Source organism: Streptomyces chrestomyceticus JCM 4735 (assembly GCF_003865135.1).
In the GTDB taxonomy this organism is placed as follows: Bacteria; Actinomycetota; Actinomycetes; order Streptomycetales; family Streptomycetaceae; genus Streptomyces; species Streptomyces chrestomyceticus.
This window is the reverse complement of the sequence record NZ_BHZC01000001.1, coordinates 6,577,300-6,796,332: the sequence shown is the minus strand read 5'-3', so window position 1 is coordinate 6,796,332 and position 219,033 is coordinate 6,577,300. Positions and strand designations below refer to the sequence as shown.

At 72.6% G+C, this 219,033-nt stretch carries 226 protein-coding genes, 1 other RNA gene, 6 pseudogenes and 2 riboswitches (2 of these 235 cut by a window edge); of the genes and pseudogenes, 128 read left to right on the top strand and 105 right to left on the bottom strand.

Annotated elements, in window-relative coordinates:
- The 5 genes from EJG53_RS29770 to EJG53_RS29750 form a co-directional block, all read left to right on the top strand.
- Positions 1-461: the final stretch of a hypothetical protein gene (locus tag EJG53_RS29770; RefSeq protein ID WP_125047470.1), read on the top strand. Its footprint begins 1,522 nt before the window's first position; 461 of the gene's 1,983 nt are visible here — the last part of the coding sequence; its start codon lies off the left edge, out of view; the stop codon is at positions 459-461.
- 110 nt (positions 462-571) lie between these two features.
- Positions 572-1,510, top strand: a complete 939-nt coding sequence (locus EJG53_RS29765) for a metal-dependent hydrolase (protein WP_125047469.1) — start codon at positions 572-574, stop codon at positions 1,508-1,510.
- 1 nt (position 1,511) lies between these two features.
- A complete protein-coding gene (locus EJG53_RS29760; RefSeq protein WP_125047468.1) occupies positions 1,512-2,606 on the top strand; it encodes a PDR/VanB family oxidoreductase in 1,095 nt (364 codons plus the stop codon).
- An 84-nt stretch (positions 2,607-2,690) separates the two neighbouring features.
- Positions 2,691-3,407: a TetR/AcrR family transcriptional regulator gene (locus EJG53_RS29755; protein ID WP_125047467.1), complete on the top strand. Its 717-nt coding sequence runs from the start codon at positions 2,691-2,693 to the stop codon at positions 3,405-3,407.
- A gap of 43 nt (positions 3,408-3,450) precedes the next feature.
- Positions 3,451-3,978 (top strand): GNAT family N-acetyltransferase, encoded by a 528-nt coding sequence (locus EJG53_RS29750; RefSeq protein WP_125047466.1) that lies wholly within the window; start codon positions 3,451-3,453, stop codon positions 3,976-3,978.
- A 334-nt stretch (positions 3,979-4,312) separates the two neighbouring features.
- Here EJG53_RS29750 and pulA read toward each other — a convergent pair whose 3' ends face one another.
- The 4 genes from pulA to EJG53_RS29735 form a co-directional block, all read right to left on the bottom strand.
- Positions 4,313-6,952, bottom strand: coding sequence for a pullulanase-type alpha-1,6-glucosidase (gene pulA, locus EJG53_RS29745; RefSeq protein WP_167515189.1), 2,640 nt, complete (start codon positions 6,950-6,952; stop codon positions 4,313-4,315).
- Between the two features lie 113 nt (positions 6,953-7,065).
- Positions 7,066-8,478, bottom strand: a complete 1,413-nt coding sequence (locus EJG53_RS29740) for an alpha-amylase (RefSeq protein WP_125047465.1) — start codon at positions 8,476-8,478, stop codon at positions 7,066-7,068.
- A 204-nt stretch (positions 8,479-8,682) separates the two neighbouring features.
- Positions 8,683-8,808, bottom strand: a complete 126-nt coding sequence (locus EJG53_RS43425; protein ID WP_280526790.1) for a hypothetical protein — start codon at positions 8,806-8,808, stop codon at positions 8,683-8,685.
- A gap of 6 nt (positions 8,809-8,814) precedes the next feature.
- On the bottom strand, positions 8,815-9,483 hold the full coding sequence (locus tag EJG53_RS29735) for a hypothetical protein (RefSeq protein WP_125047464.1): 669 nt from the start codon (positions 9,481-9,483) through the stop codon (positions 8,815-8,817).
- 247 nt (positions 9,484-9,730) lie between these two features.
- On the opposite strand from EJG53_RS29735, the gene EJG53_RS29730 reads away from it, so the two are divergent.
- The gene (locus tag EJG53_RS29730; RefSeq protein ID WP_125047463.1) at positions 9,731-10,282 is read left to right on the top strand and encodes an EF-hand domain-containing protein; all 552 of its coding nucleotides are present in this window, start codon (positions 9,731-9,733) and stop codon (positions 10,280-10,282) included.
- Between the two features lie 47 nt (positions 10,283-10,329).
- Here the strand turns inward: EJG53_RS29730 and EJG53_RS29725 are convergent, their stop codons facing one another.
- The 6 genes from EJG53_RS29725 to EJG53_RS29700 form a co-directional block, all read right to left on the bottom strand.
- A complete protein-coding gene (locus EJG53_RS29725) occupies positions 10,330-10,986 on the bottom strand; it encodes a maltokinase N-terminal cap-like domain-containing protein (RefSeq protein WP_125047462.1) in 657 nt (218 codons plus the stop codon).
- 78 nt (positions 10,987-11,064) lie between these two features.
- A complete protein-coding gene (locus EJG53_RS29720) occupies positions 11,065-12,096 on the bottom strand; it encodes a LacI family DNA-binding transcriptional regulator (RefSeq protein WP_125047461.1) in 1,032 nt (343 codons plus the stop codon).
- 43 nt (positions 12,097-12,139) lie between these two features.
- Complete coding sequence (locus EJG53_RS29715) at positions 12,140-13,777, bottom strand: glycoside hydrolase family 13 protein (protein WP_244955399.1); 1,638 nt, start codon at positions 13,775-13,777, stop codon at positions 12,140-12,142.
- Between the two features lies 1 nt (position 13,778).
- A complete protein-coding gene (locus tag EJG53_RS29710) occupies positions 13,779-14,618 on the bottom strand; it encodes a sugar ABC transporter permease (RefSeq protein ID WP_125047460.1) in 840 nt (279 codons plus the stop codon).
- The gene (locus EJG53_RS29705; protein ID WP_125049681.1) at positions 14,618-15,583 is read right to left on the bottom strand and encodes a carbohydrate ABC transporter permease; all 966 of its coding nucleotides are present in this window, start codon (positions 15,581-15,583) and stop codon (positions 14,618-14,620) included. The genes EJG53_RS29710 and EJG53_RS29705 overlap by 1 nt, the downstream gene beginning before the upstream one ends.
- A gap of 14 nt (positions 15,584-15,597) precedes the next feature.
- Entirely contained in the window at positions 15,598-16,863 is a 1,266-nt protein-coding gene (locus tag EJG53_RS29700; RefSeq protein WP_125047459.1) for an extracellular solute-binding protein, read from the bottom strand.
- Between the two features lie 354 nt (positions 16,864-17,217).
- Between EJG53_RS29700 and EJG53_RS29695 the strand changes: the two genes are divergently transcribed.
- From EJG53_RS29695 to EJG53_RS29685, 3 genes are all read left to right on the top strand, one after another.
- Entirely contained in the window at positions 17,218-18,825 is a 1,608-nt protein-coding gene (locus EJG53_RS29695; RefSeq protein ID WP_125047458.1) for a glycoside hydrolase family 13 protein, read from the top strand.
- 103 nt (positions 18,826-18,928) lie between these two features.
- The gene (locus EJG53_RS29690; RefSeq protein ID WP_244955398.1) at positions 18,929-20,044 is read left to right on the top strand and encodes a LacI family DNA-binding transcriptional regulator; all 1,116 of its coding nucleotides are present in this window, start codon (positions 18,929-18,931) and stop codon (positions 20,042-20,044) included.
- A 166-nt stretch (positions 20,045-20,210) separates the two neighbouring features.
- The gene (locus EJG53_RS29685; protein ID WP_125047457.1) at positions 20,211-21,050 is read left to right on the top strand and encodes a phosphatase PAP2 family protein; all 840 of its coding nucleotides are present in this window, start codon (positions 20,211-20,213) and stop codon (positions 21,048-21,050) included.
- Positions 21,051-21,084: 34 nt separating this feature from the next.
- Here the strand turns inward: EJG53_RS29685 and EJG53_RS29680 are convergent, their stop codons facing one another.
- The gene (locus tag EJG53_RS29680; RefSeq protein ID WP_125047456.1) at positions 21,085-24,123 is read right to left on the bottom strand and encodes a bifunctional [glutamine synthetase] adenylyltransferase/[glutamine synthetase]-adenylyl-L-tyrosine phosphorylase; all 3,039 of its coding nucleotides are present in this window, start codon (positions 24,121-24,123) and stop codon (positions 21,085-21,087) included.
- Complete coding sequence (locus EJG53_RS29675; protein WP_031004274.1) at positions 24,120-25,481, bottom strand: glutamine synthetase family protein; 1,362 nt, start codon at positions 25,479-25,481, stop codon at positions 24,120-24,122. The genes EJG53_RS29680 and EJG53_RS29675 overlap by 4 nt, the downstream gene beginning before the upstream one ends.
- 295 nt (positions 25,482-25,776) lie before the next feature.
- Here EJG53_RS29675 and EJG53_RS29670 point away from each other — a divergent pair, with 295 nt between their 5' ends.
- The gene (locus tag EJG53_RS29670) at positions 25,777-26,394 is read left to right on the top strand and encodes a mycothiol-dependent nitroreductase Rv2466c family protein (RefSeq protein ID WP_125047455.1); all 618 of its coding nucleotides are present in this window, start codon (positions 25,777-25,779) and stop codon (positions 26,392-26,394) included.
- An 82-nt stretch (positions 26,395-26,476) separates the two neighbouring features.
- On the opposite strand, the gene EJG53_RS29665 is transcribed toward EJG53_RS29670, so the two are convergent.
- Positions 26,477-27,331, bottom strand: a complete 855-nt coding sequence (locus EJG53_RS29665; RefSeq protein ID WP_125047454.1) for an alpha/beta fold hydrolase — start codon at positions 27,329-27,331, stop codon at positions 26,477-26,479.
- 134 nt (positions 27,332-27,465) lie between these two features.
- The gene (locus tag EJG53_RS29660) at positions 27,466-28,170 is read right to left on the bottom strand and encodes a DUF998 domain-containing protein (protein WP_125047453.1); all 705 of its coding nucleotides are present in this window, start codon (positions 28,168-28,170) and stop codon (positions 27,466-27,468) included.
- 440 nt (positions 28,171-28,610) lie between these two features.
- Here EJG53_RS29660 and EJG53_RS40785 point away from each other — a divergent pair, with 440 nt between their 5' ends.
- Both EJG53_RS40785 and EJG53_RS29650 read left to right on the top strand, forming a co-directional pair.
- Complete coding sequence (locus EJG53_RS40785) at positions 28,611-28,808, top strand: hypothetical protein (protein WP_154806415.1); 198 nt, start codon at positions 28,611-28,613, stop codon at positions 28,806-28,808.
- A 97-nt stretch (positions 28,809-28,905) separates the two neighbouring features.
- Complete coding sequence (locus tag EJG53_RS29650) at positions 28,906-30,540, top strand: multicopper oxidase family protein (RefSeq protein WP_125047451.1); 1,635 nt, start codon at positions 28,906-28,908, stop codon at positions 30,538-30,540.
- A gap of 70 nt (positions 30,541-30,610) precedes the next feature.
- On the opposite strand, the gene EJG53_RS29645 is transcribed toward EJG53_RS29650, so the two are convergent.
- From EJG53_RS29645 to EJG53_RS29630, 4 genes are all read right to left on the bottom strand, one after another.
- Entirely contained in the window at positions 30,611-31,831 is a 1,221-nt protein-coding gene (locus EJG53_RS29645; RefSeq protein WP_125047450.1) for an MFS transporter, read from the bottom strand.
- A 286-nt stretch (positions 31,832-32,117) separates the two neighbouring features.
- Positions 32,118-33,125, bottom strand: coding sequence for an endonuclease/exonuclease/phosphatase family protein (locus tag EJG53_RS29640; protein ID WP_371858816.1), 1,008 nt, complete (start codon positions 33,123-33,125; stop codon positions 32,118-32,120).
- Between the two features lie 348 nt (positions 33,126-33,473).
- A complete protein-coding gene (locus tag EJG53_RS29635) occupies positions 33,474-34,142 on the bottom strand; it encodes a TetR/AcrR family transcriptional regulator (RefSeq protein ID WP_125047448.1) in 669 nt (222 codons plus the stop codon).
- The gene (locus EJG53_RS29630; protein ID WP_125047447.1) at positions 34,139-35,758 is read right to left on the bottom strand and encodes an MFS transporter; all 1,620 of its coding nucleotides are present in this window, start codon (positions 35,756-35,758) and stop codon (positions 34,139-34,141) included. Before EJG53_RS29630 ends, EJG53_RS29635 begins: the two co-directional genes overlap by 4 nt.
- Before the next feature lie 187 nt (positions 35,759-35,945).
- Here EJG53_RS29630 and panB point away from each other — a divergent pair, with 187 nt between their 5' ends.
- The 3 genes from panB (at position 35,946) to EJG53_RS29615 (ending at position 38,961) form a co-directional block, all read left to right on the top strand.
- On the top strand, positions 35,946-36,881 hold the full coding sequence (gene panB, locus EJG53_RS29625) for a 3-methyl-2-oxobutanoate hydroxymethyltransferase (protein WP_174856474.1): 936 nt from the start codon (positions 35,946-35,948) through the stop codon (positions 36,879-36,881).
- A 185-nt stretch (positions 36,882-37,066) separates the two neighbouring features.
- The gene (locus EJG53_RS29620; protein ID WP_032927018.1) at positions 37,067-38,122 is read left to right on the top strand and encodes an ATP-binding cassette domain-containing protein; all 1,056 of its coding nucleotides are present in this window, start codon (positions 37,067-37,069) and stop codon (positions 38,120-38,122) included.
- Entirely contained in the window at positions 38,119-38,961 is an 843-nt protein-coding gene (locus EJG53_RS29615; protein ID WP_031004298.1) for an ABC transporter permease, read from the top strand. Before EJG53_RS29620 ends, EJG53_RS29615 begins: the two co-directional genes overlap by 4 nt.
- Before the next feature lie 33 nt (positions 38,962-38,994).
- Here EJG53_RS29615 and EJG53_RS29610 read toward each other — a convergent pair whose 3' ends face one another.
- Genes EJG53_RS29610 through EJG53_RS29605 form a run of 3 tightly spaced genes read right to left on the bottom strand, consistent with a single transcriptional unit; the run spans position 38,995 to position 43,042 of the window.
- Positions 38,995-41,607, bottom strand: coding sequence for an ATP-binding protein (locus EJG53_RS29610; RefSeq protein ID WP_371858743.1), 2,613 nt, complete (start codon positions 41,605-41,607; stop codon positions 38,995-38,997).
- Positions 41,547-42,503 (bottom strand): AfsR/SARP family transcriptional regulator, encoded by a 957-nt coding sequence (locus EJG53_RS44015; protein WP_371858742.1) that lies wholly within the window; start codon positions 42,501-42,503, stop codon positions 41,547-41,549. The genes EJG53_RS29610 and EJG53_RS44015 overlap by 61 nt, the downstream gene beginning before the upstream one ends.
- Before the next feature lie 29 nt (positions 42,504-42,532).
- Positions 42,533-43,042 (bottom strand): DUF6578 domain-containing protein, encoded by a 510-nt coding sequence (locus EJG53_RS29605; protein WP_125047446.1) that lies wholly within the window; start codon positions 43,040-43,042, stop codon positions 42,533-42,535.
- Positions 43,043-43,209: 167 nt separating this feature from the next.
- Between EJG53_RS29605 and EJG53_RS29600 the strand changes: the two genes are divergently transcribed.
- A complete protein-coding gene (locus EJG53_RS29600; RefSeq protein WP_125047445.1) occupies positions 43,210-43,998 on the top strand; it encodes a site-2 protease family protein in 789 nt (262 codons plus the stop codon).
- 67 nt (positions 43,999-44,065) lie between these two features.
- Here EJG53_RS29600 and EJG53_RS29595 read toward each other — a convergent pair whose 3' ends face one another.
- The gene (locus EJG53_RS29595; protein WP_307721725.1) at positions 44,066-45,037 is read right to left on the bottom strand and encodes a methyltransferase domain-containing protein; all 972 of its coding nucleotides are present in this window, start codon (positions 45,035-45,037) and stop codon (positions 44,066-44,068) included.
- Between the two features lie 194 nt (positions 45,038-45,231).
- Positions 45,232-45,546, bottom strand: coding sequence for a hypothetical protein (locus EJG53_RS29590; protein WP_125047444.1), 315 nt, complete (start codon positions 45,544-45,546; stop codon positions 45,232-45,234).
- Between the two features lie 65 nt (positions 45,547-45,611).
- Here EJG53_RS29590 and EJG53_RS29585 point away from each other — a divergent pair, with 65 nt between their 5' ends.
- Positions 45,612-46,586: a helix-turn-helix domain-containing protein gene (locus tag EJG53_RS29585; protein WP_125047443.1), complete on the top strand. Its 975-nt coding sequence runs from the start codon at positions 45,612-45,614 to the stop codon at positions 46,584-46,586.
- On the top strand, positions 46,583-47,554 hold the full coding sequence (locus EJG53_RS29580) for an XRE family transcriptional regulator (RefSeq protein ID WP_174856473.1): 972 nt from the start codon (positions 46,583-46,585) through the stop codon (positions 47,552-47,554). The genes EJG53_RS29585 and EJG53_RS29580 overlap by 4 nt, the downstream gene beginning before the upstream one ends.
- 6 nt (positions 47,555-47,560) lie before the next feature.
- Here EJG53_RS29580 and EJG53_RS29575 read toward each other — a convergent pair whose 3' ends face one another.
- The 8 genes from EJG53_RS29575 to EJG53_RS29540 all read right to left on the bottom strand — a co-directional run bounded on the left by EJG53_RS29575 (position 47,561) and on the right by EJG53_RS29540 (position 54,759).
- Positions 47,561-48,535 carry a transcriptional regulator gene (locus EJG53_RS29575; protein WP_125047442.1) on the bottom strand — a complete coding sequence of 325 codons (975 nt, stop codon included), beginning with the start codon at positions 48,533-48,535 and terminating at the stop codon, positions 47,561-47,563.
- A gap of 123 nt (positions 48,536-48,658) precedes the next feature.
- Positions 48,659-48,856: a hypothetical protein gene (locus tag EJG53_RS29570; protein ID WP_125047441.1), complete on the bottom strand. Its 198-nt coding sequence runs from the start codon at positions 48,854-48,856 to the stop codon at positions 48,659-48,661.
- Positions 48,857-49,038: 182 nt separating this feature from the next.
- On the bottom strand, positions 49,039-49,344 hold the full coding sequence (locus tag EJG53_RS29565) for a hypothetical protein (RefSeq protein WP_125047440.1): 306 nt from the start codon (positions 49,342-49,344) through the stop codon (positions 49,039-49,041).
- A 164-nt stretch (positions 49,345-49,508) separates the two neighbouring features.
- Complete coding sequence (gene npdG, locus EJG53_RS29560) at positions 49,509-50,258, bottom strand: NADPH-dependent F420 reductase (protein ID WP_244955397.1); 750 nt, start codon at positions 50,256-50,258, stop codon at positions 49,509-49,511.
- 13 nt (positions 50,259-50,271) lie between these two features.
- The gene (locus tag EJG53_RS29555) at positions 50,272-51,090 is read right to left on the bottom strand and encodes a carbohydrate ABC transporter permease (protein WP_125049678.1); all 819 of its coding nucleotides are present in this window, start codon (positions 51,088-51,090) and stop codon (positions 50,272-50,274) included.
- Between the two features lie 155 nt (positions 51,091-51,245).
- Entirely contained in the window at positions 51,246-52,106 is an 861-nt protein-coding gene (locus EJG53_RS29550; RefSeq protein ID WP_371858815.1) for a carbohydrate ABC transporter permease, read from the bottom strand.
- Between the two features lie 134 nt (positions 52,107-52,240).
- A complete protein-coding gene (locus EJG53_RS29545) occupies positions 52,241-53,608 on the bottom strand; it encodes an ABC transporter substrate-binding protein (protein WP_125047438.1) in 1,368 nt (455 codons plus the stop codon).
- Positions 53,605-54,759 (bottom strand): sialidase family protein, encoded by a 1,155-nt coding sequence (locus EJG53_RS29540; protein WP_125047437.1) that lies wholly within the window; start codon positions 54,757-54,759, stop codon positions 53,605-53,607. The genes EJG53_RS29545 and EJG53_RS29540 overlap by 4 nt, the downstream gene beginning before the upstream one ends.
- A 242-nt stretch (positions 54,760-55,001) precedes the next feature.
- On the opposite strand from EJG53_RS29540, the gene EJG53_RS29535 reads away from it, so the two are divergent.
- Positions 55,002-56,339 (top strand): MFS transporter, encoded by a 1,338-nt coding sequence (locus tag EJG53_RS29535; RefSeq protein ID WP_280526789.1) that lies wholly within the window; start codon positions 55,002-55,004, stop codon positions 56,337-56,339.
- A gap of 57 nt (positions 56,340-56,396) precedes the next feature.
- On the opposite strand, the gene EJG53_RS29530 is transcribed toward EJG53_RS29535, so the two are convergent.
- Positions 56,397-56,636 carry a hypothetical protein gene (locus tag EJG53_RS29530; protein ID WP_125047436.1) on the bottom strand — a complete coding sequence of 80 codons (240 nt, stop codon included), beginning with the start codon at positions 56,634-56,636 and terminating at the stop codon, positions 56,397-56,399.
- A 66-nt stretch (positions 56,637-56,702) separates the two neighbouring features.
- On the opposite strand from EJG53_RS29530, the gene map reads away from it, so the two are divergent.
- On the top strand, positions 56,703-57,560 hold the full coding sequence (gene map, locus EJG53_RS29525; RefSeq protein WP_125047435.1) for a type I methionyl aminopeptidase: 858 nt from the start codon (positions 56,703-56,705) through the stop codon (positions 57,558-57,560).
- 219 nt (positions 57,561-57,779) lie between these two features.
- Positions 57,780-58,469 carry a biliverdin-producing heme oxygenase gene (locus tag EJG53_RS29520; protein WP_174856471.1) on the top strand — a complete coding sequence of 230 codons (690 nt, stop codon included), beginning with the start codon at positions 57,780-57,782 and terminating at the stop codon, positions 58,467-58,469.
- A gap of 42 nt (positions 58,470-58,511) precedes the next feature.
- Here the strand turns inward: EJG53_RS29520 and EJG53_RS29515 are convergent, their stop codons facing one another.
- From EJG53_RS29515 to EJG53_RS29505, 3 genes are all read right to left on the bottom strand, one after another.
- On the bottom strand, positions 58,512-59,207 hold the full coding sequence (locus tag EJG53_RS29515; RefSeq protein WP_125047434.1) for a PhzF family phenazine biosynthesis protein: 696 nt from the start codon (positions 59,205-59,207) through the stop codon (positions 58,512-58,514).
- A gap of 218 nt (positions 59,208-59,425) precedes the next feature.
- Positions 59,426-61,027, bottom strand: coding sequence for an HtaA domain-containing protein (locus tag EJG53_RS29510; RefSeq protein ID WP_125047433.1), 1,602 nt, complete (start codon positions 61,025-61,027; stop codon positions 59,426-59,428).
- A gap of 51 nt (positions 61,028-61,078) precedes the next feature.
- The gene (locus EJG53_RS29505; RefSeq protein ID WP_125047432.1) at positions 61,079-62,512 is read right to left on the bottom strand and encodes an HtaA domain-containing protein; all 1,434 of its coding nucleotides are present in this window, start codon (positions 62,510-62,512) and stop codon (positions 61,079-61,081) included.
- A gap of 139 nt (positions 62,513-62,651) precedes the next feature.
- On the opposite strand from EJG53_RS29505, the gene EJG53_RS29500 reads away from it, so the two are divergent.
- The 4 genes from EJG53_RS29500 to EJG53_RS29480 all read left to right on the top strand — a co-directional run bounded on the left by EJG53_RS29500 (position 62,652) and on the right by EJG53_RS29480 (position 66,932).
- Positions 62,652-63,701 carry a heme/hemin ABC transporter substrate-binding protein gene (locus EJG53_RS29500; protein ID WP_125047431.1) on the top strand — a complete coding sequence of 350 codons (1,050 nt, stop codon included), beginning with the start codon at positions 62,652-62,654 and terminating at the stop codon, positions 63,699-63,701.
- Position 63,702: 1 nt separating this feature from the next.
- Positions 63,703-64,869: a FecCD family ABC transporter permease gene (locus tag EJG53_RS29495; protein WP_125047430.1), complete on the top strand. Its 1,167-nt coding sequence runs from the start codon at positions 63,703-63,705 to the stop codon at positions 64,867-64,869.
- A complete protein-coding gene (locus tag EJG53_RS29490; RefSeq protein WP_125047429.1) occupies positions 64,866-65,720 on the top strand; it encodes a heme ABC transporter ATP-binding protein in 855 nt (284 codons plus the stop codon). Before EJG53_RS29495 ends, EJG53_RS29490 begins: the two co-directional genes overlap by 4 nt.
- 234 nt (positions 65,721-65,954) lie before the next feature.
- Positions 65,955-66,932 carry an SCO2278 family lipoprotein gene (locus EJG53_RS29480; RefSeq protein ID WP_241267708.1) on the top strand — a complete coding sequence of 326 codons (978 nt, stop codon included), beginning with the start codon at positions 65,955-65,957 and terminating at the stop codon, positions 66,930-66,932.
- Positions 66,933-66,989: 57 nt separating this feature from the next.
- Here EJG53_RS29480 and EJG53_RS29475 read toward each other — a convergent pair whose 3' ends face one another.
- Positions 66,990-67,739, bottom strand: coding sequence for a bifunctional DNA primase/polymerase (locus EJG53_RS29475; protein ID WP_125047428.1), 750 nt, complete (start codon positions 67,737-67,739; stop codon positions 66,990-66,992).
- A gap of 228 nt (positions 67,740-67,967) precedes the next feature.
- Positions 67,968-68,570: a TetR/AcrR family transcriptional regulator gene (locus EJG53_RS29470; protein ID WP_125047427.1), complete on the bottom strand. Its 603-nt coding sequence runs from the start codon at positions 68,568-68,570 to the stop codon at positions 67,968-67,970.
- 124 nt (positions 68,571-68,694) lie between these two features.
- Between EJG53_RS29470 and EJG53_RS29465 the strand changes: the two genes are divergently transcribed.
- On the top strand, positions 68,695-68,883 hold the full coding sequence (locus tag EJG53_RS29465) for a DUF6243 family protein (protein WP_030019783.1): 189 nt from the start codon (positions 68,695-68,697) through the stop codon (positions 68,881-68,883).
- An 83-nt stretch (positions 68,884-68,966) separates the two neighbouring features.
- Positions 68,967-69,818 (top strand): annotated as a pseudogene (ddaH, locus tag EJG53_RS29460) (dimethylargininase); the annotation flags it as partial.
- 15 nt (positions 69,819-69,833) lie between these two features.
- Here the strand turns inward: ddaH and EJG53_RS29455 are convergent.
- The 4 genes from EJG53_RS29455 to EJG53_RS29440 form a co-directional block, all read right to left on the bottom strand.
- Positions 69,834-70,808: a small ribosomal subunit Rsm22 family protein gene (locus EJG53_RS29455; protein WP_125047426.1), complete on the bottom strand. Its 975-nt coding sequence runs from the start codon at positions 70,806-70,808 to the stop codon at positions 69,834-69,836.
- A gap of 42 nt (positions 70,809-70,850) precedes the next feature.
- On the bottom strand, positions 70,851-71,996 hold the full coding sequence (locus EJG53_RS29450) for a serine hydrolase domain-containing protein (RefSeq protein ID WP_244955395.1): 1,146 nt from the start codon (positions 71,994-71,996) through the stop codon (positions 70,851-70,853).
- 56 nt (positions 71,997-72,052) lie between these two features.
- Positions 72,053-73,372: a multidrug effflux MFS transporter gene (locus tag EJG53_RS29445; RefSeq protein WP_125047425.1), complete on the bottom strand. Its 1,320-nt coding sequence runs from the start codon at positions 73,370-73,372 to the stop codon at positions 72,053-72,055.
- A 196-nt stretch (positions 73,373-73,568) separates the two neighbouring features.
- Entirely contained in the window at positions 73,569-75,248 is a 1,680-nt protein-coding gene (locus EJG53_RS29440) for an alkaline phosphatase D family protein (protein WP_244955394.1), read from the bottom strand.
- Positions 75,249-75,464: 216 nt separating this feature from the next.
- On the opposite strand from EJG53_RS29440, the gene EJG53_RS29435 reads away from it, so the two are divergent.
- From EJG53_RS29435 to EJG53_RS44010, 6 genes are all read left to right on the top strand, one after another.
- Complete coding sequence (locus tag EJG53_RS29435) at positions 75,465-76,391, top strand: DUF4429 domain-containing protein (RefSeq protein ID WP_125047424.1); 927 nt, start codon at positions 75,465-75,467, stop codon at positions 76,389-76,391.
- Between the two features lie 69 nt (positions 76,392-76,460).
- Complete coding sequence (locus tag EJG53_RS29430; protein ID WP_125047423.1) at positions 76,461-77,264, top strand: SDR family oxidoreductase; 804 nt, start codon at positions 76,461-76,463, stop codon at positions 77,262-77,264.
- Positions 77,265-77,453: 189 nt separating this feature from the next.
- Positions 77,454-78,587 carry a trypsin-like serine peptidase gene (locus EJG53_RS29425; RefSeq protein WP_125047422.1) on the top strand — a complete coding sequence of 378 codons (1,134 nt, stop codon included), beginning with the start codon at positions 77,454-77,456 and terminating at the stop codon, positions 78,585-78,587.
- Positions 78,588-79,021: 434 nt separating this feature from the next.
- Entirely contained in the window at positions 79,022-79,909 is an 888-nt protein-coding gene (locus EJG53_RS29420; RefSeq protein ID WP_167515188.1) for an SAM-dependent methyltransferase, read from the top strand.
- 218 nt (positions 79,910-80,127) lie between these two features.
- Positions 80,128-82,212, top strand: a complete 2,085-nt coding sequence (locus EJG53_RS43420; protein WP_176602271.1) for an ArnT family glycosyltransferase — start codon at positions 80,128-80,130, stop codon at positions 82,210-82,212.
- Positions 82,213-82,390: 178 nt separating this feature from the next.
- A complete protein-coding gene (locus EJG53_RS44010; RefSeq protein WP_370443954.1) occupies positions 82,391-82,468 on the top strand; it encodes a 50S ribosomal protein bL37 in 78 nt (25 codons plus the stop codon).
- Positions 82,469-82,556: 88 nt separating this feature from the next.
- Here EJG53_RS44010 and EJG53_RS29410 read toward each other — a convergent pair whose 3' ends face one another.
- The 4 genes from EJG53_RS29410 to EJG53_RS29395 all read right to left on the bottom strand — a co-directional run bounded on the left by EJG53_RS29410 (position 82,557) and on the right by EJG53_RS29395 (position 84,606).
- Complete coding sequence (locus tag EJG53_RS29410) at positions 82,557-83,057, bottom strand: peptidylprolyl isomerase (RefSeq protein WP_125047421.1); 501 nt, start codon at positions 83,055-83,057, stop codon at positions 82,557-82,559.
- Positions 83,058-83,202: 145 nt separating this feature from the next.
- Complete coding sequence (locus tag EJG53_RS29405) at positions 83,203-83,403, bottom strand: DUF397 domain-containing protein (protein WP_125047420.1); 201 nt, start codon at positions 83,401-83,403, stop codon at positions 83,203-83,205.
- A 151-nt stretch (positions 83,404-83,554) separates the two neighbouring features.
- Complete coding sequence (locus EJG53_RS29400) at positions 83,555-83,770, bottom strand: DUF397 domain-containing protein (RefSeq protein WP_125047419.1); 216 nt, start codon at positions 83,768-83,770, stop codon at positions 83,555-83,557.
- Positions 83,767-84,606 (bottom strand): helix-turn-helix domain-containing protein, encoded by an 840-nt coding sequence (locus EJG53_RS29395; protein WP_125047418.1) that lies wholly within the window; start codon positions 84,604-84,606, stop codon positions 83,767-83,769. Before EJG53_RS29395 ends, EJG53_RS29400 begins: the two co-directional genes overlap by 4 nt.
- 186 nt (positions 84,607-84,792) lie before the next feature.
- On the opposite strand from EJG53_RS29395, the gene EJG53_RS42850 reads away from it, so the two are divergent.
- Entirely contained in the window at positions 84,793-85,182 is a 390-nt protein-coding gene (locus tag EJG53_RS42850) for a hypothetical protein (RefSeq protein ID WP_244955393.1), read from the top strand.
- A gap of 573 nt (positions 85,183-85,755) precedes the next feature.
- The gene (locus tag EJG53_RS29380; protein ID WP_307721703.1) at positions 85,756-86,586 is read left to right on the top strand and encodes a methyltransferase domain-containing protein; all 831 of its coding nucleotides are present in this window, start codon (positions 85,756-85,758) and stop codon (positions 86,584-86,586) included.
- A gap of 64 nt (positions 86,587-86,650) precedes the next feature.
- On the opposite strand, the gene rnpB is transcribed toward EJG53_RS29380, so the two are convergent.
- Positions 86,651-87,051, bottom strand: an RNA gene (rnpB, locus tag EJG53_RS29375) — RNase P RNA component class A.
- Between the two features lie 103 nt (positions 87,052-87,154).
- Between rnpB and EJG53_RS29370 the strand changes: the two genes are divergently transcribed.
- A complete protein-coding gene (locus EJG53_RS29370; protein ID WP_307721702.1) occupies positions 87,155-87,832 on the top strand; it encodes a hypothetical protein in 678 nt (225 codons plus the stop codon).
- 32 nt (positions 87,833-87,864) lie between these two features.
- On the opposite strand, the gene EJG53_RS29365 is transcribed toward EJG53_RS29370, so the two are convergent.
- Positions 87,865-89,328 carry an RNB domain-containing ribonuclease gene (locus EJG53_RS29365; RefSeq protein ID WP_125047417.1) on the bottom strand — a complete coding sequence of 488 codons (1,464 nt, stop codon included), beginning with the start codon at positions 89,326-89,328 and terminating at the stop codon, positions 87,865-87,867.
- Between the two features lie 147 nt (positions 89,329-89,475).
- Here EJG53_RS29365 and yaaA point away from each other — a divergent pair, with 147 nt between their 5' ends.
- Both yaaA and eda read left to right on the top strand, forming a co-directional pair.
- On the top strand, positions 89,476-90,273 hold the full coding sequence (gene yaaA, locus EJG53_RS29360) for a peroxide stress protein YaaA (protein ID WP_125047416.1): 798 nt from the start codon (positions 89,476-89,478) through the stop codon (positions 90,271-90,273).
- A 76-nt stretch (positions 90,274-90,349) separates the two neighbouring features.
- Positions 90,350-91,003 (top strand): bifunctional 4-hydroxy-2-oxoglutarate aldolase/2-dehydro-3-deoxy-phosphogluconate aldolase, encoded by a 654-nt coding sequence (gene eda, locus EJG53_RS29355; protein ID WP_125047415.1) that lies wholly within the window; start codon positions 90,350-90,352, stop codon positions 91,001-91,003.
- Between the two features lie 42 nt (positions 91,004-91,045).
- On the opposite strand, the gene EJG53_RS29350 is transcribed toward eda, so the two are convergent.
- The 4 genes from EJG53_RS29350 to EJG53_RS29335 all read right to left on the bottom strand — a co-directional run bounded on the left by EJG53_RS29350 (position 91,046) and on the right by EJG53_RS29335 (position 96,241).
- Positions 91,046-93,097 (bottom strand): alkyl/aryl-sulfatase, encoded by a 2,052-nt coding sequence (locus EJG53_RS29350; protein ID WP_125047414.1) that lies wholly within the window; start codon positions 93,095-93,097, stop codon positions 91,046-91,048.
- 340 nt (positions 93,098-93,437) lie between these two features.
- Complete coding sequence (locus tag EJG53_RS29345) at positions 93,438-94,631, bottom strand: bifunctional RNase H/acid phosphatase (protein ID WP_125047413.1); 1,194 nt, start codon at positions 94,629-94,631, stop codon at positions 93,438-93,440.
- A 3-nt stretch (positions 94,632-94,634) separates the two neighbouring features.
- The gene (locus tag EJG53_RS29340; RefSeq protein WP_218041982.1) at positions 94,635-95,378 is read right to left on the bottom strand and encodes a zinc ribbon domain-containing protein; all 744 of its coding nucleotides are present in this window, start codon (positions 95,376-95,378) and stop codon (positions 94,635-94,637) included.
- Positions 95,375-96,241, bottom strand: a complete 867-nt coding sequence (locus tag EJG53_RS29335; RefSeq protein WP_125047412.1) for a Nif3-like dinuclear metal center hexameric protein — start codon at positions 96,239-96,241, stop codon at positions 95,375-95,377. The genes EJG53_RS29340 and EJG53_RS29335 overlap by 4 nt, the downstream gene beginning before the upstream one ends.
- Before the next feature lie 299 nt (positions 96,242-96,540).
- Here EJG53_RS29335 and EJG53_RS29330 point away from each other — a divergent pair, with 299 nt between their 5' ends.
- Both EJG53_RS29330 and EJG53_RS41245 read left to right on the top strand, forming a co-directional pair.
- Positions 96,541-97,893 carry a hypothetical protein gene (locus EJG53_RS29330; RefSeq protein WP_125047411.1) on the top strand — a complete coding sequence of 451 codons (1,353 nt, stop codon included), beginning with the start codon at positions 96,541-96,543 and terminating at the stop codon, positions 97,891-97,893.
- Between the two features lie 134 nt (positions 97,894-98,027).
- Positions 98,028-98,192 carry a hypothetical protein gene (locus EJG53_RS41245; RefSeq protein ID WP_167515187.1) on the top strand — a complete coding sequence of 55 codons (165 nt, stop codon included), beginning with the start codon at positions 98,028-98,030 and terminating at the stop codon, positions 98,190-98,192.
- Between the two features lie 145 nt (positions 98,193-98,337).
- Here the strand turns inward: EJG53_RS41245 and EJG53_RS29325 are convergent.
- The 3 genes and pseudogenes from EJG53_RS29325 to EJG53_RS29315 form a co-directional block, all read right to left on the bottom strand.
- Positions 98,338-99,290 (bottom strand): annotated as a pseudogene (locus EJG53_RS29325) (3-oxoacyl-ACP reductase).
- 77 nt (positions 99,291-99,367) lie between these two features.
- A complete protein-coding gene (locus tag EJG53_RS29320; RefSeq protein WP_125047410.1) occupies positions 99,368-100,453 on the bottom strand; it encodes a Zn-dependent alcohol dehydrogenase in 1,086 nt (361 codons plus the stop codon).
- 72 nt (positions 100,454-100,525) lie between these two features.
- Positions 100,526-101,392: a MaoC/PaaZ C-terminal domain-containing protein gene (locus EJG53_RS29315; RefSeq protein ID WP_125047409.1), complete on the bottom strand. Its 867-nt coding sequence runs from the start codon at positions 101,390-101,392 to the stop codon at positions 100,526-100,528.
- 366 nt (positions 101,393-101,758) lie between these two features.
- On the opposite strand from EJG53_RS29315, the gene EJG53_RS29310 reads away from it, so the two are divergent.
- The 3 genes from EJG53_RS29310 to EJG53_RS29300 all read left to right on the top strand — a co-directional run bounded on the left by EJG53_RS29310 (position 101,759) and on the right by EJG53_RS29300 (position 105,375).
- Positions 101,759-103,090 carry a sensor histidine kinase gene (locus EJG53_RS29310; RefSeq protein WP_244955392.1) on the top strand — a complete coding sequence of 444 codons (1,332 nt, stop codon included), beginning with the start codon at positions 101,759-101,761 and terminating at the stop codon, positions 103,088-103,090.
- Between the two features lie 123 nt (positions 103,091-103,213).
- Complete coding sequence (locus EJG53_RS29305) at positions 103,214-104,611, top strand: condensation domain-containing protein (RefSeq protein ID WP_125047408.1); 1,398 nt, start codon at positions 103,214-103,216, stop codon at positions 104,609-104,611.
- 125 nt (positions 104,612-104,736) lie between these two features.
- The gene (locus EJG53_RS29300) at positions 104,737-105,375 is read left to right on the top strand and encodes a response regulator transcription factor (RefSeq protein WP_031003714.1); all 639 of its coding nucleotides are present in this window, start codon (positions 104,737-104,739) and stop codon (positions 105,373-105,375) included.
- 10 nt (positions 105,376-105,385) lie between these two features.
- Here the strand turns inward: EJG53_RS29300 and gcvH are convergent, their stop codons facing one another.
- The 3 genes from gcvH to EJG53_RS29285 form a co-directional block, all read right to left on the bottom strand.
- Positions 105,386-105,781 (bottom strand): glycine cleavage system protein GcvH, encoded by a 396-nt coding sequence (gene gcvH / locus EJG53_RS29295; protein ID WP_125047407.1) that lies wholly within the window; start codon positions 105,779-105,781, stop codon positions 105,386-105,388.
- Between the two features lie 67 nt (positions 105,782-105,848).
- Complete coding sequence (locus tag EJG53_RS29290; RefSeq protein ID WP_125047406.1) at positions 105,849-106,670, bottom strand: SDR family NAD(P)-dependent oxidoreductase; 822 nt, start codon at positions 106,668-106,670, stop codon at positions 105,849-105,851.
- Complete coding sequence (locus EJG53_RS29285; protein ID WP_125047405.1) at positions 106,663-108,108, bottom strand: MFS transporter; 1,446 nt, start codon at positions 108,106-108,108, stop codon at positions 106,663-106,665. The genes EJG53_RS29290 and EJG53_RS29285 overlap by 8 nt, the downstream gene beginning before the upstream one ends.
- A 330-nt stretch (positions 108,109-108,438) precedes the next feature.
- On the opposite strand from EJG53_RS29285, the gene EJG53_RS29280 reads away from it, so the two are divergent.
- Positions 108,439-109,542, top strand: coding sequence for a VanZ family protein (locus EJG53_RS29280; RefSeq protein WP_167515186.1), 1,104 nt, complete (start codon positions 108,439-108,441; stop codon positions 109,540-109,542).
- A 55-nt stretch (positions 109,543-109,597) separates the two neighbouring features.
- Here EJG53_RS29280 and EJG53_RS29275 read toward each other — a convergent pair whose 3' ends face one another.
- Both EJG53_RS29275 and EJG53_RS29270 read right to left on the bottom strand, forming a co-directional pair.
- Positions 109,598-110,794, bottom strand: a complete 1,197-nt coding sequence (locus EJG53_RS29275) for a lipid-transfer protein (RefSeq protein ID WP_125047403.1) — start codon at positions 110,792-110,794, stop codon at positions 109,598-109,600.
- 52 nt (positions 110,795-110,846) lie between these two features.
- Positions 110,847-113,081, bottom strand: coding sequence for an acyl-CoA dehydrogenase (locus EJG53_RS29270; protein WP_125047402.1), 2,235 nt, complete (start codon positions 113,079-113,081; stop codon positions 110,847-110,849).
- 386 nt (positions 113,082-113,467) lie between these two features.
- Here EJG53_RS29270 and EJG53_RS29265 point away from each other — a divergent pair, with 386 nt between their 5' ends.
- From EJG53_RS29265 to EJG53_RS29250, 4 genes are all read left to right on the top strand, one after another.
- Positions 113,468-114,118 carry a class I SAM-dependent methyltransferase gene (locus EJG53_RS29265; RefSeq protein WP_167515185.1) on the top strand — a complete coding sequence of 217 codons (651 nt, stop codon included), beginning with the start codon at positions 113,468-113,470 and terminating at the stop codon, positions 114,116-114,118.
- A gap of 21 nt (positions 114,119-114,139) precedes the next feature.
- Positions 114,140-115,132 (top strand): N-acetylmuramoyl-L-alanine amidase, encoded by a 993-nt coding sequence (locus EJG53_RS29260; RefSeq protein WP_125047400.1) that lies wholly within the window; start codon positions 114,140-114,142, stop codon positions 115,130-115,132.
- Positions 115,133-115,308: 176 nt separating this feature from the next.
- Complete coding sequence (locus tag EJG53_RS29255) at positions 115,309-116,163, top strand: DUF5336 domain-containing protein (RefSeq protein WP_125047399.1); 855 nt, start codon at positions 115,309-115,311, stop codon at positions 116,161-116,163.
- 154 nt (positions 116,164-116,317) lie between these two features.
- Positions 116,318-117,328, top strand: a complete 1,011-nt coding sequence (locus EJG53_RS29250) for an LLM class F420-dependent oxidoreductase (RefSeq protein ID WP_125047398.1) — start codon at positions 116,318-116,320, stop codon at positions 117,326-117,328.
- A gap of 201 nt (positions 117,329-117,529) precedes the next feature.
- Here EJG53_RS29250 and EJG53_RS29245 read toward each other — a convergent pair whose 3' ends face one another.
- Positions 117,530-118,324 (bottom strand): maleylpyruvate isomerase N-terminal domain-containing protein, encoded by a 795-nt coding sequence (locus EJG53_RS29245; RefSeq protein WP_125049666.1) that lies wholly within the window; start codon positions 118,322-118,324, stop codon positions 117,530-117,532.
- Positions 118,325-118,440: 116 nt separating this feature from the next.
- Between EJG53_RS29245 and EJG53_RS29240 the strand changes: the two genes are divergently transcribed.
- Positions 118,441-118,749: a hypothetical protein gene (locus EJG53_RS29240; protein WP_030022758.1), complete on the top strand. Its 309-nt coding sequence runs from the start codon at positions 118,441-118,443 to the stop codon at positions 118,747-118,749.
- Positions 118,750-118,783: 34 nt separating this feature from the next.
- On the opposite strand, the gene EJG53_RS29235 is transcribed toward EJG53_RS29240, so the two are convergent.
- From EJG53_RS29235 to EJG53_RS29225, 3 genes are all read right to left on the bottom strand, one after another.
- Positions 118,784-119,854 (bottom strand): prenyltransferase, encoded by a 1,071-nt coding sequence (locus EJG53_RS29235; protein ID WP_125047397.1) that lies wholly within the window; start codon positions 119,852-119,854, stop codon positions 118,784-118,786.
- A complete protein-coding gene (locus EJG53_RS29230) occupies positions 119,851-120,633 on the bottom strand; it encodes a class I SAM-dependent methyltransferase (RefSeq protein ID WP_125047396.1) in 783 nt (260 codons plus the stop codon). Before EJG53_RS29230 ends, EJG53_RS29235 begins: the two co-directional genes overlap by 4 nt.
- A 116-nt stretch (positions 120,634-120,749) precedes the next feature.
- A complete protein-coding gene (locus EJG53_RS29225) occupies positions 120,750-122,162 on the bottom strand; it encodes a glycosyltransferase family 4 protein (protein ID WP_125047395.1) in 1,413 nt (470 codons plus the stop codon).
- A 295-nt stretch (positions 122,163-122,457) separates the two neighbouring features.
- Between EJG53_RS29225 and EJG53_RS29220 the strand changes: the two genes are divergently transcribed.
- Positions 122,458-123,090 (top strand): TetR family transcriptional regulator, encoded by a 633-nt coding sequence (locus EJG53_RS29220; RefSeq protein WP_125047394.1) that lies wholly within the window; start codon positions 122,458-122,460, stop codon positions 123,088-123,090.
- 178 nt (positions 123,091-123,268) lie between these two features.
- A complete protein-coding gene (locus EJG53_RS42845; protein WP_371858741.1) occupies positions 123,269-123,886 on the top strand; it encodes a response regulator transcription factor in 618 nt (205 codons plus the stop codon).
- Between the two features lie 249 nt (positions 123,887-124,135).
- Here the strand turns inward: EJG53_RS42845 and EJG53_RS44005 are convergent.
- From EJG53_RS44005 to EJG53_RS29185, 6 genes and pseudogenes are all read right to left on the bottom strand, one after another.
- Positions 124,136-124,705, bottom strand: a pseudogene (locus EJG53_RS44005) (ATP-binding cassette domain-containing protein); the annotation flags it as partial.
- 879 nt (positions 124,706-125,584) lie between these two features.
- Positions 125,585-127,291, bottom strand: coding sequence for an ATP-binding cassette domain-containing protein (locus EJG53_RS29205; RefSeq protein WP_125047391.1), 1,707 nt, complete (start codon positions 127,289-127,291; stop codon positions 125,585-125,587).
- Positions 127,292-127,408: 117 nt separating this feature from the next.
- Positions 127,409-127,525 (bottom strand): SapB/AmfS family lanthipeptide, encoded by a 117-nt coding sequence (locus tag EJG53_RS29200; protein ID WP_063726143.1) that lies wholly within the window; start codon positions 127,523-127,525, stop codon positions 127,409-127,411.
- Positions 127,526-127,683: 158 nt separating this feature from the next.
- Positions 127,684-130,311 (bottom strand): class III lanthionine synthetase LanKC, encoded by a 2,628-nt coding sequence (lanKC, locus tag EJG53_RS29195; RefSeq protein ID WP_125047390.1) that lies wholly within the window; start codon positions 130,309-130,311, stop codon positions 127,684-127,686.
- Positions 130,312-130,471: 160 nt separating this feature from the next.
- Positions 130,472-130,753 (bottom strand): ferredoxin, encoded by a 282-nt coding sequence (locus EJG53_RS29190; protein ID WP_125047389.1) that lies wholly within the window; start codon positions 130,751-130,753, stop codon positions 130,472-130,474.
- An 8-nt stretch (positions 130,754-130,761) separates the two neighbouring features.
- The gene (locus tag EJG53_RS29185; RefSeq protein WP_125047388.1) at positions 130,762-132,213 is read right to left on the bottom strand and encodes an aldehyde dehydrogenase; all 1,452 of its coding nucleotides are present in this window, start codon (positions 132,211-132,213) and stop codon (positions 130,762-130,764) included.
- A 196-nt stretch (positions 132,214-132,409) separates the two neighbouring features.
- Between EJG53_RS29185 and EJG53_RS29180 the strand changes: the two genes are divergently transcribed.
- The 8 genes from EJG53_RS29180 (at position 132,410) to EJG53_RS29145 (ending at position 141,194) form a co-directional block, all read left to right on the top strand.
- Entirely contained in the window at positions 132,410-133,483 is a 1,074-nt protein-coding gene (locus tag EJG53_RS29180; protein ID WP_125047387.1) for an MBL fold metallo-hydrolase, read from the top strand.
- Between the two features lie 64 nt (positions 133,484-133,547).
- Positions 133,548-133,676: riboswitch (cobalamin riboswitch) on the top strand.
- Positions 133,677-133,883: 207 nt separating this feature from the next.
- Positions 133,884-135,215: a prenyltransferase/squalene oxidase repeat-containing protein gene (locus EJG53_RS29175; protein WP_125047386.1), complete on the top strand. Its 1,332-nt coding sequence runs from the start codon at positions 133,884-133,886 to the stop codon at positions 135,213-135,215.
- Entirely contained in the window at positions 135,215-135,946 is a 732-nt protein-coding gene (locus tag EJG53_RS44000) for an EGFR-like transmembrane domain-containing protein (RefSeq protein ID WP_125047385.1), read from the top strand. The genes EJG53_RS29175 and EJG53_RS44000 overlap by 1 nt, the downstream gene beginning before the upstream one ends.
- Positions 135,943-137,166, top strand: a complete 1,224-nt coding sequence (locus tag EJG53_RS29165; protein WP_244955689.1) for an energy-coupling factor transporter transmembrane component T — start codon at positions 135,943-135,945, stop codon at positions 137,164-137,166. Before EJG53_RS44000 ends, EJG53_RS29165 begins: the two co-directional genes overlap by 4 nt.
- Positions 137,163-139,034, top strand: coding sequence for an ABC transporter ATP-binding protein (locus tag EJG53_RS29160; protein ID WP_125047383.1), 1,872 nt, complete (start codon positions 137,163-137,165; stop codon positions 139,032-139,034). Before EJG53_RS29165 ends, EJG53_RS29160 begins: the two co-directional genes overlap by 4 nt.
- Positions 139,031-139,942 (top strand): ECF transporter S component, encoded by a 912-nt coding sequence (locus EJG53_RS29155; RefSeq protein WP_125047382.1) that lies wholly within the window; start codon positions 139,031-139,033, stop codon positions 139,940-139,942. Before EJG53_RS29160 ends, EJG53_RS29155 begins: the two co-directional genes overlap by 4 nt.
- Before the next feature lie 316 nt (positions 139,943-140,258).
- Complete coding sequence (locus EJG53_RS29150; RefSeq protein WP_125047381.1) at positions 140,259-140,705, top strand: aggregation-promoting factor C-terminal-like domain-containing protein; 447 nt, start codon at positions 140,259-140,261, stop codon at positions 140,703-140,705.
- Between the two features lie 99 nt (positions 140,706-140,804).
- A complete protein-coding gene (locus EJG53_RS29145; RefSeq protein WP_125047380.1) occupies positions 140,805-141,194 on the top strand; it encodes a RidA family protein in 390 nt (129 codons plus the stop codon).
- Positions 141,195-141,240: 46 nt separating this feature from the next.
- Here the strand turns inward: EJG53_RS29145 and EJG53_RS29140 are convergent, their stop codons facing one another.
- Together EJG53_RS29140 and EJG53_RS29135 are read right to left on the bottom strand one after the other, a co-directional pair.
- Positions 141,241-141,846: a DinB family protein gene (locus EJG53_RS29140; protein ID WP_125047379.1), complete on the bottom strand. Its 606-nt coding sequence runs from the start codon at positions 141,844-141,846 to the stop codon at positions 141,241-141,243.
- A 49-nt stretch (positions 141,847-141,895) separates the two neighbouring features.
- Positions 141,896-143,064 (bottom strand): annotated as a pseudogene (locus EJG53_RS29135) (steroid 3-ketoacyl-CoA thiolase).
- Between the two features lie 317 nt (positions 143,065-143,381).
- On the opposite strand from EJG53_RS29135, the gene EJG53_RS29130 reads away from it, so the two are divergent.
- The 4 genes from EJG53_RS29130 to EJG53_RS29115 all read left to right on the top strand — a co-directional run bounded on the left by EJG53_RS29130 (position 143,382) and on the right by EJG53_RS29115 (position 146,974).
- Positions 143,382-144,614 carry a cytochrome P450 gene (locus EJG53_RS29130; RefSeq protein WP_125047378.1) on the top strand — a complete coding sequence of 411 codons (1,233 nt, stop codon included), beginning with the start codon at positions 143,382-143,384 and terminating at the stop codon, positions 144,612-144,614.
- A 280-nt stretch (positions 144,615-144,894) separates the two neighbouring features.
- A complete protein-coding gene (locus EJG53_RS29125; RefSeq protein ID WP_125047377.1) occupies positions 144,895-145,515 on the top strand; it encodes a DUF6230 family protein in 621 nt (206 codons plus the stop codon).
- Entirely contained in the window at positions 145,506-146,267 is a 762-nt protein-coding gene (locus EJG53_RS42830) for a DUF6114 domain-containing protein (protein WP_244955390.1), read from the top strand. Before EJG53_RS29125 ends, EJG53_RS42830 begins: the two co-directional genes overlap by 10 nt.
- Positions 146,264-146,974, top strand: a complete 711-nt coding sequence (locus EJG53_RS29115; protein ID WP_125047376.1) for a hypothetical protein — start codon at positions 146,264-146,266, stop codon at positions 146,972-146,974. Before EJG53_RS42830 ends, EJG53_RS29115 begins: the two co-directional genes overlap by 4 nt.
- Positions 146,975-147,060: 86 nt before the next feature.
- On the opposite strand, the gene EJG53_RS29110 is transcribed toward EJG53_RS29115, so the two are convergent.
- A complete protein-coding gene (locus EJG53_RS29110) occupies positions 147,061-147,414 on the bottom strand; it encodes a hypothetical protein (protein WP_125047375.1) in 354 nt (117 codons plus the stop codon).
- Positions 147,411-149,036, bottom strand: a complete 1,626-nt coding sequence (gene ctaD, locus EJG53_RS29105; protein WP_125047374.1) for an aa3-type cytochrome oxidase subunit I — start codon at positions 149,034-149,036, stop codon at positions 147,411-147,413. Before ctaD ends, EJG53_RS29110 begins: the two co-directional genes overlap by 4 nt.
- Before the next feature lie 81 nt (positions 149,037-149,117).
- Here ctaD and EJG53_RS43685 point away from each other — a divergent pair, with 81 nt between their 5' ends.
- A complete protein-coding gene (locus EJG53_RS43685; RefSeq protein WP_307721701.1) occupies positions 149,118-150,911 on the top strand; it encodes a CU044_5270 family protein in 1,794 nt (597 codons plus the stop codon).
- Positions 150,912-151,000: 89 nt separating this feature from the next.
- Here EJG53_RS43685 and EJG53_RS29090 read toward each other — a convergent pair whose 3' ends face one another.
- Together EJG53_RS29090 and EJG53_RS29085 are read right to left on the bottom strand one after the other, a co-directional pair.
- The gene (locus EJG53_RS29090; protein ID WP_125047373.1) at positions 151,001-152,002 is read right to left on the bottom strand and encodes an aldo/keto reductase; all 1,002 of its coding nucleotides are present in this window, start codon (positions 152,000-152,002) and stop codon (positions 151,001-151,003) included.
- Positions 152,003-152,162: 160 nt separating this feature from the next.
- Positions 152,163-152,729 (bottom strand): superoxide dismutase family protein, encoded by a 567-nt coding sequence (locus EJG53_RS29085; protein ID WP_167515184.1) that lies wholly within the window; start codon positions 152,727-152,729, stop codon positions 152,163-152,165.
- A 460-nt stretch (positions 152,730-153,189) separates the two neighbouring features.
- Between EJG53_RS29085 and proP the strand changes: the two genes are divergently transcribed.
- Entirely contained in the window at positions 153,190-154,755 is a 1,566-nt protein-coding gene (gene proP / locus EJG53_RS29080) for a glycine betaine/L-proline transporter ProP (protein ID WP_241267717.1), read from the top strand.
- A 109-nt stretch (positions 154,756-154,864) separates the two neighbouring features.
- On the opposite strand, the gene EJG53_RS29075 is transcribed toward proP, so the two are convergent.
- A complete protein-coding gene (locus EJG53_RS29075) occupies positions 154,865-155,128 on the bottom strand; it encodes a hypothetical protein (protein WP_125047372.1) in 264 nt (87 codons plus the stop codon).
- A gap of 174 nt (positions 155,129-155,302) precedes the next feature.
- A complete protein-coding gene (locus EJG53_RS29070) occupies positions 155,303-155,818 on the bottom strand; it encodes a nitroreductase family deazaflavin-dependent oxidoreductase (protein WP_125047371.1) in 516 nt (171 codons plus the stop codon).
- Positions 155,819-155,954: 136 nt separating this feature from the next.
- On the opposite strand from EJG53_RS29070, the gene EJG53_RS29065 reads away from it, so the two are divergent.
- Both EJG53_RS29065 and EJG53_RS29060 read left to right on the top strand, forming a co-directional pair.
- A complete protein-coding gene (locus EJG53_RS29065; RefSeq protein ID WP_125047370.1) occupies positions 155,955-156,407 on the top strand; it encodes a DUF2000 domain-containing protein in 453 nt (150 codons plus the stop codon).
- Between the two features lie 87 nt (positions 156,408-156,494).
- Positions 156,495-156,827, top strand: coding sequence for an antibiotic biosynthesis monooxygenase family protein (locus tag EJG53_RS29060; protein WP_030024376.1), 333 nt, complete (start codon positions 156,495-156,497; stop codon positions 156,825-156,827).
- 31 nt (positions 156,828-156,858) lie between these two features.
- On the opposite strand, the gene EJG53_RS29055 is transcribed toward EJG53_RS29060, so the two are convergent.
- Together EJG53_RS29055 and EJG53_RS29050 are read right to left on the bottom strand one after the other, a co-directional pair.
- Positions 156,859-157,452: a hypothetical protein gene (locus EJG53_RS29055; RefSeq protein ID WP_125047369.1), complete on the bottom strand. Its 594-nt coding sequence runs from the start codon at positions 157,450-157,452 to the stop codon at positions 156,859-156,861.
- Positions 157,449-158,234 (bottom strand): hypothetical protein, encoded by a 786-nt coding sequence (locus tag EJG53_RS29050; protein WP_125047368.1) that lies wholly within the window; start codon positions 158,232-158,234, stop codon positions 157,449-157,451. The genes EJG53_RS29055 and EJG53_RS29050 overlap by 4 nt, the downstream gene beginning before the upstream one ends.
- A 186-nt stretch (positions 158,235-158,420) precedes the next feature.
- On the opposite strand from EJG53_RS29050, the gene EJG53_RS29045 reads away from it, so the two are divergent.
- Entirely contained in the window at positions 158,421-158,963 is a 543-nt protein-coding gene (locus EJG53_RS29045; protein ID WP_125047367.1) for a GNAT family N-acetyltransferase, read from the top strand.
- 18 nt (positions 158,964-158,981) lie between these two features.
- Here EJG53_RS29045 and EJG53_RS29040 read toward each other — a convergent pair whose 3' ends face one another.
- Entirely contained in the window at positions 158,982-161,030 is a 2,049-nt protein-coding gene (locus EJG53_RS29040) for an MDR family MFS transporter (RefSeq protein WP_125047366.1), read from the bottom strand.
- A 234-nt stretch (positions 161,031-161,264) separates the two neighbouring features.
- Between EJG53_RS29040 and EJG53_RS29035 the strand changes: the two genes are divergently transcribed.
- Together EJG53_RS29035 and EJG53_RS29030 are read left to right on the top strand one after the other, a co-directional pair.
- Entirely contained in the window at positions 161,265-162,362 is a 1,098-nt protein-coding gene (locus tag EJG53_RS29035; RefSeq protein WP_125047365.1) for a peptidoglycan-binding domain-containing protein, read from the top strand.
- Between the two features lie 169 nt (positions 162,363-162,531).
- Positions 162,532-163,194 (top strand): HAD-IA family hydrolase, encoded by a 663-nt coding sequence (locus EJG53_RS29030; protein ID WP_125047364.1) that lies wholly within the window; start codon positions 162,532-162,534, stop codon positions 163,192-163,194.
- Positions 163,195-163,252: 58 nt separating this feature from the next.
- Here the strand turns inward: EJG53_RS29030 and EJG53_RS29025 are convergent, their stop codons facing one another.
- Both EJG53_RS29025 and EJG53_RS29020 read right to left on the bottom strand, forming a co-directional pair.
- Positions 163,253-163,834, bottom strand: coding sequence for a TMEM165/GDT1 family protein (locus tag EJG53_RS29025; protein ID WP_125047363.1), 582 nt, complete (start codon positions 163,832-163,834; stop codon positions 163,253-163,255).
- 240 nt (positions 163,835-164,074) lie between these two features.
- Positions 164,075-164,833, bottom strand: a complete 759-nt coding sequence (locus EJG53_RS29020; protein ID WP_125047362.1) for an ABC transporter permease — start codon at positions 164,831-164,833, stop codon at positions 164,075-164,077.
- 253 nt (positions 164,834-165,086) lie between these two features.
- Between EJG53_RS29020 and EJG53_RS29015 the strand changes: the two genes are divergently transcribed.
- From EJG53_RS29015 to EJG53_RS29005, 3 genes are all read left to right on the top strand, one after another.
- Entirely contained in the window at positions 165,087-165,731 is a 645-nt protein-coding gene (locus EJG53_RS29015) for an HNH endonuclease family protein (protein ID WP_125047361.1), read from the top strand.
- 211 nt (positions 165,732-165,942) lie between these two features.
- Entirely contained in the window at positions 165,943-167,664 is a 1,722-nt protein-coding gene (locus EJG53_RS29010) for an alkaline phosphatase D family protein (protein ID WP_125047360.1), read from the top strand.
- A 351-nt stretch (positions 167,665-168,015) separates the two neighbouring features.
- On the top strand, positions 168,016-168,489 hold the full coding sequence (locus EJG53_RS29005; protein WP_125047359.1) for a DoxX family protein: 474 nt from the start codon (positions 168,016-168,018) through the stop codon (positions 168,487-168,489).
- Between the two features lie 156 nt (positions 168,490-168,645).
- On the opposite strand, the gene EJG53_RS41635 is transcribed toward EJG53_RS29005, so the two are convergent.
- A complete protein-coding gene (locus EJG53_RS41635) occupies positions 168,646-169,449 on the bottom strand; it encodes a superoxide dismutase family protein (RefSeq protein WP_244955389.1) in 804 nt (267 codons plus the stop codon).
- A 331-nt stretch (positions 169,450-169,780) separates the two neighbouring features.
- On the opposite strand from EJG53_RS41635, the gene EJG53_RS28995 reads away from it, so the two are divergent.
- Together EJG53_RS28995 and EJG53_RS28990 are read left to right on the top strand one after the other, a co-directional pair.
- Positions 169,781-170,425, top strand: a complete 645-nt coding sequence (locus tag EJG53_RS28995) for a DedA family protein (protein WP_031003603.1) — start codon at positions 169,781-169,783, stop codon at positions 170,423-170,425.
- A 91-nt stretch (positions 170,426-170,516) separates the two neighbouring features.
- Positions 170,517-171,044 carry a GNAT family N-acetyltransferase gene (locus tag EJG53_RS28990; protein ID WP_125047358.1) on the top strand — a complete coding sequence of 176 codons (528 nt, stop codon included), beginning with the start codon at positions 170,517-170,519 and terminating at the stop codon, positions 171,042-171,044.
- 89 nt (positions 171,045-171,133) lie between these two features.
- On the opposite strand, the gene EJG53_RS28985 is transcribed toward EJG53_RS28990, so the two are convergent.
- Positions 171,134-172,057, bottom strand: coding sequence for a universal stress protein (locus tag EJG53_RS28985; RefSeq protein ID WP_125047357.1), 924 nt, complete (start codon positions 172,055-172,057; stop codon positions 171,134-171,136).
- Positions 172,058-172,204: 147 nt separating this feature from the next.
- Between EJG53_RS28985 and EJG53_RS28980 the strand changes: the two genes are divergently transcribed.
- Both EJG53_RS28980 and EJG53_RS28975 read left to right on the top strand, forming a co-directional pair.
- Positions 172,205-173,422, top strand: coding sequence for a methyltransferase (locus EJG53_RS28980; protein ID WP_125047356.1), 1,218 nt, complete (start codon positions 172,205-172,207; stop codon positions 173,420-173,422).
- Positions 173,419-174,108 (top strand): nucleoside/nucleotide kinase family protein, encoded by a 690-nt coding sequence (locus EJG53_RS28975; protein ID WP_125047355.1) that lies wholly within the window; start codon positions 173,419-173,421, stop codon positions 174,106-174,108. Before EJG53_RS28980 ends, EJG53_RS28975 begins: the two co-directional genes overlap by 4 nt.
- A 49-nt stretch (positions 174,109-174,157) precedes the next feature.
- Here EJG53_RS28975 and EJG53_RS28970 read toward each other — a convergent pair whose 3' ends face one another.
- Complete coding sequence (locus tag EJG53_RS28970) at positions 174,158-175,717, bottom strand: glycosyltransferase family 39 protein (RefSeq protein WP_125047354.1); 1,560 nt, start codon at positions 175,715-175,717, stop codon at positions 174,158-174,160.
- A 151-nt stretch (positions 175,718-175,868) separates the two neighbouring features.
- On the opposite strand from EJG53_RS28970, the gene EJG53_RS28965 reads away from it, so the two are divergent.
- From EJG53_RS28965 to EJG53_RS28950, 4 genes are all read left to right on the top strand, one after another.
- On the top strand, positions 175,869-177,149 hold the full coding sequence (locus EJG53_RS28965; protein ID WP_244955388.1) for a glycosyltransferase family 87 protein: 1,281 nt from the start codon (positions 175,869-175,871) through the stop codon (positions 177,147-177,149).
- Positions 177,150-177,311: 162 nt separating this feature from the next.
- A complete protein-coding gene (locus EJG53_RS28960; protein WP_125047352.1) occupies positions 177,312-177,947 on the top strand; it encodes a MarR family winged helix-turn-helix transcriptional regulator in 636 nt (211 codons plus the stop codon).
- 74 nt (positions 177,948-178,021) lie between these two features.
- Positions 178,022-178,861, top strand: coding sequence for an alpha/beta fold hydrolase (locus tag EJG53_RS28955; protein WP_371858814.1), 840 nt, complete (start codon positions 178,022-178,024; stop codon positions 178,859-178,861).
- A 97-nt stretch (positions 178,862-178,958) separates the two neighbouring features.
- Positions 178,959-179,726: a PE-PGRS family protein gene (locus tag EJG53_RS28950; RefSeq protein ID WP_125047350.1), complete on the top strand. Its 768-nt coding sequence runs from the start codon at positions 178,959-178,961 to the stop codon at positions 179,724-179,726.
- Positions 179,727-179,786: 60 nt separating this feature from the next.
- Here the strand turns inward: EJG53_RS28950 and EJG53_RS28945 are convergent, their stop codons facing one another.
- Positions 179,787-180,062 (bottom strand): zf-HC2 domain-containing protein, encoded by a 276-nt coding sequence (locus EJG53_RS28945; protein WP_125047349.1) that lies wholly within the window; start codon positions 180,060-180,062, stop codon positions 179,787-179,789.
- A 61-nt stretch (positions 180,063-180,123) separates the two neighbouring features.
- On the opposite strand from EJG53_RS28945, the gene EJG53_RS28940 reads away from it, so the two are divergent.
- Complete coding sequence (locus EJG53_RS28940) at positions 180,124-180,753, top strand: sigma-70 family RNA polymerase sigma factor (RefSeq protein ID WP_244955387.1); 630 nt, start codon at positions 180,124-180,126, stop codon at positions 180,751-180,753.
- 87 nt (positions 180,754-180,840) lie between these two features.
- Here EJG53_RS28940 and EJG53_RS28935 read toward each other — a convergent pair whose 3' ends face one another.
- Genes EJG53_RS28935 through EJG53_RS28925 form a run of 3 tightly spaced genes read right to left on the bottom strand, consistent with a single transcriptional unit; the run spans position 180,841 to position 183,877 of the window.
- Positions 180,841-181,320 carry a copper chaperone PCu(A)C gene (locus EJG53_RS28935; protein WP_125047348.1) on the bottom strand — a complete coding sequence of 160 codons (480 nt, stop codon included), beginning with the start codon at positions 181,318-181,320 and terminating at the stop codon, positions 180,841-180,843.
- Positions 181,317-183,641, bottom strand: a complete 2,325-nt coding sequence (locus EJG53_RS28930) for a heavy metal translocating P-type ATPase (RefSeq protein WP_125047347.1) — start codon at positions 183,639-183,641, stop codon at positions 181,317-181,319. The genes EJG53_RS28935 and EJG53_RS28930 overlap by 4 nt, the downstream gene beginning before the upstream one ends.
- The gene (locus EJG53_RS28925; protein ID WP_125047346.1) at positions 183,638-183,877 is read right to left on the bottom strand and encodes a hypothetical protein; all 240 of its coding nucleotides are present in this window, start codon (positions 183,875-183,877) and stop codon (positions 183,638-183,640) included. Before EJG53_RS28925 ends, EJG53_RS28930 begins: the two co-directional genes overlap by 4 nt.
- A 480-nt stretch (positions 183,878-184,357) precedes the next feature.
- On the opposite strand from EJG53_RS28925, the gene asnB reads away from it, so the two are divergent.
- From asnB to EJG53_RS28910, 3 genes and pseudogenes are all read left to right on the top strand, one after another.
- A complete protein-coding gene (asnB, locus tag EJG53_RS28920; protein ID WP_125047345.1) occupies positions 184,358-186,232 on the top strand; it encodes an asparagine synthase (glutamine-hydrolyzing) in 1,875 nt (624 codons plus the stop codon).
- A gap of 72 nt (positions 186,233-186,304) precedes the next feature.
- Positions 186,305-187,584: pseudogene (locus EJG53_RS28915) on the top strand (cytochrome P450 family protein).
- On the top strand, positions 187,581-188,549 hold the full coding sequence (locus EJG53_RS28910) for an L-tyrosine/L-tryptophan isonitrile synthase family protein (RefSeq protein WP_125047344.1): 969 nt from the start codon (positions 187,581-187,583) through the stop codon (positions 188,547-188,549). Before EJG53_RS28915 ends, EJG53_RS28910 begins: the two are co-directional and overlap by 4 nt.
- Here EJG53_RS28910 and EJG53_RS28905 read toward each other — a convergent pair.
- From EJG53_RS28905 to EJG53_RS28895, 3 genes are all read right to left on the bottom strand, one after another.
- Positions 188,537-189,340 (bottom strand): ABC transporter ATP-binding protein, encoded by an 804-nt coding sequence (locus EJG53_RS28905; RefSeq protein ID WP_125049660.1) that lies wholly within the window; start codon positions 189,338-189,340, stop codon positions 188,537-188,539. The two genes, EJG53_RS28910 and EJG53_RS28905, sit on opposite strands and share 13 nt — an antisense overlap.
- A 101-nt stretch (positions 189,341-189,441) precedes the next feature.
- Complete coding sequence (locus tag EJG53_RS28900; RefSeq protein ID WP_244955386.1) at positions 189,442-190,641, bottom strand: FecCD family ABC transporter permease; 1,200 nt, start codon at positions 190,639-190,641, stop codon at positions 189,442-189,444.
- Positions 190,641-191,810 carry an ABC transporter substrate-binding protein gene (locus tag EJG53_RS28895; RefSeq protein ID WP_125049659.1) on the bottom strand — a complete coding sequence of 390 codons (1,170 nt, stop codon included), beginning with the start codon at positions 191,808-191,810 and terminating at the stop codon, positions 190,641-190,643. Before EJG53_RS28895 ends, EJG53_RS28900 begins: the two co-directional genes overlap by 1 nt.
- A 138-nt stretch (positions 191,811-191,948) precedes the next feature.
- A riboswitch (cobalamin riboswitch) is annotated at positions 191,949-192,161 on the top strand.
- A 31-nt stretch (positions 192,162-192,192) separates the two neighbouring features.
- Between EJG53_RS28895 and nicT the strand changes: the two genes are divergently transcribed.
- Complete coding sequence (nicT, locus tag EJG53_RS28890; RefSeq protein WP_125049658.1) at positions 192,193-193,362, top strand: Nickel transporter NicT; 1,170 nt, start codon at positions 192,193-192,195, stop codon at positions 193,360-193,362.
- Positions 193,363-193,515: 153 nt separating this feature from the next.
- Here nicT and EJG53_RS28885 read toward each other — a convergent pair whose 3' ends face one another.
- The 6 genes from EJG53_RS28885 to EJG53_RS28865 form a co-directional block, all read right to left on the bottom strand.
- Positions 193,516-194,016 (bottom strand): VOC family protein, encoded by a 501-nt coding sequence (locus EJG53_RS28885; protein WP_125047343.1) that lies wholly within the window; start codon positions 194,014-194,016, stop codon positions 193,516-193,518.
- A 71-nt stretch (positions 194,017-194,087) separates the two neighbouring features.
- The gene (locus EJG53_RS28880) at positions 194,088-194,651 is read right to left on the bottom strand and encodes a DoxX family protein (RefSeq protein WP_244955384.1); all 564 of its coding nucleotides are present in this window, start codon (positions 194,649-194,651) and stop codon (positions 194,088-194,090) included.
- 275 nt (positions 194,652-194,926) lie between these two features.
- Entirely contained in the window at positions 194,927-195,151 is a 225-nt protein-coding gene (locus EJG53_RS28875) for a hypothetical protein (RefSeq protein WP_031003547.1), read from the bottom strand.
- A 234-nt stretch (positions 195,152-195,385) separates the two neighbouring features.
- The gene (locus EJG53_RS28870; RefSeq protein WP_244955383.1) at positions 195,386-196,759 is read right to left on the bottom strand and encodes a hypothetical protein; all 1,374 of its coding nucleotides are present in this window, start codon (positions 196,757-196,759) and stop codon (positions 195,386-195,388) included.
- 11 nt (positions 196,760-196,770) lie between these two features.
- Entirely contained in the window at positions 196,771-196,929 is a 159-nt protein-coding gene (locus EJG53_RS40780) for a hypothetical protein (RefSeq protein WP_154806414.1), read from the bottom strand.
- A 118-nt stretch (positions 196,930-197,047) separates the two neighbouring features.
- Positions 197,048-197,587 carry a helix-turn-helix transcriptional regulator gene (locus tag EJG53_RS28865; RefSeq protein ID WP_125047341.1) on the bottom strand — a complete coding sequence of 180 codons (540 nt, stop codon included), beginning with the start codon at positions 197,585-197,587 and terminating at the stop codon, positions 197,048-197,050.
- Between the two features lie 214 nt (positions 197,588-197,801).
- On the opposite strand from EJG53_RS28865, the gene EJG53_RS28860 reads away from it, so the two are divergent.
- From EJG53_RS28860 to EJG53_RS28690, 38 genes are all read left to right on the top strand, one after another.
- A complete protein-coding gene (locus EJG53_RS28860) occupies positions 197,802-198,284 on the top strand; it encodes a helix-turn-helix domain-containing protein (protein WP_125047340.1) in 483 nt (160 codons plus the stop codon).
- Positions 198,285-198,375: 91 nt separating this feature from the next.
- Positions 198,376-199,191 carry a phage antirepressor KilAC domain-containing protein gene (locus tag EJG53_RS41630; protein ID WP_218041934.1) on the top strand — a complete coding sequence of 272 codons (816 nt, stop codon included), beginning with the start codon at positions 198,376-198,378 and terminating at the stop codon, positions 199,189-199,191.
- Positions 199,188-199,535: a hypothetical protein gene (locus EJG53_RS28850; RefSeq protein WP_125047338.1), complete on the top strand. Its 348-nt coding sequence runs from the start codon at positions 199,188-199,190 to the stop codon at positions 199,533-199,535. The genes EJG53_RS41630 and EJG53_RS28850 overlap by 4 nt, the downstream gene beginning before the upstream one ends.
- Positions 199,532-200,137, top strand: a complete 606-nt coding sequence (locus EJG53_RS28845; protein ID WP_125047337.1) for a hypothetical protein — start codon at positions 199,532-199,534, stop codon at positions 200,135-200,137. The genes EJG53_RS28850 and EJG53_RS28845 overlap by 4 nt, the downstream gene beginning before the upstream one ends.
- Positions 200,134-200,409, top strand: coding sequence for a hypothetical protein (locus EJG53_RS28840; protein ID WP_125047336.1), 276 nt, complete (start codon positions 200,134-200,136; stop codon positions 200,407-200,409). The genes EJG53_RS28845 and EJG53_RS28840 overlap by 4 nt, the downstream gene beginning before the upstream one ends.
- Entirely contained in the window at positions 200,402-200,611 is a 210-nt protein-coding gene (locus EJG53_RS28835) for a hypothetical protein (RefSeq protein WP_125047335.1), read from the top strand. Before EJG53_RS28840 ends, EJG53_RS28835 begins: the two co-directional genes overlap by 8 nt.
- A complete protein-coding gene (locus EJG53_RS28830) occupies positions 200,608-200,898 on the top strand; it encodes a hypothetical protein (RefSeq protein ID WP_125047334.1) in 291 nt (96 codons plus the stop codon). Before EJG53_RS28835 ends, EJG53_RS28830 begins: the two co-directional genes overlap by 4 nt.
- On the top strand, positions 200,895-201,197 hold the full coding sequence (locus EJG53_RS28825; RefSeq protein ID WP_125047333.1) for a hypothetical protein: 303 nt from the start codon (positions 200,895-200,897) through the stop codon (positions 201,195-201,197). Before EJG53_RS28830 ends, EJG53_RS28825 begins: the two co-directional genes overlap by 4 nt.
- Positions 201,197-201,439: a LuxR C-terminal-related transcriptional regulator gene (locus EJG53_RS28820; RefSeq protein WP_125047332.1), complete on the top strand. Its 243-nt coding sequence runs from the start codon at positions 201,197-201,199 to the stop codon at positions 201,437-201,439. The genes EJG53_RS28825 and EJG53_RS28820 overlap by 1 nt, the downstream gene beginning before the upstream one ends.
- A complete protein-coding gene (locus EJG53_RS28815) occupies positions 201,436-201,672 on the top strand; it encodes a hypothetical protein (RefSeq protein ID WP_125047331.1) in 237 nt (78 codons plus the stop codon). Before EJG53_RS28820 ends, EJG53_RS28815 begins: the two co-directional genes overlap by 4 nt.
- On the top strand, positions 201,672-201,905 hold the full coding sequence (locus tag EJG53_RS28810; RefSeq protein ID WP_125047330.1) for a hypothetical protein: 234 nt from the start codon (positions 201,672-201,674) through the stop codon (positions 201,903-201,905). The genes EJG53_RS28815 and EJG53_RS28810 overlap by 1 nt, the downstream gene beginning before the upstream one ends.
- Entirely contained in the window at positions 201,902-202,492 is a 591-nt protein-coding gene (locus EJG53_RS28805) for a hypothetical protein (RefSeq protein ID WP_125047329.1), read from the top strand. Before EJG53_RS28810 ends, EJG53_RS28805 begins: the two co-directional genes overlap by 4 nt.
- Positions 202,492-202,812: a DUF4031 domain-containing protein gene (locus tag EJG53_RS28800; RefSeq protein ID WP_125047328.1), complete on the top strand. Its 321-nt coding sequence runs from the start codon at positions 202,492-202,494 to the stop codon at positions 202,810-202,812. Before EJG53_RS28805 ends, EJG53_RS28800 begins: the two co-directional genes overlap by 1 nt.
- Positions 202,805-203,263 (top strand): hypothetical protein, encoded by a 459-nt coding sequence (locus tag EJG53_RS28795; protein WP_125047327.1) that lies wholly within the window; start codon positions 202,805-202,807, stop codon positions 203,261-203,263. Before EJG53_RS28800 ends, EJG53_RS28795 begins: the two co-directional genes overlap by 8 nt.
- Positions 203,260-204,153: a PD-(D/E)XK nuclease-like domain-containing protein gene (locus tag EJG53_RS28790; protein WP_125047326.1), complete on the top strand. Its 894-nt coding sequence runs from the start codon at positions 203,260-203,262 to the stop codon at positions 204,151-204,153. The genes EJG53_RS28795 and EJG53_RS28790 overlap by 4 nt, the downstream gene beginning before the upstream one ends.
- Positions 204,150-204,983, top strand: a complete 834-nt coding sequence (locus EJG53_RS28785) for a hypothetical protein (protein ID WP_125047325.1) — start codon at positions 204,150-204,152, stop codon at positions 204,981-204,983. The genes EJG53_RS28790 and EJG53_RS28785 overlap by 4 nt, the downstream gene beginning before the upstream one ends.
- A complete protein-coding gene (locus tag EJG53_RS28780) occupies positions 204,980-205,267 on the top strand; it encodes a WhiB family transcriptional regulator (RefSeq protein WP_125047324.1) in 288 nt (95 codons plus the stop codon). Before EJG53_RS28785 ends, EJG53_RS28780 begins: the two co-directional genes overlap by 4 nt.
- Positions 205,264-205,542, top strand: coding sequence for a hypothetical protein (locus EJG53_RS28775; RefSeq protein WP_125047323.1), 279 nt, complete (start codon positions 205,264-205,266; stop codon positions 205,540-205,542). The genes EJG53_RS28780 and EJG53_RS28775 overlap by 4 nt, the downstream gene beginning before the upstream one ends.
- The gene (locus EJG53_RS28770) at positions 205,539-205,733 is read left to right on the top strand and encodes a hypothetical protein (RefSeq protein ID WP_125047322.1); all 195 of its coding nucleotides are present in this window, start codon (positions 205,539-205,541) and stop codon (positions 205,731-205,733) included. The genes EJG53_RS28775 and EJG53_RS28770 overlap by 4 nt, the downstream gene beginning before the upstream one ends.
- Positions 205,730-206,116, top strand: coding sequence for a WhiB family transcriptional regulator (locus EJG53_RS28765; RefSeq protein ID WP_125047321.1), 387 nt, complete (start codon positions 205,730-205,732; stop codon positions 206,114-206,116). Before EJG53_RS28770 ends, EJG53_RS28765 begins: the two co-directional genes overlap by 4 nt.
- The gene (locus tag EJG53_RS28760; protein WP_125047320.1) at positions 206,113-206,904 is read left to right on the top strand and encodes a hypothetical protein; all 792 of its coding nucleotides are present in this window, start codon (positions 206,113-206,115) and stop codon (positions 206,902-206,904) included. Before EJG53_RS28765 ends, EJG53_RS28760 begins: the two co-directional genes overlap by 4 nt.
- On the top strand, positions 206,901-207,188 hold the full coding sequence (locus tag EJG53_RS41240) for a hypothetical protein (protein WP_167515183.1): 288 nt from the start codon (positions 206,901-206,903) through the stop codon (positions 207,186-207,188). Before EJG53_RS28760 ends, EJG53_RS41240 begins: the two co-directional genes overlap by 4 nt.
- Positions 207,185-208,159 (top strand): hypothetical protein, encoded by a 975-nt coding sequence (locus EJG53_RS28755; RefSeq protein WP_167515182.1) that lies wholly within the window; start codon positions 207,185-207,187, stop codon positions 208,157-208,159. The genes EJG53_RS41240 and EJG53_RS28755 overlap by 4 nt, the downstream gene beginning before the upstream one ends.
- A gap of 146 nt (positions 208,160-208,305) precedes the next feature.
- On the top strand, positions 208,306-209,319 hold the full coding sequence (locus EJG53_RS28750) for an HNH endonuclease (protein WP_125047318.1): 1,014 nt from the start codon (positions 208,306-208,308) through the stop codon (positions 209,317-209,319).
- Positions 209,316-209,483, top strand: a complete 168-nt coding sequence (locus EJG53_RS41235; RefSeq protein ID WP_167515181.1) for a hypothetical protein — start codon at positions 209,316-209,318, stop codon at positions 209,481-209,483. The genes EJG53_RS28750 and EJG53_RS41235 overlap by 4 nt, the downstream gene beginning before the upstream one ends.
- Positions 209,480-209,764 carry a hypothetical protein gene (locus tag EJG53_RS28745; protein ID WP_125047317.1) on the top strand — a complete coding sequence of 95 codons (285 nt, stop codon included), beginning with the start codon at positions 209,480-209,482 and terminating at the stop codon, positions 209,762-209,764. The genes EJG53_RS41235 and EJG53_RS28745 overlap by 4 nt, the downstream gene beginning before the upstream one ends.
- Entirely contained in the window at positions 209,761-210,489 is a 729-nt protein-coding gene (locus EJG53_RS28740) for a zinc finger domain-containing protein (protein WP_125047316.1), read from the top strand. The genes EJG53_RS28745 and EJG53_RS28740 overlap by 4 nt, the downstream gene beginning before the upstream one ends.
- Positions 210,486-210,800: a zinc finger domain-containing protein gene (locus EJG53_RS28735; protein ID WP_244955382.1), complete on the top strand. Its 315-nt coding sequence runs from the start codon at positions 210,486-210,488 to the stop codon at positions 210,798-210,800. The genes EJG53_RS28740 and EJG53_RS28735 overlap by 4 nt, the downstream gene beginning before the upstream one ends.
- Positions 210,797-211,000, top strand: a complete 204-nt coding sequence (locus EJG53_RS28730) for a hypothetical protein (protein ID WP_125047315.1) — start codon at positions 210,797-210,799, stop codon at positions 210,998-211,000. Before EJG53_RS28735 ends, EJG53_RS28730 begins: the two co-directional genes overlap by 4 nt.
- The gene (locus tag EJG53_RS28725; protein WP_125047314.1) at positions 210,997-211,656 is read left to right on the top strand and encodes a hypothetical protein; all 660 of its coding nucleotides are present in this window, start codon (positions 210,997-210,999) and stop codon (positions 211,654-211,656) included. Before EJG53_RS28730 ends, EJG53_RS28725 begins: the two co-directional genes overlap by 4 nt.
- A gap of 86 nt (positions 211,657-211,742) precedes the next feature.
- Positions 211,743-211,880 (top strand): hypothetical protein, encoded by a 138-nt coding sequence (locus EJG53_RS40775; protein ID WP_154806413.1) that lies wholly within the window; start codon positions 211,743-211,745, stop codon positions 211,878-211,880.
- Positions 211,873-212,112 carry a hypothetical protein gene (locus EJG53_RS28720; protein WP_125047313.1) on the top strand — a complete coding sequence of 80 codons (240 nt, stop codon included), beginning with the start codon at positions 211,873-211,875 and terminating at the stop codon, positions 212,110-212,112. Before EJG53_RS40775 ends, EJG53_RS28720 begins: the two co-directional genes overlap by 8 nt.
- The gene (locus tag EJG53_RS28715) at positions 212,105-212,383 is read left to right on the top strand and encodes a hypothetical protein (RefSeq protein WP_125047312.1); all 279 of its coding nucleotides are present in this window, start codon (positions 212,105-212,107) and stop codon (positions 212,381-212,383) included. The genes EJG53_RS28720 and EJG53_RS28715 overlap by 8 nt, the downstream gene beginning before the upstream one ends.
- Positions 212,376-212,585, top strand: a complete 210-nt coding sequence (locus tag EJG53_RS28710) for a hypothetical protein (RefSeq protein WP_125047311.1) — start codon at positions 212,376-212,378, stop codon at positions 212,583-212,585. The genes EJG53_RS28715 and EJG53_RS28710 overlap by 8 nt, the downstream gene beginning before the upstream one ends.
- A 108-nt stretch (positions 212,586-212,693) precedes the next feature.
- On the top strand, positions 212,694-213,236 hold the full coding sequence (locus EJG53_RS28705) for a DUF6197 family protein (RefSeq protein ID WP_125047310.1): 543 nt from the start codon (positions 212,694-212,696) through the stop codon (positions 213,234-213,236).
- Positions 213,233-213,526 carry a hypothetical protein gene (locus EJG53_RS28700; protein WP_125047309.1) on the top strand — a complete coding sequence of 98 codons (294 nt, stop codon included), beginning with the start codon at positions 213,233-213,235 and terminating at the stop codon, positions 213,524-213,526. Before EJG53_RS28705 ends, EJG53_RS28700 begins: the two co-directional genes overlap by 4 nt.
- Positions 213,526-213,801: a hypothetical protein gene (locus EJG53_RS28695; RefSeq protein ID WP_125047308.1), complete on the top strand. Its 276-nt coding sequence runs from the start codon at positions 213,526-213,528 to the stop codon at positions 213,799-213,801. Before EJG53_RS28700 ends, EJG53_RS28695 begins: the two co-directional genes overlap by 1 nt.
- Positions 213,802-214,157: 356 nt before the next feature.
- Positions 214,158-214,364: a hypothetical protein gene (locus EJG53_RS28690; RefSeq protein ID WP_125047307.1), complete on the top strand. Its 207-nt coding sequence runs from the start codon at positions 214,158-214,160 to the stop codon at positions 214,362-214,364.
- 4 nt (positions 214,365-214,368) lie between these two features.
- Here EJG53_RS28690 and EJG53_RS28685 read toward each other — a convergent pair whose 3' ends face one another.
- Positions 214,369-214,854, bottom strand: a complete 486-nt coding sequence (locus EJG53_RS28685) for a hypothetical protein (protein WP_125047306.1) — start codon at positions 214,852-214,854, stop codon at positions 214,369-214,371.
- A gap of 118 nt (positions 214,855-214,972) precedes the next feature.
- On the opposite strand from EJG53_RS28685, the gene EJG53_RS28680 reads away from it, so the two are divergent.
- The 3 genes from EJG53_RS28680 to EJG53_RS28670 all read left to right on the top strand — a co-directional run bounded on the left by EJG53_RS28680 (position 214,973) and on the right by EJG53_RS28670 (position 215,950).
- A complete protein-coding gene (locus tag EJG53_RS28680; protein WP_125047305.1) occupies positions 214,973-215,266 on the top strand; it encodes a hypothetical protein in 294 nt (97 codons plus the stop codon).
- On the top strand, positions 215,263-215,502 hold the full coding sequence (locus EJG53_RS28675) for a hypothetical protein (protein ID WP_125047304.1): 240 nt from the start codon (positions 215,263-215,265) through the stop codon (positions 215,500-215,502). The genes EJG53_RS28680 and EJG53_RS28675 overlap by 4 nt, the downstream gene beginning before the upstream one ends.
- A 130-nt stretch (positions 215,503-215,632) precedes the next feature.
- Positions 215,633-215,950: a hypothetical protein gene (locus EJG53_RS28670; RefSeq protein WP_125047303.1), complete on the top strand. Its 318-nt coding sequence runs from the start codon at positions 215,633-215,635 to the stop codon at positions 215,948-215,950.
- A 39-nt stretch (positions 215,951-215,989) separates the two neighbouring features.
- On the opposite strand, the gene EJG53_RS28665 is transcribed toward EJG53_RS28670, so the two are convergent.
- The 6 genes and pseudogenes from EJG53_RS28665 to EJG53_RS28645 all read right to left on the bottom strand — a co-directional run bounded on the left by EJG53_RS28665 (position 215,990) and on the right by EJG53_RS28645 (position 218,738).
- Entirely contained in the window at positions 215,990-216,253 is a 264-nt protein-coding gene (locus tag EJG53_RS28665; protein WP_125047302.1) for a hypothetical protein, read from the bottom strand.
- The gene (locus EJG53_RS28660) at positions 216,250-216,594 is read right to left on the bottom strand and encodes a hypothetical protein (protein WP_125047301.1); all 345 of its coding nucleotides are present in this window, start codon (positions 216,592-216,594) and stop codon (positions 216,250-216,252) included. Before EJG53_RS28660 ends, EJG53_RS28665 begins: the two co-directional genes overlap by 4 nt.
- A 193-nt stretch (positions 216,595-216,787) precedes the next feature.
- Positions 216,788-217,165: a DUF6907 domain-containing protein gene (locus tag EJG53_RS28655; protein ID WP_125047300.1), complete on the bottom strand. Its 378-nt coding sequence runs from the start codon at positions 217,163-217,165 to the stop codon at positions 216,788-216,790.
- Between the two features lie 277 nt (positions 217,166-217,442).
- On the bottom strand, positions 217,443-217,913 hold the full coding sequence (locus tag EJG53_RS43680) for a UTRA domain-containing protein (RefSeq protein WP_307721724.1): 471 nt from the start codon (positions 217,911-217,913) through the stop codon (positions 217,443-217,445).
- A 131-nt stretch (positions 217,914-218,044) separates the two neighbouring features.
- Positions 218,045-218,137, bottom strand: a pseudogene (locus tag EJG53_RS43675) (GntR family transcriptional regulator); the annotation flags it as partial.
- A 67-nt stretch (positions 218,138-218,204) separates the two neighbouring features.
- The gene (locus tag EJG53_RS28645; protein WP_125047299.1) at positions 218,205-218,738 is read right to left on the bottom strand and encodes a UTRA domain-containing protein; all 534 of its coding nucleotides are present in this window, start codon (positions 218,736-218,738) and stop codon (positions 218,205-218,207) included.
- Between the two features lie 163 nt (positions 218,739-218,901).
- Between EJG53_RS28645 and EJG53_RS43995 the strand changes: the two genes are divergently transcribed.
- Positions 218,902-219,033: the 5' portion of a helix-turn-helix domain-containing protein gene (locus EJG53_RS43995; RefSeq protein WP_125047298.1), read on the top strand. It continues 99 nt past the right edge of the window; the window shows 132 of its 231 coding nt (coding positions 1-132); the start codon lies at positions 218,902-218,904; its stop codon lies beyond the right edge, outside the window.

Here is a 219,033-nt window from a genome sequence, read left to right as displayed (position 1 = left end):
CGCGCACGGCGTGCCACCTCGGCGGGCTGCGCGGCCAGGGCGTCCGTACGGTCAATTCCTGGGCGTTCGCACAGCAGCAGTTGCCCGCCGGGGGCGGGACCGCGACGTGGGTGTGCACCCGCGCCGAGACCTGGCGGGGCGCGGGCAGCCGTACCTTCGCGCAGGTCCAGACGCCGGGCGGGCAGCGGTACGCGGCGGGCACGGTGGTGGCGCGGTCCGAAGGCGGCCCGGGATGCGGCCCGCGTGAGCCGTGGGCGCTGGCCGGGGTGCTGTGGAAGGCGTCCGGCGGACAGTGGTGGCTGGTGGCCGCGGGCAGCGGACAGCTCACGGAGGTCGGCGCGAGCGGCGGGATCACCGGCCGCGCGGCGGGCTCGCAACTGGCCGTGCCGGCCACGGCGGGCGCCCGGGCGGAGCTGTCGGGACGGCTGCGGAGCGGCGGGCGGGTGACGGGGCTGCGCTGACCCCGGAGGAGAACCTCGCATGCCCGAAGCCCCGGGGCACCAGGCGGCGCAGGGGAAAATCCCCGCCCGGGGCCTGTTGCCGATGCCTTACCCGCCAGTACATTGACGCCATGTCTAATACGGCCTCGTTGCGGCCCCGGCCGGTCGCGTCCGAGCACACCCCGCTGAAGGCCCGCAACGTCGCCTTCGACTGGGCGGACACTCCCCTGCACTGGATACCCGGCGACCCGGACAGCACCCACACGATCAACGTGCTGCACCTGCTGCTGCCCGCCGGCGAGCGCTGGTTCGTGCACGTCTACAAGCAGGTGTTGCCGCAGATCCGGGACGCGCGGCTGCGCGAGGACGTGATCGGGTTCATCGGCCAGGAGGCGATGCACTCCCAGGCGCACGACGACGTGCTGCCGCACCTCAAGCGGCTCGGGCTGGACCCGACCCCGTACACCGCCCAGGTCGACTGGCTCTTCGAGAAGCTGCTCGGCGACCGCACCCTTCCGCCGGGCCGGGCGAGCCGGTGGTGGCTGATGGAGCGCGTCGCGATCATCGCCGCGATCGAGCACTACACGGCCTTCCTCGGGGACTGGGTGCTCAACGCGGAGGCGCTGGACGCCAGGGGCGCCGATCCGACGATGCTGGACCTGCTGCGCTGGCACGGCGCCGAGGAGGTCGAGCACCGTTCGGTCGCCTTCGACCTGTTCATGCACGTGGACGGCGGATACCGGCGGCGGGTGCGGACCTGGGCCACCGCCTTCTCCGCGCTCGTCTTCCTCTGGCAGCGCGGCACCCGCTTCTTCATGGAGAACGACCCTTCGCTGCCGGACGGCAAGGCCAGCTTCCGGGAGTTCTTCCGCGCGGGACGGCAGGGCGTACTGCCCGCCCCCGGCGCCATGGCCCGCTCCATCCCCCAGTACCTCAGCCGCACCTACCACCCCTCGCGGTACGGCAGCACCGAGCAGGCCGCCGCCTACCTGGCCGGCTCCCCCGCCGCGACCGCCGCCGAGGCCCACCCGTCACAGCACCCTGCACCGCACCCGACAGGAGCCGCCTGAGATGCCGTCCCTCCCCCGGATACGTACGGTCCTGGTCGCCGCCGGAGCCGCGCTGGTCGTCCAGCGGGCCCTGCGCCGGCGCATCGGCCGGTCGCCGCTGTGGCCGATGCCCGCGCTGGAACAGCCCGTCTCCGGCCAGGGCCGGGACCGTTCCGGCCCCCTGCACCTGCTGGTCGTGGAGCGCGCGGAGGAGGCCGAAGGCGTCGTACGGCTGCGCCTGGAGGGCGACGGCCTGCCGGGCTGGGAGCCCGGCGCCCACCTCGACGTGGTGCTGCCCTCGGGGGCCGTACGCCAGTACTCGCTGTGCGGCAGCCCCGCCGACACCGGCTCGTACACCATCGCGGCACGGCTGATCGAGGACGGCCGGGGCGGGTCGCGCGAGGTGCACGAGCAACTGCACGAGGGCACCACCGTCGAGGTGCGCGGGCCGCGCAACCGCTTCCGGCTGGAGGAGTGCCACGCCTACCTGTTCATCGCGGGCGGCATCGGCATCACGCCGATCCTGCCGATGCTGCGGCAGGCCGAGTCCGAGGGCGTGCCGTGGCGGCTGGTGTACGGCGGGCGGACGCGCGCGTCGATGCCGTTCCTGACGGAGATCGAGAAGCTGGCGGGCGCCGCGTCGGACCGGGTGACGGTGGTCGCCGAGGACGAGGACGGTCTGCCCGACCTGGCGGGCGCGCTCGCCGACGCCCCGCCGCACGCCGCCGTCTACTGCTGCGGCCCCGATCCGCTGATGGACGCCGTGGCCGGGCTGTTGCCGCAGGGGGCGCGCGGACTGACCCTGTACACCGAGCGCTTCGCGCCGGCCGCGGCGACGGCGCCGGGCGAGGACGCGGAGTTCGAGGTGGAGCTGCGGCGCACCGGCCGCACGGTCACCGTCCCGGCGGACGGCAGCGCCCTGCGCGCCATCCGCGAACAGGCCCTGCCGAACCTCCCGTACTCCTGCGAGCAGGGCTTCTGCGGCACCTGCCAGCAGCGGGTGCTCTCCGGCGAGGTCGATCACCGCGACGAACTGCTGACCGACGCCGAGCGGGACGACTCGATGCTGATCTGCGTCTCGCGGGCGCGGGGGGAGCGTCTGGTGCTCGATCTGTGACGTCCGTCCGCCGGGCCGGTACCCCGAGGTCCGGTCCCCGGTCGCTCGATTCCGCGGCGCGTCCCCGGTCGTTAGGGTGTGCGCATGACCAACGGGGCGCGGCGCAGGATGGGTGTCGAGGAACGACGTGAGCAGTTGATCGCCGTGGCGCTCGGCCTGTTCAGCCACCGGGCGCCGGAGGAGGTCTCGATCGACGAGATCGCCGAGGCGGCGGGCATCTCGCGGCCGCTGGTCTACCACTACTTCCCGGGCAAGCAGAGTCTGTACGAGGCGGCACTGCGCCGGGCGGCCGACGAGCTGGCCGCCCGGTTCGTGGAGCCGCACGAGGGGCCGCTCGGTGCCCGGCTGCTCCGCGTGATGGAACGGTTCTTCGACTTTGTCGACGAGCACGGTCCCGGCTTCTCCGCGCTGATGCGCGGCGGCCCGTCCATCGGCGCGATGGAGGGTGTCGGGTCCGGCCGGACGAGCGCGATGATCGACGGGGTGCGGCAGGCCGCGTACGAGCAGATCCTCTCCCACCTGGGAGTGGAGGAGCCCGCTCCGCGCATGGAACTGGTGGTCCGCTCCTGGATCTCGCTCGCCGAGACCACCGCGCTGATCTGGCTCGACAGCCGTGCCATCCCGCGCGGCGAACTGGAACGGCAACTGGTGCACGACTTCGCGGCGCTGGCGGCGGTGAGCGCCGCGTACGACGCGGAGACGGCCGCGATCCTGGGGCGGGTGCTGGCCGACGAGCCGTCCGACGGGCCGTTCGGCGATCTGCTGACCCGGCTGATGGCGCTGGCGCCGCAGCCGTCCTGAGACGGAGGGGCCCGTTCCGGCGTCGCTGCGGCACAATCCGCGCATGGAGATGATCACCTTCCGCCTCGCCGCGGACACCGACGCCGACGTGGCCGCCCTCGTCGCGCTCTACGACGGCGCCGCCCGCTGGATGCAGGGCCGGGGCATCGACCAGTGGACGCCGGGCGAGCGGGACGCGGAGCACTTCCGGCTGCGGATCAAGCAGGACGAGGTGTGGTTCGCCGAGGTGGGCGGGGAAGTCGCCGGCGCCTGGGAGCTGTGGTGGGAGGATCTGCCCGCCTGGGGGCCGCAGCCGCCCGTCGCGGGGTATCTGCACCGGCTGATGGTCGACCGCGACCGGGCGCCGGCGGGTACCGGCCGCGCGATGCTGGCCCGTGCCGAGCGGCGGATCGCCGAGGCGGGCCGTCCGTTGAGCCGCCTGGACTGCAAGTCGGGCAATCCGCGGCTGCGGCCGTACTACGAGAGCGCGGGCTACCGGGTCGTCGGCGAGCAGCGGGCCAAGGAGGGCTCGGACGGGAGCAGGTACACCGTCACGCTGCTGGAGAAGCGGGTGCTCGGACCAGGGGCGTAGGCGCGGGCGCAGGGGGCGCACACCCGGCGCACTTCACCGGCGCGCGCCGGTCCGGCGCGCAACCGGGACGGGTTGTACGGCCCTTTGTCCGGCGCCGTCAGGGCTTTCGGACAATTCCCGGACGGCGCACAGTGGTGTCACCGGGGCCTGAGGGCACGGGATCACGGGGGCCCATGGAGTCCGCTCCGGCGGACGGATGGGGGAACCATGGGGGACGATCCACGGGGGAAACAGGCCCCGGAACCGCCACTGGCGGGATGGGCCGTCCATGGGCAGGGCGGCCCATGGACGGCCCCATGACGCGGCGGACAGCGGCCACCCGTGGGGCGGCCGTTCACCGCGCGGCGAACACCGCGACCGTCCGCGCCGGGACGCCGAACGTCCCCGTCCGCTTCTCGTACGAGGCCGTCTTCACCACCGGGTCCGCGCCGCGCGCCTGCACGCGGTGCAGGCCGTACCGCTGTCCCGCGAGTGACGGCAGGCGCTGGAGCTGCCGCTGCGGCGTCGCGTTGAAGACCACGACCAGCTCGCCGAGCCGCATGGTCACGACGCCGGGTGTCTCCTCCGTACCCGACAGCGGGAAGGACAGGGCGGCCTGTACGGCGTCGGTGCTGGTCAGCCCGAAGGCCGGTTCGGTGGCGTGGATGCGGAGCAGGTCGCGGTAGGCGGCGGAGGCGGCGGTGATCTGCCGGCAGCCGGGGCGCAGGGCGGGGTCGGCGAGCAGGGGCCGGGCGTACGGCCACTTGTCCTTGTTGTCGGCGGCGGGCGGCAGTCCGCGTCCGAAGCCGTTGCCGTCCCGGCAGTTCCAGTGCAGGGCGTTGAACCAGTCGCCGCTCTCGAAGGAGTTGCGGTCCAGGGACTTGGAGCGGAGCAGGTCCGTTCCGGCCTGGGAGAGGGCCGGGCCCTGGGAGAGCGCGGCGGTGGCCAGGGCGACGACCTGCATACGGGCGCGGTCGGCGGCCGGGGTGCCCGGCGGGAGTTTGTAGGCGAGGGCGTCGTAGAGCGTCTCGTTGTCGTGGGCGTCGGCGTAGGCGAGGGCGTCGCCGGGGGCGGCAGCGTACCCGGCCGGGCTGCCGTTGTAGTCGACCTGCGAGCCCTTCACCGTACGGCCGGAGGTGTCGGTGAAGGTGTAGTCGGCGAGGTTGCCGGTGAGGCCGACCTTGAGCAGGTCCTGGTAGTGGAGCAGGCGCGCGCGCTGTTCGGCCGGAGTGCCGTTGGCGGGTGAGGTGTTGGGGTCCGTGTGGAGGCCGGAGGCGAAGCCCTGGACGCGCGGGTCCGCGTCGAAGGGGCCGCCGCCGCGTACGGCGTCGCGGGCGCGGTCGTTGAAGGTGGCGATCCCGGTGCCCGCCATGTTCCGCTGGGTGGCCTGCACGAAGCGCGCGTCGTTCGCGACCTCCCCGAAGTTCCAGCCCTCCCCGTAGAGGACGATCGCCTTGCCGTCCACGCCGTCCTTGGCGGGGGTCAGCGCGTCCAGGGCCTTGCGTACGGCGAGGATGTTGGCCTTCGGGTGGTGTCCCATCAGGTCGAACCGGAAGCCGTCGATCTTGTACTGCCGGGCCCAGGTGACGATCGAGTCGACGACGAGCCGGCCCATCATCGTGTGCTCGGGCGCGGTGTTGGCGCAGCAGGTGGAGGTCGCCACGGAGCCGTCGTCCAGCAGCCGGTGGTAGTAGCCGGGCACGATCCGGTCCAGTACGGACAGCGGGTCCTGCCCGCTCGCGGCGGTGTGGTTGTAGACGACGTCCATGACGGTGCGCAGTCCGGCCCCGTTCAGGCCCTGCACCATGCGGCGGAATTCGCCGGTCCGGGACCGTGGCGAGTCGGGGTCGGAGGCGTACGAGCCCTCCGGCACGGTGTAGTGGAACGGGTCGTACCCCCAGTTGTACGCGTCGCGGGCGGCGGTCTTGCCGACGCACTCCTGCTGCCGCTCGGAGTCGGCGGGCAGCGCCGCCAGGTCGCAGTCCGGGCGGGCCTGGTCGGAGCGCCGTTCCGGGATGGTCGCGATGTCGAACGCGGGCAAGAGATGGACGTACGAGGTGCCGGCTTCCGCGAGGGCCTTGAGGTGCCGCATACCGTCCGAGCGGCGGTCGGTGAAGGCGAGGTACTGGCCGGGGTGGCGCGAGGTGCGGTCCTCGACGGAGAAGTCGCGGATGTGCAGTTCCTGGATGCGGGCCCGGTGCAGCGGCACCGCGGCGGGCTTCTTGAGCCGGTCCCACCCCTTCGGCGCGAGGCGCGGGTCGGCGAGGTCGACGACGAGGCTGCGGGTGGAGTCGGTGGTCAGGGCGGTCGCGTACGGGTCGGTGACCTTGTTCGTGACGAAGCGGCCGGCGGTGGGCGCCCAGACGGTGACGACGTACCGGTACGGCTTGCCCGCCCAGCCGCGCGTGCCCCGCGCCTGCCAGACGCCGCTCGCGTCGTCCCGCCGCATCGGGACCGTACGGCCGTCGAGTTCGAGGGCGACGGTGCGGGCGGTCGGCGCCCAGACGGAGAGGGTGGGGCGGCCGCGCCGGAAGACCGGGCCGAGCGGCGTCCCGGCCGCGGCCGGGGCGTACAGGTCGTCCAGTACGCCGGGGACCTGGACGCCGGTGCTGACGCGCCGCCCGTCGGTGTCCGGCTGGACGGCGACGAGCCGGTCGCGCAGCGCGGTGCGGGTGAACTTCCGGTCCCGCGGGTCGACGGCGAACGCCGGGAAGTTCCGCAGGTGCGGGTACGCGGCCTGCTCGTCCGGGGTCAGGGCGCTGGGCGTGAGCCGTATCCGCCGTATCCCCGGCCCCTCCCCTTCCGTCCCGAACTCCAGTTGGGCGTCAGCCCGCCGGGCGTCCTTCCAGACCACGGTGTCGCGGTCGATCCACTGGGCCGCCGCCGTGGCGGGAGCCGGTGGCGGTGCGGCGTTCGCGGGGAGCGGGGCGGGCAGGACCGCCGCGCACAGGGCCATGGCCACGGCTGCGACGGTACGGCGGAGGGTGCGCCTCACGTAAGGACTCCTTCAGGACGTTCGGAACGTGCGCGGTGGGCCGGGGGGGTGCCCCGGCCCACCACCTCGGGCGCCGGGTCTCTGGCCTCTGGCCTCGGGGCCTTTGGCGCGAGTCAGCCGCAGCTACGCGCGCCGACGTGCAGCGCCAGCGCCGTGTTCGAGGCCACCGTGGCGGTGAAACGCCCGTCGCCGCCCACCGTCACCGGCCTGCGGCTCTGTACGTCGCAGTACGTGCCGGCCGGCAGCCCGGTCTGGAACGTGCGGGTCAGCGCGCTGCCCTCGTGGTTGACCACGGCGTAGCCCTTGTCGCCGCGTCCGAAGGCGATGGCGTCGTTGCCGTTGTCCCACCAGTGGGTGACGGCCGTGCCGTGGGTCGCGTTGCGGAAGGCGACCATGCTGCGGATCTCGGGCCAGTTGTGCTGGCACTTCCAGCCGTCCTGCCAGCAGGCTTTTACGGTGCCCCCGTTGGGCGGCCCCGCATCGTGGTCGGAGAACTCGTACCCCGAGTGGACGTCGGGCGCTCCGTACGGCCAGGCCAGCATGAAGACGTTGGCGAGGGTGTAGTCCGCGCCGTTCTTGTAGCTGAGCGTGGAGCCGTTGCGCTCGGTGTCCCAGTTGTCGACGAAGACACCGGACCGCGCGGAGGGCAGGTACGCCCAGCCCTCGCCGAAGTTCTTCAGGTAGGCCAGTTTCTCGTTCTGGAAGACGCGCTTGAGGTCGCGGCCGTACCGGAATTCCTGTACGTCGCCGGTCCCCAGGTACTCGGCCGGGGAGACGGCTTCACCCTCCCCGTATATCGCTTCCTGCTTCCAGTGGACGGAAGGGTTCTTCATCTGCCGCTTGATCGCGGCGAGGTCGTCCGCCGGCATGTGCTTGGCCGCGTCGATCCGCAACCCGTCCACGCCGAGGGACAGCAGGTCGTTCAGGTACGCGGCGATCCGGGACCGGACGTACGGCTCGCCGGTGTCCAGGTCCGCCAGGCCGACCAGCTCGCAGTGCTGCACGTTCCAGCGGTCGCGGTAGTCCGTGACCGGCCCGGTGCAGTCGTCCATGTCCTGGCGCTGGTAGGTGCCCGGGTAGTCGTACTTCGTGTACGGCGAGCCGCCGGTGCCGGTTCCCGACCCGGCCGACATGTGGTTGATCACCGCGTCCGCGACCACCTTGACCCCGGCGGCGTGGCAGGTGTCCACCATCTTCTTGAAGGCCGTCCGGTCACCGAGCCGCCCGGCGATCCTGTAGCTGACGGGCTGGTACGAGGTCCACCACTGCCCGCCCTGGATGTGCTCGGTGGCCGGGGACACCTCCACGTAGCCGTAACCGGCGGGCCCCAGCGTGGTCGTGCACTCCTTCGCTACGGACTCGTAGCGCCACTCGAAGAGTTCGGCGGTCACGTCCTTCGCCCCGGGCGGCGCCGCGTGCGCGGGCTGCGGCGGCGGGGCGAGGACGGCCGCCACGGCGCCGGAGAGGAGCGCGAGCGCGGCGGCCACGGGTCTGCGCGCGGGACGCCTGCGGCGGGTGGGGGCCATGGTTCCTCCTGAGGGGGTGGGAGGTCTTCAGCCGTTGTTCTATCCGCCGTGGTTGATTGTTGCAAGAGTTTGCGCAAGGGATTGCAACGGTGTTACGGCATTACGCCGTGCCGGTGCCACGGCGGGACGCCACCGGAAACGCGGAAAGTCCGCGCCCCGGTTGGTCAGGCCGGGGCGCGGACTCTCTCAGCCGAGCGTCAGCGCTCAGCGGTAATAGATCGGCATGGTCGTCTCACTGTCGTCGCACCACACCTCGTGGTACCCGTTCGCCTGGGCGCCGGGACGTTCCTTCGCCTCGTCCTCGACGTCCCGAACCACCCCGGCGAGCACCGACGGCTACGCGTGGGCGCTGATCACACCGCCGCTGCTGAGCACGATGTACACCCCGTTGGCGACGACCCCGGCGTCCTGCTGGTTCGCGTCGGCCGTGCCGTACACCACGCCTCCCCTGCCGAGGATCTGCGCGCGGTAGTGCAGTTCGCCGACCTTGGTGACCTTGGCCGTCCAGCCGCCCGCCAGCTTGAAGGTGCCCGGCCCCTGGTGTCCGCCGCCCATCCAGGAGTGCACCGTGCCGTCCAGCGACAGCACGACGAACATGTCGTTGGCGTCCAGTCCGGCGTCCCGCTGGTTGGTCTCCAGGGTGGCGAGGATGTCGCCACGGGCGACGATCTTGGCCCGGTAGTGCTGGTCGCCGAGCTTGTATATCTCCGCCTTGCTGATGCCGTCCGCCAGGGGCACGGTACGGACCGGAGCGCCCGCCTTGGACCGGGCGGCCTGCTCGCCCACGGCGCCGGCCTTGGCTTCGGCCCCCTGCGACCCGGCGGACGGACCCGCGTGGCGGGACTCGGCCACCGTGCCCATGTCCGTCCGCCCGGCGGCCTTCGTGCCGGTGGCGTCCGCGCCGGAGCAGGCGGTCAGGGACAGGCCGGCCGCTGCGACCAGGGCCGCGGCGGCGACCCGCAGCGTACGGCGACGAGCGGTGCGGACAGTGGTGCTGGCGCTCATGGAGAACCCCCGGGGCAGTCGGTGACGTCGTGTCTCTCGGAACATCACCCACTCTGTCGGAGATCACTAGCGCACGGCTGGCGCTCCGCTAACACCCGGCTAACACGGCTGCCACCAGCGGCGGAGCGCCACGCCGCCCCGTGCGCCCCACCCCGGACAACCTGACCCGAACCGTCGTTGACCGCGCCCCGCCCCCGCAGTTGCATGGAACGCGCCCCTGACGCCCCGCGGAAGGACGGTGGGTGCGATGGCGACCGACGCCTTCGACCGCAAGTTCAGCATTCTCTTCGACTGGTTCGACCGCACCGAGGACGGCTGGCTCACCCACGAGGACTTCGAGGTGATGGCCGGGCTGTTCATGGCGGTGGCCCACCCCGAGGACCACGAGAACCGGGCCGCGCTGCGCGAGGCGTTCGGCCGGTGGTGGGAGATTCTGCGCGACGCGGGCGGCACGGACGAGGAAGGGCGGGTGGGCCGCCGGCCCTTCATCGACCTGATGCGCTCGCACGTCACCGACCCGAAGACCTTCGAGCACGTCGTGCTCCAAATAGTCGACGCCCTCATGCAGGCGCTCGACACCGACCGCGACGGCGTGCTCACCACCGACGAGTACGTCCGGATGTACGAGGCGCTGCACATCCCCCCGGAGACCTCGGGCCCGGCCTTCCAGCGGCTCGACCTCGACGGCGACGGCGTCATCAGCCACGCCGAGTTCCGCAAGGCCATCGAGGAGTTCTACCTCAGCCCGGACCCGGACGCCCCGGGCAACTGGCTGCTCGGTTCGCCGCTCGGCGGGTGAGGGCGGCCCACCCGGCTTTCACGCCCTTCCGTGCGCCTCCGCGGACCTCAGTCCGACGCCTCGTGCACCGTCAAGAACACCCCGCGCACCTGCTCCCCCGCCGGCCCGGTCCACGTCGCGCTGATGTGCCCCTGCGTGGCCCCGCCGTCGGTCCCGCCCGGTGTCAGGACGCGGTGGACGCGGAGGAGCAGGGGGCGGGTGGAGCGGACGAGGATGTCGGTGGCGGACGGGGCCGGGGTCACCGCGGCGGGGCCCGGTACGGTGCCGTGGCCGGTGCCGGTGAGCCGCGCGTGGACGGTGGGGTCGAGGGCGTCGTTGACGCTCTGGGCGTGGGCCTCGGTCTCGCCGGTGAGGAGGGCGAAGAGCTGGGCCACCAGGACCGGGTCGTGGGTGCCGTCGTAGACCCAGCGCTTGCCGAGTACGCCGTGCTCCAGGGTGCCGATCAGTGCGTGGTCCGCGCCGGGCAGCGGTGCGCCCCGGTAGGTGAACGGGACGTGGTAGTGGACGGGTTCGGCTCCGGAGGAGTCGGTGGCGACCATGAACTCCATGCCGACCTCGCCCTCCGGGTCGTCCAGCCGGAAGCCGCCGGCCTTGGCCAGGTCCGGGGCGGCCCCGTCGCCCGCGTACCAGGGCTGGGCGGGGAGCCAGGGGGCGAGGAGTTCCAGCTTGGTGGGCGAGAGGGTGGTCTGGTGGATGACGGCCATGGCCTGGGCACCTTCCCGTAAGTGGCGGCGTTGATCGCGTGGTTGCGGTGGTCATCCTGCCATCAGCGGCCCCGCGCGCTACCCCGCCGTCTCCGGGAGCCGGGCGGTCGATCCCCGTACGACCAGTTCCGGCTGGAAGACGAACTCCGTGTGGCGGTCGGGCGGTCCGTCGCCGTCCGCGCGGGTGCGGATCTCCTCGATCAGTGCGTCCACGGCTGCCGAGGCCATGGCCCGTACCGGCTGGCGTACGGTCGTCAGCGGCGGGTCGGTGAAGGCGATGAGCTGGGAGTCGTCGAAGCCGACGACGGAGACCTGGGAGGGGACGTCGAGGCCGCGCTGGCGGGCCGCCCGTACGACGCCGAGGGCCATCAGGTCGCTGCCGCAGACGACCGCCGTGCAGCCCGCGTCCAGGAGGGAGACGGCTGCCGCGTGGCCGCCTTCGACGCCGAAGAGGGTGTGACGGGTGAGCAGTTCGGCCGCTGCCCCACGGAGGCCGAACTCCTCCCTCAACGCCGCGGCGAAGCCTTCGGCCTTGCGGCGGGACGGTACGTAGCGGGCCGGGCCGACCGCGAGGCCGATGGTGCGGTGGCCGAGTTCGGCGAGGTGGCGTACGGCCATGCGGGCGGCCGCCCGGTCGTCCGGGGAGACGAAGGGGGCGGCGATGTCCTCGTGGTAGCCGTTGATGAGGACGTACGGGAGGCCGCGGTCGGTGAGGCGGGTGTAGCGGGCGGGGTCGGTGGTGCTGTCGGAGTGGAGGCCGGAGAGGAAGATGATCCCGGTGACGCCGCGGGCTTCCAACTGTTCGACGAGTTCGTCCTCGGTGGCGCCGCCGGGGAGCTGGGTGCACAGGACGGGCGTGTAGCCGTGGCCCGCGAGGGCCTGCTCGATGAGCTGGGCGAAGGCCGGGAAGATCGGGTTGGTCAGCTCGGGGACGATCAGGCCGACCAGTCCGGCGCTGGTGCGCCGCAGCCGTACCGGGCGTTCGCCGCCGAGCAGGTCGAGGGCGGCCAGCACCCGCTGCCGGGTGCCGCGGGCCACGCCCGCCCTGCCGTTCAGCACCCGGCTGACGGTCGCCTCGCTGACCCGCGCCTGCGCGGCGATGTGCGCCAGCCGGGGGCCGGTGCCCCGGCCGGCGGCGCGTCGGGGTGGTCGGTCACGCTTCCCACCACACGGCGGTGTCCGCCGGGAGGATCGGTTCGTCGTCGACGGTGCGGAGTTCGGCGGAGGACAGGAGAGGCCGCCAGTCGGGGTGGGAGGGGGCGCGTACGGGGGCGGGGGTCGTGTTGACCGTGCAGGCGAAGCCGCCGGGGCGGCGGAAGGCCAGCACGCCCTCGGGTGCGTCCAGCCATTCGACCTGGTCGCCCGCCCCGAGCCCGGGGTGGGTGCGGCGCAGCCGGAGGGCCGTACGGTACAGCTCCAGCATGGAGGCCGGGTCGCCGGTCTGGGCGGCGACGCTCAGCCCCGCCCACTCCGGCGGCTGCGGGAGCCAGCTACCGCCCGTACCGAAGCCGTACGGGGCGGTGCCGCCGGACCACGGGATCGGTACGCGGCAGCCGTCGCGCAGACCGTCCTGGCCGTCGCCGCGGAAGAACGCGGGGTCCTGGCGGACCTCGTCGGGCAGGTCGGTGACCTCGGGGAGGCCCAGTTCCTCGCCCTGGTAGACATAGGCGGAGCCGGGGAGCGCGAGCATGAGGAGGGCGGCGGCGCGGGCGCGGCGGGCACCGCCGCCGAGGCGGGTGGCGTGCCGGACCACGTCATGGTTGGAGAGGACCCAGGTGGTGGGGGCGCCGACGGGCCGCATCGCGTCAAGGGAGGCGTCGATGACGGTGCGCAGCGCTGCCGCGTCCCAGTCGGTGTTGAGGTAGTGGAAGTTGAACGCCTGGTGGAGTTCGTCGGGGCGGAGGTAGAGGGCGGTGCGGTCGGCGCTGGGGGTCCAGGCTTCCGCCACGCCGATGCGGTCGCCCGCGTACTCGTCCAGGACGCGGCGCCAGGAGCGGTAGATCTCGTGGACGCCGTCCTGGTCGAAGAAGGGCAGGACCTGGTTGCCGAGGAGTTTGAGCTGGCCGGTGCGGCCCATGTCGGGCAGGCCCGGGGCCTTGACCAGGCCGTGGGCGACGTCGATGCGGAAGCCGTCCACGCCGAGGTCGAGCCAGAAGCGCAGGATGGAACGGAACTCGTCCTGGACCGCCGGGCTGTCCCAGTTGAAGTCGGGCTGCTCGGGGGCGAACAGGTGGAGGTACCACTCGCCGTCGGCGACGCGGGTCCAGGCGGGGCCGCCGAAGACGGACTCCCAGTCGTTGGGCGGGAGTTCACCGTTCTCGCCGCGGCCCTTGCGGAAGTGGAAGCGGTCCCGGAGCGTCGAGCCGGGGCCCTCGTCCAACGCCTGCCGGAACCAGGCGTGCTGGTCGGAGCAGTGGTTGGGGACGACGTCCACGATGATGCGCAGGCCCAGTCCGTGGGCGTCGCGGATCACCGCTTCGGCGTCGGCGAGGGTGCCGAAGGCCGGGTCGATGACGCGGTAGTCGGCGACGTCGTAGCCCGCGTCGGCCTGCGGGGAGGAGTAGAACGGGCTGAGCCAGACGGCGTCGACGCCCAGGTCCTTGAGGTAGGGCAGACGGGTGCGGATGCCCGGGAGGTCGCCCATGCCGTCGCCGTTGCCGTCGGCGAAGCTGCGCGGATAGACCTGGTAGATCACCGCGTCGCGCCACCACTGGGTGGCCCCGGGTGCGGTCGCGTCCGCGGCGTCGGCGGTCGCTCCGGTGGCGTGGTGCCGGTTGGTCTGGTCGGTCATGTCATCCCTTGGTGGTGCCGGAGGTCAGTCCGGCGACGAGGTGGCGCTGGGCGAAGGCGAAGACCAGGCCGGCCGGGACCGCGATGATCACGGCGGCGGCGGTCATCGAGCCCCAGTCGTTGACGTACTGGTTGACGAAGGTCTGCAGGCCGCCGGCGAGGGTCAGGTTCTCCTCCCCGGTCATGAACGCGGAGGCGTACGCGACCTCGGCCCAGGCCGTCACGAAGGTGTAGAAGCCGGTGACGGCCAGGCCGGGGCGGGCCAGCGGCAGGACCAGGCGCCAGAAGGTGCCGAAGGGGTTGAGGCCGTCGACGCGGCCGGCTTCGTCGATCTCCACCGGGATGGTGTCGAAGAAGCCCTTCATCATCCAGGCGCAGAACGGGACGGCGATGGTCAGGTACGTGACGATCAGGCCGGCCGGCTGGTTGAGCAGGCCCAGGCTCGCCATCAGGTTGTACAGCGGCACGATCAGGACGGCGACCGGGAACATCTGCGTGATCAGCAGCAGCCACATCAGCGGGCGCATCCCGGGGAACCGGAAGCGGCTGACGGCGTAGCCGGTGGTGGCCGCGACGAAGACGCCGACGAGGGTGGTGACGCCGACGACGAGCAGCGAGTTGCCGAACCAGGTCAGGAACTGGGTGTCGGCGACGACGTGCCGGTAGTTGGCGAAGGTGAAGTGGGTGACCAGCTCGGTGGAGAAGGCGTCGTTCTTCGGCTTGAAGGACGTCACGAGCAGCCACAGCGGCGGGAAGACCGCGACGACGGCGGCGACCAGGAGGGTCGCGTGCAGGCCCACGGAGGCCAGCGGGCTGCGCCTGTCGCGCAGGGACTTGGCCATCACCACACCTCTCCCTGCTTGCGGAGCGAGCGCCGGTAGACGACCGCGATGAGGGACAGCAGGAGCAGGATCAGCACGCCCCAGGCGGCCGAGCCGGAGAAGTCCCGCGGGCTGTCGACGAAGGAGAGCCGGTAGGCGTACGTCACCAGGATCTCGGTGGCGTCGCCGGGCCCGCCCCGGGTGAGCAGGTAGATCACCGGGAACATGTTGAACGTCCAGATGGTGGAGAGCAGGATCACGGTGCTGCTCACGCCGCGCAGCCCGGGCAGGGTGATGTTGCGGAACCGCTGCCAGGCGTTGGCGCCGTCCATCTCCGCGGCTTCGTACAGCTCGCCCGGGATCGACTGGAGACCGCCGAGCAGCGCGACGAGCATGAACGGTACGCCCAGCCACACGTTGACGGCGATGACCGACAGCTTGGCCCAGGTCGGGTCGTTCAGCCACGGCACCGCGTCGATGCCGCCGCCCGCCAGCAGCTTGTTCAGCAGGCCGTTCTTCTCGTTGTAGAGCAGCCGCCAGGTGAAGACGGAGACGAAGGCGGGGATGGCCCAGGGCAGGATCAGCGCCAGCCGGTAGAAGGTGCGGCCGCGCAGGGTGCGGTTGAGCAGGTTGGCGAGGGCCAGGCCGATGGCGAAGGTGACGCCGACGCAGGCCACCGTCCACACGACGGTCCAGCCGAGGCGGCCCCAGAAGACGTCGCCGCCGAGGATCTCGGTGTAGTTGTGCAGGCCGGTGAACTCGTAGGTGGCCGGGATGTGGTTCATGCCGATGTTGCGTTCGACGTTGGCCTCGTTGGCGTCCGTCAGCGACAGGTACAGGCCGCGGACCAGGGGGTAGCCGATGATGACGCCGATGACGAGCACCACCGGGGCGACCATGGTCCAGGCGTACCAGTGGGTGCCCAGGGCTCTGCGCACCCGGCCCGGCGGTGCGGCGGCGGCCTCCTTCCGCCGGGTCCGGGGCATCCGTGCGGTGTCCGTCACTTGTAGTCCTTGAGGATCTTGCGGTAGCTGTCGCCGACGGCCTTGGCGGCCTGCTCGGGCGTGCTGGAGCCGGTGAGCACCTTGTTCATCTGCACCTTGATCGGCTCGAAGAGGGCGTTGCCCTCGGCGATCCAGGGGCGCTGGACGGCCTTGTCGACGGCGGGCTTGAAGAAGCCGACCATCTCGTTGTTCTTGACGGACGGCAGCGTGTACACGGACTTGCGGGTGGGCAGCAGGCTGAGCTGCTCGGTGGTCTGCTGCTGGATCTTCGCCGAGCTCATGTACCGGGCGAACGCGTAGGACGCCTGGAGGTTCTTCGAGCCCGCGTAGACGGAGAGGTTCCAGCCGCCCTGCGGGGAGCCCTGGGAGGCGCTGCCGCCGGGTACCGGCGCGACGCCCAGGTTCTTCTTGTCCTTGAACTCCTTGCCCGCGCGGACGCCCTCGATGTCCCACGGACCGCTGACCGCCATCGCGACGCTGCCGTCCTTGAGGGCCTTGAGCTGGTTCTCCTGGCCGTCGGTGGCGTCGGTGACCGCGGCCTTGGAGTCGACCAGGTCCTTGACGGCCTTGAACGCCTTGACGCCGGCGTCGTCGTCGATCGTCACGACCTTGTCGCGGGCGTCGACCAGGTCACCGCCCTCGCCGTAGAGGTACGGCAGGAACCAGTACGGGTCGTCGCCGCGCAGGTAGAGCGCGGTGGCGCCGGTCTTGTCCTTGATCTGCTTGGCGGCGGCGGTCAGCTCGGCGAAGGTCTTGGGCACCTCGACACCGGCCTGCTTGAGCAGCCGCTTGTTGTAGAAGAGGCCGAGGGTGTCGGTGACCTGCGGCACGGCGTAGGTCTTGTCCTTGAACTTGGTGCTGCCGAGGGCCTGCGGGAGGTAGTCGCCGGTGTCGTCCAGGGCCGGGGTGCCGTCCAGCGGGGCGAGGTAGCCGAGGTTGGCGAAGTCGGCGACCCAGGCGACCTCGGTGCGCATCACGTCGGGGGCGCCCGCGCCGGCCCCCGCGGCGTTCTTGAACTTGGCGTTGGCCTCGCCGAAGGCGACGCTGACGTACTTCACGTCGACCTTCGGGTGCTCCTTCTCGAAGCTCTCGGCCAGCTTCTTGTACGTCGCCTTCTCGGCGTCGTTGGAGGTGTCCCAGAAGGTCACGGTGCCCGACAGCTCGCCCCCGCTCTGCTGGTCGCCCCCGCCGCCGCTGCCGCACGCCGTCGCCGCCAGTGCCAGACCCGCGGCCAGCGCGGTAGTCGCCATGCCACGTCGCATGTGAACTCCTCAAGGTAACGCCCGAGATGGCGTCGGAACGCCTTGCCCGGCCGTTCGGAACGCCTGTGATGGCGGACAGGAACGTAACAGCGCCGTCATGAATTCGAAAGACCTTGCGGCAAATTTCTGCAAGAGGACAGGAAGGTGTTGCAGGGGGCGGCGCCCGCGCACGCCCTGCCCGCCGTGCGTCAGCAGGCCGCTCACCAGGGCTCCGAGCGCCCGTGGGCCCGTCACCCCGCCGTGCTCCGCGCGTTGAGCCCGTAGACGACCGTCCGTCGATCGATGCCTGGACCCTGCAAGACGATGCATGGACGCTCTGCCCCGAATCGCCCCACTCTCGAACAGGGATGCCAGATGACCCAGGAGCTGACCTCGACCGACCCCGGCCGCGCGGCGGCGGAGCCCGGCGGGCGCCCCGGCTGGTGGCGCGACGCCGTCATCTACCAGGTGTACGTCCGTTCCTTCGCCGACTGCGACGGAGACGGCATCGGCGATCTGCGCGGCGCCCGCGAACGCCTGCCCTACCTGCGCGACCTGGGCGTGGACGCCGTCTGGCTCACCCCGTTCTACGCCTCCCCGCAGGCCGACGGCGGCTACGACGTCGCCGACTACCGCTCCGTCGACCCGCTGTTCGGCAGCCTCCAGGACGCCGACGACCTCGTACGGGCCGCCCACGCGCTGGGCCTGCGGGTGATCGTCGACATCGTGCCCAACCACACCTCCGACCAGCACCCCTGGTTCCAGGACCCGGAACTGGCCCGGCGGCGCTACCTCTTCCGCCCCGGCCGGGGCGCCTCCGGCGAGCTGCCGCCCAACGACTGGGAGTCGGTCTTCGGCGGCCCCGCCTGGACCCGTACCGAGCGCGGCGACTGGTACCTGCACCTGTTCGCCCCGCAGCAGCCCGACCTGAACTGGGACGACCCGGACGTGCACGCCGAGTTCGAGTCGGTGCTGCGGTTCTGGCTCGACCTCGGCGTGGACGGCTTCCGCATCGACGTCGCCCACGGCATGGTCAAGGCACCCGGCCTGCCCGACATCGGCCGCAAGGAGCAGGCCAAGCTCATCGGCAGCCAGGTGCTGCCCTTCTTCGACCAGGACGGCGTCCACGAGATCCACCGCGCCTGGCGCCGCCTGCTGGACTCCTACCCCGGCGAGCGCATCGGCGTCGCCGAGGCGTGGGCCCCCAGCCCCGAACGGCTCGCCCTGTACGTCCGCCCCGACGAGTGCCACCAGGCGTTCAACTTCCAGTTCCTGACCGCCGACTGGTCCGCCGCCTCGCTGCGCGCCGTCGTCGACGCCTCCCTCGCCGCGACCGCCTCGGTCGGCGCCACCACGTCCTGGGTGCTGTCCAACCACGACGTCGTCCGGCACACGACCCGCCTCGGCGGCCTGCAGCGGGCCCGCGCCGCCACCCTCATGATGCTCGCGCTGCCCGGCTCGGCCTACCTGTACCAGGGCGAGGAACTGGGCCTGCCGGAGGTCACCGACCTGCCCGACGAGGTCCGCCAGGACCCCGCGTTCTTCCGCGGCGACGGCCAGGACGGCTTCCGCGACGGCTGCCGCGTCCCGCTGCCCTGGTACGGCGACTCGGCCGCGTACGGCTTCGGCCCCGGCGGCAGTTGGCTGCCCCAGCCGCGCGCCTGGAAGGACCTGTCCGTACGGGCCCAGACCGGCGACCCGGCCTCCACCCTGGAGCTGTACCGCGCGGCGCTCGCCCTCCGCCGCGCGCACCCGTGCCTCGGCGACGGGGACCTCGCCTGGGCCGACGCCCCCGACGGGCTGCTGGCCTTCACCCGTACCGGCCGGGCGGGCCGTACGGAGCTGCTGTGCACCCTCAACACCCTGGGCCGCGCCGTCGAACTCCCCCGCCCCGGGCGGCTGCTGCTCTCCTCCGCGACGGTCACCGACGACGGCGCCACCGCCGTCCTGCCGGGCGACTCCTGTACCTGGTGGGCCCTCTGACGAGCGGCCCGGCGAACCGAACGGGCCGTCCGGCGGCGCGGCCCGCCGCCGGACGGTGCGGGCAACGTGGGCAATCCGGGAGCCGACCGGTACAGTCCCACCCATGACCGCCCGGCTGTCCGACATCGCAGCGCAGGCGGGTGTCAGCGAGGCCACCGTCAGCCGGGTGCTCAACGGAAAACCCGGTGTCTCCGCCACCACCCGCCAGTCCGTGCTGGCCGCGCTCGACGTGCTCGGGTACGAGCGTCCCGTCCGGCTGCGGCAGCGCAGCGCCGGGCTGGTCGGCCTGATAACCCCGGAGCTGGAGAACCCGATCTTCCCGGCGTTCGCCCAGGTCATCGGCCAGGCACTGACCCGCCAGGGCTACACCCCGGTGCTGGCCACCCAGACACCGGGCGGCTCCACCGAGGACGAGCTGACCGAGATGCTGGTGGACCGCGGCGTCGCCGGGATCATCTTCGTCTCCGGACTGCACGCGGACACCTCCGCCGACATGCAGCGCTACGAGCAGCTCCGCGGCCAGGGCGTGCCCTTCGTCCTGATCAACGGCTTCTCCGACAAGGTGCAGGCACCCTTCGTCTCGCCGGACGACCGGGCCGCGATCCGCCTCGCCGTCACCCATCTGGCCGCACTGGGCCACCAGCGGATCGGGCTGGCCCTGGGACCGAAGCGCTTCGTGCCCGTCCAGCGCAAGATCGAGGGCTTTCTGCACAGCATGAAGGACCAGCTCGGCCTGGGCCGGGAGGCGGCCCAGGAGCTGATCCAGCACTCCCTGTACACCCTGGAGGGCGGGCAGGCCGCGGCCGGCGCGCTGCTCGCCCGCGGCTGCACGGCGGTGGTCTGCGCCAGCGACATGATGGCGCTCGGCGCGATCCGGGCCGCCCGGCAGCAGGGCCTGGACGTGCCCCGGGAGGTCTCCGTCGTCGGTTTCGACGACTCCCCGCTGATCGCCTTCACGGACCCGCCGCTGACCACGATCCGGCAGCCGGTCACCGCGATGGGGCAGGCGGCGGTGCGCGCCCTGCTGGAGGAGGTCGGGGGCACCCCGGCGCCGCACAGCGAGTTCGTCTTCCATCCGGAGCTGGTCGTCCGCGGGTCCACGGCTTCGGCGCCGAAGACCGTCCGGGTTCCCGGCCAGGGCGGCTCCCCCGCCACGGACGGTGACCGGTCCCGTACGGACGGAGACCGGTCCGCCAGTACGGACGGCAGCCCCGCCTGAGTGATCCGCCGGTGTCCGGTACGGCCTGGTCCGTCCCTGCCGAAAGGCAGAGCCGTCCCCTACCCGGGTGGGGGTCGCGCCTCCCTCCGAGGTGCCAGGCGGGCCTCCTCGGGACCCGACCGGAGGGTGATCGGCCGCCGACCCCTTTCTGGCAGACTGTCTGCCTATGGGTGAAGCGCATGTGAAGACTCTTGACGGCCGTACGGCCGTGCCGCCGCCACCCACCGAGGACGACGCGCCGAGTGCGTCCTCCGGTGGCCGGCTGGCCCGCCTGCGCGCTCCCCGTACCCCGCGGCTGTGGTTCGAGATCCTGCTGATCGCGGTCAGCTACTGGGTCTACTCCCTCATCCGCAACGCCGTGCCCGAGCAGAAGGCCCAGGCGCTGAAGAACGCGGACTGGATCTGGGAGGCCGAGCAGACCCTCGGCATAGCGGTGGAGAAGACCGTCAACCACGCCGTGGACTCCGTGACCTGGCTCATCGTCTCGATGAACTATTACTACGCCACGCTGCACTTCATCCTGACCATCGGTGTCCTGGTCTGGCTCTACCGCTGGCACCCCGGCCGGTACGCGGCCGCCCGCCTCGCGCTCTTCGCCACCACGGGCGTGGCCCTCGTCGGCTACTACTTCTACCCGCTGGCCCCGCCCCGCCTGATGAACGGCGGCGGCTTCATCGACACCGTCATCGTCCACCACACCTGGGGCTCGATGGCGTCCGGCAACCTGGCGTCGATGTCCAACCAGTACGCGGCGATGCCCTCCATGCACATCGGCTGGTCGCTGTGGTGCGGGGTGATGATCGCGCTGATCGCCAAGCCGGTGTGGGCCAAGGTGCTGGGCCTGCTCTACCCGACGACGACCCTGGTGGTCATCGTCTCCACCGCCAACCACTTCTGGCTCGACGCGGTGGGCGGCATACTGTGCCTCGCCTTCGGCATCGGCCTGGCCTTCGCCTGGTACGCGGCGCTGCCGCACCGGCTGCCGCGGCGGGTGGCCGCGGTCTGAGACCGGGCGCCCGGCCCGGGCCGGGCCCGTCCTCTCAGCCCGCCGCCCCGTAGAAGATCTCCTCCACCACCGCACGGGCCCTGCGGGTCGTCCGCCGGTAGTCGTCCAGCATCTCCCCGACGTGCCCCTCCTCGTACCCGAGGTAGCGGCCCACCGCCGCCAGCTCCCGCGCGTCCGACGGGAACGTGTCGCCGGGGCGGCCCCGTACCAGCATCGTGGCGTTGCGCACCCGCGACGCCAGCACCCACGCCTCGTCGAGGATCTGCGCGTCCTCCGTGGCCAGCAGCCCGGCGTCGCGGGCCGCGGCCAGTGCCGTGCGGGTACGGGTGGTGCGCAGGCCGGGCTCGTTCCAGGCGTGCTGCATCTGGATGAGCTGTACGGTCCACTCGACGTCGCTGAGGCCGCCGCGCCCCAGCTTGGTGTGGGTGGTCGGGTCGGCGCCGCGCGGCATCCGCTCGGTCTCCATCCGGGCCTTGAGGCGGCGGATCTCCCGTACGGCGTCCTCGCCCAGGCCCTCCATCGGATAGCGCAGCGGGCCGATCAGCTCGATGAACCGTTCCCCCAGCTCGGCGTCGCCCGCGACCGGCTCGGCGCGCAGCAGGGCCTGTGCCTCCCAGACCAGCGACCAGCGCCGGTAGTAGGCGGCGTAGGAGGAGAGCGTCCGGACCAGCGGTCCGGTCTTGCCCTCCGGCCGCAGGTCGGCGTCGATCGGCAGCGGCGGGTCGGAGGACGGCAACTGGAGGAGGCGGCGCATCTCGTTGGCGACGGCGTGCGCGGCCTTGGCGGCCTCCTGCTCGTCGGCGCCCTCGCGCGGCTCGTGCACGAACAGCACGTCGGCGTCGGAGCCGTACCCCAGCTCCCGGCCGCCGAAGCGGCCCATCCCGATGACGGTGAAGCGGGTGGGCAGGGTGTCGCCCCACCGGTCGCGCACGGCGGCGCGCAGCGCGCCCGCGATGGTGGCGGCGGTCAGGTCGGAGACGGCGGTGCCGATCACGTCGGCGGCGTGGCCGCGGTCCGCCTCGGCCGGATGCCCTTCGGTGCCGTACGCGCCGATCAGGTCGGCGGCGGCCGTACGGAACAGTTCCCGCCGCCGTACCCCGCGGGCCGCGGCGGCGGCCTGCTCGGCACCCTCCGCACGGCCGACCGCGGCCAGCACCTCCTGCTCCAGCGCGGCCCGGCCGCGCGGCAGCAGGCCGTCCTTGGCGCCGAGCAGCGCGACCGCCTCGGGGGCGCGCAGCAGCAGGTCGGGGGCGAAGCGGCCGGCCGACAGGACGCGGGCCAGGTTCTCGGCGGCGGCGCCCTCGTCGCGCAGCAGCCGCAGGTACCAGGGGGTCTTGCCGAGCGCGTCGGAGACCTTGCGGAAGTTGAGCAGTCCGGCGTCCGGGTCGGCGGAGTCCGCGAACCAGGCCAGCAGGACCGGCAGCAGGGTGCGCTGGATGGCGGCCTTGCGGGTGACGCCGGAGGCCAGCGCTTCGAGGTGGCGCAGCGCGGCGACCGGGTCGGCGTAGCCGAGCGCTTCGAGGCGCTGGCCGGCGGCCTTGGCGGAGAGCCGGGTGCCGCCGGGTTCCAGGTGCGCGACGGCGTCCAGCAGCGGCCGGTAGAACAGCTTCTCGTGCAGCCGCCGCACCTCGCGGGCGTGCCACTTCCACTGCTTGCGGAGCGTCTCGACCGGCTCGGTGCGCATGCCCATGGAGCGGGCCAGGCGCCGCAGGTCGGGCTCGTCCTCGGGCATCAGGTGGGTGCGGCGCAGCTTGTAGAGCTGGATACGGTGTTCGAGCGTGCGCAGGAAGCAGTACGCGGCGTCCAGCGCCTTGGCGTCCTCGCGGCCGACGTAGCCGCCGGACGCCAGCGCCGAGAGGGCTTCCAGGGTGCTCGGGCTGTGCAGCGTCCCGTCGCTGCGGCCGTGCACGAGCTGCAGGAGCTGGACGGCGAACTCCACGTCGCGCAGTCCGCCGGGGCCCAGCTTCAGTTCGCGGTCGACCTGGGCGGCGGGGATGTTCTCCACGACGCGGCGGCGCATCTGCCGTACGTCGGTCACGAAGTTCTCGCGCTCGGAGACCTGCCAGACCAGCGGGGTGACCGCGGCCACGTACTCCTTGCCCAGCTCCTCGTCGCCCGCCATCGGCCGGGCCTTGAGCAGGGCCTGGAACTCCCAGGTCTTGGCCCAGCGTTCGTAGTAGGCGAGGTGGCTGTTGAGGGTGCGCACGAGCGGGCCGTTGCGGCCCTCGGGGCGCAGGTTGGCGTCCACCGGCCAGATCGTGCCCTCGGCGGTGACGTCGGAGCACACCCGCATCATCCGGCCCGCCAGCCGCGTCGCGGCCTGGAGCGCCTTGGCCTCCTCGATGCCGTCGCGGGCCTCGGCGACGAAGATGACGTCCACGTCCGAGACGTAGTTCAGCTCCCGGCCGCCGCACTTGCCCATGGCGATGACGGCGAGCCGGCAGGCGGCGGCGTCGGTGGGCTGCTCCTCACCGGCGATCTCCAGCGCGGCGCGTACCGTCGCGGTCGCCAGGTCGGCCAGCTCCGCGGCGGTCTCGGCGAGGTCGGTCGTCCCGCACACGTCGCGCGCCGCGATGCCCAGCAGGCACCGGCGGTACGCGGCGCGCAGCGCGTCCGGACGCGGCCGGTCCCGGCCCCGTTCGCCCCAGATGCCCTCGGCCAGCGCCGCCTCGAACTCCGGCGTGGTCGGGTGCAGATCGGCCGCCTCGTACGTGACCAGCGACTGCCAGTCGCGCGGATGCCGTACGAGGTGGTCGCCGAGCGCCTCGGAGGCGCCGAGCACCCCCAGCAGCCGGTCGCGCAGCGGCTTCGCGGTGATCAGCGTGGACAGCAGCTTCTGCCGCTCGTCCTCGTCCTGCGCCTCCGCCAGCCGCACCAGCGCGGTCAGCGCCAGGTCGGGGTCGGCGGTGCCGCCCAGCGCCTCCAGGAGCACCGAGTCGTCCCGTACGGCGGCGAGTTCGGGCGCTTCCAGGAGCCGCCCGGCCGCCGACGGGTCGGTGAAGCCGTACCGCAGCAGCCGGGAGAAGGCGCTGCTGCGCCGCCCCTGACCCTGCGGACCGGGGTGCGCGGTCACAGGACCGGCAGCATCTTGCGCAGTTCGAAGGCGGTGACCTCGGAGCGGTATTCCTCCCATTCCTGCTTCTTGTTGCGCAGGAAGAAGTCGAAGACGTGCTCGCCGAGGGTCTCCGCGACCAGTTCGCTGCGCTCCATCAGGTCGATGGCCTCGCCGAGGTTCTGCGGCAGCGGCTCGATGCCCATGGCGCGGCGCTCGGAGTCGGACAGCGCCCACACGTCGTCGTCGGCGCCGGCCGGGAGTTCGTAGCCCTCCTCGATGCCCTTGAGGCCGGCGGCCAGCAGCACCGCGTAGGTGAGGTACGGGTTGGCGCCGGAGTCGATGGAGCGGACCTCGACCCGGGTGGAGCCCATCTTGCCCGGCTTGTACATGGGGACGCGGATGAGCGCGGAGCGGTTGTTGTGGCCCCAGCAGATGTACGAGGGGGCCTCGCCGCCGGCGCCCGCGGTGCGGTTGGCGCCGCCCCAGATGCGCTTGTAGGAGTTGACCCACTGGTTGGTGACGGCGGAGATCTCGCCCGCGTGCCGCAGCAGGCCGGCGATGAAGGAGCGGCCGACCTTGGAGAGCTGGTACTCGGCGCCCGACTCGTGGAAGGCGTTGCGGTCGCCCTCGAACAGCGAGAGATGGGAGTGCATGCCCGAACCCGGGTACTCCGAGAACGGCTTGGGCATGAACGTCGCCTGCACGCCCTGCTCCAGCGCGACCTGCTTCATCACCAGCCGGAACGTCATGATGTTGTCGGCGGTGGACAGCGCGTCGGCGTACCGCAGGTCGATCTCCTGCTGGCCCGGGGCGCCCTCGTGGTGACTGAACTCCACCGAGATGCCCATCGATTCGAGCATGGTGATCGCCTGGCGGCGGAAGTCCATGCCGACGTTCTGCGGGGTGTGGTCGAAGTAGCCGGAGGAGTCCGCGGGGCTCGGCCGGGTGCCGTCCACCGGCTTGTCCTTGAGCAGGAAGAACTCGATCTCGGGGTGGGTGTAGAAGGTGAAGCCGAGGTCGGAGGTCTTGGCCAGGATGCGCTTGAGGACGTAGCGCGGGTCTGCGTAGGACGGGGAGCCGTCCGGCATCAGGATGTCGCAGAACATCCGGGCGGTGCCGGGGGCCTCGGCGCGCCACGGCAGGATCTGGAAGGTGCCCGGGTCCGGCTTGGCGATCATGTCGGACTCGTACACCCGCGCGAAGCCCTCGATCGCGGAGCCGTCGAAGCCGATGCCCTCGTCGAACGCCTGCTCAAGTTCGGCGGGCGCCACCGCGACGGACTTCAGGAACCCCAGCACATCGGTGAACCACAGTCGTACGAAGCGGATGTCGCGCTCCTCCAGCGTACGGAGCACAAACTCCTGCTGCTTGTCCATGGCTCACCAATCCTTGCAGGTCAATCGGCCTGTCCCCACCCCATCGGGCAACGAGGTGTGGCACACCAGTATCACGTGAGGGGGTTACCGTCACATTACGCACCCTCGGCCGAGATCAGAACCGCCGGACCCGGGGCGACACCGGCACGTTTGCCCGGGAGCCGCGGGCGGTACTCCCGGAGAGGGCGGGCCGGTTCGTCCCGCTTTGTTCCAGGGGCGCCCGGGACCGTACCGCCGCGCCGGACCGCTCCTGGTCCGCGCCTCCCGAGTGCCCGCCGACGGCCGAGGAGAACCCGTGAGCAAGCACTTCGACGTCACGGCCGTGACGTTCTACTTCGACTCCGCGTGCCCCTGGACCTGGCGCACCGCGCGCTGGCTGGTGGCCGCCACCGGGCGCCGGGGCATCCCGCTGTCCTACCGCGCCTTCGACCTGACCGACGGCGCGCCTCTGGACGAGCTGCCCGACGAGTACCGCCCGGCCGCCGCCGGGAGCCGCTGCCTGCTGCGGCTGGCCGAGGCCGCGCACGCCGACGGCCGGGACACCCTGACCGGCACGGTGTACGCCGCGTACGGCGCCGCGGTGTTCGACGGCGGCGCGGACCCGTCGCCGGAGCTGGCCGAACGGTGCCTGGCGGAGGCGGGCGCCGCGACCTATGCCGACGTGCTGCACGACACCGCGCTGGACCGGCCGGTGGCCCTGGCCCGCGAGCAGGCGCAGGAGTTCTCCGGCGAGGACGCGGGCTCGCCCGTCACGGTCGTCACCACGCCCCGCGGCGAACGCGGCTTCTTCGGGCCCGTGGTGGCGCCCACGCCCACCGGCGCGGAGGCCGACCGGCTGTGGGACGCGCTCGTCGGCGCCGCGTCCGTCCCGCAGTTCTTCGAGCTGCGGGCGCGGCGGACGGCGAAGCCGTGAGCGCCTGCGATTCCACCGGCCCGGTCCGGCAGGGCGGCTACATGGAGTGAGCGGGCCGCTGCCCTGCCGGGGGGCTGCGAATTCAGCGCCCCCGCCGCGGATCCTCCAGATCAGGGGTGAGCGACAGGACGGCCGTGGCCACCGCGTCCGGCGCGTCGGCCATCACCAGGTGCCCGGCCGGGGCGGCGATGGCGAAGGCGCCGCCGAGCTGGGTGGCCAGCGCCCGCTGCCGCTCCAGCCAGCGCAGTTCGCGCGGCGTCTCGCTGCCGTCGTACGCCGCCAGGACCGTCACCGGCACGCCGCGCAGCGGACGGTCCGGGCGCAGCGCGGCGACCTCGGCGGCCTGGTAGCCGTACGTCGCGTTCTCCAGGGCGCAGGCGCGCAGCACCCGGCTGGTGCGGTAGGCCCCGGCCTCGTACGGATCACGCGGGTGGTCGCGCACGGTCAGGGCGCGGGTGGTCATCCGGCGCGCGGCCGGGCCGAGGGCGCGCGGCACCCCGGCCGCCGCGAGCACGGAGGCCAGGCCGCCCGCCCAGGCCGTACGGACGGGACGCGGCAGCAGCGGCCTCGGGTCCTCCTCCACGCTGCCGTCGGCCAGCACGATGCCCGCGGTGCGGTCCGGATACAGCCGGGCGAACGCCTCGGCGTGGAAGGCGGCCAGGCTGTGGCCGACGACGGTGCACGGGCCGGGCAGCCCGAGCGCGTCCAGGACGTGCGCGATCCGGGCGGCCTCGCCCGCCGCGGTGGGCGGCTCCTGGGCGGGCGCGCTCAGCCCCAGGCCGGGCCGGTCGAAGCGGACGACCGTACGGTGCGGGGCGAGGCGGGCCGCGACCGCGTCCCAGTCGAACCAGCTCATGCCCAGCCCGCCGCTGAGCACGCACACCGGGCCGCTGCCCTCGCGCAGCACGTGCAGCACCACGCCGTCGACGCGCAGCATGCGGCCGGGGGCGGGGTTGGGGCGGCCGGGGCCGGGGCCGGCTCCTGGCCCCCGCCCTGACCCTGGCCCGTTCGGAAATATGTCGCTCGTGCCGTCTCTCGTGTTCTTCCGCCTCCGCCGCTCGCCGTCCCCGCTCATACCGGTTCCCCTTCCCTCCCCGTAGTGGTGCCCGCTCGCCCGACACACCACGCGAGCAGCCCGACGTACAGGGCGACGAGCAGGACCTGGAGGCGCTGGCCGACGCCCAGCGCCCAGTTGCCGTGGCCCTCGGTGAAGGCCGCGATGGAGGAGAGGGTCCAAACGGTGGCGGCCAGTTCGGCCAGGGCCAGCCACGGCGCGACGCGGCCGAGCGGCGGCCACCAGCCGTACCGGCGGGCGGCCACGGTCAGCAGGACCAGCGCGGCCAGCGCCCCCGTCATGGCCAGCGAGCTGCTGATCGCGTGCGCGGTGTGGGTGGCGGGCACCAGTCCCGCGGTCTCGCGGGCCGCGCATTCCGGGTCGCTGGTCGGGGCGCAGCTCAGCGGCAGCCGGGAGTCGACGGCGGTGGCGGCACCGAAGAGGGCGAGGGCCGCCCAGCCGGCCGTCGCCCACGGGCGGCGGCGGAGGGTGAGCAGCGCGGCGATCGCGCCCGCCAGTACGAGCAGTCCGGCGAGCAGGTCCGTCGCGCGGAACAGGCCGCCGAGCGGCTGGTCGGCGGCGGCCAGTTCACTGACGTACGTCCGGACCGGGTCGAGGCCGGTGGACAGGACCACCTCCAGGACCCAGGCGGTGTACGCCACCGCCCCGAGCAGGAGGAGTACGGGGGCGGCACGGCGGCTCTTGCTCGGCTGCACGGACATCCTGGAGGTCGGGCTGGGACGCCAGGGGCGCTTCGGAAGGTCAAGGATAGGCAAATTCGGCGCGAACCGGGGCACTCGGGAGCGGCATACCCCACAGGGGTAGGGTGCTGGACAGTGGTACCGGGAGGACCGTCGACATGCCGTACGAAGTGCGAGGCCGGAGCAGGGCAGCCGCGTGGTGCGGCCGTCTGCTGCTGTTCGCCGCGCTGATCGTCGGCATCGTGGGCATGCATACGCTGGGGCACCCGGTGGGCGGGCACGGCTCGGGGCCGATGCCCGCGGCACACCAAACACATCAGACTTACCACGCACCGCAGTCACACCACGGACCACATACACACCATGTACCGCAGGTGCACCACGCACTGCCAACGCACCACGCGCTTCAGGCGCCGCAGCAAGCGCGGTATTCCTCCTCCGTCGCCGACGACCACCACGCCATGAACCCCGGCGCGGCCTGCCTGGCCGTGCTCTCCCTCTGCGTACTCGTCCTCGTCCGTACGGGACGGCTGCTGGGCCGGCAGGCCGCCGACCTCCTGGCCGCCGTACGGGCCCGGCTGCTGCGCGGTCTGCGGCCCCTGCCGCCACCGCTCCCCCGCCACAAACACCTCGCCCGGCTCTCGGTCCTGCGCGTGTAGACGCGCGGCCCGGCCGCCGACGCCTGCGCGCGTCCGCGGCCCGGCCCACGCGCGCTCACCGCAACCGTTTCCCACCATCACGAGGTGTTTTTCCACCATGCGTACGCACACCCGCCGCGCCGTACTCGGCGCGGGTATCGCGGTCGCCGGCGGCGGCCTGCTCGCCGCCTGTTCGTCGGGCTCCGGCACGGACGGCACCGGCCACTCGGGCCACGCCGGCAGCCCGGCCGAGGCGCCGGAAGGTTACGTCTCCCCCGACGGCCCGGAAGTGGCCGCCGCGGAGAAGAAGCGCGGCTCCGGCCCCGTACGGAAGGTCGCGCTCACCGCCACCGCCGCCAAGCTCGACCTGGGCGGCCGTACGGTCGGCAGTTGGGCGTACGGGGACGACCTGCCCGGCAAGGAGGTACGGGTCACCGCGGGCGACACCCTGGAGCTGACGCTCGCCAACCACCTGCCCGAGGCCACCTCCCTGCACTGGCACGGCCTGGCCCTGCGCAACGACATGGACGGCGTACCGGATCTGACCCAGCGTCCCGTGAAGGCGGGCGGCTCGTTCACGTACCGCTTCGCCGTCAGCCACCCCGGCACGTACTGGTTCCACCCGCACTCGGGCGTGCAGCAGGACCGCGGCCTGTACGCGCCGCTGATCGTCGAGGACCCGAAGGAGCCCCTCGCCTACGACAAGGAGTGGGTGGTCGTCCTGGACGACTGGGTCGACGGGGTGGACGGCAGCACGCCGGACGCGGTGCTGGCCGAACTCCGCAAGGGCATGGGCGGGATGGACCACGGGTCCGGGGGCATGGACCACGGGGGCATGGACCACGGCGGTTCCGGTTCCGGTTCCGGGGGCATGGACCACGGCGCGCACTCCATGGGCGGCCGCGCGGCGCCGTCCCCCACCGGCCCCTCCCGCATGCTGATGGGCGCCACCAGCAAGCTGCTGGGTGGCGACGCGGGCGACGTGGACTACCCGTACCACCTGGTCAACGGCCGTACGCCGCAGGACCCGCAGACCTTCCGCGCGCGGCCCGGCGACCGGGTCCGCATCCGCTTCGTCAACGCGGGCGGCGACACCGCGTACCGTGTCGCGCTCGGCGGCCACACCATGACCGTGACGCACACCGACGGCTACCCCGTCACCCACGCCCCGACGGACGCCCTGCTGCTCGGCATGGGCGAGCGTTACGACGTGGTGGTCACGGTCAAGGACGGCGTCTTCCCGATGACCGCGCTCGCCGAGGGCAAGAAGCGGACCGCGCTGGCCGTGCTGCGCACCGGCGGCGGGGCGGCGCCCGAGGAGTCCGTACGGCCGAAGGAGCTGGACGGGCGGCTGCTGACGGCCGACCGGCTGAAGGCCGACGGTCCGGTGCGGCTGGCGTCGCGCAAGCCGGACCGGACCCTTCGGTTCGACCTCACCGGTTCGATGGCGAAGTACGACTGGGCCGTCAACGGCAAGAAGTACGCGCCTGACCAGCGCTATCCGGTACGGGCCGGGGAACGCGTACGGCTGTCGTTCCGCAACAACACCACTATGTGGCACCCGATGCACCTGCACGGGCACACCTTCGCGCTGCCGGACGGCGGCCCGCGCAAGGACACCGCGATCGTGCTGCCGGGCCGCCGGCTGGACGTCGATCTCGACGCCGACAACCCCGGCCTGTGGATGCTGCACTGCCACAACGTCTACCACGCGGAATCCGGGATGATGACGGTCCTCGGTTACCAGAAGTAGGCGGTACGGAAGCGGCCCCCGGCCACAGTCGTGGCCGGGGCCGCTCGCGCGACGGTCCGGCGGGGCCGGGTCAGTTCACCCGGTCCGGCAGTTCCGCCGGTACGTCGTCGGCGTCCTCGCTGCTCGCGACGATGCGCGAGGAGCCGGAGCCGCCGCGGTCGAGCAGTCCGGCGGTCACCGCGATGCCCAGGCCGATGACGGCCAGCACCGCGCCGACCAGCGCCGGAGAGGTCCAGCCCCAGCCCGCCGCGATGGCCACGCCGCCGACCCAGGCGCCGCCCGCGTTGGCCAGGTTGAACGCCGAGTGGTTGGAGGCCGAGGCCAGGGTCGGCGCGTGCTGGGCCTTCTTCATGACCAGCATCTGCAGCGGCGTGGTGGTCATGAAGCCGACCGCGCCCAGGATGACGACGCAGACCAGGGCCGCCCACTTGACGTGTACCGCGTAGGTGAAGACCACGAGGGTAACGGCGAGGGCGCCGAGCGCCCCGTACAGCGTGGGCCGCAGCGCGCGGTCGGTCAGCGGGCCCGCGGCCAGCGCGCCCAGCGTCATACCGGCACCGAAGAGCGCCAGGACCAGCGGGACGGACCCCTCGGCGAAGCCGGAGACCTCGGTCATCATCGAGGCGAGGTAGCTGTAGACGGCGAACACACCGGCGAAGCCGAAGACCGCGGTGACCAGGCCGAGGACGACCTGCCGGTTGCCCATGGCGCGGAGCTCGTGGGCCACGCCGCCGTGCTCCGCGCGCGGCATGTGCGGCACGAGGCGGGCCAGCGCGGCCATCGCGACCAGGCCGATGGCGGCCACGACCAGGAAGGTCGCGCGCCAGCCGAGGTGCTGGCCGAGCAGTGTCGCGGCGGGTACGCCGACGATGTTGGCGACGGTCAGGCCGAGGAACATGGTGGCCACCGCACGCGCCTGCCGGCCTTCCTTGACCAGCCGGGCGGCGACCACCGCGCCGACCCCGAAGAACGCGCCGTGCGGGAGCCCGGCGAGCAGCCGGCCGGCGATCAGCAGGCCGAAGTTGGGCGCCAGCGCCGAGGCCAGGTTGCCCACGGTGAAGACGGCCATCAACAGCAGGAGCATCCGCTTGCGCGGGATGCGCGACCCGAGGGCGGTCAGCAGCGGAGCGCCGATGACGACACCGAGGGCATAGGCGGAGACGAGGTAGCCGGCCGTGGGCACGGACGTACCCAGGTCGCCCGCGACATTGGGCAGCAGGCCCATCATCACGAACTCAGTCGTGCCGATGCCGAAGGCGGAGACGGCCAGCGCGAGCAGCGCCAGGGGCATGAGAGACCTTTCGAAAACGGGGCGTACGGTCCCGGGCACGGTGGTGCTGCGGTGCGCTGGGGCACCGGAGTACCGGAGCGGTCCGTGCGGCGCGCGGGGCGCCGGGGGTTCCGTACGGCGTACGCGGCTGGATGTCCGTAAGTTCTTGTACGGAACAAAGTCTCTCAGCCCATTCATTCCGACGGGAGAACGGAATGTTACGGAGGAGCGGCGAGAGCCGCCCGTGACGGCCCGGCGGAGCGGGAGGAGCCTGCTCCGCCGGGGCGCCGCGGCCGGCCGGGCTTTGTCAGATCTTGACCGAGGCGGCGAGCGGAAGGTGATCACTGCCGGTCCGGGGCAGCGACCAGGAGGACACCGGGTCGATCCCCTTCATCATGATCTGGTCGATCCGCGCCATCGGGAAGCCGGCCGGCCAACTGAAGCCGAAGCCGTCGCCCGCCGCGCCCTGGGCCGAGCGCATCTGCGAGGTGACCGGGGCCAGCGAGCGGTCGTTCATGGTGCCGTTGAGGTCACCGAGCAGGATGACCTGTCCGATGCTCTCCTTGGAGATCGCCTCGCCGAGGGCGGCCGCGCTGTCGTCCCGCTGGTTGGCGGTGAACCCCGCGTTGAGCTTGACCCGCACCGACGGCAGGTGCGCGACGTAGAAGGCGACCTGCCGGCCGTCGGGCGCCTTGACGGTGGCGCGCAGCGCGCGGGTCCAGCCCATCTTGATGTTCACGGGCGCGGCGTCGGAGATCGGGTGCTTGCTCCACAGTCCGACCGTGCCCTGCACCGTGCGGTACGGGTACGCCTTGGCCAGCCCTTCCTTGTACTTGGGCAGCGCGTCACCGGTCAGCTCCTCCAGGGCCACCACGTCCGCGCCGGACTTCACGATGTCCCTGGCCGTGCCCGCCGGGTCGGGGTTGTCGGCGTCGACGTTGTGGGTGGCGACGGTCAGATTGCCGCCGGTGCCCTTCTTGTCCGTGACCTGCCCGCCGAAGAGGCTGACCCAGACGACGGCGGGCAGCAGCAGCGCGACGATCGCCGTCGTGGAACGCCGCAACACGGCGGCGATCAGCAGCACCGGGACGCCCAGCAGCCCGAGCCACGGCAGGAACGTCTCCAGCAGGCTGCCGAGGTTGCCGACGGTGTTGGGGACGTGCGCGTGGAGGATCATCAGCAGCCCGAGCAGGACCGCCAGCACCGCCAGCACGATGCCCCGCCGCCACATGCCCTCCGGGCGCCACCAGTCGCGCAGGCGCCGCGCTCCGGAGGCGGCCCGCTCAGGGTCTTGGCCCTGCCCCGACTCCGTCATGTATGCCTGCGCCATGCCGCTGCCCTCACTGCCTTGCTCCGTACGCCCCACCTGTGATCTCCGACCCTAGGCGATGGCCCGTAATGCGTTTTCTTAGAAGTGGAGACGGCACGCTGACGGCCCGGGGTTCCGGCTACGGAGGCCGCGGTGGGGGCTGTGACAGAACGGGCATAGTCCCGTCATGGAGCGGTCAGGTGATGTGCCTTTTGCGACTGCTTGTCGCTCGATGGAGCACTGTTCCCGGCCGGTTGACGACCGGACCTCTCCGGACGCCGGTCCACGGGCGGGTGCCGATCCACGGGCGGACGCCGGGCGTGCCCGGACCAGGCATCCGGCGGCCCGGCCCCGTCAGCCCCGCGGCCGCACGCCCTCCAGCACCGTGTCGACGATCTCCTCGGCCAGCCCCTCCGGCAGGTCCGCCCACTCGTGCAGCACGGCCCGGGACAGCACCGGCCCGACGAAGAGGTCGGCGAGCAGGTCGATGTCCCGGTCCGTACGCACCTCACCGCACTCCCGGCCGCGCCGCAGCACGGACAGCAGCACCTCGCGGCGGGCCTGCACCACCGTCTCGTGGTACTCCCGCCAGAGCGCGGGCTGCGCCTTGACGTGCGTGACGACGGTGCGCAGCAGCGCCGAGTTGCGCTTGGCCAGGCCGCGGATGCGCAGGAACTCGATGATGCCCACGAGGTCGTCGCGTACGGACACCCCGGCCGGCGGCGGGATGTCCGTGTCCAGCGAGCGCATCACGTCCAGCATCAGGGCGCTCTTGCCCGGCCAACGCCGGTAGACGGTGGCCTTGCCGACACCCGCCTCACGGGCGATGCGCTCCATCGACAGCTCCCCGATGGAGACCCCGTCCTCGATCATGCGCAGTACGGCTTCGATGATCGCGGTGTCGGCGGCGGGGCTGCGGGGGCGCCCGCGGCGGGGGTCGGGGGCGGGCGCGGCGGCCTGCGCTCCGTCCGCCCGGTCCGTCCCCGTGGCGTCCGTCGCGTCCGTCGCCGCCGTCCCGTTCATACCCGTGCTCCCGCCTTTGCCCGCTCCGCCCGGTTCGTACCGCGCGGGCCGCTCCCCATCCTGCCGGGCAGGAAGGCCCCGACCACCACGGCGCCGACGATCGCGACGCCGGCGGAGCCGAGCGCGGTGACGTGCATGGCGTGGATGAACGCGGCGTGCGCCTCGTCGGTCAGCGCCTGGCCCGCCGGGCCCAGGTGCCGGGCCAGGCCGAGCGTCGCCTCGATGGACTCGCCCGCCGCGTGCCGGGCGCCGTCCGTCAGGCCGGGGACGGACCGGAGTGTCCCTTCGATGCCGTCACGGTAGACGGTGGACAGCAGCGAGCCCAGTACGGCGACGCCGAGCGTGCCGCCGACCTGCCGGAACGTGTTGTTGAGCGCCGAACCGGAACCCGCCTTCTCGCGCGGCAGCGCCTGCATGATCGACACGGTGACCGGCGGCATGATGTGCGCCGTGCCGGTGCCCTGGACGAAGAAGAGCACCTCCAGCACCCAGATCGGGGTGTCCGCGTCCAGGAGCAGGAAACTGGACATGCTGACGGCGACCAGCAGCATCCCGGCCGTGCAGACGACGCGCGAGCCGAAGCGGTCGACGACGTGCCGGGCCCGCGGCGAGAAGATCATCTGGGAGACGGCCAGCGGCAGGATCAGCAGGCCCGCCTGGAGCGGGGTGAAGCCGCGCACGCTCTGGACGTAGAAGACGATGAAGAACGTGACGCCCATCAGCGCGAAGAAGACCAGCGCGATGGCGCCGACGGCGGCGGAGAAGGCCGGCTTGCGGAAGAGATTGACATCGATCGACGGGTGATCGATGCGCTTCTCGTACAGCACGAAACCGACCAGGACGAGCAGTCCGCCCAGGACCGTGCCCAGCACCTGCGGATCGGTGAAGTCGGCGAGCTGGCCGCCCTTGATGATCCCGTACACCAGCAGCACCAGGCCGACGACCGAGAGCAGCACGCCGACCGGGTCCAGCTTCCCCGGCCGGGGGTCCTTGGAGTCGGGCACCAGGAGGATCATCGCGATCAGGGCGATGAGCACGATCGGAACGTTCACGAGGAAGACCGAACCCCACCAGAAGTGGTCCAGCAGCAGACCGCCCGCGATCGGCCCGATCGCGATGGCCAGGCCCACCCCGCCCGCCCAGATGCCGATCGCCCTGGGCTGCTCGTCCCGCTCGAAGACGTTCATCAGGACGGCGAGGGTGGAGGGCATCACGAAGGCGCCGCCCAGGCCCATCACGGCCCGGAAGGCGATGAGCTGGCCGGGGGACGCGGCGACGGCGGCCAGCACCGAGCCGGCGCCGAACACCAGCAGGCCGAAGAGCAGCACCTTCTTGCGGCCCAGCCGGTCACCGAGCAGGCCGGAGGTGAACAGCAGCCCCGCGAAGACCAGCGTGTAGGAATTGATCGCCCATTCAAGCTGGCTCTGGGTGGCGCCGAGGCCGGTGGGGGCCGGGGTGGCGATCGTCTTCATCGCCACGTTGAGGATCGAGTTGTCCAGCACCACTATCAGCAGGCTGAGCATCAGGACGGACAGGATCACCCAGCGGCGACGGTGGATGTGCTCGGGTACGTGCCGGGGCGCTTCGGCTGTGCCGGAGGTCGGTGAGCTGGCCATGGCGACACCCTACGCCGGTTCCGATACGGACCCGTTCCGTATCGCTTCGGGTTCCGGGGCGCCCCTTCGGCTCGGCGTCTCTTCGGTACCGAGGCCCCTTCCACTCCCCCCGCGGCACGTGCCAGCATGGAAGGGAGTCCGGAGACGCCGTCAGGGCGCTTCGAGATGACGAACAGGAGCCGTCGCCATGACGCAGCTTTCGCCTGCCCAGAACCCGCCCGCGGACGGGACGCCCACGCCCGGCGGAACCGCCGCCGCGCCCACATCCGCCGCCGCCAAGCCCGCATCCGACAGCAGCAAGGCGCTGTACGGGGGCAAGAGCTCGCGGCGCGTGACCGTGCGCGACATCGCCGCCGCCAAGGAGCGCGGCGAGAAGTGGCCCATGCTCACCGCCTACGACGCGATGACCGCGTCCGTCTTCGACGAGGCCGGCATCCCGGTGCTGCTGGTCGGCGACTCGATGGGCAACTGCCACCTCGGGTACGAGTCCACCGTGCCGGTCACGATGGACGAGATCACGATCCTGTCCGCCGCCGTCGTCCGCGGCACCCGGCGCGCCCTGATCGTCGCCGACCTGCCCTTCGGCGCCTTCCAGGAGAGCCCGGTGCAGGCCCTGCGCAACGCCACCCGCCTGGTCAAGGAGGCCGGGGTGGGCGCGGTCAAGCTGGAGGGCGGCGAGCGTTCCGCCCACCAGGTCGAGCTGCTGGTCTCCTCCGGCATCCCGGTCATGGCCCACGTCGGCCTGACGCCGCAGTCCGTCAACGCGTACGGGGGCTACCCGGTGCAGGGCCGCGGCGAGGAGGCGGCCCAGCAGTTGCTGCGCGACGCCAAGGCCGTCCAGGACGCGGGGGCCTTCTCCGTCGTCCTGGAAGCCGTACCGGCCGAGCTGGCCGCCGAGGTCACCCGCTCGCTGCACATCCCCACCGTGGGCATCGGCGCGGGCATCGGCTGCGACGCCCAGGTGCTGGTCTGGACGGACATGGCGGGCCTGACCAGCGGGCATGTGCCGCGCTTCGTGAAGCAGTACGCGAATCTGCGCGAGGTGCTGGGGGGCGCGGCCAAGGACTTCGCGGAAGAGGTCGTCGGCGGGACGTTCCCGGCCAAGGAGCACAGCTTCCGCTGACGTGACGCCGGTGGCGGCGCCTTCCCGGCACCGCCACCGGTCCGCCGTCATCGATACGTCGCCACCGGTCCGCCGGCCCCGGCTCCCACCCCGGCCTCCGGCCCCGAACGGCGTCCGCAAGGCTCCCACCTGGCCTGTCGGTCGGCTGTCGGTCGTTTGTCAGTGGTGCCTGTCATCGTGGGGGCATGACGCGAAAGACGACATCCAACGGCGCGGGGAACGCCGTCGAAGTGCGGGGGCTGGTCAAGCACTTCGGCGAGGTGAAGGCCGTGGACGGGGTGGATCTCGACGTACGGGAAGGCACCGTGCTCGGCGTGCTCGGGCCGAACGGCGCGGGCAAGACGACGCTGGTGCGCTGCCTGTCCACCCTGCTGGTGCCGGACGCCGGCACGGCGACCGTGGCGGGCTTCGACGTGGTGCGCCAGCCGCGTGCGCTGCGCCGCACCATCGGCCTCACCGGCCAGTACGCCTCGGTCGACGAGAAGCTCTCCGGCCGGGAGAACCTGTACATGATCGGCCGGCTGCTGGACCTCTCCCGCAAGGACGCCCGCGCGCGGGCCGACGAGCTGCTGGAGCGGTTCTCGCTCACCGAGGCCGCCGGCCGGGCCGCCGCCAAGTACTCCGGCGGTATGCGCCGCCGCCTGGACCTGGCCGCCTCGATGATCGGCCGGCCCGCGGTGCTGTATCTGGACGAGCCGACCACCGGCCTCGACCCCCGCACCCGCAACGAGGTCTGGGACGAGGTCCGCAGCATGGTGCGGGACGGCGCCACGGTCCTGCTCACCACCCAGTACATGGAAGAGGCCGAGCAACTGGCCCATGAGCTGACGGTCATCGACCGCGGCCGGGTCATCGCCGAGGGCGAGGTCGACGAGCTGAAGACGAAGGTCGGCGGCCGTACGCTCCAGATACGCCCGGCGCTGAGCACCGAGCTGGACCGGATGGTCGGCGCCATCGCGCAGGCCGGCCTGGACGGCATCGCGGGCGCCACCGCCGACCACGAGGACGGTGTGGTCAACGTGCCGATCGTCAGCGACGAGCAGTTGTCCGCCGTGGTCGGCATGCTCGGCGAGCGGGGCTTCACGATCTCCGGCATCAACACCCATCTGCCCAGCCTGGACGAGGTGTTCCTGGCCATCACCGGCCAGAAGACCTCGGAGGCCGGCAGCGGCGGCCCCGAGGACGGGCCGCAGGACCAGCAGGGCGTTCAGGACAAGCAGTTCGAGGAGGTTCCGGCATGAGTGCCGCGACGGTGGCGGCGCCGGGCAAGCCGCAGCGGCCGGGTGCCGACGAGGGCCGGATCGGCCTGCGGGCCCATCTGCGTCACACGGGCGCCCTGGTGCGCCGCAACGCGATGCAGATCAAGAACGACCCGGAGTCGATGTTCGACGCCCTGTTGATGCCGATCGTCTTCACGCTGCTGTTCGTGTACGTCTTCGGCGGCGCGATGGGCGGCAGCTTGGGCGGCGACCGTTCCGCGTACGTGAACTACATCATCCCCGGCCTGCTGGCGATGGGCGGTCTGAACATCGCCATGTCGGTCGGTTCCGGCGTCAACGACGACTTCAACAAGGGGGTGATGGACCGCTTCCGCACGATGCCGATCGCCCGCTCCTCGGTGCTGACGGCGAAGATGCTCGTGGAGTCCGGGCGGATGCTGGTCTCCACCGTCATCCTGCTGTCGCTGGCGTTCCTGATCGGTTTCGACCTGCGGACCGGCCCGCTGGAGCTGCTGGCGGCCGTCGCCCTGGCGCTGCTCTTCGGCTCCTCGCTGACCTGGATCTTCATGCTGCTCGGGCTGACCATGAAGACGCCGCAGGCGGTGCAGGGCGTGGGCTTCATGGTGCTGATGCCGCTGCAGTTCGGTTCCTCCATATTCGCCCCGCCCACGACGATGCCGGGCTGGATGGAGGCGTTCACCAAGATCAACCCGCTGTCGAACCTGGCGGACGCGGCCCGGGCCCTGATGAACGGCCAGGGCGCGGTCGCCCAGCCGGTGCTGATCACCCTGGCCTGGACCGCCGGCATCACCCTGGTCTTCGCGCCCCTCGCGGTGAACAAGTTCCGCAAGAAGACCTGAGAATTCTGACGCGTCACCTTCGCCCGGCTCGCGTCAGATGAGGGCGGTGGCCTCTTCGAGAGAGAGGCCGCCGCCTTCGGCGTACGCCCGGTCGTAGGCGGCGTCGTCGCCGAGCGCCGCGCGCGTCTCCGCCTCGGCCGCCGCCCGGTTCCTCCGGACGATCCGCTGCGGCCGGTGCTGGGCGGAGCGGAGCGTGTCGTACGCACCGATCAGCCGTGCCGCGTCCGGGCCGCCGGCCGCCGCGCCCCGCACGCCCAGCACCGCCCGCGCCGCGGTCAGGAACTGGAACACCGGCAGGTCGGGCGCGACGATCTGCGTCAGTTCGTCCCGGAACAGCGCCATGGCCGACCGGATTCCGGTCAGCATGTCGGGGGCGAACTTCCCCTCCTCGACGTCCAGGGAGATCAGGGACATGGCCAGCACGCCCTTGAACAGCTCCGGTCCGCGCTGGCCGAACGCCTTGCGCACCTCCTCCAGGTGACCGCGCGCTTCCTGGAGCCGGCCGACGCACGTCAGGTGCATCGCGAGCGTCAGATGGGCGAACGACACCGCGTCCCGGCCGCCGCTCTGCTCCTTCGCCAGCTCCAGCACCTCGTGCAGCAGCCGCTCGCCGGTCGCCTCGTCGTCGGCCTCCAGCAGCACGCTGCCCAGCCGGGTCTGGAGCATCAGCACCTGGCTGCGCGCCCCGAGCTCCTCGGCGTAGCGGACGGCCGCCCGGTAGTCCTCGGCGGCCAGCTCGTACTCGCCGCGCCCCTCGCGCGACTCGCCGCGCCCCGCGATGGCCTCCGCCGCGCCCCACGCGTCCCCGAGCCTGACGAAGATCTCCAGGGATTCGTCGGCGTCCCGGCGGGCCTTGGCCAGGCCCTCCGGCCGGTCGTTGAAGATCTTGGAACGCAGTTGGAGGACGAAGGCCAGCTCCCATGCGTAGCCGTACTCCCGGCAGGCGCGTACGGCGTCCTCCGTCATCTCCGCCAGGTCGTCGAACCGGCCCGTCAGCAGCACCGCGTAGTACCACATCACGCCCGGCAGCTTGCAGGTCTGCGGCATGCCGCTGCGGTAGGCGGCCAGGATGCCGGTCAGCTCGTCCCGCCGTTCCTGCTTGCGCAGCACCTCGATGTCGCTCTCGACGCTGGCCAGCTTGACCAGCCGGATCTCGCGGCGCGCCTCCTTGAGCTGCTCGGGGTCCATCGGCGGCGGCGCGTCGATGGGCCGGGCGTGCAGGACGGGCGCCGGTTCGACGGGCGGCGCGAAGGGGTCGGGTCCGAGGGCCGCCACGGCGGCCGACCAGGCGCGGGCGTCGGCGCGGTGGTCGCGCAGCGTCCAGAACCACTGGAGCGAGAGCACGAGGCACAGGGCCTCGTGCTCGTCGTGGGCGGCGACGGCCCGGCGCAGCGCGGTACGCAGGTTGTCGTGCTCCAGCTCCAGCCGGTCCAGCCAGGCGCACTGCTCGGGGCCGCGCAGCAACGGGTCGGCGTTACGGGCGAGTTCGCGGTAGGCGACCAGGTGCCGCCGTTCGACCGCGGGCCGCTCCCCCGCCTCGTCCAGGCGCTCGCCGGCGTACTCCGAGACGGTCTCCAGCAGCCGGTAGCGCATCCGCCCGTCGCCGTCCTGGGCCGCGACCACCAGCGACTTGTCGATCAGCGAACCGAGCAGCACGGCCACGTCACGGGGCGCCACCCACGTCCGGGGGCTCGCCGCCCCGCCCGTCCCGACCTGCCCGATCGACCCGACCTGCCCGTCCGACCCGACCTGCACGCCTGCCCCGGCCGCCCCCTCCGCCCCGTCCCCGCAGACCTCCTCCGCGACGACCAGATCGCAGCCGCCGGAGAAGACCGACAGCCGGCGCAGCACGGCCCGCTCGGCGTCGTCGAGCAGGTCCCAGGACCAGTCCACCACCGCGCGCAGCGTCTGCTGTCTGGGCAGTACGGTGCGGCTCCCGCTGGTCAGCAGCCGGAACCGGTCGTCCAGCCGGTCGGCCAACTGGCGCGGTCCGAGCAACCGCAGCCGGGCGGCGGCCAGTTCGATGGCGAGCGGCAGCCCGTCGAGGCGCCGGCAGATCTCGGCGCAGGCGGCCGGGTCGTCCTCGATACGGAACCCGGGCCGTGCGGCGGCCCCCCGGTCCGCCAGCAGCCGCAGCGCGACCGGGTCGGGCAGCGGCTCCACCGGCCGCACCGCCTCCCCCGGCACGGCCAGCGGCTCCCGGCTGGTGGCCAGCACTGTCACACCGGGGCACTCGGCCAGCAGCCGGTCGGCCAGTTCGGCGGCGGCGCCGATCACGTGCTCGCAGTTGTCGAGGACCAGCAGCATCCGCCGGTTCTCGCAGAACGCGGCGAGCTGGGCCATCGGGTCGCACGCCGACCGGTCGGAGGCGGCGCGCAGTTCCTCGGCGGTGGTGCCGCGCAGCACGGTCTCGCGCGCCCCGAGAGCGGTGAGCACCGCTTCCGGAACGGTCTGCGGGTCGTCCACGGGCGCCAGCTCCGCGAACCACACCCCGTCCGTCCAGGCGTCCGGCGCCGCGGCCGCCGCTGCCTCGGCGCTCTCCTGCGAGAGCCGCGTCTTGCCGGCACCGCCGGGTCCCAGCAGGGTCACCAGGCGGTGGGCGGCCAGGTCGGCGCGGATCGCGGCCAGGTCGTCCTCCCGGCCCACGAAGGAGGTCGGCCGCGACCGCAGGTTGCCCGGCCGGGCACCGGCCCCGTTACGGGCACCGCCCCCGCCGACGGCCTCGCAGCCGTCTCCGTACCCCGTCCGCCGGACCGTCCACCACCGCTCCCCGAGGGCGGCACCACCGGTTCCGCCACCTCCGGCCGCCCCTCGGAACCAGCGTCCACCCGCAGCAACTCCCCATGCAGGTTGCGCAGTTCGAGGCCGGGCTCGACTCCCAGGCGATCGACGATGGCAGCCCGCACCGAGGCGTACGCGTCGAGCGCCTCCGCCGTACGGCCCGCGGCCCGCAGCGCGCGCAGACGCAGGGCCTGGAGCGGCTCGTCCAGCGGATGGTCCGCGGACAGGGCCGCCAGCCCGGGCAGCGCCTGGCCGGGGCGTCCGAGGGCGACCTCCGCGGCGAGCCGGGTACGGCGGGCGTCCAGGTGGCCTCGCTCGGCGCGCGCCGCCTCGCCGGCCGCCTCCGGGAGGTCGGCCAGCGCCGGGCCGCGCCAGAGCGCGAGGGCGTCGTCGAGCAGCGCGGCGGCCTTGACCGGATCGGCGTCGGCCAGGGCCTGCGCCCCCTCGGCGGCGAGCTCCTCGAAACGGTGCAGATCCACGTCGGACGGATCGGCACACAGCCGGTACCCGCCGTGTACGGAGTCGATGGCGTCCCGCCCCACGGACCGGCGCAGCCGCGCGACCAGGGCCTGCAACGCGCCGGTCGCGTCGGCGGGCGGCTCCGGCCCCCACACGTCCGCGATCAGCAGGTCGGCGGCGAGCGCCCGGCCGGGCCGCAGCGCGAGCGCCGTGAGCAGTGCGCGCAGGCGCGAGCCACCGAGCGCGACGGGCGTACCGTCGCTCCGGTGAGCCTGGGCCGTACCGAGGATTCCGTAGCGCACCGCCCCATTGTCCTGCACGGACGGCGGCTTCACGCGCCACGCTCCGCGCACGTCACGTCCAGCTCGACGAGGACACCGGACTCGACGCGGCGATACCCCCGCCTCTCCCGTCCGCCCCCACGCTTCCCGGCGCCCAGGTCCGTACCAGTGCCCGTACCCGCACCACCCCCGTCCCCGTCCGCCTCAACCGGATCCGCGAACCACTTCGGACACCGCTCGACCGACCGCAGCCACCGCTCCCCCGGCACCGGCTCGGCCCCCCGATACCCCACGACCACCACCTGAATGGACCGGACCCGCCCCGCGATCCGGGACGCGCCGGACCTCTTGTCCGCCGCGCCGCCGTGCAACGTGACCGTCCGCAGCAGCCCCCGCTCGTCCAGGCAGTCCGCCCACACCGCCACGTCCGCCTCCGGCACGCTCTCGAAGACCAGCGGCCACGCGACCTCGTCCCCCACCGAGAACGGCGTGCCGCAGCACTCCATCTCCCAGCCGCGGTGGAACACCCGCACCGTCCGGCCCGCGCCCGTATCCGTCATGGGCCCAGACTGCCTGGAACCTCCCGCCCGCCGCCCGTCGTTTTCCGTGCACGGCCGCCCCGTCCGCAGATACGGTCATGGCTGCCCCGCAACAGCACCGCACCCCGACACCGCCCATCCCCCCGCACCCACGCCCAGCCCCCGGCACCACCCAGGAGCACCCCACCATGACCACATCAGCCCAGCGCGCCGACCGCCGCGTCAGCCCGGTCTTCCTCGCGCTCGTCGCCGTCATGGCGGTGTCGGGATGGGCCGTCTGGACGGGACGCCTCGCGGCGAGCCCCGGCTTCGCCGTCTTCCTCTTCGTGGTCTCCGGCTGGATCGTCTCCCTCTGCCTGCACGAGTACGCGCACGCCCGCACCGCGCTGCACAGCGGCGACATCTCCATCGGCGCCAAGGGGTACCTCACCCTCAACCCGCTCAAGTACACCCACGCGCTGCTCAGCATCGTGCTGCCGGTGATCTTCGTGATCATGGGTGGCATCGGCCTGCCGGGCGGCGCGGTCTTCATCGAACGCGGCCGTATCCGCGGCCGCTGGCGGCACAGCCTGATCTCGGCGGCCGGCCCCCTCACGAACATCCTCTTCGCGGCCGTCGTCTCGGCCCCCTTCTGGCTGGGCGCCATGGACGGCGTCCCCTCGCAGTTCCGCTTCGCCCTCGCCTTCCTGGCCCTCCTCCAGGTCACGGCCGCCACCCTCAACTTCGTCCCGGTCCCCGGCCTGGACGGCTACGGCGTCATCGAGCCCTGGCTCTCGTACAGGATCCGCCGTCAGGTCGAGCCCTTCGCCCCCTTCGGCCTGATCGCCGTCTTCGGCCTGCTGTGGATCCCCGGCGTCAACGCCGTCTTCTTCGACGCGGTGGACGCCATCCTGCGCACCCTCGGCATCACCAACTGGGACACCTACTTCGGCCAGCAGTTGTTCCGCTTCTGGCAGGGGGAGCCGCAGGTGCCGTAGGGTGCCGTACGACACGCCGCGCCCATGATCCACCGCCCACTGCCGACTGCCGACTACCCATACACGGTCAGCCGGGCACCGGCCTCTCCGGCGAATCCAGCCACACCCGCTCGCCGTCACCGTCCACGGTCATCCCGAAGCGCTCGAACCCCGGCCGCCCCTGCCGCTCCCACCAGCGGTACGCGACGACCACCTCGTCCCACAATTTCCGGGGCCCGTGCTGATACACCTCGAATTCCCGGCGTCCCGGTACGTGGTCGACCGTCGCCCATGAGGTGACTGCCGTATCCCGGAGCCACAGCGTGTAGGAACCGTCCGCGTACGGCTCCGTCCACGGAAAGGCGTCCGGCATCTGCACTCCGATGGCGAACATGACATGCCAGTCCCCGACTTCCTCCGGAGAAAGAGAAGTCGTACTGCGCATTCCGTCCGCCGGCCACGCGCGGCCCCCGAGGTATTCCCGTACGTGTTCACGTCCGACGCGTTGGGCGCGGAGCCGCATGAACGCCGACGACCCCACGAACCGGCCCGCCGCCGTACCGTCCCCGAAGACCGTGAGGCGGACCACCGCCTCACCGCCGTAAACCGGCCCCCAGGGAGCGACGATGACACCACCCGACCGCGTCTGCGCGATCCACGGGCGGGGCACGCTGCCGACGGAACACGTGGCGATCACCCGGTCGTACGGGCCCCTGCCGGCGCATCCCTCGGCCCCGTCCCCCACCACGGTGACCGGCGCGAACCCCGCCGCCTCCAGGCGCCGCCGCGCGTCCCGGGCACTGCCTTCGTCCACCTCCACGGTCACGACGTTCTCTGCCCCGACCCGGTGCGACAGCAGAGCCGCGTTCCAGCCCGTACCCGTGCCGATCTCCAACACCCGGTGGCCCTTTTCCACACCCAACGCGTCCAGCATGGAAAAGACCATCGTCGGCATGGAATTGGAACTGGAGGGAACCTTGCCCTTCCCGGCCCCGGCATACGCCCCGTCATCCCACTGCGTCGTGATCGGCGCATCCCGATAAACCGCCGCCCACCACATATCGGGCTCCTCATCACGGACCACCCTCTCGTCCTGCCGATTCATTCCGCCCCGCCCCGGCCAGATCACCCCGGGCACGAACAGATGACGCGGCACGGCCTCGTACGCGGGCAGCCAGTCACTCGTCAGCGTGCCCTTTTCCATGAGTACAGCGGCGAGCCTTTCCGGGCCCGCCGCCATGTCGTCGTGCACGGTCACCGGCCCTCCGCCGGGCCCTGGCCGTCATTCGTGTTGCCGCCCTCGTCGGAGCCGCCGCCACCGTGCTTGTTGCCGCTGTCGCTGTCGTCCTGCGGGTTGCCGCTCATCGCGGGCCAGTGCCGCGGGTGCCGCCGGATCTCGTGACTCGCTTCCACAGCCACAAAGACAAGCCCCGCGGCCCGCGCCCCGGTACGGCGCTCCCCCTCCGCGACACAGCGGGCGCAGCCTTCCCTGGGGGCGGGGTTGATGTCCCCGGCGAAGGGGTCGAGCAGGTGGACGGGGCGGTCGAGGGTTCCTCGGTGTTCGTTCATGAGGCCATCGTTCCGGCGTACCCTGAGTCACGGAAAGTGGTGACGTGATGACTTGGCGGTGACTCGTGACGGCACAGTTCGGAGATCAGCTCCGCAGAGCCCTCAAAGCCCGTGGTCTTTCCATCCGCGAGGCGGCACGCCGACTCAGTTACGACCCCGCCTACTTGAACAGAGTGGTGAACGGCCGCCAGGTCCCCTCGGCCCACCTCGTCGATCGGCTGGACCACCTGCTCGGCGCCGAGGGCGCCCTTGTCACTGTCGCGGCCTCGCTGACCCCGGACGACCGCGGACGCATCAGCCGCGCCATCGCGCGTCCGGCCAGACTGGACCGACAAGCGGTTGACGCACTGGCGGGGGTGCTGGCCGCGCAACGACGGCTGGACGATGCCGTCGGGGCGGCGCCGCTGATCCACCCGACCGAAGTACAGCTACTCACCGTGAAGCAGTTGCTGCGCGATGCCCGTGGGCCGCACCGCCACGCGCTGCTCGGCGTTGTCGCGGAGTACGTGCAGTTCACCGGCTGGTTGCATGCGTCGGCCGGGAACCACGTCGAGGCATCGATACACCTGCACGACGCCATGGACCTCGCTGACGAAGCGGAGGACGGGACGCTCGCGGCCCAGGCGCTCAACTTCCGGGGCTACATAGCGCGTCGCCAGGGGCGCCCGACGGCCGTCGCCCGGTGGTTCGAGTTCGCGTACCGCACACCGGGCGCCCACGCCGCGCAGCGTATGGGAGATGCGGCACAGGCGGCCCAGGGATATGCGCAGACCGGGGACCGGGAGACGGCCAAACGCCTCCTCGGCGAGGCGGCGGGCCTCATGGATGCCGCCCGCGAACAGCCGCCCGGCACGGCTTACTGGCTCACCCCGGATTTCCAGCGTCTGTCCCTCGGCCTGGCCCACCTGGGCATGGCCGAGTACGGCATCGCGGCCGACCATCTCCGTGCAGGACTGAGCGGTCTCCCTACCGAGCAACGTCACGCCGACTGGACCGCCGAGTACCGGACGGCGCTGCGGGACGCGGAAAGGGCTCGGTGAGGCAGTTGCGCGAGGACGGTCATGACCGCGTGCCGCTGTTGCGCCTGAACGAAACTCGCGGGTCCGAGTACGTCCAGACCATCCGTGAGGCGTCACAGCGGCTGATCTTTCTGGACAACGCGTTGACGGGTATGCCCGTCGCCGAGGTGGCGGCGCGCACCTTCAAGAGCGTGCACAAGCGGCTGGGCGACGGCGACTACGACAGCACGTACGAGCGTGACATCAGGGCGGCGGCGAGCGAGCTGGCCGAGGTCGCCGGCTGGGTCCTCTTCGACGCCGAGCAGCATGACGCCGCTCGCCGCTTCAACCGGGAGGCGCTGTTCCTGGCCAGGCTGTCGGGTGACCGGTCGATCGAGTTGCTCATCCTGCAGAACATGGCGATGCACGCCGGCTGGCTCGGCAGACACCGCGAGGAGCTGGCCGTGGCGCGCTCGGTCATCGAGCAGGACCGCATGTCCCCACGCGTCGAAGCGATCTTCCGGATGCGCGAGGCCAGGGGGCTCGCAGGCTGCGGCGCCCTGGCCGAGGCGAGCCGGACGTTCGAGAAGGCGCACGCACTGCTGGAGTGCGACGGCAGGGCGGACGACCCCGCCTGGTCATGGTGGATCATGCCGAACGAGATCGACGGACACCACGGGCACGCCCTCCAGACCGCGGGCGACCACGCGGGCGCCGTACGCTTCCTCCAGCTCTCCGCGGAGCGACGAGGCGGGCCCGTGGTCGGCCACCGGGGCATGGCTCCGGCCCGGCTGCTGGACTGCCTGCTGCATCTGCACGCGTGGCGGGACGCGGAAGAGCTGGCACTCGGGATAGTGCCCACCGTCGGCGAGACTGCGTCCGCACGGACCTTGCGACTGCTGGACGAAGCCGTACAGAACGGGCTCACCTCGGCGAAAGCACCCTCACGGCTCCGCGACACCCTCAAGCATCTGAACGACGCCGTGCACGCGGATCCGTATGCGCTCTGAGCATGGTCAGCCGTCGACGCCCAGGTGAGCGGCCAGGGTTCGCATGCCCTTGGTCGGGGTGCGTGTCCGGGTCTTGAGCACCTTCTCCAGTACGCGGCGCGCCATCGGCTGATGCCGCATCCACTCCGGGTGTGAGCGGTAGATGCCCATGAGTTCGCCGATGGCGTCGTGGTGGGCGCCGGTCAGGCTGTGGGCCTGCGCGACGTCCAGCCGGTAGCGGCCCCACGCATTGCTGGTGGGAGTGCCGTACGCCTTGAGGCTGTCCGGGTGGAGTGGTCCGGTGTCCGCTCGTCGCAGGACGCCCCGCGCGTCGCCTTTCAATGACAGGTCTTCGATGACCTTGATCTCCGCCGTGGCCGGTCCGAACGGTCCCCAGTGGGTCCGGAAGTCGATGTGTTCGCGGCCGATGGCCTGTGCGGCGGTGGCGGCCATTCGGCGGGCGTCCTTCGCCTCCGCCTTCCGGTTGTCGCGTACGGCAGCGGCGGCGACGCGGAGCAGCAGTTCGCCCCAGACGGCCAGCTCCTCCGGCGTCGCCTTCGAGATCCTGGGCTCCACCGCGTCGGCGGTGTCCGACGCCAGGTCCGCGCATTCGGCGAAGCGGTCCTGTCGCAGCAGGAGCCAGCACATGCCGATGACGCCGACGGCGGCCGTGGGCTTCGCTTCGGCCTCCCGGGCGTCCCGGATACCTGAGGCCAGCGCTTGGTAGGCCAAGTCGTACTGCCGGACCTGGGTCAGGTACTTGCCCGCCAGGAACAGGGCACGGGCGCGGGTCGCCAGGGCCTGGCGCCGCTGATCATCTCCGTCGGCGGTGCGCACGCTTCCTCCGGCGGCGGAGAGGATGCCGGGCAACCGCAGCGCGACCGAGTCGTAGCGGTCGGCCTGGTAGAGGGCGTGTGCTTCGGCGATGTCCTGGAGGAGTGCGCTGCGGAGTACGCCTTCCTCGGGCGGCCCCAACGCGTCGACGAGCCCGACGGGCGGCATCAGGTGGCAGCGTAGGTCGGACGGAATCTCCGGAGACACGGCATCACCTACCCCTGGCTCCAGAGTAGGGGCTCTCGCAGAAGCCAGGACCCAGAGCGCCGGGGACCGGAGCCCGGCCGACCCTCAGCCCGCCGCCGGTGCCCCTTCCCGCCTCTGGCGGTCCAGCTTCGCCTTGCGTACGTAGAACCACGCCATGTTGCTGGAGATGCCCGCCATCAGGATCCACACGATGCCGAGCCAACTGCCCTGGACGAAGGAGACGACGGCCGCGGCGACGGCGAGGACGCAGACGACGAGGGCGAAGACGGCGAGGCGGGGCATGGGGTCGGCTCCTGTACGAGGGGTATGGGGGTTTTCCTCCAGTGTCCACCATGGGGGCGGAGGCGTGGCCCCAGGCCCCGGTGGCCGGGACGTACGGGCGGGGGTGGGGGCCGGCGGGCCCGGGTGGGGAGGACTGGAGGGGCCCGGGTGGGGCGGGGGCGGCCCGGCGGCCGCCCCCGTGATCAGTCGGTCAGCTCTCCCGTGACGTACCGCCGCGTCTCGCGGCGCCCCGTATAGCGGGTCCTGCGGTTGCCGGTCTTGACGTAGTCCTGCCACTCCTTGACGCAGCCGCGCTTGTGGCAGCCCGCGCAGCAGGTGGAGCCGAGCAGGATCACGCCGGGGTGTTCCCACCGGCAGCGGGTGTCAGCGGGCTGCCGCGTCGGGTGCGGGGGCAGGTCGCAGGGGCCGTAGCGGTGGTCGTGGACGGGGCGGGGGCCGTGTTCCGCGTGGCGTATCCACAGGGGTTTCGTCTTGTCCGTACGGGACATCGCGTTCCTTCCGGAACCCGCCGCCCGTGCTCCCGGACTGTCCGGGCGGGCGGCCGGGGCAACCACCGCATGGATCACGCTCCTTCCCTCGCCCGCCGTACCGGGCGCCGTGCCCTCCACGGAAGTGGACAGCCTTGCAAGATATCGGCCCGCCCGGCCGGTGACTAGACGTCGGTGAGCCGCAGGCCCGCGTGTGCCTTGTAGCGCCGGTTGGTGGAGATCAGGTTGGCCACCAGGGACTCCACCTGGTGCGCGTTGCGCAGGCGGCCGGCGAAGACGCCGCGCATGCCGGGGATGCGGGCGGCCAGGGCCTGGACCTGGTCGGTGTCGGCGCGGGACTCGCCCAGCACCATCACGTCGGTGTCGATCTCCTCGGTCTCCGGGTCCTGGAGGAGGACGGCGGAGAGGTGGTGGAAGGCGGCCGTGACGCGGGAGTCGGGGAGCAGGGCCGCGGCCTGTTCGGCGGCGCTGCCTTCCTCCGGCTTGAGCGCGTAGGCGCCCTTCTTGTCGAAGCCGAGCGGGTTGACGCAGTCGATGACGAGTTTGCCGGCCAGCTCTTCGCGGAGGGACTGGAGGGTCTTGGCGTGGCCTTCCCACGGGACGGCGACGATGACGATGTCGCTGCGCCGCGCGCATTCGGCGTTGTCCGCGCCCTCGACGCCGTGGCCGAGTTCGCCGGCGGCGGCCTGGGCGCGCTCCGCCGCGCGCGAGCCGATGATCACCTTCTGGCCGGCCCGGGCGAGCCGGTAGGCCAGGCCGCGTCCCTGGTCGCCGGTGCCGCCGAGGACGCCGACGACGAGGCCGGACACGTCGGGGAGGTCCCAGGGGTCCCGCTTGAGCGCCTTCTTGGCTTCGGTGGCGACGTTCACGGGCTGCGCGCCGTTGCCGGTCTTCGCGTCGTCAGGAGTAGTCATGACAGCGATACTGTCACGCCTTCACGCTGCCCTCGGTGAGCCCCGTACGCCAGTACCGCTGCAGGACGGTCATCAGCACCATCAGCGGCACCACGGACAAGAACGCGCCGCCCACCGTGTACTGGTACAGCTCCGGCCGACGGTCCGCGTACCCGGTCCAGGAGGTCAGGCCGAGCTGGATCGGATACAGGTCGGAGTCGGAGAGCATGACCAGCGGCAGGAAGTAGTTGTTCCAGATGTGGACGAACTGGAAGAGGAAGACGGTGACGAGGGCCGGCGTCATCAGGCGCAGCCCGAGCCCGGCGAAGATCCGGCCCTCGCCCGCGCCGTCGATACGGGCCGCTTCCAGGAGCGCGTCGGGTACGGCGGCCGCCGCGTAGATCCGGCAGAGATAGACACCGAAGGGGCTGACGACGCTGGGGAGGAGGACGGCCCAGTAGGTGTTGGCGAGGCCCATGGTGCTGAAGAGGAAGTAGAGGGGGAGGGCGAGGGCGGTGCCGGGGATCAGGACACCTGCGAGGACGAGGTTGAAGACGGCCTCGCGGCCCGGGAACGGGAACTTGGCGAGCGCGTAGCCGGCCGCGGCGGAGAGCAAAGTGGCGGCGAGCGCGCCGGCGCCCGCGTACAGGAGCGAGTTGGTGAACCAGCGGACGTAGATGCCGTGGTCGTAGGTGAGGACGTCCCGGAGGTGTTCCAGGGGGCGCGGGTGGGCGAACCAGAAGCCGAAGGTGCCGAAGAGATCGGCGCTGTTCTTGGTGGCGGAGACGATGAGCCAGTAGACGGGGGTGAGGAAGTAGAGGGCGGCGAGGGTGAGGAGGGTGGCGGTGATGATGCGGTAGCGGAGGGGTGGGCGGGTGACGGGCCGGGCGGGGGCGGAGCGGTGCGCGGGGCGGCGGACGGGGTGGCGCGCGGGAGCCCCGGACGGCCGTACGCAGGCGTCGCGTGCGGAGGCATCGCGGCCGGCGGCGTCGCGCCTCGCGGCCCGCCTCACCAGTCGCTCCCGTTGCCGCGCTGCCCGACCAGTCGCAGGAAGCCGAACGACAGCACGCAGGCGACCACCGCCAGCAGCACCGCCTCGGCCGCCGCGACGTGCTGGTTGTTGCTGACGAACGCCTCGCTGTAGGCGTGCAAGTTGGGCGTGAAGCCGGAGTCGATGGTGGCGGCGAGGGGCCGTAGCACCATCGGCTCGGCGAACAACTGGAGCGTGCCGATGATGCTGAAGACGGTGGTCAGCACGAGCGCGGGCCGGATCAGCGGGATCTTGATGTGCCGGGCGATGTGCCAGGCGTTCGCGCCGTCGATGCGCGCCGCCTCGTACAGCTCGTCCGGTACGGCCTTGAGCTGGGAGATCAGGACGAGCATGTTGTAACCGGTGAACTGCCAGACGACGATGTTGGCGATGGACCACAGGACGGTGTCGCGGGCGAGGAAGTCCACGTGCAGGCCGAGCGACCCGGCGATCTCCACGAGCGGGCTGATGCCCGGTACGTACAGGAAGCCCCACAGGATGGAGGCGATGACGCCGGGGACGCCGTACGGCAGGAAGAACGCGCTGCGGAAGAACGTGACGCCGCGGGCGCTCGCGCTCTCCAGGAGGAGGGCGAGGACGGTCGCCAGGGCGATCATCAGCGGAATCTGTACGACACCGAAGAGCAGCACCCGGCCGAATCCGGTCAGGAAGCGGTCGTCGGCGAGCGCGTGCGCGTAATTGGCGAGGCCAGCGAAGACCTCGCGCTCCTGGCCGCCGAGGCCGAGCGGGCCGGTGCGCTCGGTGCGGTGCAGGCTCTGGTGGACGGCGTAGCCGATCGGGGCGACGAAGCAGAGGAGGAAGAGGGTGAGGAAGGGCAGGACGAAGGCGGCCGCGGCGCGGGCGTTGCGGGCTTCGGTACGGGTGAGGCGGTTGCGACGGGGATGGTGGGGATGACGGGTGTGACGGGTGCGCTGTGCGCGCCCGGTGGCGGCCCGGCGGCGGTCCGTTCCCCTCACCCGCCGCTCTCCACCTTCAGGCCCTTGCCCCGCAGGTCGGAGACGGTCTGCGCCTGTACGGTCCGGAGTACGGAGCGGAACGATCCGCCGCTGTCGAGCGCCTCGGTGAACGCGTCGCCGAGCCGCTGGTAGAGGGTGTCCACGCCCGGCCCCCACTGCCAACTGGTGTCGACGTGCGCGCCCGCGTCCGCGAAGACCCTGCTGTACGCCTGGCCGCCGAAGAAGTCCTTGTACACGTCGAGGTCGGACGTGGCGTAGCCCTTCTTCGCGCTCGGAAAGCCGTAGCCGCCGTCGATCAGCAGCGCGATGGACTTCGGGTCGCTGTTGAGCCACAGGGCGAAGTCCAGCGCGTCCTTGGGATAGGAGGCTTTCGCGAAGACGGCGGTGGTCGAACCGCCCCAGTTGGCGTGCGCGTTGGCGCCCTTCTGCCACTGCGGGAGGGGCGCGGCCCGCCATTTCCCCTTGGTGCCCGGCGCGTTGCCCGCCAGCAGCGCGTCTCCCCAACTGGCTCCGATCCAGGCCGGGATGGCGCCGGTCTGGATGTCCTTGTACCAGGCGTTCTGCCGGTCGGGGATGGTCTTGACGAGCTTGCGCCGGACCAGCGACTCCCAGTAGTCGGCGACCTTGCGGGTGGGCTCGTCGTCGATGTGCACGGTCCAGGTGTCGCCCTGGGCGGCGTACCACTTGGCGCCCGCCTGCCAGGCCAGCCCGGCGAACCGGTTGCCGTTGGTGGGGGAGAACGTCTCGATCCAGGCGCCCTGCCGTCGCACCGCCTTGGCGGCCTCCTCGTACTCGTCCCAGGTCTGCGGGAACTGGATGCTCCACTTGTCGAAGAGGTCCTGCCGCAGGAAGAGCCCCATCGGGCCGGACGCCTGCGGGACGGCGTAGACGCCCTTGCCGAACACCGACTGCTGCCACTGCCAGCCCACGAAACGGTCCTTGTAGCGGGCGGCGCCGAGCGCGGACAGGTCCATCAGGGCGTTGTCGAGCAGGAAGCTGGGGACGACGGGGAACTCGATCTGGGCGAGGTCCGGCGGGTTCCCGGCTTTCACGGCGGCGTGCATCTTGGCGTACTGGCGGCCGTCCACGGCGGACACCGTCTCCACGTCGACCTGCACGTCCGGGTGTTCGCTGTTCCACAGGTCCACCGGCTTGTCGATGCCCGGCACCCAGGACCAGAAGGAGAGCGTGATCTTCTGGCCCTTCTTGCGCTCCTCGGGCGCCGCTCCGTCGTCACCGTCGCCGCTGCCGCAGCCGGCCAGCGTGAACCCGGCGGCGGCCGCGGCGGCCCCGCCGAGCAGGGAGCGGCGGCGGAGGAGGCCGTGCCCCGGGCCCCGGCCGTCGTCGTACGTACCGGTGCTCATGCCAGCTCCTCCACGGGGATGCGGCGGAAGGTGAGGGTCGAATAGGCGCTGAAGTCGCCCGTCTCGTAGAGCAGCCCGACGGTCGCCGGATCGATCCGTACGAGGTCGGAATAGGCGGCCGGGAGCCCGTCGACGGTGTGCGCGGGGTGCCAGGTCAGGCCGCGGTCGCGGCTGGCCCGTACGGTCATCAGGGCGCGGGCGTCCGGGTCGGCGGGACCGGAGAAGAGCAGCACGTCGGGCTCCCCCAGGTGCAGCACGCTGCCCTCGACGACGGGCCCGGTCAGTCCGGCCTGCGGACGGAACGGTCTGATCAGGCGCTCACCGGCGTCCGCCGGGGCGGAGTGGGCGTCGGCGCGGTTGCCGGGGGCCGGGGAGTCGTTGCGGGTGTTGAAGTAGAGGGTGCCGTCGGGGAGTTCGGCGGCGGTCGTCTCGTTGGCGTTGATGTAGCCGTTGGGATTGCTGTCCAGGTAGCCGATGCGCCAGTTCGCGCCGTCGTCGTCGCTGAGCAGGACGTGGCCGCCGTTGTAGCGGCCCTCGGTGCCGTCGTCGCCGGAGAAGGTGGGGGCGATGGAGTGGTTGGCCGGGACGACCAGGCGGCCGGCGTGCGGGCCGTGCCGGAGCTGGAGGGCGTGGCCGGGGGTGGTGGCGTACCAGCGCCAGTTGGAGCGCTTGGCCTGGTCCGTGATCTCGCGCGGCTCGGACCAGGTGCTGCCGTCGTCGTCGCTGTGCTGCACCCAGACGCGCCGCGCGTCGGCGGCGGACACCAGGCCGCGGCGGATGCGGTCCTCGGTGGCCGTGGCGGCGCTGCGTACGTGGACGAGGACGATCCGGCCGCCGTCCAGCACGACCGGGGCCGGGTTGCCCGCCGTGTCCGGGCCGTTGCGGGCGACGGTCTGGAGCGGGCCCCAGGTGCGGCCGCCGTCGGTGGAGCGTTTCAGCACGATGTCGATGTCGCCGTGGTCGGCGGCGCTGTGCACCCGGCCTTCGGCGAAGGCGAGCAGGGTGCCGGGGGCGGTGGTGCCGGAGCCGGGGTCGGGGGCGGTGGTGGAGCCGTCGGAAGCCGCGGCGCCGGTGGTGACCACGGCCGGGATACGGAAGCTCGCGTACCCCTCGGACCCGGCACGGAACGGAACGGAAGTCTGGTGAGCCATGGGGCCTCCCCCGGCAGACCGGACGTAGGACGTCCTCTGTCAGCGTGACCATAGGGAGCCCCCAACTGACCGTCAAGGCGCGGCACACGGATGGCGCGGGCCGCCACCCGACTGCGTCACCACGGCGCCCGGAGCACCGGAAAGCCGCCTTCCGGACACCTGGTGTCCACCCTCGTCCGGCCCGGCCGCCCGCCCGAAATTCCGTTGCCCGCCGCCCCGGCGCCGCCGCACGATGGTGCGTTGTGACCGAAGACGACCCATCCCCGCCGAAACGTCCCCGCCGGGCCGCCGCCCTGCTCCCCGACCTGGCGCCGTGGCGCTCCTCCGCCGACTTCCGCCGGATGTGGTGCGCGGGCGCGGTGACCGTGTTCGGGTCGTTCCTGACGCTGGTCGCCGTACCGTTCCAGCTCAAGGAGCTGACGGGGTCGACGCTCGCGGTCGGCGCGGTCGGCGCGGTGGAGATCGTGCCGCTGATCGTCTTCGGCCTGTACGGCGGCGCGCTCGCGGACGCCATGGACCGCCGCAAGCTCATCCTGTGGACCGAGGCCGCCCTCGGGCTGCTGTCGGTGCTGCTGCTCGTCAACAGCCTGCTGCCGGACCCGCTGATCTGGCCGCTGTACGTGATCGTGGCCGCGACCAGCGCCCTGACCGGGCTCCAGCGCCCGGCCCTCGACTCGATCGTGCCGCGCATCGTCCCGCACGACCAGTTGCCCGCCGCGTCCGCGCTGAACGCCCTGCGCTGGCAGATCGGCGCCATCGCCGGACCCGCGCTGGCCGGTGTGCTGCTGGCGTACGCGGGACTGCGCTGGGCGTACGCGATCGACGCCGTCACGTACGCGGTATCCGTCGCGCTCGCGGTCGGACTGGCGGCCTCCCCCGCCTCGCACGACGCCGAGAAGCCGTCGCTGCGCGGCATCTGGGAGGGCGCGCGCTACGCCTGGAACCGCAAGGAACTGCTCGGTACGTACGCCGTCGACCTGACCGCGATGCTCTTCGCCTTCCCGATGGCGATCTTTCCGTTCCTGGCGGACGATCTCGGAGCGCCGTGGGCACTGGGTCTGATGTACGCGGCGCTGCCGGTCGGGTCCTGCCTGGTCAGCCTCACCAGCGGCTGGACCTCACGGGTGCACCGGCACGGGCGGGCGGTGCTGTACGCGGCGGCGGCCTGGGGGCTGGCGATGACCGCGGCGGGCTTCGCGTCGAACGTCTGGCTGGTGCTGCTGAGCCTGGCCGCGGCCGGAGCGTGCGACATGGTCAGCGGCATCTTCCGGTCCGCCATGTGGAACCAGACCATCCCCGACGAGCTGCGCGGCCGGCTGGCCGGCATCGAGCTGCTCTCGTACTCGGTCGGGCCGCAGCTCGGCCAGGTCCGCTCGGGCGGCATGGCGGCCATCACGTCCGTACGGACGTCGGTGTGGGCGGGCGGCGTCCTGTGCGTGGCCGGGGTGGTGGGGCTGGCCGCGGCGCTCCCGAAGCTGCTGGCGTACGACGCGCGGACGAACGAGCACGCGGTGCGCATGCGGGAGATCCGTACGGCGCGGGCGGAGGCGGGGGCGGCGGAGACCACGCCGGCGGCGTGACCGGGGCCGGGCGGGGCCCGAGCCGGGGTGCGCCCCCGCCCCCGCCGGGCCCTGCCCCTAGTCCTGGCCCTTCTCCTGCCCGGTCTCCTGCCCCTTCTCGTGCCAGCGGGGATCGGTCTCCCACTCCAGATTGCGTTCGCGGGCGGTCTCCATCGCGTGGGCCGCCTCCTCGCGCGTCGCGTACGGACCGAAGCGGTCGGCGGCGCGGCACTCGGGGCCCTCTTCGACCGTTCCGTGCTTGAGGCAGTAGTACCACTCGCCGGGCTTGCCGGCCGTCCGCCTCTTGAACAGCGCCATCACGCCTCCTGTCTGCGACACCTGTGCCGCCATCCTGCCCGATGGGCCACGGATACACTCGCTGGCATGTCTGGCCAGTCGCTTCTTGTCCCGGGGACGATCTCCCCCACCCGCCCCGTCCCCGCCTCCGTCCCGCGTCCCGAGTACGTGGGCAAGGCCGCGCCCACCCCGTACACGGGCCCGGAGGTGCAGGACGCGGAAACGATCGAGCGGATGCGCGTCGCGGGGCGGATCGCCGCCCAGGCGATGGAGGAGGCCGCCAAGCTGATCGCCCCGGGTGTGACCACCGACGAACTGGACCGGGTCGCCCACGAGTTCATGTGCGACCACGGCGCCTACCCCTCCACCCTCGGCTACCGGGGCTTCCCGAAGTCCCTGTGCTCCTCGGTCAACGAGGTCATCTGCCACGGCATCCCGGACTCGACCGTCCTCCAGGACGGCGACATCGTGAACCTGGACGTGACCGCGTACATCAACGGCGTGCACGGCGACAACAACGCCACGTACCTCTGCGGCGACGTGGACGAGGAGTCCAAGCTCCTGGTGGAGCGGACCCGCGAGTCCCTGAACCGCGCGATCAAGGCGGTCAAGCCGGGCCGTCAGATCAACATCATCGGCCGGGTCATCGAGTCGTACGCCAAGCGCTTCGGCTACGGGGTCGTCCGCGACTTCACCGGCCACGGGATCAACTCGTCGTTCCACTCCGGCCTGATCGTCCCGCACTACGACAGCCCGCACCACACCACCGACATCAAGCCCGGCATGACCTTCACCATCGAGCCGATGCTGACGCTGGGCACCCACGAGTACGACATGTGGGAGGACGGCTGGACGGTGGTGACGAAGGACCGCAAGCGCACCGCGCAGTTCGAGCACACGCTCGTCGTCACGGAGACCGGCGCGGAGATCCTCACCCTTCCGTAGCGCTCCCTCCCGTAGCGCTCGACGTTCCGGCCCCCTCGGCTCCGCCTTCCCGCCGTGGGGGCTTTCGTCGCGGGGTTTTTACCGACATGATGTCGGGAAGGTTGCCGACAAGCCGTCGGTACCGTTACCGACACCCTGTCGGGAACGGGTTGACTTAGGTAAGCCTAACCAACCACAATCGGTTCCCGTACGCACCCCATCGGTCCCCGGAGGTCCGCCTTGGCCGCGCCCAGCTCGACCCCGTCCGCGCACTCCGCCGCATCGGTGCCGTTCTCCACCCTGATCCGCACCGCGTCGCACGAGCAGCACACGGAGGCCGAGAACTCGTCCTTCATGGGCGACCTGCTCGGCGGCAAACTGGGCGTCACGGCCTACCGGCGCTACACCGAGCAGTTGTGGTTCGTCTACCGCGCGCTGGAAGGCGCCGCCGAGGCGCTCGCCGGGGACCCGGTCGCCGGACCGTTCCTGCGGCCGGAGCTGGCCCGTACGGCAGAGCTGGAGCGGGACCTGGCCCACCTCGGCGGCCCGTCCTGGCGTACGGGCCTGGAGCCGCTGCCGGCCACCGCCGCGTACGCCGACCGCGTCACCGAATGCGCCGCCCGCTGGCCCGCCGGTTATGTCGCGCACCACTACACCCGCTATCTGGGCGACCTCTCCGGCGGCCAGATCATCCGCGGCACGGCCGAGAAGACCTGGGGCTTCGCCCGCAAGGGCGACGGCGTGCGCTTCTACGTCTTCGAGGGGATAGGCAACCCCGCCGCCTTCAAGCGCGAGTACCGCGAGCTGCTGGACGCGCTGCCGGTGGACGACCTGGAGAAGCAGCGGGTGATCGACGAGTGCAAGCGCGCGTTCGCGCTCAACACGGCGGTCTTCCGTGAGCTGGGGGAAGAGTTTCCGCTGAGCGCGTGAGCGGACGGGCGGGCCCCGGGCCCCGTTCCGCTCCGGCTCCCGTCAGGGCGTCGTCCGTACGGGCACGACCCGGCCGCCCAGCGCGATCGTGCCGTCCGCGTGCGGCCGGGTCAGGATGCGGGAGCCGGTGCCCTGGCGGACGTCCAGGGCCCGGCCGAGTTCATGGGTGAGGGTGAGCGCCGCCGCGCCGGTGGCCTCGTCCTCCACGATGCCGTCGCCTCGGCGCGGGAAGAAGCGGGCGCGTACCGTGCCCGCGCTTTGGTCTTGCCACGCCCACACGTAGAGCGGGCCGTCCCCGGGCGGCGGTCCGGGCACCGCCGCCACGTCCGCCGCCGACGCGTATTCCTGCGTACGGCGCCCCGTGGACCACTCCGGCCGCCCTCGCACCCAGACGTACCCCCCGTCGTACGTGACCGGCACCTCGCCGGCCGGCGGGCGCAGCGCGGTCACCGGCTGCCCGAGGTGCCGCAGCAGCCATGCCGTACCGACGAGCGGGTGACCGGCGAAGGGCAGCCGGACGCTGGGCGTGCGGATGTCGACCCGGCAGGGCCCGCCGCTGCCCGAGCCGTCGAGGAACACCGTCTCGCTGAAGCCGAGTTCGGCGGCGAGGGCCTGGCGTGCGGCGCCGTCCGGTACGGCTGCTCCGTTCCGTACGACGCCCAACGGGTTGCCGCCCCGGCCGTCCGGGCCGCAGAAGACGCGTACGACGTGCAGGTCGGGGGTCCGGGTCGCTGTCATGGCCGTATTCCATCGCGCGTGCCGCAGCGGCGGGCCACCGGGGGCTCGCCGGAACGCCGAAGTACCCGCCGCGCGGAGGCGTGCGCGGCGGGTACGGCCGGCCCCTGGGCCCGGGGCGCGCCTGTGTGGGGTGTGGGGGAGGCGACCCCTGGGGTGTGGAGCCCGGGGGAAGTGGGGCGTGGGTCCGGGGTGGCGGAGGCGCTGACCGGGGGTGGCTCTTACAGGGCGGTGCGGCGGCGTACGGCGTAGGTGGCCGCGCCGCCCGCGACGATCAGGGCGCCGGCCACGCCCGCCAGCGCGCCGGTGGGCACGGTGGCGCCGGTGGCCGCGAGCGAGCCGCCCGCGCCGCTGCCGCTGCTGAAGCTCGCGGTGCCGCCGCCGGCGCTCCCGGAGCCGGTGGTGACGGCCGAGGAGGAGCCGGACGTGTCGCCGTCGGCAGGCAGTTGGGCCTTGGGGTCGACCGTCACGGCGGCCGTCACCGGGTCGAGGGCCTGGCCGGGCTTGTACATGGCGTCGAACGCCTTGGAGCCTGCGGCGGTCAGCGTCGCGGGCACGTTCTTGAGGGTGACGACACCGTTCTTGGCGGTGAGGGCACCGGCCGGGATCTTGAGGTCGGCCACCGCCATGCCCGGCGTGTTGGTGACCTTGCCGGTGGCGCGCGCCTTGGCCGAGACGTCCGCGATCAACGTGCCCTTGGTGCCGCTCGCCGTCACCTTGAGGTTGCTGAACTTCAGGTCCAGGACGCCCTCGTGGCCGGTGAACCGGACCGAGCCGTTGAACTGCGCGGCGAGGGTGGCCTTGGCGGCGTCGTACGTGCCGTGGCCCTTGGGGAAGCGGTAGCCCGCGGCGGAGGTGACGGCGCCGCCCGCGAGTTCGGCCTTGCCGTGCGCGATGGGGCCGGTGATGTACTCGCGGAAGGACTGCTTGACGCCCCAGTCGAGGGTGCCGTCGAGGACTTTGCCTGAGGCAGCGGGGGACATGGCGGGGGCGGCGGCCGGCTTATGGTCCGAAGAGCCGGTACCGGAACCCGAGCCCGTAGCCGAGTCCGCCCCCGAGCCCGCGTGCGCGCCCTGCTGACCGCCGGGCTCACCGCCCGCCTGCTCCCCCGCCTTGCCACCCTGGCCGGTCTCGCCACCCTGGCCGGTCTCGCCGCCGTGCCCCTTCCCACCCGGCGCGGGCTGCGCCGGCTTGCCGGGCGTGCCCTCCGGGGTCACCGTCAGCGTGGCCGGGTCGAGTTCCTGGCCCTCCTTGTACATGCCGTTGAACGCCTCGGCGCCCTTGGCGGTCAGCTTCACCGGGATCTTCGCGAACGTCATCGCGCCGCCCGTACCGCTGCCCGGCCGTACCGCCGACAGGTCGAGCGAGGCCAGCGCCACGTCGCCCTGCGTCTTGCCCGCCGCCGTGACATCCGCGGTGATGGCGCCCGACGTGCCCTTCGTGGCGACCTTCAGGTCCGCCAGCTTGATGTCGAAGCCGTGCGCCTTCGAGGTGAAGCGGACGCTGCCCTTGAAGGTGGTGGCGACGGCGTGGGTGCTCATGTCGTACGTGCCGGTGCCGTCCGTGAACGTGAACGGGCCGTTGTCCAGGGCCTGCCGGGCGCCGTCGGCGGCGGTGATGTCGCCGTGCGCCATGCCCTTGACGTACTTGCGGAAGGACTCCTTGACGCCCCAGTCGAGCGTGCCGTTCTTCAACTGGATCTTCGGCGCCGCCGTACCGGCCGCGGGGGCGGCGGTGGCGACGGACGGCAGGCACAGGGCCGCGGTGGTGGCGGCGGTGGCGATGGCTGCCGCGAGGGCGAGCGGGCGGCGGGTGGCGGCCATGGTCGGTGGCTCTCCTTGGTGGGTGGGGGTGCGGTGGGGAGGTGCGGTGGGTCAGTCCTGCGGAGGCGCCGAGGGGGCCGTACGGCGACGGCGGGCGCGCAGGACGGGGAAGGCGGCGACGGCGACGAGCAGCACGCCGGCCGCGACGAGGAGGACGACGGTGCGGGTGGAACCGGAGGAGGCGGGCGCGGCCTGTTCGGGGGCGGCCTGCTTCGCCTGCTTCCCGTCCCCGGCGGCAGCGGCGGCCTTGGGGTCGGTGCCGAGGTCGGGGAGGGCGGGCAGCGTGGCCTTCTTGTCGACGGCGACCGCGAGCGAGACGGGGTCCATGTCCGTGCCCTCCCGGTACAGGCCGCCGAACGCCTTCGCGCCGTCGGCGGTGAGCCGCGCCGGTGCCTCGGTGAGCTTGATCAGGCCCTTCTCGGGCGTGAGCCGCTTCGCCTCGAAGGTGGCCAGCGGAGTGCCTTCGGTGGTCGTACCGTCGTGGGTGACGTCGGCGGCGAGGGTGCCGCGGCCGTCGTGGACCGTGACCGAGACGGCGGTGAGGGTCAGGTCCAGGTTCTTGCCGGTGAAGTGCAGCTTTCCCGTGAAGTCGGCGTTCAGGGTGCCCTTTTCGGCGTCGTACGCGCCCTTGCCGCGCGGGAAGCGGAAGAGCGCGCCGCCGTCCTGGGCGCCGTCGGAAAGCTGCCACTTGCCGTGGGCGATGTCGCCGGTGACGTACTCGCGGAAGGTGCGGCGGACGCCCCAGTCGACGGCGGCCTCGGTGAAGGTGCCGCGCCGGGCGTCGCCGTCGCCCTCGCCGTCACCGGAGGGGGTGGCCTCCGGGCTCGGCCCGCCGCCCGCGCGTACGTCGGCGGACAGGCTCACCGGGTCGAGCTGGGTGCCTTCCGTGTAGTACCCGGCGAAGGCGCGGGCGCCCTGCGCGGTCAGCTTCGCGGGGACGTCGGTCAGCGCGATGGGCGTGCCGCCGCCCCGGGTGTCCACACCGCCGAGTTCGAGGGTGGCGAGCGGCACCCGGGCGGCCGTGGTGACGCGGCCGGTGCCCTTCTCCTTGCTGGTCATGTCGGCGAAGAGGGTGCCGCGCCCGTCGGCGACGGTGACCTGGGGGCGGCTGATGGTCAGGTCCATCTCGTACGAGCCGTCCGGCTTGCGGTGGCCGGTGAAGTGGACGCCGCCGGAGAAGCCGGCCGTCAGGGCGCCGGTGTCCGGGTCGTAGCTGCCGGTGGCGGAGTGGAAGCGGAACCGGCTGTCGCCGACCGTGGCGGCGCCGCCGTTCAAGGTCCAACTGCCCTGCGCGATGGGTCCGGTGACGTACGACTGGAACGAGGACTTGATGCCCCAGTCCAGCCGGCCGCCCGCGACCGTACGGGCCGCCGCCTGGGCGGGCAGCGCGGGGAGCAGCGTGCCCAGCAGCGCCGCCAGGAAGGCGGCGGCGAGCACGCGGGCGCGGCCGTGTGTACGGCCGCGGGCCGGTCTGAACGGCAGCATGGCGGACCCCTCCGAGGGCTAGCGATTAAGGTAAGGCTAACCTAAGCTAAGCGCGACCGAAGCGGAACCCCGGGAGTCGGCCGGGCCCCCGCCCGCACCACCGGTCCCGGTCAACTGACGTACACAGAAAGGCGGGACAGTGACAGCAACCTTCCGGGAGCCGGTCCGCCGGCGCCTGTCACGCCCCGCCGCGGCCCTCGCCGCCACCCTGGCGCTCGCCCTCGCGCTCACCGGCTGCGGCGGCGGCACGGACACCGCCGCTCCCCCGGCGAAGCCCGCCGCCCGGCCCGCCGCCGACCGCGTGGAGCCACTGTCCGGGCCCGCGCCCCGGCCCGAACTGCCCGCGACCGTACGGTCCGCCGACGGCCACGACGTGACGGTGCGCAAGACCGACCGGATCGTGCCGCTCACCGGCTCCCTCTCCGAGATCGTCTTCTCCCTCGGGCTCGGCGGCCGGGTCGTCGCACGCGACATCACCGCCACCTTCGAGCAGGCGGCGAAGCTGCCGGTGGTGACCCGCGCGCACGACGTGTCGGCGGAAGGCGTGCTCTCGCTCAAGCCCGACGTGGTCCTCGCCGACACCACCACCGGACCGGCGGAGGCCGTCGGCCAGATACGCGACGCCGGGGTCCCGGTCGTCACGTTCGGGCCCGCGCAGCGGCTCGCCGACGTGGACACCCGGATCGACGCGGTCGCGGCGGCCCTCGGCGTCCGTACGGCGGGCGACGCCCTCAAGGCCCGGACCGATCAGCGGATCGCGGCCGTACGGAAGAGCGTTCCGCACGGCGGCACGGAAGCGGCCGACCGCCCCCGGGTGGCCTTCCTCTACCTGCGCGGCTCCGCCTCCGTCTACCTCATCGGCGGTGCCCGCTCCGGCGCCGGCTCCCTCATCGAGGCGGCGGGCGGTATCGACGCGGGCAAGGAGTCGGGCCTGGAGAAGGACTTCACGCCGATCACGAGCGAGGCACTCGCCAAGGCCGCGCCGGACGTCATCCTGGTGATGACCAAGGGCCTGGAGTCCGTCGGCGGCATCGACGGACTGGTGAAGATCCCCGGCGTGGCCCAGACACCGGCCGGGATGGACCGGCGGGTGGCCACCGTCGACGACGGTGTGCTGCTCAACTACGGGCCGCGCACGGACGCCGTACTGCGCTCCCTGATCCAGCAGATCCACGCCGAGGGGAAGTGAGATGACGGCACTTCCCCGGACGGACGCGGGTACGGACACGGGCGCGAGTGCAGGTACGGGCGCGGGCGCAGGTACGGGCGCGGGCGCGCACTCCGGCGCGGACCGGGGCGCCGGCGCGGCCCCCTCACCACCCCCACGCCGCTTCCCCCGCACCACCCTCCTGACCACCGGCCTCACCCTCGCCCTCCTGGCCGGCTGTCTGCTCTCCGCCGGGCTCGGCGCGTACCGCATCCCGCTCGGCGACGTCCTCGGCTCGCTGCTGCACCATCTGCACCTCGGCGGCGCGGAGCTGGACCGGGTCGGCGAGAGCGTGCTGTGGAACGTGCGGCTGCCGCGCGTCGTGCTGGCCCTGCTCGTCGGGTCGTCGCTCGGCTGCGCGGGCGCCCTGATGCAGGGCGTGTTCGGCAATCCGCTCGCCGAGCCGGGCGTCATCGGCATCTCGTCGGGCGCGGCGGTCGGCGCCGTCGGCGCGATCGCGCTGGGCCTCGGTTTCCTGGGCGTGTGGACGGTCCCGGCCTGCGCGTTCGCCACCGGTCTGCTGACCGTCCTGATCGTCTACGCGCTGTCCCGCTCGGGCGGCCGTACCGAGGTCGTCACGCTGATCCTCACCGGTATCGCGGTGAACGCCTTCGCGGGCGCGCTGATCGGCCTGTTCCTCTTCTCCGCCGACAACGCGCAGGTCTCCCAGATCACCTTCTGGCAGCTCGGCTCGCTGTCCGGGGCCGTCTGGCCCAAGGTGCTGGCGGTCCTGCCGTGCGCCGTCGCCGGGCTGGCCGTCGCCCCTTTCTACGCCCGCAAGCTCGACCTGCTGGCGCTCGGCGAACGCCCCGCCCGGCACCTCGGTGTCGACGTGGAGCGGCTGCGCCTCGTGCTGATCCTGGTCGTCGCGCTGCTCACCGCGGCGGCCGTGGCGGTGGCCGGTGTCATCACCTTCGTCGGTCTGCTCGTGCCGCATCTGCTGCGGATGGCGGCCGGTCCCGGGCACCGCTTCCTGATTCCGGGCAGCGCCCTGGGCGGCGCGCTGGTGCTGGTCGTCGCCGACCTCGCCGCCCGCACCGTCGCCCAGCCCGCGGAGCTGCCGCTGGGTGTCCTGACCGCGCTGTTCGGCAGCCCGTTCTTCTTCTGGCTGCTGCGCAGGACCCGTCGCAAGCAAGGGGGCTGGGCATGAGCCGCGGCCGGATTCGGGTGCTCGGTACGTGGTTCGGCGGGCGCCCCAGGACGCTCCCCGCACCCGTCGCCCCGGGTACGGCGTACGCGCGGGCCGACGGTCTCGGCGTACGGCTGGGCAACCGTACGGTGTTGGACGGCATCGGCCTGGAGGTGACCACCGGCCAGGTGCTGGCCCTCGTCGGACCGAACGGCGCGGGCAAGTCCACGCTGCTCGCCGCGCTCGCCGCCGACCTGCCCGCCACCACCGGCGAGGTACGGATCGACGGCCGCCCGGCCACCGCCTGGACCGCGCCCGAACTCGCGCTGCGCCGGGCCGTCCTGCCGCAGGCCGCCGCCCTGTCCTTCCCGTTCACGGTGGCGGACGTCGTACGGATGGGCCGCGCGCCCTGGGCGGGCACTCCACGGGAGGACGAGGACGAGGCGGCCGTCGCGGAGGCGATGGCGGCGACCGAGGTGACCGGCTTCGCCGGCCGTCCGTTCGCCGCGCTGTCCGGCGGCGAACGGGCCCGCGTCGCACTCGCCCGTGTCCTGGCGCAGCGCGCCCCGCTGCTGCTGCTCGACGAGCCGACCGCCGCGCTGGACCTGCGCCACCAGGAACTGGTGCTGCGAATCTGCCGTGAACGGGCTGCGGCCGGAGCCGCGGTAGCGGTGGTCCTGCACGACCTGGGGCTGGCCGCCGCGTACGCGGACCGGGCGGCGCTGCTGCACGGCGGGCGGATCGCCGCGCAGGGCCCGCCCGGCGAGGTCTTCGGCGCGGGGCTGCTGAGCCGGGTCTACCGGCAGCCGGTCGAGGTGATCGGGCACCCGCGCACCGGCGTTCCCCTGGTCATGCCTTTGCGTGACGCCTGACCCGGGCCGTGTCCTGACCCGGCCCCTGTTCCGGCACGGCCGTGTCCGGGCACGGCCGTTGCGTCCCGTAATGGCCGGTGGGGCCGGGCGTCCGCCAGGTCACGGTGCGGACGCTGTTGCCGGTCCCCGCGCCCGCCCGCTCCCCCGCCCCCGGTAGGGTTGCGCCGAATCTCGCCACCCCGGCGGCCGCCCAGGCCGCCCCGGCCCCGGTCGCCCCGAAGGAGCCCGAGTCCCATGACACGCAGGTCGCCGTTCCGGGTGCCCGTAGCGCTGACCGCCGCGAGCGCGGCGCTGCTGACGCTGAGCGGGTGCATGACCGTGCACGGCGAACGGGAGCTGCTGCCGGCGGTGTCGAAGGACGAGGCCGCCACGGCGCTCCAGCAGTTCGTCGACGGCTTCAACACGTCCAACACCAAGCTGGACCCGAAGGTGAACCCGACCTACGAGACGGACTCGCTGCTCGCCGTCGACCAGGCGCTCACCAAGGCGGGGCAGGCGATCAGCCCGCAGGGCAACCCCAAGTTCCCGCCGCTGAAGCTGACCAGCCCGACGTTCACCGTGCCGAAGCAGGCGGGCTGGCCGAAGGTGTTCCTGGCGGACGCGGTGAGCAATCGCAACAACACGCGGTGGTTCCTGGTGTTCACCCGGGACGCGGTCGGCGCGAAGTGGAAGGCCAGCTATCTGTCCTCGCTGGCCGACCAGGAGATCCCGCAGTTCAAGACGGACCGGGACGGCTTCGCCGAGGTGGTGCCGGCCGACGCGGAGAACTCCGGGCTGAAGATCGCGCCGGGCAAGCTGGGCGCGGCGTACGCGGCGTACCTGAACACCGGCAAGGGCGACACCTTCGCCCCGGGACCGCACACCGACCGGTGGCGGGCGCTGCGCGAGCGGCAGGGGCGGCAGCCCGGCGCCCGTATCCAGTACGAGGACCAGGCGTCCTCGTACGCGCCGGTCGCGCTGCGCACCAAGGACGGCGGGGCGCTGGTCTTCTTCTCGACCTATTACCACCAGCAGAAGACGGTCTCCGCGGGGTCGCGGATCAGCATCGGCCCGGAGCTGAAGGGGATCATGGACGGTCCGGCGAAGCCGTCCAGCCGGATGACCTTCACGACCCTGTCGGAGCAGGTGGTGAAGGTTCCGGCGGCGGGCGCGGCCGGGCAGGTCGGTGTCCTGCACCGGCTGGAGGCGAAGACCTCCGCCAAGTCGCTGTAGGCGGAACGCACGGCCTACGGGCGCACGGCGTACGGGACGCCGGCCGCGGGACGGGCCTCAGCGGCCGATCGGCCAGGCGGCTGCTTCGTGGTCGTGGTCGGGCTGCTGGTCCGCGTACGCGGCGCAGGCGTCGGTGAGCGACTCCAGCAGCGTCAGCGGGTCCGGCACCGGCCGCTCGGGGCCGCGCAGCCAGGACACCGCGGGCTGGTCACCGGGGAGGCGGGAGGGCGGCAGGAGGACGTAGCTGCCGCGGCAGTGCCAGCGCAGGCCCGGATGCTCGTCCATGGTCTCCGGATGGCAGTCCAGCTCGCAGGGCCACCACTCGTCCTCGTCGTCCGGGGTGCCCCGGGTGGCGGTGAAGAACAGCATCCGGCCCTGCCCGAGCGCCGCGCCGCTCAGCGCGACCGGGCCGACCTCGATGCCGGCCGCCTCCAGCCGCTCCAGGGCGCTGCGGCCCGCCTCGGCGGGGACGTCCAGCACGTCGTGGGCGATGCCGGTGGCGGTGATGAAATTGGCCTGCGGATAGGCGCGCGCCCAGGCGGCGACCTTCTCGCGGTCGGTGCTGGCGACGGTCTGCCAGCCGAAGGAGACGGGGTGCCGGCCGGGCGTGGGACAGCCGATGCGCTCGCAGGAACAGCCGTAGCCGGAGGGGTGGGCGGCGGGGGCGAGCGGGAAACCCGCGTCGGCGACCGCCAGCAGCAGGTCCTCGCGGCCTTGTGCGGCCGCCGATCCCGTGTCCGTATCGCCGCCGTCCGAACCGCTCCTCGGCCGGCGAAGCCACTGGGAGAACCTGCTCTTGCGTTCCATCTATCCCCTCACTTCGAGCGGTGGTCTGGGATCAATGCTGCCACCATCCTCCTCTTCGGGTGACCGGAGTACGGATCCGGGGGGACCGGAGAACGGGCGAATCCCACCAATACGGTCGGTTTCCACCCCACTTCGTTCACTTTCCTTTACCTTTCACGCCCCCTGGGCGATCCCGGCACCTCATCCCGGAGTGCGGGCCGCCCGCGGGCGGGCCGGCGCGGGCGCGGATCAGGCGGAGGCGCGCGGCCGCAGCCCGGCGAGCACCATGTCGACCAGCGTGTCCACGTACGCGTACGTCAGCTCGCCGGTGCGCATCAGCCAGCGCTGGGAGAACGGGCTCAGCACCATCTCGGCCGCCACCCGTACGTCCACGTCCGGCCCGATCTCGCCCGCCTCCTGGGCGGCCCGCATCCGGTTCACGTACACCGCGATCCCGGGCTCCAGCAGCCGCTCGACGAAGCGCGCCGACAGCTCCGCGTCGTTCGCGCCGGCCGCCGCGAGGGCGCGGTAGGGGGCCTGCCACTTCTCGTCGTTGAATTCGTCGGCGGTGGCCCGCAGGACGAACTTGAGGTCGGCGGCGAGGTCGCCGGTGTCCGGCAGCCCGGCCTCGTACCCCTCGACGTCCTGGGTGAAGGCGTCCAGCAGGACGGCGGCCTTGGAGGGCCACCAGCGGTAGATCGTCTGCTTGCCGACACCGGCGCGGGAGGCGATGCCCTCGATCGTGAGCTTGTCGTAGCCGACCTCCCCGACGAGGGAGAGGGCCGCGTCGAAGATGGCGCGGCGGGAGCGTTCGCTGCGGCGGGAGGCGTCGGGCGCCGTCTTGTTGGCCATGCCCGGAGTCTACCGACAGGTGAGGCGAGACGTATCGTCTTGACAAGACGGAGCGTCTCGCCCAGACTCGACAACGAGCGAGACGAACCGTCTCGTTTTATCGGCGGACGAAGGAGACGACCCCATGAGCAAGGGAAGCGCGGGCAACATGCTCGGCGTCGGCGGCACCCGCAGCAAGCTCTCCCGCGGCGCGCTGCGCGGCGGCCGGGGCGGCAACGGCGTGGGCGGCGGCACCGACCCGATGGCGCAGCGGCGCGCGCTGCTGCGCAGGCTCCAGGAACAGCGCGGCGCCGGAGAAACCCGTCAGGGGTGAAAACCACCCGATCGGCTCACTGCGCAACGGCTCCTCACGGTGGACCATTTGAGCGCGTACCCACCTCGTACGCCTCCGCGTCCCACCACCGTGAGGAGCCTTCCTTGCGTACAGCCCGACGCAGCGCCCGGATCCGGCGCTACCTGATGTGCCCGCCGGCCCACTTCAAGGTCAGCTACTCCATCAACCCCTGGATGGACCCGGACAAACCCGTCGATCTGCCGCTGGCGCTGGCCCAGTGGGAGGTGCTGCGCGACCGCTACCGCGCGCTCGGCCACACCGTCGAGGAGCTGCGGCCCCGCCCCGACCTGCCGGACATGGTCTACACCGCGAACGGCGCCACCGTCGTGGACGGCCGGGTGCTCGGCGCGCGGTTCGCCTTCGAGGAGCGCCGCGGCGAGGCCGCCGTGCACGCCGCGTGGTTCCGGGAGCACGGCTTCACCGAGGTCCGCGAGCCGGAGAACGTCAACGAGGCGGAGGGCGACTTCGCGGTCACCGCGTCCTGGCTGCTGGCCGGGCGCGGCTTCCGCAGCAGCCCGCTGTCGCACGCCGAGGCGCAGGAGTACTTCGGCCGCCCGGTGATCGGCCTGGACCTGGTCGACCCGCGCTACTACCACCTCGACATGGCCCTGTGCGTGCTGGACGACGCGACGGACTCCGAGGTCATGTACTACCCGGGCGCCTTCTCGGCGGGCAGCCGGGCCGTGCTGGCCCGGCTCTTCCCGGACGCCCTGATCGCCACGCACGCGGACGCGGAGGCGTGCGGGCTGAACGCGGTCAGCGACGGGCGGCACGTCCTGCTGCCGCAGGCCGCGGTGGGGCTCTTCGCGCCGCTGCGCGAGCGCGGGTACGAGCCCATCGGCCTGGACCTGACCGAACTGCTCAAGGGCGGCGGCAGCGTCAAGTGCTGCACGCAGGAGCTACGGCCGGCCTGACGCCCGGGCCGCCCGTCAGGCCGGCCGCTCCCAGGCGTCGCCCCATTCAGCGTCCCGGCCCGCCTTGTAGCGGTCGCCGTGCCGCTTGGTGACCGTGTCGCGCCGCAGCCCCTCCTCCGTGCACAGGTCCAGCAGGACCTGCCCCTTGCGGAGCTGGGGCTTGCGGACGATCCGCGCCGGGGCGGGGACGGCCGCCGCGCCGTCCACCGCGTCCGGCCGCACCGCCGCGACATAGCTGAACTTCTCGTCCTCGTACGGCAGCGAGCCGCCCTTGACCTGGCGGTGCAGCGAGGAGCGGGTCACCCGGGCGGCCATGTGGCACCAGTCCTCGCCCGGCACGATCGGGCACATCCCGCTGTGCGGGCAGGGCGCGACGACCCGCAGACCGGCGTCGGTCAACTGCTCACGGGCCTCGCGGATGCGCAGGTAGCCGTCCGGGGTGCCGGGTTCGATCAGTACGGCGGCCCGTGCGCCGGCCGCCGCCGTGACGACCGCGCGGCGGTCCTCCGGGCGCAGCTCGCCGAGCACGTACGAGACGGTGACCAGGTCCGTGCCCTCCGGGACCGTCATGCCCGCGCCGATGACCCGGCGCTGCCAGTCGGTGTCCGGCAGGACGCCGTCGGCCAGCTCGCGGCCCAGCTCCAGCGCCGGTTCGGCCCAGTCGTACACGGTCGTGCGGTGGCCGTCCCAGGTGGCCGCGACCGCCCAGGTCGCAGCGCCGGTGCCGCCGCCGATGTCCACGTGGGAGGCGGGTGCCCAGTCCGGCAGCCGTGCCGCGAAGGCGTCCAGCGCGTGCCGTACGGCCTCGAAGGTCGCGGGCATCCGGTAGGCGGCGTACGCGGCGACATCCGCGCGGTCCCTGAGGACCGGGGCGTCGGTCGGTGTCCGGCCCCGGTAGTTGGCGATCAGCCGGTCGACGGCCCGCGCGGCCTGCGTGGGCGGCAGGCCGTCGAGCAGGCCGGCCAGTGCGGCGCGCAGTTCGTCGTGCATTCCGGCCATTTTACGGGGCTTCGGCGGTCGCCCGGACCCGTCTCACGGCGGGCCGGTACGCCCCGGACCGGCCGGGAGCCGCCCCGGGCCGCCCCGTCCGGCGCCCGGCGGTCCGCCGCCGGCCCGTACCGCCCGCGCCAGCCGGGTCGCGGCGGCCGCCCGCGGCGCGCTGCCCGCCTCGCGCCGCCGCGGGTGGACGGTGTTGGCCAGCAGCACCAGGAACGTGTCGGTCGCCCGGTCCAGCACCAGGCTCGTGCCGGTGAACCCGGTGTGCCCGGCCGCGCCACGCCCCGCCAGCTCGCCCATGAAGTACGGCTGGTCCACGCCGAAGCCGAGGCCCGGCGGGTCCAGCAGCAGCGCCACCGACTCCGCGCTGAGGATGCGCTCCCGGCCGTACGCGCCACCGCAGAGCAGCGTCCGGCACAGCACCGCCAGATCCTGCGCCGTCGAGAACAGGCCCGCGTGCCCGGCGACGCCGCCCAGCGCCCACGCGTTCTCGTCGTGCACCGCGCCGCGCACCATGCCCCGGTCGGCCTTGGCCCACGGCCGCCGCTGGTCCTCGGTCGCGGCCACGCCCGCCGGGGCCAGCGGCCCGTACGCCGTGCTGGACATGCCCAGCGGGCCGGTGATCCCGCGCGCCACGAGGGCGTCGAGGCGCAGGCCGGTGAGCCGTTCCAGGATGAGCTGGAGGGCGATGAGGTTGAGGTCGGAGTAGCGGTACGTGCTGCCGGGCGGCGTGGCGGGCGCCGCCGCTTCCTCCCACAGCAGCTCCAGTTGGGCCGCGCGCCCCCGGCGCTCGTAGAACGGCAGCTCCGGGCGCAGGCCCGAGGTGTGGGTGAGCAGGCCGCGGACGGTGATGCCGGCGGCGAAGCCGGGCAGCCAGCGGCCGGCCGCGGCGTCCAGGTCCAGCCGGCCCCGCTCGGCCTGCTGGACCGCCACGATCGCGGTGCACAGCTTGGTCAGCGAGGCCAGGTCGAAGACGGTGCCGACGCGCATCGGCTCCCGGTGCTCCCGGGGCAGCTCCACCCCCCGGTCGCCCTCGGGGTCGTACCCCGCGTAGCGCAGCGCCCAGCCCGCCGCCTCCTCGGCGGCGACCACCGGGCCGCGCCCGGCGAGCACCACGGCACCCGCGCACCAGGGCGCGGGCCCCTCGGTCGCCTCCCGCACCCCGTGGACCAGGCGCCGCATCCAGGCGGGGTCCAGCCCCGCGGCGGCGGGGGTGCCGTGTCGCAGTCCGGTCGCGTTCAGAGTTTGGTCCTCTCGCCGGTCCCGGTGGCGGTCTCCTCCCTACGCTGCCACGGGCGGCACATTCCCAGGAAGCTCAGCAGCGCCAGTACGCCGCAGGAGAGCTGGACCACGGCCATCGGTACGGCGGTGTGCTCGCCCGCGATGCCGACCAGCGGCGAGGCGACGGAGCCGAGCAGGAAGGTGGAGGTGCCCAGCAGCGCCGAGGCGGAGCCCGCCGCGTGCCCCGAGCGCAGCAGCGCCTTGGTGTTGGCCGACGGCATGACCAGGCCCATCGCGGACATCAGGACGAACAGTCCGGCGGCCATCGGCCACAGCCCGACGTCGCCGAAGACACCGCCGGCCATCAGCAGCAGCACGGTCGCGGCGGCCGTGATCAGGCCCAGCCCGATGCCCAGCACCACGTCCAGGCTGACCCGTCCGACCAGCACCTTGCCGTTGATCTGGCCGACCAGGACCAGCCCCACGGAGTTGACGCCGAACAGCAGGCTGAAGGTCTGCGGGGAGGCGCCGTAGATCTCCTGGATCACGAACGGCGAGGCCGAGATGTACGCGAACAGCGCGGCGAAGGCGAACGCGCCGACGATCAGGTAGCCGGAGAAGGCGCGGTCGGCGAGCAGGCCGCGCATGGTGTGCAGGGCCTCGCCGAGGCCGCCGGAGTGCCGCCGCTCGGGCGGCAGCGTCTCATGCAGACGGCGCCAGACCAGCAGGGTGAGCAGCACGCCGACGACGGTGAGCACGACGAAGACGCCGCGCCAGTCGGTGACCTGGAGGATCTGCCCGCCGATCAGCGGCGCGACGACGGGGGCGACGCCGGAGATCAGCATCAGGGTGGAGAAGAACCGGGCCATCGCCACGCCGTCGTACAGGTCGCGCACCACGGCCCGCGCGATGACGATGCCGGCCGCGCCCGCCAGGCCCTGGAGCAGGCGGAAGGCGATGAGCAGCTCGGCGTTGGTGGCCAGGGCGCACAGCGCGGTGGCGATCACGTAGATCACCATGCCGGCGAGCAGCGGCCGGCGGCGGCCCCACTTGTCGCTCATCGGGCCGACGACCATCTGCCCCAGGGCCATGCCCGCGAGGCAAGTGGTCAGGGTGAGCTGGACGGTGGCGGCCGGGCTGTGCAGCGCTTCGGTGACCTCCGGCAGGGCCGGCAGGTACATGTCCATGGAGAGCGGGGGCACCGCGGTCAGGCCACCGAGGACGAGGGTGACCAGCAGGCTGGTACGGCGGGACGCGGCGGGCGGCGCCGCCACGTCCCGCTCGGCTATCGGAACGCTGTCCTGGGGCTCCGTCGTACCGGTGCCGGGGTCCGTCATGAGTGTCTCCATGGATGATTGATGGCTTGACCATGGTGTCATGCACGGAACGGGCCCCCGCGCCCTTTCGGACAGGACCTTGGGCGGGGGGCCAGGGTCCTAGGACCCGGATCGGGCCGCCGGTGGTACGGAGATCAGTGGGCCCCGGGCCGTATCAGCGCCCCCGATGATATCAGGGGCCCAGGCGGTACGGACCTCAGGCCGGCTTCAGCCCCGGATCGCCCGCCTCGGACACGAACGACCCGGCCGTGATCACCGGCGCCCCGGGCTTCGTCACCTTCGCCACCGTACGGAAGTCGGCCCGCGCCTTCTCCCGATCCAGCGTGACGGTCACATAGCCGCGCCGGCCGTTGTAGAACTTCATGTGCGGGTTGGCCGCCATGTAGGTGCCCCAGTTGGCCGGCTTGTCCGCCCCGTCCTCGCCGCTGGCGATCGAGGTGGTCACGAACTCCACGCCCGCGGTCCGCGACTTCTCGTCCCGGAAGTCCCGCTTGATGTCGAACGCGTAGTGCACGTGCACGTCGCCGGTCAGCACGACGAGATTGTCCACGCCCGCCGCCTCCGCGCCCTTCAGCACCCGCTCCCGGGAGGCCTGATAGCCGTCCCAGGAGTCCATGCTGAGCTTGTAGCCGGGGCCGGTGGCGTTGCGCCGCTCGGCGAAGGTGACCTGCTGCGGCAGTACGTTCCACAGCGCCGAGGAGGAGCGCCAGCCGTCGACGAGCCAGCGTTCCTGCTTCGCGCCGGTCAGGGTGCGCCTGGGGTCGGTGGACTCGGGGCCCGGGGTACGCCAGCCGTCGCCGTACGCCTGGTCGGAGCGGTACTGGCGGGTGTCCAGCACGTCGAACTGAGCGAGCTGCCCGAAGTGCACGCGGCGGTAGAGCTGGGCGTCCGGCCCGTTGGGGCGCTGCGGGCGGCGCAGCGGCTGGTTCTCCCAGTACGCGCGGTAGGCCGCGGCCCGGCGCAGCAGGAACTCGCCCTTGGGGGCGTTGTTCTCGCTGATGTCGTCCGCGTAGTTGTTCTCGACCTCGTGGTCGTCCCAGGTGACGATGAACGGGTGCGCGGCGTGCGCGGCCTGGAGGTCGGGGTCGGACTTGTAGAGCGCGTACCGCAGCCGGTAGTCCTCCAGCGTCACCGTCTCGCGGTTGAAGCGCGCGGGCAGCTTGCGGTCGGTGTACTTGCGGGCGCCGCCGACGGCGTCCACCGGGTACTCATACAGGTAGTCGCCGAGGTGGAAGACCACGTCCAGGTCCTCCTTGGCCAGGTGCCGGTGGGCCGTGTAGTAGCCGTCGTGGTACGCCTGGCAGGAGACGACGCCCAGCCGCAGCTCGTTGTTCTTCGCGCCGCGCGCGGGGGCGGTACGGGTGCGGCCGACCGGGCTGATCCAGTTCCCGGCCCGGAAGCGGTAGTAGTAGACGCGGTCCGGGGCGAGGCCGGTGGCCTCGATGTGCACCGCGTGGTTGAACTCCGGGTGCGCCTCGGCCCGCCCGCGCCCCGCCAGCCGCCGGAACTTCTCGTCGTACCCGACCTCCCAGCGCACCGTCACGCGGGCCTTGGGCATGCCGCTGCCCGGCTCGTACGGCTTCGGGGCGAGCCGGGTCCACAGCACTACGGAGCCGGGCAGCGGGTCGCCGGAGGCCACCCCGAGCGTGAAGGGGTTCTCGGTGATCTTGCGGGCGTCGGCCTCGGCCGCGGCGTACGCGACGCCGGTGCCCGGCAGGTTGGCCGCGAAGGCCAGCGCCGCGGCGGCCCCGGTACCGGTGAGGAAGCGGCGCCGGGCGAGCTGTGCGGCGGCGGCCCGCAGCTCCTGCGTGTGCGGGGCGCCCTGGGGCTCCTGCTCGGGCCGCGCGTCCTGCTCGTACTGACCTTGACGGGCCATCTGCCCCTCCCTGGACTGGTGTTGTCACCAGCGATTGGAGGGGCGAACGAGGGCGTTCCGCTGTCGCCGGTTCGAAGCACACATGACAACCGGATGATGTCTGCGCCCGTATCGGACGCCCACGGACAATCACGGCGCGGCCCGGCGGCCCGGCGGCCCCGGGCTCGCCGGGCGCAGCCTCCGCCGCTGGAGCGGCGCTTCCGTAGGATTCGGGACATGGCTGAACTGATGGTGCGCGACGGCACGTGGTCCTTCGACGGCGACCGGGTGTGGATCGTGCCGGGGCAGGAACGGGGCGTGCACCGGCTGCGGCAGGACCTCGGCGAGACCTCCGTCCCCCTGGAGGCGCTGGCGGGCATCGCGTACGAACCGGCCCGCAAGGGCGGCCGGTTGCGCCTGCGGCTGCGGGACGGCGCCGACCCGCTGCTGTACGTCACCGGCGGCAGCCTGCCGGACGACGCCAACCCCTACCAGGTGAGCGTGGACCCGGACCGTACCGGCGTCGCCGAGTACTTCGCCGACGAGGTGCGCCAGTCCCTGCTCCTCGACCAGGTGGTGACCGGCCCCACCGACCGCTACCTGCTGCCGGGCCCCGCCGTGCCGCTGTCCGCCGCGGGCGTGGACGGCGTGGCGACCTTCGACGGGGAGCGGGTGCGCATCGACTGGCGCTGGACCACCAGCGAGAGCAAGAAGCACGCGGGCGCGCGGGACTTCGCCCTCGCCGACCTGGCCGGGGTCGACTGGCGGCCCGCCTCCGGGCTGGAGTCCGGCTATCTGCGCTTCCGCCCGAAGGGCATGACGGCGAAGCTCAAGCCGGAGCACGACCCGAACGCCATCGAGCTGTGGGGCTTCAAGAAGGAGAGCGGCCGCACCGCGCTGCTCGCGGCGGCGGTCGCGGCACGGCTGCCGCACCCGTCGGGCGGTTCCGCACCGACGGCGGCGGGCCCGGTGGCCGCGACGCAGCCCGCGCCGGCCCTTCAGACCGCGTCGGACCCGGGCCCCCAAGGCGGCGGCCAGGACGCCGACGTCCTGCTCCGCCGCCTGCGCGAACTCGGCGAACTCCACCGGGACGGCATCCTGACCGCCGAGGAGTTCGCCACGGCCAAGGCAGCGGTGCTCAAGGGCTTTCACGGGGCGGGATGAACGGTTCGTCCGCAGCGGCTCCGCGAGCCCGCCCCCACGGGCATGCGGACCGCGCCTTACCCTGCCGCCATGACGACACCCGAGACCCGCCCCGGAACCACTCCCCCGCCCGCGCCGACCGCCCTGATCACCGGCGCCGGTTCCGGCATCGGCCGGGCCGTCGCCCTGGCCCTCGCCGGAGCCGGCTGGTCGGTGGTGCTCGCCGGACGGCGCGCCGACGCACTCAAGGAGACCGCGCGTCTGGCGGGGCGGAGCGGCGACGGCCCCGAGGGCCCCGCCGCCCTGTGCGTCCCGGCCGACGTGACCCGCCCCGACCAGGTGGACGCCCTCTTCGCCGCCTCCCGTGCCCGCTTCGGCCGGCTGGACCTGCTCTTCAACAACGCCGGAACGTTCGGCCCGCCCGTACCGCTGGAGGAACTGGCGTACGACGACTGGCGTACGGTCGTCGACACCAACCTCACCGGCGCCTTCCTCTGCGCCCAGGCCGCCTTCCGCGCCATGAAGGAACAGGACCCGCGCGGCGGCCGCATCATCAACAACGGCTCCGTCTCCGCACACACGCCACGTCCGCACTCCGTCGCGTACACCGCCACCAAGCACGCCATGACCGGCCTGACCAAGTCGCTCTCGCTGGACGGGCGTCCGTACGACATCGCCTGTGGACAGATCGACATCGGCAACGCGGCGACCGAGATGACCGGACGGATGCAGACGGGCATCCTCCAGGCCGACGGCACCACCGCGGCCGAACCCGTGATGGACGCGGCCGACGTGGCCCGTACCGTCCTGCACATGGCGCAACTGCCGCTGGGCGCGAACGTGCAGTTCGCGACGGTGATGGCGACGGCCATGCCGTACATCGGCCGCGGCTGACGGCCGCCCGTCCACCGCCCCGCCGTCCGGACTTCGGCGCGACGCGCTCCTGACAGACGGCGCGTCCGGTGGGACTCTTCCTGACGCACGTCCATCCGCACCGCTCATCTGCCGGGCCGCGGACCCCGCGGCCATGTAGTCCACGGCCGCGCGGTTCGCCACCACGCGGCCTTGCAGAAGGAGTCCCGCGTGAGACGAAACGTCAGCACCTCCCCCGGCACCCGTCGGCGCGGCGCGTCCCGTGCCGTCGCCTGCGCCCTGACCGCCGCCGGCGCCCTGCTCGTCTCGGCTCTCCAGACCGGTGCGGCGGGCGCGGCCGGCACGGACGCGGCCTCGACCCCGGCCCGTACGGGTACGCCCTCTTCCGTGGCCGACTTCTGGACGGCGGAGCGAATGCGCGAGGCCACCCCGCTGGACCTGTTGTCGGCCGGGACCGACGGGCCCACGAAGCGGTCGGCCGCCGCGGCGAAACAGCCCGCCACTGCGAAGAGCCGATCCGCGACGGCGGAGAAACGATCCGGCAGCACACGGAACGCGACCCCGGCCACCTCACCCGCCCGACGCGGCTCCGAACGCACCGTACGCCCCACCCTCCCCGCCACCACCACATCCACCCCCGCGTCGGCCCCGGCCCTCAAGTCGTTCCCGCAGGCGGGCGCCGCGTGGACCGGTGGCGGCGCCGTGACGAACACCGCGGGACGGGTGTTCTTCACGTACCAGGGCCGTACCGCCTCCTGTTCGGGCAACGCCGTCACCAGCGCGAACAAGAGCACGGTGCTCACCGCCGGGCACTGTGTGAAGCTCAACGGCGCCTGGCACGGTGACTGGGTCTTCGTGCCCGGCTACCACGACGGCCAGGCCCCGTACGGCAAGTGGGCCGCCGCCAAGACCCTCGCCACACCGCAGTGGACGGCGAGCGAGAACATCAACTACGACATCGGCGCCGCGGTCGTCGCCCCGGTCGGCGGGCAGCGGCTGACCGACGTCGTCGGCGGCCAGGGCCTCGCCTTCAACACCGGCTACAACAAGCCGATGTACGCCTTCGGTTACCCCGCCGCCGCGCCGTACGACGGCAGCAAACTCATCTACTGCAGCGGCAACACCATCAAGGACCCGCTGTTCTCCACGGACCACGGCCTGTCCTGCAACATGACCGGCGGCTCCAGCGGCGGTCCCTGGTTCACCTCGTTCGACGAGGCGAGCGGCACCGGTCTGCAGTCCTCGGTGAACAGCTTCGGCTACACCTTCCTGCCGAACACCATGTTCGGGCCGTACTTCGGTGACGACGCCGAGAACCTCTACGACGAGGCGCAGTCGAGCTGACCGGACCGCCCGGCCCGTCCTCTGAACCGAGGAGGGCCGTCACACACGCCGTCCGGAGGGGTACGCCCAGCGGCCGCCCCTCCGGACGGCAGGCACCGCACGGGGTTGTTCCCCGGAGCTCTCCTTTCCGGGGCTGCCCGACAATTCACGCACACGTTATGCAGAAATCGGTATGCCCCCGGCGCCATTCTCACGCTTTTCATGTCCTTCTCATCAAAAACTCATCAACCCCCGTCCACCAGCCGCCTTATCGCCGGAGCACCCCGAAGGGATCACGCATTCCCCACCCGCCACCGCCCTCCACTGTCCGATTTTTTCCCTTGCGGAATGGAAGACCCCCACTCCGGGCAATTCGGTGCTAGCGTCCACCGAGCAGAAGTGCACTTCCTGCTCACTGATTCCTTGCCCGACCATCCGTCGCCGAGGGGACTTCCATGGCAGTGACCGACAGCAGTGCGAGCAGCGGCCCGGCGCCCGCCCCCGAAGAAGTCGGCGCGATGTACGACCGGTTCGGCGACCTGCTCGCCATGGTGCTCGGCCGCAGCGCCCTGCACGTCGGCATGTTCGTCCCACACGGCGAACGGACCGCGGCCACCACCCTCCTCGGGCTGTCCGACCTCGCCCAGGACCGGCAGACCGAGTTCCTCGCGGACATCCTGGCCGAGGGCCTGCCGCCGGACCCCCGCCTGCTCGACATCGGCTGCGGCACCGGCGGCCCCGCCCTCCACCTGGCCCGGCGCACCGGAGGCCGGGTCACCGGCATCACCGTCAGCCGGGAACAACTGGCCCGCTGCGGGGAGCGGCTGACCGCCGCCACCGATCTCGACGGCCGCGTCGACTTCGCGTACGGCGACGTGATGCGGCTCGACCACGCGGACGACACGTACGACGCGGCCTGGTCCATCGACTGCTTCCCGCACCTCTCCGACCGGCCCGCCGGACTGCGCGAGGTCCGGCGCGTGCTGCGGCCCGGCGGCCATCTGCTGATGACGGAGTTCGCGCGGCGCGGCACCGACATCGCCCCGGAGACCGAGGCATTCACCCAACTGTGGGCGTCCCCGCCGCCCACCCCCTTCGCCACCCTTCTCGGAGAGGTCGAAGAAGCCGGATTCCGTGTCGTCCGCGTACAGAACATGACAGCGAACGTCGCACTGTGCGGCGAGCTGATGTACGTGCTTTATCAGGAACGGCGCGACGAGATCGAGCAGCGTTTCGGAAAAGAGGCCGTCGCGCACACCGATCCACTGATGGAACCGTTCCGTGCGTTCTGCCGGGACCACGTGGACTATTACCTGCTGCTGCTCGGCAAGCCGGAAATCTGACCGGCTGATCCGATCCGATCCGGGCCTGGCAGCCCCGCCCGCACCGACCCGAGAGCTGACTTCCCCCTATGGTCGCCAAACCGCCCTCCGGCCTGCCCGTTTCCCCGCCTTCCGCCGCCTCCCCCACGCGAGCCGCGCCGCTGTCGCCCCCCGCGCAGCGCACGCCCCCCTTACCTCCGGACACCACCCCGGGCCTACGGCCGCGCCGCCGCTGGGAGGTGTGGCGCTCGCCCGAAGGCCAGCCCCGCTGGGCACGGCCCGCGCTGCTCGGCGTCGCGGCCCTGGCCGCACTCCTGTACGCGTGGAACATCACCGCGAGCGGCTTGGCCCCGTACTACTCGGTCGCCGCCCGCAGCATGACCGAGAGCTGGAAAGCCTTCCTCTTCACGGCCTACGACCCGTCCGCCACCATCACCCTCGACAAGATCGGCGGCTTCCTCTGGCCGCAGGCCCTCTCCGCCCGCCTCTTCGGCTTCCACGACTGGGCCCTGACCCTGCCCCAGTGCGTCGAAGGCGTCGTCTCCGTCCTGGTCCTGTACCGCGCCGTACGCCGCTGGCAGGGCCCCGCCACCGGCCTCCTGGCCGCCGGACTGCTCACCCTCACCCCCGTCACCGCCTCCCTGTTCGGTCACCCGATCCCCGACGCGGCCCTGATCATGTGCCTGGTGCTGGCCGTCGACCGGTACCAGTCCGCCGTACGCGGCGCCCGCCTGCGCTCGCTGGTGTGGGCCGGCGTGTGGGTGGGGCTGGCCTTCCAGGCCAAGATGATGCAGGCGTGGCTCATCGTCCCCGCCCTGGCCGTCGGCTACCTGGTCACCGCCCCCGTCACGGCGCGCGCCCGGATCGGCCATCTGCTGACCGCCGGGGCCGTGCTGTTCGCGGTGTCGTTCTCGTGGGTGCTGATGATGACCTTCACCCCGAAGGACGTACGCCCGTACGCTGACGGCTCGACGAACAACAGCGCGCTGTCCATGGTCTTCGAGTACAACGGCTTCAGCCGCCCGGCGGACAACGGGCCGGGCGGGCAGAGCGGGCCGGGCGGTCAACCCGGAGGCGCCGGCGGTCACCCCGGAGGCCCCGCCACAACCGGAGGCCCCACCGGCCACACCACCACCCCACCCACCACAGGCACACAACCGCACCCCCACCCAGCCACCACCACCGGCGGAAAACCCTCCGATCGCAACGGTCCCCCCGGCACCCCCGGCCCCCACCGCAAAATGGTCAGCCTCGGCAGCGAGAAGAACACCTGGTACAAGCTCCTCACTCCCCGCTTCACCCCGCAGATCGGCTGGCTGTACCTCCTCGCCCTCATCGGCCTGGTCCACGGCCTGGTGCTGCGCGGCAGGCGCCCCCGTACCGACCGGCTGCGCGGCGGCTACCTGATGTGGGGCGGCTGGCTGCTGACCACGGCCGTCGTCCTGAGCGTGATCGACATCCCGCACACCGCGTACGTGGCGGGCCTGGCCCCCGCACTGGCCGCGCTGGCCGCCGCCGGAGCCGTCACCCTGTGGCGCACCCACCGCACCGCCACCAGCCGTCCCGCACGCCTGCTCCTCCCCCTGACCATCACCGTCCAGGCCGCCTGGGTGTCCTCCCTCGCCGCCGACCACACCGACTTCGCCCCCTGGCTCATCCCGACGATCATCACCGCAGCGCTCATCAGCATCACGACCCTCCTCTCGTACGGCCGCACCACCGGCCGCCGCCTGCGCCCCGTAGCCCTCACCGCCCTGGCCACCACCTGCGTCGCCCTGTTCGCCGCCCCGGCGGCCTGGTCGCTGTCCGTACTGGACCAGCGGTACGCGGGCTCCTCCTTCGAGGCGCACGCCGGCCCCGGCGGCCAGAACGCCTCGGCCGGCGCACCGGGCAGCGCGGTCTACGGAGGCGCGGGCGGCGCCTCGTACGACATGTCACCGGCCCCGCTGACCGCCGCCCAGAAGCGCCTGCTGGACTACGTACAGCGGCACAACGGCAACGCCACGTACACCCTCTCCGCCGACGGCGGCTGGGCCCGCTCCCGGGCCATCACCCACACCGGCCTGCCGATCCTCCCCCTGGGCGGCTTCGCCGGGATGGCCACGTCCGTCACCCTCGCCGAGTACCGGCACCTCGTCGCCTCGGGCCAACTGCGCTTCGCCCTCCTGAACCCCACCGTCCCCGCGGCCGGCCGCCCCTCCGAGACAGCCAAGATCAACGCCTGGGTCCGCACCGCCTGCACCGAGGTCAACCCAAAGGCGTACGCAGCGGCCGCCGACCCTTCACTCCCCGAACCCCTCTACGACTGCACCCACCCCCGCTGACCATTCGCCTCCCCCAGCACCCTCCCACTCCTCCCCTCGTTCACCGTGATGTGTCTCACGAGACGTGTGGTGTCCCCTGAGTCGGGTATCCGGCCCCGGGACCGCAGGACAGGCCACCGCCATGAAATGGTAGAAATGCGGAGGAAAGCCCTGCGAACCCCTGCGGAGAGGAGACGCCATGTCGTCGAAGCGACGCCGTAAGAAGAAGGCACGTCGGAAGAACGGTGCCAACCACGGCAGCCGTCCCCAGTCCTGAGCGGCCCTGCCCGCCGGACTCCGGACATGCGAAGACCCCCAGGACACCGTCCCGGGGGTCTTCGCTGTCTCGGGGCGCTGCGTACCCGTTACGCGGCGTCCACGACGCCCGAGGACTTCACCTCGATGTTCGCGGAGGTGGCGCCGGAGCGGGAGCCCAGCCCCTCGATCTTCTTGACCAGGTCCGAGCCCTCGACGACCTCGCCGAAGACCACGTGCGCGCCGTCCAGCCACGGGGTGGCCACGGTCGTGATGAAGAACTGCGAGCCGTTGGTGTTCTTGCCGGCGTTGGCCATCGAGAGCAGGAACGGCCGGTCGTGCTTCAGCTTGAAGTTCTCGTCCTCGAAGCGGTCGCCGTAGATGCTCTTGCCGCCCGTACCGTTACGGCGGGTGAAGTCGCCGCCCTGCAGCATGAACTCCGGGATGACCCGGTGGAAGGGCGACCCCGCGTAACCGAAGCCGTGCTCGCCGGTGGCCAGCTCCCGGAAGTTGCGCGCGGTCTTGGGCACCACGTCGTCGTACAGCTTGAAGACGATGCGGCCGGCGGCGTCGCCGTTGATGGTGATATCGAAAAATACGTTGGAACTCATGGAGCCCATCCTTCCACTTCCCCGGCCCGCCCTGACGCCCCAGGTCAACGCAGGCCGTCGGTCGGCCCCTGCCCCGGGCACGAAGAAGCGTCCCGCCGCTCCGGTGAGGGAGTGGCGGGACGCATGAGCAGGTCGGCCGCGCGGGTCAGACGGTAGCTCGCCGAGCGAACTCGACCAGATCGGTGAAAGCGGAGGGGTGCAGCCTCAGGACCGGGCCGTCCGGGTCCTTGCTGTCACGGATGGGAACCACGCCGCGTGAGGCGACGAGGTTGGTGGCGGCCTCGATGCAGTCGCCACCGTTGTCACTGTACGAAGACTTGACCCAACAGGGGGATTCGCTGATCACTGGGCACCCTTTCGTACCTACTCGATCAAACGGCAGTGCGTCTCGGACTCCACGCAGGAATCACGGGCCTAGGGCAGCAGCCCCGCATGCAGCCCCACCGCTCCGGCGAAGGAGGGGCGGGGCTCAGGGCTGGTGGGGCGGTAGCGCCACATCACGTAGCGGAAAACGCGCCACCCTTGACGCCCGCGATGAACTCAGCGAACGAACGAGAGGGGACGGAGAGGACCGGGCCGTTCGGGGCCTTCGAATCACGAACCGGAACTATGCCGGTGACCGTGGCCTGCATGGGGGCCCACTCGACACAGGAGCCACCGTTTCCGCTGTAGGAGGACTTGAACCAGGTGAGAGTTTGAGGATCTGTCGTCACGAGATGCCCTTTCGTGCCTTCTGGATCATGGCTACTGATTCTGTCTGCGAGAGCGCTTCGGTCTGTAGCTGATGGTAGGCCCTCACCAGCGGCAGCACGGAAGTGAGTTCCCTGTCCAAGCGGCCGTGAGTTTCCGATTCGACGTAAGAAACCACGGAGCGGTCAGGCAGGGTCAGCAGGTTGACCAGCCGGTTGAATGGGCGACGCTCACCTATGACGTAAGGAGCCACCTGAAGAGTGGTGGTCGGCTCGTCAGCGAACTCGACCAGCCGAGCCAACTGGTCGTCCATGACGGCGGAGCCACCGATAGACCGCCGAATGCAGCTCTCATCCAGGACCACGATGACCATGGGGACCACGCGCCGCACCAGAGACGCCTGCCGCTCCGCCAGGGACTCGACTCGCTCACCTGCTTGTTCGGGGCTGAGCGTGCCCCGCCGTACGTTGCCGTCTTCCAAGGCTCTTGCGTACTCCGGCGTTTGAAGCAACCCGGGAATTACCCCTACTTCGAACAGCCGGATCTCCGCTGCCCGGGCTTCCTGCCCCAGGTATTCCGGGAAGCCTTCCAGCAAGCTGCCGTTCCGGATCTCCGCCCACGCGCGCTCGAACGACTCTGCGGTCCCCGCGAGCCCAAAGGTGGCGTCTACGGCGCGCGAAAAGCGCAGAGTTGGCGGTTTGCAACCTGTTTCGACCGCCGAAACATGCCTCCCCGAGTAGTCCATCCGCTCCGCCAACTCGTCCTGCTTCCACCCGCGCGCCTCCCGCGCGCTGCGCAAGCGCGCACCGTAGGCCGCTCGGGGAGACGCTTCCGGGTTCAACTGCTTGATGTTTACCAATGTTCTCCCCGCTTCCGGAACGTTGAAGACAGGGCGACTGTAGGCCAGCCTTGACCTCTCCGTAGCGCAGGAACTACGGAGAGGAGTGAACTTGCCCCGAAGTCGCACCCATCCGCCTCCGGTACTCCACAATGACGGCCCGCTTGTCCGGCCGTACCTCACAGCTCTCAGGAACGGTGACCTCAAGTGATCGACCCCGACCCCAGCCCCAACCGGGAAATCCTCACCCGGCTCATGCGCACATGCGGACGCGACGGCGTGCTCCACGTACGCACCAGTGGCGGCAGTGACGCTGCCCTCGACATCCTCCGGACCGAAGGCAACGCCATGACGGCTCCCGTCCCCGGGCCCACGCGCAAAGACATTCAGATCACCGGCATCCGACGGCACATCGCCGAGTGCGTCACGTCCGTCAAGAGCGTTCCGTGCGGCGCCCGTTCGAACGCCTGGGACAGCGGCCTGCACCTGGATGTGTGGATTCGCGCCCACGCGGACGAGTACGAGCACAAGAAGTTCGTGAAGCGCACGGAAGAGCCGGTCAACGTCTACACCAAGCCCGCCGGGGAGCAGCCGTGAGCGAGAGCGGCAGCGCGGCGGCGTCCAGGGTCTCCCCCGTCATCCGGCGCTGAACCCACTAAAACCCCCGTCCTCTGCCGCAAGGGCCATGGCTCCCCCACAGATCATGGAGGGCAGAGGACGGGACCAAGCCCTGGTGGAGCGCATCCCCCTCCCGCGCACGAAGGGAGCAGTATGCGGCGTGTGCGGTGTCTGCCAGCCCAACGACTCCGAGGGCTGCGACCCCTCGAATGAAGCCTGCGGCCCGACGGACTGAGGGAGTTGGCGGATGACATGGCAACGTGCCGCAGCATGCTTGGCTGCCGAGGTGACCGATCCGGACTCGCGGTGGCGTGCTCCGGTGGCGAGCGTCCGCCGCCATGAACTGATCCCCCGGTGGTGGGAACGCAGCCCCGAGGGGGCATGGGATCTCAAGGACGGGGCTGCCGACCCCCTGGCGTGGGAGCAGTCGGCCTACGCCAACCGCTCGAAGATCACGCGCGTCGGAGCCCTTCACGCCGATCACGCCGAAGCGGGTGAGACCCCCGAGGGGCGGCCCACCTCTCCGCGACGCTGCCGAGCCTGGTCGTCCAGATGTTCCGGCACGGGCGGCTGCACGACGGCATGGACATCCTCGACGTGGGCACCGGCTCCGGCTACTCGACGGCGCTGCTCGCGCACCGCTTCGGCAGTTCGCGGGTGACCAGCGTCGACGTGGACCCCTACCTGACCGGGGCCGCCGCCGAGCGTCTGGGACGGATGGGGCTGCACCCCGCCATCGCCACGGTGGACGCCACCGGCCCGCTGCCCGGCCGGTTCGACCGCATCGTCTCCATGGTGTCCGTGAATCCCCTTCCCGCGTCCTGGCTCACTGCCTTGCGGACCGGTGGTCGGCTGGTGACGGTGATCTCCCGTACGTCCATGATCGTCACCGCCTGGAAGACCGAGGACGGCGGAGCGGTCGGGACCACAGCACGTGACTGGGCCGGGTTCATGAACACCCGCCACGGCCCGGACTACCCGCCCGGTGTCGTGTCACGGTTCGCCGACCGGATCGACCGGGACGGTGAAGAGGTCAGCACCGGCCGGTACCCGGTCCTCGACGTGGACGAGGCGTGGGAGGTGCGGTCCATGCTGGAGCTGCGGGCCCCGGGGACGGAGTGTGCCTACCGCGAGGGCGAGGACGGGCGGCGTACGGCGTGGCTGGTTCATCCGGACGGCTCGTGGGCGCGTGCCACCGGGAGCAAGGGGGAGCCCCCTACTGTCCACCAGAGCGGCCCCCGACGCCTGTGGGACGTCTTGGAGCGGATTCGCAACCGCCTCAACACCAGGGGCGGTCTGCCGGTCTACGGTGTGCCGCTGACCATCACGCCCGAAGGCGTCATTCATCTGTCCAGGGGGCGGTGGAAGGCCACCATCGCCTAGATGACGGGAGGCCCTCCGGGCTGGCAAAGCGCCAGGCCGGAGGGCCTTCCTGCTGCTGAGGCGGCGGACGAGTCGGCCTGTACGCCGGGTTCTGTCGCCGGCGGGCCTTGCGGCCCGTCGGGAGACGGCCATCCATCTAGGGCTGCCGTTGCCGGCAGCCTCGTGCGGTCTACCCGCGGACTCGGGCGGGCCGCCCTCGGTCGTCCGCGCAGAAACACCGGGGTGTTTCCTCTTGACCTTGCTCCGGGTGGGGTTTACCTAGCCCTCCGAGTCACCTCGGAGGCTGGTGGTCTCTTACACCACCGTTTCACCCTTACCGGCGCCTTACGGCACCGGCGGTCTGCTTTCTGTGGCACTGTCCCGCGGGTCACCCCGGGTGGGCGTTACCCACCACCCTGCCCTGTGGAGCCCGGACGTTCCTCGGGAGGATGCGGTGCATCCCCACGCGGCCGTCCGGCCGGCTCGTCCGCCGTGCGGACCATGGTACCTCCCGGCCGGCTGGGGCTTGACCTTGTCGTAGCGGCAACGTTTCTACTGGATGCAGGGACGTACCGGGAGGGGGCGTTACGTGGACGAGGGACGCGGTGGAAGCACCGGGCGGCGGTTGCTGGCGTACGAGAAGCGGTGGATGGCCAGTCTGGGCCTGTGGGTGGCGCGGCGGCGGGACGGTCTGGGGGCCGGGGAGCGTGCGCTCGGGTATGCGCGGGCACAGGCGCCGATGCTGTACGGGTTTGTGTTCGTGTGTTTGGTGGAGACGGTTGGCGTCACGTTTCTGCTCGCGAAGTTTCCGGTCGTGCACTGGGTGATGCTGGTGCTGGACGTGTACACCCTGGCCATGGTGCTGGGCTTCCAGGCCGCCGCCGTGACCCGGCCGCACGTCGTGGGGCCGGGCGGGCTGCGCGTGCGCAACGGCGCACTGCTGGACGTGTGGATACCGCTGGAGCGGATCGCTTCCGTACGGTACGACCTGCGCTTTCCGAAGGCGGAGGCGGCCGGGCGGCAGGCCCGGGAGCGGGACGGTGTGCTGGAGATGGCGGTGGCGGCGCAGACCTGCGTCACCGTCGAGCTGACCGAGCCGGTCACGGCCGTGAAGCTGCTGGGGCAGCGGGTGGAGGCCCGTACCGTGCGCTTCCACGCGGACGAGGGGCGGGCCGCGGTCGCCGCCATCAGGGAGGCGGTCGCCTCCCGCGAAGAGCGCGAAGAGGGGGCGGGTGAGGAGGGCAGGGGCGTGGTCACGCCGGTGTGAAGCGGGCCGGGGGCCGGGGACCGGCGGGATGATTACGCCGGTGTGAAGCGGACCGGGGCCCGGCCCGGGTCGGCCTCGGTGAGGCGGACGGGCAGGCGGTGGCCCAGTGGCAGTTCCGGTAGCTCTTCGCCGCCGTCCAGGCGGCCGATCACCGCCGGGTCCTCCAGGTGCACCGTGCCCCGGTCCGGCCGGTCGTCCTGGACGTCGACCACGTAGCCGTCGAAGACCTCGCCGAGCCGGTTCTGCATCAGCGCCGCCTCGACCAGGTCGACGCACTCCCGCTCGACACGGGCGGCCCGGTGGCCGCCCTCCGCCATCTCGCCGGGCAGGGCGGGCAGTGCCGTACGGACCCAGTCGGGCGGTTCCTTGCCCGCCGCCGCGGCCAGGCACAGTTCGGCGCCGTAGCGGTCGGCGAGGCGCCGCAGCGGCGCGGTGACGTGCGCGTACGGGGCGGCGACGGCTGCGTGCCGGGCGTGTTCGGGAGTCGGCGGGTCGCCGTCGAAGACGGTGTAGCCGGCGCCGCGCAGCAGGGCCGTGCAGTCCTGGAGGAAGGCGGCGTGGGTGGTGCGGGTGGGGTCGAGGGTGCGGACGAGGGCGGCGTACGAGGTGTGGGGCGGCCAGTCGACGCCGAGGGCGTGGGCGGTGCGGCGCAGGCGGGCGACGGCGCCGTCCGGGGCGGTGGGGAGCGTCCGCAGGACGCCGGTGCCGGAGGAGAGCATCAGCTCGGCCGCGGCCATGCCGGTGAGCAGGGAGATCTGGGCGTTCCAGGCGTCGGCGGGGCGGGGCGCGCGGTAGGCGAGGGTGTAGCCGTCCGGGTGCTCGACGATCTCCTGCTCGGGGACGTTGAGGGAGATGCCGCCGCGGGCGACTTCCTGGTCCTCGCGGAGACGGCCGATCGTGCGGAGGAGGGACAGCGGCTCCTCGGCGGCGCCGGAGTCGATGGCGCGTTGCACGCCCTCGTAGTCGAGGCGGGCGCGCGAGCGGACGAGGGCACGGCGTACGTCGGTCGAGCGCAGCGCGCCGTCCGCGTCGAGGTCGAGCCGCCACAGGACGGCGGGGCGGTCCTCGTCGGGGAGCAGGCTGGCGGCGCCCTCGCCCAGGACGGGCGGGTGCAGCGGAACGTGTCCGTCGGGGAAGTACAGGGTCGTCACACGGCGGTGCGCCTCGGCGTCCAGCGCGCCGCCGGGGGTGACGAAGGAGGCCACGTCGGCGATGGCGTAGTCGACGCGGTAGCCGCCGCCGGGGCGCCGGGAGAGGTACATCGCCTGGTCGAGGTCCATCGAGCCGGGCGGGTCGACGGTGAACAGCGGGATGTCGGTCGCGTCGGTGGCGGCGGTGTCGGCGGGCGGGTGCGGCCAGCGCGCGGCACTGTCCGCCTCGGCCTGCGCGGAGAGCGGGAACGTCTGGGGGATGTCCAGCCGCGCCCGCAGTTCCCGCAGCGCGGCACGCACGGGCGCCTCTGCTGCTGCGGTCACGCGGAGGTGGCGGCGGGGCATGCTTTTGAGCGTAGGGCGGTTGGGGGGCCGGGGCACGTCAGGGGGGATGCGGCGGGAGGGAGCGCCGGGGCCCCTCGGGCGGCGGGCCGTCCGTGCGGCGAACCGTAAAGTGGCGGGGCCAGTGCACAGAAGGCTAAGGAGAAGCGCGTGCTCGTGTTGTTGCCGCCGTCCGAAGGGAAGGCCGCGTCCGGGGGCGGGAAGCCGTTGGACCTGGGGGCGCTGTCCCTGGCCGGGCTGACCCCGGCGCGGGAGGCGGTGCTGGAGGAGTTGGTCGGGCTGTGCGCCGCGGACGAAGCGAAGGCGCAGGAGGTCCTGGGGCTGAGTGACGGTCTCAAGGGTGAGATCGCCAAGAACGCCGGGCTGCGTGAGGCCGGGACACGGCCGGCCGGGGAGATCTACACGGGCGTGCTGTACGACGCGCTGGGGCTCGCCACACTGGACGCGAAGGCGCGGCGGCTCGCCGAGTCGTCACTGCTGGTGTTCTCGGGGCTGTGGGGCGCGGTACGGGTGGACGACCGGATTCCGTCGTACCGCTGTTCGATGGGGGTCAAGCTGCCGGGCCTGGGCGCGCTGGGCGCGTACTGGCGTGCGCCGATGGCCGAGGTGCTGCCCGAGGCCGCCGGGGACGGGCTGGTCCTCGACCTGCGGTCGGCGGCGTACGCGACGGCCTGGAAGCCGAAGGGCGAGGTCGCGGGCCGTACGGCGACGGTGCGGGTGCTCCAGTCGAAGATCGTGGACGGGGTGGAGAAGCGGTCCGTGGTCAGCCACTTCAACAAGGCGACGAAGGGGCGGATGGTGCGCGACCTGCTGACGGCGGGGCGGACGCCGGACAGCCCGGCGGAGCTGGTCGAGGCGCTGGGCGATCTCGGGTACGTGGTCGAGGCCGAGGCGCCGGCGAAGGCGGGCAAGGCGTGGGCGATCGATGTGGTGGTGAAGGAGTTGTAGGGGCGCAGTTCTGGCGGCAACCGCTCCGTTGCAACATCCGCAACGATCGTTGCGGATGTTGTGGGGCGGGCGCACTATGGGCTCCGTGACTGACGCTGCCCCCTCCCCCGCCGCCCCGCCCTCCGTGCTGGGCCTCGCCCCCGTGATCCCGGTCGTCGTCCTCGACGACGCGGCCGACGCCGTCCCGCTCGCCCGCGCGCTCGTGGCGGGCGGACTGCCCGCCATCGAGGTGACGCTGCGTACGGCCGCCGCGCCGCAGGCGATACGCGCCATCGCCGACACGGTCCCGGAAGCGGTCGTCGGCGCCGGTACGGTCCTGACCCCCGAACACGTGGACCTGGCGGTCGCGGCGGGCTCCCGCTTCCTGGTCAGTCCGGGGTGGTCGCCGCGGCTGCTGGCCGCGATGAAGGCCACCGGCCTGCCGTTCCTGCCGGGTGTCTCGACGGCGTCGGAGGTGGTGACGCTGCTCGACGAGGGCGTGACCGAGATGAAGTTCTTCCCGGCGGAGGCCGCGGGCGGCACGGCGTACCTGAAGTCGCTCGCCTCGCCGCTCCCCCGGGCCCGGTTCTGCCCGACCGGCGGTATCGGTCTGGCCTCGGCGCCCGGTTACCTGGCGCTGCCGAACGTGGGCTGCGTGGGCGGTACGTGGATGCTGCCGGCCGACGCACTGCGCGCCAAGGACTGGGGCCGGGTGGAGCGACTGGCCCGCGAGGCCGCGGCGCTGCGCTGAGACAGCGACGCGGCCGGGCGGGCACTAAAAGCCGGGCAGGCGCTACGGCGTGACGATCGGGAACGACGGGTCCGGCACCGTCAGGTAGCCGAGGACCGTGTCCGCGGCCGCCTGGTCGTCGACGCGGATGGTGCCCGCCTTGACCGCCGCGTCGAAGTTCCGCTGGAACAGCGGCCCTTCGAGGACGAGCGAGTCGAACGTCGCCCTGGTCAGCGAGATGGTGGCCTGCGGCTTGCCCGCGTACAGGTCCTTGCCGTCCACGTACACCAGGACGCCGTTGCGCAGCGTGGTGGTGCACTCCTGGCCGGTGTCGGTGAACTGCCACTGGAGGACGATCGCGGCGCGCTGCTCCTGTGCCGCCTTCGGCCCGTCCACGCTGCGTGCCATCGCCGCGAAGATCTGCTCCAGGGTCATGCTGTGGACCAGGTCCGGCGCGCCCTTGCTGGTGGGCTGCTGCGGGCCGGTGCGCAGTTCCTCGGCGCCGGTCAGGTAGAAGTTGCGCCACGGCCCGTTCTCGGCGCCGTAGCCGAGCTGGGCGAAGACCTTGGCCTGGAGGGCCTTGGCGTCCTGGACGGCCTTCTCGGAGACGGTCGCGGGGTCGGCGAAGACGACGTGGTTGAGCAGTTCGAGGATCCAGCGGTACGTCTGCGAATCGGCCTGCGGGTTGTCGTACGCCTCCTGGGCCTTCCGTACGACGGCCTCGGCGCCGCCCATCGCCGCCACGTAGCGCGTGCCGGCCTCCGTCGGCGGCAGGTTCCACAGGTGGGCGGGATTTCCGTCGAACCAGCCCATGTACCGCTGGTACACGGCCTTGAAGTTGTGGCTGAGCGAGCCGTAGTAGCCCTGGTTGTACCAGTGTTCGGCGAGACCGGCCGGAAGGTGCTGGAGTTCTTCGGCGATCTCGATGCCGGTGTATCCGCGGTTGATGAGCCGCAGTGACTGGTCGTTGAGGTACGCGTACATGTCCCGCTGATTGCTGAGGAATTCGAGGATGCTTTCCTTGCCCCAGCGCGGCCAGTGGTGCGAGGCGAATTCGATTTCGGTGTGCTCGCCGAAGGTCTGGATCGCGTCGGTGAGGTATTTCGCCCAGGCGTGCGCGTCCCGTACCTGGGCGCCGCGCAGGCTGAGGATGTTGTGCTGGTTGTGGGTGGCGTTCTCCGCCATGCACAGGGCGCGCAGTTCGGGGAGGTAGATGTTCATCTCCGCGGGCGCCTCGGTGCCGGGCGTCAACTGGAAGAGCAGCCGTACGCCGTCGATGACGCGGCGGTGCAGCCCCTCCCGCCACGGGATGACGTCGGCGGGCGACCAGTCGTCGCTGGTGACGGCCTGGGCGGCGCCGATGGAGTCGGTCGGCGGCAGGAGGGTGACCTCGCCGGTGGAGACGGTCAGGCCCAGGCCCGAACCGACCTGCGCGTACGGGCCCTTGTCCAGGTTCGCCGCGTACATGTACTCGGCACGGCGGGACATCGCGGGGCCCGCGTAGACGTTCTCGCTGACGGCGTGCTCCAGGAACCCGTCGGGCGCGATGACCGGGAGGCCGTCGGGGATCTCGTCGTTCCGCTCGGCGAACAGGCCGCGGGCGCCGCCGAAGTGGTCGACGTGGCTGTGGGTGTAGATCAGCGCGCGGACCGGGTTCCGGTTCCCGGTGGTGTCGCGGTACAGCTTCAGGGCGGCCTGCGCGGTCTCGTAACAGGCCAGCGGGTCGATGACGATGATGCCCTGGTCGCCCTCGATGATCGTCATGTTGGACAGGTCGTAGCCGCGCACCTGGTAGACGCCGCCGCGGGCGCCGGAGGTGACCTGGAACAGCCCGGCCACCGCGGTGAGCCGGCCCTGGCGCCACAGGCTCGGGTTGACGGTCGGGGGCGCCTGCTCGTCGCCGTCGGTCAGGAAGTCGTACGCGGTGAAGCTCCACACCACCTTGCCGCTGTCGGACCGGGAGTAGATCGCCGGTACGTCCGGCTGCGCCAGCAGCCCCCGCTGCGCGTCCTCGAAGTCCTGCGAGCCGCCTTCCCGGAGCCGCTCGGCGGCCTTCCGATTGGCCTCCGCGACGGACGCGGAAATCTCGACGGGCTCGGTGTACTCGCTGGGCATACCAACCTCCGTACAGGCATGCGGAATTCACGCATGTGGCGAGGGGAAAGGCGCTGGTAGCGCCGTGGTTGCGAGTGACGTTATGAAACCGGTGTACGGGTTACAAGGAACCAATCAAGCCAGTAGCGGGAACCGGCCCCGCGCCGGAGAAAAGCGCAGGGATCACGCCAGATGAAAGGGGCTGGAAAAGACGGGCGGCAGACCGGCAACAGCCCGGAAAAAACCGACCGGTGATACGGAAAACCGCCCGCGGCCCTTCTGGGGCGCGCGGGCGGGGATGTCCTCAAGGAACGCCTCAGGGACGCCTCAAGGACGCCTCAGCGGCATACGCTCCGCTGCGTCAGCGCAGATGCGCCGTCTCGTTCAGCAGCCGTACCGACGCGTTCCCGTCGGAGTAGTACGCGACGGCCGACAGTGACGCGGCGGAGAGCTCCATCCGGAACAGGGAGTCCGGCGGGGCGCCGAGGGCCAGCCGGACCAGCGTCTTGACCGGGGTGACGTGCGTGACCAGCAGCACCGTCCGGCCCGCGTACCGGGCCAGCAGCTTGTCGCGGGAGAGGGCGACGCGGCGGGCGACCGAGGCGAAGGACTCGCCGCCGGTCGGCGCGGCCTTGGCGGAGCCGAGCCAGGCGGCCAGGTCCTCGGGGTGGCGCTCCTGGACCTCGGCGAAGGTCAGGCCCTCCCAGGCGCCGAAGTCGGTCTCGCGCAGGCCCTCGTCGACGCGTACGTCCAGGCCGAGGCGGGCCGCGACGGTCTCGGCCGTCTGCCGGCAGCGCTTGAGGGGCGAGCTGACGACGGCCTGGACGGTGCCCCGGGCCGCGAGCGCGGCGGCGACCGCAGTGGCCTGCCGGTGCCCGGCCTCGGACAGCTCCGGGTCGGAGCCGCCGCTGCCGGAGAACCGCTTCTGCGGTGTCAGCGCGGTCTCGCCGTGCCGCAGCAGGACGAGGGTGGTCGGCGCGCCCAGGTCGGCGGGCGCCCAGCCGGCCGGCGGCGTCTTCGGCCCGTCGGCCGACTCGGTCTCCGCGGCCTCGGCCGCCGCGTCGGCCGCGCGGGCGGCGGCACTGCGCGCCGGGCCGCCCGCGTCCAGTTCGGCCCGCGAGTCCCTCGGCTCCCACTGCCGGCCGGCCTTGCCCGCGTCCATCGCCTCGTTGGCGAGCCGGTCGGCGTGCTTGTTCTCCTCGCGCGGGATCCACTCGTACGTCACCCGCGAGGGCGGGAAGACGCTGCGCGCCTCCGCCGCCAGCGGCCGCATGTCCGGGTGCTTGATCTTCCAGCGCCCGGACATCTGCTCGACGACGAGCTTGGAGTCCATCCGCACCCGGACGTCCGCCTCGGGGTCCAGGGCGTGCGCGGCGCGCAGGCCGGCCAGCAGCCCCCGGTACTCGGCGACGTTGTTGGTCGCCGTGCCGATGTACTCGGCGGCCTCGGCGAGGGTCTCGCCGGTCTCCGGGTCGATGACGACCGCGCCGTAGCCCGCGGGCCCCGGGTTTCCCCGGGACCCGCCGTCGGCCTCGACGATGAACGTACGGGCCACGGTCTACAGGCCCGAGTCGGGCGTGCGCACCAGGATGCGGCTGCAGTTCTCGCAGCGCACGACCTTGTCGGCGGGCGCGCTGCGCACGTCGTTCAGCTCGGTGATGTCCAGCTCCAGGCGGCAGCCCTCGCAGCGGCGCTGGTAGAGGCGGGCCGCGCCGAGGCCGCCCTGCTTCTCGCGCAGCCGGTCGTACAGCTTGAGCAGGTCGGCCGGGATGTCGGCGACGGTCAGCTCGCGCTCCTTGCGGACCGTGTCGGCCTCGGCGTCGATCTCGGCGAACGCGGCGTCCCGGCGGGCGGCCGCGTCGTTGACCTTGGCCTGTACGGACTCCACCCGCTCGGTCAGCTCGGCGACGCGCTCCTGGGCGGACTCGCGGCGCTCCATGACCTCCAGGACGACGTCCTCCAGGTCACCCTGGCGCTTGGCGAGGGAGGCGATCTCCCTCTGGAGGTTCTCCAGGTCCTTGGGCGAGGTGATGGCGCCGGAGTCCAGGCGCTGCTGGTCGCGGGCGGCGCGCTGGCGCACCTGGTCCACGTCCTGCTCCGCCTTGGTCTGCTCGCGGGTGGTGTCGCTCTCCTCGGTCTGCGCGGCGACGAGCAGGTCGCGCTGCTGGGTGAGGTCGCCCTCCAGGGTCTGGATCTCGGCGAGCTCGGGGAGGTTCTTGCGCTTGTGCGCGAGCTGGCTGAGCCTCACGTCCAGGGCCTGGACGTCGAGGAGGCGGATCTGGTCGGCGGGCGCGGCGTTCAGCGGGGGGCTCCTGATGTATTCGTCGGGGTCGTGCGGGCGTCGGACGCCGCGTGGGCGGTCCAGGGGTCGGTGACCGTGCGCGACACATGGGTGCGCAGGTTCCAGCCGTGCCGGTCGGAAATCTCGTCGAGCTGGGCCGCGGCCTGCTCGCACCAGGGCCACTCGGTGGCCCAGTGGGCGGCGTCCAGCAGCGCCAGCGGGCTCTTCTGGGTCGCCTCGGAGGCGGGGTGGTGGCGCAGGTCGGCGGTGAGGAACGCGTCCACGCCCGCCGCCCGTACGTCGTCGAAGAGGCTGTCGCCGGAGCCGCCGGAGACGGCGACCGTGCGGATCATGCGGTCCGGGTCGCCGGCGATCCGGACGCCCTGCGCGGTGGCGGGCAGCCGGGCGGCGGCGTACGGGCCGAACTCGGCGAGCGTCATCGGGTGCGGCAGCTCGCAGATCCGGCCCAGGCCGCGGCGGCCGTGGGGGTCACTGTCGTCCGGCACCAGCGGACGCAGGATCCGCAGGTCCAGCGCGCCGGCCAGGGCGTCGGAGACGCCGGGGTCGGCGGTGTCGGCGTTGGTGTGCGCGACGTGCAGCGCGACATCGTTCTTGATCAGCGTGTGCACGACACGGCCCTTGAAGGTGCCGGCCGCGACCGTGGTCGTACCGCGCAGGTAGAGCGGGTGGTGCGTGACGAGCAGGTCGGCGCCGAGCCTGACCGCCTCGTCGGCGATCTCCTGCACGGGGTCGACGGCGAACAGGACCCGGCGCACCTCGGCGTCCGGATCACCGCAGACCGTGCCGACGGCGTCCCACGATGCGGCCCGCTCGGGGGGCCAGAGGGCGTCGAGCGCGGCAAGGACTTCAGACAGTACGGGCACGGGTGGAAGGTTACCTCCCAGCCGTACCGGTGTGCCGGGCCGCTTCGGGCGGCGGCCCGGCAGGCCGGGGGCGGTGCGGCCGCCGGGGCGTACCGCGGGGACCGGCTCCGCCGGGGCGCTCCGGCGCCGTGGCCGGGGCCCGCCGCCGCCCCGGCCCTCCGCACAGAGCACATCCACCCTCCGCACCTCAAGGCGAACCGGACATCCGCCACTCTTTTGCGTGAAGTGCCGCAACCTTCCCTGCTCGTTTGAGAGTGCGAAAACTAGCTTCGACCGCACTGACTGGAGGTGAGCACCCGATGACAGCCTGTGTCACCGAGGACGCCGCGGCGCCGGACACCCGGCAGCACGGCGCGGCGCTGACGATCGCCGCCGACGGCTCCTACGCCGCCCGGCTCGCGCGGCACGCGAGCACCGGGAGCTGGTACCCCGAGCGCTGGACGCTGGCGGGGCCCGAGCCGTACGCGGTCCCGCTGCCCGGCCACCAGCCCGAGGAGGCGGACACCGGGCTGCTGCCCCTCACGGACGGCCGGGTGCTGATCCGGCGCCGGGCCGCGGACCGCTGCACGCTCGGCCTGCTGTACCCGACCGGTCCGGGCACCGGTGAGCTGCCGCTGGGCGCCGTCGAGGCGGCGGAGCTGACGCTGCTGCCCGCCGCGCCGTGCGGTTCACGCGCGTACGCGCTGGCGCCCGGCGAGCACTCCACCGTGCTGTGGCTGGTGCACGACGGCCGGCAGTCCACCGTCCCCAACCGGGCGCGCTCCGTCCCCGCCTGCGTCGCCGAGATCGAGGGCCGCTGCACGGGCGGCGTCTGGCTGGACCGTACGGGCCGACTGCTGGCCCTGGACCAGGAGCTGGCGGGGCGCACCAAGACGGTGGTGGTCGACCTGGAGCGCGGCGGCGAGGTCAGTCCGCTGCTCCAGATCACCGAGGAGAGCAACGACCGGCTGCTGCTGGCCGACCCGGACAGCGGGCTGCTGGTGCTGCGGTCGGACGCGGCGGGGCACGACCGGCTGGGCTGGGGCGTGCTGGGCAGCGCGCTGCCGGTGCGTTTCCCGGAGTGCCTGCGGCTGCCGGACGCGGCGCTCCGGCCGTTCGCCGCGCAGTCGGGTCAGGCGCTGGCGCCGGAGAGCAGTGCGGTGGCGTTCCGTGTGGACGCGGCCGCCGGGACCTGGCTGGGTGTCTGGCGGCCGGCGGAGCGGCGGCTGCGCCAGTTGCCGCCGCCGCGTGGGTGGCTGGCGGGCACCGGGCTGTGGACGCGGGACGGTGAACTGCGGCTGCCGTTCGAGACGCCGGCGGTGCCGTGCGGGGTGGCCCGGCTGCCCGCGCAGGCCACAGGGGCGCAGACCCGGGATGCCGCGCCGCTCGTGCTGCCCGCCGACGCCGGGCGCCGCGCGGACCCGCCCGCCGCGCTCTGTTCCCCCGGCGACCTGTCGCCCGCCGGTTTCCCGGTCAGAGCCGCGCGATGGGTACGTATCGCCTCAACTCCCCCCGGAATGACCGTCCGTACGCAGCCACCGCCCGCCCCCTCCACATCATCCTCACAAACGGAACCCGTGACGCAGGAACCGTTCGGCACTGCCGCGCATCCCTCTCCGTGCAGACCGGTGCCGCTGCAACAGGCGCCGCTGGCGGTCCGGGAGACCCGGTAGAGCAAGATCGTTCGCTTCGTTAGTATCGGCGGTCGACCGGCCGCCGACGGCATCTCGCCGCGGCACTTCCCAGTGGTGACTGGGAGAGGTCCGACGCGTACCGCCGTAAGCGATCCGACGGAGTGACTCCCCGCATGTCCGAAGCCCGAACCGACACGACCCAGGCGCGCCCGCAGGACGCCGGCCGGGCCGCCGCGGCGGCAGGCGCCGGCAGACACCGTGGCCCGGCCGCCTCGGAGGACACACAAGCGTCCCCGAACGGCAGGCACCGCCGGGACCAGCAGCCGCAGGACGCCTGAGAGCCGCGTCCGCTCCTCCGGGGCCGCCGCCCCGGACCGTGTGCCACGCGACGGCCGTGACCTCCGTACCGCCCGGTCAGGGGTACGGCGGGCACGGCCGTCGGGTGTGTGGGGCCGGAGGGCTCACCCCGGGCGGCCGGAGGATTCACCTCCGCTTGAGGCCGAGCACCTCCGCCGCCGCGAACGTCTCGTGCGGCGGGCGCTCCGCGTAGTACGGCGTCAGGACGCCGTCCAGCTCCGCGTACGTGAAGGCGTCCTTCGCGGTGTCGAACTGCGCCGCCACCTTGGGCCGTTCGACCACCGCGACCATGCCGCCGTGCACCACGAGCAACTGCCCGTTGACCCGCGCCGCGGCGGGCGAGGCCAGGTAGCCGACGAGGGGCGCGACGTGTTCGGGGGCCAGCGCGTCGAGAGCCCCGTCCCCGGCACCTCGAACCCGGCGAAGACGTCCTCGGTCATCCGGGTACGGGCGCGCGGGCAGATGGCGTTGACGGTGACCCCGTACTTGGCCAGGGCGAGCGCCGAGGAGGTGGTGAGGCCGACGATGCCGCCCTTGGCCGCCGCGTAGTTGGGCTGGCCCGCCGAGCCCGCGAGGAACGCCTCGGACGAGGTGTTGACGATCCGCCCGTACACGGCTTCACCGGCGGCCTTGGACCGTTCGCGCCAGTGGGCGGCGGCGAAGCGCGTGGTGTTGAAGTGGCCCTTGAGGTGGACGCGGATCACCGAGTCCCACTCGTCCTCCGTCATGGAGAACACCATCCGGTCGCGAAGGATGCCCGCGTTGTTGACCAGGACGTCCAGCTTGCCCCAGCGGTCCACGGCCTGCTGGACCAGGCCGCGGGCCGTCGCGTGGTCGGCGACGTCGCCGGCGTGCGCGACGGCCTCGCCGCCCGCCGCGCGGATCTCGGCCGCGGTCTCCTCGGCCGGGTCCGCCGACGCGGCGCCGGAGCCGTCGCGGCCGGGCTGCCCGTAGTCGTTGACGACGACGGCCGCGCCGAGCCGGGCGAGTTCCAGCGCCTCCGCCCGGCCCAGGCCGCGGCCCGCCCCGGTGACGATCGCGGTCAGGCCGTCGAGCGGCCGTTCGGTGGGAGCAGTCACGTTCTCGGCTTCCTCTCGTTCGTCGGGGGCACGCCGTTCGTACGCCGGGGACGCGCCGTCCCGCCCCGGCGGCCGGCTCACATCTCGATGCACGTCCGCAGGGCCGTCCCGGTACGCATCTGCTCCAGCGCCTCGTTGATCTCCGGGAGCCGGACCCGGTGGGTGATCAGGCCCTCCAGGTCGATCCGGCCCGCCCGCCACAGCGCGATGACCTGCTCGTACGAGCGCAGCACGTCCCCGCCCCCGTACAGCGACGGCAGGATGCGCTTCTCGTCGAAGAACAGCTCGAACATGTTGACCTGGAAGTGGTCGTCCATCGCCCCCGCGCCGACCACGCAGAGCGTGCCGCCGCGCCGGGTCGTCTCGTACGCGGTGCGGGCGGTGGCGGACCTGCCGACGACCTCGAAGACGTAGTCGAAGCCCTCGCCCGCGGTGATCCGCTGTCCGGCGTCGGCCAGTTCCTCGGGGGCGACCGCTTCCGTGGCGCCGAAACGCAGCGCCGCCTCGCGGCGCGCGGCCACCGGGTCCACCGCGACGATCTGCGCGGCGCCGCACACCCGCGCGCCCTGTACGGCCGAGATGCCGACGCCGCCGCAGCCGATCACCGCGACCGACGCGCCGGGCGCCACCCGCGCGGTGTTCATCGCGGCGCCCAGCCCCGTCGTCACTCCGCACCCGATCAGCGCCGCGATCTCGTACGGCACGTCGTCCGGGATCGGGACGGCGCAGTTGGCGGCGACCACCACCTCCTCCGCGAAGGTGCCGGTGCCCGCGAAGCCGAAGACGTCGGACGGGGTGGCGCCGGGGCGGCGGAAGTTGGGGGTGCCGGCGTTCATGAACCCGGCCAGGCACAGGTGGGTCTGGCCGCGCTTGCAGGACGGACACGTACCGCAGGCGGGCAGCCAGCACATCAGCACCCGGTCCCCCGCCGTCAGGCCCTCGACGCCGTCGCCCACCTCCACGATCTCGCCCGCGCCCTCGTGGCCGGGGACGAAGGGCGCGGGCTGCGGCAGCACCCCGCTCATCGCGGACAGGTCGGAGTGGCACAGCCCGGTGGCCCGGATGCGGACGCGGACCTTGCCCGGCCCGAACCCCACCGCCTCGATGCCGTCGAGGACTTCCAGCTTCTCCTGCCCTGTCTGGTGCTGAATCGCTGCGCGCATGGTGCGCTCCCTTCGCGGGCGGCCGGGGCGGATCGGGTCGGGACGGAACAGGACGGACCTTCTCGGGCCGGGTCACACACCTTCCGGGCTGATGTCGACGACCGTGTCCGCCAGGACCGGCGCGTCCTCCCGGCCGGCCGCCGTGACCGACACCAGGACCCGCTCCGGCTCCCGCCACATACGGACGCGCAGCGTCTCGCCGGGGAAGACCACCCCGGCGAACCGGGTGGTGTACGCGGTGACGCGCGCCACGTCGCCGCCCAGCACCTCGTCCACCACCGCCTTCAGCGTGATGCCGTAGGTGCACAGCCCGTGCAGGATCGGACGGTCGAAGCCCGCCAGCCTCGCGAACTCGGGGTCGGCGTGCAGGGGGTTCCAGTCGCCGGACAGGCGGTAGAGCAGGGCCTGGTCCTCCCGTACGGTCCGCTCGACGGTACGGTCCGGCGCGCGCCCGGGCAGTTCCCGACGGCTGGACGGCCCCCGCTCCCCGCCGAAGCCGCCCTCCCCCTTGACGAAGATCTGCGTGTCGCACGTCCACAGCGGCCCGTCCTCGTCGGCCGCCTCGGAGCGCAGCACGATGACCGCGGCCTTCCCCTTGTCGTACACGGCAGGCACGGTGGACGTCTGGACGGCCCGGCCCCGTACGGGCAGCGGCCGGTGCACGGTCACGGTCTGGCCGCCGTGCAGGACCGCGGCCAGGTCCACCTCGATGCCGGGCGCGGACAGGCCGCCGGCCAGCGCCATGCCGCCGCCCGCCACCGTCGCGAAGCTGGGCAGGACGTGCAGCCTGCTCTCCAGGGTGTAGCGCAGTTCGCCGGGGTCGGTGGCGGGCACGCCGGCGCCGATACCGAGGTGGTAGAGCAGGACGTCCTTCGGCTCCCAGGCGAGTTCGGTGGTCCGCGGCTCGGCGGAGGTGGCCTTGGCGGCGTCGATGGGCATGGGGCTGCTGCTCCTTCACCACGGTGGGAAGACCCCGGCCCGGCCGTCCGCACCGTCGGCCGTGCCGGGGTCGCCTGCGGTCGGCCGTCGCGTCGGCGGTCCGGTGGTACGAGGCCGGCCACGGCGCCCGGCCCGCCGTTCTAGAACGCGTTCTATCCGACGGCTCCCATGTATAGCCGATCCCGCGGAAGCCCGGAACCCCTGACGCCCCGTCAGGTGAGCGCGACGCCCCCACCCGCCCGGCTCTGTGACATTTGTCGGTACCGACCGCGTACATTCACCCCTGCCGGGGCCGCCGGCGGCGTCGGTAGCGTCGCGGGCAGAGCGCGGACAGCGGCGCGGAACAGGGAAGAGGCAGTACGGAACGTGCGCAGGAACCGGCAGACCGAAGCGGGCGGCCAGGACGGGCGGGGCGGCCTGGAGGCACAGGACGCGCAGGACGCGTGTGGCGGGCGGGGTCGGCGCCGTACCCGTAAGCCCACCGCGCCGGGCTGGTCCGGCCTGCTCGACGTGCCCATCGAACCGCACCAGGGCGCCGGGGAACGGGAGAGCGACGGGAGCGACTCCACCAAGGGCAGAGGTCCGCGCGCCTACACCTTCCTGCCGTGGCTGCTGATGGGCATGGGCGCCCTGTCCAACATCATCAGCGGCAAGTCCCAGAACACCTGGCTGGCGGGCGTCGGCCTGCTCGCCTTCAACTCCCTGTACATCTTCGTCGTCTTCTCCGCCTTCAACCCCCGCTACCGCGACTCCCGCGTCCCCGTCTACGGGCTCGCCGCCCTGACCGCCGTCACCTACACCATCTCCCTCACCTTCGGCCACGCCTGGCTGCTGTTCTTCCCGCTCCTGTCGCTGGCCTCCGGCGCGGTCCGGGCGATCCGCGGCAAGCCCCACTTCATCCTGCTGTTCGTCCTCAGCGGCTCCGCGGGCACCATCGCGGGCCGGCTCGTCGGCGACCACTGGGAGGCCGCCGCCATCGGCTACGGCACCTTCATCTCCGGCATGGTCACCGCGACCGTCCTGAGCCTCTTCGACACCGTCAAGCAGCTCGACGCGACCCGACAGGAGCTGGCCCGCACCGCCGTGGAGAAGGAACGCCTGCGCTTCTCCCGGGACCTGCACGACCTGCTCGGCCACACCCTGTCGGTGATCGTGGTCAAGGCGGAGGCGGTACGGCGGCTGGCGCCGCGCGACCTCGACGCGGCGCTGGCCCAGACCGCCGACATCGAGGCGGTGGGCCGCCAGGCGCTCACCGAGATCCGCGAAGCGGTCACCGGCTACCGCGAGGGCAGTCTGAGCACCGAGTTGGACCGCGCCCGGTCCGCCCTGGAGGGCGCCGGCATCGAACCCGTCGTACGCCAGTCCGGGCCGCCGCTCCCCCCGCAGGCGAGCGCGCTGCTGGGCTGGGTCGTCCGGGAAGGTGTCACCAACACCGTGCGGCACAGCGGCGCGACCCGCTGCGAGATCGAGGTCCGCACCGACGCCGCCGGCGACCGGGCCCGCCTCACCGTCACCGACGACGGCCACGGGCCCGCCCCGGCCGCCACACCTCCCCTCACCGGCGGCACCGGCCTCAAGGGCCTCACCGAACGCCTCGCGGCCGCCGGCGGCACGCTGGACACCGGGCCGGACGGCCGCCGGGGATTCCGACTGGTGGCGGAGCTGCCGTTGGGCGGCGAGGAGCCGATGAGGCGCTAGCGTGTTCCTTACCGCACAGTTCCGCCCCACGGTGCAACTTCGCTCTCATGGGATAACTCCCGCCCCGTCCGGGACAACCTCTAGCTGAGTTCCCGCGACTACGAACGGAGAACCCCTGTGCGCATGACCGACATCCAGCGGTGCGAGGTGCGGCCCGGACGCCTCGTGGAGTGGACGCTGCACCCGGCGGTCGTCGAGGCCGCCATGAGCCTGCCGAACGACGTACGCCCGCCCGCGTACATCCAGGAGTCCCATGTGCGCACGGCACGATCCGTACGCGAGGACGGGCTGTTCGTCCCCACCTGGCTCGGCACCGCCTTCGACATACCGCGCAGAGCCGACCTCGACGTCCTGCAAGAGGCGCTGCGGACCTGGACCCTCCGCCACGAGACGCTGCGCAGCGGTTTCCGCTGGGCGGGCGACGAGATGCAGCGGTTCACGCTCGACGCCGACGACGTCGTGCTGCACCGCACGGACGTCGGTGAGTTCACCGACGCGGCGGCGCTGACCCAGCATCTGCAGGATCGCTTCGACACCGCGGCGGACGCGCTGAGCTGGCCGAACTTCATCTTCACCGCGGTCGTCCGGGACGACAGTACGAGTGTCTACATGGCGTTCGACCACAGCAATGTCGACGCCTACTCCATCCAGCGGATCACCGCCGAGATCCACGAGCTCTACGCGGCCGGTCTCGACCGCCGCACCGTGGACACGGCGCCCGTCGCCAGCTACGTCGACTTCTGCGCGACCGAACGCAGCACCGCCGACCAGGTCGACGACACCCACGAGATCGTCGCCCGCTGGCGGAAGTTCATCGCCCAGTGCGACGGGAGGCTGCCGAACTTCCCCCTGGACCTCGGCCTCGACCCCGGCGGCCCGCTGCCCACGCAGAAGTTCCTGCACGAGATGCTGGTGGACGACGCGGCGGCGGCCGCCTTCGAGGCGTACTGCCGCCCGTACGGCGGGAGCTTCATCGGCGTCCTCGCGGCCACCGGCCTCATCGTCCGCGACGTCGGCGGCCACCCGGTGTACCGCACCGTCGTGCCCTTCCACACCCGGGCGAAGTCCCAGTGGTCGGACTCCGTGGGCTGGTACGTGGGCGGCGCGCCGATCGAGGTGCCCGTGGGGCAGGCGCCGGACTTCGACACCGCGATGCAGATGGTCCGTACCGCACTGCGCGAGAACCGGTCGCTGTCCCGGATCCCCCTCGCCCGGGTCCTCCGGCTGCTGGGCGAGGACTTCCGGCCCACCTCCCCCGACCTGTACTCGATCGTCTCGTTCGTCGACGCGCGCGGCGTCCCCGGCTCCGCGCAGTGGCAGGACCTCAAGGCGTACGGGCTGATCCGGGTCTCGTACGGCGACCAGGTGTGCGCGTGGATCACCAGGCTGCACGAGGGCCTGCAGTTCGCCGGCCGCTACCCGGACACCGACGCCGCGTACGGCAGCCTGCGGCTGTACGTGGAGCGGCTGCGGGAGATCGTCCTCTCGGTGGCACGGGAGGGCGCGGCGACGCCCGTCTGACGCCTGCTGCCCTCACTCCCCTGATCCGCACCGGTCGGCCGGGGCCCGTTCCGTACGGGCCCCGGCCGCGGCCGCGGGACCGCACCGCGCCCAGGCCCCGCCTCCGCGCTGGCTAGGCTTGCCCCATGACTGACCCGGGCGGCGAGCAGGCCGCACCCTGCGTGAAGGTCCTCCTCGCCGAGGACCAGGGCATGATGCGGGGCGCGCTCGCGCTGCTGCTCAACCTGGAGGACGACATGGAGGTCGTCGCCCAGGTGTCGGCCGGGGACGAGATCGTCCGGACGGCGCTGGAGGCGCGGCCGGACATCGCGCTGCTGGACATCGAGCTGCCGGGCCGCAGCGGGCTGGACGCGGCGGCGGAGCTGCGGGAGGCGCTGCCGTCCTGCAAGGTGCTGATCGTGACGACGTTCGGCCGGCCCGGGTACCTGCGGCGGGCGATGGAGGCGGGCGCCTCCGGTTTCCTCGTCAAGGACGGGCCGGTGGAGGAGCTGGCGGCGGCGATCCGGCGGGTGCTGGCCGGGGAGCGGGTCATCGATCCGGGGCTGGCCGCCGCCGCGCTCAGCGCGGGGCCCAATCCGCTGACCCAGCGTGAGCGCGATGTGCTGACCGCGTCCGTGGACGGGGCGACCGTCGCCGACATCGCGGGGAAGCTGCACCTGTCGCAGGCGACGGTGCGCAACTACCTCTCCGGTGCCATCGGCAAGACCGGCACGCGCAACCGTATGGAGGCGGCGCGTACCGCCCGCCAGAACGGGTGGCTGTAGCGGCGGGCCGTCAGCCCTCCGTCCCCTCCTGGAGGTAGCCCTCGTACCCCTTCGCGTCCATCAGGCCGTCGAGTTCGGCGGGCCGGGACAGGCGGAGGACGATCAGCCAGCCCGCGCCGTACGGCTCGTCGTTGATCTGCTCGGGGGCGTCGTTGACGGTGTCGTTGACCACGAGGACCGTGCCGGTCAGCGGTATGTAGACCTCGGTGACGGCCTTGACCGACTCCAGCGATCCGAACGCGTCACCCGCCTCGAACCGTTCGCCCTGCTTGGGCAGTTCGGCGTACACGATGTCGCCGAGCTGCCGCTGCGCGTGGTCGGTGATGCCGACGGTGACCTGGTCGCCTCTGACCCGGACCCACTCGTGGTCCTTGGTGTACGAAAGATCCGCGGGGATGTTCGCCATGCCGCGGACGGTGCCACCGCGACCGGGCGGAGGGAAGGCTTCCGGCGGCCGGGGTCCGGGCGGCCGGTCACGTCCGCAGGTACGACGCCCCGTTGAGGTCCAGCACCGCGCCCGAGCTCCACTGCGCCTCCGGGGACGCCAGCCACCGTACGGCGGCCGCGACCTCCTCCGGGACGGCGACCCGGCCGAACGGGCTCTGGGTGCGGATCGCCGCGCCCTCGGCGCCGGTCAGGCGGTGGGCGACCCGCTCCGTGCCGATGAAGCCGGGAGCGACGGAGGCCACCGCGATGCCGTACGGGGCGAGGGCGACGGCGAGCGACTGGCCGAGGGCGTGCACGGCGGCCTTGGTGGCGCCGTAGGCGGGGTGGTCGGGCTCGCCTCGGAAGGCCCCTCGGGAGCCGATGTTGACGATCCGGCCGCCGGTGCCCTGCGCGATCATCGCCTGGGCCGCGCCGTGGCTGAGGTGGGCCGTGCCGAGCAGGTTGACGGTGACGTGCTGCTGCCAGGCGGCGGCCCAGTCGTCGTACGGGGTGGTCGCGGGCGGGTGCGGGGTGTTGACGGCGGCGTTGTTGACCAGGACGTCGAGGCCGCCGAGCGCCTCGACGGCCGCCCCGGCCAGCGCGGCGGCGCCGGACGGGTCGGCCAGGTCGGCGCCGAGCAGGACGTGACCGCTGCCGGGCAGCGCGGCGAGGGTCTCCTCGGCGTCCGCGCGCCGCGATCCGTAGTGCACCGCGACCCGGTCGCCGTTCTCGGCGAAGGCGTGGGCGACGGCCCGGCCGAGGCCGCGCGAGGCGCCGCTGACCAGGACGCGGCGGCCGGTGGCGGGGAACGCCGGGACGGGGGTCGCGGGGGCGGATGTCGTGGCTGCGGGGGTCGCGGGGTCAGTCATGGTGGGCGTCCTCGGGGCGGCGGGGCAGGGCAAGGACCATCAGGAGCACGCTCGCCAGCAGGATGACCGTACCGACCTGGAAAGCGAGGCCGTACCCGTCGGCCATCGCGGCCCGGCCGCCGCGGTCCGCCGCGATGCGGGTGGCCGCGACCGTGGACAGGATCGACAGGCCGAGCGCGCCGCCCATCTGCCGCGAGGTGTTGATCAGGCCGGACACCAGGCCCTGGTCGGAGACCGCGGCGCCGGAGGTGGCGATGGAGGCGATCGGGGTGGCGGTCAGGCCCGCGCCGAAGGCCATCAGGACACCGGGGCCGAGCAGCGTGCCGAGGTAGGTGCCGTCGGCGTCCATCTGCCCCTGCCAGAACATGCCGGCGGCCGAGATGAGCGCGCCCGCGACGGCCAGCGTCTTGGCGCCCGCCCGGTTCATCAGGCGCGGCGCGATCTTGGAGCCCAGCACGATGCTCAGCGAGTGCGGGATGAAGGAGAGGCCGGCTTCGAGGGGCGTGTAGCCGAGGACGTTCTGCACGTAGAGGGAGAGGAAGTACCACATGGAGAACATCGCGGCGCCGGCCAGCACCATGGCGCCGTTCGCCGCGTACACCGAGCGCAGCCGGAAGAGCGTGAGCGGCATCAGCGGTGCCTTCGTACGGGCTTCGACGGCCACGAAGACCAGGAGCACCAGCAGGCCGGCGGCCAGCGGCAGCAGCGCGCTCGCGGAGGTCCAGCCGTCCGACTCGGTCTGCACGATGCCGTACGCCACCAGGGCGAGGCCCGCCGTCACCAGCAGGGCGCCCGGGACGTCGAGCCGCCGCCCCTCGCCGCGTCGGCTCTCGGTGAGCCAGAGCAGCGCTCCGGCCAGCACGAGCGCGCCGACCGGCACGTTGATCAGCAGCACCCAGCGCCAGGTGAGGTACTCCGTCAGCACGCCGCCGACCAGGCCGCCGACGGCGCCGCCGCCCGCGCCGACCGCGGTCCAGGTGGCGATGGCCCGGGTGCGGGCCGGGCCCGCGGGGAACGCGGTGGTGAGGATGGTGAGCGTGGCCGGGGAGAGCACCGCGGCGCCGATGCCCTGGACCGCGCGGGCCGCGACGAGCTGCCACGGCTCTTGCGCGAGGCCGCCCGCCAGGCTGGCGACGGTGAAGAGGGCGAGCCCCACGACGAATATCCGCTTGCGCCCGAAGAGGTCGGCCACCCGGCCGCCGAGCAGCATGAACCCGGCGAAGGTGATCACGTAGGCGTTGACCACCCATTGCAGCCCCAGCTCGCTGAGCCCGAGGCCGGCGCGCATGCTCGGCAGCGCGACATTGACGACCGAGACGTCGAGGACGACGAGGAACTGACCGGCGCAGACCAGCAGCGTCACCAGCCAGACGGGCGGGGTGCGGCGGGCGTTTTCGGGCAGCGTGGCGGGGGTGGCTGTCGGGGGCATGGTCTCCATAGTTGCACCTGACACGCGTCGGCGGCATCGGATTATCGGACCGGAAGTGGCCGGTCCGGGGGCCTAGGCCGAAGATCGTCGGGGGTGGGCCGAAGGTCGCAGGGTTGGTCCGGGGGTCCCGGGCCGGACGGGGCGGTGCGTGCGCGTCGGCGGCCTTTAGGGTTACCGCAATTGATCATCGGGAGGGCGCGGTCGACCATGCGCGCCCCCTGCCAGGGGAGACACCATGCGCTTACGCAGCCGTGCAGCATTACTCATTGCCTTACCCACCGTGTCGGCCGCGGCCACCCCCGCCACGACCGGCCCGGCCGCCCCGGTCGCCCCGGTCGCATGCTGACCGCCGTCTTCCGCGGGCACGAACAGTTCGTCGCCCTCGCCGTCGTCCTCTCCTGCGCCGCGGGCGTGGTGACCTTCGCCGCCGCCCGCAGGAGACAGGGCCGTCCGCTGGCCTGGGGGCTGTGGGGCGCCTGTACGGCCGCCACGCTCGCCCTGACGCTGTGGAGCACCGGCGACGGGGGCGAGGCGGCGTCCTGCACCGTGAACCTCGATGTCTTCGAGCCCTTCCGGCAGACCCAGGGGCTGCTCAACTTCGGGATGCTGGTGCCGTTCGGCCTGCTCGGCGTCCTGGCCACCGGGCGCCCGGTCCTGGTCGCCGGTCTCGGCCTGCTGCTCCCGACCGCGATCGAGACGGTCCAGGCGCTGGCCCCGATAGGCCGGGCGTGCGACACGAGCGATCTGGTGAGCAACGGGCTGGGCGCGCTGCTCGGGACGGCGGTCGGCACCGTACTCGCGAGGTTCGGCCGCGGTGTCCCCTTGTCCCCGGGCGTGACCAGGAAGGCTTTCCTCGGCGGCGGAGCAGCGGCAGCCGTCATGGCTGTCCTGCTGTTCTCCAGCACCGAGTTCACCGTCGTCAGCCGCACGGTGAACGCCGTGCCGGCCACGGCCGAGCAGCAGGCCGCGATCGACGGCCGGCTCCGGGCCGCCTTCGGCGGCGCGTACCGCGCCGACGACCACAGCGTCACACTCGGCGAGGACGGTACCGGCACCGTCACCGCTGTCTTCGACACCGGCTCGGCCGAGCTGAGCTGGCCGGACCAGGCCGAGTTCACCGCCTCGATGCCCCCGGCGGACGTGGCGCCCGGTGCGGGGTTCGCGGTGCCCGGCACCACGCGGCGGCCCGCGACCGGGCCGGACGCCGTACGGATCGCCGAGGCGTACGCCGGCCGCTACGCGCCCGGGTGGCTGAAGAACGCGAAGGTCCAGGTCGCGCGCAGCGGCCCGGAAGGCGGCCTCGGCTGGCGCGTCCGCTGGCGCCGGTGGGAAGGCGAGGTCCTCCTTCCCGGTGGGCTCGACGTGCTGGTGGACAGCGCAGGGCGCATCAGCGAACTGACCGAACGGACGGCGGTCGATGCCGCACGCCCGGCTGCCGGGTAACCGGGGCGGACGGGTCCGGGGCGGCGCCTCCGGGGTGGGGCCTTCGGCCCCTCCCTCACCCCCTCCGCAACACCGTCACCACCGCCGCACCACCCAGCCCGATGTTGTGCGCGAGCCCGACCCGCGCGCCGGGCACCTGGCGGGCGCCCGCCGTCCCGCGCAGTTGCCACACCAGCTCGGCGGCCTGCGCCAGACCGGTTGCGCCGAGCGGGTGGCCCTTGGAGATGAGGCCGCCGGACGGGTTGACCACCCACCGGCCGCCGTGGGTGGTGGCGCCGGACTCGGCCAGCTTGCCGGACCCGCCGTCCGCGCACATCCCGAGCGCCTCGTACGTCAGCAGTTCGTTGACCGAGAAGCAGTCGTGCAGCTCGATCACGTCCACGTCCTCGATGCCGAGGCCGCTCGCCTCGTACGCCTGCCGGGCCGCCGCCCGGGACATCGGGCGGCCGACGACGTCGATGCAGGACCCGGAGGCGAAGCTGTCCTGGGTGTCCGTCGTCATGGCCTGTCCGGCGATCTCCACCGCCCGGCCGGCCAGGCCGTGTTCGCGGACGAACCGTTCGGAGGCGACCGCGGCGGCGGCCGAGCCGTCCGAGGTCGGTGAGCACTGGAGCTTGGTCAGCGGCCGGTGGACGGTCCGGGCGGCGAGGATCTCCTCGACCGTGTACACGTCCTGGAACTGGGCGTGCGGGTTGTCCGCCGAGTGCCGGTGGTTCTTGGCGCCGACGGCGGCGAGCTGCCGTTCGGTGGTGCCGTACCGGTCCATGTGCTCGCGTGCGGCGTTGCCGAAGATCTGGGCGGTGGGCGGGGTCATCTCGAAGCCGTGCGCGGCGGCCATCACGCCGTAGTGGCGGGCCACGGGAGAGGTCGCGAAGTCGCCGCTGTCCGCGCCGCCGCCGAGCGCGCCGCGTTTCATCTTCTCGAAGCCGAGGGCCAGTACGCAGTCGTTGATGCCGGAGGCGACGAACTGCCGGGCCATCATCAGGGCGGTGGCGCCGGTCGCGCAGTTGTTGTTGACGTTGTAGACGGGGATGCCGGTCAGGCCCAGTTCGTAGACGGCGCGCTGGCCGGCCGTGGAAGCTTGGTAGCAGTAGCCCACCGCTGCCTGTTCCACGGCGCTGTACGGGATTCCCGCGTCGGCGAGGGCCTTGCCGCCCGCTTCCCCGGCCATGTCCCAGTACTGCCGGTCGCGGGTCTCCGGCTTCTCGAACTTCGTCATGCCCACGCCGATGATGTACGCCTTGCCGGCCATGCGCGTCCTCCTCCTCGGGGGCGCCCGGAGCCCTGGTGCCGGGCGCCCGGGGTCAGATCAGCGGGCGCGGCTCCGGGTCCCTGGGCAGGCCGAGCAGCCGCTCCGCGACGACGTTCAACTGCACCTGCGTCGTACCGCCCGCGATCGTCAGGCAGCGCGACATCAGGAAGCCGTGCAGGGCGCGTTCCGCTTCGCCCTCGCCCGTCGCGCCCTCCGGGCCGAGGAGTTCGAGGGCCAGCTCGGCGACCTTCTGCTGGTGCGCGGTCTGCACCAGCTTGCGGATGCTGGCCCCGGCGCCCGGCTCCCGGCCCGCCACCTGCTGGAGGGTGGTGCGCAGCTTGATGCACGCCAGCGCGTGCGCCTCGGCGGCCAGCGCGCCCACCCGCTCGCGGACCGCTCCGTCCAGCCCGGCGGTCCGCTCGATCAGCGCCTCCAGACCGGTGCCGAAGGTCACCTGGTCGGCCATGTGGACGCGCTCGTTGCCGAGGGTGTGCCGGGCCACCTTCCAGCCGTCGTCCACCTCGCCCACCACCGCGTCGGCCGGCAGCAGGACGTCGTCGAAGTACACCTCGCTGAAGAGCGCGTCACCGGTGATCTCCCGCAGGGGCCGTACCTCGATGCCGGGTGCCGACATGTCGACCAGGAAGAAGGTCAGGCCCTGGTGCTTCGGCGCCTCCGGGGCCGTCCGCGCGAGCAGGATGCCGTACTCCGCCCACTGGGCCGCCGAGGTCCACACCTTCTGGCCGTTGACCCGCCAGCCGCCGTCCACCCGCTCGGCCCGGGTACGCAGCGCCGCCAGGTCGGACCCGGCCTCCGGCTCGGAGAACAACTGGCACCACAGCCGGTCGCCGCGGAGCGTCGGCAGCAGATGGCGTTCCTGCTGCTCCGGGGTGCCGTAGGTGATCAGGGAGGGCACCACCCAGGTGGCGATCCCCAGGTCGCTGATCCGGACCCCCGCGTCGCGCAGTTCCCGCTGGACGGCCAACTGCTGTACGGGGCCGGCGCCCAGTCCGTACGGGGCGGGCAGGTGCGGCGCCGCGTACCCGGTGGGCGCCAGCTCGCGCCGTACGGCTCCGGGGTCCAGGCCGCGCACCTTCGCGATCACCGCACGGGCCTCCTCGCGGTACCGGGCCGCCTCCCGCGACCGCTCCGCCGGCAGGTCCGTCCGCAGCTCGCGCCGGGCACCCCCGGCGCCGTACCCGGCCGCCCGCAGCCGGTGTTCCGCGCCGCCGCCCAGCAGTTGGCGGGCCACGGTCGCCCGCCGCAGGTACAGGTGCGCGTCGTGCTCCCAGGTGAAGCCGATGCCGCCGAGGACCTGGATGCAGTCCTTGGCGCAGGTGAAGGCGGCGTCCAGGGCGGTGGCGGCGGCCAGCGCGGCGACCATGCCACGGACCGGCGGGGCCTCGTCCGCCGCGCGCGCCGCGTCCCACGCCAGGGCACGGGCCTGCTCGACGCGTACGAGCATGTCCGCGCAGAGGTGCTTGACCGCCTGGAACTGGCCGATCGGCCGCCCGAACTGTTCCCGTACGCGGGCGTGCCCGGCGGCGGTGTGCAGGGCCCGGTCCGCCGTGCCGCACGCCTCGGCCGCGAACAGCGTCGCGGCCAGGTCCCGTACGAGGGCGGAGTCGAGGTCCAGCACCCGCGCGGCCGGGACCGTGACGTTCTCGGCCGTCACGCGGGCGGCCGGGCGGGTGGGGTCGGCGGCGGACGGCACCCGTACGGAGAGCGTGTCGGCGTCGACGGCGAGCCAGAGGGTGCGGGGCGGGGTGACCGCGTCCGGAACATCGACCGATGCCGCCGGTTCCACCAGCTCCGCCGCCAGGACGATCAGGTCGGCGTCACCGCCGCCGAGGACGGGCGGCGCGTCACCGTCCAGCACATGGCCGCCCGCCGTCTCGTTCGCCCGGAGCGTGCCCGCGCCGAGCGCGACGGCACCGATGCGATCGCCGGTGGCCAGGGCGCGCGCCAGGTCGGGGGCGCCGCCGCGCAGCAGCAGTTCGGAGGTGAGCACGCTGGGCAGGTACGGGCCGGGCAGCGCGGCACGGCCGGTCTCCTCCAACACGACGGCGAGGTCGAGCAGTTCGCCGCCGCCACCGCCGCACTCCTCCGGCAGGTGCGGCCCGAGCAGGCCCATCTCGGCGAGCTCGTCCCAGTACGCGGGGCGCCCGCGCCGGCCGGGCCCGGCGTCGAGCAGCTTGCGCACCTCCTCGGGAGGCACGGCCCGGGCCGCCCAGCCCCGTACCGCCTCGGCCAGCTCCCCTTGCTCCGGTGTGATTCCGATGCCCATGCCGGGCAGACTAGAACACGTTTCAAACTGACGGTAGGTCAGATCGGGCATCGGAAGGGCCCGTCCGAGGCGGGCCGGGCGGCCCTGCCCCGGGGCCGCCCACCGGCCGTACGGCACGGCCGTCCGTACACCCCCTGCCTGCGCAGCACCCGGCCCCGAACTCCCGCACCACCGGATTCCCCACCGCCTTCCCCCTCCGCATTCCCCGGCCCGGAATTCACCACCCCATTCCCCACCACCCCGCCATACCCGTCACACCTCCGAGCGCCCGCCCACCCGTCCGCCCGCCTATCCACCCGTCCGCCCCCCGCATTAGCGGCACGTACGATCCGTCGTTATGAGTCACCGCCGTACTCCGGTGACCGTACGACCGAGGAGGAATCCCCATGGCCGCCGCGAACACCCCCAAGCCGGAGATACTCGCCGCATTCGAGGCGGCAAAAGGGTTCATGCCGGCCGACGAAGGGCTGGCCCTTTACGCGGCCGCCGGTGAGGCCGCGGCACTGGGGATGCCGCTCGTCGAGGTCGGCACCTACTGCGGGCGCTCCACGATTCTGCTCGCCGACGCCGCGCGCGCGGCGGGCGTGACCGTCGTCACCGTCGACCACCACCGGGGCAGCGAGGAGCAGCAGCCCGGCTGGGAGTACCACGACCCGGCCGTGGTCGACCCCGAGGTGGGCCTGATGGACACCCTGCCCACCTTCCGCCGGACGCTGTACGCGGCCGGGCTGGAGGACCACGTCGTCGCCCTGGTGGGCCGCTCCCCGCAGGTCGCCGCGCTCTGGAACACCCCCGTCGGCCTGGTCTTCATCGACGGCGGCCACACCGACGAGCACGCCACCGCCGACTACGAGGGCTGGGCGCCGCACGTCGCGCCCGGCGGGCTGCTCGTCATCCACGACGTCTTCGCCGACCCGGCGGACGGCGGCCAGGCCCCGTACCGCGTCTACCGGCGCGCCCTGGAATCCGGCGCGTTCACCGAAATGTCGGTACACGGATCGCTGCACGTCCTGCGTCGTACCGGTGAAGGGCACTGACCCCACCACTACGATCGCGATGTGACGAACGGCAGTACATTCCACCCGCGCCGCCGTTTCGGCGGCACCCTCGTCGTCGTCCTGGCCGCACTGCTGGCCGCCTGCGCGGCGGGCTGGCTGATCTGGCGGTCCGCGAGCGGGCACGGCGGTGACAAGCCACCCAAGGCCCTGCCCGCCGCGAGCCCGGCCTCCCCCGACGGCCGGCCCGGCACGGACGGCGCACCCGGCAAGGACGGCACTCCCGGCGCCGGCGGAGCGGACGGAACGGACGGCGGCGCCGGGCAGGGCGGAGACCGGGACGGCAAGGGAGACCAGGCCGGGCCCGGCGGCCGCACCGGAACCCGGCTCCAGGGCAAGACCGTCCTCCTCGACCCCGGCCACAACCCCCACAACCGCGACCACACCCGCGAGATCGCCCGCCAGGTCGATGTCGGCAACGCCCGCAAGGAGTGCGACACCACCGGCACCTCCACCAACGACGGCTACGCCGAGGCGTCCTTCACCCTCGACGTGGCGCGGCGCGCCCGTACCCTCCTCCAGGCCGAGGGCGCGAAGGTCGTCTTCACCCAGGACGGCGACCGCCCGTACGGCCCGTGCGTCGACGAGCGGGCCCGCGCCGGGAACGCGGCGAAGGCCGACGCCGCGGTGTCCGTGCACGCCGACGGGGCGGGCGACGGCAACCGCGGCTTCCACGTGATCCTGCCCGCGCGGGTCACCGCGGGCGCGGCGGACACCTCCGCCATTGTCGGCCCGTCCCGGGAGCTCGGCGAACGCCTGGCGGGCCGCTTCGTGGCGGCCACCGGGAGCGCCCCCGCCAATTACCTGGGCGGCGGGACCGGGTTGGTCGTCCGGTCCGACCTCGGCGGCCTCAACCTCTCCCGCATTCCGAAGGTGTTCCTGGAGTGCGGCAATATGCGCGATCCGAAGGACGCCGCGCAATTGACCGATCCGCAATGGCGGGAAAAGGCGGCCCGCGGCATCGCCGAGGGCATTACGGGCTTCCTGACCCGGTAGCGGCCGGCGCCGATACCGACTCGATACCTGACCGATACCGACAAGACGGCCCACAGGATCCGGCGGTAGGTTCCCCCTTACGATGGGGGGCCACCCCGTGCCTCGCCACGCGCCCACCAGCGCTTACGGCAGCGACAGCGAAGACCAGAACACCGGAACCGACAAAGGACCCTTACGTGAACATCCGCTCCCTCACTAGAGGCGACGGCGTGGTGATCGGAGCAGCGGTGTTGCTGTTCATCGCCTCGTTTCTCGACATCAGCTCGTACGACGGATCCGACTGCACCGGCAGCTTCTGCCCGAAGATCACGTCCGCGAACGCCTGGGACTCGCTGTCCCTGCTGATGGGCATGTTCCTGGCCGGCGTGATCGCGGCCGCGCTGATCGTCGTGGCCCGCGCCCTGCCGCAGCCGCTGAAGGTGGCCGGCCTCGACCTCGGGCAGTTCGGCGTCGCGTGGACCGTGTTCGTCGCCTGGTTCGCCTTCTGGACAACGGTCAACAGCGGCGGCGCGGGCGCCGGCCTGATCCTCGGCCTGATCGCCGCGCTCGTACTGGCCGCCGCGGCGGTGGCCACGCCGCTGGTGCCGGCCCTGAAGGCCGGCCTCGTGCCGGCCCCGCGGCCGCAGACCCCGTCCCCGTACGGCGCGCCGCAGGGCCAGGGGTACGGCTACCCCGGCGCCCACCAGCAGCAGCCGGGCCACGGCGGGTACGGCTACCCGGGCGCCCAGCAGCCCAGCCAGGGGCAGCCGGGCCAGGGCCAGCCGGGCGGTCCGCAGTCGTACGGCGGGCAGCAGCCCTCGCCGGCCGCCGCGCAGCAGCCCGCGCCCGCGGCGGACTTCGCGCCGTTCTGGTTCGCGGTGCCGGTCGCGCGCCCGCTGTACGGCGAGGACGGCGCGCCCACGCCGATCGCCGAACTGGCGCCCGGTACGTGGTACCTGGCCGTGGACCAGCGGGGCCAGGCGCTCATCGCGCAGACGCAGGACGGACGCCGCGGCGTCCTCCAGGACACGACCGGCATCCAGCGCGGCTGACACCGCCCGCCACCCCCGCCGCACGGCCCCTCCCCGCCCGCTCCGGGTGAGGGGCCGTCGCCGTACCCGCCCTTCCTTTCGTCCCCCGCCCTCCGTACAGTGCACCGACCACCCCACACCCACCTGACGGCCCGTCACCTCTTGGGGGCCCACCATGCGACTCGGCCTGGCACTCGGCTACTGGGGCCGCGGCCCCGACCCCCGGCACGTCGAACTCGCCCAGGAGGCCGAACGGCTGGGCTACGACTCGGTATGGACCGCGGAAGCCTGGGGCTCCGACGCCTTCACCCCGCTCACCTGGATCGCCGCCCACACGTCCCGCATCAAACTGGGCACCGCGATCGCCCAGATGGCTGCCCGCACCCCCACCGCCACCGCGATGCAGGCCCTCACCCTGGACCACCTCTCCGGCGGCCGGATGATGCTCGGGCTCGGCCTCTCGGGGCCACAGGTGGTGGAGGGCTGGTACGGCCGCCCGTTCCCCGCCAGCCCGCTCACCGCCACCCGGGAGTACGTGGACATCGTGCGCCAGGTGCTGCGCCGGGAAGCCCCGGTCACCTCCGACGGCCGCTTCCACCCGCTCCCCTACCGCGGCCCCGACAGCACCGGCCTCGGCAAACCCCTCAAGCCCATCACCCACCCCCGCCGCTCCGGCCTCCCCGTCCTCCTCGGCGCCGAGGGCCCCAAGAACATCGCCCAGACCACGCGCATCGCCGACGGCTGGCTCCCGCTGTACTGGTCCCCGTACCGCACCGACGCGTACGAGACCTCCCTCGCCGACGCCCCCGAGGGCTTCCTCGTCGCCCCCATGGCCCGCGCCCGGCTCTGCGACGACGTGACCGAGGGCCTGCTCCCCGTCAAGGCCATGCTCGCCTTCTACATCGGCGGCATGGGCCACGCCTCCCGCAACTTCCACGCGGACCTGATGTCCCGCATGGGCCACGAGGAAGCGGCCCACCGCATCCAGGACCTCTTCCTCCAGGGCCGCCGCGACGAGGCCGTCCAAGCCGTCCCCGACACCTTCGCCGACGCCATCTCCCTCATCGGCCCCCGCCCCCGCCTCGCCGACCGCCTCACGGCTTGGCGCGAGGGCCCGGTGACCGACCTCCTCGTCACGGCCCCCGACGTGGAGACGCTGCGGGTACTGGCGGAGCTGAACGGCTGAGCCCCGGACACCACACCCGGGGGCAGGTGCCGGAAGAGCACCGCAGCGCCGCCTGTGCTGCCGTTGCTGTGCCGACTGGCGGGTGCTCTCGACGCGCAGCTCGATCTGTGCATCGACTCGGACGAGATGTCGCTGTCCTTCGTGCCGCACGCCGCCTGATACGAGGCGCCCGGTCGTGTGCCGGGCGCCGTACCCGTCAGCTCAGCCGAACACCGCCATCCCCAGCCACTCGTCCAGGAACGCCCGGTCCCCCGTGACCTCGATGCCCGGTGTGTCGACCGGGAGGCGGCGGTAGTAGACGCGGAGGAGGTCGGCGGCGGGGCCCTGGAGGGTGGTGGTGGCCGGTTCGGTGGAGTGGCGGTAGGCGGGGGTGGTGCCGGTGAAGTCGAGGAGCCAGTCGGCGGGAGCGCCGGGCGGGGTGTCGGTCGCGTGCAGGCGGAGGGTGCGGTCGCTGCCGAGGAGGTTGTTGAGCGGGTGGTCGGGCCTGAGGACGGGGACCAGGCACATGAGCTGCGACCACTCTTCTATGGTGTCGGCGGCGACCTCCGGGTCGAGGGGGAAGGCGGCGCCCGTGGTGGCGGCCGCGTCCGCCCGGTGGATGACCGTCTCGTGGGTCATCCGCCGGGGCCAGAAGCCGGACGGCTGCCCCGGGGCCCAGGACCAGACCGGCGCGTCGGGTCCCGCCTCCCGCATCGCCTCGGCGGCCAGCCGTGCGCCTTCGTCGAGCCAGGCGTCCAGGGCCGCCGGGTCGTCGGCGGACGGGCCCTTGGCGTCGGGGACCGCCTCGTGGGACACCATCTCGGTGGCCCGGGTCCGTACGGTCATGGCGGCCCAGCGGTAGGCGCCGCCGACGTGCCGGACGAGGTCTTCCAGGGTCCAGTCCGGGCAGGTCGGTACGGTCGCCGTCAGGTCGGCGCCCCGGACGGTCCGCCGGAACCGGTCGGCCTCCGCGAGGACTTCGGCACAGTAGCGGTCGTGGTCGAGTGTTCCGTTCATGGTCGTCATGGGGCGCACAGTAGCGGGTATTAGCGGTGGCCGCCTCCGTTTATTGCGAACGGGGCGCGTCGAGCGGGGAGTTGTTTAGGGCGGGAGGGGGCGGCTACCCGTGTGTCATGTCCAGGAGACACCGGTACGGAAGCAGTCACGCGGCCACGGCCGTCACCGTCGTCGCGGACGTCACGGCCGTCATCCTCGGCCTGTGGATCGCGATGTACCTGCTCGACGCGAACCGCGCCAACGACCTGGTGCACTTCGTCCAGGGCGCGGCGCGGTGGCTGGCGGGCTGGTCCTACAACCTCTTCACCTTCGACGCCGACTGGCTGCGGACGCTGCTGAACTACGGGCTGCCCGCGATCGTGTACCTGTTCGTCGGGCACGCGCTGGCCGCCCGTATCCGGCGGATCGAGCGGGTCGAGCGGTGAGGAGGGGCGGGCCCGGAGCGCCCCTCCGTACCCGTCAGCGGCAGCAGTCCGGATCGAGCCCGGTCGGCAGGCGTTCGCCGCCGAAGACGGCGGTGGTGGCCTCGTCCCCGCCCAGCGCGGCCACGGCCAGCAGCATCGATCCGGCCGTCCAGGAGGTCTGCTCCTCCGGCCAGACCGCGTCGTCGTCGAAGACGTAGCCGGTCCAGTACATGCCGTTGTCGGCGCGCAGGTGCTGGACCCATTTCAGGATCTGCACGGCGCGGTCGGACTCGCCCATCGCCCAGAGCGCCAGGGCCAGTTCGGCGCTCTCGCCGCCGGTGACCCACGGGTTGGGCAGGACGCAGCGTACGCCGAGGCCGGGGACCACGAAGTCCTCCCAGGCGGACTCGATGCGGTCCTTGGCGGCGGTGCCGCGCAGGGCGCCGCCGAGGACCGGGTAGTACCAGTCCATGGAGTAGCGCGCCTTGTCGAGGAAGCGTTCGGGGTGGTGCCGGATGGCGTGGCCGAGCCGCCCGAGGGCCAGTTCCCAGTCGGGCTGGGGCTCCTCGCGCTGGTCGGCGAGGGCGAGGGCGCAGCGCAGGGCCTGGTAGACCGAGGAGGAGCCGGTCAGCAGGGCGTCGGTGACGGGCGTGCCGTCGTCCTCGCGCTTCCAGCCGATCTCGCCGCCGGGCTGCTGGAGTTCCAGGACGAACTCCATGGCCGCGTACACGGCGGGCCACATGCGGTCGACGAAGGTGTCGTCACCGGTGGACAGGTAGTGGTGCCAGACGCCGACGGCGAGGTACGCGCAGAAGTTGGTCTCCCGGCCGCGGTCGGTGGGGGCGGCGGCGTCCCCGTCGGCGTAGGCCGCGTACCAGGAGCCGTCCGGGTTCTGGTGCCGGGCCAGCCAGGCGTACGCGGCCTCGGCGCGCTCGTGCTCACCGGCCGCGTCCAGGGCCATGGCGGCCTCGGTGTGGTCCCACGGGTCGAGGTGGTGGCCGCGGAACCAGGGGATGGCGCCGTCCGCGCGCTGGGCCGCCAGGATGCCGGCGACCGTGCGAGCCGCCTGTTCGGCGGTCAGCACTCCGGGCAGGACCAGGCGTTCGGTACGTCCTGGTGTGGTCACTTGGCGGCCCCGGCGGCGGCAGCACCGGTGGCGGCGGTCGCGGCGTCCGACGCGACCTGTGCGGGCAGGTGCGGCTTGGTGGCGTACGCGACGAAGCTCTTGCCGATGACCGGGTTGAGCAGTTGCTCGGCCATCCGCGTGGCCAGCGGCTTCTTCATGATGTCCCAGACCAGCAGCTTGTGGTACGCCTTGACCGGCAGCGCCTGGTCGTTGTCGACGCCGAAGGCGCACTTGAGCCACCAGTAGGGGCTGTGCAGCCCGTGCGCGTGGTGGGTGCCGTACGGCTTCAGGCCCGCCTCGCGCATCTTGCCGAGGAGTTCGTCGGCCTTGTAGATGCGGATGTGACCGCCCTCGACCTCGTGGTACGCGTCGCTGAGCGCCCAGCAGACCTTCTCCGGGCCGTAGCGCGGCACGGTCACCGCGATCCGCCCGCCGGGCCGCAGCACCCGCACCATCTCGGCGAGCACCCCCTTGTCGTCGGGGATGTGCTCCATGACCTCGGAGATGATGACGACGTCGAAGCTCTCGTCGGGGAACGGCAGGGCCAGCGCGTCGCCCTCCATGGCGGTGGCGGTGGCGCCCGCGGGGGCCTCCCCGGCCTCCTTCATCGCGGCGAACCACTTGGCGACCTCGCGGATCTCCTCGGCGTTCTGGTCGAGCGCCACGACCTGCGCGCCGCGCCGGTAGCACTCGAAGGCGTGCCGGCCCGCGCCGCAGCCCAGGTCCAGGACGCGGTCGCCCTGCGCCAGCGGGAATCGGGAAAAGTCGACGGTCAGCAAGGGCTCTCTGCTTTCGTCCTGGGGGAAGCCGGGGGCGGGCTAAGCCCGGCGGCGGGTCCTGACGGTGGTCGTGACGGCGGTGGTGGAAGGGGTGGTCGGTGCCCGTGCGGGCCGCATCAGGCGCGGCCTGCGGGGGCCGGGGCGGACGCGGTGGTGCGGCGGGAGCGTGCGGCGCGCCCGCGCGGGTTCTGCAGGGCGATGGCCTCCCGGTAGCGCTCGGCGGTGCCGATGGCGGCCTGGCGCCAGGTGAAGCGCGCGAGGACGCGTTCGCGTCCGGCGGCGCCGAGGCGGCGGCGCAGCCGGTCGTCGTCCAGCAGCCGGGTCAGTCCGGCAGCCAGCGCGTCCGCGTCGCCGGGCGGTACGGACAGACAGGTCTCGCCGTCCGGTCCGGAGACCTCGGGGATGGCGCCGCCGGTGGTGGCCAGCAGCGGCGTACCGGTGGCCATGGCTTCGGCGGCGGGCAGCGAGAAGCCTTCGTAGAGGGAGGGGACGCAGGCGATCTGGGCGCCGCGGACCAGGTCCACGAGTTCGGTGTCGCTGATGCCCTTGACGAATTCGATGGCGTCGCCGAGGCCGTACCGGGCGATGGCGGCGGCCACCGGGCCGTCGTCGGCGCGCTTGCCGACGACCACCAGGTGGGCCCGCGGGTTGCCGGCCCGGACCTTGGCCAGGGCTTCGACGAGGTGGACGAGGCCCTTGAGGGGGACGTCGGCGCTGGAGGTGGTGACGATGCGGCCGGGGATCTCGGGGACCGACGGGTCCGGCGAGAAGAGGTCGGTGTCGGCGCCGATGTGCACGACGTGGATACGGCCGTCCCGTACGCCGAGGTGGTCCACGATCTCCTGCCGGGAGGAGCCGGAGACGGTCAGCACCGACGGCAGGCGGCGGGCGACGCGCTTCTGCATCCGGGTGAAGCCGTACCAGCGGCGGACCGAGGCGCGCCGCTTCCAGCCGTCGGCGGCGTCGAGGTCGAGCTTCCGGTCGACGGTGATGGGGTGGTGGATGGTGGTGACCAGGGGCGCGCCGAGGTCGCCGAGCAGGCCGTAGCCGAGGGTCTGGTTGTCGTGCACGACATCGAAGTCGCCGCGGCGGGCGGCGAGGTGGCGGCGGGCGCGCAGGGAGAAGGTGAGCGGTTCGGGGAAGCCGCCGGTCCACATGGTGCCGACCTCGACGGCGTCGATCCAGTCCCGGAACTCGCCGCGCTTCGGCGTGCGGAACGGGTCGGGCTGGCGGTAGAGGTCGAGGCTGGGCAGCTCGGTGAGGGTGACGCCGCCGCCGGACTCCGTGCGGACGGTGTCCGCGTCGTCGAGGACCGGGTACGGCTGGGCGCCGATCACTTCGACGGTGTGGCCGAGGCGGGCCAGTTCGCGGGAGAGGTGGCGGACGTAGACGCCCTGGCCGCCGCAGAACGGGTTGCCCTTGTAGGTCAGCAGGGCGATGCGCAGGGGGCGGTCGCCGTCCGGCCCGGCGGAGGCGGCGGGGGCCTCGGCGGGGTGCTGCGCGGCTGCCTGGACGGCCTCGGCGGACACTCTCGGCCCCCTTCTCGCTGGACTTTCGCCGGAGCGTAACCGCTGGCGCTAATCTAGAACAAGTTTCAGTACGGTTCGGCCGCGGCCGGCCGGCGACCGGCCCGGGGCACCCGCGGGCCACGACGGCCGGCGGGGCTACTGACGAGTTCAAGGAGCTTCGAATCTACCGGCCGGAAACCCGGCGGAAAGAGCCGCACCAGGTGATTCGCGCCACCACCTGCACCCCTGCCATGCTGTGCCGATCGCAGGACCGGTACGCGCCGCACCGCGGACGGACTGTAACGGAATGGGACATATGACTACGGACTCCACAGCGACCGGAGCGGCGCTCCCTCCCAGTCCGCCCCTGACCGCGCGTCAGGAGGCCCGGCGCCGCCGCATCCTGCACGCCAGCGCCCGGCTGGCCGGCCGCGGCGGCTTCGACGCCGTGCAGATGCGCGAGGTCGCCGAGTCGTCGGACGTGGCGCTCGGCACCCTCTACCGGTACTTCCCCTCCAAGGTGCACCTGCTCGTGGCGACCATGCAGGACCAGTTGCAGCACATGCACGAGACGCTGCGCAAACGCCCGCCGACGGAGCGGGAGCCGGGCGCCCGGGTGGCGCAGACCCTTATGCGGGCCTTCCGGGCGCTCCAGCGCGAGCCGCAGTTGGCGGACGCGATGGTGCGCGCCCTGACGTTCGCCGACCGCTCGGTGAGCCCGGAGGTGGACACCGTCTCCCGGCTCACCACCGCGATCATCCTGGACGCGATGGGGCTGGACGGCGCGCCGACGCCGGAGCAGCTTTCCGCCGTCCGGGTCATCGAGCACACCTGGCACTCGGCGCTGATCACCTGGCTCTCCGGGCGCGCCTCGATCGCCCAGGTGAAGATCGACATCGAGACGGTCTGCCGGCTCATCGACCTCACCGCGCCGCGGCAGCGCGGCTGACCCGAAGGCTACGAGCGGGTAACCCCTAACGTGGCGCATTCGGGGCGCGCACTCCTCCAACGCGCGCCCCCGCGCCCCCGCTTGGCCAATTCTTCGGGTCCATGACAGCGGCATTGCCGGTATGAATTCCGGGTACTCGCAACGGTGCCGGTACGCGGGGTCTTGGAGGGGGACTGCAGTGATCCGGGTGCTACTCGTGCATGACATCTGTCTGTTCCGGTGGGCACTGACAGAGGTGCTCGACCGGGAGAACGACATCGACGTCTCCGCCGCCACCACCCGTGACGCGACGGAACGGGTGCGCGCCGTGCGCCCCGACGTCTGTGTGGTGGACGCGGAGAGCCCGGAGCCCACCGGGCACAGCATATTGCGCAAGATATCGAAACTCGCGAAAGGGAAAGGCCCCGGAAAATCACCCGCCCTGCTGGTGCTGGGCTCGGCGAACCGGCCGGGACCGCTGCGCCGGGCATTCGAGGCGGAGGCCCTCGGGTACGTCGACAAGGAGGCCTCGCCGGTGCAGTTGACCACCGGGATACGGCAGGTGGCGGCGGGGAAACGGTTCATCGACGGATCGCTGGGCTTCGGTTTCCTCCAGGCCGCCGACATCCCGCTGACCAGACGCGAACTGAGCGTGCTGTCACTGGCCGCCGAGGGCTCCTCGGTCTCCGAGATCGCCGGCGTCCTGCATCTGTCGACCGGGACCGTGCGCAACTACATGTCCGCCATCACCCGCAAGACGGGAGCCCGCAACCGCGTCGACGCCATCCGCATCTCGCGCGGCGAGGGCTGGCTGTAGCGGCGCGGCGGCCGGGGGCTCCTCGTGGGCCCACCCGCCGGCCAGCTCCCGGTAGAGCGCGGACCGCCGCAGCAGCTCGCCGTGCCGCCCCGTACGGACGTGCGTACCGTCCATCACCAGCACCCGGTCGGCCCGCAGCGCCGAGCTGATGCGGTGCGCGACGACGATCAGCGTGCCGCCGGGCCGGGCCGCGAAGGCGCGTTCGGCGCGGGCCTCGGCCTCCGGGTCGAGGTGGCAGGTCGCCTCGTCCAGGACGACCAGCGGCGCCGGCGCGAGGTAGGCACGCACCAGGGCGAGGAGCTGGCGCTCCCCCGCGGACAGTTCGGCGGGGGCGAGCGTGGCGTCCGGCCCGCCCAGGCGCGCGAGCAGCGCGCCCGCGCCGATCTCCGCGGCGGCGGCCAGGAGGCCGGCGTCCGGGACCCGGCCGCCGGGACACAGATAGGCCAGGTTCTCCCGTACGGTGCCGGAGAAGACGTACGCCTCCTGCGGTACGAGCACCCGGTCCGCGGTGGCGGGGCGGCGGACCTCGCCGCTGCCGGGCTCCAGCATGCCCGCGATCAGGGCGGCGAGGGTGGACTTGCCGATGCCGCTCGGGCCGACGACGGCCAGGTGCCCGCCGGCCGGCACGGTCAGGTCCAGGCCGCGCAGGACCGGGTCGGCGTGCGGGCCGTACGCGAAGGTCACCCCGGTGAGTTCGACGGCGTACCCGTCGCGGGGCGTACGGTGCGGCCCGGCGTCCGCCGCGCCGGTGGCCGGTTCGGCGGTGAGGCGGCGCAGCACCACGCCCAGGCGGGTGCCGGCCGTACCGAGTCCGTGCATCAGGCTCTGCAACGCGGGCAGCAGCGACTGCGTGAGGTACGCGAGGGCGCCCACCAGCGCGCCGGGCGTCACCCCGCGGCCGAGCAGCCAGGGTGCGGCGAGCAGCAGCAGGACGATGGGCAGCCGGCCGCTGATCCCGAGGGCGAGCACCCGGCTCACGCTCCAGCGGGCCAGGGCGCGGGACGCCCGCAGTTCGGCGTCGAAGCGTTCGCCCGCCGCGGCGGCCACGGTCCGCTCCGCGCCGGCCGCGGTGATGTCGCGCAGCCCGCCGACCGCCGTACCGGTCTCGGTGGCGATGGCCTCGTCCGCGGCGAGGAACGTCTCCTGCCGGCGGGCCATCGGCCGCAGCGCCCCGGCGAACAGCGCCAGCCCGAGCACCAGCGGCGGCACCACGAGCAGCAGGAGTACGGGCGCGAGCGAGCACAGCCCGACCAGCGCGCCGGCGGTGACGAAGACGAACGAGCGGGACACCAGCACCAGTCCGGCGAAGGTGTCGCGGGCGATCTCGACCTGGTGGGTGAGCCGGGAGACCGCCGCGCCGTCCGGGGCGTACAGGCCGCGCGTGACGACCTTGCGCACCAGGGTGTCGCGCAGCGGTTCCACCAGGTCGGCCACGGCCCCGTAGACCCGGGCCGTACCGTACGCGCCGGCGCCGACGCAGACCGCCGCTGCGGCCAGCCAGGCGGCGCCGACGACGGGGCTGCCGCGCAGGAACCCGTCGTCGAGGGCGTGCGCGAGCGCGAAGCCGAACAGGAACGTCTGCCCGGACTCGACCAGCGACCAGCCCGCGAGCCGGGCCAGGACCGTACGCCGCCGCTTGAGGAAGCGCAGTCCGGACCGCCGCAGCGGGGCCCCGGGACGACCCTGTGCCGCTGGGCCTCAGACATGCGCGGTCTCCTTCGGGGCCGTGGCGAACAGCGCCCGGTACGCGGGCAGGTCCCACAGTTCGGCGTGCGGCGCAAGGGCGCGAATCCGCCCGTCGTCGAGCCAGGCCACCAGGTCGGCGCGGGCGGCGGTGGCGGCGCGGTGCGCGATGACGATCCGGGTGGCGGCCTTGACGTCGTGCAGCAGGGCGTGGGTGACGTTCAGTTCGGTGACGGTGTCCAGGCTGGAGGTGGCGTCGTCGAGGACGAGCAGCCGCTCGGCGTGGGCGAAGGCGCGGGCCAGGCCGAGGCGTTGCAGCTCGCCGCCGGAGAGCGGGGCGTCCGCGCACGGGGTCGCGTAGCCGTCCGGCAGCCGGTGGATGAAGGGCGCGGCGCAGGCGGCTTCGGCGGCGGCCTCCACCTCCTCGCGCCCGGGGGCGTACGAGCCGAGCGTCAGCGTGTCGCGGAGGGTGGCGCCGAGGAGCGCCGGGCGTTCGAAGGCGTAGCCGACCGCGCGGCGCAGCGCGTCGTGCGACAGGTCGCGCAGCGGTACGTCGTCGAGGGTGATCATGCCGGAGTCGGGGTCGGCCAGCCGTCCGGCGACGGCGGCCAGCACGGACTTGCCGGTGCCGGAGCGGCCGACGACGGCGAGCGAGGTGCCGCCGGGCACGGTGAGGTCCAGGCCGCGCAGCACGGCACGGTCACCGCGCCGCACGGTCACGCCGTGCAGCTTCAGCGTCCCGTCGCCCGCGCCGAGCTGCCGCCTCCCGTAGGGCAGCGCGGGCACCTCCAGGGCCTCCGCGATGCGCCGGGCGGCGGCGCGGGCGTGCACCAGGCTGTTCAGCCGGCCGACGATCTGGCCGACGCCGGTGGCCAGCGCCGCGTACCGGGAAGCGGCGAGCAGCGCGCCGACGGTCAGCGCGCCCTGCGACAGCCGGACGCCCGCCACGCACAGCACGGCGATCTGGAGCAGCGGTACGAGCATGGCGGCCTGGGCCGTGGACCGTCCCAGGACGTGCCACATGCGGTGTCCGTGCTCGGACAGGCCGGGCAGCGGGGCGAGGATGCGGGCGGCCTCGCGGCGCCGGGTTCCGGCGGCGGCGATGGTACGGGCGCCGCCGACCGCTTCGACCAGGCGTCCGGCCATGTCGCCCTGGCTCTCCTGGTACCGCCCGACGCAGTCGCCGGTGTCGCGTGCGAACGTCCGCAGCAGGAGGGCCAGCAGGGGCATGCCCAGCAGGAAGGCGACGGCGGTCCACACGTCCACCAGCGCGAGGGCGGCCAGCGCGCCGACCGGGGTGAGCACGGCGGCGACGGAGGCGGCGAGGGCGGTGGGCGCGGTACCGGCGTGCGTGGCGTTGCCGACGACGCGGGTGACCAGGTCGCCGGTCCCGTACCGCTCGGTGGCGCGCGGTCCGGCGGCGAGCAGATGGTGGGTCAGGCGCCGCCGTATCCAGGCGGTGCCGCGGGCGTCGGTGGTGCCGGTGAGCAGCCCGTCCAGGGCGTCCAGCAGGACGATCAGGCAGGTCAGGGCCGCACAGAGGGTGAGCCAGCCGGCCGCGGGCCGGTGGTCGAGCAGCAGGTCGAGGGTGTGCCCCAGGGCGGCGGGCAGCGCCAGGCCGAGGGCGGCCGATGCGGCGGTGAGCAGCAGGAGCGCGGTGGCGCGCAGGGCACTGTGGCGAAGGGCGCCGGCCAGCAGCCGGTCGGCGGGGGTCACGGTCACAGCCTCTCGACGGGGTGTGCGTGCGGCCCGCGCAGGGGCCGCACGCACGTCCGGATCACAAGTCCCGGATCTGTGCTACCGGTTCAGGCATTCCGGCAGCGGTTCCGACCGGTCAGGTCAGAGACACAGGACGATGCTGGCCTCGCTCCAGCAGAGCAGCAGGCTGGCCTCGCTGCCGCCACCGCCGCCGCCGTGCTCGGGAGCGTCCATCGCCTGGAGGTCGAGAAGCGCCATGACACTTTCCTCTCACTATGGGGACGTAGTTGTACTGGTGTTGCTGTACTGCTGTGTTGCTGGATGGTGCTGTGTTGCGGGTGTTGCTGCGGTTCCGGGTGGCGGGTCTCCCCGTGACACCCGGGGGTACGGCTCCGGCACGGCGGCCGGGGCCGGCTCTAGGGCCGCCGGACCTCCGCGGAGGGCGGCGGCGGGAGGAAGGGCAACTGGACGGGCCGGTCGTGCAGCGCGGCACCGAGGGCCAGCAGGCAGCCCGCCGTACCGGTCGCCAGGTCCATCGACAGGCGCATCATCTGGTCGCCGGGGAAGGCGAGGTGCTTCTGGTAGGGCATGGCGTACCAGCCCAGGTAGGAGATCTGGGCCGCCAGCTCACCGTCCAGGTCGGCGCCCGGGGTGGTCGTACGGGCCAGGTGCAGGACGCAGCCCGCGCGGCCGCGGAAGAGGCCGGGCTGCGCGTAGAAGCGGGACCGGGCGGCGGGCAGGATCGCGGTCCGCGCCTCCTGGAACTCCTCGTCCGCGCGGTGCGCCAGGTAGTCGTCCAGCACCGCCGCGATGCCGACACTGCCGGCGCCGAGGTACGGCAGCGTCCGCCAGCCCTCGTCGACGACCAGGGTGCCGTTCTTGTTGCGTACGCAGCGTGCCAGGTCGCGCCGGAGCGCCTCGGCCGCGAGGTCGAGCAGACCCGCGTCGCCGGTGGTCTCGTACAGCCGCAGGAACAGCAGCGCGGGTCCGGCGGCGCCGCGCAGCAGTCCGGCCCGCTTTCCGCAGGCGTCCAGCCGGTCGGCGGTGTGCCCGGCGGCCTCCAGGGCCCGGTCGCGCAGCTCCCGTTCGCCCCGGGTGCGGGCGAGGTGGTCGAGGGCCAGGCCGACGCCGGCCAGGCCGCCGTGCAGGTCGGGGGCGAGGCGGTGCCACTTCTCGGCGAGGACCCGCTCCATCAGCTCCATGGCCCGCTCGGGGTGGCCCAGCCGGTCCAGCACGCAGGCGACGCCGGACAGCCCGTCGTAGAAGCCCAGCGAGGTGCCGGGAGGAGGCGGGGCGGTCTGCCGCAACAACCACTCCTCGCCTTCCCCGTACCTCCCGGCACCGGTCTCGGCGAGCGCGTACAGGACGCCGGCGGCGCCGTACGCGATCCCCAGCCCGCCGCCGTCCGTGAACTGGGCGATGTCGCCGGGGAAGAGCCGGTCGGTGCGTTCGGGGGTGGCGGAGGCCAGGATGCCGGCGACCATCGCGTCGCGGCTGTGCGGCCAGTCGGCGGGCTCGGCGGGGAGGTAGGGCGCGGGGGCGGTACGGCGTTTCGCGGGCGGGACCGTGGCCGGGGCCCCGGCGGTCCCCGGTGTCCCCTGGATGACCTCCACCGCCTCGGCCAGGAACTCCGCCGGTACGTCGGGGAATTCGTGCGCCACGATCTCGGCGAGGTGCGCGGCCTTGTCCCGGTCGATCACCAGCAGTGTGGTCATCGGCAGGAACAGCGCGAGCCGCAGGCAGGCGAGCGCGTACCGGTCCACCTCGAAGCCGGTGCGGTCGGCCGGGGCGATGAAGCCCGGGTGGGCCAGCGTCTGCCGCTGTGCCTCGCCGACGTCCGCGGCCGCCTCGAAGTCCAGGAGTTTCACGCCGCTCTCGTCGGGCGCGACCATGATGTTGAACATGTGCAGGTCGTTGAAGACGACACCGCGGCGGTGCACGGCGGCCACCACGTCCTCGACCGCCGCGTGAATGCCCAGCGCCCACCGCGTGTAGTCGGCCAGCGCGGCCGGCTCCGGCGCGGGCCCCATCAGCGGGTGCCGTTCGGCGAAGAACGCGTTGAGGGTGCGCCCCTCCAGGAAGTCCATGACCAGGAAGCGGTGGTCGTCCAGGGTGAACCAGTCACGGACCTCCGGCGCGACGCCCAGCCCGGACAGCTTCTCCAGGGCGGCCCGTTCGCGCTCCAGGCGGGTGACGGCGTCGGCCCGGTCGGCGGCCAGTCCGGCGTGCGGCCGGGCCTCCTTGAGCACCACCTTGTCGCCGGTGCGCCGGTCGCGGCCGAGGTAGACGCCGCCGCCGTTGGAGAAGTGCAGCGCGGACTCGATCCGGTACGGCAGGTCGGTGACGGTGGTGGAGTTGCGGGCGGCGAGCTGCGGGGCGAGGAAGTCCGGCAACTCGATCCACTCCGGTACGTGGAATTTCGGCTCGCGCCGGTCGGGGACCAGCTTGCCGTCGGCGTTCTCGATCGCGCCGACCAGGTTGCCGTGCTCGTCGACGCAGTAGCGCCGGGTGAAGCCGCCGTACCGCACGTAGAGCGGCCCGTCCTGCCAGCGCAGGTCGCTGAGGATGTACGGGCCCGGCTCACCGGCCAGCAGCGCGCCCAGCTCCCGCAGGACGGTGTGCAGTTGCCGCTCGTCCGACGGATAGATGGTGGCGAACTTGCCGCTCCCGCCCCGGTCGGCGTACTTGGAGTTGCGCAGGTGCAGCGGGCGCGGCCCGGGGACGAACTTGAACGGGATCAGCCGGGCGACGCAGTAGTCCCACACCTGGGACGCCAGCTTCTCCGCGTTGTCGGTACAGGCCGAGACGTGGATCTTCCAGCCCTGCGGGGGCAGTCCGGGACGCGGCTGTCCTTCGGCGTCGACCGGGTTCACGTGGAGCCAGTCCCCGGAGAGGAAACACCGCCACCCTTCGGGGACTGCGCGCTGCGCCGCTTCGTACAGGGGTCCGTGGCCCGACGCGGCTCCGTTCCCTGCGGACAGACGGTCCGGGGTCTCGTAGAAGAATCTGTCGGCGAGACAGTAAACCTCGTACCGCTTGTCCATCGTCTCCCCCCTCGGCGGCGTGGCACAGAGATTTCCACGCCGCCGGGGAGCGTTAACAGTCGCAGATGTCACGAGGTCACCGTGAGAAGTTCACGGGTTACTGACGGTACGTCCCGGTGGGCGCGGGGCTCGCACCCGTACCGCCCGCACGCGGGTCCGCTCACTCGTCGGGCGGGAAGACGGCCTCCCCCGTGGCGGCGAGCGTCACGGTGATCGCTTCGACGGGGCAGCCCTCGGCCGCCGCCAGCACGTCGTCGGACGCGTCGCACTCGGGCCGTACGGGGTGCGACTGGCGGGCCGCGTCCAGCTCGAAGCCGCCGGGGGCGGTGGCCGCGCACAGGCCGGAGCCGATGCAGACGCCCCGGTCGACCTCGACGTGCCAGCGGGGCCCCTCCGGCCCGCCCTCCGCGCCCTTCCCGCCCTTGCCGTCCGTACCGCTCATACCGTCCCTCACCCCTCCGCCGGCAGATGGATCATCTTGTGCTCCAGGTACTCGCCGAAGCCCTCGGGCCCGAACTCCCGCCCGATACCGGAGTTCTTGTATCCGCCGAACGGACCCAGCATGTCGATGCTGAAGGTGTTCACGGAGTACGTACCGGTCCGCACCCGCCGGGCGACGTCGATGCCGCGCTCGGTGTCCGCGGTCCACACCGAGCCGGACAGCCCGTACTCGGAGTCGTTGGCGATCCGGACCGCCTCGGCCTCGTCCTCGTACGGCAGCAGGCAGATCACCGGGCCGAAGATCTCCTCGCGGGCGATGCGCATGGAGTTGGACACCTCGCCGAACAGGGTCGGCTCCACGTACCAGCCGGTCTCCATCGCCTCCGGCCGCCCGCCGCCGGTCAGGATCTTGGCGCCCTCGCGCTGCCCGAGGGCGATGTAGTCCAGCGACCGCTGCTGCTGGCGCCGGGCGACCAGCGGCCCGATCTCGGTCGCCGGGTCCAGCGGGTCGCCCACGCGCAGGGCGGACGCGGCGGCGGTGAACCGCTCGGCGATCTCGGCGTAGCGCTCGCGCGGCGCGAGGATCCGCGTCTGCCCGACGCACGCCTGCCCGTTGACCAGCCACGCGAACGGCGCGATGCCCGCCACCGCGGCGTCCAGGTCGGCGTCCGGCAGGATGACGGCGGCCGACTTGCCGCCCAGCTCCAGCGTCACCCGCGTCAGATGGCGCGCCGCGACCTCCATGACGCGCCGGCCCGCGGCGACCGACCCGGTGAACGCCACCTTGTCCACGTCCGGGTGCCCGACCAGGTACTCGCTCACCTCCCGGTCCGCCGGAAGGATGGACAGCACGCCCGGCGGCAGCCCGGCCTCGCTCACGATGTCCGCCAGCAGATAGGCGTCCAGCGGCGTCTCGGGCGACACCTTGAGGACCACCGAACAGCCGGCCAGCAGCGCCGGCGCCAGCTTGGCCGCCGCGGTGAACTGCGGCACGTTCCACGGCACCACGGCCGCCACCACCCCCACCGGCTCACGCCGCACCAGCAGCGGCCCGAGCACACCGGCCCGGCGCTCCTCGAACGGGAAGTCCCGGGCGACGGTGATCGCCGCGTCCCACGCCATCATCGCGGCCAGCGCCTGCACCATCACGCTGGAGGTGTACGGGGTGCCGTTCTCCGCGCTGATGACCCTGGCGATCTCCTCGCTGCGCACGGCGAAGGCGTCCTTGACGCGCGTGACCACCGCGATCCGCTCCGCGAGCGGCGTCCGCGCCCACTCCCCGGAGTCGAAGGAGGCGCGGGCCGCGGAGACGGCCCGGTCCACATCGGTCCGCGAGGCGTGCGGCACCCGGCCGATGACCTGCTCGGTGTGCGGCGAGACCACCTCGATGGTGCCACCGCCGGCCGGGTCGGTGAACTCGCCGCCGATGTAGAGCTGTTCGTACTCGACGAGTGCGCTCATGGCTGCCGCCTCCTGGGGGTCGGACGGGATGTAGTGGCGAACCGGGCTGGCGCGGAGAGTTTCTGACGCTGCATCAGGACTGATACCAGTTCTAGTTATGCTGGGCAATGCTCGGCACGGGCTCCGGCACGGAGGGCTCGGTACGGTGCTCGGTACGGGGGCGCGGCACGTCCGCGCGGACGCGGAGGTGCGGCGGATGACGGCAGCGGCCCGGACCGGGACGGCGGCGGCCGGACCCCGGGTGACCGACCACCGGGGCGGCGTGTGGTCGATCGCCGTCCCCATCCCGGACAATCCGCTCGGCCACACCCTCGTCCACCTCCTGGAGACCGGCCGCGGCCCCGTCCTCGTGGACACCGGGTGGGACGACCCGGACGCCTGGGACACCCTGACCGCCGGGATCACCGCCTGCGGCTTCGACGTCACCGACCTGCACGGGGTCCTCATCACGCACCACCATCCCGACCACCACGGCCTCTCCGCCCGCGTACGGGAGGCGTCCGGCGCGTGGATCGCGATGCACGCGGCGGACGCCGCCGTCGTACGCCGTACCCGGGAGGCCGAACCCGGCCGGTGGCTGGACCACCTGATCGCCAAGCTGGCCGCGGCCGGCGCGCCCGACAGCCACCTGGCGCCCCTGCGTCGGGTGCGCGCCAAGGGGCCGGTGCGTGACCTCCCCGGGCAGCGGGCGGCGCTGCCCGACCGCGAGATCGCGCCCGGCGCACTCCTCGACCTGCCCGGCCGCCGGCTGCGCGCCGTCTGGACGCCCGGCCACACCCCCGGCCATGTGTGCCTGCACCTGGAGGAGGAGCACCCGGCCCGGCGGCCGGGCCACGGCCGGCTCTTCTCCGGCGACCACCTGCTGCCGGGCATCAGTCCGCACATCGGGCTCTACGAGGACCCGGACGACGCGACACCCGGCGACCCCCTCGGCGACTACCTGGCCTCCCTGGAACGCGTCGCCCGGCTCGCGCCCGCCGAGGTGCTCCCCGCCCATCAGCACGCGTTCACGGACGCGGCCGACCGGGTCCGTGAACTGCTCGCCCACCACGAGGAGCGGCTGGCCGGGCTGCGCGCGCTGCTCGCCGTACCGCGCACTCCGTGGCAGCTCGCCGAGGCCATGGAGTGGAACCGGCCGTGGGAGCGCATCCCGTACGCGTCGCGCACCATCGCGGTCGCGGAGGCGGAGGCGCATCTGCGGCGGCTGGTGCGGCTGGGGCTGGCGGAGGCGGTGCCGGGGCCGGAGCCGGTGACGTACCGGGCGGTGTGAGGCGGGCGTCTGCCGGGCAGCCCGTACCCGGGGCTCGCCCGGCCCGCCGGTTAAGGTGTGCGAGACAATTTCATCCTGTGCCCGATCGGGGGAAGCCGGTGGAAATCCGGCGCTGACCCGCAACCGTGATCCGGGACGTACGGCCGCCGTGCGCCCGCCGAGCCGGAGCACCCGCTGGGGCACGACCAAGGCTCCCGCCGCCGGAAGGCCGCGCCTCCTCGCGCGGACGCCCGGCGCGCGGCACCGTCGAGGTATGCGGAGCTGAGCCCGGTGCCACCGCGGCCGGTCGTCGACCGGCGGGCGGCGGGGCGTCCGAGTGCGGCTGCGCACCCACCGCAGCACCCACCACCGGCCCACCGCGGACCCACCGCAGCGACCTGACCCGAGAGGCACCGACCCGATGGCCACCACGGCTTCCCAGGCTCCCCTGGCTCCCAGGGCTTCCACGGCCCCCACCTTCGCCGCCCTGGCGCGCCGCGCCGCCGCGGCGCTGGCCGGCGCCGCCGTGCTGTGCGCGGCCGGTACCCCCGTGGCGGCCGCCGACTCCCCCGCGCCGGCCGCGCAGGCGTCGAAGCTGCCCGACGGGCTGTACGGCACCAAGGACCCGCAGTACGACGGCGTGTGGCGGCAGTCGCTCGCCCTCCTCGCACAGCGCACCGTCGGGGTGCGTCCGTCGGTGACGGGCGTCGACTGGCTCGCCGGGCAGCAGTGCTCCGACGGCGCCTTCAGCGCCTACCGCGCCGACCCGGCCAAGGCGTGCGACGACAAGACCATGCGGGACACCAACCAGACGAGCGCCGCGGTACAGGCGCTGGCCGCGCTCGGCGGGCACGACGACGCCGTACAGAAGGCCGTGAAGTGGCTGAAGTCGGTACAGAACGACGACGGCGGCTGGCCCTCGACGGGCGGCTCGCCCAGTGACGCCAACTCCACCTCCGTGGTGATCGGCGCGCTCAAGGCGGCGGGTGAGAAGCCGGAGTCCGTGCGGAAGGGCGGCAAGTCCCCGTACGACGCGCTGGTCACCTTCCAGCTCGGCTGCGACGCGAAGGAAGGGGAACGCGGCGCGTTCGCCTTCCAGCCCAAGGACGGCAAGCTGGCCCCGAACGCGGACGCCACGGCCGCCGCCGTGCTCGGCGGGCTGGGCGACGGCTTCGTGGTCGACCCGGCGGGCAAGGACGTCAACGAGCCGGTGAAGCCCCTGAAGTGTGACGGCGGGGCGGCGGACAAGGACGCGAAGCGGGACCCGAAGCAGGCCGCCGAGGGCGGCGCCGCCTACCTGGCCGCGGTGCTCGGCGCGAACGGCCAGCACCTGAAGTCCGCGATGCCCGGCGCCGAGGACCAGCCCGACGTCGGCAACACCGCCGACGCCGTGGTGGCCCTCGCCGCCGGGTCGCACGGGGCCGCCGCGCAGGCGCCGCTGAAGTGGCTGGAGAAGAACTCCGCGAACTGGGCCAAGGAGGCCGGCCCGGCCGCGTACGCGCAACTGGTGCTCGCCGCGCACGCCGCGGGCGCCGACCCGCGCTCCTTCGGCGGCGCCGACCTGGTCGCGCAGCTCAACGCCACCGGCCCCAAGCCGGCCGGCAGCTCCGCGCCGTCCGCCGCGCCCGAGAAGGACGCGCAGGACCAGGACGACCAGAACTCCGGCGTGTGGTGGATCTTCGGCATCGTGTTCGTGGCGAGCATCGGCGCCGGGTTCCTGCTCAGCGGCCGCCGGAAGAAGAGCGACGTCTGATGCGCCTGCCGCGGTCCCGCTCCGCCCGCCTCCTCGGCGCCCTGGCCCTGGCCGGTACGGTCACGGGCCTGGGCGCGGCGCCCGCCCAGGCGCAGGAGTACCGCTACTGGTCCTTCTGGGACGGGCCCGCCGCCGGCGCCCCGGCCTCCGGGGACGGCGGCTGGTCGTACGCGACCGAGGGGCCGGCCACCAGCCGCCCCCGGGACGGCGCCGTGGCGGGCTTCCGTTTCACCGTCAGCGCCGACTCGGCGGCGGCCGGCAAGCCGCGCCGGGCCGCGGACTTCGCCGCGATCTGCGGGCAGACGCCCGCGCAGGACGGCACCAAGCGCGTCGGCCTGGTCCTCGACTTCGGCACGAAGGCGGAGGCGGCGGCCGGGGAGAACCCGCCACCGGTCCGTACGGAGTGCGCCCGGCTGCCCGAGGACGGGACGGTCGGTGACGCGCTGGCGGCCGTCGCCAAGCCGCTGCGGTACGACGCGAACGCGCTGCTGTGCGCGATCGCCGGATATCCGAAGGCGGGGTGCGCGGACAAGGCTTCCGGTGCTGCTTCCGGTTCCGCTTCCGCCTCCGGCGTGCCGGACCCGGGTGCTTCCGACGGCGCGTCCGCCGCCGGGAAGCAGGCGGACGACGACGCTTCGGGCGGCCCCTCCGCCGGACTGATCGGTGGCCTCGCCGTCCTGGTCGTCCTGGGCGCGGCGGCCGGGTGGCAGGCTCGCCGCCGCCGCGGATGAGCGCCCGCGCCCTCGGCGTCCCCCGCGCCACCCGCTCCACCGCGCTGCACGCGGGCGCCTGGTGGCTGTGGGCGCTGGGCCTGGCCACCGCGGCGTCCCGGACGACCAACCCGCTGCTGCTGGGCCTGCTGATCGGCGTCGCCGGGTACGTCGTCGCGGCGCGCCGCACGGACGCGCCGTGGGCCCGCTCGTACGGCGCGTTCCTCAAACTCGGCCTGCTGGTGATCGTCATCCGGTTGGTCTTCGCGTTCTTCCTGGGCTCGCCCATCCCGGGCACGCACACCCTGGTGACACTGCCGGAAGTGCCGCTGCCCGAGTGGGCGCGCGGGGTGCGCATCGGCGGCCGGGTCACCGCCGAGGGCATGCTCTTCGCCTTCTACGACGGGCTGAAGCTGGGCACCCTGCTGATCTGCGTCGGCGCCGCGAACGCGCTCGCCAGCCCGGCACGCCTGCTGAAGTCCCTGCCGGGCGCCCTGTACGAGGCGGGCGTCGCGGTCGTCGTCGCGATGACCTTCGCACCCAACCTCGTCGCCGACGTACAGCGGCTGCGGGCGGCGCGCCGGCTGCGCGGCCGCCCGGACCGGGGCGTCAAGGCGCTGTTCCAGGTCGGGCTGCCGGTCCTGGAGGGCGCGCTGGAACGTTCGGTGTCGCTGGCGGCGGCGATGGACGCGCGCGGTTACGGCCGTACGGCGCAGGTGCCGCCCGCCGTACGGCACACCACCACCGCCCTCACCCTCGGCGGCCTGCTCGGCGTCTGCGCCGGTACGTACGGGCTGCTGGCCGACACCGGGGCCGCGTACGGCCTGCCGGTGCTGCTCGCCGGGCTCGCCGCGGCCCTCGCCGGACTGTGGCTGGGCGGCCGCCGGTCCGTACGCAGCCGCTACCGGCCCGACCGGTGGGGTGTGCGCGCCTGGCTGGTGTCGGGCTCCGGCATCGCGGTGGCCGCCCTGACGATCTGGGCGAACTCCTACGACCCGGCCGCCCTGCACCCGCCCGCCGTCCCGCTCACCGCGCCCGTCCTCCCGCTGTGGCCCGCGGCCGGTGTCCTGGTGGGGCTGCTCCCGGCGTTCGTCGCACCGCTGCCGCAGCGGGCGGCGGGGGCCGAGGTGGAGACGGAGCCGGGGCCGGGGTCGGGGTCAGGAGAGCCGGGTGCCGGGCGGGCACGGGTAAGGAAGTCTCCGGCGCAGGGCGCGCCGCACACGAAGGAGTCCCCTCAGTGATCCGCTTCGACCAGGTGTCGGTCACCTACGGGGACGCCGCGGAACCCGCCGTCCAGGGCATCGACCTGACCGTGCCCGAAGGCGAACTGTGCCTGCTCGTCGGCCCCTCCGGCGTCGGCAAGTCCACCGTGCTGAACGCCGTCTGCGGCCTCGTGCCGCACTTCACCGGCGGCACCCTGCGCGGCCGCGTCACCGTGGCCGGCCGGGACACCCGTACCCACAAGCCGCGCGAACTGGCCGACGTGGTCGGCACCGTCGGCCAGGACCCGCTCGCCCACTTCGTCACCGACACCGTCGAGGACGAACTCGCGTACGGCATGGAGTCGCTGGGCCTGGCCCCGGACGTCATGCGGCGCCGCGTCGAGGAGACCCTGGACCTCCTCGGCCTCGCCGACCTGCGCGACCGCGCCATCACCACGCTCTCCGGCGGGCAGCAGCAGCGCGTCGCCATCGGCTCGGTGCTCACCACCCACCCCAAGGTGCTGGTCCTGGACGAGCCGACCTCGGCCCTCGACCCGGCCGCCGCCGAGGAGGTGCTCGCCGTGCTGCAACGCCTGGTGCACGACCTCGGGACGACGGTCCTGCTGGCCGAGCACCGGCTGGAGCGCGTCGTCCAGTACGCCGACCAGGTCATCCTGCTGCCCGCGCCCGGCGCGCCCCCGGTCGTCGGCGCGCCCGCCGACATCATGGCCGTCTCCCCCGTCCACCCGCCGGTGGTGGCCCTGGGCCGGCTCGCCCACTGGTCACCGCTGCCGCTCTCGGTACGCGACGCCCGCCGCAAGGCGTCGTCGCTGCGCGAGCGGCTGGCCGGGGTGGAGCCGGGGGGAAACGGAGGGCTTCCCGGGGCGGCGGCCGTGACGGAGGCAGTGACGGAGGTGGGCGCCGGTCCCGGGACGTCCGGTCTCGACACCGGTGCCGGCACCGGCCCCGGCCCGGAGGTCGCCGGCTCCGCCCGTAAGCGCTTCGGGCGGTGGCGCCGCCGCGAGGACCGCCTCCGGGGCGGAGCGACGTCAGGGGCCGGGTCCGGTTCCGGGTCCGGTTCCGGGTCCGGGCAGGCGTCCGCATCCGGGTCCGCGTCCGCATCCGCGTCCGAGGGCTCCGGTGGCCCGCTCGCCGCCGAGACCGTCGGACTCTCCGTACGGCGCGGCCGGACCGACGCCCTGCACCGCGTCGGCCTGACCGTCCGCGCCGGCGAGACGATCGCCCTCATGGGCCGCAACGGCGCGGGCAAGTCCACCCTGCTCACCACCCTCGTCGGCATGCACGAGCCCGCCGCCGGCTCGGTGCGCGTCGGCGGCGCGGCTCCGCACCGCACCGCACCGCGCACGCTGCTGCGGCACGTCGGCCTCGTACCGCAGGAGCCGCGCGACCTCCTGTACGCGGACACCGTCGCCGCCGAGTGCGCCGCCGCCGACCACGACGCGGACGCCGCCCCCGGCACCTGCCGCGGCCTGGTCACCCGGCTGCTCCCGGACGTACAGGACGGCACCCACCCGCGCGACCTCTCCGAAGGCCAGCGGCTCGCCCTCGCGCTGGCCGTCGTCCTGACCGCCCGGCCGCCGCTGCTCCTGCTCGACGAGCCGACCCGCGGTCTGGACTACGCGGCCAAGGGCCGTCTCGTGGAGCTGCTGCGCGGGCTGGCCGCCGAGGGGCACGCGATCGTCCTGGCCACCCACGACGTCGAACTGGCCGCCGAGCTGGCCCACCGGGTCGTCATCCTCGCGGACGGCGAGATCGTCGCGGACGGCCCGACCGCCGAGGTCGTCGTCTCCTCGCCCGCCTTCGCCCCGCAGGTCTCCAAGGTGCTGGCGCCGCTGCCGTGGCTCACCGTGCCCCAGGTCGCCCACGCCCTGGAGGCCACGGCATGACCCGTACGCTCCCCGCTCCGCCGGACCGGCAGGCACGCGCGGTACGGCTGGGCCCGCGCGCCGTTGCCGCGCTCGTCCTGATCTCCGCCATCGGCGTGATGGCCTTCGGCTGGCCCCTGCTGGCCGGCTCCGCCTCCGGCCTCGCGCACTCCAAGGACGCGCCGTGGCTGTTCGCGGCCCTGCTGCCGCTGCTGCTCGCCGTCGTCGTGGCCACGATCGCCGACACCTCGGCGTCCTCGGCGACGGGCGGCGCGCCCGGCCTCGACGCGAAGGCCATCGCCATGCTCGGCGTCCTGGCCGCCGCGGGCGCGGCGATGCGGCCGCTGGGCGCGGGCACCGCCGGCATCGAGCCGATGTTCTTCCTGATGGTGCTGTCCGGGCGGGTACTGGGGCCGGGCTTCGGGTTCGTGCTCGGTTCGGTGTCGATGTTCGCCTCCGCGCTGCTGACCGGCGGGGTGGGGCCGTGGCTGCCGTTCCAGATGCTGTCGATGGGGTGGGTGGCGATGGGCGCGGGCCTGCTGCCGGGCCCGGACCGGCTGCGCGGCCGCCGCGAAATCGTCATGATCGCGGTGTACGGCGGGGTCTCCGCCGTCCTGTACGGCCTGGTCATGAACCTCCAGGGCTGGCCCTACATCGGCGGCCTGGCCACCGGCGTCTCCTTCGTGCCGGGCGACCCGCTGCCCGAGAACCTGGCGCGCTTCGTCGCCTACTGCCTGGCGACCTCGCTGGGCTGGGACCTGCCCCGGGCCGCGGTCACGGTGATCCTCACCCTCACCCTCGGCCCCACCCTCCTCAAGGCCCTGCGCCGCGCCACCCGCCGCGCGGCCTTCGACGCCCCGGCGACGTTCGACCGCCCGGAACCGACACCCCCGAAGCCGGAGCAGCAGCAAGGGGTGAAGGGACTCTGAGCCAGGGCCGACAGTAAGGCCCAATGCCCAATATGGGCCCTTACCCTCACCCACCCCCGTGTGACCCCACCCACAGGACTTCCGCCCCCGTACGACCCCCTTTCGTAGACCCTCCCCTCCCGTCGATCCGCTCCGCCGCGGGCCGGAACGGGTGGGACCTTTCACCTCGCGTGCGAGATCCACTAGTACGTCCGGGTATTGCCAACCCCGCCGACCACTTCCCAGGGTGGATGTCGTCGCCGAGCGCAGCGTGCTTCTTCCCCCCTGGCCGCAGCCTCGGCGGCGCCCCTTGCACCCGTCGGAAGGTTCCCCTCCCGTGAGCGTCACCTCGTCCACGATCACCAGCCGTCTCGCCGCCCGCAAGAAGGCCGTCGTCGCCGCCGGCGCCGTCGCCCTGGGCGCCTCGGCCGTCGCCTTCGGCGCCACGCCGGCCCAGGCCGCCGCCCCCGCGCAGGCACCGTCCTCCGCGAGCGCGAGCGACGCCAAGGCCGCGGCGCACAAGCTGATCCCGGACCAGGCCCAGTACCAGTGCTTCAGCAACATCGTCGAGCGCGAGAGCGGCTGGGACCCGACCGCCACCAACCCGTCCAGCGGCGCCTACGGCCTGGTGCAGGCACAGCCGGGCTCGAAGATGGCCTCCGCGGGCGCGGACTGGAAGACCAATCCGGAGACCCAGATCAAGTGGGGCCTGGACTACATGAACTCCACCTACGGCAGCCCCTGCGACGCCTGGAAGTTCTGGCAGTCCCACAACTGGTACTGAGCAGCCCGCGACAGCCGGCCTCCCCTGAAGCGACCGACGCCACCGGCGTCGGTCGCTTTCTGTTGAACGTACGGATGATGGTCACTTAGCGTTCGGCGCATGACAGAGCGACGTGCGGTTCTCAGCGGTTCGGCCTTCGAGGAGCAGATCGGCTACGCCCGTGCCGTGGTGGACGGCGACTGGGTGCATGTGTCCGGGACGACCGGGTTCGACTACACGACCATGACGATCTCCGATGACGTGGTGCAGCAGGCCGAGCAGTGCCTGCGCAACATCGAGGCCGCGCTGACCGAGGCCGGGTGCGGCTTCGCCGACGTGGTGCGGGTGCGCTACCTCCTGCCCGACCGCGCGGACTTCGAGCCTTGCTGGCCGGTCCTGCGGCGCTGTTTCGGCGAGGTCCGGCCGGCCGCCACGATGATGGTGTGCGGTCTCGCCGATCCCCGGATGAAGATCGAGATAGAGGTGTACGCCCGGCGGGTCACGACGTGACGAGGCGATGAGGTGACGAGGGCGTCGGGGCGCGCCCCGGTCCCGGTCAGCGCCCGGTCGCCCCGTCCATTCGCTCGCGCAGCAGGTCGGCATGGCCGTTGTGCCGGGCGTACTCCGCTATCAGGTCGACCATGATGCGGCGCAGCGAGACCGGATCACCCGACGCCGCGTGGATGCCCGTCGCGTCCAGGGACGGCGCGCCGGCCACGATGCGGCGGGAGTGCTCGCACTGCTCCCGCCAGACGGCCAGGGCTTCCTCCGGGTCGCCGGCCAGGTCGTCGAAATCCTGGTCGGGGTCCTCGTCGGAGTAGTGGAGCATCGGGGTCCGTTCGCCCGCGAACTGGAGGTGGAACCACCACCGCTCCACCCCGGCGAGATGCCGCATCAGGCCGTGCAGGCTCATGCTCGACGGCGGCACCGTCCGCTCCGAGAGCCGCTCGGCGGGCACCCCCGAGCACTTCAGCTCGAAGGTGGCGCGGTGCCACTCCAGATAGCTGGTGAGGATCTCCCGCTCGTCCCCCACCAGCGGCGGGCGCTGCCGCGCGCCGCCCTCGTCCGCCCACAGCGGTGCGTAATTCCCCGGCGGCACCGGCGGCGGCCACACGCCCCGAGCCCCTGATCCAACCCCGGCCTCAACCCCTGATTCGGTCATGAGGCGAGTGTGACAGGGACCACTGACAACGCCCCTTGTCCTCCGCTCCTCACAGCCGCTGAAGGATCGTCCCCGTCGCCAGCCCCCGCCCGCACACATCGTGACCAGCGCGAACTCCTTGCCCGTCCGCTCCAGTTCGTGCAGCGCCGTGGTGATCAGGCGGGCGCCCGTGGCGCCGACCGGGTGGCCCAGGGCGATGGCGCCGCCGTTCACGTTGACCTTCTCCAGGTCCTGGTCGAAGACCCGCGCCCAGGACAGGACGACCGACGCGAACGCCTCGTTGATCTCCACCAGGTCGATGTCCTTGAGCGACATCCCGGCCCTGCCCAGCACGGCCCGCGTCGCGTCGATGGGCCCGTCGAGGTGGTAGTGGGGGTCGGCGCCGACCAGCGCCTGGGCGACGATACGGGCCCGTGGCTTGAGTTTGAGCGCGCGGGCCATCCGCTTGGACGCCCACATCACCGCGCTCGCGCCGTCCGAGATCTGTGCGCAGTTGCCCGCCGTGTGCACGGCGGTCGGCATGACCGGTTTGAGCCCGCCGAGCGCCTCCATGCTCGTGTCGCGCAGCCCTTCGTCGCGGTCCACGAGCCGCCACATGCCCTGCCCGGCGGCCTGTTCGTCCTCCGTGGTCGGCACCTGCACGGCGAACGTCTCGCGCTTGAAGCGTTCCTCGGCCCAGGCCGCCGCGGCCCGCTCCTGCGAGCGCAGGCCGAGCGCGTCGACGTCCTCGCGGGTCAGCCCCCGGTTGCGGGCGATGCGTTCGGCCGCCTCGAACTGGTTGGGCAGGTCCACGTTCCACTCGTCGGGCCAGGGTTTGCCGGGGCCGTGCTTGGAGCCGCTGCCCAGCGGCACCCGGGACATCGCCTCCACGCCGCACCCGATGCCGATGTCGATGACGCCGCCCGCGACCATGTTGGCGACCATGTGGTTGGCCTGCTGGGACGAGCCGCACTGGCAGTCCACGGTGGTGGCGGCCGTCTCGTACGGCAGGCCCATCGTCAGCCAGGCGGTGCGGGCCGGGTTCATGGACTGCTCGCCGGCGTGGGTGACCGTGCCGCCGACGATCTGTTCCACGCAGTCCGGCTGGATGCCGGTGCGGTCGAGCAGTTCCCGGTAGGTCTCGCCGAGGAGGTAGGCGGGGTGGAGGTTGGCGAGCGCGCCGCCGCGCTTGCCGATCGGGGTGCGTACGGCTTCCACGATGACGGGTTCCGCGGCCATGACTGACTCGTCCTCTCCTCACGTCCCGCAGGACGTCCCGGCACCCCCGACGACGGAACTGGTACGCGTTCTAGTTCCCCGGCCAGTCTCTTTGAGCCGCGGGCGGGGGCGCAAGGGTGCTGCACGGGCCTTCCCCTCGAACGGCCGCGCGGGGACGGCACTTGACGCCCCGCGCCCCTTGCCACTTATAGAACTCGTTACTACCTTCACCGCCATGAGCTGACGGCCCGTCAGGACCGCCGGTCGGCATCCGCACGACGGCGGGCCGCCAGGACCCCCGACCGGCACCGGGCCGGACCAGAGCTGGAGTCGCCGAGATGCCATGCCCCGCGCTGCCCGACGGGTTCGACTTCACCGACCCCGACGTCTACCACCGCCGCGTGCCGCTGCCCGAGTTCGCCGAGCTGCGGCGCACCGCGCCCGTATGGTGGAACGCCCAGCCGCACGGCATCGCCGGCTTCGGCGACGACGGCTACTGGGTGGTGACCCGGCACGAGGACGTCCGGGAGGTCTCCACCCGGCCGGAGGTCTTCTCGGCGAGCCTGAACACCTCGATCATCCGCTTCAACGCGGCCATGACCCGCGACAAGATCGACGTCCAGAAGCTGATCATGCTGAACATGGACCCGCCGGAGCACACCCGGGTCCGGCAGATCGTCCAGCGCGGCTTCACGCCCCGCGCGATCCGCGCCCTCGAAGGGGCCCTGCGCGACCGCGCGCGGACCATCGTCGCCGCGGCCCGCGGCAAGGAGTCCGGCGACTTCGTCACCGACATCGCCTGCGAACTGCCGCTCCAGGCCATCGCCGAGCTGATCGGCGTCCCCCAGGACGACCGGTCCCGGATCTTCGACTGGTCGAACAAGATGATCGCGTACGACGACCCCGAGCTGGCCATCACCGAGGAGGTCGGCAGCACCGCGGCGGCCGAGCTGATCTCGTACGCGATGAACCTGGCCGCGGCCCGCAAGGAGTGCCCGGCACAGGACATCGTCAGCCGGCTGGTCGCGGCGGAGGACGAGGGCAACCTCGCGTCCGACGAGTTCGGGTTCTTCGTCCTCCTGCTGGCCGTCGCGGGCAACGAGACGACCCGCAACGCGATCACCCACGGGATGCACGCGTTCCTGACCCACCCCGACCAGTGGGAGCTGTACAAACGGGAACGGCCCGGCACCGCCGCCGAGGAGATCGTGCGCTGGGCGACGCCCGTCGTCTCCTTCCAGCGCACCGCCACCCAGGACACCACCCTGGGCGGCGTACGGATCGGGAAGGGGCAGCGCGTCGGCCTCTTCTACGCCTCCGCCAACCACGACCCGGAGGTCTTCGAGAGCCCCGGGACGTTCGACATCACCCGCGACCCCAACCCCCACCTGGGGTTCGGCGGGGGCGGCCCGCACTTCTGCCTCGGCAAGTCGCTCGCCGTCCTGGAGATCGACCTGATCTTCCAGGCCATCGCCGACACCGTGCCGGACATCACCCTCGCGGGCGACCCGCGCCGGCTGCGGTCGGCCTGGCTCAACGGGGTGAAGGAGCTGCGGGTCCGGTACGCGTAGGGCGTGCGCGTACGCGAAGACGCGGCGGAGCCGGGCGGTACGGCGGTGCCGCCGGGCGACGCGCCGCCGCGGCTCTTTTGCGTCTCCTGTGGTTCCTTCGGTCCTCAACCTTGCCAACGGCTACTGGCAGACTTACATTCAACTCGCCAGTAACACCGGCCAGTTCTTCACACCCTCCACCTGATCGCCACATGCTTGCCGTTTCCTGGCCCGGTGCCCAGCACGTCCCCCCACAACTCTCGGCTGCGCGATCCACCGCACTTCGAAGGGGACCACTCTCATGAAGGACGCACACGGCAGACACGTCACGGGACGGGTGAGCTGGCGCAAGTTCGCCGTGCTGTCCGTCCCGGCCTTCGCCGGGACAGCGGCACTGGCCATCGCCCTGGCCAACGGCGCGCTGGCGGCCTCGTTCGCCGTATCGGGACAGCAGTTCAAGGTGAGCGCCTCCTCCCTCAACGGCGAGGGCTTCGCCCAGTACGGCGGCGTCGACCAGAACGCGCGCGGCGAACTGCTGCCGGTGGCCGTGACCGCCATCAAGAAGGCCGACCTGCACAACCTGTGCCAGTCGGTCGTCACCACCCTGCCGGTCATCGGCGACATCTCGCTCAACCTCACCGCGGGCGGCGGCAAGACGCCGGTCAAGGCGACCGACCTCTTCGTCGACGCCACCCAGCTCTCCGGCAACGCAAACTTCAACAACATCGAGATCGGCCGGGACGCCTCCACCCTCGACAAGGGACCGGCGACCGCCCAGGGCATGCAGGACCTGTTCGCCCAGCAGGCCGACGACATCGACATCACCGACCTCAAGCAGACGGCCTGGGCCACCAACGCCGCGACGTTCCGGCTGTCCGGCCTGAGCATGAAGATCTCCAAGGGCAAGAAGGAATGCTTCTGACCGGGCAGGGCTCCTGGCGGCGCGGGCGTACGGCCTGGCGGCGCTGGCGCAAGGGCCGCCCCTTCTGGGGCGGGCTGGCGGCCGTCGTCGCCGGTGCGGAGATCTGCGCCATCCCGCTGGCACCGCTGAAGATCATGCTCCAGCAGGGCATCGCCGGGATCCCGTCCGTCCTGATGGGCCTGGTGATGATCCTGATGGGCCTGTCCGCATGGTTCGCGCCGTACTACCGGGGCCTGGCCGGCATCCTCACCGTCCTGGTCGCCACCGCCGCGCTGGTGATCTCCAACCTCGGCGGGTTCCTGTTCGGCACGATCGTCGGCATCCTCGGCGGCGGCATGATCTTCGCCTGGCAGCCACGCCCGCTGCCGGAGCCCGAGCCGGGGCCGCAGGCGGATGCGGGACCGCAGGCGGATGCGGGACCGCAGGCGGATGCGGGCCGTCCGGCAGCGAGCCGTCCGCACCGTCCCGCACCCAGCCGCAGAGCTGACCGGGCCGCGCGGCAGGACCGCGTAGTCCGTGCACTCCGACGCCCCTGTACGGGTACGGCGGCGCCCCCGTACCCGTACGGCGCCGCCCTCGCCCCCGTAAGACCGCACCTCCGTACCCGTACGACGGTGTCCGCCACGGTCCCACCGGGCCGCCGGGCCCCGTCCCACGCGTACGGCGGGCCCGCACACCCCCCTGACCCGCAGGTGTTCGCAGGCACCTGCGTCGCCCCACCAACACCGCTCGCAGAAGGAGAACCGCGATGACGCACAGACCCGCACGCTCTCGCGCACACCACTCCGTCGCACGGCGGCCGCGCGCCCTGCTCGCCGCCGGTACGGGCATCCTCGCGACCGCGTCCCTCACCCTGGCCCTGACCGGCTCGGCCACCGCCCAGCCCACCGGGGCGCCCGTCATCCCCGGCGCGACCACCGTCACCCCGGCCGGGCACTCCTACGCCGCCACCCTCAGCGGCAAGGCCACCTTCAAGGCCGGTTCGGTGACGGTGACCTGCACCGTCTCCAACGCCACCGGCCAGGTCCCGCAGGCCCCGGCCAACTCCAACGCCTCCGGCCCGGTCAGCAACGGCATCTCGGCGCCCAGCTACACCTCGTGCACCACCAGCATGCCGGGCGTCAGCGCCACCATCCAGACGTCCGGGGCCTGGGGCGTCACCATGCAGAACGGCGCGCCGAGCACCGCCGGGCTGACCATCCCGACCGGCGGTTTCGTCCTCAGGACCAGCGGTCTGGCCAGTTGTACGGTGACGGCCGCCCCCACCGGCGCGGCGACGGTGACCGGTGCCTGGGCGAACGGCGCGCCGTCCACCCTCACCTTCACCAACGCCTCGGTGCCGGTGACGGTCGTCGGCGGCTTCGGCTGCCCGACCAGCGCCACGACGTCGACCTTCAACGCCACGTACAAGGTGGCCGACACCACCGACCCGGCGTCGCAGATCACCGTCACCGGCTGACGGCCGGCTCCGGCTGACGGCCGGGAGGCGTCCGCCGGCCGCCCCCTCAGCCGCGGACGCCCCCGGTCGTCGTCAGTCCGTCGCCCTCACCCGCCGATGAGGGCGACGGCAGCCGTCACCGCGCCGGTCACCAGCACCCCCGCCGCGACGAGCAGGCCCGTCACCAGGCGGCGGCGCAGCACCCGGTACACGCCCTCGTACTCGGCGCGGAGTTCTCCGCTGCGGGCGGCGATGCGCCGCAGGTAGGCGCGGGAGAATTCCAGTTGGTCGGCCTGGTACTGCCGCTCGACCTCCTCCTGCTGCGCGCGGGTCAGCCACGGCAGCCGGGCGCTGAATTCGCGGGCGCGAGTGCGGGCGCGGTCCTTCTCCGCCTCCCAGAGGAGATATCCCTCGATCTCGTTGACGGCCTCGGCCGTGCTCATCGGCGTGCCGCCGCTCATACCAGCACCTCGCGTTCCTTTTCACGGTCCAGGCCGGGCGCGCCGACTTCGGGGTGGTGCAGGTCGAATGCCGGGGATTCGGAGCGGATGCGCGGCAGGGAGGTGAAGTTGTGCCGCGGCGGCGGGCAGGAGGTGGCCCACTCCAGTGAACGTCCCCAGCCCCACGGGTCGTCTTCGGTGACCTTTTCCCCGTACTTCGCGGTCTTCCAGACGTTGTAGAGGAACGGCAGCAGCGACAGGCCGAGCAGGAACGAGGCGATCGTCGAGACGGTGTTGAGCGTCGTGAAGCCGTCGGCGGCCAGGTAGTCGGGGATACGGCGCAGCATGCCCTCGGCGCCCAGCCAGTGCTGGACGAGGAAGGTGCCGTGGAAGCCGATGAACAGCGTCCAGAAGGTGATTTTCCCGAGGCGCTCGTCCAGCATCTTGCCGGTGAACTTCGGCCACCAGAAGTGGAAGCCGGCGAACATCGCGAAGACGACGGTGCCGAAGATGACGTAGTGGAAGTGGGCGACCACGAAGTACGAGTCCGTCACGTGGAAGTCCATCGGGGGCGAGGCCAGGATGACGCCGGTCAGCCCGCCGAAGGTGAAGGTGATCAGGAAGCCGACGGCCCAGAGCATCGGTGTCTCGAAGGAGAGGCTGCCCTTCCACATCGTGCCGATCCAGTTGAAGAACTTCACCCCGGTCGGCACCGCGATCAGGAATGTCATGAAGGAGAAGAACGGCAGTAGCACGCCGCCCGTCGCGTACATGTGGTGCGCCCAGACGGTGACCGAAAGGCCCGCGATCGAGATCGTCGCCGCGATCAGACCGATGTAACCGAACATCGGCTTCCGGGAGAAGACCGGAATGACCTCGGAGATGATGCCGAAGAACGGCAGCGCGATGATGTACACCTCGGGGTGGCCGAAGAACCAGAAGAGGTGCTGCCACAGCAGCGCGCCGCCGTTGGCCGCGTCGAAGACGTGCGCGCCGAATTTTCGGTCCGCCTCCAGCGCGAAGAGGGCCGCGGCCAGCACGGGGAAAGCGAGCAGGACCAGTACGCCGGTCAGCAGAACGTTCCACGTGAAGATGGGCATGCGGAACATCGTCATGCCGGGGGCGCGCATACAGATGATGGTGGTGATGAAATTGACCGCGCCCAGGATCGTGCCGAAGCCGGAGAGGGCCAGGCCCATGATCCACATGTCGCCGCCGATGCCCGGGGAATGCACGGAGTCGGAGAGCGGCGCATAGGCGAACCAGCCGAAGTCGGCGGCGCCCTGCGGCGTGAGGAATCCGCCCACCGCGATCAGTGAGCCGAAGAGGTACAGCCAGTACGCGAACATGTTCAGCCGGGGAAAGGCGACATCCGGGGCGCCGATCTGCAGCGGCATGATCCAGTTCGCGAAACCGGAGAACAGCGGCGTCGCGAACATCAGCAGCATGATCGTGCCGTGCATCGTGAACGCCTGGTTGAACTGCTCGTTCGACAGGATCTGATGGCCCGGCCTGGCCAGCTCGGCGCGCATCAGCAGGGCCAGCAGGCCGCCGACGCAGAAGAACGCGAACGAGGTGATCAGGTACAGGGTGCCGATGGTCTTGTGGTCGGTGGTCGTCAGCCACTTCACGGGGGACTTCATGCACCGTAGGTGTCCGGGGCCGCCGGAAACTTCACCGCGGCGGGGTGTGAAGATCGCAGGCGTGCCGGACACCAACAGATCATGAGCAAGGACGCAGCCGCCGGGGACGGCCCCGACGAGGACTTCGGCGCGGACCCCGGCCGGGACCTGGACGAAGCCTTCGCCGCCGCCTACCGCGCGCACTACTGGGCGGTCAGCCGCTTCGTCGCCCGCCGGCTGGACAGCGGGCAGGAGGACGACGTCGAGGAGGTGGTGGCGGAGGTCTTCTCCATAGCCTGGCGGCGGCGCGCCGAGCTGCCGCCGTCCCCGCTGCCCTGGCTGTACGGCGTGGCCCGCAACTGCCTGTCGAACACGGTGCGCGGCTTCGGCCGCTACCGGCGCCTGCTGCACCGCCTCGGCAATCACGAGGCCGCGCACCGCCGCCAGACCGTGGACAGCCCCGACTCGGAGCGGCCGGGCTCCTGGGTGCACGAGGCGCTGGAACGTCTCTCCCCCGCCGACCAGGAAGTGCTGCGCCTGACGGCCTGGGAGGAACTGACCCTCCAGGAACTGTCCGTCACCCTCGACTGCAGCCAGAGCGCGGCGGCCATGCGACTGCACCGGGCACGCAACCGGCTCCGTACGCAGATAGACCGCCTCCGGCCGAAGGGAGCGCCGGAGCCAGGACCCGACCCGGGTCCCGTCACTCCCCCGCCGCGCCCGCGCGCGCACCGCACACCCGCACGCCGTACGCCCGCACGCCCCCTTTGCCCGCACCCGCGGTGCCGACCCGAGCCGGAGGCCGCAGCCTTGACTGACGAACTGGAGCTGCTGCGGCAGGCCGATCCCGTACGGTCCGACGAGGGCCCCTGGCGCGACCGCCCGCTCACCGCGCGCGCCGAACACCGGCTGGCCGCGCTGACGAGCGCCGACGCGCCGTCTTCCACGCCGGCGCGCACCCCTGAACGCGCCGCCCGTCTCCCCCGCGCTCCCCGACCGCGCCGTACCCGCCGCCTGCTCATCGGCGCCACCGCCGCCTCGGCCGCCGCGATCGCGGCCCTCACCCTCACCTTCTCCGGCGTCGGCACGGCACCGGCGGCGGCCTCCCCCACCGCGCTCGTCGTGCAGCCCGACGCCCCGGCCCTGCCACTGGACGAGGTCGCGCGCCGGGCGGAGGCGTACGCCCGCGCCCTGCACGACGCCCCCGAGCCGCACCGGGGCAGCCACCTCCAGAGCTGGTACCTCAGCATGGAGACGGGCCCCGACGCCCAGCCGCCGGTCACCATCCCCGAGGAGCGCATCACCCGCTGGAACCCGGACGGCAGCGGCTCCGAACTCGTCGTCGCCACCGACCCCCGGCACCCCGGCCGCCCGGTGATCAACGACGCCGACGGCACGTGGCGCACCGTCAACGACGGCAAGGTCCTGCACCGCAAGACGTACCCGCCGGGCACCCGCCTGGACGACCCGGCCACCGGCGACGGCACGCTGCCCGCGCGCCCGCCCGCCGATCCGGACGAACTGCGCTCCTACCTGTCCACCTTCTACAGCGGCGCCGGCACCGAGACACAGCCGATGCTGATGGCCCTCTCCTCCTTCCTCCAGGAGTGGACCCCGGGCCCGCGCGAGTCGGCGGCGCTGGTCCGGATGCTCTCCCGGACCAAGGACCTCCGCCCGGCCGGCCAGGTCATCGACCGTCTCGGGCGGCGCGGCCAGGCGTACGCGTACCGGGGCACGGACGCGTCGGGAGGGTCGATGGACGGCACCCTGCAACTGGTCATCCTCGACGCGGAGACCGGTCGGATCCTCGGTATGGAGACGACGCTGACGAAGGACCTTCCCGACTTCAGGATCAAGGCGGGTGACGTGCTGTCGTACGAGGCGTGGATGCCGTGAGGTGCGGGCGGGCCGCCGGCCGGTGTCTCTCGGGCGACCCCGCACCCGTCCGCCGGGCCCGCCCCGCCCGCTCAGCGACCTCGACGACCTCAGTGACCAAGCCGCTCCAGAGCCTGCTGCGGGTACCGCGCGCCCGCCACGGCGTCGTCGGGCACCGCCGCGCGCAGCCGGGCGGCCTGCTCCGCCGTGAGGACCAGGTCCGCCGCGGCGGCGTTCTCGGCGACGTAACGCGCCCGTTTCGTCCCGGGAATCGGCACGATGTCCTCACCCTGCGCCAGCAGCCAGGCGAGCGCCGCGCGCGCCGGCGGCACCTCCAGCTCGTCGGCCACCCGGCGCACCGCGCGCACGAGCTCCAGATTGCGTTCGATGTTCTCGGCGGAGAACCGCGGCCAGCGGCGCCGGTTGTCGTCCTCGCCCAGCTCCTCGCGCGAGGCGAGCGCCCCCGCGAGCATCCCGCGCCCGAGGGGCGAGTACGCCACCACGGTCACGCCCAGTTCGCGGCAGGTGGCGAGCAGTTCGCCCTCGACCACGCCCCGGGTGAACAGCGAGTACTCGACCTGGACCGCGCTGACGGGATGCACGGCGTGCGCCGTGCGCAGCGTCTGCGGGCTGACCTCCGAGAGGCCCAGGTGGCGCACCTTGCCCGCCGCGACCAGCTCGGCCATCGCGCCGACGGTCTCCTCGACCGGTACGGCGGGGTCGCGGCGGTGCGCGTAGTAGAGGTCGATGTACTCGACGCCGAGCCTGCGCAGCGAGGCGTCGCAGGCGACCGGTACGTACCCGGGCGACGTGTCCACCGTGTCGACCCGCCCGGTCGCCGGGTCGTGCCGCAGCCCGAACTTCGTCGCGAGGACGACGTCCTCCCGCGCGCTCCGGCCGCGCAGCCAGTCGCCGACGAACTCCTCGTTCGCCCCGCGCCCGTACGCGTCGGCCGTGTCGAGGAACGTCACCCCCAGCTCCGCGGCCCGGTCGAGCGCCCGCCGCGCCTCCGCCGGATCGGCGGGCCCGTACGCGACGGACATCCCCATGCACCCGAGCCCCACGGCCGACACCGCGGCCCCGCCCGGCCCACCGAGCCGTCGATACCTCATGGCGTTCCTCCATCACTCGCCGGGTCTGCTCCGCCGAGTGGCAGGGTACGGCCGGATGGCTGATGCTGGATGGGCGCGACGATCCCGCGGCGCGGCAGCCCCACGCTGCCGCGCCGCTCGCGTCGGGCGCCCGGCATCCGGTGCCCGGCGCCCGAGTACGTCAGGCCAGGGGGACGTTGACGCAGGCCAGGCGGGCACCCGCGGTCCCCGCTTGGCCGGGTTCGGTGTGTGTCTTGTGCTCGTGGACGACCACCGAGCGGGCCTGTCCGTGGCGGACGTGCCAGTTGACCCTGGCCACCGAGGAACCGTCGCCGTCCGCGTCCGTCGTCAGGTCGAGCCACACCTCGTTGCGCGGGTTGGCGTAGGCGGGGTCGGTGGAGGGCTGCACCGGGTCGGGCACGTTCTGGTAGTGCGGGCCGGAGTCGGCCGGTTTGGGCCCGCAGGGCTTGGTGTGGACATGAGCGCCGTACGTACGGTCCGGGAGCAGGCCCGCCAGGTGCAGGCCGACGACCGTACGGGCGTCCTTGCCGGAGCCGTACCGCTTCTCCACGACCGTGACCCGGCTGCCCTCGGGCACCAGGGCCGGGTCGTGGGTGACGGCCTCGCCCGTCGGCGACGCGGTGAAGTGGGCACGGACGGTCACGCTGGTGCCCTGCACTCCCATGGATGGCGCGGCGGCCGGCGCCAGCGCCAGTGATGCGGTCAGCACTGCCGTAGCGATAGACATGCGACGCACCCTCGCGTCCCGGCGCGCCCGCCGGAACCGGGTATTCGGTCAGGCGGGGTGTACGGGGACGTTATGGAAGAGGTGTGAGGGAAGGGTTGCGGAGGCATCCGCGGGGCACACGGGAGGCGGGTTCGAGGAGGTCCTGAAGGGGGCCGGGTGAACCCCGGAAAAATTGTCGGACCTGGCCCGCATACATCCGCCCGGAGTGGGCAGGGTCAGGTTCGTGCCGTGCATATCCGGCGCACACCAGGGCAATTCGGTTGCGGTGATCCTGGCGAGATGGATCACATTCATAAAGGCCGGATAAGGCCCCTCGGGGCGCTTCCTTCCCTGCCAGGAGCAGGGATCCACGCTGTTGCGCCGTCAATCGCTCACTGTCCGTGATGAGCCGCTCTGCCCCTATGGTCGACCTTTGCCCGTCACGCCATGGCGGGCCCGACCCGCCTGGTGCGGGTGTTCCATGCAGTCGTCCCAGAGAGCGCAGGCGAGCGAGCACGTGCCGACGCAGTCACCCGTCGCACCGCGGACCCGTACCGGTGGTCCCGTAACCGATCCGGCCGGGCCGGAGAAACCGGAGAACCGGGGGCAGGGCAGCGACGACATCACCGTCGTCGATCCGTCCATGGTCAAGCGGGCCGTCTCGGCAGCCGCTGTCGGCAATGCGATGGAGTGGTTCGACTTCGGCGTCTACAGCTACATCGCGGTCACGCTCGGACAGGTCTTCTTCCCGTCCGGCAACCCGACCGCGCAGTTGCTGTCGACGTTCGGCACCTTCGCCGCGGCCTTCCTCGTCCGCCCCATCGGCGGCATGGTCTTCGGGCCGCTCGGTGACCGTATCGGCCGCCAGAAGATCCTCGCCATCACCATGATCATGATGTCGGCGGGCACCTTCGCGATCGGCCTGATCCCCTCGTACGCCTCCATCGGCGTCGGAGCACCGATCCTCCTGCTGGTCGCCCGGCTGATCCAGGGCTTCTCGACCGGCGGCGAGTACGGCGGCGCCTCCACCTTCATCGCCGAGTACGCGCCCGACAAGAAGCGCGGCTTCATGGGCAGTTGGCTGGAGTTCGGCACCCTCGCCGGTTACGTCGGCGGCGCCGGCCTGGTCACGCTGCTGACCTACCTCTTCCGCCACGACCACGACGCCCTGCTCTCCTGGGGCTGGCGCATCCCGTTCCTGGTCGCGGGCCCGATGGGCATCATCGGCCTCTACCTGCGGATGCGGCTGGAGGAGACCCCCGCCTTCGCGCAGTTGGAGAAGGAGGCGCGGTCCAAGGAGAAGGAGCGCCGGGAGGCCGAGAAGAAGATCGGCCTGCGCGAGATGATCTTCGGTCAGTGGCGCCCGATGCTGCTCTGCGTCGGCCTGGTCCTGGTCTTCAACGTCACCGACTACATGCTGCTGTCGTACATGCCCAGCTACCTCACCTCGGAGCTGAAGTACGACGAGACGCACGGACTGCTGGTCGTGCTGGCCGTCATGGTCGTGATGATGTGCGTGCAGCCCTTCGCGGGCCGGCTCACCGACCGCTTCGGACGCCGTCCGGTCATCGCGACCGGCTGTGTCGGCTTCCTGGTGCTGTCCGTGCCGTCGCTGCTGCTGATCCGGCAGGGTTCGCTGGCCGGCATCGCGCTGGGCATGGCCGTCCTCGGCCTGCTGCTGGTGTGCTTCACGTCCACCATGCCGTCCACGCTGCCCGCGCTGTTCCCGACGAAGGTGCGCTACGGCTCGCTGTCCATCGGCTTCAACGTCTCGGTCTCCATCTTCGGCGGTACGACTCCGCTGGTGGTGACCGCGCTGATCGGCGCCACGGGCAACAACATGATGCCGGCGTTCTACATGATGGCCGCCGCCGTGGTCGGCGGGATCGCGGTCCTGCTGATGTCGGAGAGCGCGTGCAAGCCGCTGCCGGGGTCGCCCCCCGCCGTCGAGACGGAGTCGGAGGCGCGCGCGCTGCGCCGGGCCGCCGGTGCGGGTGCCAAGGCCGCTTCGGGCAAGCGACGGGTGACAGCGGAGTCGCCTGCCTGATACGGCCGGTGGCGCGAGCCTCCGCCCCGTAACGCTCACAGCGCCTGTGCGCGAGGACGAGACCCGTCCTCGCGCACAGGCGTTTTCAGCGGTGGGTGAGGCTTCTGCCTCAGGTGTCGCTCGGTCGGTTCGGGCCCACCCACCCGCCGTTGTCGCAGGTGCGTCCCGTCGGGTCCTTCCGGCCGTGCGCGTACAGCCCGTCCCCCGTGGTCGCGCCGGACGGCGAGGGGAAGAAGCTGGTGTAGGCGAAGCGGCAACTGTCACCACCCGCCGAACGGTCGTGCGCGGGACAGGCCGACGCGGCGGGAACGGCGGCCAGGACGGCGCCGAGCGCGGACACCGACACCACTGCGGCGCGGGTGAACTTCCGCATGGAGTACAAGGGGTTCCCTTTCGTCACCGGGCCGCGCCCTCGCGCGCCCCGGCCACCATGCTGGCGGGAAACCGCCGTCCGGGCCCGGCCACACTCCGGCGCCCCGGCGGCTGCAACCCCAACAGCGGACGCGACCGTCACCACCGCGCCGCCGCCCCGTTGAACCCCTCCGGGTCACTGCTCCACGAGCCGTACGAACGGTATGTTCTCCCCCGCCTGCCGGTAGCCCTCCGCCGTGCCGTCCACCTCGAACCCCATGTACGCCGTCAACTGGCGGGCCGCCTTCGGATGCTTCGGCGCGTACCGCGCCATGATCCGGCCGCCCTCGTCGGCGGGGAGGAAGTGCGCGATCACGGCACACCGCCGGCGGCCCACCTGGATGGTGGCCCTGGGCTGCGCCTGGAGGTTGCGGTACCACTGCGCGCCCGGGCCGAAGCCGGAGGCCAGCGTCCACGTACGGGCCTGCCGGTCGTACGACACCACCTCCAGGACGACCCGCCGGGTCTTGCCCGACGTACGGCCCAGGTGCTCCAGAAGCAGCAGCCGCTTGCCGAAGAGACCGCCGAGACCGAGCCGGTAGAGGTGGATCGGAGCCCGGAAGGCAAGCCGCTTCCAGCCCGTCGGCCGCGCCGGCCTGCCGACCCGCCGCGCCGCCTGCGACGGCCCCTGTCCCGCTTCTGAGTTCGACATACTCCGACGCTAACCCCGACCACCGACAACGGAAGTGGCGCATCCGGCCGAGCTGCGGCACTCGGGCAGTCCGGCTCTGCCCCGGGGGCGCACCAGCGTTCAATACGGCGCTCCGCGTCCGGACGAGACTCACCGCATGAGCACCGACCTGACTGCCGGAACACCGGCCGAGACCGCCGACCGCTTCCCCACGAAGATCGCCATCGTGGTCCGCGAAGACCTCGCCACCTGGCAGAAGCTGAATGTGACGGCCTTCCTGGCGAGCGGCATCGCGCACGCTTCCGACGACATCATGGGCAAGCGGTACGAGGACGCCTCGGCCAACGACTACCTGGCGCTGCTCCGCGAACCGGTCCTGTGCTTCGCCGCCGACTCCGCCGGCCTGGCCCGCACCCGTGCCCGCGCCCTCTCCCGGGAACTGCCCACCGCCCTGTACACCGCGGACATGTTCACCACCGGCAACGACGACGACAACCGCGCGGTCGTACGCGCGGTCGCCGCCGACGACCTCGACCTGGTCGGCGTGGCGGTCCACGGCCCGCGCAAGCCGGTCGACAAGGTGATCAAGGGACTGAAGCTGCACGGCTGATCCCGGGCGCCGGCCCGGGCCCCGGCCGCCACCCGCCGGACGGCCCTGGTCTCCGCCCGCCGGACGGTATGGGGCACGATGTTCGGTATGAGCATCGTGAAGATCAATGTGCTGACCGTACCCGCCGAACAGCGGGAGGTTCTGGAGAAGCGCTTCGGCGCGCGGGCCGGTTCCGTGGAGTCCTCGGACGGCTTCGAGTGGTTCGAGCTGCTGCGCCCGGTCGAGGGCACCGACCAGTACCTCGTCTACACGCGCTGGCGCGACGAGGAGTCGTTCCAGGCGTGGATGGAGGGCCCGATGAAGGCCGCGCACCAGGGCGGTGGCGCGGAAGGCGGCGAGCGGCCCAAGCCCGCCGCTTCCGGGTCCACGCTCTGGTCGTTCGAGGTGGTGCAGCAGGCCGGGCCGAAGGAACAGGGCTGAGCGTACGGGTTCCGGGGGCTTCCGGGGCGGCTCAGAAGTCGAGCAGACGCTGGGCGGTCTCCCGGTAGTGGCGCAGGGCGACGCGGAGCTGTTCGGTGTCGGTGTCGCCCTGCTCCCAGGACGCGTGCAGGGCGCGGCGGCGGGCGGCCAGCGCCTCCGGCAGGAGGGCGGCCAGCTCTTCGTAGATGCCGTCGGCTTCCTGCACGGCCTCGCGGGGGCGGTCGACGAAGCCGTTGACGGCGTGGTCGAGCCGCTGCCGCAGCTTCTCCCGGGCGTCGGAGGGGAGCAGGGGCTCGGGGGCGCCCGCCCGGCCGAAGCCCTCACCGTGGGGGGACGAACCAGGTGCGGAGGAGCCGGGGGCGGACGAAGTAGGAGTGCCGGTTCCGGGGCCGCCGGGCGTTCCCGCCGGGTAGTCGGTCTCGGTGCCGGGCAGACCGGCGTACACACCGGGTACGGACTCGGTGGCGCCCGACGTGGCGGTGGGCGGCGGTGCGGCCGGCTGCTGCGCGCTGCGGTCGCCTTCGTACGCGGCGGCCCCGCGCTCCGGGGGCGGCATGCCTTCGCTCGCCGCGCGCTCCTCGGGCGTCCCGGCGGGACCGGTCCCGCGTTCGTCGTAGGTGCTCATCGCGCACCGCCTTCCGCGGTGTCGTGCCCGTGGCCGCCGCCGTGCGTCCAGGGGGAACGCAGCCGGTCGCCGAGCCGCCGGGCGGTGGGCTTGTGGTTCCGGGTGCCGGGCCGGCCGGCCGCCGGGGCGTGGCCGTCGCGGGCCAGGTCGGCGCGGCCGTGCGCCGTGCCGCCGCGGCCGTGGTTCCGGGGGCCGTGGTCGCGGCCGTGCGAGGTGGCCGAGCGGCCCGTACCGGCTTCGAGGAGTTCGGTGAACAGGGTGCGCGCGTGCACCACGGCGGCGCGCAGTTCCTCGGTACCGGCGGCGTTCTCGGGCCGGTTGTTCCTGGCGCGTACGGCGGTCTCGTGGGCCTTGCGGTAGTCGTGGACGCCCTGCGCGTGGTGGACGGAGAGCGCGTCGGTCTGCTCGTCGTAGGTGTCCGCGGGGTAGCCGCGCTCGCGGGCGAGCCGGCCGATCAGCAGGTCGGCCTCGACGACGGCCTGTTCGGGCTCGTCGACGAACTGCCGCTGCACGGCCTCCCACCGCTCCTCGTACTGCAGGCGCAGTTCGGCGGTGAGCGGCTGCGGGCGGAACGCGCCGTGGCGGTCCAGCCGCTGGTTCAGTTCGCGTTCGGCGGCCGCGGTGTCGCCGTCGTGCACGGCGACGGCCCGTTCGTACTCCGGGCCGAAGCGGCGCCGCAGACCTCTGCTGCCACTGCGCGCGACCTTGGCGCGTGCCATGAGGACGAGAGCGGCGATCACCAGGAGCGCCACCACAGGGACGATGATCAAGGTGATGGACATACGGATCGGGTAGCCGCGGCGCCGGACACCAAACACCGGCTGCTGACGGGCCCTTGGCGCGCGACCGGGCCCGGCGGGGCGCGGCGGCCACGGCCCGGCGCGGCGACTCGGTCCGACGGGTGCCACGGCCCGGCGCCGCACGATATCCGGAGGCGGCGCTCCTTCCCGTACCGGCACAATGCCGCCATGACTGACGCCGCCACCAGGCGCCTGCCCGAGACCTGGCACCTCTCGGTCGAGCCCGACGACTCCCCCGCCGCCACCGCCCTGTTCCGCGCGTACTACACCGAGGTCGCGCAGCGGTACCACACCCTGCACGGGTGGCCGCGGATCACGCCCGAGGAGATCGACGCGGGCGTGGCGGAGTATCCGCCCGGTCAACTGATGCCACCCAACGGGGCGTTGTTCGTCGCCCGGCAGGCCGGTGAAGCCGCCGGATGCGCCGGGCTGCTGCTCATCGACGGCGGGCGCACGGCGGAGCTGAAGCGGGTGTACGTCCGCGAGCCCTGGCGCGGCCGGGGCGCGGCGGGCGTGCTGATGCGCGCCGTCGAGCGGCATGCGGCGGAACTGGGCGCCGAGCGGCTCCGGTTGGACACCCGGCGGGATCTCACCGAGGCCGTCGCGCTCTACCGGGCGTACGGGTACGAAGAGATCCCCGCGTACAAGGAGGACCGGTACGCGGAGCTGTTCTTCGAGAAGGCGGTGGCAGGGGCGGCCCCGGGACGCTGAGGCCGGGCGGGGCTCCGCTCAGCGCCCCGCCGGCGGCCGGCGTCTGCGGGTGTCGTCCCGGCGCGGGCTCTCCGCGTCCGAGCCGCACAGTTCCGCCGTCAGCTCGTCGACCAGTTCCGTGAGGTCGGTCGGCCGGTCCTCGGTCCACCAGTCCCCGAGCAGTTCGGCCAGCGACGCGCGGCGCGCGGCGGCCAGCCGTTCCGCGACCGCCCGGCCCTTGTCGGTGAGGACCAGCGGCAGCCCTTCCCGTACGGCCAGGCCGCGCTCCTCGATCTGCCGGGTCGCGTCGGCGATCACCCGGAACGGCACGATGCTGCGCTCGGAGAGCAGCGCGGGCTCCACCGACCCGAAGCGGTGGATGCGCAGCAGCATCCAGCTCGCCGCGGGCCGGAGGTCCAGCCCGGCCGTTTCGGTGATCCGCTCGTGGACCGCCTTGCGGCCCTCCAGGCTGCCCAGCCGGGACAGCGCACGGCAGACCTCCTCGTACGAGGAACGGTGTACGGGGTTCGAGGAGAGCACCTCGGAGGTGTCGGGCGCGGTGACGCCCCGGCGCAGCGGCTCCTCGCGGAGGAACCAGGCCAGGACGAAGGCGATCAGGACGACCGGGACCGCGTAGAGGAAGACGTCGGTGATGGAGGTCGAGTAGGCGTCGAGCACTCCGGACGCGGCGTCGGGGGGCAGTTGTCCGACCGTCCGCGGGTCTTCCGCGATCCTGGACGGGTCGGTGCCGGGCGGCAGTTGCTTGCCCGCGAGGGCGTCGGCGATCCGGGGCCCCAGCTTGTTGGCGAAGATCGTGCCGAAGATGGAGACGCCGAAGGAGGAGCCGATCGAACGGAAGAAGGTGGCGCCCGAGGTGGCGACGCCGAGGTCCTGGTAGTCGACGGCGTTCTGCACGATCAGGACCAGCACCTGCATGACCAGGCCCAGCCCGAAGCCGAAGACGAAGAAGTACAGGCTCATCACGGTGGTGCTGCTGGCCGGGCCGAGCTGGTGCAGGAGCAGCAGGCCGATCGCCGTGACGGCGGTGCCGGCGATGGGGAAGACCTTGTAGCGCCCGGTACGGCTGACGAGCTGGCCGGACCCGGTCGAGGACAGCAGCATGCCGATCACCATCGGCAGCATGTGCACGCCGGACATGGTCGGTGAGACGCCCTGCACCACCTGGAGGAAGGTCGGCAGATAGGTCATCGAGCCGAACATCGCGAAGCCGATGACGAAGCCGATGACCGCCGTGAGGGTGAAGGAGCGCAGCCGGAACAGGCGCAGCGGGAGGACCGGTTCGGCGGCCCGGCGCTCGACGGCGACGAACACGGCCAGCAGGACCAGGCCGAGCACCCCGAGGCCGATGATCTGCCAGGAGCCCCAGCCGTAGCTGACGCCGCCGAGCGAGGTCATCAGGACGAAGCAGGCGGCGACCGCGGCGATCAGGACGGTGCCGAGGTAGTCGATGCGGTGCGGGGTGCGGCGGACGGGGATGTGCAGCACCGCGGCGATCACGGCCAGCGCGACGATCCCGATGGGCAGGTTGATGTAGAACACCCAGCGCCAGCTCAGGTGGTCCACGAACAGGCCGCCGAGCAGCGGCCCGAGGACGCTGGTGGCGCCGAAGACCGCGCCGAACAGGCCCTGGTAGCGGCCGCGGTCGCGGGGCGGCACGATGTCGCCGACGATCGCCATCGACAGCACGATCAGCCCGCCGCCGCCCAGCCCCTGGACGGCGCGGAACGCGATGAGCTGCGGCATGTCCTGCGCGATGCCGCACAGCGCGGACCCGATCAGGAAGATCACGATGGCGGTCTGGAACAGCCGCTTGCGCCCGTACTGGTCGCCGAGCTTGCCCCACAGCGGGGTCGCGGCGGTCGAAGCCAGCAGGTACGCGGTGACCACCCAGGACAGGTGGTCCAGACCGCCGAGGTCGCTGACGATGGTGGGCAGCGCGGTGGCGACGATGGTCTGGTCGAGTGCCGCGATGAGCAGACCGAGCAGCAGCGCGCCGATCGCGACGAGGACCGTCCGCCGGGACTGCCCCTCGCCGGGCACGGCCGGGGCACCGGTGTCCTGCGCCATGAGTGTCTCTCCTCGTGCGGGTCGTGCGGGCCGGCCGTACGACGGGGCGTACGGGCGGGGCCTGCGGGCGGACCGTACGGACGGGGCCGGGCTTCCCTCCATCCTGATCGTTTCGGCGGGATACGGCCTGCTGAACGGGGTGCGGCCGGGCGGTGCCAGGAGGCTCCCTGTGCAGGAAGGGATCAGACCGGGATAATCACTGACCGATCGAGAGGTTCAGGAGGGGGAACGCTCGTGACGGCTCAGTCCTGCCCGCACTGCTCGGCACCCACGCGTGACGACGGCCGGCCGAGGTGTCTGTGCGAGGCGGCCGGCGCCGAGGACTTCGATCCCCTGCGGGTACGCCCGTACGTGCGGCTGCCGGACGGGGCGGATGCCACCGGGACGGCGGCGGGCACGACGGCGGACGCCATGCGCCCCGACCCGCGTCCCGCGCCACGCTTCGGCTCCCGTACGGTGCCGCCGGCCGGGTCCCGGCCGGGGGCGCGCGCCGGGTCGCGCGCGGGCCTGCGCTCCGGAGGGCGGACGGAGACACAAGCCGGTCCGCACGCCGGTTCACCTGCCGACGCCCGCGCCGTCCCCCGTACCGGCACCCACGCCGAGGCCGCGGCCGACACCCGTGCCCACCCAGGCTCCCGGGCCCGCATCGGCGCCGATGACCTCACCTCCACCGCAACCGACACCGGCGCCGACACCCCCGCCCACGAAGTCTCCCGGCGCCGTAGGAAGCAGGCGGCCCTGGCCGCCATGGCGGTCTCCGCGGCAGGCCTGGCAGCGGGCGCGGTGCTGCTCAGCGGCGCGCTGCTGTCCGACACGGACCAGGACCGCGCGCTGCCCGACACCCACCGGCACATGCCCAGCGCGGCCCGCCCCTCGGGCAGCGGCGACGGCAGCCCCGAAGGAGGCGGCCCGGGGCGCCGCGCCGCGCCGCCGCCCGCGGTCCCCACGCGGGTGCCGCAGCAGGTGACCAGGTCCGAGCCGTCCGCCGGCCCGTCCCGTGCCTCGTCCCCGGCCCCCGGCCCGTCGTCGGCCCCGAGTACGGCCACGGCGTCCGGCAGCATCACCAGGGCCCCGGAGAGCCGTGCGCCGAGCAGCCCGCCGGACGGGCCGATGGTGCTGCGGGAGGGGGCCAGCGGGCCGGAGGTCCTGGAGCTGCAGCGGCGGCTGGAGCAGGTGGCCGTGTACCCGGGCCCGGAGAGCGGCCGTTTCGACGTCGCCGTACGCGAAGCCGTCGCCGCGTTCCAGCGGTTCCACGGGCTGCGGCAGGACCCGGCCGGTGTCTACGGGGTGCAGACCCGGCGGTCGCTGGAGGCCCGTACGGTCGAACCGTGAGCGGGGGCGCGCGGGGCGTCCGGGGCCGGTGCGCGCGGGCCGCAGGAGGGGGCGGTTGGCCTCTCGCGGAGGCTCTTTGTATCGTGTAGGAACAAAGTGGTTCCGCCCGCACTCCCTGACCGGCGGGCGGAGCCGCTTGACTCTTTCCTCAGCGCCCAGGAGCCCGCCGATGCCGGCAACCACCCCGCTCACAGCCCGCGCCCTGCTGCTGGACATGGACAGCACGATCGTGAACTCCGAGGCCGTGGTCGAGCGCTGCTGGCGCCGCTGGGCCGCCGAGCAGGGGCTCGACGCGGACGAGGTGCTCAAGGTGGTGCACGGCCGGCAGGGCTGGGCCACGATGGCCGCCCTGCTCCCCGACCGCCCGATGGAACTCAACCACGAGGACAACCGGCGGATGCTGGCGCAGGAGACCGCCGACGTGGACGGCGTCGTCCCGGTGCCCGGCGCGCCCGCCTTCATGGCCGCCCTCGCCCGGCTCCCGCACGCCCTGGTGACCTCCGCCGACGTCGCCCTGTCCGACGCCCGCATGGGCGCGGCCGGGCTGCCGATGCCGGACGTACGGATCACCGCCGAGTCGGTCAGCGCCAGCAAGCCGGACCCCGAGGGCTTCCTCAAGGGCGCGGCCGAGCTGGGGTACGCGCCCGAGGACTGCGTGGTCTTCGAGGACTCCGAGGCCGGTATCGCGGCCGGGCGCGCGGCCGGGATGCGGGTGGTCGGCGTCGGCGAGCGGGCCGCGGCCTTCGGACCCGACGTCCACGTACGCGACCTGGAGCAGATCCGGGTCGAGGCGCTCGCGGACGGGTCGATCGCGCTGCACATCGAGGGCTGATACATCGAGGACCGACGGGGCGGGGACCCCAGCAGGCGTCCCCGCCCCGCACCCGTACTCAGCCCACGATCGCCTCATACAGGCTGAACCCGGCCAGCAGCACCATCACCGCCGCCGCCACCTTCGTGATCAGCTTGAGCGGTACGTACTTCATGAGCGTGCGGCCGCCGAGGATGCCCAGGCCCGCCACCGCCCACAGGGCCAGCACCGCGCCGACGCCCACCGAGACCGGGTCGTCGTAGCGGGCGGCGAGGTTCGCGGTCATGATCTGGGTCAGATCGCCGAACTCGGCGACCAGGATCATCATGAAGCCCGCCCCGGAGACCTTCCAGAAGCTCTGGTCGGCGGGCTTCTTGACCTCTTCCTCGTCCTCGTCCTTCTTGAAGAGCAGCACGGCCGCGCCCGCGAGGAAGAGCACGCCGACGACCGCCTGCACGAGGCGGTGCGGGAGCAGCGACAGCACGCTGCCCGCGGCGATGGCGAGCGCGACGTGCACGGCGAAGGCCGCGGCGACGCCGGCGAACACGTACGAAGCGCGGTAGCGGGTGCCGAGCATCAGCCCGGCGAGGGCGGTCTTGTCCGGCAGCTCGGCCAGGAAAACGACGCCGAAGACGACGGCGGCGACGGTGAAACTGAACACGGGGTGTCTTACCTCGATCGGTCGGGCCGCACCGAGGGGCCCGGAAAAGGGGTCGCTTCGGCACGGCAGCGTCTCTTGCGCACACGTGCGTCTGCGCAAACACTGCGGCCGAAGGTCTCGCTGGCGCGGCAAGGACACCGGTCTCCTGCCACGCTCCGGGCGCCGGCCCACCGCGGGCGGCCTGTCACCTGGGCGGTGGCGGCCGACGGGCGGGCAGTATGTCGACGGTCCGGCGAAGAGCTACTCCCCTTCTGCTGCGCCCAAGGGTACGCGGTGCAGCCGCCCGCGGGCCACCAGCTCCAGCACCACCGCCACCGCCGCCGTCTGGACGGCGAGCAGCGCCACCAGGACGAACAGTTGCACGGCGCCCGCCTGAACGGGTGACGCGCCGCCGAGCAGCATGCCGACGAAGGCCCCGGGGAGCGTGACGAGTCCCACGGTGCGGGTCTGGTCCAGGCCCGGCAGCAGCGCGTCGGACGCGGCCGGACGGGCGACCTCCATCCGGGCCTCCCGGTCGAGCAGGCCCAGCGCCAGCCCCGCCTCCACCTCCCCGTGCCGCGTCTCCAGCTCGTCCAGGGCCCGCCGCCCGCCGAGGACGGTGGCGGTGAGGGCGCCGCCGATGAGGATGCCCGCGACGGGAATGAGGGTGATGCCGCGCGGCGGCACCAGGCCGGTGAGCACCAGGGCGCCGACGACCGGCACGACCCCGGCGGCGAGGGGCGCCGCGGCCCACCACCAGGTGCGGTTCGGGGTGAGGCGGCGGCCCGCGGTCCGTACGGCGACCGTGAACATCAGCACGAGGAAGCAGAGCAGCCAGGGCACGGACCGGACGACCCAGCCGATGAGGTACGAGACGGCGGCGAGCTGGAGGGCGGCGCGCAGGCCCGCGAGGGCGACGGCCCGCGCGTGGCCGAGGCGGGCGAGGGCGGCGGCGGCCACGGCGGCGGCCAGCAGGACGGCGAGAGCGATCCCGAGGGTGGCATTGACCGGCAGCAGCACGCGCTCACTGTAGGGCGGCGGCGGAAGGGCGCGCCGGGTACGCCACGGCGGAGGCCGGCACTCCGGAAGGGGCGCACGCGCCCGCGCGCGCCACATTCCGGAGCGCCGGGGGCGGGTGACGTCACGTCAACCCCTTGAACTGACGTGGGCATGTCGTCACTCTGTTACCTGGAGCCCGCCCGGCGGTAACCCCACGACGCCACCATGAGCTCCGTCCCGCACCTCAACTTCCCCCCACCGACAGGGAGTTACGATGCCCAAGGTCTACGCGCGTCGCGTATCGGTCGCCGCCGGCTCCGCCGCCGCCCTCGCCTGCACACTCGTGCTCGGCACCCAGAGCGCCCAGGCCGCACCGCCCACCCCGCCGGACGCCGCCACGGCCCGTGCGTACCTCGCCCAGCTCACGGAGGCACCTCAGGGCTCGCAGGACGGCTACAGCCGCGACAAGTTCCCGCACTGGTCCGACCAGGGCAAGAACTGCAACACGCGCGAGGTGGTGCTCAAGCGGGACGGCGAGAACGTGCAGACCGACGGCAAGTGCGCCGCGACCAGCGGCACCTGGAAGTCGGCCTACGACGACGGCGTGTGGAACAAGGCGTCCGACGTGGACATCGACCACGTCGTCCCGCTGTCGGAGGCGTGGAAGTCCGGCGCCTCGAAGTGGACCACCGAGCGCCGCAAGGAACTGGCCAACGACCTCACCCACTCGCAGTTGATCGCCGTCACCGACAACGTGAACCAGGAGAAGGGCGACAAGGACCCGGCCAAGTGGCTGCCGCCGAAGACCTCGTACCACTGCATGTACGCCCGGATGTGGGTGTCGGTGAAACACGTGTACGGGCTGACGGCCGACGCGGCCGAGAAGGCGGCGCTGAAGAAGATCCTGGACCGCTGCTGAACACCGCCTCCGGGCGGCCGCTGCTGAATGGTTACTCCTGCTGCCACGCCTGCCCGGCGCCGGACCCGGTGACCGGCTGACGCAACCGTGCGGCCGGACGGCTCCGTCTTTCCCCGCGAGGAGGCCGGAGCCGTCCCGTCGCCCCGCGACCGGCTCCTATCCTCTGAGCACATACGTACGGGCACCGGCCCGTACGAGGGGAGGATCGCCGATGGCCGGGCTGCTCCTGGGGCCGCTGCTGCGGTACGTGGACGAGATCAGCGCGACGGTGTGGGTCGAGACCGACCGGCCCTGCGAGGTGCACGTCCGCTGCGAGAACGGCGCCGGCGGCGCCGAACGCACGTGGCAGGTGGCCGGGCACCACTACGCGCTGGTGCCCGTCGCCGGACTGACACCGGCCGGCGAGACCCCGTACCGGGTCCTGCTCGACGGCGAACAGGTCTGGCCGCAGCCCGGCAGCCGCTTCCCGGAGAGCACGATCCGCACTCCGGCGGCCCCGGGCGGCGACCCGGCGGACCAGCACCTGCGGGTCGCGTTCGGCTCCTGCCGCTGGGCCGCGCCGCCCGCCGACGCGCACGACCCGGTGGGCCCGGACGCCCTGGACACCCTCGCCGCCGCGCTCGCCGCCGACCCCGCGCGCCCGCGCCCGGACGTCCTGCTCCTGCTGGGCGACCAGGTGTACGCCGACCAGACCTCGGACGCGACCGCCCAGTTGTTCGCCACCCGCCGCGACACCTCCGAACCGCCCTGGCGGCAGGTCGCGGACTACGAGGAGTACACCCACCTCTATGCCGAGTCCTGGCTCGACCCGGAGGTGCGCTGGCTGCTGTCCACCGTCCCGAGCTGCATGATCTTCGACGATCATGACGTGATCGACGATTGGAACACCTCCGCCGCCTGGCAGACCCGGATGCGCGCGGCCTCCTGGTGGCGGGAGCGGGTGCTGGGCGGCCTGATGTCGTACTGGGTGTATCAGCACCTGGGCAACCTCTCCCCCGCCGAGCTGGAGAAGGACGAGCTGTACGCCCGGGTGCGCGCGCTGCCGGACGGCACCGCCCTGGTGCGGGAGTTCGTCTCGGCGGCCGACGCCGACCCGGGCTGCGCGCGCTGGAGCTACCGCCGCGACTTCGGCCGCGTACGGCTGGTCATGGTCGACACCCGCGCCACCCGCGTCCTGGACGAGGGGCGGCGGGCGATGCTCGACCCCGCCGAGGCGGAGTGGCTGCGCGAACAGGTGCTGGCCGACCACGGCGCGTACGACCACCTGCTCATCGGCAGCTCGCTGCCCTGGCTCCTGCCGAACCTGATCCACGACGCGGAGGGCTGGAACGCCGCCCTGTGCGCCGGGGCGCGCGGCGCGCGCTGGGCGCGCCGGAGCGAGTCGCTGCGGCAGCGGGCCGACCTGGAGCACTGGGCGGCGTTCCCGGAGTCCTTCGCCGCGCTCACCGACCTGCTCGCCGAGGCCGGTTCGGGCGACGCGGCACCGGCGACGGTGTGCGTGCTGTCCGGCGACGTGCATCACGCGTACGTGGCCGAGCCGCACTGGCGCGACCGCCCCGCACCCGCCGCGCGCGTCCTCCAACTGACCTGTTCACCCGTGCACAACAGCATTCCCGCCACCATGCGGGCCGGCTTCCGCTTCGGCTGGAGCCGGCTCGGCCGCCGGCTGGGCCACGCGCTGGCCCGGCACGCCCGGCTGGAGCGGCCGTCGATCAACTGGCGCCGCACGGGCGGCCCGTGGTTCGGCAACCAGTTGATGACCCTGGCGCTGAACGGGCGCACCGCACGGCTGCGGCTGGACCAGGCGCAGTGCGAGCGGGGCGGTGGCGCGCGGCTGGTCTGCGCGTGGGACGAGCAGGTGGCGGGGCGCTCGGAGCAGGAGGCGGGGAAGGGGCAGAACGAGGCGAGGGGGCAGGGAAAGGGGAAGTTATAGGTCCGGGGCAGGAGAAGGACAGTTCTTCCCTCTCACTTCTCCCCCTTTCGCCGGGTTCTTCATCTGCTCTTTTCCCTGACCTGTCGCCGCGCTTTCCGCCGGGCCGGGCTTCTGCTGCCGTCGACGTCTTCCGCCCGCCGGACGGGCGTATTGCGGGGCATCCCGGGGTGAATTCGGTGGCCAGTACAAACACTTACCCCACCGTGCGCCGCCCCCGGGCGCCACTTCGCGCCATGACCGTTTTCGGCCAACGGCCGGATATGGCCAGATGTTGAACTTGCAAGTACCTATTAGGTCTCCCTAACCTTTCTCCTTGTCGGTTCCCGTCCCCGAAACCGCAGGAGTTCCCCCATGTCCGCTCCCTCCCCGGTGACCGAGTTCACCGAACGAATCAAGCCGCACACCCTCTCGCTCTTCCGCATCGTCACCGGCCTGCTCTTCGCCTGCCATGGCGCGTCCTCGCTGTTCGGCATCCTGGGCGGCGCGATGGGCAAGGGCCTGACCGTGCCCGCGGGCACCTGGCCCGGCTGGTACGCGGCCGTCATCCAGTTCGTCGGCGGCCTCCTGGTGATGCTGGGCCTCGGCACCCGCGCCGCGGCCCTGATCAGCTCCGGCTCCATGGCGTACGCGTACTTCTCGGTGCACGCCGGCGAGTCCCTGTGGCCGCTGCAGAACGGCGGCGAGCTGTCCGTACTGTTCTGCTGGGCGTTCCTGCTGCTGGTCTTCACCGGCCCCGGCACCTGGTCGCTGGACCACCTGCTCTTCCGCTCCCGGCAGTCGGCCGACGCCACGGACGGCGTCCGGCGCGAGCCGAGCGCGGTCTGACGGCAGACCGGCGGCCCGCAGGTCCGCCACCCGGCGACGAGCGGCGGCCCCCGGTACCCACCGGGGGCCGCCGCTCTTTCGGAGCCGTGCCGGAGTCCGGCGACGTGCAGCACCGGTGCCGCCGCCGGACTCACCGGAACCCGCTCACCGGAACCGTCAGAAGAGCTTCCCCAGGAGGCCGCTGACGGCCTTCGCGGCTTCCTTCGACTGGTTGAACGGCACGGAGTAGCACGCGACCACCCGGCCGGCGGTCCCCGCCACCCCGGCCTTGGTCGCGGTGCGGTGCTCGTGGATCACCACGGACCGCGCCTCGCCGGACCGGAAACGCCAGGCGTTGCGGGAGACGGAGCTCGCCTCGCCCTTCCCGTCGGTGGTGAAATCCAGCCAGACCTCGTTCTTCGGGTTGGCGTACGCCGGGTCGACGGAGGGCGTGCGCGGGTCCTTGCGGTGCTGGTAGTGCGGCCCCGAGCTCTCCGGGCGGACCCCGCACGTCCCCGTGTGGACGTGCGCCCCGTACGTGCGGTTCGCCACCAGGCCGTCCACCCGCAGGCCGACCCGGGTGCGGTCGCTGTTGGCGCGCTCACTGACCGTGACGTGGGAGTTCACGGGCACCAGCTTGGGGTCGTACGTCAGCGCCCGGCTCAGCATCGCGCCGTTCGGGCGGGTGAACTGCGCCGCGATGGTGACCGAGTAGTCCTGATTGACGGTGTTCTTCGTGACCTTGTCGCCGTCCGCCGCGACCGCCGCCGGGGCGAGCAGGAGCGTGCCCGCCGTGGCGAGGGCCGCCACGGAGGCGCCCGCCGTCCTGGCGACCGTCCGCGGCCGCGCCCGTGCCGGTGTCGGCGTCGGTGTCGGCGTCGGCGTCGCACCGCCCCTGGCCCGTCCGCCGTGCACGGCCCGCCCGCGGCCGGCGGCCGGTCCCGCCGCGCCCTCCGGCACCTCCGATGACTTCTGCGCCACCGACGACTCCCTCAACCTCTGCATCCCTGTCTCCATTCGTGTGCCGTTCCGCTCCGGAGCACCCTGTTTGCGCGCTTCACAAGGCGCCCATATCGGCACATAACATGCCCAAAGCCGCGCTCTTTTGCGCCACGGCCGGAGCAGACGGGTGACAGTGCCGCCCGGGGTGGTTCCGCAGGGGTGTGAAGCCGACAACACCGTGTGCCCTGGAACGTCACGGCGGACCGGCCAGGCGTACGCTGTATGGCGGTACAGCCGCCCCAGCCGCCGATGCGACGTCGCGGCAGGGGATCGGATCAGGAGAAGGACGTTGTTGGAAAGCCTGGGGTCGTTGAGCGACACCCCTTGGGTCTACGCGATCGTCGGACTCTCCGTACTCCTCGACGTCTTCGTGCCGATCCTGCCCAGCGGTGTCCTGGTGATCACCGCCGCCACCACGGCCGCGGGCACCCGTACCGCGGCCGGCGCGGTGGGCGTCTCCACCTCCGTACGCGGTGACGCCGACCTCGCCGAGATGCTGGCCCTGGTGCTGTGCGCCGCGACCGCCTCGGTGCTCGGCGACATGGTCGCCTACCGGCTCGCCTGGCGCGGCGGCGACCGCTTCGACCGCGCCATCGCCCGCTCCCGGCGGCTGACCGCGGCCCAGGAACGGCTCGGCGCGGCGCTGACCCGGGGCGGCGGCGGCATCGTCGTCCTGGCCCGCTTCGCGCCCGCCGGACGATCGGTGGTCAGCCTCGGCGCCGGGGTCGCGCACCGTACGGTCCGGGAGTTCCTGCCGTGGTCCGCGCTGGCCGGGCTGGCCTGGGCCGCGTACGGGGTGAGCCTCGGCTATGTGGGCGGCCAGTGGCTGGGCGTGTCGTGGATCAGCACCGCCATGTCGGTGTTCGCGCTGTTCGCGGCCGGGTCCGCGGCGGTCTTTCTGATGCGCAGGCCGGAGCGCCGGGCCGAGGCGTTCACGGCGGCCGGCTCGGACTGACCGGCTGCCGGAGGCCGGGGCCGGAAGACGCAGGCCCGGGGCCGGAGAAAAGCGCGAGCCGATTGTCAGACCCCGGTGCGACCATGTGGGCATGAACACCTGGCAGTGCCGCCCCGAGACTCCCGAGGACATCCCGGCCGTCCGCCGGATCAACCTGGCCGCCTTCGAGACCGCGGGCGAGGCCGACCTCGTCGACGCGCTGCGGCAGGACCCGGCGGCCTGGCTGCCGGGTCTTTCGTACGTGGCCGAGCCGGCCGGCAGCACGGCGGCGCCCGCGTCCGTCGTCGCGCACGCGCTGCTCACCCGCTGTCACATAGCCGGCGAACCAGCCGTCGCGCTCGCGCCGTGCGCGGTGCTGCCCGAGTACCACAAGCAGGGCGCGGGCAGCGCCGTTGTCCGGGCCCTGCTGGACGCGGCCCGGGCGGCCGGCGAGCGGACGGCCGTCGTACTGGGCCACCCGCCGTACTACCCCAGGTTCGGCTTCGAGCCCGCCGCTTCCCGCTTCGGCATCCTGCCGCCGCAGGAGTGGCCGGACGAAGCGTTCCTGGCCCTGTCCCTGGACGGCAGCACACCTCCGCGCGGCACGGTGCGCTACGCGGAGGCGTTCGGCATCGGCTGAGGAGAGCGGCAGGGTCGAGCGAAGGGCCGGGGCAGCTCGGGCCGCTCCGTTGGGCCGGCCGGGTGGGGCGCGGGTTACGGGCGCTCGCGCTACTCCGCTTCCCGGCTCCGCTCCGTCTCCTCCGGCACGACCGCGATCGGGCTCACCGCGTGCAGCAGTACGGCGTGGGCGACCGAGCCGAGCCGACGGCCGACCGGCAGCCGCCTGCGGTGCCGGGCGACCACGACCAGATCGCTGGCCTTGGACGCCTCGACGAGCTGCCCGGCGGCGTCCGCGTTCCGCAGTTCGGCCGTCACCGCCACCTCGGGATAGCGCTCGCGGTACGGCGCGAGCGTCTGCGTCACCTGCTCGACCAGGGCGTCCTCGTACTCCTGCTGAGTGCCTTCGTAGGCCGCGATGTATTCGAACGACGGCGGCGTCAGCATCGGCCAGGCATAGCCGGAGACCACCTTGAGGCGGGCTCCGCGACGGCTCGCCTCGGCGAAGGCGAAGCCGATCGCGCCCGGCTCGTCCGAGGAGGCGTCGACTCCGAGGGTGACCTGCGGCGGGTCGGGACGGACCACCTCACCGTCCGCACCGACCCCGGCGCCGGCCCGGTCCGGGCGCGGCACGACCACCACGGGCCCTTCCGAGTGCGCCGCGCACGCCATGCCGTTCGAGCCGAGCAGCAGGCTGGCGAAGCCGCCGCGCCCGCGCGAGCCGAGCACCAGCAGTTGCGCTTCGGCGCCGAGGGCGGGCAGCAGCGTGTCGGTGAGCCCGCTGAGACTGCGGAACTCGACACCCGGCAGCCCGGCCGTGTCGGCCTGCCCGTCCAGCGTCTTGCGCAGCTCGTCCAGGACCGGGTCACCGATGCCGGACTCGGCCGCCGCGCGGCCTTCCGAGGTGACGTACGGCCAGACGTGTACGACCTGCAGCGGCGCGGACCGCAGCCGGGCCGCCTCGATCGCCCAGCGCAGCGCCCGCTCGCTGTCGGGAGATCCGTCCACCGCGACAATGACCGGCAGGGTGTCCATGTACGCCTCCATACGACCAACAGCGTGTGCTATGCCCAACTATTTCCATACTCCTACCCCGTGCCGCCTCGAACACAGGGGACGAAGGTCCCTCCCCGGCACGGAGTAGAGTCGAACGTCACTTCTCAGCCCCTTACCTGGGACGCAATGAACACACTTCAGGCCCCGCAGTCCGTCGGGTGGACCGAGGCCGGCGCGGCCCGCACCGCACGCTGGCGTTCCGAGAGCGGCACGCCGGCACCCCGCCGGGTGGTCGTCGCCGACGACCGTACGAAGGCCGACGACGCCTACAAGCTCGCCTGCGAGGGCACGGCGCTCCTGTGGCGCGGCGACTTCCACAACGCCCGCCAACTGCTGACCGCACTGGCCCGCCGGATCGACCGCCGCCCGCGCAAACGGCCACCGGCCGACCCCGCCCAGGCGTTCCACCTGCACCGGGCCGTGCAGAGTCAGCGCGCCCGCATCCTGGGGATGCTGCTGGTATCCCTGGACCCCGGGTACGGGCTCGCACTGCGCCGCGCGCCCGACGTACGGGAGGCGTGCCTCCAGGCGTACGGGCCGGACACCCCGGATGCGCACCCCGCCCCGCCCCTGATCGTCTCGCTGCGCGAACTGCTCGGGGTGATCGGCGCCTACGAATGGCGCAGAAACGGCGTCCGCGTACCGGCGCTCGGCGGCGACCGCGTCCACCCGTACTACGGCGTCTTCTCCCCCGTGCGCGGCGAGTACGTCGACCTGGTGGCCCAGGCGCCGCTCCCCTCCGTCCCCGGACCGGCGTTCGACATCGGAACCGGCACCGGCGTCCTGGCCTCGGTGCTGGCCCGGCGCGGTGTGTCCCGTGTGGTGGCCACCGACCAGGACCCGCGAGCCCTGGCCTGCGCGCGGGAGAACACCGAACGGCTCGGCGTGACCGACCGCGTGGAGATCCTGGAGGCCGACCTGTTCCCGGCCGGACGCGCGGCGCTCGTCGTCTGCAACCCGCCGTGGGTACCGGCCAAGCCCACCTCCCCCGTCGAGTACGCGGTCTACGACCCGGGCAGCCGGATGCTCCGCGGCTTCCTGAACGGCCTGTCCGCCCACCTCGAACCGGGCGGCGAGGGCTGGCTGATCCTGTCCGACATCGCCGAACACCTCGGGCTGCGCTCCCGCGCCGAGCTGACCGCCGCGTTCGACGCGGCGGGCCTGACGGTCCTGGACCGCCTGGACATCCGGCCCCGGCACCCCCGCGCCCGCGACGCCGACGACGCCCTGCACGCCGCCCGCGCCGCCGAGGTGACCTCACTGTGGCGGTTGGGGGCAGCGGGAGCTGCGGGAACCACAGAGGCCGAAGGGTCCGGAGGGGCCGAAGAGGGAACCCGGACATGACCGAGACCAGCAGCGAGGCCGAGCCCACGCACCTGCCCCACCTCGTCGAGCGCGCCCGACGGCTCGCCGCCTCCGCCACCCCGGCCCGCCGCCGGCTCCTCGGGATCGCGGGACCGCCCGGCTCGGGCAAGTCCACCCTGGCCGCCCGTCTGGTGGCCGGGCTGGCCGGGTCGGCGGTGCTCGTGCCCATGGACGGTTTCCACCTCGCCGAGGCGGAGCTGCGCCGACTGGGGCGCACGGACCGTAAGGGCGCGCCGGACACCTTCGATGCCGCCGGATACGCGGCCCTGCTGGCCCGCCTGCGCTCCCCCGCGCCGGACACCACCGTCTACGCCCCGGCCTTCGACCGCCGCATCGAGGAGCCGGTGGCGGGCAGCGTCCCCGTGCCGCCCGACGTGCCGCTCGTCGTGACCGAAGGCAACTACCTGCTGCTCGACGGCCCGTCGTGGGCCGACGCCAGGGTGTGCCTCGACGAGGTCTGGTACGTGGAGCTGGACGACGCGGAACGGGTGCGGCGCCTGGTCGACCGGCACGAGCGGTTCGGCAAATCACGGGCGCACGCCGAGCGGTTCGTCCGTACCTCGGACGAGGCCAACGCCCGTCTGGTGACGGCCGGGCGGGCGCGCGCCGACCTGGTCGTCAGATTCGGCCCGGACGCGGCACCGGAGCCGTACGGCGAGGCGTGAGCACTTCCGTGGCCGGTCAGCGCGGCCGTAGTGCGGGCTCCGTGACCGGTCAGCGCACCTTCTCGTAGACCTCTATGCGGCGGCCGACGGTGTCCGTGCGGCCGGTCCGCTCGAAGTGCCGGGCGAGGACGCGGAGTTTCTCGGCCTCGCGTACGGGTGCGGGCGGCGCGGCCCGTCGGGTGTCGGTGACGACCACGATGCGGGACTTGGCCAGCATGGCGGTACGTATGTGCTCGGCGCTGCCCTCGACGCCCTTGATGGTGCCGGAGGCCGCCGGGCTCTCGGCCAGCGCGAGGTCGTCGAGGCCGGTGAAGGCCGTCGGCGTCACCAGCGCCGTGTCGCGCCGGGCGGCCGGTATGAACAGCACGCCGTCGCCCGTACGCGCGGCCACCGCGACCCGGTCGGCCGCCCGCAGCACGTCGTCCGCCCGGCTCTTCGGCGCGCGCAGGCCGGTCTCCGCGGGCAGCAGCGCCACGAAAGCCGTCGCCGTCACCCCCGCGAGCAGCACCCACGTACGGACCGGGAGCGCCTGGACGGCAGCGGCGACGCCGACGCCGAGCAGCAGGGCGAAACCGAGGTTGGTGTAGAGGACGTAGCGGTCCAGATAGACGGGCTCCACGAGGACGGAGGCCAGCAGCAGGCCGCCCTGCGGCACGGCGAGCAGCGGCAGCCCGACGGAGGCCGGTGACACGGTCGCGCGGCCACGGCCCGGGTACGGGACGCGGGCGCACACCAGCGCCACGAACAGCAGCGCCGCGACGCCCAGCAGCGTGGACACGGCGACGGGCTTGATCCACGACACCTGGCCCGACTGGGCCCGGCTGGCCAGGATGAGCGGCAGCGCGCCCGCCAGCACTAGGGCCGCCGACACCGACCACGGGGCGAGCAGCGGGCGGGCACCACGGCGGCGGGCGACGAGCACGGTGACGGCGTGCGCGGGCAGGACGAACAGCGAGAACCAGTTCAGCAGGGCCGTGGTGAGCATGACCGCGCCGTAGCCCGCCCAGCGCGGCCAGCGGCGCCGCCGTACGGCCGCCGCTCCGTTCTCCGACGCGTCCGCCGCGCTCACCAGAAGCCAGGTGGCGACCGCCACGCCGGCCGTGACCAGCGCGTACGCCCGGCCTTCCTGGGCGTAGTGCTGGATGTTGGGTATCAGCGCCAGGACCAGCCCGGCGGCCAGGCCGGCCCAGGGCCCGGCGAGGCGGCGTCCGGCCGCGGCGGTGGCGGCCGCGGCCGCGGCGACGGCCAGGACGGACGGCATCCGGAGTACCGCCGGGCCGGCGCCGAAGAGCTCGAAGACGCCGTGCATCAGTACGTAGTAGAGGCCGTGCACGACGTCCACCTGGCCGAGCAGGTCCCAGATCTCCGCCACCGAACGCTGCCCGACCTGCCAGGTCACGGCCTCGTCCCGCCACAGGCTGTCCTCCCGCCGGATGCCCCACAGGCCGAGCGCCAGCGCCAGCAGGGCGGGCAGCACCGGGACGGCCAGCCGCGCGAGGGCGGGGGCGGAGGAGGGCGCGGCGGCGGGAGTGGGTGCGGGTGCGGTGGTGATGCCGCGTCGGCTGGGGAGGGCAGCGGCCAGTGTGACGGGGGCGGCTTCAGCGGGCATGACGAGGACTCTACACTGCACGTATACATCGCATGCATACCTGGCATGTATACACCTCGTGCGTAGGCCGCGACCTGCCGACTTCGCAGGTAGCGGCGCCGTACCAGCCCTGTCCCATACCGCCCCCGGTACGAACGGAGCCCTCGGCGCAGTGCCCGACCAGACCGCCACCCGCGCCACCCCCGCAGTCACCCATGCGCCCACCCCCGCGCCCGCGTCCACCCGCCTCCGTACGGCACTCCCACCCCTGCTCGCCGCCTGGTTCCTCACCCGGCTCTGGCTGGTGCCCGCGGCCCTGAAGATCAGCCCGTTCGTGGGCGGCGGCGGGCTCGATCCGTCCGTGAGCAAGGTCTACACCGGCTGGTACGCGGTCCTGAGCGGCGGCAGCTTCCCGCTGCACGACGTGAGCTGGCAGTACCCGCCGGGCGCGGCCCTGCCGATCCTGGCGCCCGGCCTCGTCCCCGGCCTCGGCTTCGGGCCCGCCTTCATCGTGCTGGCCGCGCTGTGCGACGCCGCGATCTTCGTACTGCTGGTGCGGGTGGCGCGGCGGCGCGGCCGTTCGCTCGCCGGGCCCTGGCTGTGGACCGTGGGCCTGGCCGTCCTCAGCACCATGCCGTGGAACCGGTTCGACCTGCACGTGACCGCTCTGGCGATACTCGCCCTGGTGGCCGCGTCCGCGCGGCGCGCCTGGGCCGGCCGGGCCTTCGGGGCCGTGACGGCGCTCGCCGCCGTCATCAAGGTCTGGCCCGCGCTGCTGCTCGCCGGTACGGCGCGGGGCCATCGCACCCGCACGGCCTGGGCAGCCGCCGCCGTCACCGGTGCCGTCGTGACCGCCGCTTTCGCCCTCGCCATGCCGAACGCGTTCTCCTTCCTCTCCGCCCAGGAGTCGCGCGGCATCCAGATCGAGTCGGTCGGCTCCCTGCCGTTCCATGTGGCGCGGCATCTCGGCTGGAGCGGCACCTGGGCGGCGAAGGACGGGTCGCACGAGTTCGTCGGCCCGTGGGTGGCCGGGGCCAGCGTCGCCATGCAGGTGTCGACCGTGCCGGCCTTCGGCTGGCTGCTGTGGTGGCGGCGCCGGTCGGACCGTACCGCCGCCCGGGTCCTGCCGGACGCCGCGCTGACCGCCACGCTCCTGTTCGTGGTCACCAGCCGGGTGATCAGCCCGCAGTACATGGTCTGGCTGCTCGGTCTGGCCGCGGTCTGCCTGCTGCGCGGCGACACCACCCAGCGCCCGGTCGCGCTGCTGATCCTGGCGGCCTGCGTCTTCACCACGCTGGACTTCCCGCTCCTGTACCGCGGGCTGCGGGACGACGCGTCCTGGCTGTCCATCGCCAATCTGTACGTCCGGAACCTGCTGCTGATCGCGGCGGCCTGGCTGTCCGCCCGCCGCCTGTGGCGCGGGACCGTACCCGTACGCCGCCCTTCCCCATGAGAAAGGAAGAGGCGGCACCAGTCGGGAACTCCGCCGCCCGCCCATCCGTACATAGAACGGAATCATCGGATTTCGCGGATACGGCGCGCGCCGCGAAGGACGGTAACTGCCGGGCGCGGGGGGCGACTTCCGTAACGACATCGTCGATGTCATCATGACACCATGAGTGTCACCGAGGGCGGCGCGGACTCCGCCGAGCACCTCGCGTACGAGGTGATCCGCCGCCTGTGGCCGCTGCACCGGACAGTCGTACGCGCCGTGGAACGGGAACTGTCGGGTACGGGCCTGACGGCCGGTCAGCGCGCCCTGCTGGACACCCTGCGCACGCACGGTCCGCGCACCGTGCCGGAGCTGGCCCGCGCCCTGGAACTGGACCGCCAGCCCGTACAGCGCTGGGTGAACCACGCGAGGGAACTGGGCCTGCTGGAGACCGTCCCCAACCCCGAGCACCGGCGCTCCCCCCTGATCCGGCTCACCCCGGAAGGCGCCGAGGTGACGAGCGCGCTCCAGCGGTCCGAGGCGGCCGGGCTGCGGCGGGTGCTGGCCGGGGTGCCGGCCGCCGACGTGGCCACCGCGCTGCACGTGCTCGACCGCCTCGGCGAGGACTTCCGGGCGCTGGCCCGGGAGGACGAGGCACGCTCCGGTCCCTCCCGTACGGCGGGGCCGCCCCGGGAACCTCGGACGCTCCAGACACCTCAAACGTCACGGAAGCCCCGAAAGCCCCGGACTTCCCCAGCGGACCGAGCGCCCCACCCGACAGCAGCACCCCACACAGGACGGCACGGAGCAGAAGCATGACGACCGACGACATCCGAGAACCCCAAGGAATCCAGGAGGCCGGGGCCTGGGATCAGCAGGCCGGGGCCTGGGGCATGGACGTCGAGAACGACACGGTGCCGGTCGAGAACGGCGAGCTGTTCTACGAGGCGGCCGGCGTCGGCACGGAGGGCGACCCCTCGGTGGTGCTGCTGCACGGCGGGATGCTCGACCAGCGCATGTGGGACGAGCAGTTCACCTGGCTCGCCCAGTCCGGCCTGCGCACGGTCCGCTACGACGCTCGCGGCCACGGCCTGTCCTCCACCGTCGACGGCGACTACGCCAACCACGAGGACCTGCGCACCCTCCTCGACCACCTCGGCGTAGCGCGCGCCATCCTCGTCGGCCTCTCGCACGGCGCCCGCATCGCCCTGGACATGGCGCTCGCCCACCCGGACCGTGTCTTCGCGCTGGCCCTGGCCTCGCCCGGAGTGAGCGGCCGGGCCTTCACCGACCCGTTCATCCTGGAGCACATCAAGGAGCAGGTGGCCGCCCTCACCGACGAGGAGGACGGCACGGAGCGCTACATCGAGCACTTCCTGCGCATGTGGGTGGACGGCCCGCACCGCGCCCCCGACGCCGTGGACCCCGCGCTGCGCGAGCGGATGCGGGCCTCGGCGGACGCCAACGTGGTCGTGCACGCGGGCGGTATGGGCGCCGGAGTGCCGATCGAGGTCGGCGCGTACGAGCGGCTGGCGGAGATCCGGGTACCGACCCTGGTCCTGGACGGCGACCTGGACAGCTCCGACATCTCCGCCAACGCCCATGCCATCACCCTCGCCGTGCCGGGCGCCCAGCGGGTACGCATCCCGGGCGCGGCCCACATGGTGAACCTGGAGAACACCGGCCACTTCGACCACGCCCTGCACGGGTTCCTCTCGGGTCTTCCGTACTGAGCCCGCGTCGCCCCCGCCACGCTCCTGCGTCTGCCCCTGTGCCCGTTCCTGCCCCTGCCGTCGGGCGTCCCGGGCGGGGTGCAACGATGAGCGGGTCATGATTGCGGGGCGTGTTCTCAGGGGATTGCGGGCCGGGGTGTTCGCGGCGGTGTGTGTACTGCTCGCCGCCCTCGGCCACGCCCTCATGTCCGACGCGCCCGTGCCCTGGTGGGTACTGCTCGGCGCGGTGACGGCGACGGCCCTCGGGGCATGGAGCCTCGCCGCCCGCGAGCGGGGACCGCTGTTCGTGACCGCGCTGACGCTGGCGACACAGGCCGCGCTGCACTGCGCCTTCTCCTTCGGCCAGTCGGTGGCGGCCACCGTGTCCGCCACCGCCGCCACCGGGGGCGGGCAGGCTTCCCTGGCCCAGCGGTGGGCGGCCTCGCTGATGTGCGGCACGGTCGGCCCGATCCCGCAGCGCGAGGCCGAACAGATGCTGCACGAGGCGGGGATCGGACGTCGGTACGGCGAGGCCATGGCCGACCTGCACTCCTCTCACTCCGCCCACGGCATGGACGGCATGCACACCCTGCACGACATGCCGGGTACGGGCGGCAGCATGACCGGCATGATCGCCGCGCACGTCCTGGTCGCGCTGCTGAGCGCCTGGTGGCTGTGCGGCGGCGAACGGGCCGCGTTCCGCGTCGTACGGACCGTCTCCGTACGGCTCTTCGTGCCGCTCGCCCTCGTCCTGCGCGCGGTCCTGCCGGAGCCGCCCCGGCCGGCCCGCCCGGTACGCCGCGAACCCCGGCAGCCGCTGCGGCGGCTGATCCTCGTCCACGTCATCTGGCTCCGTGGCCCGCCCCGGGAGACCGCTGTCCGCTGACAGCACGGTCACACCCAGGACTTCGCGCCGCACGCCGGCCGGTCCTGGCCCTGGTAATCGTCACCGGTCCCGATCGCCGTCCGTCCAGTACGCGGCGGACGGGGCCGGATCTCCCGAAGGACTACTGATGACGACTCCTGTCCTCGCCGCCCCCGTATGCGGCGGGCCCCGCAGCCGGTCGAGCAACCCGTCCAGCGCCGATGCCCGCTCCGACCAGAGGCGGCAGTCCGCGCACCCCGCCAGGTGGGCGTCGAGCAGCCCGTCCGTGACGCCCGGCGGCAGCTCTTCGCCGTCCAGGCGGGCGGAGACGGCGGTTCGTACACGCGAACAGTGCATGACCCCATCCTCCCCGACGTGCGCGGCAGCGGTTCCGCGACCGGTGGCGAGGAGGTGCGGCGTGCGCGATGACCGTACGGTGACGGCCTGGGCCCTGGCGGCCCGTTCCGGGGACGAGACGGCCGTGGAACGGTTCGTCCGCGCGACACAACTGGACGTACGGCGCTACGTCACGCACCTCAGCGGCGACGCGCAGGCCGCCGACGACCTGGTGCAGGACACCTACCTGCGGGCCCTGCGCAGCCTGCCCCGCTTCGAGGGCCGGTCGTCGGCCCGTACGTGGCTGCTGACCATCGCCCGCCGGACGGTCGCCGACCGGCTGCGGTCGATGGCCGGCAGACCGCGGCTCACCGGGACCGACGACTGGCAGGCCGCGGTGGAGAAGGCCCAGCCGCGCGGTGTGCCCGGTTTCGACGAGGGCATCGCCCTCACCGAACTGCTGTCGGCGCTGCCCGCACCCCGCCGGGAGGCGTTCGTCCTGACCCAACTGCTGGGCCTGCCGTACGCGGAGACGGCGGCCATCGCCGGCTGCCCGGTGGGGACGGTGCGCTCCCGGGTGGCGCGGGCCCGCGAGACGCTGGTGTCCCTGCTGGCGGAGGAAGCCGAGCCGGAGGCAGCTCGTACGCCGTGCACCGTGGGTGCGCTCGTGCCCGCACGTACCGCCCGCGTCTCGGCAGATTCCGCCGCGTGAGGCGGAGGGCGGAGCCGGATGCCTGAAGGCCGGTGTCCCGGGCTCGCGCCCGGGGCACCGGCCTCCGGCTCTCGGCGTACGGCCGGGTCAGAGCCGCAACTGGCCCGGTCGTACGGCGACGGCCTCGGCGGTGACGGGGCCGCTGTGACGGAAGTGCAGCGTGAAGGTGAGCCGGTCGCCCGGTACGAGGCGCGGTGGCGGGCTGACCATGACGTCCAGACCGGTCGGCGCCATCCGCAGGGCGCCGCGCGCCGGGACGGGGACGGCGCCGGCCATCCCCATCCGGTGCGCCCCTGCGGCGACCTCGACGTCGCGGCCGACCATGGCCCGCAGCCCGGCGGGCGCGGTGACGCCCGTCAGTTCGTCGGCGGTGGTGCCGGTGTTGCTGATGGTGAAGAAGGCCGCGGTGGCTTCCGTGTTGGAGGCGGTGAGGATCCGGCCGTCGGTCACGTCCAGCCGAGGCGGGGTGCCCGCGTTGCCGGTGACGGTCCAGGCGGTGAGGCAGCCGAGGGTCAGCACACCCGCGAGGAGCGGTACGGCGGCGGAGCGCAGAGTGGCAGAGGTCATGGGGTGTCCGGGGTGATCGAGGTACGGAACGTTTTCGCGGTGCGAGTGGTGCGGGAGGCCGGCTTCCATGCCCGCAGGCGCAGGCTGTTGCCCACCACCAGCAGCGAACTCGCCGACATCGCGGCGGCCGCGGTCATCGGGTCCAGCCGTCCGACGGCGGCGAGCGGCACGGTGACCAGGTTGTAGCCGAAGGCCCAGACGAGGTTGGCGCGGATGGTGCCCAGCGTGCGCCGGGCCAACCGTACGGCGTCGGGTACGGCCTGGAGGTCCTCGCGCAGCACGGTGACGTCGGCCGCGCCGATCGCGGCGTCCGTACCGCTGCCCAGCGCGATGCCGAGGTCCGCACGGGCCAGCGCGGCCGCGTCGTTGACTCCGTCGCCGACCACCGCGACCCGGTCGCCGTGTTCCTGCAACGTGGTGACCAGCGCGGCCTTCTCCTCGGGGAGTGCTCCGGCGTGGATCTCGGTGATTCCGAGGTGTCCGGCGGCGGCCCGCGCGGTGGCCGCCCGGTCCCCGGTGGCCAGCACCGGCCGCAGGCCGAGGCGGCGCAGGTGGTCGACGGCCCGGTAGCAGTCGGGCCGCAGCGTGTCGCCGATGGAGAAGACGGCCTGCGGAGTGCCGTCGACGGTCACCAGTACGGCGGTGTGCCCGGCGGTCTCGGCCGTACGGACCGCGTCCGCGAGCGAGGCGGGCAGCGCCGACAGCTCGCCGGGCCGCCCGACGGTCACGGACCGGCCGTCCACCTCGCCGGTCACGCCGTACCCCGCGGTCGCGGCGAAGTGCCGCGCGGCGGGCGGCGGCCGGTGCTCGGCGAGGGCTTCGCGGCGCAGGTCGCCGTACGCGGTGATGGCGCGCGCCAGGGGGTGTTCGGAGCCGTGCTCCACGGCGGCGGCCAGCCGGAGGATCTCGTCGGCCGTGAGGCCGGGGGCGCCCGCGCTACCACTGCCCGTATCCCCCGCACTGGTCGTCATGGCGATCACGCTCATCCGCCCGGTGGTCAATGTGCCGGTCTTGTCCAGCACCAGAGTGTCGATGCGCCGCAACCGCTCCAGGGCCTGCGGTCCGCTGACCAGAATGCCCAACTGCGCGCCCCGGCCCGTGGCGGCCAGCAGGGCGGTGGGGGTGGCCAGTCCGAGCGCGCAGGGACAGGCGACGACGAGGACGGCCACCGCGGCGGTCACCGCCGCCTGCGGGTCGGCGCCCGCGCCCAGCCAGAAGCCGAGGACGGTCACGGACACCGCCAGCACGGCCGGGACGAAGACTCCCGCGACCGCGTCGGCCAGGCGCTGTGCCTGGGTCTTGCCGGTCTGCGCCTCCTCCACGAGGCGGGTGATCCGGGCCAGCCGGGTGTCCGCGCCGACCGCGGCCGCCCGTACTTCGAGGAGGCCGCCCACGTTCACCGCGCCGCCCACGACCGCCGAACCCGGCCCGACCTCCACCGGGCCGCTCTCGCCGGTGACGAGGGAGAGGTCGAGGGCGGAACTGCCGTCCACCACCGTGCCGTCGGTGGCCACCCGCTCCCCGGGGCGTACGAGGAACCGGTCGCCGACCTGGAGCCGGGCCACCGGAATACGGCGTTCCACCGTAGCGGCACCGTCCGTGAGGCCGACGCTGGAGCCCTGGCCCGCCGCGTCGGCCGGTACCCGTACGGACACGTCCTTGCCGACCAGTTCGGCCAGCGCCCGCAGCGCGGACCCCGTACCCCGCCGGGCCCCGGCCTCCAGCCGCCGTCCCGCGAGGACGAACAGCGGTACGCCGACCGCCGCTTCCAGGTAGAAGTGCGCGGTGCCGCCGCTCAGGAAGAGCGCGTACGCGGACCAGGCGAACGAGGCGGCCACCCCGAGGGAGACCAGCGTGTCCATCGTCGCGGCGCCGTGCCGCAGACCGCGTGCCGCACGGCGGTGGAACGGCAGCGCACCCCACACGGCGACCGGCGCGGTCAGCGCGAAGCAGAGCCACTGCCAGTTGCGGAACTGCCAGGCGGGGACCATCGACAGGACGAGTACGGGGACGGAGAGCAGGGCGGTGACGAGGAGGCGGTTGCGTTCGGCGTCCGGGGCCTGCCCTTCAGGGGCAGGTGCCTCCTTCGCCGGACCGGCCGGTTCGCTCTCCGGGAGTTCCGCCGTGAACCCCGCGGCCTCCACCGTCGCCAGGAGATCGGTCACCGGCAGTCCGGGCGGGTGGCGGACTCGGGCCTTGCCGGTGGCCAGGTTCACCGTGGCGGTCACTCCGTCGAGCCGGCCCAGCTTCTTCTCCACCCGGTTCACGCAGGCGGCGCAGGTCATACCGCCCACCGTCAGTACGGTGACGCGCTCGCTCATCCCCTACCGCCCATGCCGCTCATGCCGTCCATACCGCTCATCCCGTCCATGGAGTCGCCGCTTCCGGGTTGTTGCGGCGCTCCGGGGAGCGTGCCGCTCGGCCGCATGCCCGGCGCCACGGGTCCGGCGGCCGATCCCGCCCCGTACGCGCCCACGAACAGGACGGCGAGCAGTGCCACGAACCCGATCACCGGTTTCGCGGGCAGTGCGGATGACAGACGCTCTACGAGAGGCATGGCCGCTCCGATACACGTACACAGACGACGGAAAGAGGAAAGAGGAAAGGGGAACGGGACTCGCCAAGTCCTGAAGCGAGGCGAGGGAAAGGGGAAACGGAAAGGGGAGACAATGCGCGGCACAGCTCAGGGTTACCGTCCTCCGGTCCCCGCGCTGCGCGCCTCGCGCCCCGCCCCACCACCCGAAGCCGCCATCCTGGCACGGCGATCGGCCCCCTCCCCCTCTCTCACCGCCTCTTGCCCCACGTGAGGTTTGTCCTGGTCACCCGCCGGAACTCACCCGGCCGCCCGTCCGACTACCTAGGGCTACGACCGCCTTTCGCGCCACCACCCCACCGGAATTGCCGCACCCCCTCGGCGGAATTCCCGTACCGCGCCGGGAACTCCTCTCCCCTTCCGCCCGACCTCTGAGTGAAGCGTGCGCACGACCGGCCCCGGGCGTGTGAGTGAACAGTTGCCGATCGCCGAGGAGTTCGGTCCATGTGTGGCATCACCGGATGGATTTCCTACCGCGAGGGCCCCCAACCCCCGCGCGCCCAGACCTCCGTCATCGAGCGGATGACCTCCGCACTGGCCCGCCGCGGCCCCGACGCCTCGGGCACCTGGTGCGGCCCGTACGCCGCGCTCGGGCACCGGCGCCTGGCCGTCCTGGACCCGGCAGGCGGTACGCAGCCCATGACCGCGCCCGCCGCCTCACCCGCACCCGTACCGCACCGACCGCCGCACGCCGTCCTCACCTACAGCGGCGAGATCTACAACCACCACGCCCTGCGGGCCGAACTCCGTTCGCGCGGCCACCGCTTCGCGACCCGCAGCGACACCGAAGTCGTCCTGCGTGCCTACCTGGAGTGGGGCGACGGCCTCACCGAGCACCTGGAAGGCATGTACGCCTTCGCCGTCTGGGACGCCCACCGGGAGCGGCTTCTCCTGGTACGCGACCGGCTGGGCGTCAAACCGCTGTTCTTTGCCGAAATCCCGGGCGGCCTGGTCTTCGGTTCCGAGCCCAAGGCCCTGTTCGCGCACCCCGCGTGCCGGCCGCGTGTCGACGCGCGGGGGATGCGGGAGGCGTACGGTCTGCTCTTCGGCACCGGGGAGACGCTCTGGTCGGGGGTGCGGGAGGTACAACCCGGTGGCGTGGCCGTCTTCGACCGGAGCGGACTGACCGAGCGCGTCTACTGGCGCCTTGAGGCCCGCCCGCATCCGGACCACGGGATCGCCGCGACGGTGGACACCGTCCGCTCCCATGTGGAGCGGGCGGCCCGCGCCCAACTGGAGGCGGACGTGCCTCTCTGCACGCTGCTCTCCGGCGGCCTCGACTCCACCGTGCTGACCGCGTTGCTGGCGGACGAACTGCGCGTACGGGAGGGGCCGGCGGCCCGGCTCCGTTCGTACGCGGTCGACTACAGCGACCAGGTGGAACGTTTCACCGGCGATGTCCTGCGCACCGGCCACGACACCCCGTACGCCGCCGAGGCCGCCGCCTTCATCGGCACCGACCACCGCCTCGTCGTCCTCGACCCGAGGGAACTGCTGGACCCGGCACACCGCGCGGCCGTGGTGGCGGCCCGCGACTCGCCCATCGGCGTCGGCGACATGGACACCTCCCTCTACCTCCTCTTCGGCGAGATGGCCCGGCACGCGACGGTCGCGCTGTCCGGCGAGGCGGCCGACGAGGTCTTCGGCGGTTATCCCTGGTTCCGCAGCCCCGCCGCGCGGGACGCCGACACCTTTCCCTGGCTGCTGGTGACCGGCGACGAGGCCGCCATGCCGCTGCACCCGGCGCTCGCGGACACGCTGCGCATCGGCGAGTTCCGGGCCGACACGTACCGGTCGGCGCTGGCCGCCGTCCCGCACCTGGACGGCGAGACACCGGCACAGCACCGCCGGCGCGAACTCCAGCACCTGTCCCTGACCCGCTGGCTGCGCCAGTTGCTGCACCGCAAGGACCGCCTCAGCATGGCGCGGGGACTGGAGGTGCGGGTGCCGTACTGCGACCACCGTCTCGTCGAGTACGTCTTCAACGCCCCGGTCGCGCTCCAGGACTTCGACGGCCGGGAGAAGAGCCTGCTGCGCGCCGCGGGCGCCCGCCTCGCTCCCCACTCCGTACTCCACCGCCCCAAGAACCACTACCCGGCCACCCACCACCCGGCGTACAACCGCGGCCTCCAGGACATGGCCCGCGACGCGCTCGCGACCGGTCAGGGCCGCGTGCGCGACCTGGTGGACGAGAGCGTCGTCAAGCCCCTCCTCGACATCCCGCCCGAGCACCTCCAGTGGGGGCACCGCCTGCGCCTGGAACGCGTCGTCGACCTGTCGCTGTGGCTGGAGGAGTACCGCCCGGAGCTGGCCTTCTGATCCCCTCGCGCACCTACGAGCCCGTGCACGCACACATCCCCCGACCGGCCCATCCCTGAGGAGCCCCTCCCCATGCCCCTTCCCGAACCGGAACCGATCCCTCTCTACGGCGAGAGCTACAAGCGTGATCCGTACCCCCTCTACACCGAACTGCGCGAGCGCGGCCCGGTCCACCGCGTCCGGTTCCCGAGCGGTGTGTGTGTGCCTGGCTCGTCACCGGCTATGAAGCCGCTCACCGGGCACTGAACGATCCCCGGCTCGGCAAACACCACTCCCGGGGCAACGCGGCCTGGCGCGCCCGCGCCTCGATCATGCCGGAGCCGCAGCACTCCCAGCTCCAGGTGCACTTGCTGCACCAGGACCCGCCCCGGCACACCGCCCTCCGCCGACTGATCACCGACGCCTTCGCGCCCCGGCGCGTCGCGGAACTCCGCCCGCGTTTCGAGGCCCTGGCGGACGCGTTGCTGGACGAGCTGCCGCCGGCCGAGGGCCCGGAGTGCGGCGGCACCACCGATCTCGTCGCGTCGTTCGCCGCCCGCTTCCCCTTTCTCGTCCTCGCCGAAGTCATCGGCCTGCCGGACGAGTTCACCAGGCGCTTCGACCGGGACTGGGGCAAGGTCGTCCAGCCCGTCGGTCCGACGGACCCCGGCCGCCCGGCCTACGAGGCGAGACTGCGCGGCCTGCAGGGTTACATCGCTGATCTCGTACACCACAAGCGGCAGGAGCGCGGCACGGACCTGCTCTCCCGTCTCGTCACCGCCCACGACGACGGGGCCTTGGACGGCGCGGAACGGGACTCCATGATCTTCCAACTCCTCGTCGCCGGACAGGAACCCGTCACCCACCAGATCACGACGGCCCTGACCGCCCTGCTGCGCCACCCGCACCACCTCGCCGCGCTCCGCGACGACCCCGCGCTCCTCCCCCGCGCCGTCGAGGAACTGCTCCGCTACGACAGCGCCTTCGAGCTGACGACCTGGCGCTTTCTCGCCGAGGACGCGGACGTGTCCGGCACCCGGGTCCCGGCCGGCGACTCCGTGATCGTCTCGCTGTGCGCGGCCAACCGCGACCCCGCCCGCTTCCCCGCACCCGACACCCTGGACCTCGGCCGGTCCCCCAACCCCCACCTCGCCTTCGGCCACGGCATCCACTTCTGCCCGGGCGCCACCCTGGCCCGTACCGAACTGCACATCGCCCTGGAGACGTTGCTCCGCCGCCTGCCGGGGCTCCGCCTGGCCGTACCGGACAGCGAGCTGAACTGGATACCGGCGGTGCTCGCGCGGGGGGTCGGGGAGCTTCCGGTGGCGTACGACACCACCGCCCCCGCTGTCACCCCCGGAGAGGCCCGATGACCAGCACAGCGGCCGCCATCCTCAGCACCCTCCTCCCTCACCGCCGCACCCCGGAGACGACGCCTACCGCCGAAGCAGCCACCCCCGCCCACTTCCCGCACCAACTACGCCACCTGGAAGCCCTGGTGGCGACCGGCCGCCCGATCCGCTTCACCCTCCCCGGCTTCCCCTGCAAGTCCCCCAACCCCGCCAAGGTCGTCGGCCGGCTCCCCGACGAGGGTGAACGCCTCGCCCTGCGCTTCCTGGACCGGCTGTGCGCCCGGATCGGGGAGCTGTACGCGCCGGGCGCGCGGCTCGTCATCTGCTCCGACGGGCACCTCTTCAGCGATCTGATCGGCGTCCCGGACCCGCACGTCGACGCGTACAACGACACGCTGCGCACCATGATCCGTACGGCCGGACTGTCCCACCTCACCACTTTCGACCTGCGGGACGTTTACGGAGACCGGCCCTGCGACGCCAAACGCGCCGAGGTGCACCGCCGGTACGCGCCCTCCCTGGACTCCCTGCGCGCCGAGACCCGGGACGCGGCCGCCCACGGCGGCGAAACGCTTCGCCTGTACCGAGGCATCACCCGCTTCCTGTTCGAGGACACCACCGGCTTCGAAGGCACCCGCTCCGCCCTGCAACGCGCCTGCCGCACCCGCGCCTACGGAGTCGTCCAGCGCAGCCGCGCCTGGGGCGCGCTGATCGCCGAGCACCATCCAGACGCCCTCCGGCTGTCCATCCACCCGCAGCCGCCCGGCACGCCGAAGTTCGGCATCCGTCTGCTCGACGCGCCCGACGTGTGGATGACGCCGTGGCACGCCTGCGTGCTGCGCGACGCGGACGGAGACGGCGTACGGCTGATGCGCGCGGCGGACGCGGCGCGGCTCGGACGGCTCGTCCACCGGGACGGCCGCCCGAGCCATTACGTGCGGGACGCGCACGAGGCCGGACGGCCGGCAGCGGCTCAGCTCTCCTGATCCGCGACTGCGGCTGGAACCGCGACTTCACGCTGATCGACGGCGATCAGCGGGTCCCCCGTCAGCGGATGATCGACCACCGCCGCCCGCACCCCGAACACCTCGGCCAGCAGCTCCGGCGTCAGCACCTCGCGCGGCGCGCCGGACGCCACCACCGTCCCTTCCGACAGCACATGGAGCCGGTCGCAGACCGAGGCCGCCGCGTTCAGGTCGTGCAGGGAGACGAGCGTCGTACAGGCCCGGCCGCGCAGCAGGTTCAGCAGCTCGACCTGGTGCCGTACGTCCAGGTGGTTCGTCGGTTCGTCCAGGACGAGGACGTCCGGCGCCTGGGCGAAGGCACGGGCGAGCAGGGCCCGTTGCCGCTCCCCGCCGGAGAGCGCCGAGAACCGCCGCCCGCCGTACTCCGCCAGCCCCACGTCGGCCAGGGCACGGGCCACCGTCTCCCGGTCGGCGCGGTCGTCGCCCGCGAACGCCCGCTTGTACGGGGTGCGGCCCATCGCCACCACCTCGTGGACGGTGAGTTCGAAGTCGCCGCCGCGTTCCTGGGGCAGGGCGGCGATGTGCCGGGCGGTGCGCGCCGGTGGCATGGTCCGAATGTCCTCCCCGGCGAGCAGCACCCGGCCCGCTTCGGGGTTCAGGTGCCGGTAGACCGTACGCAGCACCGTGGACTTGCCACTGCCGTTCGGGCCGACCACGCCCGCGATCTCGCCGGGCGCGGCCATCAGCCGCACCCCGGCCACCACGCACCGGCCGGCGTACGATACCCGCAGATCCTCGATGTCGATCCGCATGCCGTGGCCCGTGACGGCTTCCGTACGTACCCCTCCACCGGCCATGCCGACGCGCCTCCCCGCCCTCATGCTCCCGCTCCCTACCCCGGCTCCGATCCTGCTCACGCTCCCGCCCCCGCTCCGGCTCCCAGCCGCCGGTCCAGCACATACAGCAGCACCGGCGCGCCGATCACCGCCGTGACCACGCCCACCGGCAGTTCCTGGCCGTCCATGGCGGTACGGCACACGATGTCCACCACGACCAGCAGGAGCGCCCCGGTCAGCGCGGCCAGCGGCAGCAGCCTGCGGTGGTCGCCCCCGACGATCAGCCGGCACAGGTGCGGCACCATCAGCCCCACGAAGGCGACCGCCCCGGACACCGACACCAGGACGCCGGTGAGCAGGCTGGTCACCACGAACAGCGTCCGGCGCAGCCGTACGACGTCCACGCCGACGCTCGCCGCCGTCTCGTCCCCCATCGTCAGCGCGTTCAGCGCACGGGCCCGCGCCTGGAGGAGCAGCAGTCCGGCCGGTACGGTGACGGCCGGCAGCAGGAGCGTGCCCCAAGTGGCCCCACCCAGGCTGCCCATCAGCCAGAACAGCACGCCGCGCGTCTGCTGTTCGTCCCCGGCCTGGAGTACGAGGTAGCTGGTGAACCCGGCCAGGAACTGCCCGATGCCGACCCCGGCCAGCACCAGCCGCAGCGGCGCGAAGCCACCGCCCCGGCGAGCCAGCGTCCACACCAGCGCGAACGAGGCGAGCGCCCCGGCGAAGGCGGCCAGCGACAGCCCCACCCCTCCGCCCAGCTCGAACACCCCGCCCGCCCCCGCCACGGTGCCCGCGCCCAGCACGATCGCGGCCACCGCGCCCAGCGAAGCGCCGTTCGAGATGCCCAGCAGGTACGGGTCCGCCAGCGGATTGCGCACCAGCGCCTGGGTGGCCGTACCGACGAGCCCGAGACCCGCGCCGACCAGCGCGGCGAGCAGCGCCCTCGGGACGCGAAGCTGCCAGACGATCAGATCGTCCGTACCCGGCCGGGGCGGCTCGCCCCCCAGCCGCCGGAACACCACCGACCACACCTCGGCCGGGGCGATGTCGGTAGCACCGAGTGCGACGGCCGCGGTCAGCGCGGCGAGCAGGGCGACCAGCAGCCCGAGGGCGAGCCAGCGGGTACGGGCCTGGCCGGCTGCCCGTCCTTCAGCTCCTCCGGCCCGCCCGGCGGCCTGCTCAGGAGGCTGCTCGACGGCCTGCTTAGGGGCCTGCTCGACGGCCTGCTCGGGAGCCTGCTCGACGGCCTCTTGCCTCTCACCCGGCGATGCCATCAGTGGCCCGCCCGGGACCCGGTCCCTGCCGCTGCCCCTGCCCCTGCCCCTGCCCCTGCCCCTGCCAGCCGATCCGGGTAGAGCGTCGCCGCGATCCGCCGCACCGTATCGGCATTGCCCACCCCGGCGATGGTCGTCTGCTCCGAGCCGATGCGCAGGAACTTCCCTTCCCGCACCGCGCGCAGTCCCGCCGTGGCCGGGAATTCCCTGAGGAACTTCGCGGCCTCGTCGAATGCCTTCTCGGTGGCCGCGGCACTTCCCCGGTTCCGTACGCCGAGCTGGATCCAGTCCGGGTTCTTCGCCACCACGTCCTCCCACGACACCGGCCGGAAATCGCTCGCGCAGTCCGCGAAGACGTTCTGTGCCCCGGCCTCGGTCAGCACCGCGTTAGCCACCTGCCGGTTGCAGACCGCGACGGGCTGTTTCGTCCCCGCGTCGAAGTCGAAGAAGAAATACGACGGCCGCTGCGCCGCGGGCACGTCAGCGAGGGCCGTACGTACCGAAGAAACCTTCTTCTCCATCTCCGCCACCAGGTGCACCGCACGTCGCGAGGTGCCCGTGAGCTGCCCGAGCCGCCGGATGTCGCCTTCCACCGCGGACAGGTCCTGCTGCGGCACCTTCTTGCGCGGCGCACAGGCCGTAGAAGCCAGATAGACGTGCTTGATGCCCGCCGCGGCGAATTCCTCCTCGGTCGGACCGGCCGCCGCACCCCCCATGGCGCCCATGGAAGCGAACGTGTCGATATAGACATCAGCACCGGAACCGAGCAGCTTCTCCTTCGGAATCACCGTCTTCCCCAGCACCGGGACGCGCTGCGCCCGGGCATCGAGTTCGGGCGGCAACGCGCCCTTCCCCGGCGGGAATCCGGTACCGAAGACCCGGTCGCCCGCCCCCAGCCGGAGCAGCATTTCCAGGCTCGCCGCATTGCTCGTGACAATCTTCCGCGGTGCCTCGGAAAACGTCGTCCGCCGCCCGTCGCAATCGGTGACCGTGACGGGATAGCCTCCCGCTCCGCCACTCTGACCGTCCGCGGCCCCCGCCGCCGTACGCCCGTCGGCACCGCCGCAACCGCTGACCAGCGCGGCCACCGCCAGCACCCCCGCCACCGCCGCCACCGACCGGCCGCACCGCGCCGGCCGGCTCCCGGCCACCGGCTCCACCAGATCCATCCGAGGACGCATACGTCCGCTCTCCCTGCCTCTCGACCGCCCGACGGCCCGCACCTGCGGGCCCGGGACCAGGTAGTCGAGCGGACGGCGCCCCGGGTTCCCGCCGTATTGGTCCGATGACCACAGCGCGGCCGGGCGTTAGAGTGTCCGGGCCGTGGTGTCGGGAAGACCGGTGAAGACCGTCAGGTCCAGACCGGAGCGGCCCTCGCCACTGTGATCGGGAAGTTCCCGCCCCGTTCCGTACGCGCCCCGCGCCCGTACGGAGCCACTGGCCGCAGCCCGCGACCGGGAAGGCAGGGGCGGGCGCGCACACCCGTCAGCCAGGAGACCGGCCACGGCATCTCACGAACTGATCCACGAGGTGCTGGAGCGTGACCACCGGATGCCCCTGTCCACCAATTCCCCTTCCTCTTCTCCTTCCCCCTCCCCCTCACCGTCCCCACCTGCCACTTCCACCCCCCTGCCACTGCCCGGATTCCGCTGGCGGCGGCAGGACACCGTACGGACCGCGGGGCTGATGGCAGTCATAGCCGCCCTGCACGTCGTCGCCTTCGGCGTGCTCTTCCTGCTGGTCGTGCCGCACCACTACACCGTGGGCTCGCAGGTCTTCGGGGTCGGCCTCGGCGTCACCGCGTACACCCTCGGCATGCGGCACGCCTTCGACGCCGACCACATCGCCGCCATCGACAACACCACCCGCAAGCTGATGGCCGACGGCAAGCGCCCGGTCTCGGTGGGCTTCTGGTTCGCGCTCGGGCACTCCAGCGTGGTCGTCGCCATGGCGGCACTGGTCGCCGGCGGCGCACAACTGGCCGGCACCCTGCTCGACGACGGATCGAGCACCCACCAGGTGCTCGGCACCGTGGGCACCACGGTCTCCGGCAGCTTCCTCTACCTCATCGCCGCGCTCAACCTCGTCGCGCTGGCGGGCATCTGGCGGGTGTTCCGGGCGATGCGGGAGGGCCGGTACGACGAGTCGGAGCTGGAGCAGCACCTCGACTCCCGCGGCTTCATGAACCGCGTACTGGGCCGCTTCACCCGCTCCATCACCCGCCCCGGCCAGATGTACCCGCTCGGCCTGCTCTTCGGCCTCGGCTTCGACACCGCGACCGAGGTGACGCTGATGGTGATGGCGGGCAGCGGCGCGGCGGCCGGCCTGCCCTGGTACGCGATCCTGGTGCTGCCGCTGCTGTTCGCGGCGGGGATGAGTTTGTTCGACACGCTGGACGGTACGTTCATGAACTTCGCGTACCAGTGGGCGTTCTCGAACCCGGTGCGCAAGGTCTACTACAACCTCACGATCACCGGTCTGTCGATCGCCGTGGCGTTCTTCATCGGGACCATCGAACTGGTCACCGTGCTGCACGAGAAGCTCAACCTGACGGACGGCGTGACCGGCTGGATCTCGTCGATCGACCTGGACAACGTCGGCTTCATCATCGTCGGCCTGTTCGTGGCGGTCTGGGCGGCGGCGCTGGCGTACTGGCGGCTGGCCGGTGTGGAGAAGCGCTGGTCGGCACGGGCGACGGAGGCGGCCCGAGAGCCCGCCTGACCACTGCCTGAGGCACCTGAACCCGGCGCCACGGCCTCCGCGACGGGAGGCCGTGGCGCCGGGTTCAGGTAGTGGCAGACCCGCCCGCCCTCAAACCGAGGCCATGGCCCGTCCCGCCCTGCCCTCAGACCAAAGTGGTGTCCCGCCCCGCCCTCAGGTCGCCGACCCGGCCGCCGCCCCCGTCTTCAGATCGCGGCCCCAGCGCTCCAGCTCGGCTTCGAGGTCGAGCGGGCGCAGCCGGTCCGGCTCGTCCGGTCCCGGCCACTCCGTACGGGGCACCCGCCACATGACCTCGAACTCGTTGCCGTCCGGGTCCTTGGCGTACAGCGACTTGGACACCAGGTGGTCGGTGGCGCCGACCAGCGCGCCCCGCTCGGCCAAGTCCCTCGCCGTGTCCGCCAGCTCCCCGAGGGTGCCGACCTCCCAGGCCAGGTGGTAGAGCCCCACCCGGCCGTGTTCGGGTCCCGGCGCCCCGGCGCCGACCGCGAACAGCCCGAGATCGTGATCGTTGGCGGTCCCCTCGGCACTGAGGAACGCGGCCCTCCCCGGTATCTCGGTGTCCACCCGGAACCCCAGCGCCTCCGTGTAGAAGGCCACGGCGCGCGCCACGTCCCGTACGTAGAGCACCGCGTGATTCAGCCGCCGCACTGCCACGTCAATCCCTCACCTTCCGCTTCTCTCCACACACACCACTTCACCCGGCTCCCTACGATTCCGCCGGGAGGTCAGTCGCGCACCAGCAGCATCACGAACGCGACGATCACGCCGAACAAGAGGGCAGCCACCCCGTAAGCAAGCCGGTGGTTACGCAGGACCGGAAGCAGCCGGTCGACCGCGTACCGGCCGGGGCCGGTCAGCGCCAGGGCTCCGGCGCCCGCCGTGAGCAGCAGCTCGTACTCGACGCCCTCGGGCGCGAAGAAGCCTCCGCCCCACTTCACCGCCAGCGCGTTCACCATCGTCCCGACGACCGCCGCGCCCGCCAGCGGCGTCAGCAGCCCGAGGACCAGCCCGAGACCGCCCAGCGTCTCGCTGAGCCCGGCCACCACGGCCATGGCCTTGCCGGCCGGGTAACCGCTGCCCGCGAAGAACTGTCCGGTTCCGTCCAGCCCCGGCCCGCCGAACCAGCCGAACAGCTTCTGCGCACCGTGCGCGGCCATGATCAGCCCGACCGCGAGCCGCAGCACCAGCAGGCCGATGTCGTACGCGTGCGGGGTCGCGGCATGCCGGTCGTCGACACCGCTGCCGTAGTCACGGAGGGGGCTGCGAAGAGGGCTGAGGGGGGAGGACATACGAACGCTCATTTCTGTCTGGTCTGTCCGGGCCGCGGGTCCTGCAACAGAACCGGTGCCGCCCGCCCAAGAAGTACTTGAAACTTCAAGTCACACCCCGACGATACACATCACTTGAAACTCGAACAACAACCCCGCACCCCACACCATCACCCTTCGGCCACCACCCCCCACAGCGCGTAACCACAAAACCTACCCACAACGCCCCAACCAAACGCCGCATCCACCCTCACCCTCACCCCCACCCACAACCCCACTCGCCCCACCACCACTCCTCACCCCACAACCGCCCACACGTCCTTGTCCCCACCGCGCCACTCGACGAGCCCCGGAGCATCCAGATCAATGTCCTCGGCATCCGGCGCCAGCCCGGCCTGCCGCAGAAACTCGGCAACATCCCCACGCCCGTGCGCCAGCCCGACAATCTGCCCGTGAACGGTGACCCGCCGCCCACCGGACGAGGAGGGCGGGTGAACAATCACCGGCGGATGCTCAGCCATACATTCAGCCTGCACCGGGACCGACCACCACGCATGTCGACCACATCCCGCGCAGCGCCATTCAAAAGGCGCCCTCAACCAACCAGTAACCGACCGACCAGCCCCGTTGACGCCAACCCGGAACGCCGAAGACCCCCGTCAAGATCGACGGGGGGTCTTCGCGCTGGTGGGCACAACAGGATTTGAACCTGTGACATCTGCTTTGTAAGAGCCGGTGTAACGAACGCTTGTCGATCACCTGACCTGCGGCTGAGCCTCCCGAGCGGGGCTCCTGATGATCGTTTGGGAGATATTTGGGAGATCATCTATGGATGGGCGCCGCTTCACCAGATCCACCCGGCCCCACAGGGTCCGCCACCCCAGGTTACGCATCGCCCGCCAGAAAATCTCTTCCAGCCCGTCCAGCCGCTCCTGCCGCATCGCGGGCGTCGGGTGCTGGTACACCGCTTTGATTCCCGGCCGCTTGTGGCCGGCCTGCTCGAAGGCCAGGGCGGGCTTCACCCCGATCTGTTCCTGCAGAGTGTCATGGGTGTGCCGCGTGGCCCGCATCGTCATCCCCGGTTTGATCGGGGCCCATGCCTCCCGCGCGGCATGCCCCTTGCTCTTCGGCAGCGCGGTCCGCCCGTCGGCCGCAGGCCGCAGGATGCTGCGCCCGAAGTTGCTGCGCCTCCACAGCTTCCCGTTGGGCGTGCAGAAGACGTACGGCCACTTCCAGTCGTCGAGGTGGTAGCGCAGCAGCATCGCGAGGAAGGGCGGCACATCCACGTCCCGGGCCCGCCCGTCGTTCTTCGGCGGCTCCAGCTGGTGCACCAGTCCGGTACGCCGGCCGTCCTCGTCCCGGCCGACATACTCGGCCAGTTCCCCGACCTCTTCGTCCACCCGGATGACCGGGCAGGTGAAGACTCCGCCGTCATACGGCTGCTGCCTCTGCAGCAGGGTGTTGTCCCGGTGCAGAGCGGCACTCTCACCCCAGCCCAGGCCGGTGAACGCCGTCGTCAGCACATGCAGGCCGTTGACAGGGCCGAGCCGGTCGGCGACCTGCAGCACCGCTTCCGGTTCCACCCACTGCTCCTCGGCCGTCTTCTTCGCTTTCACGGGCCGCTTACCCGCGCTCGCCGTGGTGGGACGCGTGCGCCGACGGCCGAACAGCGGGTTCACGGCCAGGTGCTGGGCGTCCACGGCGCCGGTCAGGATGGACGACATCAGGCTGACGCAGTGGCCCGCGGTGACGTCGTCGCACGGCAGACCGTGCTGCCAGGCATCCACGTCGAACCAGGTGATGGACTGGAGCGGGGCGTGCTGCCACTTCGGAAGTATGTGCCGGTCGAGCATGTTCCACCGCTTGTCGACGGTGGCGCCGCGCTTCGGCTTCGCCTTCATCCACTCCCTGGCCCAGACCCCGAAGTGCTTGCGCTGCAGATCCGGGTCGATCCAGCGGCCGGCCCGGATGGCGGCCTCCTGCTCCTCTCCCCAGTTCTCCGCCGTCTTCTTGGTCGGGAAGCCGGGCTCGCTCCCCCACGTCCCGTCCGGCTTCTTGTACCGCGACCGCCAACTGATCTTGCCTTTGCTGCCTTTGGCCGTACTGAGGCGCTTCTCCGCGTACGCCACGCTGCCCCCTCTTACCGACCCGGCGAGACCAGCCACCGGGCTGTGATCACAGGAGGAGTGATCACCAGACCCGGTATGACCCCGCCGAGGTGATCCAACAGCTCTTGCAGGATGTACAGCACCCAGGCGTGGGCGCGCTTACGCAGGTAGACGCACACGTCCAGGGGCATAGAGGTAACGCTGACAACTTCGACCCGCACCGGTCCCCCTGTGATCCGAGTACGGCGGCACCTTCGTAACGCGTTGAATACCCAACCACACAGATCGCTCACATGTGGAGCCCTTTGCCTAGGATTCTGGGCGCACTTCGGCACCTTTTGTGCTGCCTTCCGAGCGCCGAAGGCTTGATTCTGTCCGCTCCCACCGCTGCATCGCCCGCCGCAGCTGCTCATCGGACGCCCCCCTGCGGCCCCGGACGATGACGACCATCTGAGCATCAGGGTCCTCATCACCGTCCTCCGCGGGCAGGGCGATGACGGCGGCATCCACGAGCGGGCCGTCGCCGAGCGCTGCCTTGATGCGAAGCGGCAGGTCCTCCGGAATGGCGGCCACACCGCTGAAGGTCGCAGGGGCGGCGTCGGGCGACGGTTCGGCCGGCTTAGGTTCTCCGCCTGCGAGTGTCGTCTCGATCGAGCCGGGGTCCCACTCGAAGTAGGCGGCGATGGCGCGGTGCGTGTGGGTGACCTTCTTGAAGGAGTCGCCGCGCTCGATGGCCTGGATGGTGGCTCTGCTGACGTTCACCGCGTCGGCCAGCTCATCCTGTTTCAGTCCTGCGGACTTGCGGGCGTGCCGCACGGCGTCGCCCAGCCTGGCCCAGTCTCGATCCATGGCACCTCATCATGCCCGACGCTGATGCAACCGGAAAGCCAGGATCTGGCCTCTTGACCTGCCTTTAAGCGAGTTTACCGCGCGCCCCGGGTTGCAAAGTGAGCCCCTATGTGCGCCCTTGTGCGCACCCGTCACGCCGCGAGAGTCGAGAAAACAAGCACAGAAAGTGCGCACGAGGGTTGCCAGGGTGTGGGCACGGGGCTACTTTCTGAGGGTGAGATCCAACGGCATCGCCATCCGGGCCATCCGCGAGGCTCAGAACATGAGCCTCCCTGCTCTTGCTCGCCGGGCCGGAATCGACCGCGGCTACCTCTCCCGGCTCGAACGAGGCCAGATCGAGCGGCCTGCTGAGGCGAAAGTCCAGGCCATCGCGGCCGCGCTGACGGTGCCGACTGCTGCCATCACCCATGAAGGAGCCGACGTGCCCGCCACGGAAGCGAAGAGGAAGGCGCCCCCCACCGCCGAGACCGGCGGCGCCTCCAGCACCGCTCTGGACGAACTGGTGCACTACAAGCCCGAAGAGGTCGCCGCCAACGGCTGGCTGCCCTACACCGCCCTAACGCTGCGGAAGAAGGCGAGGGCCCGCGAAATCCCGCACAGCCGCTCCGGTGGCCGAATCACGTTCCGCCTGCAGCACATCCGGGAGATCGCCGCGATGGGCGAGACCCGGCCGCTCAGCGAGACCAAGAGCGCCTGACCCCACCTCCGACGCGAGTCGGGGCCGCGCCGGATGCACCCGGACACGACCCCTGCGGCTCGCCTCATCAACCACAGAAATGAGGCTCACCTTGAGCAGCATCATGCCACCGAAGGGGAACAGCCCCTTCGACGCCATCAAGCAGACGGATCAGGCGGGCGACTGGTGGTCGGCCCGTGACCTGATGCCCCTGCTCGGCTACGAGAAGTGGGAGCGGTTCGAGGCCGCCATCGAGCGGGCCCGGTCGGCTGTCGCCAACACGGGCGAAGACCCCGCGCGCCATGCTTCCCGGCGCCGGGAAGCTTTCGGCCGCACCAACCAGGCCGGCATCAACTACCGGCTCACCCGCTACGGCGCCTACCTGGTGGCGATGAACGGTGATCCGCGTAAGGCGGAGATCGCCGCGGCGCAGACGTACTTCGCGGTCCGTACCCGCGAGGCCGAGGTGACGCCGGCGCTGCCGCAGGACTACGAGGAGGCGCTCGTCGCGCTGCTCGGGCAGGTGCGGGAGGCGAAGGCGCTGGAGTCGAAGGTCAGGGAGCTGGAGGTCCCGGCCGCGGCGTGGAACACCCTGGCGACCGCTCACGGCGACTTCTCCGTGGCTGACGCGGCGAAGATCCTCTCCCGCGATCCGGCAATCAAGACGGGCCGGAACCGGCTGTTCGGCATCCTGCACGAGATCGACTGGGCCTACGTACAGAACGCCGACCACCGCTACCGGGCGAGCCAGTACGCCATCGAGCGGGGCTGGCTGTCGGAGCTGCCGCAGTCCCACTACCACCCGCGCACCGGCGAGCTGGTCCTCGATGCGCCGCAGCTTCGGGTGACGGTCAAGGGCGTACAGGAGCTGCACAAGCGGCTCGGCGGGGTGCAGTCTCCGGCGGCTCTGGTGGGGGGTGCGCTGTGAGTATCGCTCCTGTCGAAACGGACGCTGCCGACGCGCAGCGCCGCGGGCATCTGGCCGCTCTGGCGGTCGCCGAGCAGATCATCTGGACCAGTCCGGTGCTCCCGTCGGGCTTCGCCGTCACCTGCTACTCCTTCGCGCCGACGCCGGAGGTGGAGTTCCGCTTCTCCCGGTCGGCGGCCGGTGTTGAGGCGCTGGCACGGATCTGCGGTGTCGCGGTCAGCGCCGGGCCCCACGGCGACGACGACCCGCGTACGTACGTGTCGATGACCGCGGTCGTGGATGAGGTGTCCGTGAAGGCGTGGACGCTGCTGGACGCTCCGTCGGATGCGGCGGTGACGTCATGAGCGCCCGTTCCTCTCTTTCCGCCGAGCAGCGCGCTGCACTGGCAGCGGCCCTCGGTGACGCGAAGTCGGCCAGTGCCGAGCTCATCGTCTCGTTCGGTCAGACCGTCACCAACGTCCGAGAGCACGAGCACCCGAAGTGGGAGGACCTGTACTGCCTGAACCTCGTCTCGTTCATGGGCGAGCGGATGGCCCCGGTCCTGCGCCGACTGCTCGATGCCGAGTCGGAGGCCGAACGGCTGCGCGCCACCCGCGCCGCGATCGTCGCCGAGCGTGACGCGCAGATCATCGCGTGGCTGCTGAAGAAGGCGCGCGAGCACCGGTCGACCCGCCGCCGCCAGCACGCCGAGCAGGCCGACGTGATCGAGAAGTTGGCATCCAAGATCGCGCGGGACGCGGTTCGACCGGACAATCTCGGTGGTGCCCGCTCGTACTGGGAGGCCATCGCCAACGCCCTCAACGCCGCGAACGACGCAGGCATGCACGTGGGCATCGACCTCGACGGCACCCTCACCGACCGCGACGAATGGTCCGTGGTGTGGGACCGGACGGCGGAGCGCTGGCGGGTGGCCGGGTACGACGACGCCGAGGGCGGTGCGGCATGACCGCCCGCGACGAGCTGTTCAGCGCGCTGATGTGGCCCGAGTGGAGCCCGGCCTCCGAGGGCTACGGCGCGGGCCTGCCGAAGACCACCGCGCTGCTCGCCGCCTTCCGCGCCGAGGTGCTGCGCGAGGCCGCCGCTGTGGCGGATGCGGCGACGGCTCCCGCCGGCTGGTCGGCTGACGCGATGGCCGTGTGGACCGCGTGCACCAGCTCGGTCGCGCACCGCCTGCGCCGCATGGCCGACGCCGCCGAGGGCGGTGACGACGATGCCTGAGCTGACTCCTTCTCTCCGCGCCGTAATCGACGACGTGCTGCGCGACGAGACCGCGTCCGCCGACGAGCTGCGCGCGGCCGGGCTGCGCCTGGCTGCCGAGGTCGACCGGCTGCGCTTCCGGGTCGGCGCCCTGACCGTCCTGCTGGAGGAGGCGCAGCGCGAAGCCAGCACCGCCCTCGCCCGCACCGGGGGTGAGTCGTGAAGACGACGACCCCGCGCCCCGCGATCGAGGCCCTGGATGTGCCTGTCGAGCAGGTCCGCCTGGACATCGCGAGCCACGTCACCCCGGCGAAGGTGCTGAGCGCCCTGCGGGACGTGCAGGCCCGGCAGCAGGCCGCCACCACCAGCGCCGACGACGACGCGCTCGTCCGCGCCATGGGCGACAAAGAGCGGGCCGCTACCGCGGGCGCGATCTACCTGATCGAGCACCCCGAGTGCTGCAGCACCGCCGCCGACTACCCCGACTGGACCTGCGGAGGCACCGCATGAGCTACACCGCCACGTTCTTCCTGGAGCCGCAGGCCACCGCCCGGTGCGGTGTAGCTCCGCTCTCTGTTCTGTACATCGAGCCCGACGGCTCCATGCAGAACGACATCACTCTGCAGTTCCCGAGCGCCGCGACGCTGGATGAGCAGGTCGCCACGGCGGACCGCATCCTCGCCGCTGTGCAGGAGTGGCGGGACAGCATCGTCGCCTACCGCGATCAGAAACGCACCGCCGCCGACGAACTCGCCGAGGCCCGCGAGGAGATCGCCCGGCTGAAGGCGGAAGTCGAGGGCGGCGCGTGATGGCGACACGTGTTCTGCCGCAACAACAGCGGGCGGTCCTGGTGACCATGGCCAACGGGCTGTCCGTGGGAGAGACGGCGCAGCGCCTGTGCCTGGCCCCCGCCACGGTCAAGAGCCACCGCCGCCTGCTGTACCGGCGGCTGCGCGTCCGGTCCGGTGCGCACGCTGTCGCGACGGCGCTACGCGTGGGGCTCCTGGACCCGGACGACATCCGCGTGCCGGTAGGCGGTGAGCGCCCGTGAAGCGCCACGCCGACGCCGCGTTCTCCCTGGCCAGCGTGCGCTGCGCCGCGTCGGAGGACCCGCAGGTGTTCATGTTCGCCTACGACACCGCGCGCGACGTCGTGGCGGCCAGCGGTGACGTCGACCGCATGTGGTGCGACGTCCTGCGGAACCAGCCCGCGGCGGCAGTCGCCGGCGTCATCGAGGGTCTGGCCTCCACCCGCGACGTCCCGCCGCAGCTCGGGGGTGGCTGATGAACGCTCTCGACGAGACGAAGCGCCGCCTGCTCCTGGCCGGCGCAGTCGCCGAGCAGCCGGGCGAGTGGACCACGCGCCGCGTGATGCGCCTGTACCGCGCCGCCGACTGGCCCGCCCCGATGACCCGTACGGCGCGCCGTGACCTGGCCCGCCTCCACCGTGACGGCCTCCTCGCCCTGCACGAGACGCCTGGCCGCCGCTACTACACCCGCAAGGACGGTGTCCGATGAAGTGTGCCGAGCCGCTGTTCGAGACCGGCAGCGACCACAGCATCTACGACTGCGTACTGGAGCTGCGCCACGCCGGCGCGCACGAGGATGCGCGGCGCCGTAAGTACCCGCGTGCCGTCGGCCTCGGGCTGGACGAGGACATCAACGACCTGATCACCGACGGGCACCCCGTCCACTCCCTGTGGGACCTGGACGAGCGCGAATACCCGATCGTCGTCGAGACCGTCACCCGGTACGTGCTGTGGGTCAGCGCCCCGTCCGAGGACGACGCCCTGGCCCACTACGCCGACGACCCGACCGACATCAGCCTGAACGGCGAGGTCGCGATCGACGGATCGATCGAGGTCCAGCGATTGGACCACTTCGACTACCCGGAGGCGCTGGCCACCCGCCACTACGGCAAGAAGATCGGCCCCGAGCTGCAATGCCCGGACTGCCGACGCCTGTCGTTCACCCGCAGCGCGTTCCACGACCCCATGCGCCGCTGCCACGGCCCCATCACCTGGCGGCCGTGGCCGTCCGGCAAGGGCGCCTCCCGCGACTACGTGGCCACGCCGATGCCCGACCGGAAGCAGGTGGCGGCCTGATGTCCGTGTACGTGGACGAGATCAAGGACTACACGACCGTCTCGAAGATGCGCGGCCTGCGCTACACCCACTGGTGCCACCTGCTCGCCGACGACATCGAGGAGCTGCACGCCTTCGCCCAGCGCCTCGGGCTCCGAATGACCTGGTTCCAGGACCACGCCTACCGGTGGCACTACGACCTGACGGCCGGCAAGCGGGCCATGGCCGTGCGGTACGGCGCTCAGGAGGTCGACCACCACTTCGTCGCCGAGCTGTTGGCCAAGCGGCGGGAGGCCATCGGGCTGCCGGCCGTGGAGACGCCTGGAGGCGACCGTGGCTGACGACCGCCTCACGCAGATCAAGGAACGCCTTGAGGCCGGGCTGCTCCTCGCCGATATCCGCTGGCTGGTCACGCAGTTGGAGGAATTCGTCGGCAAGGAGCCGGCGGTGGCCGAGGAGATGGCTCACCTGAGCAGCTGCCTCGGTGCCGTGCGCGACCTGTGCGACCGGGCCCGCCAGGATGCTCGGCGCTGGAAGCAGCCGCTGCCCGAGCCGGAGTGGGTGAAGGCAGTCGAAGAGGCCGCCAGCGGCAACCGCCCCGATGACCCGGCCGACCGGCGCCGCCGTATCTACATCGACGGCAAGGGGTGTGCCTGGATGAGCCAGGACACCGACCCGGTGAAAGGCGAGCTGATTGCTCCCTTCGACACCAGCCCCTTCGACGACGGGGAGCCGACGGAGGCAGTCCGGGCGCGTACCGGCGGCCTCCGTGAGATCGGGAGGATTAGGTGACGACCACCCTGCCGGCCGGGGCTTCGGCCCCGGCCGCCGGGCCCGTCACCGGGCCCGGCCTGTACGACCTGACCGCTGACGAGTACCACTCCGATCCGGTGCCGGGCGGCTCTCTGTCCTCGTCGGGCGCCCGCAAGCTGCTGCCTCCGTCCTGCCCGGCGCTCTTCCGGCACGAGCAGGACAACCCGCCGCAGCCGAAGGCCACGTTCGACTTCGGGCAAGCCGCGCACCGCCTGGTCCTCGGTGCCGGCCCCGAGCTGGTGCCGCTGGACTTCGACGACTGGCGTACGGCGGCTGCCCGGGACGAGCGCGAAGCGGTCCGCGCGAGCGGTGCCATGCCGCTTCTGCGCAAGGACTACGACGTGGTGCAGGCCATGGCGGCAGCCCTGTGGCAGCACCCGGTCGCCAGGAAGCTGTTCGAGCCCGGCAGCGGCACACCCGAGTCCGCGCTCGTGTGGCGGGACGGCCCGACCGGCGTCATGCGGCGCGCGCTGCTGGACTGGCGCCCCATACCGGGCCCCGGCCGCATGGTCATCCCCGACTACAAGACCACCCGGTCCGCCGACCCCACCGCGCTGCAGCGGGCGATGCACGAGTACGGCTACCACCAGCAGGCCGACTGGTACCGCTCCGGCTGCCGTGCTCTCGGCCTGGCCGGGGACGACGCCCAGTTCGTGTTCGTGTGCCAGGAGAAGACGCCGCCGTACCTGGTGATCGTCTACCAGCCCAGCGCGATGGCGATGCGCATAGGCGCCGCCCGCAACCGGCGCGCCATCGAGACGTACGCCGAGTGCGCCGCGACCGGCCGCTGGCCCGGCTACAGCGACGACATCGCTTATCTCTCCCTTCCCCCGTACGCGGAGATCCGCGACTCCGAGGAGTACCTGTGAAGCAGCACCAGCAGATCGAGCGCATGAGCCCGGCGGGGGCGCCGGCGCGCATCGGCCAGGGAACCGCGGTGGAGCAGTCCCGCGCGGTGGCCGAGGTGCAGGCGGCGATCGTCGTGGCGCAGCAGTGCCCCCGCAACATCCAGGCCGCCATCGACGAGATGCGCGAGTCGTGCAAGCAGAAGTACCTGGCCGAGCGTGCGTTCTTCCGCTTCCCCCGTGCAGGTACCACGGTGTCCGGGCCGTCCGTCCACCTCGCTCGCGAGCTGGCGCGCTGCTGGGGCAACGTGCAGTACGGGCTGGTCGAGATGCGCCGCGACGACGAGTTCGCGCAGTCGGAGATGCAGGCGTTCGCCTGGGACGTCGAGAAGAACTCGCGCACCAGCAGCACCTTCATCGTCCCGCACCTGCGGGACACCAAGGACTACGGTCCCGTGCCGCTGAAGGAGCTGCGGGACATCTACGAGAACAACGCCAACAACGGGGCCCGCCGCGTCCGGGAGGCGATCTTCGCGATCCTGCCGCCGTGGTTCGTGGAGGAGGCCAAGGCCCTGTGTGAGCGGACCCTGCGTGACGGGGGCGGCAAGTCGCTGAACGTGCGGGTGGCCGACGCGATCCGTGCCTTCGAGGGGGTCGGCGTCACCGCGGACCGCATCGAGACCAAGCTCGGCCGGGCCTCGGCGAAGTGGACCGACCACGACGTGGCCCAGCTACAGGTCATCTTCCAGTCCCTCCAGCGCGGCGAGGTCACCGCCGAGGACGAGTTCCCCGCCCCGCGCGTCACCGCCGACGAGATCACCGGTGGCCAGACTGTCCCGGGAACAACGTCATGACGCGCCATCTGGACGCGCCGCGCGACGCGGTCACCGGGTGGCAGCTGCTCGGCGCCTGCCGGACGGAGGCCCCTGAGCTGTTCTACCCGGTCGGGTACGCCGGCCCCGCGAAGGCGCAGATCGCTGACGCGAAGGCGGTCTGCCGCCGCTGCCCGGTTATGCGCATCTGCCAGGACTGGGCGCTCGCCGCCGGCGAGGAGTGGGGCGTGTGGGGCGGCCTGTCGGAGGCCGAGCGCCGCAGCATCCGCCGCCGCTGGGCCCTGCTGGAAGAGGTCGGCCGATGACCTGGGCCGCGGTGCTCGCCGCTCTCCCCGGCGCGCTGTTCGCCGCCCTCGTCGACCGCGTCCTACGGCCCGCTCCCGCCGGGCCGGTACGCGCCGCCCACCGCCGCGCTGCGGCCGCGCGCGTTGCCGACACCGCGGTGTTCGCTGCGGTCCCGCCCGGCGCCCGGTGGCTCGTCTGCGACACGACCGTGTGCGCCCACCTCACCACCCGCCATGTGCCGGACGGCGGCAAGTACCGCTGCACCGGCTGCGACACGATCAAGGGGGCCTTGTGACCACTCCCAAGCCAGAGACGACCATGGTCGCGATCGACGGAAGCGACGCGCTGGCCTTCGTCATCATCCGCCCCGGCAGCACCGAGGGCAGCGTCAGCATCGAGTCCGGCGCCCAGGGCATGAGCAGGCAGGCCGCGGCCTACGTCCTGCGCCAGGTAGCCGACCTCTTCGAAGCCGAGGCCGGCCGATGAGCGCCTTCGACTGGATGGACGAGGCGCTGTGCGCCCAGACCGACCCGGACCTCTTCCACCCCGAGGACAACAACCGCTACGCCACCGCACGAAAGCTCTGCGCGACGTGCCCGGTCCGGACCCAGTGTGAGGAGCACGCGGCCCGGGTGGAGGGCGACGTGTCCCGCGAGCGGCGGCACGGCCTGTGGGCCGGACACACGCCATACGCCCGCGCCAGGCAGGCCACCGCCGAACCGCAGGAGGGGCCGGAGGGCGACGACCGCGACAGCCTGATCCGGCGCCTGGCCGAGCGCGGCGGCATGACCCCCGAGCAGATCGGTACGGCGGCCGGATGCACCGCACGCACCGTCCAGCGCGTCCTGGCCCGGAAGGCGGCGGCATGAACGAGCGCCCACACGGCTACGCCCGTTACCGGCTGGACGGCTGCCGCTGCTACGTCTGCGCCTTCGCCCGCAGCCAGTACGACGACAACCGCAACCGCGCCGTCGCCTACGGCACGTGGCGGCCCTGGGCCGACGCCGAGCCCGTCCGCATCCACATCCGCCACCTGCAGTCCTGCAGCATGGGCCTGCGAGCCATCGCCGCGGCGGCGGGCGTGGACCGCAAACGCCTCCAGGCAATCATCACCGGGCGCCCGGAGCGCGGCACCGGGCCGCAGGAGAAGGTACGTCCGGCGCTGGCCGCGGCCGTCCTCGCCGTCGAGCCCACCCTCGACAACCTGCCGGCCTGCACCGTCATCGGCGCCACCGGAACCGCCCGCCGGCTGCAGGCCCTCATCACCGCGGGCTGGCCGCAGCACCACCTGGCCGTCCGGCTCGGCATGAGCGACGCCAACTTCGCCGCCACCCTGCACCGGGAGCGGGTGGTGGTCCGCACCGTGCGGGCAGTACGCGGCCTGTATGACGCGCTGTGGCGCGCCGACCCGCGCGAGCACGGCGTCGCCGTCCAGCGGTACAGCCGGGCCCGGGCGCAGGCCGCGGCCAACGGCTGGGCTCCGGTGGGCGCGTGGGACGACGACACGATCGACGACCCCGCGGCCTTCCCCGACTGGACCGGCCGGTGCGGCACACCTGCCGGAGACGCCGCGCACCGACGTCTGGGACAGACCGTCTGCCAGCCCTGCCTCAACGCCCGCGCTGCCGTACGACGCGAAGCCGGGGCCGCGGCGTGACCGCCGCCCCGCGTCCGTGCGAGGCGCTCGGCGAGCACACCGGCCCGGTCCGGCTCTACCCCTGCGGCCGCCGCTGCTCGGCACACGCCCCCTGGGCGGCCGCCGGACACCCCGAGCCGCAGCCCGGCCCCGGCGCCCCCGCCGGCGCCTGGACCACCCCGACCCCGCAGTCCGCGTCCGCGCTCATCGACGCCCGCGCCATCGCCTCCGGCAAACGCCGCTCCACACCCACTGCCTACCGCGCGGCCCAGGCCGCCGTCCGCCCCGAGAGGAAGAACCCGTGACCAGCCTCAACGCCCACCGCCTGCTGCGCCTCATCGAGGTCACCACCCCGCACGTCGGCAGCGAGTACCACTCGATCATCCACGGCATCCGACTGGACTGGGACGGAACGATGCTGCACGCCGTCGCCACCGACCGGTTCACCCTGGCCGTCGCCCGCACCCGCCTCGACGCCGCGGCCGCCCCGTGGGCCCTGACCATCCCGCAGCCGGACATCGAGTGGCTGACCTCGTGGCTGCAGAGCCTGCCCGGCGACCGCGCCGTCACCCTCACCCCCACGGCTGACACGCTCACGCTCACCACGGACACCGCCAAGGTCACCACCGCCCGCAGTGACGAGTTCATCGCCTGGCGCGACATCGTCCGCACCGCACTGGCCAACCCCCTGACCGAGGCCGCACGCACCAGCCTCTCGCCCCGTCTGCTGACCCGCTGGGAACTCCTCGGCTACGGAGCGCGCTTCTGGCAGCCCGCCGCCGAGCAGCCGGTCGTCATCGTCGCCGAAGACGTCCTCGGCCTGCAGATGCCCATGCGCTTCACCGGCGAGCCCACCCGCGAAGACGACATCGCCGCATGGGCCGCCAGCCTCGGCGACGGCCCCCACGCCGAACTCACGTCGCCGCAGCCCGCACCCGGAGCGGTCGCCGAGTTCCAGACAACTGCTCTGCGCGCGACCCTGCGCGCCACCTCCGACATCTACAGCGCGCCTCACACCTCGCCGCTGTTCTCCGCCTCGGTCACCGCCGGGTGCTACGCCTGGGCCGCCCACCGCTTCCTCGTCTCCCTGCGCACCGCAGACCCCGGCCTCGCCGAACGCATCACCCGCGAAGTCAACGCCGAGATGGAGTCTGGCGAGATCGGCGAGTTCGCGTACGACGCCGCCCAGGACGCCGGCCACGACCCCGAGCAGTGGCGGGCCGAATTCGAGCAGCACAAGGCCAAGCAGGCCGCCAAGCAGCCCACGAGCGCCTGACCCTCCTGCACCACCTGCACGGCCCCGGGGCGGGGGTGACCCTCCACCCCCGCCCCGGGCGCAACAGCACAACCGCACCAGCAGAAGGAAGACGACATGGCTGTGCAACATCGTGAGCTCTCGGTGCGCGAGGAGCGTGGTCGTTGATGCCGCGCATTCGCACGGTGAAGCCGGAGTTCTGGGAGGACGAGCTCCTCGGGGTGCTGCCGCGCGATGCTCGTCTGCTGTTCATCGCGACGTTCAACATGGCCGATGACGAGGGGCTCCTGCGCTGGACGCCGGCCTACGTCAAGGCGCAGGCGTTCATGTACGACGACGACCTGACGGTCGGTGATGTCGGCAAGCTGATGCAGTGCCTGACCGACGCCGGCCTGGTCTTCCCGTTCATCGCGGGAGCGGCCCGGCAGCAGATGGCCGTGGTCGTCAACTTCCGCAAGCACCAGCGGATCAACCGGCCGCAGAAGAGCAAGCTGCCGCCGCCGTCGACCGGCGCCTGGCAGGTGCGGGAGATGTACGCCCGGCGGGACGGCTGGGTGTGCCAGCTGTGCGGCGGTGAGATCCCTCGCGCCCTGGTGGTCAACGACGGCCACAACCTGGCCGTCGATCACATCCGGCCGGTGGCCGCGGGGGGCACCGATCACCCGTCCAATGTCCGTGCCGTGCACCAGGTGTGCGAGCGGGGCCGGCGCGGCACCCCGGGAGGGGAGGAGTTCATTCCGCCCGCCGGGCTGGCGGGGCTTGAGGATTCACTGAACGAGTCACTGAATCGTTCACGCGAAGTGCGTGAGGACTCACTGAATGACCCAGTGAACAAATCTCACGCTCCGTCGAACTTCGAGGCCGAGACCGACACGCGCGGTGAGAATTTTTCACTGAACCATTCACTGACGGAAGGGAAAGGAAGGGAACAGGGAAGGGAAAGGAAGGGAACCCCCCACCCCCTTGCGGTGATCTCTCCGGCAGCCCCGCCGTCACGCAGACGGGCGAGAGGGCCATCGAAGACCGGATGTCCGACGCCTTCCTCGAGCGCTACAAGACCGGCAACACCTACGGCCAGCGCCAAGTCCGCAAAACCATCGCCGACACCCTCGCCAACGGCACCCAGCCGAACGAGCTGTGGGCCGCCCTCGAGCGCCTCGGCGCCGCCAGCAAGCCCGTGACCGCCGGAACCCTTCAGTTCGCCTTCTCCGAGATCCGCCGGGTGGCCCAGACCGCCAACGTCATCGCCCTGCCCTCCGGCCAGCACCTCACCGGCACCGACGCCAAGGTCGCCGGATGGATGGCCATCGCCGAACAACTCCGCCAGAACGGAGGCCCCGCATGAACACCGACTTCAAACCCCACCCCGCCGTCCATCGGCCGTGGATGTTCATTTGCGGCGCCAATCCCGACGACTCCGTGGTCACGTTCGCCGAAAACCCCGCCAAGCAGATCGCCAGTGCGCTGCTGGAGGACATCGGGGACTGGCACAGCGCCATCGCCAACCTGCAAAAGACCGATGTCCCGCCGCCCGTCCTGGATGCCCTGGGCCGCCTGCACGACGCCGTCTGCGGCTGGACCGACTGGGCCGAGAAGACGGATAAGCGGACGGAGGCCACGCGATGAACGCCGAAGAGGCCGCCGAGCTTCTCGCGCACTGCTCCGGCTTCGACAACCGGCAACCATCCGTTGCCGCCGCCAAGTCCTGGGCGTCCGCCCTGCACGACGTGCCGTTCGACCAGGACGCCAGGGACGCTGTGGCCAGCTACTACTCGACGCCCCCGCAGAACCCCGGCGAGCGCCTGTGGATCCTGCCGCACCACGTCCGCACCCTCCGCACCAAGATCCGCAACGGTCGCCTGGAGAACTACCAGTACGAGCCGCTGCCCGACGAGACGACCGCCGAGTACCTCGCCCGCTATCGCGGCCAGGTCCGGGCCGTCGCCTCGGGCCGGATCGCCCCGCCCTCCGGCCGCCTGGCGCTCGAAGGCGGGCCCCACCCGGACTTCGTCCAGGAGCTGGAGTCCCGGTCCCGGGCCGTCGGCCGGGACGTCCCCGCCAGCGACGAGGAGACGGGACTGCGCGACCGCGTGCGCCGGTCCGGGCCGCTCGGCGTCGAATGCCCCGCCTGCGGCGCCGCGATCGGCAGGCCGTGCAAGACCCCCGGCGGCGGCAGCAGCCAGCCGCTGGGCAAGCCCCGCAGCACGCCGCACAGCGCCCGCCGCCGCGCGGCCAGTGGCCAGCCCGAGACCACGCCGGAGCAGCGGGCCGCCGAGGAGGAGCGCCGCCGCGAAGCCTCCCGCCGGGCTCTGGCCCAACTCACCCAGACACCGCAGGAGGTTCAGCCGTGATCCGTCGTATCCCCGGCGCGCCGATGCCCGAGACGATCCGCCACTACCTGCGGGCCCGCCAGCATCCGGCCCGTGCGGTCGAGTGCCCGCACTGCGGCGCCCACCCGCACCGGCCGTGCACCACCATCTCCGGCCGTCGCCTGCTCCCGGAGCCGCATCCGCAGCGGGTCTCGGCCTGGGTCCGGGCCATCGCCTGCTGCCCGGCCTGCCAGGTGGAGCCGGGCGTGCCCTGCCACCTCGACGGCCGACCGCTGCGGAACGGGGAGGTCCATCCGCAGCGTGCCGCCGAGGCGGCGGTGACGCCGGCATGACGCCGCTGGAGCGGTTGCTCGCCGAGGAGTTGCCGACCGGCCGCTTCGGCGACGCCCTGCCTCCGCGGCCGCCCGCCGTGCGGCCGGCCCGCCCGTGGCTGCCCGCCGAACAGGCCGCGCACTACGCCGCCCTGGCCGCCGCCATCGGCGAACCGCACCTGACCCTCCTGCCCGCCCCTGACGACCGGAGCGCCGCATGAACTGCCTCGCCTGCACCCACCCCCTCGACGGCCCCGGCCGCCTGTGCCCCGGCTGCACCCGCGGCCTCGATGAGCGGCTGGCCGACCTGCCCCGCCAGTACCTCCTGCTGGGCCTGGCCGAGAACCTCCAGCGCCGCCGCACCGGCGACCGTGGGCCGGTCGCCGTCGTACGGGACGCCCCGATGCCGCTGTCGGAGGCGGCGCTGACGCTGCGCGCCGAGGGCGGCATCGTCACCGTCCTCGAAGGATGGCGTCGGCAGATGCAGGCCGCGCGCGGCTGGGGCGTGCCGGCCGAGGGCGGGCCGTACGCCCGGCGGGTGCGCGACGCGGCGCGCGGCCTGCGCATGAGCCTGGAGTGGATCGCCGCCGAGTGGGACGACGCCGGCGAACTGGCGCACGGGGTCCAGGGACTGGCCGCGCGGTGCCGGGCGGTCACCGAACCGGCCGACCCGGCGCAGCGGGCGCGGCTGCTGGGGTACTGCGTCGCGCCGTACGGGGACGGCTCTCCGTGCGGCGGCGAAGTGCGGCTGTCGCACGGCGAGAAGGTCGCCGGCTGCCGGTGGTGCGGGTGCGCGTACCCGTCGGCGACGTGGCTGGGTCTGCATACCGCGCAGCCCGAGCACACCGGGGCGGCCGGGGCGGGGGCGGCCGCGTGAGCCCGGGAAGGCGCCTCTACGCCCTTCTGGCAGCCGAACGGGCGTTCCCGCGACTCTCGGGGCGCCGGGCCCGCCGTGAGGCCGCTGTGCGGGCAGAGAGGGCCGCGCGTCCCGCCGAGGCCGCGCCGATCTTCTCGGCGTGCTGCGAGACCTGGTGGCTCACCGCCGGCCACGCCCACGAACGCACCTGCCGGATCACTACCGAGGAGATCGACCATGCCTAAGCGCACTCTGACGAACCACCGCCCCGGCGAGGAAGGCATCCACATCCGCTTCACCTCCCAGGACATCACCGCCCTCCTCGCCGACATCCAGCCGATCGCCGACGCCCGCCCGGCCACACGCGAGCTGCGCCTCGTGCTGGAGCGCGCCGCGGTCGAACTGGGCCTCACCACCACCTTCCACTTCGACGAAGCCCGTCTCCGCAGCGAAGCCGGGGAGAGCGACCGTGCTTGACCTGCTGCTCGCCGCCGCGGCCCTCGCCGTCGGCTATGCCCTCGGCCGCATCCGACCATGGGACCGCCTCGACACCTGGCTCTGGCGCCGCTTCACCTTCGGCGGCACCTGGACCCGCACCCGCCGCGGACGGGCCGCCACCCTCGCCGTGCACGCCCTGGTCCGCCCGGCCGCCACCGTCCACGCCTGGCGGCACCGACACGACCCGCAGCCCGACGCGGCCCCGCTCACCTTCCGCACCACCAGCCCGGAGGACACCGACCGTGCCTGAACTCACCGACCAGCAGCGCGCCGAGCGCCGGACCCAGGCCCTCGCCGCCATCGAGAAGGGCCTGCGCGAGACCCACCACATCTGGCACCAGACGCCCTCGCGCCTCGACTGGGCCGCCGGCTACGCGCTGGACGCGCTCGGCGACCTGGCCTGGTGGCTGGAAGAGGCCGGGCACTCCCTACCGGACGGTGACGGTGGCTGATGCACCAGGTGCTCCTGCTCGGCGCCCTGATCTGGATATGGACCAGCGCCCTCGTCACCCCGCCCAACCGCCACCGCCTCACCGGAAGGATCAAGGAGACGTTCCGCGATGACTGACCCCCGCCCGGTAGAACTACAGCCGCCGGCCGCTCTGACTCTCCAGCGAGCGGAGGAGTACCTCACCGCGCACGGCTGGTGCCAGGACACGATGAACGGCCCGGACGGCACCGTGTGCGCGGCCGGAGCCATCCGCGCCGTCGCACCACCCCTCACCCGGGGGCAGACGTCGCCCGAGGAGCGGGCGGCCCTGGCGGCACTGGCCGTGCACCTGGGCGGCCGGCCCGCCGCGGACCCGGACAACCCGATCGGCACGCACCCGATGGAGGTCGTGACGGACTGGAACGACCAGGCCGCCGGCGTCGACGAGGTCCTGGCCGCCTTCCGCGGGGCCATAGCGGACCTGCACGCCTCCGGACCGCCCGCGACCGCGGGAACCGGGCCCGGAGGCGAACCTCGCCGGCACACCGAGCCGTTGCACTGCAGGTGGTGCGGCCACCTCCTCACGCCCGCACGCACCGACTGGTGGGACGACCGCCCCCAGTGCCGCAACAAGACCACCTGCGACCAGCGCGCCGCGAGGACACGGCGATGACCCGCTGCGACGACTGCGGCCGGCCCCTGCGCCGCCCCTCACCCGACGGCCTCGGGCCCGTGTGCCGCCGCAAGCACGGCCCCCAGCCGGATCACCGCGAACGCAGCACCAGCGCGGCCCGGCCCCTCGACCACCACGACCTCGCCCGGCACGGCCAACTCGCCATCCCCATACAGCCGTCGTTCAGCGACTGCGAACCCAGCTGGGCCCGGACGCAGCCCAGCCGCCGACGGCGGCTCATCGTCACCGTCCCCGGACCCGACACCTGGCCCCGCGAGGAGAACCCCTGATGCCCACCCACACCCACACCTGCATCACACTCACCTGCGACGTCTGCACCGAGCCGTACGCACCCGAGGACTACACCGTCCACTTCGACTCCATCACCGACGCGATCAGCCACAGTCGCACGAGTGGCTGGACCGCCACCGCCGAAGGTCGTGTCGTCTGCAGCCTCCAAGACAACGCCCACCGCGCCGCCATCACCGACCTGCTCCCACCCGAGCCCGTATTCCAGGCCGCCGGACAACTCAGCCTCGAAGAGGACACCGGCCATGACCACTGACCCCATCCACGAGATCGCCCGCGCCGTCGACCAGCTGATGACGCAGGTCAAACACATCGCTGACCACCTGACGCCGCCCGCCATGGGCACGGGTGTTCGCGCCGTAACTCGATCGTGGCTCTGCACCGCCCCTCACGCCCGGGGCGGCAGAATCGGCGTGCAGCAACAGGTGCAGTCGAGATACTCCCCGCACACACGGGGATGGCCGAGCCCGGTCGCATAGCAGTAGACCGGGCTCGGCACGCTCACCGCGCCTACAGGGCCTCCCGGCGCCCACAGCCCCGTCTGCGGGCGGCAGAGCCGATGCGCTTTCGTGCGCTGGACAGGGACGAAGGCAGACGAAGGAAGGTGCGGCCGTGCCGTCCGAGCGATACTCGATAACCCTCGTGCCGCCGGCCGTGGAGGCCGTGAACCGGCTCACCGCGGCCACCGGACTGTCCAAGACCGACGTGATCAACCGGGCAGTCCAGGTCTATGGCTTCATCGAAGACCGCATACGGGACGGTGACGAGGTGCTGCTGCGCAACCGGGACGGCGAGATCGAACGCGTCCACATCGTGTAGCGGCCTACAGGCCCTCCGTCGCGAGATCCCGCGCCACGTCCGCCGACCACCTGCGCGCCAGGGCCGCCGCCTTGTCGTCACCCAGGCCGTAGTGCGCCAGCAGCGCCACCGCGACCCGCGCCTCGCCCGCCGTCATCATCAGGTGCGGCTCCTCCGCGTCGTCGAGGAACCGGCCCAGGGCGTCCAGATCGTCGTCCGTCAGGATCCTCGGCGTCAGGTCGGGAGGCTCGTGGCCGAAGTCGCAGGGCAGCCCCAGAGTCTTGCGCGCACCGGCCAGGGCGACGGCCTCGTCCGCTTTCAGGCCGCCGTGCCCTTCAGGCCGGTCGGCAACCTCGTCGTACCAGCTCGCCAGGCGCTGGTCAGGGCCGTCGGGCCGGGCGGCGGCCCGCTCGCGACAGACCCGGGCCGCGGCGCGCAGCGTCTCGACCTTGATCTCGTGCTCGCCGGCACCCCTGGCCCGAAGGTCCCGGATCATCTGCGCTTCGTCCATACCGGCCCACTGTGCCGGAGCGGCGACCGCAGTCGGAGGGGTGCCTCCAAGGCCGCTACAGGGCGCCGCCCGGTGCGCTAGCGTGGTCCCCACGAGACAAGTTTTTCGGGAGGGTCGCATGAGCAGCGAGCCGTGGACCATCGACTCCATCGCGCACGCCCTGCCGCATCCCGAGCTGCGTGCCACCTTCATGCGGGACGTGTCCTTCACCGACGTCCAACGTCTGCCCGACATCCTCGAACGCTGGGTCGGCTTCATCGCCGCCTTCGAGGACGGCCGGCCCCGCATCGAGAAGCTACGCAGCCACTACCGGGAGCACGGCCGCCTGCCGGCCGACTACGAGGCGAGCCTCGTCGAGGTGAGCCCCGAGCACCTCCGGGCCGACGCCGGCCGGGCCCGAGGCGCCGCGTGACCTACCGGCTGCGCCTCGACCCCACCGTCCACGCGGACTACCGCAGCCTCCCCGACGACGCCCGCCGCGACCTCGCCGTGTGCCTCCTCGACGCCCTCGCCGACCCCCTCGCCGCCTCCACGGCCTACGGCGTCGACGACGGCGTGTTCCGCACCATCGCCCGCGGCCGCGTCACCGGCGTCATCGTCATCGGCGACGACACCATCGCCCTCGTTCAGCTCACCCACCTCGGCTGAACACGACGCGTCGTCGCTCGGTCAGGCGAACCGTCAGGCGAACACGGCGAGCCGCTCAGCACAGAAGGAGCGCCAGCGTTACCTCTGACCACGGGCTAAGCAGGCCCTTGGTACACGAGGGATCGGTGGCATGAACGGCGAAGTGCGGCGGTACATCATTCCGGAACCCAGGCCGCAGGTATGGGTGAAGATGCCGAGCAACGGCGGCACGCTTCGAGGGCGAGTCGCCGCCCTAGAGAAGAGGCCGCGGGCGGGCTGCTGGGTGCAAGTAGACCTGCCCGCCTGGGACCGCTGGTCGACACAGCTTCAGCCCGGCCAGCCATCCGAGCAGGGCATCGGGCCGGGCACCATCCAGATGTGGGCGCCTGGTTATGCGGTGTCCTCAGAAGAAGGCGTCGTAGCGACCCTGGAGCGACGGATCCGTTGCGGAGAGATCGCTCCGGAGTGACAGCGAGCCCCCGCCTGGTCGGCGGGGGCTCGCTGCTGTTCAGTCAGGCAACCGCTGCACGCTCGCGATGATGATCAAATGTGTCGTGCGCTGCTCCTGGTACCAGACCATCAAAGGCCCCTCGCCGATGCTCTTAAGGGGCGCACTGCCGGCTTCTTCCGGCGGCGGCTCGTGCGGATACTTCACCTCCGCCGCATCCGCCAGGCGCCGGGCGACCGCCTCGACCTCCGCCCGCTCTTCCTGGCTCAAGCCCCTGAGGATCGACTCCTCGTCGGAGAAGAACCCCCACCCCCACTCGCTCATGCGGAGGCCGCCTCGCGCGCAGCCACCTCCAGCAGCTCCTCGATCTCCTTGCCCGCTATCCGGGCCTCCTCCAGCGACGCCGCCGAGCCCACCTCGCGCTCCAGCTCGCGCAGCCGCGCCGACCGGGACGGAATGCGATGCAGTGCCACGAAAACCCCCCACCGGTACAGAAACGTCTTCATCGGCACCGTACTGTCCTCCAGCAGCGCCGTCTCCCACGCCGCATGGAATTCCTGCTCGAACCGCACCGCCTCCGCCGGATCCAGCCGCTGCACCGCGGCCCGCAGCGGCTCCGCCGACCGCGCCGGCATCGGGAACAGGGCCTCGTCTTGCTCCTTCATCACTACCTCCACGTCATGTACGGGACGGCGCAGCAGCCCACGATGCCAGTCGGCGAACCAGGCTCCGCGCCACGAAACACCATCACGGCGACAGAGGAACCGGAACCCGTTCACGCGAACCCGCCGCGCCCCGGCCGCCGATGCCCTACGGGCCAGGCGGCGGCGTCGAAGCGCCGCCGCGGGCCAGGAACCGTCAGGCCGCCGGATCGGCCTGCAGCGCCACGCGCCGGATGTCGGCAGCGTGCGCGGCCAGCTGGTCGGCGAGCGCCAGCGCCGCATCACGGTAGAGCGCGGCGTCCTCGTCGCAGCCGTCCGAATCGACCGCCACGTACACACGCCCGCCGCCCGGCGCGAACGGCCACTGCGACAACCTGGCCACCATCACCGTCTCGGAACCGTTGTACAGCGGCATCACCAGCCGGATCGGAGCACCCTCATGCCGCACGTCCTCCAGATGACTGGGCGCCGCGGCACCGTGATCCAGCACGCACCACGACGGGCACTCAACACGCACTGGCACACCCCCCACCGAAGCGACAGCAAGCCGAGGCAGCAGCTCGGCAGCGGGCATCAAGGAGTAGGGGATGGGCGCTTCGGCCTGAGCTGGCAGCGGGGCAGGAGGTAGGCTCATGTCGACTTCCTTTGACGAGGCGAGTCATGATCAGCGGTTGCAGCCGCTGGCAGTCCGGCCGGGCATCGTGCCAGTCACACGAATGCCCGGCCGTTGCGTTGCGCGTGAGCAACTACACACGACCGTATGCCTCGATCGCATTTGTATCAAGGTGTCGAGTCGGGGAAGCGCGAAACGCCCTCGCCGACGGGCCGAGGGCGTCGCGTGACCTTGCCGGTCAGTGCATGGGTAGGTGGTACCCCATCTTGTACAGGTGACCCGGCTTGATCAGTTCCGTGACCTCGATCGGACGCTGGTTATCGGAGTAGACGACACGGAAGATCTCCAATACCGCCACGTCACCGGGAAGCTCCAAGTGCTCGTGCTCCTCCCGAGTTGCCTTCCGGGCGGCGACTTCGTCGGCTTGCTCGCGCGGCGGGTAGCCCATCTCTGCGAGCAAGGTAGGAGATCCACCTGGGATCTTGCGACGGTCCGCCAGGCGCGTACCCTTCGCAAGCTCGATGGGGTAGTACGAGTTGGCGAGTTCGGCCGGCTCGTCATTGAGGAGGCCGATGCGCGACCTCAACACGGCGGTGCCTTGGGCGCCGAGGCCGAGCGCTTTCGCAACCCTCTTCGGGGCTTCACCTCTGCGACTCGCAGGATTTTGTTGCTGCCGCGCTGGTCGCGCTCGGCGGCTTCGCTGACCCAGCGATACGGCTCTCCCGGCTCGGACGGCGCCATGTAGGACGCAGGCGAGATTGTCTGAGTGGCGTGGTCTCGAACGAAGACGCCGCTACCGGAGCGCCCTTCGAGCAACTCCTCATCCTTGAGTGCGGCCAAGGCGCGTTGCACCGTCATGTTCGACGTGCCGTACTGCTCCTGCAGCTCACTGTTGCTCGGCACCTGGCTGCCGGGCTCCCACTCGCCGGCCATGACGAGGGCTCGGATGTCCGCTGCGATCTTGTCGGCGATCGGGCGCCTGTCCCTGTGCTTGGCCAAGTCAGTCAACCTCGATCTCGTAACGGATCCGCCGAGGCCCTTTCATGACCATCAGCGATACCTCGATGGGCTCCCTGTCGGCCGTACGTGTGGTGCGGAGCAGCGTAAGTACGCCCTCCCCGTCCGTGAGGCCGAGTCGATCACTCTCACTGCTGGTAACTGGACGAACTCCCACTTCCTCGGTTACGAACCGGGTCGTGTAGCCAAGCTCCGCCAGCAGGGTCGGCGCTCCGCCTCGAATCTTTCGCGGCTCCGCGAGGGCGGTACCTGCGGCGACGCGCCGCGGGTACCAGGAGTCGGTCAACTCGATAGGTGTGTCGTTGATGTACATGACGCGACGCCGCACGATCGCGGCCTCGCCATCGCTCAAGCTCAAAGCGCGCCGCACTTCGGAAGGTGGCGAAGCTTCCCCCGCCCCGATCAACCGTTGAGTACCGCCACTGCAGGCGCTCTCTGCAGTCCAGGCATCGGGCTCGCCGACGCCTCGGGGGGTTACGTACGGGAGCGACTCACCAGAGCTCCACTTGCTGCTCATTCGTCACCTCCTTGATGAAGTCGGCGGTCGCAGAGCTGACCGCCATAGCGTCCCTGACCTCCACCTTAATCCCTTGATGGTCACAGCAGAGGGGAGGATGTCGGCCTTTCGCGCCGCAAGGGCCTTGCTATAAAACGTATCGAGCGAGTACGGTCGGGGTCAGATGCGAAGCCCGCGATCGGAGGATTTGATGCTGAGCGTGAGGGAGGTCGCAGAGCGCCTGAACGTGCACCCCGCGACCGTCTACAGGTGGATCAAGGTGGGGTACATGAAGGCCTTGCGACACGGCAAGCCC

Excerpts from the sequence above, each read along its gene's own strand:
- EJG53_RS29765 (WP_125047469.1), top strand. The coding sequence starts at position 572 with ATGTCTAATACGGCCTCGTTGCGGCCCCGGCCGGTCGCGTCCGAGCAC.
- EJG53_RS29760 (WP_125047468.1), top strand. The coding sequence starts at position 1,512 with ATGCCGTCCCTCCCCCGGATACGTACGGTCCTGGTCGCCGCCGGAGCC.
- EJG53_RS29755 (WP_125047467.1), top strand. The coding sequence starts at position 2,691 with ATGACCAACGGGGCGCGGCGCAGGATGGGTGTCGAGGAACGACGTGAG.
- EJG53_RS29750 (WP_125047466.1), top strand. The coding sequence starts at position 3,451 with ATGGAGATGATCACCTTCCGCCTCGCCGCGGACACCGACGCCGACGTG.
- EJG53_RS29740 (WP_125047465.1), bottom strand. The coding sequence starts at position 8,478 with ATGGCCCCCACCCGCCGCAGGCGTCCCGCGCGCAGACCCGTGGCCGCC.
- EJG53_RS29735 (WP_125047464.1), bottom strand. The coding sequence starts at position 9,483 with ATGAGCGCCAGCACCACTGTCCGCACCGCTCGTCGCCGTACGCTGCGG.
- EJG53_RS29730 (WP_125047463.1), top strand. The coding sequence starts at position 9,731 with ATGGCGACCGACGCCTTCGACCGCAAGTTCAGCATTCTCTTCGACTGG.
- EJG53_RS29725 (WP_125047462.1), bottom strand. The coding sequence starts at position 10,986 with ATGGCCGTCATCCACCAGACCACCCTCTCGCCCACCAAGCTGGAACTC.
- EJG53_RS29715 (WP_244955399.1), bottom strand. The coding sequence starts at position 13,777 with ATGACCGACCAGACCAACCGGCACCACGCCACCGGAGCGACCGCCGAC.
- EJG53_RS29710 (WP_125047460.1), bottom strand. The coding sequence starts at position 14,618 with ATGGCCAAGTCCCTGCGCGACAGGCGCAGCCCGCTGGCCTCCGTGGGC.
- EJG53_RS29705 (WP_125049681.1), bottom strand. The coding sequence starts at position 15,583 with ATGCCCCGGACCCGGCGGAAGGAGGCCGCCGCCGCACCGCCGGGCCGG.
- EJG53_RS29700 (WP_125047459.1), bottom strand. The coding sequence starts at position 16,863 with ATGCGACGTGGCATGGCGACTACCGCGCTGGCCGCGGGTCTGGCACTG.
- EJG53_RS29695 (WP_125047458.1), top strand. The coding sequence starts at position 17,218 with ATGACCCAGGAGCTGACCTCGACCGACCCCGGCCGCGCGGCGGCGGAG.
- EJG53_RS29690 (WP_244955398.1), top strand. The coding sequence starts at position 18,929 with ATGACCGCCCGGCTGTCCGACATCGCAGCGCAGGCGGGTGTCAGCGAG.
- EJG53_RS29685 (WP_125047457.1), top strand. The coding sequence starts at position 20,211 with ATGGGTGAAGCGCATGTGAAGACTCTTGACGGCCGTACGGCCGTGCCG.
- EJG53_RS29675 (WP_031004274.1), bottom strand. The coding sequence starts at position 25,481 with ATGGACAAGCAGCAGGAGTTTGTGCTCCGTACGCTGGAGGAGCGCGAC.
- EJG53_RS29665 (WP_125047454.1), bottom strand. The coding sequence starts at position 27,331 with ATGCTGCGCGTCGACGGCGTGGTGCTGCACGTGCTGCGCGAGGGCAGC.
- EJG53_RS29660 (WP_125047453.1), bottom strand. The coding sequence starts at position 28,170 with ATGTCCGTGCAGCCGAGCAAGAGCCGCCGTGCCGCCCCCGTACTCCTC.
- EJG53_RS40785 (WP_154806415.1), top strand. The coding sequence starts at position 28,611 with ATGAACCCCGGCGCGGCCTGCCTGGCCGTGCTCTCCCTCTGCGTACTC.
- EJG53_RS29650 (WP_125047451.1), top strand. The coding sequence starts at position 28,906 with ATGCGTACGCACACCCGCCGCGCCGTACTCGGCGCGGGTATCGCGGTC.
- EJG53_RS29645 (WP_125047450.1), bottom strand. The coding sequence starts at position 31,831 with ATGCCCCTGGCGCTGCTCGCGCTGGCCGTCTCCGCCTTCGGCATCGGC.
- EJG53_RS29640 (WP_371858816.1), bottom strand. The coding sequence starts at position 33,125 with ATGACGGAGTCGGGGCAGGGCCAAGACCCTGAGCGGGCCGCCTCCGGA.
- EJG53_RS29635 (WP_125047448.1), bottom strand. The coding sequence starts at position 34,142 with ATGAACGGGACGGCGGCGACGGACGCGACGGACGCCACGGGGACGGAC.
- EJG53_RS29630 (WP_125047447.1), bottom strand. The coding sequence starts at position 35,758 with ATGGCCAGCTCACCGACCTCCGGCACAGCCGAAGCGCCCCGGCACGTA.
- panB (WP_174856474.1), top strand. The coding sequence starts at position 35,946 with ATGACGCAGCTTTCGCCTGCCCAGAACCCGCCCGCGGACGGGACGCCC.
- EJG53_RS29620 (WP_032927018.1), top strand. The coding sequence starts at position 37,067 with ATGACGCGAAAGACGACATCCAACGGCGCGGGGAACGCCGTCGAAGTG.
- EJG53_RS29615 (WP_031004298.1), top strand. The coding sequence starts at position 38,119 with ATGAGTGCCGCGACGGTGGCGGCGCCGGGCAAGCCGCAGCGGCCGGGT.
- EJG53_RS29605 (WP_125047446.1), bottom strand. The coding sequence starts at position 43,042 with ATGACGGATACGGGCGCGGGCCGGACGGTGCGGGTGTTCCACCGCGGC.
- EJG53_RS29600 (WP_125047445.1), top strand. The coding sequence starts at position 43,210 with ATGACCACATCAGCCCAGCGCGCCGACCGCCGCGTCAGCCCGGTCTTC.
- EJG53_RS29595 (WP_307721725.1), bottom strand. The coding sequence starts at position 45,037 with ATGTGGTGGGCGGCGGTTTATCGGGATGCGCCGATCACGACGCAGTGG.
- EJG53_RS29590 (WP_125047444.1), bottom strand. The coding sequence starts at position 45,546 with ATGAACGAACACCGAGGAACCCTCGACCGCCCCGTCCACCTGCTCGAC.
- EJG53_RS29575 (WP_125047442.1), bottom strand. The coding sequence starts at position 48,535 with ATGCCGCCCGTCGGGCTCGTCGACGCGTTGGGGCCGCCCGAGGAAGGC.
- EJG53_RS29570 (WP_125047441.1), bottom strand. The coding sequence starts at position 48,856 with ATGCCCCGCCTCGCCGTCTTCGCCCTCGTCGTCTGCGTCCTCGCCGTC.
- EJG53_RS29565 (WP_125047440.1), bottom strand. The coding sequence starts at position 49,344 with ATGTCCCGTACGGACAAGACGAAACCCCTGTGGATACGCCACGCGGAA.
- npdG (WP_244955397.1), bottom strand. The coding sequence starts at position 50,258 with ATGACTACTCCTGACGACGCGAAGACCGGCAACGGCGCGCAGCCCGTG.
- EJG53_RS29545 (WP_125047438.1), bottom strand. The coding sequence starts at position 53,608 with ATGAGCACCGGTACGTACGACGACGGCCGGGGCCCGGGGCACGGCCTC.
- EJG53_RS29540 (WP_125047437.1), bottom strand. The coding sequence starts at position 54,759 with ATGGCTCACCAGACTTCCGTTCCGTTCCGTGCCGGGTCCGAGGGGTAC.
- EJG53_RS29530 (WP_125047436.1), bottom strand. The coding sequence starts at position 56,636 with ATGGCGCTGTTCAAGAGGCGGACGGCCGGCAAGCCCGGCGAGTGGTAC.
- map (WP_125047435.1), top strand. The coding sequence starts at position 56,703 with ATGTCTGGCCAGTCGCTTCTTGTCCCGGGGACGATCTCCCCCACCCGC.
- EJG53_RS29515 (WP_125047434.1), bottom strand. The coding sequence starts at position 59,207 with ATGACAGCGACCCGGACCCCCGACCTGCACGTCGTACGCGTCTTCTGC.
- EJG53_RS29510 (WP_125047433.1), bottom strand. The coding sequence starts at position 61,027 with ATGGCCGCCACCCGCCGCCCGCTCGCCCTCGCGGCAGCCATCGCCACC.
- EJG53_RS29505 (WP_125047432.1), bottom strand. The coding sequence starts at position 62,512 with ATGCTGCCGTTCAGACCGGCCCGCGGCCGTACACACGGCCGCGCCCGC.
- EJG53_RS29495 (WP_125047430.1), top strand. The coding sequence starts at position 63,703 with ATGACGGCACTTCCCCGGACGGACGCGGGTACGGACACGGGCGCGAGT.
- EJG53_RS29490 (WP_125047429.1), top strand. The coding sequence starts at position 64,866 with ATGAGCCGCGGCCGGATTCGGGTGCTCGGTACGTGGTTCGGCGGGCGC.
- EJG53_RS29480 (WP_241267708.1), top strand. The coding sequence starts at position 65,955 with ATGACACGCAGGTCGCCGTTCCGGGTGCCCGTAGCGCTGACCGCCGCG.
- EJG53_RS29475 (WP_125047428.1), bottom strand. The coding sequence starts at position 67,739 with ATGGAACGCAAGAGCAGGTTCTCCCAGTGGCTTCGCCGGCCGAGGAGC.
- EJG53_RS29470 (WP_125047427.1), bottom strand. The coding sequence starts at position 68,570 with ATGGCCAACAAGACGGCGCCCGACGCCTCCCGCCGCAGCGAACGCTCC.
- EJG53_RS29465 (WP_030019783.1), top strand. The coding sequence starts at position 68,695 with ATGAGCAAGGGAAGCGCGGGCAACATGCTCGGCGTCGGCGGCACCCGC.
- EJG53_RS29455 (WP_125047426.1), bottom strand. The coding sequence starts at position 70,808 with ATGCACGACGAACTGCGCGCCGCACTGGCCGGCCTGCTCGACGGCCTG.
- EJG53_RS29450 (WP_244955395.1), bottom strand. The coding sequence starts at position 71,996 with ATGCGGCGCCTGGTCCACGGGGTGCGGGAGGCGACCGAGGGGCCCGCG.
- EJG53_RS29445 (WP_125047425.1), bottom strand. The coding sequence starts at position 73,372 with ATGACGGACCCCGGCACCGGTACGACGGAGCCCCAGGACAGCGTTCCG.
- EJG53_RS29440 (WP_244955394.1), bottom strand. The coding sequence starts at position 75,248 with ATGGCCCGTCAAGGTCAGTACGAGCAGGACGCGCGGCCCGAGCAGGAG.
- EJG53_RS29435 (WP_125047424.1), top strand. The coding sequence starts at position 75,465 with ATGGCTGAACTGATGGTGCGCGACGGCACGTGGTCCTTCGACGGCGAC.
- EJG53_RS29430 (WP_125047423.1), top strand. The coding sequence starts at position 76,461 with ATGACGACACCCGAGACCCGCCCCGGAACCACTCCCCCGCCCGCGCCG.
- EJG53_RS29420 (WP_167515188.1), top strand. The coding sequence starts at position 79,022 with ATGGCAGTGACCGACAGCAGTGCGAGCAGCGGCCCGGCGCCCGCCCCC.
- EJG53_RS44010 (WP_370443954.1), top strand. The coding sequence starts at position 82,391 with ATGTCGTCGAAGCGACGCCGTAAGAAGAAGGCACGTCGGAAGAACGGT.
- EJG53_RS29410 (WP_125047421.1), bottom strand. The coding sequence starts at position 83,057 with ATGAGTTCCAACGTATTTTTCGATATCACCATCAACGGCGACGCCGCC.
- EJG53_RS29380 (WP_307721703.1), top strand. The coding sequence starts at position 85,756 with ATGTTCCGGCACGGGCGGCTGCACGACGGCATGGACATCCTCGACGTG.
- EJG53_RS29365 (WP_125047417.1), bottom strand. The coding sequence starts at position 89,328 with ATGCCCCGCCGCCACCTCCGCGTGACCGCAGCAGCAGAGGCGCCCGTG.
- eda (WP_125047415.1), top strand. The coding sequence starts at position 90,350 with ATGGGCTCCGTGACTGACGCTGCCCCCTCCCCCGCCGCCCCGCCCTCC.
- EJG53_RS29350 (WP_125047414.1), bottom strand. The coding sequence starts at position 93,097 with ATGCCCAGCGAGTACACCGAGCCCGTCGAGATTTCCGCGTCCGTCGCG.
- EJG53_RS29330 (WP_125047411.1), top strand. The coding sequence starts at position 96,541 with ATGACAGCCTGTGTCACCGAGGACGCCGCGGCGCCGGACACCCGGCAG.
- EJG53_RS41245 (WP_167515187.1), top strand. The coding sequence starts at position 98,028 with ATGTCCGAAGCCCGAACCGACACGACCCAGGCGCGCCCGCAGGACGCC.
- EJG53_RS29320 (WP_125047410.1), bottom strand. The coding sequence starts at position 100,453 with ATGCGCGCAGCGATTCAGCACCAGACAGGGCAGGAGAAGCTGGAAGTC.
- EJG53_RS29315 (WP_125047409.1), bottom strand. The coding sequence starts at position 101,392 with ATGCCCATCGACGCCGCCAAGGCCACCTCCGCCGAGCCGCGGACCACC.
- EJG53_RS29305 (WP_125047408.1), top strand. The coding sequence starts at position 103,214 with ATGACCGACATCCAGCGGTGCGAGGTGCGGCCCGGACGCCTCGTGGAG.
- EJG53_RS29300 (WP_031003714.1), top strand. The coding sequence starts at position 104,737 with ATGACTGACCCGGGCGGCGAGCAGGCCGCACCCTGCGTGAAGGTCCTC.
- gcvH (WP_125047407.1), bottom strand. The coding sequence starts at position 105,781 with ATGGCGAACATCCCCGCGGATCTTTCGTACACCAAGGACCACGAGTGG.
- EJG53_RS29290 (WP_125047406.1), bottom strand. The coding sequence starts at position 106,670 with ATGACTGACCCCGCGACCCCCGCAGCCACGACATCCGCCCCCGCGACC.
- EJG53_RS29285 (WP_125047405.1), bottom strand. The coding sequence starts at position 108,108 with ATGGAGACCATGCCCCCGACAGCCACCCCCGCCACGCTGCCCGAAAAC.
- EJG53_RS29280 (WP_167515186.1), top strand. The coding sequence starts at position 108,439 with ATGCTGACCGCCGTCTTCCGCGGGCACGAACAGTTCGTCGCCCTCGCC.
- EJG53_RS29275 (WP_125047403.1), bottom strand. The coding sequence starts at position 110,794 with ATGGCCGGCAAGGCGTACATCATCGGCGTGGGCATGACGAAGTTCGAG.
- EJG53_RS29270 (WP_125047402.1), bottom strand. The coding sequence starts at position 113,081 with ATGGGCATCGGAATCACACCGGAGCAAGGGGAGCTGGCCGAGGCGGTA.
- EJG53_RS29265 (WP_167515185.1), top strand. The coding sequence starts at position 113,468 with ATGGCCGCCGCGAACACCCCCAAGCCGGAGATACTCGCCGCATTCGAG.
- EJG53_RS29250 (WP_125047398.1), top strand. The coding sequence starts at position 116,318 with ATGCGACTCGGCCTGGCACTCGGCTACTGGGGCCGCGGCCCCGACCCC.
- EJG53_RS29245 (WP_125049666.1), bottom strand. The coding sequence starts at position 118,324 with ATGAACGGAACACTCGACCACGACCGCTACTGTGCCGAAGTCCTCGCG.
- EJG53_RS29240 (WP_030022758.1), top strand. The coding sequence starts at position 118,441 with ATGTCCAGGAGACACCGGTACGGAAGCAGTCACGCGGCCACGGCCGTC.
- EJG53_RS29220 (WP_125047394.1), top strand. The coding sequence starts at position 122,458 with ATGACTACGGACTCCACAGCGACCGGAGCGGCGCTCCCTCCCAGTCCG.
- EJG53_RS29200 (WP_063726143.1), bottom strand. The coding sequence starts at position 127,525 with ATGGCGCTTCTCGACCTCCAGGCGATGGACGCTCCCGAGCACGGCGGC.
- lanKC (WP_125047390.1), bottom strand. The coding sequence starts at position 130,311 with ATGGACAAGCGGTACGAGGTTTACTGTCTCGCCGACAGATTCTTCTAC.
- EJG53_RS29190 (WP_125047389.1), bottom strand. The coding sequence starts at position 130,753 with ATGAGCGGTACGGACGGCAAGGGCGGGAAGGGCGCGGAGGGCGGGCCG.
- EJG53_RS29185 (WP_125047388.1), bottom strand. The coding sequence starts at position 132,213 with ATGAGCGCACTCGTCGAGTACGAACAGCTCTACATCGGCGGCGAGTTC.
- EJG53_RS29180 (WP_125047387.1), top strand. The coding sequence starts at position 132,410 with ATGACGGCAGCGGCCCGGACCGGGACGGCGGCGGCCGGACCCCGGGTG.
- EJG53_RS29175 (WP_125047386.1), top strand. The coding sequence starts at position 133,884 with ATGGCCACCACGGCTTCCCAGGCTCCCCTGGCTCCCAGGGCTTCCACG.
- EJG53_RS44000 (WP_125047385.1), top strand. The coding sequence starts at position 135,215 with ATGCGCCTGCCGCGGTCCCGCTCCGCCCGCCTCCTCGGCGCCCTGGCC.
- EJG53_RS29165 (WP_244955689.1), top strand. The coding sequence starts at position 135,943 with ATGAGCGCCCGCGCCCTCGGCGTCCCCCGCGCCACCCGCTCCACCGCG.
- EJG53_RS29155 (WP_125047382.1), top strand. The coding sequence starts at position 139,031 with ATGACCCGTACGCTCCCCGCTCCGCCGGACCGGCAGGCACGCGCGGTA.
- EJG53_RS29145 (WP_125047380.1), top strand. The coding sequence starts at position 140,805 with ATGACAGAGCGACGTGCGGTTCTCAGCGGTTCGGCCTTCGAGGAGCAG.
- EJG53_RS29140 (WP_125047379.1), bottom strand. The coding sequence starts at position 141,846 with ATGACCGAATCAGGGGTTGAGGCCGGGGTTGGATCAGGGGCTCGGGGC.
- EJG53_RS29130 (WP_125047378.1), top strand. The coding sequence starts at position 143,382 with ATGCCATGCCCCGCGCTGCCCGACGGGTTCGACTTCACCGACCCCGAC.
- EJG53_RS29125 (WP_125047377.1), top strand. The coding sequence starts at position 144,895 with ATGAAGGACGCACACGGCAGACACGTCACGGGACGGGTGAGCTGGCGC.
- EJG53_RS42830 (WP_244955390.1), top strand. The coding sequence starts at position 145,506 with ATGCTTCTGACCGGGCAGGGCTCCTGGCGGCGCGGGCGTACGGCCTGG.
- EJG53_RS29115 (WP_125047376.1), top strand. The coding sequence starts at position 146,264 with ATGACGCACAGACCCGCACGCTCTCGCGCACACCACTCCGTCGCACGG.
- EJG53_RS29110 (WP_125047375.1), bottom strand. The coding sequence starts at position 147,414 with ATGAGCGGCGGCACGCCGATGAGCACGGCCGAGGCCGTCAACGAGATC.
- ctaD (WP_125047374.1), bottom strand. The coding sequence starts at position 149,036 with ATGAAGTCCCCCGTGAAGTGGCTGACGACCACCGACCACAAGACCATC.
- EJG53_RS43685 (WP_307721701.1), top strand. The coding sequence starts at position 149,118 with ATGAGCAAGGACGCAGCCGCCGGGGACGGCCCCGACGAGGACTTCGGC.
- EJG53_RS29090 (WP_125047373.1), bottom strand. The coding sequence starts at position 152,002 with ATGAGGTATCGACGGCTCGGTGGGCCGGGCGGGGCCGCGGTGTCGGCC.
- EJG53_RS29085 (WP_167515184.1), bottom strand. The coding sequence starts at position 152,729 with ATGTCTATCGCTACGGCAGTGCTGACCGCATCACTGGCGCTGGCGCCG.
- proP (WP_241267717.1), top strand. The coding sequence starts at position 153,190 with ATGCAGTCGTCCCAGAGAGCGCAGGCGAGCGAGCACGTGCCGACGCAG.
- EJG53_RS29075 (WP_125047372.1), bottom strand. The coding sequence starts at position 155,128 with ATGCGGAAGTTCACCCGCGCCGCAGTGGTGTCGGTGTCCGCGCTCGGC.
- EJG53_RS29070 (WP_125047371.1), bottom strand. The coding sequence starts at position 155,818 with ATGTCGAACTCAGAAGCGGGACAGGGGCCGTCGCAGGCGGCGCGGCGG.
- EJG53_RS29065 (WP_125047370.1), top strand. The coding sequence starts at position 155,955 with ATGAGCACCGACCTGACTGCCGGAACACCGGCCGAGACCGCCGACCGC.
- EJG53_RS29060 (WP_030024376.1), top strand. The coding sequence starts at position 156,495 with ATGAGCATCGTGAAGATCAATGTGCTGACCGTACCCGCCGAACAGCGG.
- EJG53_RS29055 (WP_125047369.1), bottom strand. The coding sequence starts at position 157,452 with ATGAGCACCTACGACGAACGCGGGACCGGTCCCGCCGGGACGCCCGAG.
- EJG53_RS29050 (WP_125047368.1), bottom strand. The coding sequence starts at position 158,234 with ATGTCCATCACCTTGATCATCGTCCCTGTGGTGGCGCTCCTGGTGATC.
- EJG53_RS29045 (WP_125047367.1), top strand. The coding sequence starts at position 158,421 with ATGACTGACGCCGCCACCAGGCGCCTGCCCGAGACCTGGCACCTCTCG.
- EJG53_RS29040 (WP_125047366.1), bottom strand. The coding sequence starts at position 161,030 with ATGGCGCAGGACACCGGTGCCCCGGCCGTGCCCGGCGAGGGGCAGTCC.
- EJG53_RS29030 (WP_125047364.1), top strand. The coding sequence starts at position 162,532 with ATGCCGGCAACCACCCCGCTCACAGCCCGCGCCCTGCTGCTGGACATG.
- EJG53_RS29015 (WP_125047361.1), top strand. The coding sequence starts at position 165,087 with ATGCCCAAGGTCTACGCGCGTCGCGTATCGGTCGCCGCCGGCTCCGCC.
- EJG53_RS29010 (WP_125047360.1), top strand. The coding sequence starts at position 165,943 with ATGGCCGGGCTGCTCCTGGGGCCGCTGCTGCGGTACGTGGACGAGATC.
- EJG53_RS29005 (WP_125047359.1), top strand. The coding sequence starts at position 168,016 with ATGTCCGCTCCCTCCCCGGTGACCGAGTTCACCGAACGAATCAAGCCG.
- EJG53_RS28990 (WP_125047358.1), top strand. The coding sequence starts at position 170,517 with ATGAACACCTGGCAGTGCCGCCCCGAGACTCCCGAGGACATCCCGGCC.
- EJG53_RS28985 (WP_125047357.1), bottom strand. The coding sequence starts at position 172,057 with ATGGACACCCTGCCGGTCATTGTCGCGGTGGACGGATCTCCCGACAGC.
- EJG53_RS28980 (WP_125047356.1), top strand. The coding sequence starts at position 172,205 with ATGAACACACTTCAGGCCCCGCAGTCCGTCGGGTGGACCGAGGCCGGC.
- EJG53_RS28975 (WP_125047355.1), top strand. The coding sequence starts at position 173,419 with ATGACCGAGACCAGCAGCGAGGCCGAGCCCACGCACCTGCCCCACCTC.
- EJG53_RS28970 (WP_125047354.1), bottom strand. The coding sequence starts at position 175,717 with ATGCCCGCTGAAGCCGCCCCCGTCACACTGGCCGCTGCCCTCCCCAGC.
- EJG53_RS28960 (WP_125047352.1), top strand. The coding sequence starts at position 177,312 with ATGAGTGTCACCGAGGGCGGCGCGGACTCCGCCGAGCACCTCGCGTAC.
- EJG53_RS28955 (WP_371858814.1), top strand. The coding sequence starts at position 178,022 with ATGGACGTCGAGAACGACACGGTGCCGGTCGAGAACGGCGAGCTGTTC.
- EJG53_RS28950 (WP_125047350.1), top strand. The coding sequence starts at position 178,959 with ATGATTGCGGGGCGTGTTCTCAGGGGATTGCGGGCCGGGGTGTTCGCG.
- EJG53_RS28945 (WP_125047349.1), bottom strand. The coding sequence starts at position 180,062 with ATGCACTGTTCGCGTGTACGAACCGCCGTCTCCGCCCGCCTGGACGGC.
- EJG53_RS28935 (WP_125047348.1), bottom strand. The coding sequence starts at position 181,320 with ATGACCTCTGCCACTCTGCGCTCCGCCGCCGTACCGCTCCTCGCGGGT.
- EJG53_RS28930 (WP_125047347.1), bottom strand. The coding sequence starts at position 183,641 with ATGAGCGAGCGCGTCACCGTACTGACGGTGGGCGGTATGACCTGCGCC.
- EJG53_RS28925 (WP_125047346.1), bottom strand. The coding sequence starts at position 183,877 with ATGCCTCTCGTAGAGCGTCTGTCATCCGCACTGCCCGCGAAACCGGTG.
- asnB (WP_125047345.1), top strand. The coding sequence starts at position 184,358 with ATGTGTGGCATCACCGGATGGATTTCCTACCGCGAGGGCCCCCAACCC.
- EJG53_RS28910 (WP_125047344.1), top strand. The coding sequence starts at position 187,581 with ATGACCAGCACAGCGGCCGCCATCCTCAGCACCCTCCTCCCTCACCGC.
- EJG53_RS28905 (WP_125049660.1), bottom strand. The coding sequence starts at position 189,340 with ATGCGGATCGACATCGAGGATCTGCGGGTATCGTACGCCGGCCGGTGC.
- EJG53_RS28900 (WP_244955386.1), bottom strand. The coding sequence starts at position 190,641 with ATGGCATCGCCGGGTGAGAGGCAAGAGGCCGTCGAGCAGGCTCCCGAG.
- EJG53_RS28895 (WP_125049659.1), bottom strand. The coding sequence starts at position 191,810 with ATGGATCTGGTGGAGCCGGTGGCCGGGAGCCGGCCGGCGCGGTGCGGC.
- nicT (WP_125049658.1), top strand. The coding sequence starts at position 192,193 with ATGCCCCTGTCCACCAATTCCCCTTCCTCTTCTCCTTCCCCCTCCCCC.
- EJG53_RS28880 (WP_244955384.1), bottom strand. The coding sequence starts at position 194,651 with ATGTCCTCCCCCCTCAGCCCTCTTCGCAGCCCCCTCCGTGACTACGGC.
- EJG53_RS28875 (WP_031003547.1), bottom strand. The coding sequence starts at position 195,151 with ATGGCTGAGCATCCGCCGGTGATTGTTCACCCGCCCTCCTCGTCCGGT.
- EJG53_RS40780 (WP_154806414.1), bottom strand. The coding sequence starts at position 196,929 with ATGCCCCTGGACGTGTGCGTCTACCTGCGTAAGCGCGCCCACGCCTGG.
- EJG53_RS28865 (WP_125047341.1), bottom strand. The coding sequence starts at position 197,587 with ATGGATCGAGACTGGGCCAGGCTGGGCGACGCCGTGCGGCACGCCCGC.
- EJG53_RS28845 (WP_125047337.1), top strand. The coding sequence starts at position 199,532 with ATGAGCGCCCGTTCCTCTCTTTCCGCCGAGCAGCGCGCTGCACTGGCA.
- EJG53_RS28840 (WP_125047336.1), top strand. The coding sequence starts at position 200,134 with ATGACCGCCCGCGACGAGCTGTTCAGCGCGCTGATGTGGCCCGAGTGG.
- EJG53_RS28835 (WP_125047335.1), top strand. The coding sequence starts at position 200,402 with ATGCCTGAGCTGACTCCTTCTCTCCGCGCCGTAATCGACGACGTGCTG.
- EJG53_RS28825 (WP_125047333.1), top strand. The coding sequence starts at position 200,895 with ATGAGCTACACCGCCACGTTCTTCCTGGAGCCGCAGGCCACCGCCCGG.
- EJG53_RS28820 (WP_125047332.1), top strand. The coding sequence starts at position 201,197 with ATGGCGACACGTGTTCTGCCGCAACAACAGCGGGCGGTCCTGGTGACC.
- EJG53_RS28810 (WP_125047330.1), top strand. The coding sequence starts at position 201,672 with ATGAACGCTCTCGACGAGACGAAGCGCCGCCTGCTCCTGGCCGGCGCA.
- EJG53_RS28805 (WP_125047329.1), top strand. The coding sequence starts at position 201,902 with ATGAAGTGTGCCGAGCCGCTGTTCGAGACCGGCAGCGACCACAGCATC.
- EJG53_RS28800 (WP_125047328.1), top strand. The coding sequence starts at position 202,492 with ATGTCCGTGTACGTGGACGAGATCAAGGACTACACGACCGTCTCGAAG.
- EJG53_RS28780 (WP_125047324.1), top strand. The coding sequence starts at position 204,980 with ATGACGCGCCATCTGGACGCGCCGCGCGACGCGGTCACCGGGTGGCAG.
- EJG53_RS28775 (WP_125047323.1), top strand. The coding sequence starts at position 205,264 with ATGACCTGGGCCGCGGTGCTCGCCGCTCTCCCCGGCGCGCTGTTCGCC.
- EJG53_RS28765 (WP_125047321.1), top strand. The coding sequence starts at position 205,730 with ATGAGCGCCTTCGACTGGATGGACGAGGCGCTGTGCGCCCAGACCGAC.
- EJG53_RS28760 (WP_125047320.1), top strand. The coding sequence starts at position 206,113 with ATGAACGAGCGCCCACACGGCTACGCCCGTTACCGGCTGGACGGCTGC.
- EJG53_RS28750 (WP_125047318.1), top strand. The coding sequence starts at position 208,306 with ATGCCGCGCATTCGCACGGTGAAGCCGGAGTTCTGGGAGGACGAGCTC.
- EJG53_RS28745 (WP_125047317.1), top strand. The coding sequence starts at position 209,480 with ATGAACACCGACTTCAAACCCCACCCCGCCGTCCATCGGCCGTGGATG.
- EJG53_RS28740 (WP_125047316.1), top strand. The coding sequence starts at position 209,761 with ATGAACGCCGAAGAGGCCGCCGAGCTTCTCGCGCACTGCTCCGGCTTC.
- EJG53_RS28730 (WP_125047315.1), top strand. The coding sequence starts at position 210,797 with ATGACGCCGCTGGAGCGGTTGCTCGCCGAGGAGTTGCCGACCGGCCGC.
- EJG53_RS28725 (WP_125047314.1), top strand. The coding sequence starts at position 210,997 with ATGAACTGCCTCGCCTGCACCCACCCCCTCGACGGCCCCGGCCGCCTG.
- EJG53_RS28720 (WP_125047313.1), top strand. The coding sequence starts at position 211,873 with ATGCCTAAGCGCACTCTGACGAACCACCGCCCCGGCGAGGAAGGCATC.
- EJG53_RS28705 (WP_125047310.1), top strand. The coding sequence starts at position 212,694 with ATGACTGACCCCCGCCCGGTAGAACTACAGCCGCCGGCCGCTCTGACT.
- EJG53_RS28700 (WP_125047309.1), top strand. The coding sequence starts at position 213,233 with ATGACCCGCTGCGACGACTGCGGCCGGCCCCTGCGCCGCCCCTCACCC.
- EJG53_RS28695 (WP_125047308.1), top strand. The coding sequence starts at position 213,526 with ATGCCCACCCACACCCACACCTGCATCACACTCACCTGCGACGTCTGC.
- EJG53_RS28685 (WP_125047306.1), bottom strand. The coding sequence starts at position 214,854 with ATGGACGAAGCGCAGATGATCCGGGACCTTCGGGCCAGGGGTGCCGGC.
- EJG53_RS28680 (WP_125047305.1), top strand. The coding sequence starts at position 214,973 with ATGAGCAGCGAGCCGTGGACCATCGACTCCATCGCGCACGCCCTGCCG.
- EJG53_RS28670 (WP_125047303.1), top strand. The coding sequence starts at position 215,633 with ATGAACGGCGAAGTGCGGCGGTACATCATTCCGGAACCCAGGCCGCAG.
- EJG53_RS28665 (WP_125047302.1), bottom strand. The coding sequence starts at position 216,253 with ATGAGCGAGTGGGGGTGGGGGTTCTTCTCCGACGAGGAGTCGATCCTC.
- EJG53_RS28660 (WP_125047301.1), bottom strand. The coding sequence starts at position 216,594 with ATGAAGGAGCAAGACGAGGCCCTGTTCCCGATGCCGGCGCGGTCGGCG.
- EJG53_RS28655 (WP_125047300.1), bottom strand. The coding sequence starts at position 217,165 with ATGCCCGCTGCCGAGCTGCTGCCTCGGCTTGCTGTCGCTTCGGTGGGG.
- EJG53_RS28645 (WP_125047299.1), bottom strand. The coding sequence starts at position 218,738 with ATGAGCAGCAAGTGGAGCTCTGGTGAGTCGCTCCCGTACGTAACCCCC.